Source organism: Xanthomonas sp. NCPPB 2866 (assembly GCF_041475745.2).
Taxonomy (GTDB): Bacteria; Pseudomonadota; Gammaproteobacteria; order Xanthomonadales; family Xanthomonadaceae; genus Xanthomonas; species Xanthomonas arboricola.
Map to the genome: position 1 here is coordinate 1309866 of NZ_CM192975.1, position 230686 is coordinate 1540551.

Here is a 230686-nt window from a genome sequence, read left to right on the forward strand (position 1 = left end):
ATGCAACTGCGCGCAAAGGACGGCAATACGCGTGCGATCGGTGTGGAGCTGGCGCCCGGCAGCCTGCTGGCGATGAGCCATGCCTCGCAACTGAGCCACGAGCACGGCATCGCCAAGACCGCACGTGCGGTGGGCGAGCGCATCAGCGTGGTGTTTCGCGTGCGCCCGGCTGAGCGCATGGCCGCCGGGCAGCACGGGCCGCACTGGGAGCCGGTACAAGCGTAGCGTGGCTGACAAGGCGTGGTGTGGCTTCGTCGGTACGGTGCGGAGCAAGCCGGAGTCTCCCGGGCAACAGGAGCGACGGGATCACACGAGTGCCGCGTACCAACTGCGGGCCCAGTGCCGTGTTCGCTTGGCCGCCAGCGCAGCAGCTACGTCGGCAACCTTCTGCGCGTACGGTTGCGGTTGATTGTGCCGATCACCGCTGGTGAGCGTGCGGTACCGCTGGCAGCCGCGTGAGGTGTTTTGCCTGCGCAAACGCCGCACTGGTGCGCGCGCCGGTGCTGCTCGTGCATGCGCTCTGTCGCGCACTGCATGGCCCTTTCGGGTGATTGCCATCACCCTCACGGCTGGCCATGCTTGCATGTACTCCCCCCTCAGCGTCGCCACTCCATGTCCCTGGCCGATACCCGCCACCATCAGATGTTTCCCGAGCTGGACTCGGGCCAATTGGCGATCACGCGGCGGTTTGCCAGCGGGCCGGCGCAGCGTTTCGATGCGGGCGAGCTCGTCTTCGACGTGGGCGATGCGCACGCGCCGGTGTGGGTGGTGCTGGAAGGCGCCATCGAAGTGGTGCGGCGCGACGGGCTGGGCAATGAAAAGCCCATCACCTTGCAGACGCCCGGCCAGTTCACCGGCGAGGTCAGTCAGCTGGCCGGGCGCGCGTCACTCGCCGGTGGGCGTGCCGGGCCGCAGGGCTGCCTGGCGCTGCCGTTCGACACCGCGCATCTGCGCGCGCTGATGATCAGCTCGGCCGAAGTGGGCGAGGTGGTGATGCGTGCGTTGATCCTGCGCCGCGTCGGCCTGATCGAAGGCGATGCCTCCGGCTCGGTGTTGATCGGTGAGCCGGACGATCCGCATCTGACCCGTTTGCAGGGCTTTCTGACCCGCAACGGTTACCCGAACACGGTGATCGATGCCTCCGACGAGGAAGGCCGCGCGTTGGTGCAGCGCTTCGGCATCCAGGAGCAGGAACTGCCGGTGATGGTATGCCCGAGCGGGCGGGTGCTGCGCCAGCCCAGCGATGCCGAAGCGGCGCACTGCCTGGGCATGACGCCGGACATCGACCCGGACAAGCGCTACGACGTGGCCATCGTCGGCGCCGGCCCGGCCGGTCTGGCGACGGCGGTGTATGCGGCCTCCGAAGGCCTGTCGGTGCTGGTGCTGGACCAGCGCGCCATCGGCGGCCAGGCCGGCGCCTCGGCACGCATCGAAAACTATCTGGGCTTTCCGACCGGCATTTCCGGCCAGGCGCTGGCCGGGCGCGCCTATAACCAGGCGCTGAAATTCGGCGCCGAGCTGGCGATTCCGATCGAGGCCGGCACGCTGGAATGCGGGCGCGACGACGGTGCGCTGAAGCTGGATCTGGCCGACGGCAAGCAGCTGCTGGCCAGCACCGTGGTGGTTGCCTCCGGGGCGCGTTACCGGCGCCCGGAGATCGACGGGCTGGAGCGTTTCGAAGGCCATGGCGTGTCGTACTGGGCCTCGCCGGTGGAAGCGCGGCTGTGCGAGGGCGGCGTGGTGGCGCTGGTGGGCGGCGGCAATTCCGCCGGTCAGGCCGTGGCGTTTCTGGCACCGCGGGTGAAGGAACTGCACCTGATCATTCGCGGCGAAGGGCTGGAATCGTCGATGTCGCAATATCTGATCGACCGCATCGCCGTGCTGCCGAACGTGCAGCTGCATACCGGCACCGAAGTGTCAGCGCTGGAAGGCGACCCGGAGCGCGGCCTGCAGGCGGCGGTATTGCGCACGCGCGCCGATGGCCAGACCACGCGGGTGGAATTGCGGCACCTGTTCCTGTTCGTCGGCGCCGACCCCAACACCGGCTGGCTGCAGCAGTGCGTGGAGACCGATGCGCGTGGCTTCGTCGTCACCGGCAACGCACGCGGCGATGGCGTGCCGGCCTGTCTGCCGCTGGAAACCAACCGCCCCGGCGTGTTCGCCATCGGCGATGTGCGGGCCGGCTCGGTCAAGCGCGTGGCCGCGGCGGTGGGCGAGGGCGCGGCGGTCGTCGCGCAGATCCATCAATACCTGGCACACCAGGCCAACCCGGTGCCGGCATCCGAACTTGTCAGTGCCTCACAGGAGTCCACCACCTCATGAGCGACCAGTGCACACATACCGCGCAGATCAGCGAGGTCACGCCCAGCGCACGTGGCTGCGAAGACTGTCTGGCTATCGACAGCACCTGGGTGCATCTGCGCCTGTGCCGCAGCTGCGGCCATGTGGGGTGCTGCGATGATTCGCCGCATAAGCACGCCACGGCGCACTATCACGCCACAAGCCATCCCATCATCGAAGGCTACGACCCGCCCGAAGGCTGGGGATGGTGCTATGTGGACGAGGTGGAAGTGGAGTTGCCGGACCAGACGCCGCAGCTGGGGCCGATACCGCGGTATGTGTGAGGCGGCGCGGTGGTTTGGCGGGGTGTGGATGGGGGTGCTGGGCGCCGCTGGGAATCGGGATTGGGGAATCGGGAATCGTAAAAGCGGCTTGCGTGCTGTTTGATTTGGTCGGGCAGGGATTCTGTGTGGGGCGATGGCAAGTCTGCTGAGGGAGGCGGTTCGCTTGTTTCGTGGCGCCCACTTACTCCGGCCAGTGCACCTGCGGTAGCTCGCCGATTGTTGGGCGGGCGAACAGATAGCCTTGCTGCAGGTGGATGCCCATGTCGCGCAGGGTGCGGTATTCGTCCGGGTGTTCGATGCCTTCGGCAATGACGGCGATGCCGAGTTCTTCGCACATGCGGGTGGTGTGGCGGACGATGGCCTGGCGGCTGCGGTCGGCGTCGATGCCGCGCACCAGGGCGATATCCAGCTTGAGCAGGTCCGGCTGGAAGTCGGCCAGCAGGCCAAGGCCGGAATAGCCGGCGCCGAAGTCGTCGATGGCGGTCTTCAGGCCGCGCGCCTGGTAGGTGCGCATGATGTCGAGCAGATGCGCCGGCTCGGCCAGGTGTTCCTGTTCGCTGACCTCGAAGATGATGGCGTCCAGCGGCCAGCCGTACTGCGCGGTGGCCGAGAGCGTGGCGCGCAGGCAGTGTTCGGGGTTGTAGACCGCGTTGGGCATGAAGTTGATCGACAACAGGGCCGGCAGCGCGATCTGCGCGGCGCATTCGATCGCCTTGATGCGGCAGGCCTGGTCGAAGGCGTAGCGGTTGCGCTCATCCACGGCGGCCAGGATGCTGCCGGCCGATTCGCCGTTGACGCCGCGCACCAGCGCCTCGCCGGCATAGATGCTGCGGGTGGACACGTCCACGATCGGCTGGAACGCCATGGTGATGGCGGTGGGAAAGTCCTGGCCGTCGCGGCAGGCGTTGCAAACGGGGAGCGTGGGCATGGCTGAGCAATCGTGCGGCGTGGAGGTAGCCTAGCGGTATCGGCCGCAACAGCGCGTCATTGAGTCTGCACACGCATCCTCGCGCCATCCTCACCTGGGGCGTCGCCGGGCTCGGCGATAATGCGCCATTCCCCGCATCGGACGCCCCATGACCGCTCTCACCGAACGTTACGCCCTGGCCGTGGATTACGCGCGCATTGCCCATGCCGGGCAGGTGCGCAAGGGCACGCAGATTCCGTATCTGAGCCATTTGCTGGGCGTGTCCACGCTGGTGCTGGAATGCGGCGGCGACGAAGAGCAGGCCATCGCCGGGCTGCTGCACGATGTGGTGGAAGACTGCGGCGGCGGTCATGAGGCCTCGATCCGCGCGCAGTTCGGCGATGCGGTGGCCGACATCGTGATGGCGTGCACCGATGCCACCGCCGAAGACAAGGCCGAGGTGGACAACACCGCCAGCGCGCGCAAACGCGACTGGCGCGAGCGCAAGCTGGCCTACCTGGAGCACCTGCGCAACACGCCCGAGCGCGCCTTGCTGGTGTCCGGCTGCGACAAGCTCTATAACGCGCGCACCATCGTGCAGGACCTGGAAAACCCGGACGTGGGCCAGGACATCTTCAACGTATTCACCGCAGGGCGCGCCGGCACGTTGTGGTACTACGGCGAGCTTGAGGAGATCTTCCGCACGCGTGGCGCGGCGACTGCACGGCTGTTCAGTGGTGTGGTGGCGCGCATGCAGGCGCTGGCGGAGACCGGCGAGCAGCCGGTGCCGGCGCACGCGCTGGGGTGATTGCGTTGTAGAGCGGCTGGTTTGTGAATTGGCTGCGGGGCCCTTGCCCGCCCACCGTCGCGGTACACGCCGCAAGTACGTCCCTGTAGGCTCTTACGCGGCATCCATGCCGCGTAAGGTCCCGCGACGGTGGGCGGACAAGGACCAGTTGAGTTGGCCGGCGCGCATGGTTTTCAACAAAGCAGCCGGCAACTGTCTGGTGCGGTGTCCTCGCCGATTGCGGGACCGTGTGGTGGCATGGATGCCGCCATCTAGCCCCCACGAACGGGTTTACGGCATAGCCAGCGAGCGGTGAGGGCACCGCGCCTTCGACCGATGCATTCCAGGGCGATCAGCGAGTTGCTTGATTGAAGCGCCGCAGGACTCGCCGTCAACACTGACACCGGCTGTATGCGGCACGCGGTAGGCTGGTGCATTGTCGAATGTCGGTGTGTCACTCATGTCCAGCGCAGCATCGTCTTCCTCCGGCCTGGTGCGCGTGCGCGGTGCGCGCGAGCACAACCTCAAGAACGTGGACGTGGACATCCCGCGCGATGCGCTGGTGGTGTTCACCGGGGTGTCCGGCTCGGGCAAGTCGTCGCTGGCGTTCGGTACCGTGTTTGCCGAAGCGCAGCGGCGTTACCTGGATTCGATCTCGCCGTATGCGCGGCGCCTGATCGACCAGGTCGGCGTGCCGGAAGTGGATTCCATCGAAGGCCTGCCGCCGGCGGTGGCCTTGCAGCAGGCGCGCGGCGCGCCGAGTGCGCGCTCGTCGGTGGGCAGCGTCACCACCATCTCCAACTCCCTGCGCATGCTGTATTCGCGTGCGGGCAGCTACCCGCCGGGGCAGGACATCATCTACGCCGACGGCTTTTCGCCCAATACCCCGGCCGGGGCCTGCCCCACCTGCCATGGCCTGGGGCGGATCTACGATGCGACCGAGGCGACCATGGTGCTGGATCCCACGCTGAGCATCCGCGATCGCGCGGTTGCCGCCTGGCCCGGTGCCTGGCATGGCCAGAACCAGCGCGACATCCTCACCACGCTGGGCCACGACGTCGACCTGCCGTGGCACAAGCTGCCGAAGAAAACCCGCGACTGGATCCTCTACACCGACGAGCAACCGGTGGTGCCGGTGTACGCCGGCTACAGCCTGGACGAGGCCCGGCGCGCGCTGCGCCGCAAGGAGGAGCCCAGCTACATGGGCACCTTCACCAGCGCGCGGCGCTATGTGCTGCACACCTTTGCCACCACGCAGAGCGCGCAGATGAAAAAGCGCGTGGCGCAGTACCTGATCAGCACGCAGTGCCCGCAGTGCGACGGCAAACGGCTTCGGCGCGAGGCGCTGTCGGTGACCTTCGCCGGCCTGGATGTCGGCGAGCTGTCGCGGCGGCCGCTGGACGAGGTGGCCGACCTGCTGCGCCCGGCTGCGGAAGGTGCCGGTGGCAAGCGCAACGACAGGCGCAAGCAGGCCGACACGCATCCCGAGCAGGCGATCGCCGCGCAACGCATCGCCGCCGACCTGCGCGCGCGGATCGAGGTGGTGCAGGCGCTGGGCCTGGGCTATCTCAGCCTGGAGCGCAGCACGCCGACGCTGTCGCCGGGCGAGCTGCAACGGCTGCGGCTGGCCACGCAGATCCGCTCGCAGTTGTTCGGCGTGGTGTATGTGATGGACGAGCCATCGGCGGGCCTGCATCCGGCCGATGCGCAGGCCTTGCTGGGCGCGCTGGATCAGCTCAAGGCCGCCGGCAATTCGGTATTCGTGGTCGAACACGAGGTGGATGTGATCCGCCACGCCGACTGGATCGTCGACGTCGGCCCGGCTGCCGGCGTGCACGGCGGGCAGGTGCTGTACAGCGGCTCGCCCGCGGGACTGGAGCAGGTGGAGGCCTCGTCCACGCGGCGTTACCTGTTCGGCACTCCGCCGCAGGTGCACAGTCATGCGCGTGCGGCCACCGGCTGGCTGCAGCTGCGCGGCATCACCCGCAACAATGTGCGCGAGCTGGATGTGGACCTGCCGCTGGGGGTATTCACCACCGTGACCGGTGTGTCCGGCTCGGGCAAGTCGTCGCTGGTGAGCCAGGCATTGGTGGAACTGCTGGCCGCCCATCTTGGACAAACCCAGGCAGAGGAAGACGAAGCGCTGGACCCGCTGGAGCGCGGCACGCAGGTGCCGCTGGGTGGTGCGATCGTCGGCGGGCTCGACCAGGTGCGCCGCCTGGTGCGGGTGGACCAGAAACCGATCGGCCGCACGCCACGTTCGAACTTGGCCACCTACACCGGCCTGTTCGATCCGGTGCGCAAGTTGTTCGCCGCCACACCAGCCGCGCGCCGCCGCCGTTACGACCCGGGGCAGTTTTCGTTCAACGTCGCCAAGGGCCGCTGCGCCACCTGCGAGGGCGAGGGCTCGGTGCATGTGGAATTGCTGTTCATGCCCAGCGTGTACGCGCCATGCCCCAGCTGCCACGGCGCGCGCTACAACGCCAAGACCCTGGAGATCGCGCTGCGGGGTCACAACATCGCGCAGGTGCTGGCGCTAACCGTGGACCAGGCCGCCAGCTTCTTTGCCGACGACCCCAGCGTGCTGCGCCCGTTGCAGGTATTGCGCGAAGTGGGGCTGGGCTATCTGCGGCTCGGCCAGCCGGCCACCGAGCTGTCCGGCGGCGAGGCGCAGCGCATCAAGCTGGCCACCGAGCTGCAACGCGCGCAGCGGCGCGACACCGTGTACGTGCTGGACGAGCCGACCACCGGCCTGCATCCGGCCGACGTGGATACCTTGATGCGTCAGCTGCAAGGCCTGGTGGAGGCGGGCAATACGGTGATCGTGGTCGAACACGACATGCGCGTGGCTGCCAGTAGCGACTGGGTGCTGGACATGGGCCCGGGCGCGGGCGGCGCGGGTGGTGCTGTCGTGGCGGCGGGTGCGCCGGAGGCGGTTGCGCGGCAGCGTGGCAGCCGCACTGCGCCGTTCCTTGCAGAGGTGTTGCGTGGAAATACGATCGGCTGACAAATCTTTCGAAGGTTGTAGCGATTGCGTCAACGTGTTGCCCAGACGCGCCTTCGATGACGCGTGAATCGATGTCGGCATGGCAGCGAGTTGCTCGCGTCGAAGAACGCTAATCAGACCGCACTGCGTCTCCATCGCATCGCATTGCAGGGCACGGCACGGCATCACTGCTCCTAACCACGCACACCGACCAACCCGACGGGTTCTTGCCCGCCTGCCGTCGCGGGACCTTACGCGGCATGGATGCCGCGTAAGCGCCTACAAGGACGTACTTGCGGCGTGTCCCGCGAGGGTAGGCGGGCAAGGACCCCACAGCAAACCCGCAGATCGTCCGCTGTAAACCGGGGCAGACGCACCGTCCAATCCCCCTCAAGACCCAATCCCCTCTCAAGGCGACCGAGAGCGTGAGCGTCAGCGCAATGGTGATGTGTTCCCGAGCCAACCTGGGCGCGATGCCCTCTGTGTGAGCGAGACACGCCCCATATCCATCCCCTGAGCTGAGCCATTCCGATTGCGACTGGCGCTCAGCCCATCAATTCAAAACTTGCAGACACGCCCTCGGCCTCTGCAGAGGGCGCTACCCAGAGATCGAATACGCCAGGCTCTACCGTCGGCTTCAATGCCTGGCCGATAAACAGCAGGTCCTCACGGCGCAGCACGAACTCCACCACCGCGCTGCCGCCCGCCGGCACCGCCAGCTTGCGGAAGTCCTTCAGCTCGCGCACCGGGCGGGTGATGCTGGCGCTGCGGTCGCGGATGTAGAGCTGCGCCACTTCCTCGGCATCGCGCGTGCCGCGGTTGTGGATGCGCGCGCTGATGCGCAGGCTGCCGGTCGCCGCCATGCGTGCATCGCTCAAGCGCAGCTCGCCGTATTCGATGCGGCCATAGGTCAGGCCGTGCCCGAACGGAAACAACGCGGCATTGGGCGCGGTGCGGTAGCGGGTCTTGAACGGTTGCAAGGCATCCGGGCGCGGGTCGGCACGGCCGCTGGGCTTGTGCGCATAGCTATAGGGCACCTGCCCGGCGGTGTGCGGAAAACTCACCGGCAGGCGCCCGGACGGACCGTGCGCGCCAAACAGGATGTCCGCCAGCGCGGCGCCCGATGCCGAGCCCAGGAACCAGCCGACCAGGATCGCCGGCGCCTTGAGCGCCGGGCCATCGATCACCAGCGCACGGCCGTTGCTGAGCACCACCACCACCGGCGTGCCGGTGGCTGCCACCGCAGCCAGCAGCGCTTGCTGCACGGCGGGAATGACGATCTCGCTGCGCGACTGCGCTTCGCCGGAGTAGCGCATCGGCTCGCCGATCGCCAGCACTGCCACATCCGCGGACGCCGCTGCGGTGACGGCCGCCTGCACGCCGCCGGGCAGGCCATGTTCGAAGTCGCAGCCTTCCACCACCTGCAGGCCGTCCGGGTTGCCCAGCCGTGCGCGCACTGCGGTGGCCAGGTCGTTGCCGCTGTCGTCGCCGCCGAACAGCGTCCACGGGCCGGCGCTGTCGGTCCAGTTGCGTGCCATCGGCCCGATCAGCGCGATGCGTTGCCCCTGCGTCTTGAGCGGCAGCAGCTCGCCATCGTTCTTGAGCAGCACGATGGATTTGCGCGCCGCCTCGCGCGCCAGTGCCAGGCTGTCCGGGCGCCGCTGCCGCGCCTGCGCGCGTGCCGGCACGATGCGCAGGAACGGATTGTCGAACAATCCAAGCTCGGCCTTGAACTGCAGCACGCGCCGCACCGAGGCATCCAGCTGCGCCATCGTCACGTCGCCGGCGGCCACCAGCGCCGGCAGATGCTGCAGGTACAGCCCGCTCTGCATGCTGATGTCCACACCGGCCAGGAACGCCAGCCTGGTCGCCTCGCGCGCATCGCTGGCAAACCCGTGCCCGATCAATTCCAGATCGCCGGTGTAGTCGGACACCACCAGGCCGCGGTAGTCCCACTCGCCGCGCAATACCTCGCCCAGCAACCAGCGATTGGCGGTGGCAGGGATGCCGGCGATCTCGTTGAAGGCCACCATCGTGGTCACTGCGCCGGCATCGAAGGCAGCCTGGAACGGTGGGAAATAGACCTCGCGCAGGCTGCGCTCGGAGATGTCGACGGTGTTGTAGTCCAGCCCCGCCTCGGCGGCCCCATAGGCCGCGAAATGCTTGGGGCAGGCCGCGAGTGCGTCGGCATGATCCAGGCCCTCGCCCTGGAAGCCGCGCACGCGGGCCTGCGCAAAACGCCGGCCGAGCAGCACGTCTTCGCCGCTGCCTTCCACGCCGCGCCCCCAGCGCGCATCGCGCGCGATATCCACCATCGGCGCGAAGGTCCAGTCGATGCCGACCGCACTGGCCTCCAGTGCGGCCGCCCGCGCGGTGCGTTGCGCCAGCGCCGGCTCGAAGCTGGCGGCCTCGGCCAGCGGCACCGGAAACACCGTGGTGAACCCGTGGATCACATCGGCGGCAAACAGCAGCGGAATCTGCAGGCGGCTCTGCAGCGCGGCCTGCTGCAGTTGCTGATGCCACAGCACATTGGAGCCATTGAAGATGCCGCCCACCCGCCCGGCACGCGCGGCGGCAAGCTGGCCCTCGGCCGTGGGCACGGTATTGATTGGATTGGCCGCCGCGGCCGCATCGGTCTGCTGCGCCGAACCGGACAGCGTCAGCTGGCCGGCTTTTTCTTCCACGCTCATGCGTGCGATCAAGGCATCGATAAAGGCCGGCGCCGCGGCCGCACGACGCGGCAGCGCAACTCCCACCGGTACCTGTGCCAACACCGCTGCCGAAGCGGTGCCCAGCAGCAACCCGCGACGCGTGATCCCTTTCCGCATGCCCGCCATCCCCGTCTGTCCAGGCCAGACGCTAACGGATCGCCAGCGAAAAGCCGTGATGCGCTGCACGATGGGTGCCGGGCGGGCGGTCTCGGCAACGATGGCGACAGCACGGCGCCTTCACCGTTTCCGCACTAGCGTGCGCCATCGATCAACGGCGGTCAGGACACACGATGCTGGACGTGGAAACACGCGTGCGCTTTTACGAAATGATGCACCTGGACATGCCGTGGTGGGAGTTCGTGCTGCGTGCGGTAGCGGTCTATACCGTGGTCCTGCTGCTGACGCGCCTGACCGGCAAGCGCGCGCTTGGCCAATCCACGCCGTTCGACGTGCTGCTCATCGTGCTGCTGGGAACCGCGGTGCAGAACTCGTTGATCGGCAAGGACGTCTCGCTGCTGGGCGGCATGATCCTGGCGGCCACCTTGCTGGTGTTGAACTGGCTGGTGGGCATGGCCACCGCGCGCAGCCGGCGGATCGATACCTGGGTACAGGGCACCCCGGCGCTGCTGGCGCGTGGCGGTGAGATTTACTGGAAGGAACTGGTCCGCCACAACGTCAGCTACGCCGATTTCGAAGTGGCAAAACGCAAGGCCGATTGCCGCGACGATGCCGATATCGACATGGCGATCCTGGAGACCTCCGGGGAGATCAGCATCCTGAAAAAGCGCTAGCGCGCCGGCAGGCCGGCGTGCATGCCGGCGGTGCCGCCGCACCAGCGTGGCAGCCAGCCTGGCGCATGCGCTTCACTGCGTGGCGACCCGCGGATTAGCGGGCCTTGCAGAACAACGACAGGTCCACCGACTCGGCCATGCGCTGGTAACCGGCATCGTTGGGATGCAGGAAGTCGCGGGTCAGCGCGGCGGGTAGCCACTCCGGCCTGGCCGGGTCGCGCAGCGCGGCGTCGAAGTCGATCACCGCATCGAATGCCTGCCCGTCGCGGATGAAGCCGTTGAGCGTCTGGCGCGTGGCCGCCGCCACCGGTTCGTAGCGGTCGGAGTTGCCGAACGGGGTCAGCGTGGCGCCGATCACGGCGATGCCGTGTTGCTGCAGCCGGGTCACGATCTGGCGATATCCCAGCACCATGTCGGCGGCATTGCGGCCGGCAATCGCATCCGGCGGACCGCTGTGGCGGATGTCGTTGATGCCTTCGAACAGGATCACCTGGTCCACGCCGGGCAGTGCCAGCACGTCGCGATCCAGCCGCGCCAGCGCGCTGGGGCTGCGGCCGTCGTCGAGCAGCTTGTTGCCGCTGATGCCGGCGTTGAGCACCACCACGCTGCCGGGGCAACGCTGCTCCAGCCGCCTGGCCAGCAGGGCCGGCCAATCGCCATTGGCGCCGCGTGTGGCGGTGGCGCCTTCGGTGATCGAATCGCCCAGCGCCACCACCACCGTCTGGCGTGGGTGCGGCGCTTGCACGTAAAGGGCGGAGATGACGTTCTGGCGATACGCCAACGCCTTGCTGTCCGGCACCTCGGCCTGGCCCTTGACTACCCGCACGGCCGTGCGGCGTACCGCCGGGCGCGCCGGCGTGGGGAAATACAGGCTGACCGCCACCTCGCCCAATGCCGGTGCACGCAGCGGCACCGGGTCGCTGAGCAGCACGCCACCGGGCGGCACCGTCACGCTGGCGCGCCCGTCGAAGCGCAGCGGTTGCGCGTCCCCGCCGCCGCCGAGCAGGCGCGCGGTGCCCGCAGCGATGGTCAGCGGTGCGGTGCCCAGCTCGTTGCTGATGCGCACGCGCAGGGCCACTGCCGCACTGCCCAGGCGCATGTCCTGGCGCACCGTTTCATCGGCAAATTGCAGCGGCGTGTCGGTACCGCCGTCGAGCCGGTCCGGCGTTGCGGAAGCGATCCAGGCCGGCACCCAGCGTGGCGCGGGGTGCGCCGTGGCCGGGCCTGCCAGCACCACACTCAGTGTCGCAGTCATCATCCATCGCCAGCGCATGCGCAGGACTCCTTTGTCGGTCAGGAAAAGAACACGCCGCCGTTGACGTCCAGGTTGGCGCCATTGATGAAGCTGGCCGCATCCGAGGCCAGGTACAACGCCGCATCGGCGGCTTCCTCCGGGCGGCCTTCGCGCCGCAGCGGGGTGGCATTGGCGACGAAGGCACGCACTTCCGGCTTGGTGAAGTCGTCATGGAAGCGGGTGGAGATCATGCCGCAGCACAATGCGTTGACGCGGATGCCGCGCGGGCCCAGTTCCTTGGCCATCGCACGCGAGAAGGTCATCACCGCCGCCTTGGCGGTGGCATAGATGGCCGCGCCCGGCCCGCCGCCATCGCGCCCGGCAAGCGAGGCGAAATTGACGATCGCGCCGCCTTCGCGCATATGCGGCGCCACCGCCTGGGTGGTCAGGTAGACCGATTTGAGGTTGAGGTCCATCACCTGATGGAAGAAGGCCTCGTCGATGTCGGCCAGCGGCTTGCGCGCCAGCATGCCGCCGGCCACGTTGATCAGCACGTCGATGTGCTGGCCGAAGGCGGTGCGCGTGGCGGTCAGCAGGCCGGCCACGGCGGTGGCATCGGTGACGTCGGCGCGGTGCAGGATGCCCTGGCCGCCGGCGGCCTGCAGCTGTGCCAGGGTGTCGCGCGCGCTGGCGTCATCGTTGGCGTAGTTGATGCAGACCTTGGCGCCGGCCGCGGCCAGCTTGAGCGAGATGGCGCGGCCGATATCGCGGCCACCGCCGGTGACGATGGCGACCTTGTCGTGGAAGTGCATGCGGGTGTGTCCTGTTGGTGTGGGGAAAGCGGGGTAGGCAGCGGGCACGCTCAGGTGCCCGCTGCGTCGAGTCGGTGGATGCGGCCGGTGACCAGCCACAGCGCGGCCAGCGAGGCCGGCACCAGCGCGGCGACCAGAATGAACATCGGTGCGTACGAGGTTGCGGTCATCACCGGGACCAGCCAGGTGGTGATCAAGGTGCCGGCCACCGCGGCCATGCCGCCGATGCCGGCCAGCGAGCCGACCGATTTGCCGGCGAACAGATCGCCGGGCAGGGTCTGGATATTGCCGATGGCGATCTGGAAGCCGAACAGCACGGCGGCAATCGTCAGCACCGCCATGCGCGGGTCGGCGGCCTGCACGGCGCCCAGCAGCGCCGGCACCATGATGGCCCCGCCCAGGGTGATGGTCCATTTGCGCGCGCGGTCCACGCTCCAGCCGGCCGCGATCAGGCGCCCGGACAGCCAGCCGCCGCACAGGCTGCCCAGCATCGCACCGACGAACGGCACCCAGGCGAATGCGCCGATCTGCTTGATGTCGAAGTGGAAGGTCTCGGCCAGGTAGATCGGCAGCCACGACACGAACAGCCACCAGATCGGGTCCAGGAAGAACCGCGCCAGCACGATCCCCCAGCTTTGCCGGTGCGACATCAGCTGGCGCAGCGTGGGCAGGTAGGCCGGCGGCGGCGCGCTGCCGGCGTCGGGCGCATCCAGGATCAACGCACGTTCGGCCGCGTCGACCCAGGGATGCCGGTCCGGTCCGGCGCGGTAGATCACCAGCCACGGCAGCAACCACAGCATGCCGAGCACGCCGATCAGCACGAACGTGCCCTTCCAGCCGAACGACAGGAACAGCAGCGCGATCAGCGGTGCCGAGACGATCGCGCCGATGGAGGCGCCGGCATTGAAGATGCCCTGCGCCAACGCACGCTCGCGCGCGGGAAACCATTCCGCATTGGCCTTGACCGCGCCCGGCCAGGCGCCGGCTTCGCTGATGCCCAGCAGCGCGCGCACCACCGAGAACGCCATGATGGAGTGGGTGACCGCATGCAGCGCGATGGAGATCGACCACACCGCGATGGACAGGGCAAAGCCGAGCCGGGTGCCGATGATGTCGAACAGCCGCCCGAACACGAACTGCCCGGCGGCATAGAACAGCATGAAGATGGTGACCAGCAGCGCGTAGTCTTCCTTGGTGGCGCCGATGTCGCGCGAGATCGCCGGCCACATCACCGCCAGCGCGTTGCGGTCGATGTAGTTGATCACCGTGGCCACGGCGATCAGCGCCACGATCAGCCAGCGCACCGCCGAGCGCTTGCCCGCGGGGCGCGTGCGGGCGGTGCTCATTGCGCACCTGCAGTGCGATCGAAGCGCGCGTAGCCGCCGCGCCAGCTGTAGCGCTGACCGGCAGCCTGTACCTGGTGGCTGCGTTGTGCATCGGCGTCGTCGGCCACCGCCAGCGCGATACGCTGGCCGCCGACCAGGGTGAGCACGATCACCTCGGCATCGTCGCCGCGCACGCGCTCGATGGCGCGGATGCGGCTATTGGCGCCGTGCACGTATTCGGCGGTGCCGTTGTATTCGCCATGCGGTTCCAGCACGCCGAAGAAGCTGACATTGGCCTGCCCATCGACGCGCTGGATCAGCGCCGGTTCGCGGCGCAGGTTGAAGTTCGGGTCGTTGGCTCCGCTCTCCACCAGCAGGGCACGCGCCGGCGCGCTGCTGCCGAAGCGGTAGCTGTAGAAGCGGCCGGCGAGCAGCCAGCTCAGGCTGCGCGTGTCGGTGCTCGCATCGCTGGAGGCGTCCACCCACAGGTGCTGATAGCCGTTGGCCTTGCCCAGCACCGGGCGTTGCGTCAGTGCGCGCTCTGCGGTGAAGCCGACCTGCATGATCTGCCCGTTGAAGTGCAGCGGCAGGTCGTAACGTGCCGGAGCGCTGGCGTTGACGCGCAGCAGGTCGACCACCACCGGCAGGGACAGCTGCGGGTGCGACAGCAGCGCCTGGGTGCGGGTGAAGCTGACCCCGTCGTAGGCCTGCTGCATGCGCGCCGACACGATCTGGGTGTCGGCAGTGCTGGCGAACAGCAGCTGCGTCGGCGCGTGTTGCTCGCCTACCTTCCAGTCGCCGTTGAAGTGGCTGGTCTCGTTCACCACCAGCGTGTTGTGCGCAACGGTCTGCTTGGCCCAGCTGATGTTTTCCGGCAGATAGATGCCGCCGGCCTTGGCTTCCACATTCAGGAAACGCGCCGCGCCGTAGTCGGTGACAACGCGCTGGCCGTTGTCGTAGAACAGCCAGTTCAGCTTGTCGAAGTGGCCGTGGCCCATGCCTTGCGAGGTGTTCTTCATCACCAGCGTCTGGCCGTCTTCGCCGCCGCTGCGCAGGATCGCCAGCGCGCCCTGGTCGCCCTGTGCGCCATCGCGCAGCAACACGCTGCCGAAGGCGAACGGTTGGGCGCGGCCTTGCGCGAGCGCGGTGGCCACGGCCAGGCCTTCGGGGGTGAGCAGCACGCGGCGCTGGCGTTGCGCGATGGACAGCAGCTGCGCGTCGTGGGTCTGCGCGTAGGCGATGCCGATGCCGGCCACCAGTTCTTCGGTGTCCAGGCCCTTGTCGAGGATGGCATCGTTGATCGGGAAGAAATAACCGCCGTAGCTGCTCTGCACCAGGCTGTTTACGGCCTTGAGTAGCACGCCGTCGCGGCGCTGGAAGATGTGCTGCTGCGGCTGGTTGCGCTCGATCGCATTGGCGAACAGCACGAACGGCGCCAGGGCATAGCGTTGGTAGTACGGGCCTTCGGCGTAGTAGCCGTCCGGCGAGAACAGCTGGTCCACCTGCGCCAGGAAGCCTGCCTTGCCATCGCGCTTGCTGCCGCGCAGTGCCTTGTCCACCAGCGCCTGGTCGCGCAGCACATAACCGGTCATGCCGACCGCGGCCACCGCCCAGGTGGCGTGGTTGTGGATCTTGTCGAAGTTGTCGGCGCTTTCGTCGCACAGGAAGTGCGCCATGCGCGCGAACACGTCGCGGTCGATGGTGGCGCGGTCCTGCGCGCTGAGCGTGTCGCGGATGGCGTCGTAGCCCTGGCTTGCGTAGACCAGCCACACCGAGTCGTTCAAGGACTGCCAGAACAGCCGCCCCGGCACCTGGCCGCGCCCGGCCGGGTGTGCGCCCAGCGTGGGATACAGGCGTGCGTAGGCCAGCAGCACGTCGCGCGCATAGTCGGCATAGGCGCGATCGCCGGTGAGCCGGTACAGCGCACCGGCGGCCTGGATGGCCTGGTAGTTGCGTTTGTGCTGCTCGTGGCTGGCGCCGCCGCCGGGATCGCTGGGCACCGGCACCTCCACCCCGGCGCGCATCGCCGCGCGCACGCTGGCTTCTGCGCGTGCCTGTTCGCGGGCGAACACCGGCAGCCTGGCGCCGGCGCTGGCCATCTCGCGCCATTGCTGGGCGGTGACCAGCACCGGCGCGGCGTCGGTGGCGCGCGGTTGCGGCTGCGCTGCTTGTTCGGCCGCGGCTGACGGGGCGGCGCTGCAGGGCAGGGCACTGCCGGCGCCAACCAGGACCAGCAGCAACAGGCGGGTGGAACGGGTCATAGCAGGGGCTCCGCTGCGTCGGCGTGCAAGGCCGGGGTGCCGACGAACTGATTGCCGCTGGCGATGAGGTGAGGTGTGCCGGTGGTGTGCTGCGCCAGGATCGCGGCGCTGTCGGCGAAGCGGTTATTGCGCAGCGCAATGCGCTGCACGCCATGCAGGCGCAGCGACGCACCTGTGTTGCGGCCGACCTGCGTGAAGTGCGAGTCGCTCACCTGCAGCACCGGGCCGAAGGTGCTTTCATCGCGGCCGCCGCGATACAGGTCCAGCACCGGCCCGGCGACACGGTGGAACTGCGACTGCCGCACCGTCACCTGTTCGACGTTGTAGGTGCCGCGGTCGTCGGTCTCGGCGTGCGCGGACAGCACGCTGCCGGAGACGTCCTCGACCAGCAGCCGGTCCAGCAGGATGTTGTCGGCCAGGCTGCCCTTGCCGAGTGCGATCACATCGAAGCCGGGTTGCGCGTCCAGATGATGCAGGTGCGTGTCGCGCAAGGTGAGCTGGTACTGCGCCACCGCTGTGCCGGGTGCGGTGCGGATCACCGCATTGCCCGGCTGCGCGGGTGCGGCGCGGCCATCGATCTCGAGCCGGGCCAGGCTGAGCGAGCCGCCGGGCGCGATCTGGAACAGCGCCGGCTGCGAAAAGCGGATGCGCGCGCGGCCGCGTTGCGGGCCTTCCAGCGTCAGCGGCCGGTCCACGTCGAGGATGTCATCGACCTGGTAGCGGCCTGCGTCAAGTTGCAGGCGGTCGCCGGGGCCGGCCTGCGCTACGGCGTCGGTCAGGCTGGACTGCCCCGGCCGCACGCGGGTGCGGCGGCCGCTGTCGGTGACTGCCTGCGCTGCCTGCTTGGGGTACCAGCTCACGCCCACCTGCGCGCGCGCGATGTAGCTCAGCGCCGGGTCGGCGCCGACGCCAGTGGCGTTGTCGGCGACCAGCAAGCCGGTGCTGGCGCGGGTCATCGTCACCTGGCGGCTGTTGACGCCGCCGGGCAGGCGGGTGGAGGCCAGCGGGCTTTGCAGGTTGCTGGTGAAGGCAATGCCGGACAGATCGCCCAGCACGCGCACCGGGTCGCTGGCGGCCACGATCAGGTTGCCGGCAAAGCGGCTGTTGATCGGCGCGGCGGTGCGCTCGGCATCCATGCCGGCACCGAAGTACAACTGGTTGACGGTCACGAAGGTGTTGCGCTCGATGCGCGCCTGGTCCACCTGCACGTAGCGGTTGGCAGGCGAGTTGGGCACCCCGTACATGATGCTCAGCGCCGACGAATAGCCATCGCCGGCCAGGTTTTCCAGGTAGTTGTGGCGCACGGTCTGCTTGCGGTTGATCACGCGGATGCCGCCGGTGTTGGCCTTGCCGTCGCCGAAGAACACGTTGCGCTCGACCAGGTTGCCATCGCCATGCCGCAGCACCAGCGCGCCGCGCGATTGCTTGAACACATTGCCACGGTAGGTGTTGCCGCCGGACTTGTTGGAGACCACCTCCACCTCGCCGTCGCAGCCTTCGAACCAGTTGTTGTCCACCACCGAGTTGGAGGCGCTGTCGGCATCGCTGCTGGTGCCGATGCGTAGCGTCTCGCCGCCATTGGCGCCCAGGTTGGGGCGTGGCCCGAACCAGTTGTGGTCGATGCGATGGCGATTGTCCAGGCCCTGGGTGGCGTCGCGCACCACCACCAGGGTGGGGCCGGCATTGGTCTTGCCGACCAGATGGTTGTGGTCGAAGCGGTTGTCGCTGTCGTACAGCGCCACCCAGTTGTCCGAGTCGCTGCGGGTGGGCTTGCTGAAGCCATCCACCACCACCCCGGTGATGCGGCTGTTGCGCGCGCGTTCCTTGCTGGAGATGCGGTACGACAGCACCGCATCGCCGGGGCTATGGCCGTCGCGGAACACCAGGTCCGACACCACCAGGTAGGTGCCGGCCATGTGCAGGTCGGAGGTGCCGCTGATGATCACCTTGCCCGGCGTTTGCGCGGTGAGGGTGATCGGCTGCTCGGCAGTGCCTTGCCCGCGCAGCACGATGGCGAAATCCCGCCACTGCCCATCGGCCAGCACGATGCGATCGCCGGCACGCAGCGCGGCCGCCGCCACGGCGTACTCGCTCTGGTCGTGCACCAGGTACGAGGTGGCCTGGGCCGAGCGGACCCAGGCGGGCGCACACAGCAGCAACAGGCAGGCAAGGGAGACGGGGGATCGCATCGGGATGCTCCTGGACGCTGGCGCGTCGGTGATGGCCGAGGGTAACAGTGCAAACTGGTTCGTCAACCAAAACGATAGTCCAGTTGGTCTGTATTGAAGCCTGTGATTACCTCGATGTCATGCTGCACATGCACAAAAAAAATCCGCGAAACTGGCCTAGTTAGGTGGCTCGCTGGATAAATCTAAGAAATGATTGACTTGGTGTTGATCCGCGTGGAGTCTCCACTTCGCTCGGTCTCGAGCGTCCTTTGGGAGGAGGAATTGTGCGGTATCTGAAACTAGTCCAATCGCGTAGACCAATTATTCGAAATACCCTGGCCCAGGCGCTGCTGACTGCGGTTGCACTGACTAGCGCGCAGGCAGCCCTGGCCCAGCAAAGCGATGCCGCCCAGCAGGCACCGGAGCAAGCGCCCACCACGCTGGACCAGGTCAAGGTCATCGGCATCCGCAGCTCGATCCAGTCGTCCATCGACAGCAAGCGCGAGCAGACGGTGGTGGCCGACGTGCTGTCGGCCGAGGACATCGGCGACCTGCCGGCGCTGTCGATCGGCGAGGCGATCGAGACCATCACTGGTGCGGCCACGCACCGCGAGAAGGGCGGCGCGTCGGAGATCTCCATCCGTGGCCTGGGGCCGTTCCTGGGCTCGGCCACCTTCAATGGGCGCGAGGCCAGCAACGGCAGCGGCGACCGCTCGGTGAACTTCAACCAGTTCCCCTCCGAACTCATCAACACCGTGGCGATCTACAAGACCCAGCGCGCCGACTTCGTCGAAGGTGGCATCGCCGGCACGGTCAACATGCAGACCGTGCGGCCGCTGGAATTCGGCAAGCGCCGCGTGCAACTGGACGGGCGGGCGACCTATGCCGATGGCGACAGCAAGTTGCGCGATGCCGATGGCGTGGGCTGGCGCGGCACCGTCAGCTACCTGGACCAGTTCGATCTGCGCGGGGCCGGCAAGCTGGGGGTCTCGCTCGGCCTGCAGCGGCTGGAAGGCACCAACCCGGAAGAGGTGATGAGCAGCAGCTCCACCTGGACGGCCTGCAACGCCAACGAGGTGGTGGGTGCCACCCGCAACTGCACCGCCGTGACCCCGGCGCAGGTGCAGGCGGGGACGCCGTATTACCTGGCGCCCGGCAGCCGCGTGTACCGCCAGATCAGCGAGCACGATCAACGCGACGCGGCCTTCGCCGCGCTGCAATGGCGGCCCTTCGACGGCCTGGAGGTGGCCCTGGATTACCAGGATTCGCAGCGCACCGTGACCGAAGACCGCGCCGAGCTGAACTTCTCCGAGACCCTGCGCAACCTCAACAACCGCCAGGTGGGCGACAACGGCGCCTTGCTCGGCCATACCGGCAGCAGCACGGTGGAATCCTCCACCGACTACAAGGTGCGCGACGAGCAGTACCGCGGTGGCGGGCTACGCGTGGAATGGCGACCGAACGCGGCCTGGATGCTGTCCACCGACCTGTCGTATTCGCGCACCGAGCGCAGCGAGATCGACCGCCTGATGCGGCTGCGCTCCAATGCCACCGACATCAACGGCAACCGCGTGCCCGGGATCAACGGGCAACGCGTGGACTACACCTACACCTATGCCGGCGATGTGCCGGGGATCGTGGTCGATCCCGCGTTCGACCTGAACAACCCGGACAATTTCAGTGCCGCTGCGCGCGCGCGGCGCGATGAGTTGCGCCGCGAGCACACCATCCGGGCCTGGCGCTTCGATGGCGCCTTCACCCCGGAGAGCGGGCTGCTCACCTCCATCAAGGGCGGCGTGCGCCTGTCCGAGGCGACCTACCGCGACCTGGACGACCGCGTCGAACGCAACGTCACCGATCCGGCCACGATCCGCGCCGCCAACCTGGCCTGCCGGCAACCGTTCCCGCAGGAGGATTTCCTCTCCAGCGCCAGCGGCAACACCATCCAGCAGTGGGCCACCTTCGACAGCCGCTGCTTGTTCAGCGCCATCACCGGCGTGGACGACACCGGCCGCAATGCCGACCCGCGCGGCACCGCCGACTCCGACGTAAAAGAAAAGACCCGCGCGCTGTATGTGATGGGCGAATTCGCCAGCACGTTGTTCGGGCTGCCGCTGGACGGCAACCTGGGCGTGCGCTGGGTGCGCACCGACGTCAGCTCGGTGGGGTTGCGCGGCGAGCTGGACGTGGTCGACAACCCCGACGGCACCATCCAGCTGGTGGAAACCGGGCGCTTCGCCGCGCAGACGGTGCGCGCGTCAAACCGCGTGTTCCTGCCCAGCTTCAACGCCAACATCGGCCTTACCGAGCAGACCCAGCTGCGCTTCGGGCTGTACCGGGCCATGGCGCGCCCGGATCTGGTCGCACTGTCTGCCGGGCGCACCTTCATCCTGGAACCGGGGACCGAATTCGCTACCGTCGGCGAGGCGATCGGCAGCATCACCGCCACCGGCAACCCGCGCACGCAGCCGCTGCTGTCGTCCAATGCGGACGTGTCGCTGGAGTGGTATCCCAATGCCGACTCCCTGCTCAGCGCCGCGGTGTACTACAAGCAGTTCACCGGTGGCGCGGTGCCCACGGTGGTGGATGAGCGCTTCGTCATCGACGGCACCGCGGTGGTGGTGCCGGTGGTGCAGGACGTCACCACCCGGCAAAAGAGCGATCTCACCGGGCTGGAGCTGACCGGCACCCACCGCTTCTCCTACCTGCCGGCGCCGTTCGACGGCCTGGGCGTCAAGCTGAGCTACAACTACGCCGATTCCAACTACAAGACCCAGGATCTGCGCCTGGGCGACCAGGTCGACCCGGCAACCGGCCTGGTGAGCAGCGGCATCGTCGCGCCTGCCAATATCTTCGGCCTGTCGCGGCACGTGTTCTCCGGCCAGCTGTATTACGCCATCGGCGCGGTCGACCTGCAGGCCATCTACAAGTACCGCTCCGAGTATTTCCAGAAGTTCGTCGGCGCCCCGGCGCAGAACCGCTACGTACGCGACAGCGGCACCCTGGACCTGCGTGCCAGCTACCGCGTCAATGCGCAGCTGTCGGTGTCGCTGGAGGCTTCCAACCTGACCAACGAGCCGCGGATCTCCGACATGCCGGTGCCCGGCAGCTTCCGTGAGTACAACACTTACGGGCGACGTTATTATTTGGGGGTGCGCTACCGGTTCTAGCGTCGCCCACCTGTCCGGCACCCGTGTGCCGGGCCGATCACCCTGAGGGTTTGAGTCGCCGATGTCCGAAAACCGCCTGTACCACTCCGTTGCCGCCAAGATCCGCGCGCTGATCGACACGGGCGAATTCCCGGTCGGCTCGCGCCTGCCGGGCGAGCGCGAGTTGGCCGAGCGCTTCGGCGTCAGTCGCGTCACCGTGCGCGAGGCCGAGATCGCGCTGGAAGCGCAGGGCCGCATCGTGATCAAGATCGGCTCGGGCGTGTACGTCAAGCCACGCCTGGCCTCGGACGAGGGCGCATTGCCGGATGTCAGCGCGTTCGAGCTGACTGCCGCGCGCGCGGTGATCGAGGCGGAGGCGGCCGCATTGGCCGCCAGCCACATCACCGATGCGGAGCTGGATGAATTGAACGGTATGATCCAGGCGCTGTCCGCACCGGGGCTCAGCGATGCGGCCGCTGCCGACTACGACCGCGCCTTCCACCTGGCGATCGCGCGGATTAGCGGCAACCCGGTGGTAGCGCACTGCGTGCAGCTGATCTGGCGCATGCGCAACGAATTGCCGCGCGTGCGCGAGGTGTATGCGCGGGTCTGCCACGACGACGGCGCCACCCGCGTGGACGAACACACCGCCATCCTGCAGGCCCTGCAGCAACGCGACCCGGTCGCGGCACGCACGGCCATGCGCAACCACTTCCAGCGTCTGTTCGAATCCATGCTGGAAGCGACCGAGAACGATGCACTGGCAGAGATCCGCCGCCGCACCCAGCAGGACCGCGCGCATTTTCTGGCGGCCACGCGCACCTGAGTGCATGGGGTGGATTGTTGGACGCGCTGCGTCCACTGCCGGCGGCACTTTCGTGCCGCTGACGCTGGATCCTCCGAAAGACACATCCACTAATCAGCTGGACGCACCGTCTGCGCCGGTTCGGCACCACCGACACGCGGCTGATCTGAGTGTCGCGCCTGCGGTCGCCGCGGACGCTGCAGCGAAACACGCTGCAGGCGCGTCCGCCCTCAGGCAGATCGCTCTACCTGATAGGGCGTAGGCACCTGCAAGTGCAGGCCTCAGTCCGCCATCACCTTGTCCGGCGTCATCGGGGTGCTGCGGATGCGCTTGCCGGTGGCATGGAAGATCGCATTGCAGATCGCTGCCGAAACACCGACCAGGCCGATTTCGCCCACGCCTTTCGCACCCAGGCTGCTGACGATGCGGTCGTCCTCGTCGGCGAAGATCACATCGATGTCGTGGATGTCGGCATTGGCCGAGACGTGATACATCGCAAAATCGTGATTCATGAAACGGCCGAAGCGGTGATCGGACTGGGTGTGTTCGTGCAGCGCCTGGCCGATGCCCCAGACCACGCCGCCAACGATCTGGCTGCGCGCGGTGATCGGGTTGAGAATGCGCCCGGCTGCAACCGCGCTGACCACGCGGGTGACGCGGACCGTGCCCAGCTCTTCATCCACCCGCACTTCCACGAACACTGCGCCGTGGGTGGCACGGGTGTACTTGCGTTGCTTGAGCACATTGGGCAGCAGCAGGAACTTGTCTTCGATCTGTTCCAGTTCTGCTGCACGCAACAATTCGGTCAAGGCAATGGTGGTGCCGGCATCGGCGCGCAATGCCAGCGTGCCATCGGCAAACACCACCTCGTCCAGCTTGGCCTTGCCAAAGCGCGAGTTCGGCAACGCCTGTGCCAGGCGCAGCAACCGCGCGCGCAGCTTCGCGCACACGCCATCCACCGCCGAGCCCACCGTGGTCACATGCGACGAGCCGCCTTCGATCGGTGCGACCGGCAGAGTCGAATCGCCGAGTTGGAAGGTGACCTGTTCCAGCGGCAGGCCCAGTGCTTCGGCCGCGATCATCGCCATCACCGTATAGGTGCCGGTGCCGATATCGCTGGCTGCGCTGCTCACCACCAGCCGGCCATCGGCGTGCAGCACCGCATGCGCGCGCGCAAACATCTGCATCGCATCCCATTGCCCGGTGGCCATGCCCCAGCCAACCCACTCGTTGCCTTCCTTGCGCGCGCGCGGCTGCAGCGGACGCTGCGCCCAGCCGAAGCGTTCGGCACCTTGCTGGTAGCACGCGCGCAGCGCCTTGGTGGAGTAGGGCTTGTCGTCGGCCGGGTTGACCTCGGCATAGTTCTTCAGGCGCAGCGCCAGCGGATCCATGCCCAGCTCATAGGACAGCTCGTCCATCGCCACTTCCAGCGCATGCACGCCGTGTGCGGCGCCGGGTGCGCGCATGTCCATCGGGCTGAACTGGTCCAGGCTCACCAGGTTGTAGCCCAGATGCACGTTGTCGCAGGCATACAGCTGCCCACTCCAGTTGACCACCACCTCGACGTAATCCTCGATGCGCGATGTCTCGGCAATGGCCTCGTGCCAGATCGCACGCAAGCTGCCGTCGCGGTCGGCGCCGAGCTTGAGCCGCTGCAATGTCTCCGGGCGATGGCCGAAGGTGAACATCTGTTGCCGCGTCAGCACCACGCGCACCGAGCGGTCCAGCAGGATCGACGCCATCACCGCCAGCGGCAACTGATACTGCGGGCGCAGCCCGGAGCCGAAGGCGCCGCCCACGTACGGATTGCGCACGGTGACCTTGCGCTTGCTCAGGCCGAATACATGCGAGACGTACCAACGGCTGTTCTGCGAGCCCTGGGTCTTGTCGTAGATGGTGAAGTGGCCATCGGCATCGCGGATCACCGTGGAGGCAAACAGCTCCATCGGATTGTGGTGCTCCACGCCGCTGTAGTAGTCGGCCTGCACCTGGACAGCGGCATTGGCAAAGGCGGTGTCCGGCTCGCCCTTGTCCTTGGGCGGCGGCGAGAAACCGGCCTTCATGGCCTTGGGCTTGTGCGCGCGGTCCAGGTTGGTCATCAGGTTGGTATCGTGCGGATCCTGCAGCAGTTCCACCTCCACCAGGTGGGCCGCGTGGCGCGCCGCTTCAAAAGTGTCGGCCACCACCAGGGCGATCGGCTGGCCGCTGTACAGGATCTTGTTGTCGTAAAGAGGCCGGAACGGCGAACCGGCCGGTGCGGTCATGTCCTTGTAGAACACATCCATGCCGCGCATATGCGGGCGGTTCTCATGGGTGACGATCTCCAGCACGCCCGGCACCGCACGCGCGGCATCAAGATGGAAGGCGACGATCTCGCCCTTGGCGATGCTGCTGTTGACCACCACACCATAGGCCAGATCCGCCACCGGCCATTCGGCGGCATAACGTGCCTGGCCGGTGACCTTGGCACGCCCGTCGATGCGGGTGACGCCGGTGCCGGTGGGGCGATAGCCGGTGCCGCTGTCGGCAACCGGTGGGCTCAGGTCGTTGTCGGGTAGATCGGTGCTGCGTGCGTTCATGGCGCTTCCTCCAGCGCGCTGGTTCGCCCGCGGTTGTCGATGGTGCCCTCGCGGGCGACGTCCAGGGCACGCACGATCGCGCGGCGTGCCAGCGGCAGCTTGAAGGCGTTGTTGCCTTGCGGTTGCGCACCCTGCAGCAAGGCATCGGCCAGGCTGCCGAAGCTCTCGGCCGTGGCCGGTTTGCCCACCAGCTGCGCTTCGGCGTCGGGGTTGCGCCAGGGCTTGTGCGCCACGCCGCCCAGGGCCACGCGCACCTCGCGGATGCTGCCGTCCTCGGCCAGGTCCAGCGCCGCCGCCACCGACACCAGCGCGAATGCATACGACAGGCGCTCGCGGATCTTCAGGTAGGCGCTGTGCGCGACGAAGCGCTGTGCATCGGGCAGGTCGATATGCACGATCAACTCGTCCGGGGCCAGGGTGCTGTCGAGCTCCGGGTGCTCGCCGGGCAGGCGGTGGAACTGTGCGAACGGGATGTCGCGCTCGCCGTTGGGGCCTTGCACATGCACCACCGCATCCAGCGCAGCCAGCGCGACGCACATGTCCGACGGGTGCGTGGCAATGCACTGCGCGCTGGCGCCGAGGATGGCGTTATAGGTGGTGAGCCCGCCGATCGCCGAGCAGCCGGTGCCGGGCGCGCGCTTGTTGCACGGGGTGGCGTGGTCGTAGAAATACAGGCAACGCGTGCGCTGCAGCAGGTTGCCGCCGTTGCTGGCCATATTGCGGATCTGTGGCGAGGCGCCGGCCAGGATCGCCGCGCTCAGCAAGGGATACCGCGTTTCCACGTCCGGGTGATAGGCGGTGTCGGCATTGCGTGCGAGTGCGCCCAGGCGCAGGCCGCCTTCGGGGAGCGCACTGATGCTGTCCAGCGGCAGGCGATTGATATCGACCAGGCTGCCCGGCCGCATCAATTGCAGCTTCATCAGGTCGGTGAGATTGGTGCCGCCGGCGATCAGGCGCACCGGGGCTTCGGCGGGCACCGGGTGCGGGTCGCTGCCGCGCACCGACAGGGCAGTCAGCGCCGCATCGACGCTGTCCGCGCGCGTATAGGTAAGCGGAATCATGCCGGCACCGTCCCTGGCGTCCACGGCGTGGCGGCGCTCTCGCTGCTGTCGCTGGGCTTGCCCATGACCTGCATCACCGCATCGGTGATCTGCGGGTAGGCACCGCAGCGGCACAGATTGCCGCTCATCAACTCGCGCACCTGGTCGCGGTCGTGCGCCTTGCCTTCATTGATCAGGCCCACTGCCGAGCACAACTGCCCGGGCGTGCAGTAGCCGCACTGGAAGGCATCGTTCTCGATGAAGGCACGCTGCAGCGGATGCAGCTGTTCGCCCTCGGCCAGGCCTTCGACGGTGGTGATCTCGGCGCCGTCCTGCATGACCGCAAGCGTCAGGCAGCTGTTGATGCGGCGCCCATCGACCAGCACCGTGCAGGCGCCGCATTGGCCGTGGTCGCAGCCTTTCTTGGTGCCGGTGAGGTCGAGCCGGTCGCGCAATAGATCGAGCAGGCTGACCCAGGCTTCGAGCTGCAAGTGGTAAGGCTGACCATTGATGCGCAGGTTGACCGGGTAGGTGGGCGCAGCAGTGGCGGTGGCCGGCGCCAGATGCGTGGCAGTGGCGGGTGTGGCATTCATGCGAACCCCGTGGCGATGGCTGAGAGGAGGACCCTCACCTTGATGCCTGCGTGGTCAAGGTGTGGTGTAGGAGAGTGAGGTCTCTTTCACGCGTGCGTGAACCCTGAGCGTGGTCATGCGCGGAACATGGCGGCGTTGCTGCGCATGACATCGCTTGATCGCAGGCCGCTGCCATCGTCGGTGCGTCATCGTGGTGTCACCTGCAGTGGCCAGGCTAGCCGGCCCAGCGCACAGGGGAACGCGCCCGCATGAAAGCCAACGCCACCCGCGCCTGGACGCAGGTATTCACCCAGCACGGGTCGGTGCTGCGCGGCTTTTTCGTGCGTCGCGGCGCCAACGAGGATGCCGAAGACCTGGTGCAGGAAACCTATCTGCGGCTATTGCGTGCGCATCAGGATCAGGGCGAGGCGATCGCCAATCCCGAGGCGTATCTGTACACGGTGGCGCTGAACCTGGCGCGCGAGCAGGCCGCGCGACGCAAGCAGGCGCCACTGCGCATCGACGAGATGGAACAGTTTTCGCAGCTGCTGGCCGCAGGCGACGACGTGGAAGACGCCGCGCACCGGCAGCAGCGCCAGCAACGCCTGCAGGCCCTGCTGGCCACGTTGCCGGAGCGCACCTGCGCGGTATTGGTGATGCAGTACCGCGACGGGCTCAGCTACAAGCAGATCGCCGAGCGTATGGGGGTGTCTGCGCATATGGTCAAGAAGCATGTGGTGCGTGGCTTGTCGGCCTGCAGACGGGCGGTCGCCGACAGCGGGGACAGCTGGTGAGCAAGCCGGTGTTACCGAGCCGCAGCGTTGTCGGTGAAGCCGCGCACTGGCATGCGCTGCAACGCATGCAGGCGCTGGATGCGACGCAACAGGCCGGCTTTCTGCAATGGCTGACCGCATCGCCGTTGCATGTACGCGAATACATGGCGGTGCTGCGTGTGGTCGGCGATCTGGGCGATGCCATGCGCGGCATGGATCTGGACGTGGATGCCCTGCTTGCTGCCGACCGGCGCAAGAGTGGCGATGCCACGCCGCCCAACGTGATCGCGCTGCCGCTGCGGTCACAAGTTCAGCCAGCACTGCAACCCGCTGCCCGGCCGCGCCGCAGCGAAGGCCAACCCAGGGCACGCATGCGCAGCTGGCGCATGGGCCTGGCCGCGGCGCTGTGCGGCGTGGCGATCCTGACCGGCTGGGCCTGGCCACGCACGCAGACCTACGCCACCGCGCACGGCGAGCAGCGCAGCGTGCAGTTGGCCGACCGCAGCGTGGTGCATTTGAATGGGCAAAGCAGCCTGCGTGCCACCATGACGCCGTGGAGCCGCCACCTGCAGCTGCTGCGTGGCCAGGCCAGCTTCGTGGTCGCGCCGGATCGGCGCCCGTTGCAGGTGCATGCAGGCCATCTACGTGTCGAGGATATCGGCACCACCTTCGATATCGCCCTGTATCAACACCAGGCACGCATCGAGGTCGCCGAGGGCCGTGTCCATGTCTGGCGCGACGCGCGCGATGGACAGCCGATGCTCGCCAACCTGGGGGCAGGGCAGAGCGCACGGATCGATGCGGCTACCGGCAAGATCGAACTGGCCAGCGAAGAGGTGGCCGCCATGCATGCCTGGCGGCAGCGGCGCATCGTGTTCCGCGACGCGCCGCTGGCCACGGTGGCCGAAGACTTCAATCGTCTCAACCGCACGCGTTTGTCGATCGACGATGCTGCCGCCGGTGCGCTGCGGCTCACCGGTAATCTGCGCGGTGACGATCTCGCCGCGCTGCGTGCCTTCCTGGATGGCCAGCCGAACCTGCGCGTGGTCAGCGCGCCGGGGATGCTGCGCGTGAGCAGCCGGCCTGCGCAGGGAACGGCGACGCGATAGCCACGGCGCTGCACGACGCCGTGATGCGTGCAGCGCGTGCGCATGTCGGATAGCGCGCGTATCGCATCTGCATTGGTCCTGCGCGCAGTGGATGAGGTTGCCGATGCCATGGCGCCGCGTGCGTACCGATGGCCGTCTGCGGCTGCGTCCGCGCACATGCAAGACCTCACGTCCTCGTGCACGCAAGGCGCACCGCGATGCAGATGCCGTGCGTCGTGCCCGCACCGTTCGGTGCCTGCGCAGATGTCACAGAAAATTCATCAAAAAACGGTGCCCGATCGTCGCTGTCGATGCTCGTAGTCCAGGTACAACGCAGCATTCCCGCGTGGCGGGTGGTGTTGCGCATTGCTTCCTCCCCTACTGGATTTCACGATGCGCCGTACGTTGTTTCTTTCGATCGCTCTTGCCCTGCACGCCGGCACCGCTGGCGCCCAGACGGCTGCTGCCACCGTCGCGGTCGAGGCGATTCCGGCCCAGCCACTGGCGCGCGCGCTCAATGCGCTGTCGCGCCAGACTGGGCTGCAGTTTGTCTATGCCGCCGGCGTGGCCGGCAACCCGCAGACCCGCGCCACCGCGGCCGGCGTCGCACCCGAGCAGGCCCTGCAGCAATTGCTCGACGGTACCGGCCTGCGCTACCGCTATCTCGATGCGACCACGGTGACGATCGAAACCGCCGAGCCGGCGCCCGGCCTGCCGCCAGCGGCTCCGGCAACGGCCGCAGTCGCCACGGCACCGGTGCCGCGTGCAGACGCGCCGGTGCAGGAACTGGACAGCATCCAGGTGCTCGGCAGTTACGCCGGCAGCCTCAGCGCCGCGTTGCGCCAGAAACGCTATGCCGACAGCGTGGTGGATGTGATCGCCGCCGAAGACATCGGCAAGCTGCCGGCGCAGAACGTGGCCGAGGCGCTACAGCGCGTGCCGGGCGTGTCGATCGTGCGCGACCGCGGCGAAGGCGTGTACGTGCGCGTGCGCGGCCTGGGCCCGAATTTCCAGGTCACCACGCTCAACGGCCAGACCATGGCGGTCAATGAGAACGTGCGCACCTCCGGCCAGACCGGGCGGCAGTTCCGCTACGACACGCTGCCGGCCGAACTGGTCTCCGGGCTGGACGTGATCAAGAGCCCCACCGCCGACCTGGACGAAGGCGCCATCGGCGGCATCGTCAACGTGCGCACGTTCCGCCCGCTGGAGCTGGGCAAGACGCTGACCAACGTATCGCTGGAATCCAGCCAGGCCCAGCGCACCCAGGCCAACGATCCGCGCGTCTCCGGGCTGTTCAACTGGGTCAATGCCGAGGGTACCTTCGGCATGCTGATCTCCGGTGCATATGCGCAACGCACCTTGCGCCAGGACCGCGTCAACGAGGTGAGCTGGGACTATTACCGCAACGGCGTGCCGGGCGTGCCCGGTGCCAATTACGTTCCCACCGGCCTGCGCCCGACACTGGAGCTGGAGGAGCGCGAGCGCACCGGCGTGGCGGCCTCGCTGCAATGGAAGCCCAGCGCGGCGTGGGAGACCAATCTGGATCTGCTCTACGCCAGGCAAACCGTGCATTACGACGAATACAGCATGGGCGTGGGCTTCGACAGCCTGGCCAAGCTGAGCAATCTGCGGGTGCAAAACGGCGGTATCACCGGCTTCGATTATCGCAACGGCCAGGTGCAGATCTCGCGCGAGACCTCCGGCATCACCGACGACAATCGCAGTGCACGCCTGTCCAGCACCTGGAGCGGCGACCAGTGGACACTGGGCGCAGTGGCGTTCCACTCGCAGGCGCACAGCTACGACTCCGATCCGATCCGGCGCACCCGTCTGCGCAGCGGCACCAACCTGGCGATGCGCGTGGACATGCCGCAAGCCGACGGCGACAACGTACCGGACTGGAGCTTCACCAACGGCTTCGATCCGACCAACCCGGCCACCGTGGCAGGACGCCGGCTGGAATGGCGCGAGATCGATGCGCGCGACAAGGAAGACGCGCTGCAGTTCGATGCCAGGCGCACACTCGACGGCAGCTTCTTTCGCGACTTCAAGGTGGGCGCCAAGTACCGCCAGCGCTCGCGCACCTACGATCGCGCCGACCTGCTGCTCAACAGCATTGCCGGGGTACGTTTCCCGGGCAGCTATTTCACCGCGTTGCCGGTGGGCGACATGCTGTCGGACGCCAACGGCAACCTGCCGCGGCAATGGCTGGCGCCGATCGAATCCGCGTTCTGGGGCAATTGGCCGACCAGCGCCGATCTGAGCAACACGCACAACAGCGCCGACCTGCAGAATTCCTACGAGGTGCAGGAAAAGATCGCCTCGGCGTACGCGATGAGCAACTTCGCCACCCAGCTGGCGGGCCGCGAACTGCGCGGTAATGTCGGCGCGCGCGTGGTGCGCACCGAGCAGGCCACCGATGGCCATGCCGATGTCAACGGCAGCGCACAGCCGGTGCATTTCGAGCGCAGCTATACCAATGTGCTGCCTTCGTTCAACGCGGCCTGGGATGTGCGCGAGGACATGGTGCTGCGGACTTCCGCGGCCAAGGTGATCACGCGCCCGGACCTTACCGATCTGTCGTCCAAGCTGACCTTCAATTCCAGTGGCGAACGCCTCACCGCCAGCGGCGGCAACCCAGCGCTGCAGCCCTTCGAAGCGTGGCAGTACGACCTGACTTTCGAGTGGTACATCGACGGCACCTCGGCACTGACCGGCGGTCTGTTCTACAAGGACATCTCCAGCTTCATCCAGACCCAGATGTCCAACCTGGTCTACCAAGGCCAGACCTATCTGCTGTCGTCCAAGACCAACGGCAGCAAGGCGATGGTGCAAGGCGCGGAAGTGGCGTATCAGCAGGTCTTCAGCGGCCTGCCGTCGCCGCTGGACGGCCTGGGCATGCAGCTCAACTACACCTGGACCGACAGCAAGGCGACCTATCACGACGGCACCGGCAGCTTCACCGACAGCCTGGAAGGCGTGGCCAGGAACACCTACAACGCCGTGCTGTTTTACGAGAAGGGGCCGTTGATGGCGCGCGTCAGCTACAGCTGGAGCGACGACATCCTCAACGCGGTGGGTACCGCCAATGTGGCCACGCTCAACAGCGACCGGTTCGGCAGCCTGGATGCCAATGTCGCCTACAAGGTCAACGACACGCTCTCGGTGTTCGTCAACGCGATCAATCTCACCGGCGAAGTGCAGCGCCAGTTCGTTGGCGATCACTTGTTCGGCGGCTATACCGACTACGGCCGCACCTGGTCGCTGGGGTTGCGCGCGCGCTTTTGACAAGGGCTGGAGACCTGACGGGCAGTTGCCAGCGACGTGCGGTGTGCATCGGGGGCGCTGCGCTTGCGGGTGACATGCCGCCACGGAGGCCTTGCGACGAGCGCAGCCGTCGTGATCGCCGATCCAGTTTGTTGGCGGCAGCCAATGCCGCCACCGGGCGCCTTGCTGCAAGGCGCCATCTGCAAGGGCCATGGCTTCGGCTATGGCGCTGTTGCCAGCCGCACATCGCCTCGTATCGCGGTGTGCAACAGCTGCATCACGTGTTGAGACCACTCATGTCATTACTGCTTCGTAGCTGTATCGGTTTTTTTGTCTTGATCGTGGCCGGCCTGGCTACGCCGGTAGCGCCTGCCGCCACCACGTCGGAGACGCTTGAAAAAGTCGTCATCCTCAAGCGCCACGGCGTGCGTGCGGCGATGTCCAGCCCGGAACAACTGGGTCGCTATTCCGTGCGTCCCTGGCCCCGCTTCGATGTGCCGGCCGGCCACCTGACCGCAAACGGTGCGCGTCTGGAGGCATTATTCGGTGCCTACTACCGCGCCCGTTACATGCCGTTGGGTCTGTTCGATGACGATGGCTGCGCCAACGTCTACTACTGGGCCAATCTCACCCAGCGCACCATCGCCTCGGCGCGTGCGTTGGCAAGCACGCTCACCCCGGGGTGTACGAACACGGTGCACCACGTGGCCGATGACGCGTCCGATCCACTGTTCGACGGCGCGCCGGCATTGCGACAACCCGCTGCGGCGGCATTGATGCGCGCGGCCATTGCCGGCCGCGTCGGCGGCGATGTGGTCGCCTGGAATGCGGCGCAACGCGATGCTATCGACAGCTTGCAGCAACTGTTGCTGCAATGCGCGCAGCGGCCGTGCCCGGCGCAGGCCGGTGCCGGCAAGCAACGTCTGGATGCGGTGCCCGCAGGCATGGGCGCCGCCCACGACGGAATCGCCGGTGTCGAAGGCCCGGCACCGGCAGCTTCCGGCATCAGCGAAAGCCTGTTGATGGGCTGGGCCGACGGACAGGACTTTGCCGCGTTGGGATGGCAAGGCGTGGACGAGGCCAGTCTGCTGCGCGCGTTTGCCCCGCATCAGGCCGAGTTTGCGCTGCGCCTGCGTGCGCCGACGGTGGCGCGCATGGCCAGTACGCCGCTGGCGGCGCGGCTGCTGGCGACACTGCAGCAAGGCAGTGTCGCCAGTGGCAATCGCCATCCACCGCAGGCCACGCCGATCGGTGGCGATGCACGGCTGGTGGTGCTGTCCGGTCACGACGGCACGCTGACCTTGCTGGCCGGCATGTTCGATCTGCATTGGCAATTGCCTGGTTACCAACCCGACCAGACCGTGCCTGGCGGCGCCTTGGTCTTCGAGCGCTGGCGGCGTGCCGATGGGCAGCGGGTGATCCGCCTGCGCTACACCGCGCAGACACTGGCGCAACTGCGCGAACGCCGCGCACTGACACCGCAGGCGCCGCCGCCGTCATCGCCGGTGTTCATTCCCGGCTGCAGCAGCGCCACCCCGGAGTACGACTGCCCGCTGCCAACCTTGGCGACATTGATCGACGCCGCGATCGACCCGCATTACCTGAGCGAATGACGCCGCGCGCGCCGGCCGCGACCGGCGCGTGTGGTTGCATCGGCGCATCGGCGCCGTTTCCCTGGCCACCGTGCCAGCCGCTGTTTCTCACCACTGCAAGAGGCGATTTATGCTCCACCAGCGACGTACTCTCGTCAGTCTCGCAATCACTCTCGGTCTTGCCTGCGCAGGCATCGCCCAGGCGCAAACGGACGTCGGCGTACTCGACGTGTTGACCTACAACGTCGCCGGCCTGCCCGAAGGCCTGTCCAGCGGAACGCCGGCCACCAACACCGCACTGCTCGCACCGAAACTGGCGCCTTACGGGCTGGTCAACGTGCAGGAAGACTTCAACTACCACGCCACGCTGTACGCCGGCGACGCGCATCCCTACCGTACTGCCACCAGCGGCGGTGCCGCGTTCGGCGACGGGCTCAACACGCTCAGCAACTATCCCTTCAACGACTTCACCCGGGTCAAGTGGAACCAGTGCAACGGCACCGACTGCCTGACCCCGAAGGGTTTCAGTTACATGCGCGTGCGCCTGGCCGACGGCGTGTTGCTGGACGTCTACAATGCGCATCCCAATGCCGGGGTCGAAGCGGGCGACCTGTCCGCACGTCGCGTCAATATCGGCCAACTCTCGCAGTTCATCCAGACCTGGTCGGCCGGCAATGCGGTGCTGGTGATGATGGATTCCAATACGCGCTACACCCGCAGCGACGACAACATCCGCGAGTTGATCGCCTCCAACGGTTTGACCGATCCGTGGGTGGAGCTGATCAAGGGCGCAGCACCGGCGGCCGGCGCCGCACCGCTGTTGTGCGGCACGCCGCCCACCAATAGCTGCGAAGTGGTCGACAAGATCCTGTACCGCGATGCGCCGCAATTGACCTTGGTGGCCAACCGTTACCAGCTCGATGGCGGCGGCTTCTATGACAGCGCCGGCAAGCCGCTGTCCGACCACTACCCGCTGCATGCGCAATTCGGATGGGCCGTGGGCGACCGATTGCGCACCAGCGACCAGTTCGGTGGTCCGCATGGCGTTCCGTTCAACGATCTGGCCGGCAACCCTGGCGTGCGTCCGCTCAGTGGCGTGACCCTGCGCGGCGGTGCGCGCCTGGATGGCGTCGGCGTGATCCTGGACAGCGGCAAGCTGCTCGCGCATGGCGGCAGCGGTGGGCAGGCGACCACACTGTCGCTGGGTGCCAACGAAACGCTGTCCTCGGCCACCTTCACCGTGGGCAAGTACAACAACCGCACCCGCCTGTTCTCGCTGAGCCTGCGCACCAACAAAGGCCGCAGCGTGCAGGTAGGCAGCCCGACCAGCGAGAGCTACACGCTGAGCGCTCCCAGCGGCTGGCATATCGCCGGTTTCACCGGTCGCGCGGGTGAGGAGATCGACAAGCTGGGGGTGGTGTATGCGAAGGACTGAGGGCATTGCGGACTAGCAGCCACTCAGACCCCTCGCAGTCTGCGGCGTGAGCTGTAAAGCAGCGACGCACGCCATGGATGGCCTCTCTGTTAAAGCGGCAATCCACGCAGCATTGAATCTGGCGGTGCGTTGAAACATCCGTGCAGCCGCAACGTTGTGCGGATCAGAACGTAGGTCTCCTGCGCAATTGCTGATGCTCCACGATAATTCGTCGGCGGGGCGACGCAATGCATCAACCGTAATGCCCGCGGGGTTCGTGCACATGCGTATCGGCACGCAAACGCACCCGTGGACGCAACCATTGGGCAAACTCCGCTTCGCCCCATGCGCCATCGGCCAATCCCATCATGGCGACATACTTCTCTTCCTGCGAGGCGATGAGCTCGGCACCATTGAGCACGAGAAAAACGCGGTAGCAGACATGGGCGGTACGCTTGTTGCCATCCACAAACGGGTGATTGCGCGCCAGCCCGTAGGCCAGGCTGGCGGTCAACTGCACCAGATCGGGCGGAGGATCGCCATAAGAAAAAAGCTGCTGTGGACGGGCCAGGGCCGAGTCCAGCAAGGCCTCATCGCGGATGCCAGCAGCGCCACCGTGTTCGCTCAATTGACGTTCGTGGATGGCCAGGGCAAGCGCGCGCGTGATCCATACGACCATGCGCGTGTTCATTTGGCCAGCTTGTTCAGCACCTGACGGTCCTCGCGCATCACCTGCTCGGCCACATCCATCTGCGCGGCCAGGGTCGGGTCGAACGCGGTCAGCTTGATGCCGTCGGGCGTTTCCAGTGCATAGAGTTCGTCGCCCTTACCCAGGCGCAGGCGGGCGAGCAGTTCCTTGGGCAGGATGACGCCAGCGGAATTGCCGATGGAGGTGATCTTGAGCTTCATGGTCGACGCCCTCGTTAGTACGTAAGTTATAACTCCGTTTCCAGCCGATCACAAGCCCGTCCTGGCTGAAGCGGCTCAGCAACCTGCATGGGCCGATCTCGCCTGCTGCGACCGACAGGTGTACAAATGTACACCTTGTCCCGTCCGGCCGTTGCACTCCCATGGAATCTCTCTCCCCCAAGCGTCAGGCGGTGCTGGCTTTCCTGCAGGAACAGGCCCGTGCAGGGGTATCCCCCAGCCTGGCCGAGATTGCGCAGGCGTTCGGGTTCGCCTCGCGCAATGCCGCGCAAAAGCACGTGCAGGCGCTGGCCGAGGCCGGGTTGATCGAGCTGCTGCCCAATCAGAAACGTGGCATCCGCATGCCGGGCGGGGCCGCGCGCGATGCCTTGCTGGCCTTGCCGGTGCTGGGCCGGGTGGCGGCCGGTGTGCCGATCGGGGCGGATATCGGCCTGGACCGGCAGTTGTGGCTGGACCGCACGCTGTTCTCCTTGCGTCCGGACTATCTGCTGCAGGTGCAGGGCGATTCGATGATCGACGACGGCATCCTGGACGGTGATCTGGTCGGCGTGCATCGCAGCAGCGAGGCGCGCGATGGGCAGATCGTGGTGGCGCGGGTGGATGGCGAAATCACCATCAAGCGGCTGGAGCGCGGTGCCGAACGCATCCGCCTGTTGCCGCGCAACCGCGCGCATGCGCCGATCGTGGTGGCGGCCGATGCCGACTTCGCGATCGAAGGACTGTACTGCGGTCTGATCCGGCAGGGTTGAGATGAGCCAGGAGCCCGCGCGCATCAGGCAGGACGGCAACGCGGCAGTGGCGCTGCCGCTGGACGCCCTACTGGCCGCACGCACGGTGTGGCGCGCGGGTCGTGGCACCGCCATCGCCCATGGCGGCGAATCCACCGGGCATGCGGCACTGGATGCGCTGCTGCCCGATGGCGGCTGGCCGCGGCGGGCACTGACCGAGTTGCTGCTGCCCGCGCACGGCGTGGGCGAGATCGCCTTGTTGTTGCCCACGCTGGCGCGCATGACTGGCGCCAGCAGCCGGGTGGTGCTGGTGGCGCCGCCGTTCATTCCCTACGCGCCGGCCTGGCAGGCGGGCGGGGTAGTGCTGGAACATCTGGAAGTGGTGCAGGCCGAGCCGCGCGACGCCTTGTGGGCGTTCGAGCAATGCCTGCGCAGTGGCGCATGCGCGGCGGTGCTGGGCTGGCCGCAGACCGGCGATGCACGCGCATTGCGGCGGCTGCAGGTCGCCGCCGACAGCGGCAACTGCTGCGCGTTCGCGTTGCGCGATCGCAAGCATGCGGTCAACGCATCGCCGGCGGCGTTACGGCTGGAATTCCTGCCCGAGCGCGATGCCTGGCAGGTACGCAAGTGCCGCGGCGGGCAGGTCCCGTCGCAGCCGTTGCGGCTGGCGCATTGAGGCGCGCGCATGTTGTGGGCCTGCATCTTGCTGCCGCAGCTGGCGCTGGACGCCGTCCTCCGGCGTCTGGAAGAGCCGGACGCACCGCTGGCGTTGGTGGAAGGGCCGGCGCAGTTGCGCAGCCTGCACTCGGTCAATGCAGCGGCGTCCGCCGCCGGCCTGAAAGCCGGCATGCGGCTGTCGGCGGCGCATGCGCTGATGTCCCATGTACGCACCATCGATTACGAGGCCCAGGCTGAAGCGCGTACGCAGCGGTTTCTTGCGGCGTGGGCGTACCGGCACAGTTCGTTGGTGAGCCAGCAATGGTCGCGTGCCATCGTGCTGGAGGCCGGTGCCAGTTTTCGGTTGTTCGGTCCATGGCCGCGTTTCGAGCGCCGCCTGCGCGATGAACTGCAGGCCTTGGGCTTCCGGCACCGGCTTGCACTGGCACCTACGCCGCGCGCCGCGCGCGTGCTGGCCGGTCTGCGCGATGGCATGGTGGTGACGCAGTTGCCGGCCTTGCACGCCACGCTGGACAAGGTACCGGTACGCCGCGCCGCGTTGCCGGGCGATGCCGGCGAGCGCCTGCAACACATGGGCGTGCGCACGCTGGCGGCGGTGCGTGCGTTGCCGCGCGATGGGCTGCGCCGGCGGTTCGGTGCGGGCCTGCTCGAGCATCTGGACCGCCTCTACGGCCAGGTCGACGACCCCCTGGAGTGCTACGCGCCACCGGACCACTTCGACCAGCGTGTGGAGCTCGGCTACGAGGTGGAAATGCATCCGGCGCTGCTGTTCCCGCTGCGCCGCCTGATCGGCGACCTGTGCACCTACCTGTCCATCCGCGACGGCGGCGTGCAACGGTTCCTGCTGCGGCTGGAACACGAAGAAGGTGCCACCGATGTCGAGATCGGCTTGCTGACCCCGGAGCGCGCGCCGACGCTGTTGTTCGAGCTTGCGCGTAACCGGCTGGAGCGGGTGGAGATTCCACGCCCGGTAGTGGCGATGCGCCTGCTGGCGCGGCAGCTGCCACCGTTCGTGCCGGCCATGCGCGATCTGTTCGATCAACGTGCGCAGCAATCGGTGGAGTGGCCGCAGCTGCGCGAGCGCCTGCGCGCGCGGCTGGGCGATGAGGCGGTGTATCGCGTGCTGCCGGCCGACGACCCGCGCCCGGAACGTGCCTGGCGGCGCGCCATTGGCGATGCAGTGCGCGAAGCCCATGCACCGCCGCGTCCGCCGCGCCCGACCTGGCTGTTGCCGCAGCCAGTGCCCCTGCACGAAACGCAGCTGCGCATCATCTCCGGCCCGGAGCGGCTGGAAAGCGGCTGGTGGGACGACGACGAGGCGCGCCGCGATTACTACGTGGTGGAAACCGCGCGCGGCCGGCGTGGCTGGGCGTTCGCCGCTCCTGGCCGTGTCGATGGCTGGATGCTGCACGGGTGGTTCGCATGATCGGTTGCGTGCCCTTGCAGCATCAGAGCGTTGCCTGCGGGGCTGGTCATCGCAGCGGTGCCGCACGCGTCCGATGCACGGGACCGAAGAGGCAAACGCAGAGCGTCGATCTGCAGCGCATGTGTGGCGGCAGCGCGATGTCGAAGAGGTGCGCGCATGAGCTGGGATGACGCCGTCGACGGCGTGGACCGCGATACGCCCGGTGGGCGCATGCCGCGCGCCTGGACGGTCGCCGCGCGGTTGCGCGCGGCAAACGACGACATCGCCCATGCCATGGTCGCCGATGGGCTGCCTGCCTATGCCGAGCTGCACTGCCTGTCGGATTTTTCGTTCCTGCGCGGTGCCTCCAGCGCCGAACAATTGTTCATGCGCGCGCACCACTGCGGCTACAGCGCCCTGGCGATCACCGACGAGTGCTCGCTGGCCGGCATCGTGCGCGGCCTGGAAGCCTCGCGCGCCACCGGCGTGCGCCTGATCGTCGGCAGCGAATTCACCCTGGTCGATGGCACCCGCTTCGTGCTGCTGGTGGAAAACGCGCATGGCTATCCGCAGTTGTGCGCGCTGATCACCACCGCGCGGCGTGCGGCGGGCAAGGGTGCGTACCGGCTCGGGCGTGCCGAGGTGGAGGCGCAGTTTCGCGCGGTGGAACCGGGCGTGTTCGCGCTGTGGTTACCCGGGGCGCAGCCGCAGGCCGAGCAGGGCGCCTGGCTGCAGCAGGTGTTCGGCGAGCGTGCATTCCTGGCGGTGGAACTGCACCGCGAACAGGACGATGCGGCGCGGTTGCTCGCCCTGCAGCTGCTGGCGCAGCAACTGGGCATGACCGCTCTGGCCAGCGGCGATGTGCATATGGCGCAGCGGCGCGAGCGCATCGTGCAGGACACCCTGACCGCCATCCGCCACGGCTTGCCGTTGGCCGAGTGCGGCGCGCACCTGTTCCGCAACGGCGAGCGCCATCTGCGCACGCGGCGTGCCTTGGGCAACATCTATCCGGATGCGCTGTTGCAGGCCGCGGTGGACCTGGCGCAGCGCTGCAGCTTCGATATCTCCAGGCTTGAATACACCTATCCGCGCGAACTGGTGCCGCAAGGGCATACGCCGGCGAGTTATCTGCGACAGCTCACCGAAGAGGGGATGCGTGAGCGGTGGCCGAATGGTGTGCCGGAAAAGATACGCGATGACATCGAAAAAGAATTGGAGCTGATCGCATACAAAAAGTATGAGGCTTTCTTTCTTACTGTGCAGGACGTGGTGCGGTTCGCGCGTTCCAAGCAAATTTTGTGTCAGGGGCGCGGTTCTTCAGCCAATTCGGCAGTGTGCTACGCGCTGAGCATCACCTCCGTGGACCCACTCAAGACGCGCTTGCTGATCTCGCGCTTCTTATCCAAGGCGCGCAACGAGCCACCTGACATCGACGTCGATTTCGAACACGAACGGCGCGAAGAAGTGCTGCAATATGTCTACAACAAGTACGGCCGCGAACGCGCGGCATTGGCGGCGACGGTGATCTGCTATCGCGGCAAGAGCGCCGTGCGCGATGTGGCCAAGGCGTTCGGCCTGCCGCCGGACCAGATCGCGTTGCTGGCCAATTGCTATGGCTGGGGCAATGGCGAAACGCCGATGGAACAGCGCATCGAAGAGGCCGGGTTCGATCTGGCCAATCCACTGATCAACAAGATTCTTGCGGTGACCGAGCAACTGCGCGATCACCCACGCCATCTGTCGCAGCATGTCGGCGGATTCGTCATCTCCGACCAACCCCTGTCGCTGCTGGTGCCGGTGGAAAACGCCGCGATGGCCGACCGCACCATCATCCAGTGGGACAAGGACGATCTGGAAACCATGAAGCTGCTCAAGGTCGATTGCCTGGCGCTGGGCATGCTGACCTGCATCCGCAAGACGCTGGACCTAGTGCGTGGCCATCGGGGTCGCAAGTACGAGTTGGCGACGTTGCCGGATGAGGATGCGGCTACCTACAAGATGATCCAGCGCGCCGATACGGTTGGCGTGTTCCAGATCGAGTCGCGTGCGCAGATGGCGATGCTGCCGAGGCTCAAACCGGCAGAGTTCTACGACCTGGTGATCGAAGTGGCGATCGTGCGACCTGGCCCGATCCAGGGCGACATGGTGCATCCGTACCTGCAACGCCGCAAAGACAAGAGCCTGATCAGCTATCCCTCCGAAGGCGTGGAGAAGATTCTCGGGCCGACGCTGGGGATTCCGCTGTTCCAGGAGCAGGTCATGGAGTTGGTGATACACGCCGGCTACGACCCTGACGAGGCCGACAAGCTACGCCGTTCGATGGCGGCCTGGCGCCGCGGTGGTGATATGGAATCGCATCGGATCCGGATTCGCGCGCTGATGGAAGGCAAAGGCTACGCCTCCACCTTCATCGACCAGATCTTCGAGCAGATCAAGGGCTTCGGTTCCTACGGTTTCCCGCAAAGCCACGCCGCCTCGTTCGCCAAGCTTGTCTACGCCAGCTGCTGGCTCAAGCGCCACGAGCCGGCGGCCTTCGCCTGCGGGCTGCTCAACGCGCAGCCGATGGGCTTCTATTCGGCCAGCCAGATCGTGCAAGACGCGCGCCGCGGCAGTCCCGAGCGTGCGCGCGTGGAGGTGTTGCCGGTGGATGTGCTGCACAGCGTCTGGGACAACACGCTGGTCGGTGGCCGGCCCTGGCGCAGCGACCAAGACCCCGGCGAACAACCGGCGATCCGTCTGGGCATGCGCCAGATCGCCGGGTTATCGGAAGTGGTGGCCAACCGCATTGTCGCCGCACGCGCGCAGCGGGCCTTCGCCGATATCGGCGATCTATGCCTGCGCGCCGCACTCGACGAAAAGGCGCGCCTGGCATTGGCCGAAGCCGGCGCCTTGCAGGGCATGGTGGGCAACCGCAACGCCGCGCGCTGGGCGATGGCCGGCGTGGAAGCGCGTCGGCCGCTGCTGCCGGGCAGCCCGCAGGAACGCCCGGTGGAGTTTGCGGCACCGCGCGCAGGCGAGGAGATCCTGGCCGACTATCGCTCGGTCGGCCTGAGTCTGCGCCAGCATCCGATGGCGCTGCTGCGACCGCAGATGCGGCAGCGGCGCATCCTCGGCCTGCGCGACCTGCAGGGCCGCCGTCATGGCAGCGGCGTGCATGTCGCCGGCCTGGTCACCCAGCGCCAGCGCCCGGCCACCGCCAAGGGCACCATCTTCGTCACCCTGGAAGACGAGCACGGCATGATCAACGTCATCGTCTGGTCGCACCTGGCGCTGCGCCGCCGCCGCGCACTGCTGGAATCGCGCCTGCTGGCCGTCCGCGGCCGCTGGGAGCGCGTGGACGGCGTGGAGCATCTCATCGCCGGCGATCTGCACGACCTCAGCGACCTGCTCGGCGAAATGCAGCTGCCCTCGCGCGATTTTCATTGAAACTTTGTCTGGTCTGCGATTGCTGGTAAATTTCGCGCTCAGTTTGCACACGATATGGAGCAGTACGTGCGGAAAAGGATTTTCATTGCGGCCTTGGGGTTGCTGATGGCTGCCGGCAATGCCGCAGCGCAGGTGGATGTTGGCGCCTATATCAAAAAAGACAAGTTTGCCGATATCAAGCTATCGCCCAGCGGCGCGTTTTTCGCCGCTACCGTGCCGATGGAAGACAAGACCGCCCTGGCGATCGTGCGGCGTTCGGACAACAGCATGGGCGCGACTTTTGTGCTGGAGAAGAACACGTATGTGAGCGACTTTGCCTGGGTCAGCGAGACGCGTGTGTTGATCTCCATCGCACAGAAATACGGTCTGCTCGACAAGCCGTTGCCGACCGGCGAGCTGTATGCCATCAATGCCGATGGCACTGGTGTCGAGTTGCTGGTGGGCTATCGTGCTCGAGGCACCGGGCTTGGCACCAACATCAAGGTCAAGAAAACCGAAGCAGTTGCCGCATTCCTCACCGATACCTTGCCCGACGACGATCGCAACGTGGTCGTCGGCATCTGGCCGTTGTCAGGGCAGGACCCGTACACGCGCGCAGAAAAGCTCGACGTCAACACAGGTCGGCGTCTTCCGCTGGCGCGTGCCCCGATTCAGCGCGCCAGCTTCACCACCGACCACCATGGCGAGGTGCGTTTTGCGCAGGGCGCAGGATCGGACAATGTCAGCAAGCTGTATTACCGCGTTGGCGGTGGAACCGAGTGGACGCTGCTCAACGACGAACAGGCCAGCGGCCGCATCGAAACCCCACTGGGCTTTTCGCAGGACGAGCGCATTGCCTACCTGCGCGTGCAGGCTGCCGATGGCCCCGATGCGATCGTGGCTTGGGACATCCAGGCCAATCGCCGTGAACAGTTGCTGCGTGACGCAGTGGCCGATCCACTGGACGTCATCTATCGCAACGGCACCACGATCCCGGTGGGTGCCATTTTCATGGCTGACCGTCCGCGCAGCCGCTTTTTCGACGAGCAGGGCCCCGAGGCGCGGATGTATCACAGCCTGGAGGCCGCCTTCGCCGGTAATGCTGTGCGTATCACCTCCAGTACCAGCGATGGCCGCTACGTCATGTTGCAGGTCGATTCGGGCAGCAACCCTGGCGATTTCTATGTGTTCGATACGCGGGAGAAAAAAGCCCAGCACGTGATCAGCCGACGCGACTGGTTCGATCCCGAGCGCACCGCGACCGTGCAGCCCATCGCGCTGCAGGCACGCGATGGCGTGCCGTTGCATGGCTACCTCACGCTGCCGCGCACCGGCACGGCGAACAACCTGCCGATGGTGGTGATGCCGCATGGCGGCCCGTTCGAGATCTTCGACAGCTGGCAGTTCGACGACGACGCGCAGTTGCTGGCGCAGGCCGGCTATGCGGTGCTGCAGATCAATTTCCGTGGTTCCGGCAATTACGGTCGCGCTTTCCAGCATGCCGGCGCGCGCCAGTGGGGCGGCACCATGCAGGATGACGTCACCGACGCCACGCGCTGGGCGGTGACGCAGGGCTATGCAGATGCGCGCAGGATCTGCATCTTTGGTGCAAGTTATGGTGCGTATGCAGCCCTGATGGGGGCAGCCAAGGAACCGGGGTTGTATGCCTGCGCGGCCGGCTATGTCGGCGTCTACGACCTGCCGATGATGTTCACCAGCGGCGACATCCAGAAGCGCGGCTCAGGCGAAAACTATCTGAAGCAATGGCTGGGCGATCCGGCAACCCTGGCCGCACGCTCGCCGGTCCATCTGGCCAAGCAGATCAAGGTTCCGGTGTTCCTGGCGGCCGGTGGTGAGGACGAGCGCGCGCCGATCCAGCACAGCAAGCGCATGGAGGCGGCATTGCGCCAGGCCGGAGCGCCGGTGGAAACCTTGTACTACGACACCGAAGGCCACGGGTTCTATACCGAGCCGCATCGGCGTGCGTTCTATACGCAGTTGCTGGCGTTTCTGGCCAAGTCCCTGGATGGTGCCAAGGCCAAGTAGTGGTGTCGACGCACGCATATCGGGATCTTGTCGACCACGCTGTCCATGATGGCCGTCGCTACGCGACCGGCGGGGCAGCCCGCCGCAAGGCGATGACGCAAAAGCGCGGGTGAATAGCCGCCGTGGCGGGGCATCGTCATCCAACCGGTCTGTGCTACACCATGCAGGCCGGCGCGGCCGCGCTGGCTTACCTTTCATCCACGAGGCGATCATGAAGTTGGAGGCGTTGTTCGACCAGTTGCACACCTTGCCCACCGTGCCCGAGGTGGCGCAGGACCTGATTGCCCGGTTCGACGATCCGGCAACCAGCATCGATGTGCTGGCGCACACCATCGAGCGCGATCCGGTGATCGCCGCCAAGGTGCTGCGGCTTGCCAATTCGGCGCGCTTCCACGGCCTGCGCGACTCCACCAGCGTGGAAGACGCGGCCATGCGGCTGGGCTTCAACACGCTGCGCACCCTGGTGCTGGCCTCGGCGATGACCGGCGCGTTCCGCGCCGGGCCGGGCTTCGATCTGAAGGCGTTCTGGCGGCACAGTTTCGAGGTGGCCGGCATCTGCCGCCTGCTGGCGCGCCAGCACGGCGTGGATCCGGAAACCGCCTTTACCTGCGGCATGATGCACAACATCGGCGAGCTGCTGATCCAGTCCGGCGCGCCGGATTACGCCAGCCGCATCAATCACGACAGCTCATCGGCCGGCCATGCCGCCGAAGAAACCCTGCAGCTGGGCTTCGGCTACCCGGAAGTCGGCGCCGAGCTGGTACGTCGCTGGCAGCTGCCTGTCGTCATCCAGGAAGCGATCGCCTATCAGGTCCGCCCGGCCGCTGCCCCGGAAGGTGCGCGGATGCCGCTGCTGGTCGCCCAGGCGGTGCAGGTGTCCGACGCGCTGCGTGCACATGGTGGCGCCACGCCGGCGGCGTTGGACGCGGTGCGCGGTCCGTTGATGGACACCGTGGATCTGGATGCCTTGTTCGCCGCATTGCCGGACGTGATCGAGGCCGACCGCGCGTTTGCCGAACTGCTGCATTGATCGGACAGCCGCGCCGACGCCGCCAGCGTCGGCGCAGCCGCTGACGCTGACGCACCATCGCCGGCAGCAGATCCCTGACATGCAGGAAAAACGGCAGCGTCCAGTGCTCACGGCGATAGCGATGTAACGGCAACGCGTGCCCGCCGCTGCAGCAGCAGACCAGTCGGCCCTTACGGGCGCGCGGCCTCATCCGTGCCCCTCACCAGCGCACTGTCCCGCCAGCACGGGCGGCAGGCGACCGCCGGTACGAGCGATGGGCGTGATGACGAGTCCATCGCTCGTTGTCACCTATCGGCCATGGCGCGCGTCGCTCATGGCGCCTCCGTCGGTCGACGAGCCGGAAGACCGCATCGCCGCACCCTGACGCCGTATGCCGCTGGTCTGCATGCCATGCAGCAGTGTCCGCCACCTCCACACCGTGCGACCTCATACGCTTGCGATCCGCATGCGCGATGCAGTCGCCGACACACGCTGGTACACGCCTGTTGTCCCCGTCGCTACATCCCCGGGCATTCCAGCCGCCACAGCAGGCACAGTGTCACGCCGCGGCGCAGCTGGACGGAACCCCGTGTAGGCGCTAGCGTGGTCCGGATTTTTTGCCACAGGGGAACTGCCCATGAGCCATGACGCGCAGCCGCGCCAGCTCACCTTCCGCGCCGTCGTGCTGGCCATCGTGCTGGCGGTGGTGCTTTCGGCCGCCAACGCCTATCTCGGCCTGTTTGCTGGCCTGACCATCGCCACCGCCATTCCGGCTGCGGTCGTCTCGATGGGCGTGCTGCGCCTGCTCGGCGGTGGCACCATTCTGGAAAACAACATCGTCCAGACCGGTGCCTCGGCCGGTTCGTCGATCGCCGCCGGGGTGATCTTCACCATCCCTGCGTTGGTGATCATGGGCTATTGGCCTGACTTCAAATACTGGTGGGTGCTCGGCATCGCCGGCATGGGTGGCTTGCTCGGGGTGCTGTTCTCGGTGCCGTTGCGGCGTTCGATGATCGTCGAAGACCCGCTGCCGTTCCCCGAAGGCAAGGCGGCGGCCGAGGTGCTCAAGGCCGGTGAAAACCCCGGCCCGGGCCTGAAGATCCTGGCGATGTCCGGTGCGATCGGCGCGCTGGTCAAGCTGGGTGCGGCCAGCGGCCTGCGGGTGATCCCGGATACCTGGGCGCAGGCCACCTATCTGGGCAGCAGCCGGCTGGTCGGCTATCTGGGCACCAACCTGTCGCCGGCGCTGCTGGGGGTGGGCTACATCGTCGGCCTGAATGTCGGCATCGTGGTGCTGTCCGGGTCGATCCTGTCCTGGCATATCGCCATTCCGCTGTATCAGCAGTTCTTCATGGGCAGCGACCCGGCCCTGGCGCAGAGCCTGGTCGGTGCGCCGGCGGCCGATGCGGCATTCGGCATCTGGGGCGCGAAGATCCGTTACCTGGGTGTCGGCGCGATGCTGATCGGCGGCGTATGGACGCTGTTCTCGCTGCGCAAGTCGCTGTTGTCCGGCGTCAAGAGCGGCTTTGCCGCCGCGCGCAAGAGCGGTGGCGGTGTGGTCGCCGAGACCGAGCGCGACCTGCCGATGAAGTGGATGCTGGCGGCACTGGTGCTGTGCACCTTGCCGTTGCTGGGCCTGTACCAGGCGATCGTGCAGCAGTGGCACGTGTCGATCCCTATGACCATCATCATGATCGTGGCCGGCTTTCTGTTCGTGTCGGTGTCCGGCTATCTGGCCGGCTTGATCGGCTCGTCCAACAACCCGGTCTCGGGCATCACCATTTCCACCATCCTGTTCGCCTCGGCGGTGCTGGTGCTGTTGCTCGGCAAGGATGGTCTGGTGCCGGTCGGCATCGGCGCGGCGCCGTTGGGTGCGGTGGCGGCGATCATGATCGGCGCGGTGGTGTGCTGCGCGGCAGCGGTGGGCGGCGACAACCTGCAGGATCTCAAGACCGGTTATCTGGTTGGGGCGACACCTTGGAAGCAGCAATTGATGCTGGCTATTGGCGCATTCTCGTGCGCGCTGATCATGGCGCCCGTGCTCAATTTACTTGCTGAGGCTTACGGTATTGGCTCCAAGACACTGCCGGCACCGCAGGCGATGTTGATGGCATCGGTGGCAAAAGGGTTGTTCGGGGGGCAATTGCCATGGGCCATCATCGCTATCGGTGCAGGTGTGGGAGCGGTGATCATCGCTGTGGATGAGTGGTTGAAGAAAACCGGCAAGCGCTTCCGCGTGCCGGTGCTGGCGGCGGCGATCGGTATCTATCTGCCGTTGGAGCTGATGGTGCCGATCTTCCTCGGCGGCCTGATCGCGCATCTGGTGGAGCGCTTCCACAAGATCCGCGCCGACGACGAAGATGGCCGCGACCGCGTGCATCGCCCGGGCGTGCTGTTCGCCGCCGGCCTGATCACCGGCGAGGCGTTGATGGGTATCGGCATTGCGCTGCCGATCGTAATCACGAATAACAAGGATGTATTGGCATTGCCTGGAGGTTTTCAGCTCAACCAATGGTTCGGCCTGGCGATCCTCGCCCTGGTCGGCTGGCTGCTGTACCGCGTCGGCAAGCGCGGCGAACAGACCGCCTGAGGGTGACGCTTCACCAAGGCATGCGCCTGCGCGCTGCCTCTGAACGGACACGCATCGCTGGATGCGTGTCCGTTTTTCGTTATGGCATTGAAACCGGATTGCCGCTGTTCTGATTGCATCGCAGCAGGCGCGGTTCGAATGCGGCCCTGCTGCCGAACGCGCGAGTGCAGCAGCATGCCGGTAAGACACGGGGCACCAAATCGTCGCTGCGACCGCATAGCGTCATATCCAGTTCGAACATCCCTGCAAGCTCGTGCATTGCCACCGTGAGCGGACCTGCCTTGCCGGTGCAGGGCAACGTCATTGGCGCATCTGGCCAATCGGCTGACACGACGAGAGCAGCTGCACCGCGCCAACGCATCAAGCGTTTGCCGATCGCGCAATGCACGCACAAGGCTCAGGCCATCGCGTCTGCACCATCGCAGCGCCTTTGCGCCGGCTTTACGCCCCACCCAGGCCTCGTGCATAGCGACTTTATGCGGCTGCTCCGTATCGTGCCGTCTCCCGCACCGATGGGTGCACCACGGCGACCGCATGCCTCGATCGATCCCGGTGACGCGCCACGGCGCAGGTCATCGCACCGCCTGACCCCCATAAATGATGGGTGTGGAAAAGCGACTCGCATCACGCTGTGCGACATCCGCACACTGTTGAGGCCGCTTTTGTCACCGACGGCGTTTTCGGACCTGCCGACGCCTATAAGATCGATTGGCAACACGCCGCCCTCCAGCGGCCATGCAGTCGTTCGACATCCACGCGCATTCCCCCTCCCACTGCTGGCCGTTCACGCGATCTGGCCAGCGTCTTGCCATGGAAACCACTGCAATGCTGACTGCTGCTAACTCCCATCGTTCCACCCGCGCACGCCGTGCCCCCTTGTTGAGCATCGCTTTGGCCGGTGTGCTGTGCAGCCTTGCGCTGCAGGCACAGGCACAGGAGGCCACCGACGCGGCGCTGTGTACCGATCGCCCGACCAAGGCCAATTCCACCTGCACCGTGCCAACCGGCGCCTGGCAGCTGGAAACCGACATCGGCAGCTACACCCGCGACAGCCAGCCCGGCACCCGGGTCGAAACGGCGTATTTCACCAACCCCACGCTCAAATACGGCGTCAGCGACCGCATCGATCTGCAACTCAACTGGGCCCCGCAGCTGCAGGTCAAGACCACCGACCGTGCCACCGGTGCGCGCAGCAGCCTGAGCGGTGGCGGCGATATCTTTCTGCGCATGAAGGCGCGTTTCTACGAAAGCGACACCGCCAGCGTGGCGTTGCTGCCGTTCGTCAAGGCACCGACCGCGCGCACCGGCCTGGGCAACGACGAGTGGGAAGGCGGCGTCGCATTGCCGATCAATTTCGCGCTGCCCAACAGCTTCTCGCTGACCTTCGGGCCCGAGGTGGATTGGTTGGCCGACAGCGATGGCAGCGGCAAGCATGTTGCGCTGATCAATGCGATCAACCTGGCGCATCCGCTCACCTCGAAGTTGTCGATGGCGGTGGAAGTGTGGTCCTCGATCAACCGCGATCCGGCGCAGACCATCGAGCAGTATTCGGCCGACATCGCCGCTGCGTATCTGCTCAATCCGCTGCTGCAGCTGGATGTGGGCGCCAACTTCGGCCTCAACGACCGCACCCCGGACGCGCAGGTGTATGTGGGCATGTCGCACCGCTTCTGACATGCGCAGCGCGTGCTGCGCATACAAAACGCCGCTGCGGTCCGCGCCTGTGCGGACTGCAGTGTTCCGCAGGCAACCGCTTCAGATATGTAATAACTGCCCGGTGCGGTGCGACACTATGTCGTCAGTCTGCCGGGCATGCCGGTGCCGGTCTCGCCAGAGGTACGCGGGCCGGGGAGGGGAGTGACAGAAAGTGGGCAGTGATGCTGCCTCTACTGGCCGTCGTGCGGGCACCTTGCAGCATCCAGATCGGAATGCCGGGCGCAGTGCAGGGCGGAATCTCCTGATCGAGGTGTTGCAACGTGGAAACGAAATCGAAGTTGCCGGTCCCGGGCCGGGCATTGCTGCTGGTGCTGGGCATGCTGATCGCGCTGGTGGGGATGATCTTTCTGCTGGGTGGCGCGAGGTTGGCCAGCCTGGGCGGCAGCTGGTACTTCCTGCTGATGGGCCTGGCGACCGTCGTGGCCGGTGTGCTGATCGTGCTGCGTCGGCCGGCCGGTGCGCTGGTGTACGGCGTCGCCTTTGCGCTGACGCTGGTGTGGGCGCTGTGGGATGCGGGGCTGGAGTTCTGGCCGCTGGTCTCGCGGCTGATCCTGCCTGCGGCGTTCGCCGTGCTGGTGGCACTGGCCTGGCCAGCGCTGCGGCGCAGCCGGGCGTTGCCGACCGGGCGCACGGCCTATGGCGTGGCGACGGTGCTGGCGCTGGCGGTAGTGGCCGGGATCGGCGGCATGTTCGTGCCGCATCCGCCGGTCGCAGGTAACACGGGGCCGGGCATGACGGCGGTGCCGCCTGGAAGCGTGCAACAAGACTGGTCGGCCTACGGCAATACCGATGGCGGCAGCCGCTTCGCTGCGCTGGACCAGATCAATCGCAGCAACGTCGACCGGCTGCAGGTCGCCTGGACCTACCACACCGGCGAGATCGCCAACAGCGACGGCAACGGTGCCGAAGACCAGCTGACCCCGCTGCAGGTGGGCGAGAAGGTGTTCCTGTGCACGCCGCACAACAATCTGATTGCGCTCGACGCCAGCACCGGCAAGCAGCTGTGGCGGCGCGAGATCAATGCGACCTCGTCGGTCTGGCAGCGCTGCCGTGGCCTGGGCTACTTCGACGCCGACGCTGCGTTGCCGACGCCGAGCGTGGCCAACCCCTCGCCGATCGCCGCAGTGACGGTGGCGCAGGACGCCAACTGCCGTCGCCGCCTGTTCACCAACACCATCGATGGTCGCCTGATCGCGGTGGATGCGGACACCGGCGCGTTCTGCCAGGGCTTCGGCAGCAACGGTCAGGTCGATCTCAAGGCCGGCCTGGGCGCTGCGCCGGATCCGTTCTACCAGCTGACCTCGCCGCCACTGGTGGCCGGCACCACCGTGGTGGTGGGCGGACGCGTGGCCGACAACGTGCAGACCGACATGCCTGGTGGCGTGGTGCGCGGCTTCGATGTGGTCACCGGCGCGCAGCGCTGGGCCTTCGACCCGGGCAATCCGCACGACCGCCAGGCGCCGGCCGCCGGCAGCAGCTATGTGCGCAGCACGCCGAACGTATGGGCACCGATGTCCTACGACGCGGCGATGAACACCGTGTTCCTGCCGCTGGGCGGGCCGTCGACCGATCTGTACGGCGCCGAGCGCACCGCGCTCGATCACCGGTACGGCGCCTCGGTGCTGGCGCTGGATGCCACCACCGGTGCGGAGAAATGGGTTTACCAGACCGTGCACAACGATCTGTGGGACTTCGACCTGCCGATGCAGCCCAGCCTGATCGACTTCCCCAACCCGGACGGCAGCCACACCCCGGCGGTGGTCATCGGCACCAAGGCCGGGCAGATCTACGTGCTCGACCGCGCCACCGGCAAACCGCTGACCGAGGTCAGGGAAGTACCGGTGAAAGGCTCGGATATTGCGCACGAGCAGTACGCGCCGACCCAGCCGCTGTCGGTCGGCATGCCGCAGATCGGCACCAAGCACCTGACCGAATCGGACATGTGGGGTGCCACTGCGATCGACCAGATGCTGTGCCGCATCGCGTTCAAGCAGATGCGTTATGAAGGCCTGTACACCGCGCCGGGCACCGATGTCTCGCTGAGTTTCCCCGGCTCGCTGGGCGGCATGAACTGGGGAGGCCTGTCGACCGACCCGGTGCATGACGTCATCTTCGCCAACGATATGCGCCTGGGCTTGTGGGTGCAGATGATTCCTGCCGACACCCGCAAGGCCGAGGCGGCCGGTGGTGGCGAGGCCGTCAATACCGGCATGGGCGCCGTGCCGCTGAAGGGCACGCCGTATGCGGTCAACAAGAACCGCTTCCTGTCGGCGCTGGGCATTCCGTGCCAGGCGCCGCCGTACGGCACGCTCAGCGCGATCGACCTCAAGACGCGCAGCATCGCCTGGCAGGTGCCGGTGGGGACGGTGCAGGACACCGGCCCATTCGGCGTCAAGATGCATCTGCCGATCCCGATCGGCATGCCCACGCTGGGCGGCACGCTGTCCACCCAGGGCGGGCTCGTGTTCATCGCCGGTACCCAGGACTACTACCTGCGCGCGTTCGACAGTGCCACCGGCAAGGAACTCTGGAAGGGCCGCTTGCCGGTCGGCAGTCAGGGCGGGCCGATGACCTACGTCTCGCACAAGACCGGCAAGCAGTACGTGGTGATCAGTGCCGGTGGTGCGCGGCAGTCGCCCGATCGGGGCGATGGCGTGATCGCCTACAGCTTGCCTGACGCGCACTGACACCGCCCCCACCCCCGTGACCACGTCGCCAGCTGCGTCGGCGTGGTCACGGAGCGGCCGAGAAACCTCGCGCGTGCCCGGCTGACCGCTGCGCACTCACGTCAGCCGCTGTTGGCTGCAACCCGACGGCCGGGTGTCTCGCACATCCCGGCCAACGCTCCCGTTACCGCAGCGGCGCTTTGGCACACCGCCATGCATCTCCACCGATGGCCGTGCACGCTGCCCCGATCAGAGAACCACGATGCATCGTCTGTCTTTCCTCCCGCGCCGCAGTGCGCTGGGCTACGCCTTGTTGCTGGCACTGCCGGCCACCGCAGTCGCCGCGGGCGATACCACGCTGACCGGCGACTGGGGTGGGCGCCGGTCCGCCTGGGCCGAGCAAGGCGTGAGCGTCCGCGGCGACTACGTGTCCGAGACGTTTGGCGTGGTGGACGGCGGCTACGAAAACACCAGCGCGCGCTATGCGCAGCAATTGCGGGTGGGCGTGGATCTGGACATGGCCAAGCTCGCCGGCTGGGGCGGTGGCAGCCTGCACGTCACCATCAACGACCGCCGCGGCCGCAGTACCTCCGCCGACCTGGTCGGCAATCGCTTCCCCATCCAGGAAGTGTACGGAGGCCAGTACACCCGCCTGAGCGAGTTCAGCTACGACCGCAGCTTCAACCAGGGCAGGACGTATCTGAAACTGGGCTTCTATGCGATGGGCAACCAGTTCGCCTCGCATACGTTGCTGGTGAACTTCGTCAATGCCGCGTTCTGCGCGCATCCGCTGGCGTTTTCGGCCAATAGCGGCTGGTACAACTATCCGGCCGCGCGCTGGGGCATCGAAGGCGCGCAGCAGCTGACCCCGCAGCTCAACCTGCATGCCGGCTGGTTTCAGGTCAACCCGAATCTGGGCTTCGGTGCCCGCGACACCTACGCGTTCGAGCCGTTCGCCAGCGGCACCACCGGCGCGATCTTCCCGCTCGAATTTACCTGGAAGCCGGCCGCCGCGCGCTACCCGGGCGTGTACAAGTTCGGCGGCTATTACGACTCCTCGTCGGTACCCAGGCGTGGGCTGGATACCAGCCGCAGCACCGGCCGCGACGGCGCCTATCTGCTGGTCGAACAGAAACTGTTCACCCCGGGAGCGGACCCCAGCATTGGCCTGACCGGATTCGCCCAGTACATGGCCAGCGACCACGACAGTGCGCTGATGACACGGTGGTATTCGGTTGGCGGGGTGTACCAGGGCATCGGCACACGCACGCAGGACCGCATCGCACTCGGCTATGTGGCCGGCAGGATCAATCATCGGCTGCTCGATGCACGCCGCGCAGAACTGATCGATGCCGGCGTGGCGGCCGATTCGCCACTGGCCGGGCTGAGCGCTGCCGAAGAGCTCTACGAGCTCGCCTACAGCGCGCAGATCACGCCGTGGCTGATGTTGCGCCCGGACCTGCAATACATCGTCAACCCCGGGACCTACGCCTATACCCACACGCGCAACGCAGTGGTGGTCGGGCTGCAGGCCAAACTCACGTTCTGAGTGCGTGCCCACAGCGTGGCGCGCCGTTGCCGCACGGCGCACTGCGCGCTGCGCGCATTCGGCGCCTTGCAGGGCAGCCACGTGCGGCGCCTGCGGGTGCATGACCTTGTGCCTTTGCGCGTGCGGCGCAGCAACGCCTACCATCGACGTTTTGCCGTTGCAGGAACTCTCGATGAAGCTTCGTTACGCCGTGCTGCCCCTGTGTCTGTTGACCGCCTTGCCAAGTCTTGCCGCTGCGCGCGGATTCGATGTGCGCGACATGGTCGCGCTGGACCGGGTGTCTTCGCCCACGCTCAGCCCCGACGGCAGCGTGCTGGTGTTCGCCAAGCGGCAGGCCAAGAGCAGCAACGGCAAGCCGGCCACCGGCCTGTGGACGCGCAATCTGCGTACTCGCGATGCCGCGCCGCCCAGGCGGCTCACTCCCGACGGCTGGAACGTCAACAGCCCGGCGCTGTCGCCGGACGGCAAGACGGTGTACTTCCTCAGCAGTAAGTCCGGTACACAGCAGCTGTACGCGCAGCCGCTGGCCGGCGGCGCGCCGCAGCAGTTGACCGCCTTTGCGGTGGATGTGGACAGCTACAAGCTCTCGCCCGACGGCAAGCGCATCGCCTTCAGTGCCGGCGTGTTACAGGACTGCGGCTCGGACCTGGGTTGCACCAAGAGCAAGCTCGCCAACCTCAAGAGCGCCAAGGCCAGCGGCGTGGTCTATGACCAGTTGTTCGTGCGGCATTGGGATACCTGGAACGATGGCCGCCGCAACACCTTGTTCGTCGCCGACCTGCCGGCTGCCGGCGGCAAGGCCGTGGCCGGTGCCTCGGCGATCAGCGCCACGCTGGCCGGCGATGCGCCCTCCAAGCCGTTCGGCGGCAACGAAGATTACGCCTGGTCGCCCGACGGCGGCAGTGTGGTGGCCAGCGTGCGCGTGCCGCAGCCGCATGGGCCGGAAACCGGCAAGAAGGCAACCGCCGGCGTCAAGCCCACCGGCAACGACGAGCCGTGGCAGACCAACTTCGACCTGTACCGCCTGGATGCGGCCGGCAAGGCCGCGCCGGTCAATCTGACCGCGTCCAACCCGGCCTGGGATGCCGGCCCGGTGTTCAGCAGCGACGGCAAGACGCTGTACTACCGCGCGATGAAGCGCCCCGGTTTCGAAGCCGACCGCTTCGGCCTGATGGCGATGGACGTGGCCACCGGCAAGAGCCGCGAGATCGCCCCCAAGTGGGACCGCTCGGCCGGCGAGATCGTCTTGAGCGCCGATGGCGCCAGCCTCTACACCAGCGCCGACGACCTCGGCGAGCATCCGTTGTTCAAGATCGACATCGCCAGCGGCCAGGCGACCAAGCTGGTGGGCGAGGGCAGCGTGCATGCGCCAACCCTGGCCGGCAACACGCTGGCGTTCACCCGCAACTCGCTCAAGAGCGGCGACCAGGTCTTTGTGAGCGACGTGCAGGGTCAGGGTCTGCGTGCGATCACCCAGAGCGCCGGCGAGTTGCTGCCGGAGGTGCAGTTCGGCGATTACGAGCAGTTCCAGTTCAAGGGCTGGAACAACGACACCGTGCACGGCTATGTGGTCAAGCCGTACAACTACCAGGAAGGCAAGACCTACCCGGTGGCATTCCTGATCCACGGCGGGCCGCAGGGCAGCTTCGGCAACGGCTGGAGCAACCGCTGGAATCCGCAGACCTACGCCGGCCAGGGCTATGCGGTGGTGATGATCGACTTCCACGGCTCCACCGGCTACGGCCAGGAATTCACCGATGCGATCAGCCAGCATTGGGGCGACCGCCCGCTGGAAGACCTGCAGAAGGGCTGGACCGCCGCGCAGAAGCAGTATGGCTTCCTCAATGGCGACAAGGCCTGCGCGCTAGGTGCCAGCTATGGCGGCTACATGGTCTATTGGATGGCCGGCAACTGGAATCAGCCATGGAAGTGCCTGGTCGACCACGACGGCGTGTTCGACAACCGCACCATGGGCTACGCCACCGAGGAACTGTGGTTCAGCGAATGGGAAAACGGCGGCACGCCGTGGCAGAACCCGGCCGGCTACGAGAAGTTCAACCCGGTGCTGCACGTGGACAAGTGGAAGGTGCCGATGCTGGTCATCCACGGCCAGCAGGATTTCCGCATCCCGGTCGAGCAGGGTCTGGCCGCGTTCACCGCGCTGCAGCGCAAGGGTATCGATTCCAAGTTCCTGTACTTCCCGGACGAGAATCACTGGGTACTCAAGCCGGACAACAGCGTGCTGTGGCACGACACCGTCAACAGCTGGCTGAAGCAGCATATCGGCCAATGAGGTCGCGACCGGCACGCCGCCTGGAGCGGCGTGCCGGTTGGTGCGGCGATGACGCGTGAGACCTCGGCCTTTGATGCGGGTCGCAGGGTTGTTCGGTTTGCTCAGTTCGGCAGCTGATCGCGTTTGGCCAACTGGCCTTCGACGATCTGCAGGATCTCCGCCACTGCGATGCCGAACGAGCCGGCATTGCCGGCATCGAAGGCGGCCTTCCATTCTGCGTAACCCGGCAGGTAATCCTGATTGGGCGCGGCAGTGCCGACGTGTTCGGCAGCGCTGCGCTCCAGGGTCTGCGCGATCACCGGGATGTGCGGCAGCGCGTCCAGGATCCCATCGGGCAATCCTGCGTGACGTACCTGGATGTCGCTGATGCTCACGTGCAGGATCTGGCCGCCGTGGGGATGCATATCGATCTGGTTGATCAGCAGCAGCGGGGTCTCGGTTGCGGTGCGCCCGCGGCAGCGCCAGAGCTGGCCGACCGCATAGGCGGGGGAGGTGGTGTCGGGCATCGGGTACTCCACGATCAAACCGCAATGATGCAACGCGCTTGCGGAGATGGCGACTCTGCCGGCATGCCGGGGTTGGTCGGGCGTTCGACCCGAGGTCTGCGCAATCGCGCTTCGCCCGTCAGACGATGTTCGCAGGTACGGTGTTGCGTGCTGGCAGCGTCCACGCCTGGATGAGTCCGCTTGCGGCGCGCGGAGAGGGCCTGGATCGCCGCATCTGGCTGAATGCCAGCATGAGCCAGCAGTGCCGCAGTGCACGCAAGCCATGTCAAAATAGCGATTCTTTAACTTCCTCAGCTCCCTGCCAGGATCGCAAGGACCGTTTGCATGCGCACCTTGTTCCGCCCCTCATTATGGGCGCTCGCCCTCGTCTGTAGTCCTGCCCTGAATGCCGCATCGCGGCCCGCCGCCGTGCCTGCGCGCGCGCCCGTGTCTGCGACTGCCGCAGTTGGCACCGATGCGGTGGCCAGCGATCCGGCCGTGCCACTGCCGGCCACGCTGAAGTCCGGCATGGGCTACCGCGCGTTTGCGCAGGCGGTGATGGAGCAGGGCTGGCAGCTGGTGGATCCGCTCGCCGCTGACAGCTGCATGGCCGCCGGCGATTGCGCCGTCGAGTTCATCGCACCCGGCGGCAGTGCCCGCCTGCAGGTGCAGGTCGGCTCGCAGTCCGGCGCGGCGGTGGTCAGTGGCTGGCGCGCGCAGCAGGTTCCGCTGGATCGCATCGGCAACCCCACCGCTGCGGCGGTGGACAGCAAGGCTGCGCCGGCCGCGTCCAAGGTGGCCGACAACCCGCGCTGAGCCAGTGCGCCGGCGTCTGGGGCGCGCGGCGTATCATGGCGCTGCATGCGCTGCGGCCTGCATCGGTGGCGCGTCAGCGCCAGCTGCGTCTTTCCTGATCCCGAGTCCAGTCCCGCATGACCTCCATGAAGAGCATCGATCCTGCCGATCTGGAAGCGTTGTTCGATGCGGTGCCGGACGTGCTGTTCTTCGTCAAGGATCGCGAGGGCCGCTATACCCACGTCAACCAGACCATGCTGCGGCGCCTGGGCCTGAAATCGCGCAAGGAATTGATCGGCAAGCGCGTTGCCGAGGTCTATCCCAGCGGGCTGGGTGCAAACTACGCCAATCAGGACGAGCAGGTGCTGGCCGGGGAAGTGATCGACAACCTGCTGGAACTGCATCTGTTCGCCAACCGCGAACCGGGCTGGTGCCTGACCTGCAAACGTCCGCTGCTGGTCGACGGCAAGGTGCAGGGCATCATCGGCATCTCGCGCGATCTGGGGCCGCAGGACGGGCACGAATCGCAGTACGAAAAACTGCGGCTCGCGCTGGCGTACCTCAACGCCAACTACGCGCAGAACGTGCGCATGCAGGCGCTGGTGGAGATCACCGGGTTTTCGATGTCCAAGCTGCAACGCTCGTTCCGCAAGGTGTTTCAACTCACCCCGCAACAGGTGCTGGCCAAGCTACGCCTGCAGATGGCGATGCATCTGCTGCACGGAAACAAGAGCCTCACCGAAATCGGGCATGCCTGCGGTTTCAGCGATCAGAGCGCCTTCGCACGGCAGTTCAAGCTGGCGGTCGGCATGACGCCACGCGAGTACCGCGCGCTGGCGAACGCGGCGCAGTTTCCTGCCGAACCGGCTTAGCGCGCCTGAGCAAGACGACTGCTCAGTAGCTGAGTTAGCTGAGCACGTGGCTCCCTTGCTGCTTGCCGAGCACTGCGTGAATCCAGCGGGATTCCGGGTTGCATCCTCGTTTGGTAGATGCAGTCAAAAGCCTGGTGAGTCGAGTGCGCGGTGCCCTCACCGCTTGCGGGACACGCCGTGAATCCGTCCGTGGAGGCTCGGTGGCGGCATCCATGCCGCCACACGGTCCCGCAAGCGGCGAGGGCACCGCACCAGACAGTTGGTCGGCTGTTTTCCTGAAAGCTTGTTGCTCAGCCTGGGCGGAAGAGAAGTTGGTAGGTCACGTGTTGAAAGCCTGTCGGCTACTCCGCTTGCAACGGAGATTCTTCAATAGGTGGTCGGACCCAGAGCAATCCGCCCAGCGCACTTCATGCTCTTGCTTGCGACCGTGCACACCGACCCTCTCGACGGTCCTTGCCCGCTCACCGTCGCGGGACCTTACGCGGCATGGATGCCGCGTAAGAGCCTACACGGACGTACTTGCGGCGTGTCCTGCGACGGTGGGCGGGCAAGGGCCTCGCAGCCAAACCGCAGCCCGCCGCCCTACTGCCGACCTGGCCGCGCGCGCCCACACCCCAAAGACACAACCGCGCAACGACATAAAGACAGCCAGGATTCCAAGTCGCAGCATTGTTTAGTAGACGCGGCCAAAAGAATGGCTTAAGGCCGGCCGTTGCACAGGACGCGTTGATCTACTGCTTAAGATGAGTTGCTACCCGCATAAACGACTTGGGCGCAAACGACGTAGAAGTCGTTCGCGCCCAAGCCTGTGCAGCCCATGCGGATGCGGTTACGCCAGCATGCGCACCTTCGGTTCGCGTGCCCACTGGCGGGTCTTGGCGGCAGTGATGAATGCCTTGGTATCTGCCGCCGCGATCACACCCGCGTCCTTACCGACATTGCCGGCCTTCAGCAGCAGCTGCGCGCCATCGTCGAAGGCGATTGCCTTCAGATGCGCCCACGCATTGCTGACAAAATCCAGCGCCGCCGATTCGCGTGTCAGCGCCTTGGCAGCTTCCGACGACAACACCACTGCCACTGCATCGAATACCACCGAGGGTGTGCCGGCCAATTGACCATCGGCAGCCAGTTGCTTGCCGTCGCTGAGCTTGGCGCCGCCCAGTTTCGGCGCAACGATCTTGACCGTGGCACCGGCGGCTTCGGCGGCCTTGCGCACCGCCTTGATCGTCGCTGCATCGGAGCCGTCGTGAATCAGGATGCCGACCGTGCGGCCCTGCAAGGTGTCCTTCATCTTGCCGATCAGCTGCAAGGCAGGCGACAGCGGCATGTCGGTCGGTGCGACCGCAGCCGGCGGTGCCGGCGGCAACGTGGTCATGCCCATGCCATCGGCCACACGCTGTGCCAGCGTCGGGTCGATGTGACGCAGGTGACCGACGATGGCTTCGCGCACGTGCGCGGTCTCCACCTTGGACAACTCGAACACCAGCGCCGATGCCATATGCGCCTGTTCCGGTGCGGTCTGGCTGCGGAAGAACATGCGTGCCTGGCTGTAGTGATCGGCAAAACTTGCTGCGCGTACGCGGCCCTTGGCGCCGTCTTCGGCCGGTGTCGCATGGCTGGGGAATCCACGCAGCGCCTCACGCGGTGCATCGGCCTGCAATGAGCTGGGTTCGTAGGCGACACGGCCCTTGGGGACGCCCATCTGCATATGGCCGTCGCGCTGGTTGTTGGCGAACGGGCACTTGGGCGCATTGACCGGGATCTGGTGGAAGTTCGGCCCACCCAGGCGGCTCAGTTGCGTATCCAGATACGAGAACAGGCGGCCCTGCAGCAGCGGATCGTTGCTGAAGTCGATGCCGGGCACGATGTTGGCCGGGCAGTACGCGACCTGCTCGGTCTCTGCAAAGAAGTTGTCCGGCCAGCGGTCCAGCACCATGCGGCCGACGATCTGCAGCGGCACCAGTTCTTCCGGAATGACCTTGGTCGAATCCAGGTGATCGAACGGGAATGCATCGGCTTCCGCCTCGGTGAACAGCTGCACCCCCAGCTCCCACTCGGGGAAGTCGCCGCTCTGGATCGATTCGAACAGATCGCGACGATGGAAGTCCTGGTCGGCGCCCGCAATCTTCACCGCCTCGTCCCAGATCGTGGACTGCAGGCCGAGCTTGGGGCGCCAATGGAACTTGACGAAGGTGCTGTCGCCCTTTTCATTGAGGAAACGGAAGCTGTGGATGCCGAAGCCTTCGATCATGCGCAGCGAGCGCGGAATGGTGCGGTCGCTCATCGCCCACATGATCATGTGCATCGATTCGGGGCTCAGCGAGATGAAGTCCCAGAAGGTGTCGTGCGCACTGGCAGCCTGCGGGAAACCGCGGTCCGGCTCCATCTTCACCGCGTGGATCAGGTCCGGGAACTTCATCGAATCCTGGATGAAGAACACCGGGATGTTGTTACCCACCAGATCCCAGTTGCCTTCCTTGGTGTAGAACTTCACCGCAAACCCGCGCACGTCGCGCGGCGTGTCCACCGAGCCGGCACCACCGGCGACGGTGGAAAAACGCGTGAACAACGGCGTCTTTTCGCCGACTTCCGTGAAGATCTTGGCAGTGGTGTACTGGCTCAACGACTTGGTCAGCTCGAAATAGCCATGCGCCGCGCTACCGCGTGCGTGCACGATGCGCTCGGGAATGCGCTCGTGATCGAAGTGGGTGATCTTCTCGCGCAGGATGAAGTCTTCCAGCAACGTCGGCCCGCGCGGCGTTGCGCGCAGCGAGTTCTGGTTGTCGCCAACCGGAATGCCCTGGTTGGTGGTCAGCTGCGGATGGGTGCCGCCGGCCTTCTGATGCAATTCATCGCCCGTGCCGCGCAACGTTTCGGGAGTTGCGCTGACAGCAGCGGTGGACGGAAGTTGCGCGGACTTGCTGGGGGACTTGGGCATGGGACTCCACTCTGGCGGGCTTGAGATGCGGGCTGATCCACTGAGCCTGGGAGGGGCGCTGTTAAGTGCACGTGTCTGCATGCGAACGAATACTCACATGCAGCCGAAAGCTTGCGCTGGATCGCAGCTGCCTGATGCGTCTGTCACGCAATACACCGATGCACGGTCTGCAAGCGCATGCAGCGAACGCGACCGTTACATGCCGACTACAGCAGATCCAGCGGCTGCTTGCGCGTCGGTGGCGGGAACGCACGGTCCAGTTCGGCAAGGTCCTGCGCGTCCAGGTGCAGCGTGCACGCCGCTGCATTCGCGCGCACATGCGCGGGCGTTCCCGATTCGGGAATGGCAATGACCTGGCCGCTGCGGATCGCCCATGCCAGCGCTACCGCAGTTGCGGCCACGCCGCGTCGCTCGCCGATCGCGTGCAGTACCGGGTTATCCAGCAATGCGCGGCTGCCAAGCGGCGAATACGCCATCACCGTCACCTCGTGCTGTGCGCACCACGGCAGCAGATCGAACTCGATGCCGCGGCTACCGGCGTGATACAGCACCTGATTGACCAGGCAATGCTGCCCGCCCTCGATCTCCCACAGCTCCTGCATGTCCTCCACATCGAAATTCGATACGCCCCAGTCGCGGATCTTGCCGGCATCGCGCAAGGCCTCGAAGGCATCGACCACTTCGCGCAGCTCGCTGCCACCGCGCCAGTGCAGCAGATACAGATCCAGCGTGCGCACGCCAAGCCGCTGCAGGCTGGCCTCGCAGGCACGCGCGATGCCGCGCGCGCTGGCATTGCTCGGCAGCACCTTCGACACCAGATAAGGCCGCTGCGCGCTGTCCATGGCCTGGCCGATCAATTGCTCCGACCGTCCATTGCCATACATCTCGGCGGTGTCGATCAGGCGCATGCCCAATTGCTGGCCTGTCTGCAGCGCATCGATCTCCTGCTGCGGCGGGTGTCGTCCCTGGCCCAGATTCCACGAGCCGAGCCCGAGTGCCGGCACGCTGCGTCCGTTGCGCAGGCGCACCGTGGGGCAGGGGGATGAGGTGGAAACGGACATGGGTGGCTCCTGATGATGCGATCAATGCGAGGGTGACTGTGCCGGCGTTGTGGTCGCGTGTGGTGGCGTCAGCGTTGCCTGTGCATCCCAGAACGTGCAGCGATGCCGTTGCGCGAAGTCGGGCGTTGCGCCGATCCTGCCGGGCGACAGCGTCAACGGAGCGTCGCCATCGAAGCGCGGCCACTGCGGACGGCCAGCCCCGTTCGGATCGCCGGTGCGCGCAAACGCGCCCCAGTAATCCTGCAGCGTATTGGCGAAGGCCTGCTGCGCCGGCGTGAACGCCGGCTCGCCACTGAGTACCCACGGACGCTGCAACAGGTACACCAGTTCGGACGCGTGATACGCGCCCAGCGGATGCGAGAACGGCAGGCGCAACAGGCCGTAAGGCGCCTGCGGGTCGTCGAATTCGTACGCATACACCGGCGCGCGGGTGTGCAAGGCCTGGCCCAGCCTACGTGTCGGGCAGGCGAATCCGCCATCGGTGACGATGTCGGCAAATGCATCCCAGCGCGATTGCGCGGCAACGTCCGCGTAGCGCGCCATGATCGCGCTAGGGTCGGCATGCATGCGCTTGAGGCGTGCCTCATAACCGCTGCGCAGGTTGAGCTTGCCGATGTAGGACAGCAACTGCGCAAACAGCCGCCCTTCGTTGCGGTTGGTGCCGATCAGCACCGGCACCTGCGCATGTTGCAGGTTGGCGATCGCCTTGGCGGGCGGCAACGGCAACACCTCGCCGCCGGACATCGGCGCCCAGGCATCGCTGCCGGTCAGGCCACGTCGCTGCGGTTTTGCGTCGGCCACGCTGTCGGCAGGCAATGCGCGCAGGCACGCGGCAACATCGCCTGAGCGCTCGCAGCCAAGCGTCTGCGCCATACGCACACCGCCGCGCTCGGCTTCGGCACGCGGCAGGCTGGAATCGCTGGCCAGGCAACTGCCGCTCTGCAGGATTGCGCGTTGGAACAGACCGGCCGCGCCCGGTGCGGCCAGTTGATAGCAGATGCTCCAGGCACCGGCCGATTCACCGAACACGGTGACGTTGTGCGCATCGCCGCCGAAGGCGGCGATGTTGCGCCTGACCCAACGCAACGCAGCCTGTTGATCGAGCAATGCATATGCGCCTTCGCCCTCGCCACGCAGCGCCGGATGCGCGAAGAAACCGAACACCCCCAACCGGTAATTGGGCGCCACCACGATGACGTTCTGCCGCGCGGCCAATGCACTCAGGTCGTAGTCGACATTGCTGCCCAGCTCCAGCGCGCCACCGTAGATCCACACCATCACTGCGCGCGGATGCGCCGGCGCAGGGCCGGGTGGCGCATAGACGTTGAGGGTGAGGCAATCCTCGGACACCTGCTTCTGCCCGAAGCGATAACGCGGCAGGCACGCCGGGCCGGCCTGGGTGGCATCGCGGACCCCCTTCCAGGCTGGCGCCGCCTGCGGCGCGCGAAAGCGCAATGCGCCCACCGGCGGCGCGGCGAACGGCACGCCCAAGAACACCCGCCCCTGCGCGCCGGCAACACCGCGGACTGCGCCGGCATCGGTCTGCACCACCTCGGCCTGCGCATCGGCAGCGTGCACCAGCGCCGGCACCTCGCCAGGGCGGCGTGGCGCGCACGCGGCCAGCGTGCAGGCCGCCAGCAGGAGGATGCCGAAGTGTTTCAGCTGAAGCATGCGCAGGTCTGCCGTGTGCGTGAGGACGTCCGCCATCATCTCCACCGCACGTGTAGGGCAGGCAAACGTGTGGTTGGTAGGACACCGGCACGAGATGGCCGGGTACACGTGTTGCTGGGGAGTGAGCGGGTATCGCTGCCTGCGGCGCATGTGTACCTACTGGCGCAGTCGTCCTGCATGAAGTGTTGATGCATCCGCCTGCGACGGGCAGATGGCGTCGCTGGCGCCCGGTCGAGTGCGGTGCGATGAGCGCAGCACGCGCCGGAGGTCAATCTTTCATCGCTGCCCATGAAGAGCTGGCTATCGCCCTGGCTGTGACAAACGCAAAACCTGTGGTGGCGGCAGCGCCTGCCTGTCCCGGCACGGCAACAAAAAACCCAGCCGTGTGACCGGCTGGGTTTCGCATTTTTACCTGGTGGTGGCGCTTACGCCTCCACGTCGTCCTTGTACGCATCCACCGGGATGCAGGCACACATCACGTTCTTGTCGCCGTAGACGTTGTCCACGCGCGCCACCGGCGGCCAGTACTTCTGCTGCTTGAGGCTGGGCAGCGGGAAGGCGGCCAGTTCGCGCGGGTAGGCGTGGGTCCACTCGCTGGCCGACACCTGGGTGGCGGTGTGCGGGGCGTGCTTGAGCGGGTTGTCGTCGCGGTCCAGGCGGCCGTCTTCGATGGCGCGGATCTCTTCGCGGATCTGGATCATCGCGTCGATGAAGCGGTCCAGTTCGTGCTGCGATTCGCTTTCGGTCGGCTCCACCATCAAGGTGCCGGCGACCGGGAAGCTCAGCGTCGGCGCGTGGAAGCCGAAGTCGATCAGGCGCTTGGCGATGTCTTCGGCACCGATACCGCTGGTCTTTTCCAGCGGGCGGATGTCGAGGATGCACTCGTGCGCCACCAGGCCGTTGCGGCCGGTGTACAGCGTCTTGTAGTGCGGCGCCAAGCGCTTGGCGATGTAGTTGGCATTGAGCAGGGCCACCTGGGTCGCCTTGCGCAGGCCGCCGCTGCCCATCATGGTCACGTACATCCAGCTGATCGGCAGGATCGAGGCCGAGCCGTAGGCCGCCGCGCTGACCATGCCGCCGATGCGCGAGGAGTGTCCACTCCCGCTTTCGGAGTTGAGTCCGCCGCCATGGATGGCGGCAGTTTGACCTTCGCCGGCATGGATGCCGGCACGAGGCAGGTATGGCGCCAGATGCGACTTCACCGCGCACGGGCCCACACCCGGGCCGCCGCCGCCATGCGGAATGCAGAAGGTCTTGTGCAGGTTCAGGTGCGACACGTCCGAGCCCCACTTGCCGGGCTTGGCCACGCCGACCAGGGCATTCATGTTGGCGCCGTCGGTGTAGACCTGGCCGCCATGCGCATGCACCGCTTCGCAGATCGCCACCACATCCTCTTCGAACACGCCGTGCGTGGACGGGTAGGTGATCATCAACGCGGCCAGGCGCTCGGAGTACTTTTCCGCCTTGGCGCGGATGTCGTCGACATCGACATTGCCGTTGGCATCGCACTTGGTCACGACCACGGTCATGCCGCACATCTGCGCCGAGGCCGGGTTGGTGCCGTGGGCGGATTCGGGAATCAGGCAGATGTCGCGATGCGCTTCACCGCGCGCGCGGTGATAGGCACGGATCGCCAGCAGGCCGGCGTACTCGCCCTGCGCGCCGGAGTTGGGCTGCAGGCTGACCGCGTCGTAGCCGGTGCATTCGACCAGCATCGCTTCCAGCTCCTCGATCAGCTGCGCGTAGCCGGCCGACTGCTCGGCCGGGGCCAGCGGATGGATCGCGCCGAACTCGGGCCAGGTCACCGGGATCATTTCGGCAGTGGCGTTGAGCTTCATCGTGCAGCTGCCCAGCGGGATCATGGTGCGATCCATCGCCAGGTCCTTGTCGGCCAGCGAGCGCATGTAGCGCAGCAGTTCGTGCTCGCTGTGGTGGGTATTGAATACCGGGTGTGTCAGGAACGCGCTGCTGCGCAGCAGGCCCTGCGGCAATGCGTCGGCAGTGGCGGCATCGAGCGCGTCCACATCCGCCTGCGCGCCGAACAACGCGGCCAGTGCAACCACATCGGCGCGCGTGCTGGTTTCATCCAGGCTGATGCCGACCGCTTCGCTGTCGATCGCGCGCAGGTTGATGCCGGCGGCGCGGGCCTTGGCGTGGATGGCGTCGGCATCGATCGCCTTGACGTGCAGGGTGTCGAAGAACTGCTCGCCCACGGTGACACCGGCACTGCGCAGGGCGGCGGCCAGGATCGCGGCAAGGCGATGCGTGCGCCGCGCGATGCGGGTCAGGCCCTCGGGGCCGTGGTAGACCGCGTACATCGAGGCCATTACGGCCAGCAGCACCTGCGCGGTGCAGATGTTGGAGGTGGCCTTCTCGCGGCGGATATGTTGCTCGCGCGTCTGCAGGGTGAGGCGATAGGCCGGGTTGCCGGCGGCATCGATCGACACGCCGATCAAGCGGCCCGGCATCGAGCGCTTGTAGGCATCGCGGCAGGCCATGAATGCCGCATGCGGGCCGCCGAAGCCGAACGGCACGCCGAAGCGCTGCGAATTGCCGACCACGATGTCCGCGCCCCATTCGCCGGGCGCGGCGATCAGGGTCAGCGCCAGCAGGTCGGTGGCCACCGCGACCAGGCTGCCTTGTGCGTGCACCGCATCGGCCAGCGCGGCGTGATCGCCGATATGCCCGAAGCTGTCCGGGTACTGCAGCAGCACGCCGAAGCATTCGGCCTGCAAGGCTTCTTCCGGCGTGCCGACGCGCAGCACGATGCCCAGCGGCTCGGCGCGGGTGCGCAGCAGTTCCAGCGTCTGCGGGTGCACCGCGTCGTGCACGAAGAAGGTGTCCGACTTCGACTTGGCCGAACGCTTGGCCAGCGTCATCGCTTCGGCCGCGGCAGTGGCTTCGTCCAGCAGCGAGGCGTTGGCGATCTGCATGCCGGTGAGGTCGGCGCACAGGGTCTGGAAGTTGATCAGCGCTTCCATCCGGCCCTGCGAAATCTCGGCCTGGTAGGGCGTGTAGGCGGTGTACCAGGCCGGGTTTTCCAGGATGTTGCGCAGGATCACCTTGGGCGTATGGGTGCCGTAATAGCCCTGGCCGATGAAGCTGCGCTGCACCTGGTTCTTGCTGGCGATGGCGCGGATCTTGGCCAGCGCCTCTTCTTCGGTGATCGCCTCGGGCAGCGCCAGCGCCGCTGGCGACTTGATGTTGCCGGGCACGATCGCATCGGTCATCGCATCCAGCGAGGCGTGGCCGACCACCTCCAGCATCTGTGCGATTTCTGCGTCGTTGGGGCCGATATGGCGTTCGACGAACGCACTGTGGTGTTCGAGGTCGCGCAAGGAAGACGTGGTCTGGGACATGGCGGGCATCCGGGGCAGGGGGCAGACGAATGGTCGACGGCCACCGGACCGGCGTGACGCGCGCAGCGCATCACCTCCTGTCGCAGCGACAGTCTTCCTCGCGCCCCTCTGTCCTTTTGCCTGAGAGTTTAAGAACGCGGCATGGCGCTGGGCCTGCCTGCGTTCCGTGCCCCTTCGGCGCCGGCATCGGCCGGTCTCTCCAGAGTTGTACTGCGGATGGTATCGGGCCTGAGCGATTACGGGCTGTTGCGCCTTCGGCAGCGGCAGTGCCGCTTCTCCCACCGTGTTGCCGACCGATTATAGCCTGCGTGCGCACGCGCCGGAGCGCACGCGGCAGGCCATGCGCTCGGGTTTGCTTAACCTTGCAACGGCGAGCGCCTATCATCGACGCCCTTGTGCTCATCCCGACGCCGTCCCCAGGGCGGCGCCGGCGTGCGTCCCCCCGATGCACCACGTTTCGGATCCCTGCATGACCCCCACCACGCCTTCCACCCGTCGCATGGCGCTGCTGCTCGCCGGGTTGGCGATGTTCGGCCCGTTTTCCATCGACACCATCTTCCCGGCGTTCTCGCGGCTCAGCCGCAGCCTGGCGGTGGACGAGGTGGCGATCCAGCAGACCATCAGCGTCTATCTGCTCGCCTACGGGCTGATGAGCATCGCGCACGGCCCGCTGTCCGATGCCTGGGGCCGCAAGCGGGTGATCCTGGGCGGGCTGGTGCTGTTCATCGCCGGCTCGGTGGGCTGCGCGCTGTCGCAGGACCTGCCCACCCTGCTGGCGTTCCGCGCACTGCAGGGGCTGTCGGCCGGGGTGGGCATGATCGTCGGGCGGGCGGTGATCCGCGACCTGTTCCAGGGGGCGGACGCGCAACGGCTGATGAGCCAGGTGTCGATGATCTTCGGCATCGCCCCGGCGATCGCGCCGATCATCGGCGGCTGGATCCTGCTCAGCGGTGCCGGCTGGCCGCTGATCTTCTGGTTCCTGGTGGCGTTCGGGCTGGTGCTGCTGGTGGCCACGCTGACCTGGCTGCCGGAGACCCACCCGCCGGAGGCGCGCACGCCGCTGCAGCTGCGCCGCCTGATGCACGACTACGTGCGGATCGGCTTCAACCCGCGTTTTCAGCGGCTGGCGGCGGCCGGTGCGTTCAACTTCGCCGGCATCTTTTTGTACATCGCCTCGGCGCCGGTGCTGATCATGCGCCACCTGCACCTGGGCGAGGGCGACTTCGCCTGGCTGTTCATTCCCACCATCGGCGGCATGACCCTGGGCTCGTTCCTGTCCGGGCGCATGGCCGGCAGCATGGACCCGGTGCGGCAGATCCGCATCGGCTTCATCTGCTGCGGCGTGGCGGCGCTGGCGAACCTGGGCTACACCATGACGGCGGCGCAGATCGCGCTGCCCTGGGCGGTGCTGCCGATCTTCCTGGCCGGCGTGGGCATGGCGCTGATCTTCCCGATCCTGGCGCTGGCGGTGCTGGACATGTACCCGCACCAGCGCGGCCTGGCCTCCTCACTGCAGGCCTTCACCCAGCTGATGACCAATACGCTGGTGGCCGGGGTGCTGTCGCCGCTGCTGAGTGAACACCCGCGCCATCTGGCGATCGGCATGACCGGTTTTTTCCTGCTGGGCTGGCTATTCTGGCGCTGGGAACGCCGCAGCGGCCGCCGTCTGCGCCGCCGCCAGGCCGAGGAGGCTGTGCCTCTGGAGCCGGCCGACCATCTCTGACCTCACAGGAGCCTGCATGTCCACCGATTCCAAGCTGCGCCGCGACGCCCGCAAGCGCGCCGCCGAGCGCCAGCGCAACCAGGCCGCCGCCAATCCCGCGCCGGTTTCGCCGATCGAGCCGCATGCCGAACTGCGCGACCAGCAACGCACGCTACTGGCCGGCATCGTCCGCCGCGACGGCGAATGGGTGCTGGGCATGGACGGCCGCATTGCCGGCGAAAGCACCAGCGCCGCCCAGGTGCTAGCCCTGATCATGCGCGCGGCCGAGCTGCACGAGCGGCAGGGCACGCCGGTGCGGCTGACCTATTCGGACGCGCTCAAGGACGCGGCGTATGCCGAGGCGGCCGCCGACGGCAGGGATTTCGAGGCGTTCCGGATCGAGTTCGCGCAGAAGCTGGTGCCCGCGCGCACCAACTGAGGTCATAACGCAGCGGTGTCGGCGAGACCGGCTCCGGACACGGCCCATTCCGCGTCAGCGGGCCGTGTTCGGTGCTGACCTCCGCCAGGGCTTGGCTGCGGATCAGCCGGCGCGCTGGATCAGCGCGCCGGAGCCTGTCGCTGGACGTCCTGTTGCTGCGCCTGTTCCTGCGCGGCGGCGTTGCGATCCTGCTCGGCGCCCACGGCCTGCGCACGCTGCAGGCTGTGGTCCACCGGCGTCTGCTGCGCGGCCTGGGCATCGAAGGGTCCGCGCAGGTGCGCCGGCGAATCCAGCGCTCCCTGGACCACGAAGCCCTGTGCCGGGTCGCGGCCGAGCACCACGTGGTCGACGCGCTGCAGCCCGTGCTCGCGTGCGGCCACCAGCGCGCCGGCTGCCAGGCGCTCACTGTCCGCATCGGGTACGCGGCCGCGCGCGGCTTCCAGCTGCTCCACCGCTGCGGTGCATTGGGTCAGCAGCGCATGGTCCGGACTGGCCGGATTGCGCGGATCCGCCGCCGCGGTTTCCGCAGCAGCCTGGCGCGGAAGCGCCTCGGCATCGATGCGCTGCAACCGGCCGTCGTATGCCCCATCGGCGCCGTCGGCGATGCGCTGCAGCCGCTCGACGAACGGATACGGCTCGCCGCCCACATTGCGCGCCATCGCGATCGCGAAGCGTTCGGGTGACTGCGCTGCGGCGTTGCGGTCGCCGACCAGCGCCGTCAGCGAGCTGCCGCCGATCCTGCCGGCTTCGACGCTGGCCTGGGTCTGCTGCATCAGCGCCTGCATCTGCGCCTCGCTGAAGGCCAGCGTGGTCTTCTGCCCTGGCGCAATCGCACCGGTGCCCGCCATGTCGCCGCTCAGCGCGCTGTTGAGATTCTGTGCAATCGCCTTTTCCTCGCTGGCCTCGTTGCGCCCGCCCAGGCGTTGCAGCAGCCCCGGCGCGGCGACATCGCCATCGATCTCGAAGCGGTAGCTGCGTTCCTGCACGCGTTCGGTGTCGTTGCCGTCGTACTGGCGCACGATCGTCAGCGGCACGTTGCCGCCGTATTGCAGCTGCTGTACCACGGTGTAGCCGTCCTGGCCCGGTGTGCTGATGCGCACCTGGCTGCCCTGATTCCGGTTGCCGGCCACATCGGCACTGAGCGGGCCCAATTCCAGCTGCAGACGCTGCTGCGAGCTGAAACTGATCCGCTCCACCGTCTGTAGCTCATCGACGCCGGGCACGCCCGGTGCCATCTTGCCCTCGCGTATGAACGCGCCCATGGCTGCGCGCGCACGCGGATCGGCCAGGTCGAATTGCGCGCTCTCCACACGCGACTGGCCCAGGGCGTCGGCGCGCCCGAGCAGGGCCTGCGCCGGTCCCACCTTCAGGCCAACGGCGTTGACTGCCTCGATGGCTGCGTTGGGTCCGGTCACCACACGCACGTGGCGCTCGTCCACGCGCTCGATCAGGTAGCTGCGGCCGCTGGCTTCGGTGATCTCGCTTTGCATGGTGAGGTGTTGCAGGCTCGCCGAGGCATCGCGCTGGGTGTAGGTCTGCGCGTCCATCACCGCGCGCGCGCCGATCGGCAGGCTCTCCGGCTGCAGCGGATTGACGCGGGTGGCCGCCTCTGCAGGCTGGTCGGCACCGGGCAGCGTCAGTGCGTAACGCATGCGCTGCCCGGCACTGGTGCTGGTCTCGATGCTCAGCTTGCTGTCGCCGAGCTTGGTCTGCAGGCGTTGCTGCTGGCCGGTGTTGGCATCGGCCTCGAGGTTGAAGGTGGTGGTCTTCGCTTCGGCGTCGCTGAGCTTGCCCAGGCCGAGCGAGCGGCTGCTGCGCAGGCTGTTCTCGCCCAGCGGCTGCGTCGGACGGCCGCTGCTCTGCTCGCTGGTATGGGAATACTTGACCGTCTGATCTTCTGGGCTGAGCTCGATGTTGCTGCCGCCCACTTCCAGCGCGTAGTCGCTGCTCTTGCTGCTGTAGATCGGGTCGAATGCGCGGTCGTTTGCGTCGTCGATGAACTGCTTGTTGCGGTCCGCGTCGCGCGGGTCCGGGCCGGTGGAGGTGTTGTTCACTGGATGCATCCTGCATGCTGCGCCGGTGCAGCGGGCGCGCAGTATATCGCCGGCGTTTTGTGCGTTTATCAAATCAACGTTATGCGGCGGCCAGGGTGAGGGCCGCCGCATGCCGCAGGGAGCGCGTGCGTCAGTGCGTTACGGCAGGCACAGGCGTAGTGCTGGCGGCCGCGGGTGCGTTCGCCTGCCAGCCGCACAATTTTCCCTGGTTCTGCTGCTTCAGCCACTCGTTCATCGGCGCGAAATATTCCAGCATCGGGCCGGCATCCAGGCGGTCGTTGCCGGTAAGTTCCTTCAGCGTGGTCTGCCAGGGTTGGCTGGAACCCCGTTGCAGCATCGACCAGAACTTCTGCCCGGCGTCCTTGTTGCCGTAGAAACTGCACTCGTACAACGGGCCTTGATGGCCGGCGGCTTCGCACAGGCCCTTGTAGAACTGGAACTGCAGGATGTGCGCAAGAAAATACCGGGTGTACGGCGTGTTGCCGGGCACATGGTACTTGGCGCCGGCGTCGAAGAACTCTTCGCCGCGTGGGCTCGCCGGTGCAACGCCCTGATACCTGGCTTTCAGTTCCCACCAGGCCTGGTTGTAACGCTCGGGGGGGATCGAGCCGTCGAACACGCCCCAGCGCCAGCGGTCGATCATCAGCCCGAACGGCAGGAAGGCAACCTTGCTCAGCGCCATGCGCATCTGCGAATTGAGCAGCGCCTCGCGGCTGGTTTGCTGTTCGCCGACCATGCCGATCGACTGCAGATACCTGGGCGTCATGGCCAGCACGATGGTGTCGCCGATCGCTTCGTGGAAGCCGTCGTTGGCGCCGTTCTGGAACAGTGGCGGCAGCGGGTTGTAGGCCAGGTCGTAATAAATGTGCCCAAGCTCGTGATAGATGGTGGTGAAATCTTCTTCGGTCGGCTTGATGCACATCTTGGTGCGCACGTCCGCACCGATGTTCTGGGTCGCTTCGCCGCCCATGTTCATGTCCCATGCGCTGGCATGGCAGACCACGTCGCGGTCCAGCGGTTTGATGAACTGCGAACGCTGCCAATAGGTGTCGGGAAGCTTGGGCATGCCGAGCGAGGTGTAGAAATCCTGCGCACGTTCGGTCATCTGTTTTGCAGTGCGCAGCTGCGCTTCGCGCTCGGCCTGGAAGCGTGCGCCACTGCCGCCTTCGGTGCCGGTGGTGCGTGCCAGCACCGCACTCAGGTTGCCCTGGTACTGTTTTTCCAGCGCAGCGGTGATGTCCAGGTCGCCGGCACCCGGGTACGGCTGCAGCAGGTCCCACAGATTGCTCCAGTCCTGCTGCCACATATTGCCCATCAGATGCGCCGGCAACATGCCGCCGGCGAGCTCGCCCTTGTCCTTGCCGTACTGCGTATCGAGCTTGCCGCGCGCATAGCACTGCAGTTGTGCGTATAGCGGCTTGACCTGGTCCCAGAGACGGTCGGTCTCGCTGGCCAGTTGCGCTGGCGGCATGTCGTAACCGCTGCGCCACAGCACGCCGACATCGGCAAAGCCCAGCCCGCGCGCGCCCTCGTTGGCGAGCTCGACAAAGCGCTGGTAGTCCTTGCGCATCGGGACTGCAGTGCCATGCCAGCCCTGCCAGGCATCCAGCTGTTCGGCGTAATCACGGCTGCTGGCCAGCACCTGTTCCAGCTCGCCAAGCTGGCGGCAGCGGCGTTGTTCGCCATCGCCCACGCAATAACTGGCCGCACCATAATCGCCTTCCATCTTGGCGGCGATCCGGGTGAGCTCTGCCAGCTTGGCCGGGTCGCGTGGGGCGGGCAGGGCGCTCATCAATTTCAGCAGTTGCAATGCACGCGCGCTGTCGGCCGACATCGGGGTGCCTGCATACTGCTTGGATTGTTCGATCCAGCGGTCCAGTTGCGCCAGCGAGCGTTCGTTGGCCTTGGCGGCCAGCAGTTGCGAGTCACCGTTGATGTAGGTCGAAGACAACCACTGCGCGGCGGTGAGTTCCGGGTAAGCGGCCTTGTACTCGGCGCCGATACGCGCGACGAACTGGTCGGCGCTTTCCTCCGGCGCGGCTTTGGCGGCAGCGGGCTTGGCGGGTGCCGCCGCGTCCTGACGGCAGGCCGACAACGACAGGGTGCCGGCGGCCACGGCCAGTGCCAGCCACAACAAACGAGGATTCACGGGTGGTCCTTGCGGTGAAGTCCGACGCAGGCTAGAGCGCGTCGGGGTTCACCGCAAGCGCTGTCACGGTGTACGCGACTTGGGTGGGCTGCAAATCCATCTGTGCTCGTCAGAGCAAGTGCCACATTGGCGTGCTCATCGCAGGCGGGCACGGCCGTTACCTGTTTGCCCGCCATGTACTGCCAGCTGCTTCAAGACTGGGGGACCGGTGGCATTGGGTTGATGGAGCGGTGCAGGCGGATCAGTTGCAGAGCGGATGATCTGCCGCTTGGCTGCAAGGCCCTCGCCCGCCCACCATCGCGGGACACGCCGCAAGTACGTCCGTGTAGGCGCTTACGCGGCATCCATGCCGCGTAAGGTCCCGCGACGGTGGGCGGGCAAGGGCCCGTCGAGATAGTCGGTGTGCACGGTAAGAGCAGTGCCTGATGCGCGTTGTTCGGAGTGTCGTGCGTCCGAAAATCTTTCCATCGCAAGTTGCGCAGCAAGTCTTCAAAAAAGAAGCCGACCAACTTACTGGCGCGGTGTCCTTGCCGGCATGGATGCCGCCAAGGAACCTCCACGGGAGGATTCACGGCGTGTCGCGCGAGCGGCTAGGGCACCGTGCCTTCGATAAGCCATGCTTGAAGAAATCCAGCTGCATTTATCCCGTGCATTGCGCGAACAGATCGCGCTCGCGCGCATAGGCGCTGGTCTTGACCTGCATCAGACCGAGCACCGACGGAAACAGCGCGTCCTGATCGGTGTACTGGCCGGCACGGTGGCGCAGGCAGGTTTCGTCCAGGCCGCGGTCACGTGCGAACTCCGGCGAGAACCACATCACCATCGGCACGTGGGTCTGTTCCTTGGGCGCGATCGCGTATGGCACGCCATGCAGGTAGAGGCCTTTTTCACCCAGCGATTCGCCGTGATCGGAGAGGTAGATCATCGCGGTGTCGTAGTCCTGCAGCCCGCGCAGCGTGTGGATGGCCTGGTTGAGGAAGTGATCGGTATAGGTGATGGAATTGTCGTAGGCGTTGACGATGTTCTGGCGGCTGCAACTGCCCAGGTCGGCGGTCTTGCACACCGGCTTGAAGCGCTCGAACTGTGCCGGGTAGCGCTCGAAGTAACTCGGCCCGTGGCTGCCGAGTTGATGTAGCACCACCACGCGGTCGCCGGGCTTTGCGCGGACTTGCGCAGCCAGGTCGCTCAGCAGGATCTCGTCCATGCAACGGCCATCGGCGCACAGCCCTGGCGTGGTGGCATCGTCCAGCTTCTGGATGTCCAGGCCATCGCAGACGCCCTTGCAGCCGGACTGGTTGTCGCGCCACAGCGTGGAAATGCCGGCGTGTTCGAGCACATGCAGCAGCGACTGGTGGCCGCGGATCGTGTCCTCGTTGTAATCGCGGCGGCCGAACGGCGAGAACATGCATGGCACCGAGACCTCGGTGCTGGTGCCGCAGGAATGCATGTCAGGGAAATTGATCACTCCGGCCTGCGCCAGCTCGGGCGTGGTCTGGCGCGCATAGCCGTTGAGGCCCCAGTTCTGCGCACGTGCGGTTTCGCCCAGCACCACCAGCAGCAGGCGCGGACGGCTTCCGGGTGCACGTGGTGTGGCCATGGCGTCGTGTTCGACCGGTTGCTTGGGCGCATGCTTGATCGGCGAATCGGATTTGAGGTTCTGCCGCAGTGCCACGATGTAGTTGATCGGCGTGGCCAGGTAACGTACCTCGCGGTGATTGCGCATCAACGCCGAGACGTCCTGCGACGACAGCATCGCGCCGGCCGCGCCGACCACTGCCACCACCAGCAAGAAGCCGGCGCGGATTGCCAGTGATCTGCCGATGCTGCGTGCTTGCAGGCGCGTGCGCCACAACAGCGTGGCCGGAATCAGGAAGTAGCACAGCAGCGGCAGGATCAAGCCGGGCGTGAGCAGTTCGCGCGATTCCTTGTGGTCGGTATGCAGCACATTGCGCAGCATGTCCGCATCCAGGTAGACGTTGTAGCTGTCCATGTAGTGCGCAGCCAGCGCGGTGGTGAACAGCAGCAGCGTCAACAGCGGCTTGGCGTTCCAGCGCCACACCAGCAGGCCCAGCAATAACGCATGCACGGCCACCAGCAAGGCCATCAACGAGATGGCAAACCCGAGACTGCCCGGATGCGTGGCCATGGCCGTGTGCCAGAACAGCTGGTTGCACACCAGTGCGAAGAACAGACTCGACAACAACACCAAGGTTTCGGTCGAGACCGTCGGTCGCGTCGTCCAGCTCAGTGCGCGCAGGCGCTTGAGCCCAGGCGATTGCGGTAGATAGGTACTCATGCTGCATCCCCCGATTGCAACACCACATCATTGGCGCGATGCGGTCGAGCCAGCATCACGCAGTACAGTGCAAGTGCAGTTCCCCAACACACCGCCAGCGACCACAGGTCGTGCGACAGAAAATGCGCGCCGCGTAATTGCTGCGCAATCCCGAATAACAAGCCTGCCGCGATGCCCAGCCACAATGCAGGAACACGCCACGCAGGACGCAGTGCTAGCGCACAGAAATACAAAGCCACCCACGCATAACCGGCACTGGCGTGGCCTGCAGGGAAACAACCGGACGCAGCAATGCCGTTGCGCGATTCGAATAGCCCGATCATTGGATGGGTGCCGCCATAACGGCTTAAATCCCATGGGCAATCCATCGCCGTCCACGACTTGAGCAAGGAAACAAGCGACGTCGACAAGGCGATTGAGGTCGCGAGATATGTCAATGGCCAGCGCATTGCGCGCAGACGTTGGTTGCACCAAGCAAGCACAGCCAGCACCAATACACCGATGGCTGTAGCCGTGCTCAACCACTTTCCAATGCGATGGACGAGGTCGCTGGTAAACCAGTGGTCTTTCAGTAGCCAGTGTCCGCCTTCCAGTCGATACAGCGCATCGGCAATCCATTGGTCACCGCCGAGGTTCATCAATAGCGCACTGAGCAGTGCCACGCATGCCAGCGGAAGCCACAGGTGCAGAGCAAGAAATCGCGTCTGCAGCAATGCGAAAGAGCGCGCTGATCTCGGCGCGTAAATGGGAAGCGTGGTCATCGAAGAATCGGGCTGGTCGTCATTACCCTGCATCTTCGAAAGCGGCATGTCGGAAAGTGGTCGGACCCGAGTTGCGCGAACGTTAACGTTTATCGGGTATATCAATCCGCGTCGGAATCCGCACTTATCTCCTTTTCATCGGATATTCGTGAGATGCAGTCGACATGCCATGCCGTGCCGTGTATTAACTGCCATTGATTGCGGTTGGACTCGCCAATATCGATCCGTTGCGCCGGATCGATGCACGCCGGTACCGCCTGCTTGAGGACGAACAGCCAACGACGCTCAGGTGCGTGTGCAAGCCATGGACCGGCCTTGGCCCACTGCTGCTGCCAACTCGCCTTGAAGCCGAAGTCGGTGACCGGTCGATCCGCCTGCAGCATGTTCTGCTCGCGCCAGGCCAGCATGCCGAGCTCGGCCTCCGGGCCGATGCGCTGTCCCACGCGCTGCATCAAGCGGGCGGCAGAACTGTAAGGGTCCAGTGCCGGCATCAAGCCCAGGCCGTACACGCTCCATAGTGCGGCGGTCACCACCACCACCGCGGTGCCGGTGCGCTTGCCACGCGACCATGCAATTGTCGCCAGGCCGACCACGCCCAGCCCGATCAACCAGAGACCCACCGATCGCAGCGAGGCCAACTCCATCCCGCGCTGCAGGGCGGTGTTTTCCGCCCAGTGCAGATGCAGTGCGATACCGCTGCCCAATGCAAGAGCGGCCAGCGCGAGCAGCAGCAAGTAGCCGGTCAGCAACACGCGGACGCCACGTTTGCGCAGCAGCCCGGCCAGAAGCGGTGCGGCGGCGATGCACAGGGCCGGCAGCATCGGAAAGATGTAGACCTCGCGCTTGCCCGGGCTGGCGCTGAAAAACACCAGCACCAACACGCTCCAGGCAAGCAGCAACAGATAGCGCGGGTCGCCGCGTCGCAGCCGTCGCCACCAGGCCGGCAGCAACCAGGGCAGCACCAGGCAGCCGGGCAACCACAGCGTGGCGATCACCTGCAGGTAGTACCAGGCCGGCTTGACATGATGCCAGGCGTGCGCATAACGGGTACCGGTCTGCTTGAACAACAACTCGTGCGCGTAGGCATGCAGCGCCGGGTCGTTGCTTTGCCACAACGCGATGCCCAGCGGACCAAGCCACACCGCGGTCCCCGCCAGGAACGCAGGCAGCACCAGCAACCAGCTGCGCCCGGCCTGTGCGCGTGCCGGCAGCACGCGCCAGTGCCTGCGCGGCAGCGCCATCCACGGCAGCAACAGCAGCAAGGGCAGAAAGCCCACACCCTTGGTCACCGTGCCCACGCCGGCGGCGAACAGTCCCAGCGTCCATGCGCGCCAGTCCGGCCCACGCAGCAGATGCCGCAGCATCCCCCACAACGACAGCGTGGTCAGCGCCACCAGCACCATGTCGATCTGCGCACGCTTGGCCATCAGGCCGAACTGCAGCACCGCAAACAACCCCAGCACCGCATGCCGCGCCACGCGTCGGTTCCACAACCGCCGCGCGATGTCCCAGGTCAGCCACAACGTGGCGAGCGCAGCCAGCAGCGGCGGCAGCAGGAACGCGACCGGCCAGTGCGGCACCAGCTCGTAGCTGGCTGCCTGCAACCACATGAAGACCGGTGGCTTTTCGGCGTACAGCTCGCTGCCCCGGTGCGGCAATAGCCACTGACCGGTCGCGACCATGCTGCGTGCGGCCAGCACAAAGCGCGGCTCGTCCGGCGGGTTGGGCTGGCGCAGGCCCAGCCCGGCCAGCAGGCTGACGACGATCAGCAACACGGCGACAAGCAGTGCACGCTGGCGGGAAGTGGCGGCGGAGATGGCAGGCGACACGCGCACGCCCCGATCGGTAGGGCGCCACACTATCCGGCAAGCAGGTCGGAATTTTGTCGGAGCCATCCAGAGCGGCTGTGTTCGGCCAGGCTCGGTTAGGATGCGCACATCGTCCCTGCCGGGCCGCCCTGGAAACGCGCTCATGCGGCTGCTGGTCATCGAAGACAACCGCAACATGGTTGCCAACCTGTTCGACTATTTCGAAGCGCGCGGGCACACCCTGGACGCGGCGCCCGACGGCATCACCGGCCTGCATCTGGCCACCACCCAGCAGTACGACGTGCTGGTGCTGGACTGGATGATGCCGCGCATGGACGGCCCGGAAGTGCTGCGCCGCCTGCGCGAGCAGCACCAGTCCGAGCTGCCGGTGATCATGCTCACCGCCCGCGACGAGCTGCCCGACAAGATCGCCGGTTTCCGTGCCGGTGCCGACGACTATCTGACCAAGCCGTTCGCGCTGCCGGAACTGGAGGTCCGCATCGAAGCCCTGCTTGCGCGTGCGCATGGGCGCCGACGCGGCAAGTTGCTGCAGGTGGCCGATCTGCGTCTGGACCTGTCCACGCTGGAAGCCACCCGCGCCGGCCAGGTGCTGCACCTGTATCCGGCCTGCCGCAAGCTGCTGGAAGTGCTGATGCAGGCCAGCCCCGCCGCGGTCACCCGCCAGCGGCTGGAGCAATCGCTATGGGGCGACGATCCGCCCGATGGCGACATGCTGCGCTCGCATATCTACGAGTTGCGCCGCAGCGTGGACGGCCCGTTCGCGCAGAAACTGATCCACACCCTGCCGCGGCTGGGCTATCGCCTGGCGCCGCTGGAAGGTGCCGGCGATCCGGCTGCGGGCGAGTGCAGCGATGCTTAGGCAGCGCCCGTTGGGCCGCCGCGTGCTGGTGTGGTTGTTCGGCTACACGTTGTTGATGGTGCTGGCGGTGTTCGGCACCGCGCAGTATCTGCACGAGCGCGCAGAACACGGCGTGTGGCGCTCGTTGCTGAATTCGGAGCTGGACAGCATCCTGGATCGCAGTGCGCAGAATCCGGATTACCGCTGGCAGGACTCGGACACCCTGCGGCTGTATCGCGTCGACGGCAGCGCGGCAGTGCCGCCGGTGTTGCGCACGCTGCATCCCGGCCTGCACGACGAGCTGGAAATCGCCGGCCGCCAGAGCGCGGTGATGGTGCGCGACACGCCGCATGCCGGGCGCCTGGCGCTGGTGCTGGATATCACCGACTTCGAGGCGCTGGAGCAGTTCATCACCCGCTGGATGCTGGCGGCAGGCGTCGCGCTGATCGGCATCACCTTGCTGATGGGGACTTATGCGATGGCGCGGCTGGTGCGCCCGCTGGTGGAGCTGGCGCGCGACATCGGCGCGCTGCGTCCGGAGCGGCGTGCGCAACGCATTGCTGTTGGCCCGCAGGGCAGCGCCGAGCTGTACGTGATTGCCGATGCGCTCAACGACTATCTCGATCGCAACGGCCAGTTCGTCGAACGCGAACGCGCCTTCATCGACAGTGCCAGCCACGAGTTGCGCACCCCGCTGGCGGTGATCGGCAACGCCGCCGAACTGGCGCTGGAGCAAGCCGGCACACCACCGGCGGTGCGCCACCAGCTGGAGCGCATCGCCCAGACCAGCGCCGCGGTGGAGCAGTTGATCACCTTGTTGCTGGTGCTGGCCAAGGACCCCGGCCGGCTGACGCGCAGCAGCGATACGCTGCGTCTGGACCAGTTGCTGCCGGAGATCGTCGCCGACCACGCGCATCTGCTCGCCGACAAGGACCTGCAGGTACTCACCGACCCGCTTCCGCCATGCAGCCTCACCGCACCGGTGGCGATCGTGCAGACCGCCATCGGCAATCTGTTGCGCAACGCGATCGAGAACAGCGACCGCGGCATCATCCGCGTCTCGCTATCGGCACCAGGTGTGGTGCGCATTGCCGACCCGGGCCACGGCATGACGCCGGAGGAGATCAGCGCGATCTACGCGCGCCTGGCGCGCGGCAACGCACGCCAGGGCAACGGCATCGGGCTGGAATTGATCGGGCGGCTCTGCGAGCATCTGGGCTGGCATCTGAACCTGGATTCCAATGCCGGGCAGGGCACGGTGGCGACGCTGGACCTGTCCGGGGCATTGGCCGCGACAGCGAAGGGCTGATGGGGCAGTCACGCAGGCGGTGACATCGCACGTGGTCGCGCACACGCCGCGTGTGCGGCATCTGCCAGCGCCCGACGGCCGTTTACTACGGCGTGGCAGCCACTGCGTTGAGTGGACGCATCGACTGATCTCGAGAGCCGCATCCAGCGCAACGCCCCTCGACCACGGCGCGGGCACTCAGGCCGGCAGCAAACCGCGCGCGCTCAACCAGCTGCGCGCATTTTCTGCGTCCTGCTCGAACCAGGCGCGCGTGGATCCCAGCCGGTAGGTGTAGCCCCAGGTGTCCATGTCGGTCATCAGGCGCGCGCTGCCCACGCCCGGCAATTGCTCGGCCAGCAGGATCTGCAGATAACAGGTGGCGTCTTCCTCATCCACCGAATCGGTGGCGTCGGTATGCACAGCCGCGCGTTTGTCGGCCGGCAGGACGATCAGGTGCCCGGCCTCGTGCAACAGCGAATGCACCGGCGTGTCATCACGCACATAGACATCGCAGCCGATGATGCCGGCTTCCGGTTCGCCCCAGAAACTGCCGGGGATCGGCGCGCCGGCTTCCACGCGATGCAGGCGCAGGCCATAGCGGGCGAGCAGCGCGGCCGGCGCGTCCAGGCCGATATCGCCCACGCACAACACGCTGGCTGGCTCGGCGCTGGAGGAAGAGTCGATGGTCACACGCAAGGGCTCGCGGTCGGTTCGGGCCGTCAAGGCGGCACCGTGCAAACACGGTGCCGCAGGGGACGCTTACTTGTCGCCGTCTTCGGGCAAGGCAACCGAAATATCGAGCACGTCATGCTCGCCATCCTTGACCAGATCAACCCGCACCGCATCGGCGTCGATGTTGACGTACTTCTTGATCACTTCCAGCAATTCGCGCTGCAGCAGCGGCAGGTAATCCGGCCCGCCGCGGTGGTTGCGCTCTTGCGCAATGATGATCTGCAGGCGGTTCTTGGCCGTCTCGGCGGTGTTCTTCTTGCTCTTGAGAAAATCGAGCAGGCCCATGCTTACCCTCCGAACAGCTTGCTGAAGAAGCCTTTCTTCTCCACGGATATGAATCGCATCGGGCGCTCTTCGCCCATGATGCGGGCGACCGCGTCGTCGTAGGCCTGGCCGGCCGGGGACTCGGCATCCAGGATCACCGGCTCGCCCTTGTTGGAGGCGTTGAGCACATCGCCGGATTCGGGAATCACGCCGATGGCCTTCAGCCCCAGCACTTCCTCCACGTCGGTGATGCTGAGCATCTCGCCGCCTTCCACGCGGCCCGGGCTGTAGCGGGTCAGCAGCAGGAAGGCCGGCACGGTCTGGCCTTGCTCGGCCTTGCGGGTCTTGGAATCGAGCAGGCCGATGATGCGGTCCGAGTCGCGGACCGAGGAAACTTCCGGATTGACCACCACCACCGCACGGTCGGCGAAATACATCGCCAGGAACGCGCCTTTCTCGATGCCGGCCGGCGAATCGCAGACGATGTAGTCGAAGCCGTCGGCGGCCAGGTCCTTGAGCACCTTCTCCACGCCTTCCTGGGTCAGCGCGTCCTTGTCGCGGGTCTGCGAGGCAGCCAGCACGTACAGGTTGTCGAAGCGCTTGTCCTTGATCAGCGACTGCTTGAGCGTGGCTTCGCCATGCACGACGTTGACGAAGTCGTACACCACGCGCCGCTCGCAGCCCATGATCAGGTCCAGGTTGCGCAGACCGACGTCGAAGTCGATGACGGCGACCTTCTTGCCGCGCCGTGCCAGCCCGCAGGCCAGGCTCGCGCTGGTGGTGGTCTTGCCAACGCCGCCCTTGCCGGAGGTGACTACGATGATTTCAGCCAAAGGATTTCTCCGAATATTTCTGTGGTTGGGCTGCGTCAGTCCAGCGCAGCGATCTTGATCTGATCCTGCTCCAGCCAGACCTGGACGGCCTTGCCACGCAGGTCCATGGGAACATCGTCCAGCACCTTGTAGTGGCCAGCGATGGCAACCAGTTCGGCGTGGAAGTCGCGGCAGAAGATGCGCGCGTCAGGGTTGCCCTGGGCGCCGGCCAACGCGCGGCCACGCAGGGTACCGTAGATATGGATGCTGCCGTCGGCGATGACCTCCGCCCCGGCACCGACCGTACTGAGCACAGTCAGGTCGCAGTTCTCCGCATACAGCTGCTGGCCCGAGCGCACCGCGTTGCGTTGCATGCGCCCAGGCGCCGGCCGCGCGGCGGGCGCTGCGGGTTCGGCACGCGCCGGTGGTGGCGGGGGCGGCGGCGGGCTCACCGCGGTCGGCTCGTATTGCGCACGGAACTTGGCCAGCAGCGGTACGCCGAGCTGCTGCGAGAGCAGGTCGATCTCGCTGGTGCCGTAGGCCAGTGCCACCGGCAACACGCCGGCATCGCGCAGTCCGTCCAGCAGCGCCTTGGCCGTGGCCAGGTCCGGTACCTGCGACAAGCCGCCGAAATCCAGGATCACCGCCGCGCGTCCGAACAACTTCGGCGCGCGGGTCACGCGCTCGCGCATCTCGCGCACCAGGCGCGGCACGTCCAGCGTGCGCACGCGCAGGTTGGCAATGCCCACCTGGCCGATCTTCAGTTCGCCGGCCTGTTCAAAATCCACATTCACGCTCGCCACGCCTCAGCTCCCCATCGACGGGTTGTCGGTGGCGGCGGCATGACGCGGCCGGCCGACCCACGGCAGGTGGTCGGGCAACTTGCCGGCATAGGTCTCCTTGACCCACGGATAGCTGCACATGTCTTTCATCAGCATGCTGGCGCGCACCTCGACATCGGCCATGGTGTTCTGGCCGACCTCGCGGAAGCCGAAGCTGCCATGGAACAGCAGCGCCGCATCGGCGCCATGGTCCAGGAACACCTCGCAGGCCAGTTGCGGGTAGCGCAACTCGGTGTAGCTCTGCACATCGGCGTAGAACGCACGCCCGACGCCACCGCCGCGACGGCGGCTGGCGACCACGATGCGGTCGATATAGAAGAATTCCGGGTAACGGTCCCGGAACCAGGCGAAATTGCTGCTGTCATGCGCACTGCCGCTACCGAACCCGACCAGGAACCCGGCCAGGTTGCCGTCGCGCTCGGCGACGCGGAAATATTCGGCCTGCTCGTAGAAACGTTGCAGCTTGGTTGAATCCAGCGGCAGGATTGCCAGTCCGGCATTGTTGTTCAGGGCCAGGACGGAATCGAGCTCGTGCTCGCGCACGTCGCGGATAACGATCGACATTGGGACTCCGTGGGGTAACGCTCTCGACCCGAAATCGGATCTGCGTCGGATTATTGCATGCGTGGCCTGAAGCGGCGACCCGCCGTATGCTGCCAGCCAGGCATGAGAACCGACTGCAGCATGCCGATGCCGGCAGCTCCTGCTGCCAGGGCCGGCGTGCCGTGCCACACGCATGCATGACTTCCGGCAAGAGGGCAGCCGCCCGGCGAGCGCCTAAGATGCCTGCATGTTGGGATACCTCAGTCATACGCGCGTCCTGCGCTTCGCCGGCCTGTTCACCTGGGCGATGATCGCCATGCCCTTGGTGTACACCTACTGGCCGGCGGCCGAAGAGGGCGACCACCGCAGCGTGGCCGAAGGCCTGCTGATGTCGGCGTTCTTCGTCGGCTTCGGCGCCAGCTACTTCTGGCTGACCCGCGGCCTGAGCAGCGGCGGCCATGCGCATTGGTACGACCGGCTGATCCTGCTGCTGCTGACCATCTTCGCGCTGGCGGTCAGCTATCTGAGCGGGACCGGGCTGGGCAGCATCCTGATGATGGTGGCGGCCGGGGTGATCCCCTGGCTGCTGCCGCTGCGCATCGGCGTGGCCTGGCTGGTGCTCAGCCAGCTGGCGGTGCTGCCAGTGTTCTATTACCTGCGCCCGGACTTCACCCTGTTCGCCGCGCTGATGCAGTCGCTGCTGTACGGCGGCTTTTCGATGTTCATCTTCGTGACCAGCCTGGTCGCGCGCCAGCAGACCGATGCCCGCGAAGAACAGCGCCGGCTCAATGCCGAGCTGCGCGCCACCCGCGCGCTGCTGGCCGAAAGCGCCCGCGTCAACGAGCGCACCCGCATCTCGCGCGAGCTGCACGACCTGCTCGGCCACCACCTCACCGCGCTGAGCCTGAACCTGGAAGTGGCCGGCCACATCACCGACGGCCAGGCCCAGGAGCACGTGCGCCAGGCGCATACGCTGGCCAAGCTGCTGCTCACCGACGTGCGCGAAGCGGTCAGCCACCTGCGCGACAGCGGCGCGATCGACCTGGAAGCGGCCCTGCGCCCGCTGGTGACCCAGGTGCCGTCGCTGGACATCCACCTGGACATCGCCCAGCCGCTGACCCTGGACGACCCCGAGCGCGCCCACGTGCTGCTGCGCTGTACCCAGGAAATCATCACCAATGCAGTGCGCCATGCCGGTGCGCGCAACCTGTGGATCCAGGTGCGGCGCGATGCCGACACCGTGTTGATCGACGCGCGCGACGATGGCCACGGCGCCGACACGGTGGCGCCCGGCAACGGGCTGCGCGGCATGCGCGAGCGGCTGAACCAGTATGGTGGGCAGCTCGAGATTCAAACCCGGCGGGGTGACGGCTTCGGCCTGCGCATCTCCGTCCCAGGCGCGCCGGCACTGATGCCTGCGGCCGTGACTCAAGGAGTGTTCTGATGATCCGTGTGTGCCTGGTCGACGACCAAACCCTGGTACGCCAGGGCATCCGCTCGCTGCTGGCGCTGGATAACGGCATCGAGGTGGTGGCCGAGGCCTCGGACGGCAAGCAGGCGGTTGAGCAGATCCCGCAGGTCCAGCCCGATGTGGTGCTGATGGACATGCGCATGCCGGTGATGTCCGGCCTGGAGGCGCTGCAGATGCTCTCGCGCAACGGCACGCTGCCGCCGACCATCATCCTGACCACCTTCGACGACGACCAGCTGGTGCTGGCCGGGTTGAAGGCCGGCGCCAAGGGCTACCTGCTCAAGGACGTCTCGCTGGAACAACTGGTCGGCGCGATCCGCACCGTGGCCGACGGCGGCTCGCTGGTGCAGCCGGCGGTGACCCAGCGCCTGCTGTCGGGCCTGGAGCACATGCGCAACGAGTTCGTCAGCCTGGACCGGCCCGATCCGCTGACCGACCGCGAGACCGAGATCCTGCGGCTGATGGCCAGCGGCTTCTCCAACAAGGAGATCGCCAATTCGCTGGGCGTGGCCGAGGGCACCATCAAGAATCACGTCTCCAACATCCTGTCCAAGCTCGGCGTGCGCGACCGCACCCGCGCGGTGCTGAAGGCCTTCGAGCTGCAATTGGTCTGATCGGCAGCGCAGGCGGCGCGGCGTGCGGCATGGCGGCCACGCGTGCGCGACGCTGCGCGTACGCCAGGGCACCCGGCGGGGTGGTCTGGTCGTTTCCGACCTGATCACGCACGCGGCCGGGAGGCAGAACGTGGCGCCGGCGGCAATCGCATCACACACAGGCATCGCGCGATGTGCATGATAGCTGCGCGCAATCTGACCAAACCCTTGTGCAGGTTGGGGTTGCGCACTCATGGGCTGCGCGGTTGCGTGGTGGATGACACCGCAAGACCGCGCTACCCGTCGCACAACTGAACATCTTTCTCGAAGCCTGCTAGGATGGCGGCTTCGCTTCACTCAACCCGGCCGTGGGATCGGCCCCGGAGACCTCCTGAATGACCCGTATTATCGAGTTCCTGATCGCCTTGGGGATCGTGGCTGGCTTGTTTGTCGTGGTGGGCTTGGTGTTGCCCTCGGAGCGGCAGATGTCCGAGAGTGTTGAGACCAACCGCAGGATGACGATTGTTTACGACACCGTGAACAGCTTCCGTCGTTTCAAGGATTGGAACCCGCTTGTGCTGCGTGACCCGAAGATCCAGCTGAAGCTGGTAGGCCCGAACGAGGGCAAGGGTGCACGCGTCGAATACAGCTCCACCGAAGGCTATATCGGCGACGGCAGCTGGGAGATCACCAACAGCGTCAAGAACGAGCGTGTTGAGATTTCGATCGACGATCCCACCAAGGGCTACGACAAAGTCACCAACTTCACCCTTGCGCCAACCGGCAAGAACAACAAGAACGTCAAGATCACCCAGGACTACAGCGTCAAGTACGGCTGGAACCTGTTCGGTCGTTATGCCGGCCTGTATGTCAGCCGCCACGTGGGCGATGACCTGAAGCTGGGTCTGTCGCGTCTGGCGACCGCGCTGGCGACCGTGCCGAATTTCGACTACCGCGCCCAGCTCGACGGCAAGCCGGTGTTGAGCGATCTCAAGCTCGTCGATGTGCCGGCCGAGGACCTGCTGGTCGTCAACGCGGGCAACATCGATCGTGACAACGAGACGATCAAGAAGTCGATCAAGGACAACCAGGAGTGGATCAAGCGCGTGATGGACGCCAACGGCCTCGAGGCTGCTGGTCCGGTCCGCATCGTGACCACCGACTTCGCTAGCGACAAGTACGCGTTCGACGTCGTGCAGCCGGTCCGCAAGCGTGCCGGTGGCGCGCCGAAGACCGATGCCAAGGCCGACACCGCCAAGGCCGATGCCAAGAAGGATGACGCCGCGGCTGCCGCACCTGTGGATGCAACCCCGGTTGCTGCAGCGGGCGAGGAGTTGAAGGTCAACATCCCGTCGGAAGCACCGGTCAAGTACGAGCGCACCAAGGCACACCGTTCCGCGTTTGCGACCTACGCAGGCCACATGGCCGGCCTGGACGCAGTGCGTAGCTCCCTGCGTGCCTGGGCTGCCACCAACGGCAACGACGTGACCGAGCGTCCGTACGAGTCGTGGAAGGGCGGCGTGGACAAGTCGTTTACGCAGGACGGTACCTACGACGTCTACTGGGCCATCAAGTAATCGTCTCACCACGATGATCTGATCCAGACGAAAACGCGCCGCAGTCCTGCGGCGCGTTTTTTTTTGCGCCACGGCGCTGCAATGGAATCGCCTTTATGTCACTGCTCGAACGTCGCAAGAAACATCCGTCGCTGCTGGCGTTTTGCGGCGCCTTGCTGGCCGCCAGCGCGGTGGGCCTGTCGGCCTATGCCTCGCACGGGGTAGCCGATGCGCTGGTGCAATCGCGGCTGCAACTGGCAGCGCTGTATGCGTTTGGCCACGGTGCCGTGCTGACGGTACTCGGCGCCACCGAAACGCGCGCGCTTGGCCGGCTCGGCCTGTATCTGCTGTTGCTCGGCACGCTGCTGTTTGCCGGCAGCCTGGTCGGCGGCGCGCTGCTGCACTGGCCCACCAGCCTTGCACCGGTGGGCGGCGTCAGCCTGATGCTGGGCTGGGCGATGCTGGCGATCGGCGCGTTGAGGCGCTGAGCATGCCGCGCCATGCCCGCGGATTCGATGTGGAGGCCGCCTTCGCGCACCTGACCCGGCGCGATCGCGCGCTGGGCGCGTGGATGAAGCGCATCGGCCCGATCGCCGCGCAGCCGGGTTGGCGCAAGCCGTTCGATCCGGTGGACGCGTTGGCGCGCGCGATCCTGTTCCAGCAACTCAGCGGCAAGGCCGCATCGACGATCGTGGCGCGGGTGGAGGCGGCCATCGGTGCGCCGCGCCTGCATGCAGACACGCTCGGTCGCATCGACGACGCGGCACTGCGCGCGTGTGGCGTGTCCGGCAACAAGTCGCTGGCGCTGCGCGATCTGGCGCGCCGCGAGCGCGACGGCGAGATTCCCTCCCTGCGCAGGCTCGCCTTCATGGACGAGGAAGCGATTGTGCAGGCGCTGATCCCGGTGCGCGGCATCGGCCGCTGGACGGTGGAGATGATGCTGATGTTCCGCCTGGGGCGCCCGGATCTGCTGCCCGTCGATGACCTGGGCGTGCGCAAGGGCGCCCAGCGCGTGGACAGGCAGGAACAGATGCCCACGCCGAAGGAACTGGCCATCCGCGGCGAACGCTGGGCCCCGTACCGCAGCTACGCCGCGTTTTATCTATGGAAGATCGCCGACTTCAGCGTGGCAGCCAAAGTGCCGACGCCGCGCTCGCAGGAGTAGGGCGTTGCAGTGCGGTGCGTGCGGCTTGCCGCGCGCATTACGCCGCCGACCAACGCCAATGCCAGGGCTCGTAGATGATGCCGTAGGGATTGTCGCGCGGATAACTCAGCCGGTAGCCAAAGCGATCCGCGTTGTCGCGCAGCCACGCGAAGGCCGGCGTGGTCTCGAAGGATTCTTCCACCGGCGGCTCGCCGGGCGTGCCGATATCCAGTGCATCGCCGCTGTGGTGTTCGCTGAAGCCGGGCGCGGTGTTGACCTCCAGGATCTGCGGCACCGTCAGGCCGCGCGCCAGCTTGCGTTCGAAGATCGCCAGTTGGTAATCGTGGCTGCGATACCCGGACAACGCATCCAGCAGCACGCCAGCGCGTGCAGCGTCGGCCTGCATCTGCCGCCATGCACGGCTTGCGCCGGCGCTGAGCCACAACGGCCGTGCAAAACGATCGCGTCCGGCAAAGTGCAGGGCAGCAGGTTCGGCCACCAGGCTCAGCCCGGTCTGCCGTGGATACGCCTCCACGTCGATTTCCAGTTGCGCCAGCCGCTGCTGCACGCCGCTGACCGGCAACAGCGTGTTCGTACGGTCCGATGCACGCCCGCCTGGCAGTTCCAGCAGCGCCAGTGCCTCGTCCAGCCCCGGCTCGTACGCCAGTCGCGGGATCAACGGCATCACGCCCTGCGGCAGATGCGCGGCCAGGTAGCGTCCGTCGCGCTTGCGCCGCAGCAGCCAGTCGGCCTGCGCCAGCACGCGTGCATCCGCATTGCCGCGCGCACGCAGCAGGTCTGCCGGCCACAGTTCGATGTCGGAGGTGTTGAACAGAAAGCGTGGGGAGTTGCGCATCGCCGCAGCTTAGCGGGTGCCACGTGAGGGCTGCCAGTCCGGAGCGGCGCGAATGCTGGCGTGCGCCGATAGAGATGCTCCGTTGAGCAGCGGCGGGGCGGATGCATGCGAGCGGAAGCTGATCCGTTCTGACGATCACTCACGTCTGTGCTTGTTCTCAACCGGGCTTACTTTCAAGCATCGGCGTCCTTGTCGCCCTGCGGCTTCGGCAGGCGCCCGGCCTTGCGTAGCGCATCGCGCAGCACGTATTCGATCTGCGCGTTGAGGCTGCGCAGTTCGTCGTCGGCCCAGCGCTGCGCGGCGGCCAGCACGTCGGCGTTGATGCGCAGCGGGTAGGCCTTCTTCTCGCTCACTCGCGCTCCTGGCGGCCGCTGTGGCGGCGCAGGTGCATCACCATCGACACGATCAACACATTCACACCGACGAGCATGCCGATCACCACCGCATAGATGCCGGCGCGGTTGTCGCCGGCCCAGTACAGGCAGGCAGCACCGATCAGGATGACCAGGCTGATCAGGGCCCAGCGCAGCCCCAGGCCGCGCGCGCGGTCGTCGTCGTCCGCACCGATGGAGGCGGCGATTGCCAATGCAGGCAAGCCGGAAAGCGCGACGACCAACGGCACCATGACATTCATTGCATCACCTCAATACAGCGAGCCGGCGTTGACCACCGGTTGGGTGCCACGATCAGAACACAACACGGTGAGCAGGTTGCTGACCATGTGCGCCTTGCGCTCTTCGTCCAGCTGCACCACGCCATTTTTCTGCAGCTCGGCCAGCGCCATTTCGACCATGCCCACCGCACCGGCGACGATGCGCGTGCGTGCGGCGATCACCGCATTGGCCTGCTGGCGTTGCAGCATGGCCTGGGCGATTTCCGGCGCGTAGGCCAGGTGGCTGATGCGCGCTTCGATCACGTCCACGCCGGCCTGGGTCAGGCGCTCGTCCAGATGGCGCTTGAGCTGTTCGCTGATTTCGGCCGGATGGCTGCGCAGCGAGATCTGATCGTCTTCGTGCTGGTCGTACGGGTAGCTGGTGGCCATCGCGCGCAGCGCCGCTTCGGACTGGATATGCACGAAGCTTTCGTAATCGTCGACGTTGTAGACCGCCTCGGAAGCGTCCAGCACCTGCCACACGATGACCGCGGCGATCTCGATCGGGCTGCCGTCCAGTTCGTTGACCTTGAGCCGGCCGCTCTCGAAGTTGCGCACGCGCTGGCTGACCCGGCGCTTGGCATAAAAGGGGCTGTTCCAGCGCAGGCCCGGGTCCTTGACCGTGCCGACGTACTTGCCGAACAGGCTCAGCACCGCCGCCTGGTTCGGCTCCAGCGTGTACAGGCCGGCCAGCATGAAGATGCCCGCCGCCACCACCAGCAGCGCAATCAGCAGCCCGCCTGGAGTCGGGCTGCCGGCCGCCAGGGTCGTGAGAATGAACCAGGCGGCGCCCGCGAACGCGGCGCCAGCGGCGAGGATGACCGGGATGCCCGGCAGTGAGCTGATCGGCTTCTCTTTCATGAGGTGGGTGTCCTTGGGGAGTTCAAAAAAGATATCAAAGTGATATCAGTCGCTGCAAGTCGTGCGGTCGGCGGCTATGGTGACGGCCCGTTAGAATGGCGGCCCCCTCCCGATCTGGACTGCGCTCATGACTACTCTCGGCACGCCGTTGTCGCCTTCCGCCACCCGCGTGTTGTTGCTGGGCTCGGGCGAGCTGGGCAAGGAAGTGGCGATCGAATTGCAGCGCTTCGGGGTGGAAGTGATCGCCGCCGATCGCTATGCCAACGCGCCGGCGATGCAGGTCGCGCACCGTTCGCACGTGCTGGACATGCTCGATCCCCAGGCGCTGCGCGCGCTGATCGCCCGGGAGCAGCCGCATCTGATCGTGCCGGAGATCGAGGCGATCCATACCGAAACGCTGCTCGCGCTGGAGCGCGAGCAGGGCCAGCGGGTCATCCCGACCGCGCGCGCCGCACGCCTGACCATGGACCGCGAGGGCATCCGTCGCCTGGCTGCCGAAACGCTGGGCCTGCCGACCTCGCCGTATCGCTTCGTCGACACGGCTGCCGAGTATCGCGAGGCGATCGCCGCGGTGGGCCTGCCGTGCGTGGTCAAGCCGGTGATGTCGTCCTCGGGCAAGGGCCAGAGCACCCTGCGTAGCGAGGCGGACATCGAGGCGGCCTGGGACTACGCGCAGACCGGCGGACGTGCCGGTGCCGGCCGCTGCATCGTCGAGGGCTTCATCGACTTCGATTACGAGATCACCTTGCTGACCGTGCGGCATGCCGGCGGTACCTCGTTCTGCGACCCGATCGGGCATTGGCAGAAGGACGGCGACTACCGCGAGAGCTGGCAGCCGCAGCCGATGTCAGCGGCCGCCTTGCAGCGCTCGCAGCAGATCGCGCAGGCCATCACCGACGACCTGGGTGGTCTGGGCCTGTTCGGCGTGGAATTGTTCGTCAAGGGCGACGAGGTGTGGTTCAGCGAGGTCTCGCCACGCCCGCACGACACCGGCCTGGTCACGCTGGTCTCGCAGGAGCTGAGCGAATTCGCCCTGCACGCGCGCGCGATTCTCGGCCTGCCGGTCGGTGCGGAAAACGGCGGCGTGATCCGTCAGAGCGGCTCCTCGGCCTCGTGCGCGCTGCTGGCGCACGGTCACGGCGTGCCGGTCTTCGACAATGTCGCGCAGGCCTTGCGCGACCCGGACACCGCGCTGCGCCTGTTCGGCAAGCCGCGCGTGGACGGTCACCGCCGCGTCGGCGTCACGCTGGCGCGTGCCGACAGCATCGACGCCGCGCGCGCGAAGGCGCGGGTAGCCGCAGAGGCAGTGCAGATCCAGCTGGACTGAGCGCTGCGCGGGTCATGGCGCGGTTGCGGCAACCAGCCGCAATCGCGCCACGACACAAGCAACCACCCGACGCGTCAAATCCTCAATCCCGAATCACCGTTGCCGAATCACTGCGCCCCAGCCACATCCACCCAAACCGCATGATGATCGCTGCCATCGGCGATCGCCGCTTCCGGCGTGGCGCTGGCGGGCCAGAAGATGCCGCTGCCGACCAGGGTGAACTGGCGCGAAGGCAGCACGTAGTCCAGCCGCATCGTGCCCGCCTGCGGCCCGAAGTCGCCGGTGACCTGGTGCGGGTCGCCCGCATGGGCAATGCCTTGCGCGGCGTATGCGGCGGTTTTTTCCGGGCCGCCTGCACTGTGCGGCGTGGGGTACTGCAGCACCCGCGGGTGCGTGATCAAGGCGCGGATCGCATCGTGCCGGCCGGCGCCGTCGACCGGGTCGTTATTGAGGTCGCCGAGAATGACGAAGCGCGCATCGGCGGGCAGCCCGCCGCAGCGGCCCTGGTCGTCGCACAGCCAGCTGGCGTCCTTGGGATTGTCCAGATACTCGCGCCACAGCCGCAGCTCGTCGTGGTTGCGGGCGACGTTACGCTTCTCGGCGCCATCGAACACCGGCGGGGTGGGGTGCGAGACCAGCGCGTGCACCACACCGAGCGGCGTGCGCACCGGCACGTCCCAATGCGATTTGGACGACAGCCGCAGTTGCGCCCAGATCGCGTCGCGATAGAACGCTTGTTTGCTGGACGGGTCGGTCGGGCGCAGCGCACCCGGCAGCGCGCTCCATTTCAGCAACTGGAAACTGCGCACCGCCTGCGTGTCGATCGGGTAGCGCGACAGCACCAGCATGCCGTACTGGCCGGGATGCAATCCGTAACCCCAGGCATCGTTGCCGCGGGTGCGGCCATCGCCACCGACGCTGCCGTTGTTGTCCAGATCCAGGCCGCTCGGCACGCCGGTATTGACCGGGGCCAGGTAGCGATACGGGTAGCGCAACGCTGCGCCGCCGCCCGGCTGGGCGACCTGCAGATAGCGCTGCTGAAACAGATCGGCGGCGCGGTGCTCGGGGTCGAAGTCGAACTCGTTGAGCAGCACCAGATCCGGACGCACCCGCTGCAGCACCGCGGCGATCTTGCGCGCATGCGCGCTGTCGCCCTGCAGTTCGCGCACCAGGCCGCCGGCCTGATCCGAATACAGCGAGGTGTTGTAGGTCGCGATGCGCAGCTGGGCCGGCGCGGAGGCGGCAGTTGCCTTGGCGCTTGTCTCCGGAGAGGTCGCCTGATGGGCGCAGGCGGCGCAGAGCGCGGTCAGCGCAAGCAGTAAGAGAGGTCTGATCATCGCGATATTCTCGCATGTGCAAGACGACAGCCCGATGTCGTCCCGGCGGGGTTCACCCTTCCGGTGCAGCGGCAGGAAGCCCGCGCCATTGGCGGCCGTCGTAGGCCTCCAGCGCGCTGAAGCGGCGCTTGTAGTTCATCTTGGCATGGCCGTCGATCCAATAGCCCAGATACACATGCGCGCGGCGCTCGCGTTGCGCCCACTGGATCTGCTGCAGGATCGCAAAGGTGCCCAGGCTGCGCGCAGTGGCATCCGGTGCGTAAAACGTATAGACCGCCGACAACGCATGCTCGGTGACATCGGTGACCGCAACGGCGAGCAGCCGCCCAGGCGCATGCGCCACCGCCGGTTCGCGGATTTCCAGGAAGCGTCCATGCGACCAGCCGCCGATCAGGAACTGGTCGAATTCGGTGGCGCCATGCTCGTCCATGCCGCCGCCGGGATGGCGGTGCTTGAGGTACTGCCGGTACAACGCGAGTTGTTCGTCGGTGCGCTCGGCAGCAACCACGCGCACCACCAGGTCCTGGTTGCGCGCCAGGCAGCGGCGCTGGCTGCGATCGGGCCGGAACGCATCCACCGCGATGCGCACCGGCACGCAGGCGCGGCAACGTTCGCAATGCGGCCGGTAGACCAGATCACCGGAGCGACGGAATCCCCATGCCAAGGCCTGCGGATAGATCGCACCCAGACGCGGGTCGTGTGGATCCAGCACCAGGTCGCGCGCACGGCGCTCGGACCAGTAGCCACAGGCATGCTCGCCGGTCTGGAACAGGCGCAGGTCGTCATGGGTGTCGGCGTGGATGGCCATGGCGTCAGGATAGCGCCTGCGCGTCGCAACGGCGGCGACTGTCCGCCGGATGAATACGCCCGGTTGCCGCGTCAACGCGCACGCCGATGGCTCGTTGATGTGGGTGTTGGTGGCAGCGCACGGTGGATCCGGATGCGCCACCCACGCGATGCGGCCCATGCAGGTGCCGCGTGTGGTTCCCACATTCCAGGAGTTTCTCATGACGTCTCGCAAACCGTTTTTCGCACTGGCCGTGCTGGCTGCCCTGTCCACCGGCGCGGTGTTCGCCGCTCCGCCCGCAGCCGGCGATGCGCCGCGTCCTGCCAAACTCGACAAGAACGGCGATGGCGTGATCGATCGCAGCGAAGCCGCCGCCGACCCCAGGCTGGCCGCACAGTTCGACACGCTGGACACCAACAAGGACGGCAAGCTGTCGCGCGACGAGCGCCCGCATCATCGCGGCCCGGGGCGCGGTGGACGCGGCGAATGGCTGAGCAAGCTCGACACCAACAAGGACGGCCGCATCAGCCGCGAAGAAGCCAAGGTCGACCCCAAGTTCGCCGGGCGCTTCGATGAGATGGACATCAACAAGGACGGCTTTGTCGATCGCGCCGACCGTGAGCTGCGCATGCAGCAGCATCGCGATGCGTGGTTTGCCAAGGCCGATACCGACAAGGACGGCAAGCTGAGCAAGGCCGAGTTCGATGCCGCATCCAAGCAGCGTGGCGAGCATGGCCGCTGGGGTCAGGGCGAGCATGGCGATCACGGCAAGCGTCCGATGCCGGCCAAGCCTGCCGCGGGCAACTGAGTTCATCCAGTCGCTTACCCGGTCGCAGTGCTGCGACCGGGGCAGCACTGACGTCACACGCAGCATGTAAACCGCAACACGCAACAAGGCGCCGATCGACCAACGGCCTCCCGCGCAAGCAGGAGGCCGTTTTTGTTGACTGGAGTGGCCGCACTTGCCGCATGCGGCGATGGCGCCACGCCGGGATCAGAGCATCCCCAGCTTCATGTAGTGCCGCACGATGGGCAGCATGACCGCCGCCGTGCTCAGCAGCATCGCGGCCGGGCTGAACATGCAGCGATACAGCAGCGGTGCCCGCGTGGTGCCGCGCCGTTGCGCATCGCGTTCCAGCATCGGGCGCATGACGCGTGGCAGCACCCGGATGGATTGGTAGTTGAGCACCGCCATGCCTGCGCCCAGCAACAGCAGCGACGTCCATGCGCCGGCATCCAGGCGTTTGAGCAGCAGCGTGCTGCCCACCACCAGCACCGACGTCAGCGTGGTAATGTGCAGGAAACGACGAATCGCCGCTGCTTCGGCGGCGGTCTGCGCAAAGCGCAGCAGATACCAGCACGACCAGTACGTGCCGACGCCGGCAACCAGCACGGCGCCGGCGGCGAACAGCGACGGCAGGCCGAGCCAGAGGCTTAGCGCACCGGCGGCGCTACCCCCGCCCAGGGCCGAGCCGGTCAGCCCGCTCACGCCTAATTTGCCCGCGCCCCCCATGCCGGTCAGCACGATGGCCGCGCTCGCCGTCCCCGGCGCGGCAAGCAGGGTTGCCGAGGTCACCGCGGTGGCAAAGGCCACGCTGGGCGCGCTGGCACGGGCGAACTCGCCGAACCGGCGCAGCAGCTCGCCGCGCACGCTGGCACGTGCCCGCGACAGGCGCTTGCGCACGGCCGCATCGCTCAGGCCGAGCAGCGAGGCAACCTGCCGCGAACTCTGGCCTTCGCGATAAAACAGCAGCAGCGTCTCGCGGCTTTCTTCGGGCAATGCAGAAATGATGTCGAGCGCGGCGATCTCTTCTTCCACCTGCAGCAACTGGTCGGCGGGCGAGGGGGCCGGGTCGGCGGCCATCGCGATCGCCAGGTCCGCCGCTTCGCCGCTGAGCGCGCGATGCCGGTTGGCGCGCAGCCAGTCGCGCGCCAGGTTGCGGGTGATCTGCCGCAGCCACGGCAGGAAGCTGGCCGGCTGATGCAATTGCGCCAGCCGCTGCCAGGCGCGCAGGAAGGCCTCCTGGGCGATGTCTTCGCTGGCGGCGATATCGCGGGTGATCGCCAGTGCGATGGCGGTCACCGTGTTCTGGCAGGCGCGCACGATGCGGCCGTAGGCCTGCTGGCAGCCGGCGGCGGCGACCGGCAATTCGCGTTGCAACATCAGGTCCAGCGTGTCGGTGTGCATCGGCGCAATCCATGTCCTGGTCCCAGCATGACGCAGGCGAGCAGCGGATGTGACCGAGGTGATGGCGGTGGCGCCTGGCGCAGCGCCGGGTGACTGCGCTCAGCGCGCCGGCTGGATCCGTACACGCACTTCGTCGTCCTCTGCGGCGGGCGGTGCGGTGGTGGCGGGCGCTGGCTGCGCGGCCGGCGGTGCCACTGGCCTGGCCGCATCCGGGGCATTGCGATGGCGCAGCACCACGAACATGGCGACCGCGCCGATCACCAGCAGCAGCACCAGCCGGATGCGCCAGGCCCAGCTGCGCGCATTGGTGCTCGAGCCGTTTTCGCCGTCGCGGAAGGTGTACTCCACATTCGGCAGGTCGCGGCGGGTGGTGTCGAGCAGGCGTGCGTCGCGCAGCAGATCGCGGGCGCGCGGCTGGTCGTCGGCGTGCACGATCCACACCGTGGGGTAGGCCTGGGCGTTGCCCTGTTCGAGATAGCTGAACTGGCCGCTGCGCTTGCTCTCGTAGGAGCGGCCGTTGCTCATGCGCACGTCGATACCGGCGTTGCGCAGGAGATCGGCCACGCCTTCGGCGGTTTCGATACGTTGACTGCTGAAGATCTTGCGCATGCTTAAGGGGTGCCAGCAATTGCCGAGCAGGGCGCGCTGCGAATGCGCTTGCTCAAGCTGAAAGAAAGGAGCGGCAAGGACGTCGATCCAGGCCGGAAGGTGCAGGCGGCCATCAGCATGCCTGCGCGCGACGAACGCGGTGCAGCGATCAACATGGCGAGTCGTTTGCCGGCACCGCGATCGCGCTGCCGTCGGGCACCACCCGGATCAGGCCTTCCTGGGTGGTGCTGGCGACCAGTACGCCATCGCGGGTGAAGAACTGCCCGCGCGCCAGGCCGCGCGAGCCCTGTGCGGTGGGGCTGTCGAGCGAATACAGCAGCCAGTCGTCGGTGCGGAACGGGCGGTGGAACCACAGCGCGTGATCGAGCGAGGCCATCTGCACGTTCGGCGTGTAGTAGCTGATGCCATGCGGAAAGGTGGAGGTGCCCAGCAGCTGAAAATCCGAGGCATAGGCCAGCAAGGCCTGGTGCAGGCCGACGTCGTCGCCGACCGGGTCGCTCAGGCGCAGCCACATCTGCTGGAAGGGCGGGCGCTTGGGCGGCTTGAGTTCGTCGCGCGGAAACACATGGCGAAACTCGAACGGGCCGCCACGCGACAGCCAGCGCTGCACCTTGGCAGGCAGTTTCTCCAGCACCTCCGCTGCCAGCGGCGGGGTGGGTTCGATGTCTTCGGGCGGCGGCACCACCGGCATCGCGGACTGGTGTTCGGCGCCGTCTTCGCGCTGCTGGAACGAGGCCGCGCAGAAGAAGATCACCTTGCCATGCTGGATCGCGGTGACCCGGCGCACCGAAAAACTGCCGCCATCGCGGGTGCGGTCGACGTCGTAGACGATCGGGTGGTCGATATTGCCGGCGCGCAGGAAATAGGCATGCAGGGAGTGCGCCTGGCGGCCGTTGTCCACGGTGGCCTGCGCGGCGGCCAACGCCTGGCCCAGCACCTGTCCGCCGAACACGTACTTGGTGCCGATGTCGCGGCTTTGGCCGCGGAACAGGTTGTCTTCCAGGCGCTCCAGCGACAGCAGGCTGATCAGTTCGGAGACGACGGGTTCGGCAGTGGCGGACAAGGGGCTGGCCTGGGCGTGCGACGGACCGCGATTATAGCGGGCCGCCCCCTGCGCGCCGTGCGGGAGCGCCTTCAGGCCTTCTGCAGCCGCGCCACCAGGCCGTGCAGGGCGGCCTGCGCATCCGGCGCGTACCAGCCGTCGATGAAGCGCTCCAGCTGGATCAGCTCCGGCGCCAGTGCCGCGCGCAGATCGGCGCGCGCAATCGCGCGCGTGGTCAGCATCGGCTGGCGCGGCAGCTGCTGCAGGTCCTGCAGCCAGGCTACCGCGCGGGCGGTGACCAATTCGCCATCGACCAGTTCGTCGACCAGGCCGATCGTGACCGCCTGCTCGGCCGGCAGCAGCTGCCCGGAGATCAGCAGGCGCTCGGCGCGGTGCGCGCCGACCACGCGGCGCAGCAGGCGCTGGATGCCTTCCGGCGCAGCCAGGCCTACCTGCACCTCGTTCAAGCCGATCGCATATGGTTTGGCGGTATCGGCGCTGCGTGCCATCACCCGGTAGTCGCAGCACAGCGCCAGCACGCAGCCGCCGGCCGGCGCATGCCCGCCGATGGCCGCGACCACCGGCACGCGGCTGTTGGCCAGCGCCTGCGCGGCCTCGAAGAAGGCCGTCCAGCTGGCCAGCAATGCGGCGCGGTCGGTGCCATGCGCCAGCAGGTGCGGCACGTCCATGCCACCGGAAAAGATCCGCTCGCTGCCCGACAGCACGATGCCGTCGGTCTCCTCGCCGGCCTGCTGCACCGCAACGCTCAGGGCCTGGCACAGCGCGCTGTCCAGTGCATTGACCGGCGGGCGCGCCAGACGGATTTCGCGAAGACGGCCATGGTCTAAGATCTGGATGCTCATTCGGGGCTCCTGGAGGTTGGGTCATGATAGACGGCAGTCGAAGCAGGCAGCGCATGTACGCACGCGTGCTCGGTGCTTGGGTGATGCTGGCAAGTGCAGGCGCTGGCGCGCAGTGCCTGCCCGAGTTCAAGGGCGGCTGGATCCGCATTCCGCCACCCGGTGGCATGGGCATGGCAGCGGGCTTCGGGCAGTTCCACAATGGCTGTGCGCAGCCGTCGAAGGTCACCGCGGCCAAGAGCAGTGCGTTTGCCGATGTGTCCATCCACGAGACCACGCAAACCAACGGTGTCAGCCGCATGCGCGCGGTGCCGGAGCTGGCATTGCCGGCCGGTAAGTCGGTGCCGCTTGCACCGGGCGGCCTGCATCTGATGCTGATGGAAGCGCGTGCGCCGCTGCAGGAAGGCGCGCAGGTGCCGGTGACCTTTACCTTGCAGGATGGCCGCGAGGTCAAGACCACGCTGCAGGCGCGCAAGCGCGCGCCGGGTTCGTAAACGCGCGCAGTGTGCGGCTGAGCGGAGTCTGGGTCCTGCAGTGTTTGCCGAGCCCACTGCGCGATGTTGCCGATCAAACGCGATGCGTGGTGGCGAGCAGGCTGCCACTTCACGGTGTCGGTCTCGATCGCGCGGCCTGTCGGTGGTATCGCGCAGCGGCATGACAGGAGCGCTGCAAACAACAACGGCGGCTCCCGGAAGAGCCGCCGTCGTCTTATGGCGCTGGAGAGCCAACGCGCAACTGGCAAATCTCAGCTGCTGGCGGCGCGTACCGCGTCCGGCAGCGATGCGCTCTTGCCGGTCTGCGTATCGATCCACACCACCACCACGTTGCCATCGGAATACAGCACGCCCTCGTCCTTCTGGTCGAGGATGCGGTGGCCGATGGTGATGCTGCTGCTGCCCAGGCGCTCGACGAACAGTTCCACCAGGATGTCGTTCGGCCATATCAGCGGGCGCTTGTAGTTGACGTTGGTGGCCGCGACCACCGGCGCGATGCGGTCGGTCATCGCCACGCCTTCAACGCCCAGCATCCAGCGCACGCGCGCTTCCTCCAGGTACGAAATGTACTTGGCGTTGTTGACATGGCCCATGCTGTCCATGTCGCGCCAGCGCACGCTGATCGGGATGCGTGCCAACACCTTGTGCTCTTCGCTCATCAGCTTGCCTTCTTCTTTGCGGTTTTCTTGGTGGCGGACTTGGCGACTTTCGCCACCTTCTCCGGTTTGATCTTGCGTGGCGGGCGCGCATCGGGCTTGTTGGCCATGGCCGCCGGCCGGGTCTCGCGCGCCTTCACCGACGGCAGCATCTTGGCCAGGAACTGCCCGGTGTAGGACGCCTTGTGCGCAGCCACATCTTCCGGCGTTCCGGAGACCAGGATGCTGCCGCCGCGATGGCCGCCTTCCGGGCCCAGATCCACGATCCAGTCGGCGGTCTTGATCACGTCCAGATTGTGTTCGATCACCACCACCGTGTTGCCCTCGTCGCGCAGCTTGTGCAGCACGCCGAGCAGCGCTTCGATGTCATGGAAGTGCAGGCCGGTGGTCGGCTCGTCGAGGATGTACAGGGTGCGTCCGGTATCGCGGCGCGACAGCTCCTTGGACAACTTGACGCGCTGCGCCTCGCCGCCGGACAGCGTGGTCGCGCTCTGGCCCAGCTTGATGTAACTCAGGCCCACATCCACCAGCGTTTCCAGCTTGCGTGCGATCGACGGCACCGGCTCGAACAGCCGCAGCGCGTCCTCGACGGTCATCTGCAGCACGTCGCTGATGTTGAAGCCCTTGTAGCGGATCTCCAGCGTCTCGCGGTTGTAGCGCTTGCCGTGGCAGACATCGCAGGGCACGTAGACGTCGGGCAGGAAGTGCATCTCCACCTTGATCAGGCCATCGCCCTGGCAGGCCTCGCAGCGGCCGCCGCGCACGTTGAAGCTGAAACGGCCCGGCGAATAGCCGCGCGCACGCGCTTCCGGCACCTGCGCGAACAACTCGCGCAACGGCGTGAACATGCCGGTATAGGTGGCTGGATTGGAACGCGGCGTGCGCCCGATCGGCGACTGGTCGATATCCACGACCTTATCGAACAGATCCAGATTCTCCACCTCGCGATGCGCGGCCACCGGATGCGAGGCGCCGTTGATCTCGTTGGCCGCCAGCGAGAACAAGGTGTCGTTGATCAGCGTGGACTTGCCCGAGCCGGACACGCCGGTGATGCAGGTCAACAGGCCGGCCGGAATATCCAGGTCGACATTCTTCAGGTTGTTGCCGGTCGCCCCGCGCAGATGCAGCATCATCTTCGGGTTGGGCTTGTGGCGCTGCTTGGGAATCTCGATGCGGCGCTTGCCCGACAGGTACTGGCCGGTCAGCGAGCCGGGCGCATCCAGGATGTCCTGCAGCGTGCCCTGCGCGCAGATTTCGCCACCGTGCACGCCGGCGCCGGGGCCGATGTCCAGCACGTAATCGGCCAGGCGGATCGCGTCTTCGTCATGCTCGACGACGATCACGGTATTGCCCAGATCGCGCAGCCGCGTCAGCGTGCCCAGCAGGCGTTCGTTGTCGCGCTGATGCAGGCCGATCGACGGCTCGTCCAGCACATACATCACCCCGACCAGGCCGGCGCCGATCTGGCTGGCCAGCCGGATGCGCTGCGCCTCGCCACCGGACAAGGTATCGGCCTTGCGTTCCAGGGTCAGGTAATCCAGGCCCACATCGACCAGGAAGCCCAGCCGCTCGCCGATCTCCTTGACGATCTTGCTGGCGATCTCGCCACGCCAACCCGGCAGCGACAAGCCGCGGAAAAAGCTCAGTGCCTCGTTGACCGGCAGCACCACCAGCTCGGGCAGCGGGCGGTCGGCGACGAACACGTTGCGCGCGGCACGGTTCAGGCGCGTGCCGTTGCAGGCCGGGCAGGGCTGCTGGCTGACGTACTTGGTCAGCTCTTCGCGCACGGCCGGCGATTCGGTTTCGCGGTAGCGGCGTTCCAGGTTCGGCAGGATGCCCTCGAAGCGGTGCTTGCGCGTGGTGCGCCCGCCCGCATCGGTGAAGTAGGTGAAACTGATCACCTCATCGCCGCTGCCGAACAGCACCGCCTGGCGCACCTTGGCTGGCAGCGTGTTCCACACCGCGTCCACGTCGAACTTGTAGTGCTTGGCCAGCGAGGCGATCAGCTGGAAATAATAGGCATTGCGCCGATCCCAGCCGCGCACCGCGCCGGCCGACAGCGACAGCTCCGGATGCACCACGACGCGATCCGGGTCGAAGAACTCGGCCACGCCCAGGCCATCGCAGCTCGGGCAGGCGCCCACCGGTGCGTTGAACGAAAACAGCCGCGGTTCCAGCTCCGGCAGCGAGTAATCGCAGACCGGGCAGCTGTACTTGGACGAGAACAGGTGCGGCGCCGCGGCCGGGTCGTCCAGCGACTGCACCGCGACCATGCCTTCGCCGAGCTTGAGCGCAGTCTCGAAACTTTCCGCCAGCCGTTGCTTGATGTCTTCGCGCGGACGGAAGCGGTCGATCACCGCCTCAATGGTGTGCTTCTGGCGCAGCGCCAGCGGCGGCACCGCGTCGATCTCGTATAGCTCGCCATCCACGCGCACGCGCACAAAGCCCTGCGCGCGCAGCTGCTCGAACACCTGCGCATGCTCGCCCTTGCGCTCGCGGATCACCGGCGCCAGCAGCATGTAACGCTGCTCCTGGTCCTGCGTGAGCATGTGGTCGACCATCTGGCTGACGGTCTGCGCCTCTAGCGGGAAGCCGTGGTCCGGGCAGCGCGGCTGACCGACGCGCGCGTACAGCAGGCGCAGGTAATCGTAGATCTCGGTGATCGTGCCGACCGTGGAACGCGGGTTGTGCGAGGTCGACTTCTGTTCGATCGAAATCGCCGGGGACAGGCCTTCGATGTGGTCCAGGTCCGGCTTTTCCATCACGCTGAGGAACTGGCGCGCATACGCCGACAGCGACTCGACGTAGCGGCGCTGGCCTTCTGCATAGATGGTGTCGAACGCCAACGACGACTTGCCCGAGCCGGACAGGCCGGTGATCACGATCAGTTTGTCGCGAGGCAGGTCGAGGTCGATGTTCTTGAGGTTGTGCGTCCGCGCGCCGCGGATGCGGATGAAATCCATCGCCATGGGGGATCCGATGTCGGGCCGGCGAACCGGCAGTGGTGCGAGCGTGCTCAGCAGGAATGAGTGGCAGTCGATCAGCCTACCCGCCGACCTAGGTGAGGGCAATTGCCCCAAATGCCAGTCTGACCGGGCGCCTGTGGCGGCCGGATGATGCGTTGCACGGGTGGATCGGGCGGGGCCATGGCCGGCTGGCCGGCAGGTTGACCCCAAACCCCGCCAGCCCGTACAATCCCGCTCCTGTCTGCCCTAGGGCACGTCAGTGCGACCATAATAACTACAGAGGAAAACCTGGTCATGTACGCAGTTCTGGTAACCGGCGGTAAGCAATACCGCGTCGCGCAGGGTGAAACGCTCCGCGTGGAAAAGCTCGATGTCGAAGCTGGCAACGAGATCAAGTTCGACACCGTCCTGATGCTGGGCGATAGCGATGGCATCAAGCTGGGCGATGCGCTGAAGGGCGCCTCGGTCACCGCCAAGGTCGTGGCCCATGGCCGCGCCGACAAGGTGCGCATCATCAAGTTCCGTCGCCGCAAGCACCACATGAAGCGTCAGGGACACCGTCAGCACTACACCGAAATCGAGATCACCGGCATCGCCGGTGGCGATAAGAAGTAAGGAGAACCAGTCATGGCACACAAAAAAGGCGTAGGTTCCTCGCGCAACGGTCGCGATTCCAACCCGAAGTACCTGGGTGTGAAGATCTTCGGTGGCCAGGCCATCGATGCCGGCAACATCATCGTGCGTCAGCGTGGCACCCAGTTCCATCCGGGCGCCGGCGTCGGCCTCGGCCGTGACCACACCCTGTTCGCGCTGGTCGACGGCAAGGTGGAGTTTTCCACCAAGGGCCCGAAGAAGCGTCGCACCGTCAGCGTGGTTGCCGAGGCGTAATCGCCCGCTCCATGCAGGCCAGTCCGTCAGGCATCGCTGCCTGGCGGACGAGACGGAAAGCCCCGCTTTTGCGGGGTTTTTCGTTTGACGGCCGGGAGTGGGGATTCGGGATTGGGGATTCGCAACGGCGGATTTCGAGAGTTCCGATACCGCTGCTTCCTGCTGCTTCCGCGGCCGCCTTGCGGCGTCCTGCGGTGGTGTTACCAATCCCAAATTACGAATCCCAAATCTCATGAAGTTAGTCGACGAAGCAGAAATCCTGGTCAGTGCCGGCAATGGCGGCAATGGCTGTGTCGGCTTTCGCCGCGAGAAGTTCATCCCGCTTGGTGGGCCCGATGGCGGCGACGGCGGTAACGGCGGCAGCGTGTGGATCGTGGCCGACGAGAACGTCAATACGCTGGTCGACTTCCGGCATGAGCGCACCTTCAAGGCGCAGCGCGGCGAAAACGGCATGGGCCGCCAGGCCTACGGCAAGGGCGGCGAAGACCGCATCATCGTGGTGCCGGTCGGCACCGTGGTGATGAACGTGCAGACCGACGAAGTCATCGGCGACCTGACCCAGCATGGCGATCGCCTGCTGGTGGCCAAGGGCGGCAAGGGCGGCCTGGGCAACATGCATTTCAAGAGCTCGGTCAATCGCGCGCCGCGCCAGTCCACCACCGGTGAAGAGGGCGAGGAGCGGTTGCTCAAGCTGGAGCTGAAGCTGCTGGCCGACGTCGGCTTGCTGGGCTTTCCCAATGCGGGCAAGAGCACCCTGATCCGCGCGGTGTCCTCGGCAACCCCGAAGGTGGCCGATTACCCGTTCACCACCCTGTACCCGAATCTGGGCGTGGTCAGTGTCGAGGCATACCGCAGCTTCGTCATCGCCGACGTGCCGGGCCTGATCGAGGGCGCGGCCGACGGTGCCGGGCTGGGCACGCAGTTCCTGCGCCATCTGCAGCGCACCCGTCTGCTGCTGCATCTGGTGGACATTTCGCCGATGGATGGTGGGGTGGAGGCGTCGCCGGTGGATCAGGTGCGCACCATCGAACGCGAGCTGGAGCGCCATGATCCGGAGTTGCTGAAGAAGCCGCGCTGGCTGGTGCTCAACAAGGCCGACCTGATGTTCGAGGACGAGGCCCGCGCTGCGGCCGAGACGATCGTGGCCGAACTCGGCTGGGCCGCGCCGTGGTATCTGGTCTCGGCGCTGGGCCGCGATGGCACCTTCCCGATCATGAAGGACATCATGGCGTTCTTCGACCGTCAGCGCGAGGACGAGCTCGAGGCACGCAATGCCGGCTGAGCGCATGCGCAGGCACACAAAAAACCCGGCCAAGGCCGGGTTTTTCTATGCCACCGCAAGCCAGGCCTGCGGTGATGCCAGCACGGCTCGCTTACGCGGCCTTGATGGCCTTGATGCGAGCGGTCAGGCGGCTCTTGTGACGCGCAGCCTTGTTCTTGTGAATCAGGCCACGGGCGCTGAAACGGTCGAGGATGGGCTGGGCAACGGCGAAAGCAGCTTCGGCGCCTGCAGCATCGTTGGCGTCAAGGGCCTTGATCACCTTCTTGACGGCGGTGCGCAGCATCGAACGCTGGCCCGTGTTGCGCTCATTGCGCACGACGGTCTGCTTGGCGCGCTTCTTGGCGGACTTGATATTGGCCACGGTGGTGGGTTCCTGAAAAATCGGTGTAGTGGAAAAAGCAAGCGGGAAAGTATGATGGGCTTAGTTATGTACGTCAAGTCAGTTGTCAAGAGGGATGCAGCGTGAGCAAGCCCGGCATGTTAAGAGGCCTGCTCTCATTCAGCAGTATGACCATGGTGTCGCGGGTGTTGGGCCTGATCCGCGACCAGGCGATCTCCACCACCTTCGGCGCCAATGCGGTCACCGACGCGTTCTGGGTGGCGTTCCGAATCCCCAATTTCCTGCGTCGGCTATTCGCCGAGGGCTCGTTCGCCACCGCCTTCGTGCCGGTGTTCACCGAGGTCAAGGAGACCCGCCCGCATACCGACCTGCGCGAGCTGATGTCGCGGGTGTCCGGCACGCTCGGCGGCATGTTGCTGCTGATCACCGCGCTGGGGCTGATCTTCACCCCGCAGCTGGCGTCGGTGTTTTCCGATGGCGCGTCCACCGATCCGGATAAATACGGCCTGCTGGTCGATTTGTTGCGGCTGACGTTTCCGTTTCTGTTGTTCGTCTCGTTGACCGCGCTGGCGGGCGGGGCGCTCAACAGCTTCCAGCGGTTTGCGATTCCGGCACTGACGCCGGTGATCCTCAACCTGTGCATGATCGCCGGCGCGCTGTGGCTGGCGCCGCGGCTGGACGTGCCGATCCTGGCGCTGGGCTGGGCGGTGCTGGTGGCCGGGGCGCTGCAGTTGCTGTTTCAGCTGCCGGCCCTGAAGGGCATCGATCTGCTGACGCTGCCGCGCTGGGGCTGGACGCACCCGGATGTGCGCAAGGTGCTGACCCTGATGATTCCGACCCTGTTCGGTTCGTCGATCGCGCAGATCAACCTGATGCTGGACACGGTGATCGCCGCGCGGCTGGCCGACGGCTCGCAGTCGTGGCTGTCGCTGGCCGACCGGTTTCTGGAACTGCCGCTGGGCGTGTTCGGGGTGGCGCTGGGCACGGTCATCCTGCCGGCGCTGGCGCGCCATCACGTCAAGACCGACCGCAGCGCGTTCTCCGGCGCGCTGGACTGGGGGTTCCGCACCACGCTGCTGATCGCGATGCCGGCGATGCTCGGCCTGCTGCTGCTGGCCGAGCCGCTGGTGGCGACCTTGTTCCAGTACCGCCAGTTCACCGCCTTCGATACGCGCATGACCGCGATGTCGGTCTACGGCCTGAGCTTCGGCCTGCCGGCGTACGCCATGCTCAAGGTGTTGTTGCCGGCCTTCTACGCCCGTCAGGACACCCGCACTCCGGTGCGTGCCGGTGTGGCGGCGTTGATCGCCAACATGGTGTTCAACTTCGCGTTGCTGGCGGTGGTCTACCAGATCATGGTGCCGCCCGAGCTCAAGGCGCAGGGCGTGATGCAGGCGCTGGGCAAGCAGCCGGGCCTGCATCTGGCGCTGGGCATCGCCAGCGCACTGTCCAGTTATCTCAACCTGGGTTTGCTGTGGTACTGGCTGGGCAAGTCCGGCGTGTACCAGCGCCGGCCGGGTTGGGCTGGCTATGCGCTGCGCCTGCTGCTGGCATGCGCGGCGATGGTGGCGGTGCTGTTGGGCCTGCTGTGGTGGCTGCCATCGTTCACCGTGATGGACAAGTGGGATCGCATCGGCTGGCTGGTGGTGCTGGTCGGCAGCGGTGGGGCGACCTACCTGGTGGCGCAAGTGGCGCTGGGATTGCGGCCGCGGCATCTGCGCGAGGGCTAGTCGTCCGCCGAGCTGGCCGAGTGGGTGCAGAGCCAGCCGTCATGCACGGTGGGCGGGGCCAATCCCGGGCCGGGAAGGCGCGCAATCGTCTGCCCGCTTCCGGGACGCGGCAGCACAGGCCCGCCCGGGGCCGCGCCCATGCGGATTGACAGGCACGGCTATACTTGCGGGTTATGCATCAACGAGGGTCGGCCGGCAGGCCGGCATCTGTTTGGATCGAGGAATGAGCAGGCTGTTTAGAGACGTCGAGGGCGGGACGCTGTTCCCGCACGGAAGCGTGGTCTGCATCGGCGCCTTCGATGGCCTGCACCTGGGGCATCGGGCATTGGTGCAGCACGCAGTCGCGCGCGCGCGCGCGCTGGGGGGGCCGGCGGTGGCGGTGAGCTTCGAGCCGCTGCCGCGCGAGTTTTTCGCCCCGGCCGCGCCGCCGCCGCGGCTGACCCTGGCCCGCGCCAAGATCGAAGGGCTGCACGGCTTCGGTGCCGACAGCGTGGGCATGATCCGTTTCGACGGTCGCCTGTCGGCGATGAGTGCCGAAGACTTCGTGCGCCTGGCCCTGGTCGGCCGGCTGTGCGCCAAAGAGGTCTGGATCGGCCCGGAGTTCCGTTTCGGCCATCGGCGTGGCGGCGATATCGGCCTGCTGCGCTCGCTTGGTGCGCACTACGGCTTTGCAGCGGGCGAAATCGCGCCGGTGCACCTGCACGGCGAGCGCATCTCGGCCACGCGCATCCGAGAGCTGCTGGGCGCGGGCGAGTTCGCGCACGCCGGGCAATTGCTTGGCCGTCCGTATGCCATCGGCGGGCGGGTGGTGCGCGGCAAGCAGCTCGGCCGCACCCTCGGCTATCCCACCGCCAATCTGCGTTTCCCGCGCACGCCGGCGCTGTCGGGCATTTATGCGACCTGGGTGCATGGCGTAGCCGAGCGGCCGTGGCCGTCGGTCTCGAGCTTTGGCACGCGCCCGACCGTGGCCGGCGTGGAGCCGCTGCTGGAAGCGCATCTGTTCGATTTCCAGGGCGATCTGTATGGCCGGCATATCGAGGTCGAATTCGTCGCCAAGCTGCGCGACGAAGAGAAGTTCGACGGCCTGGACGCGCTGACGGTGCAGATGCATCGAGATGCCGAGCAGGCGCGTGCGGTGTTGGACAGGCACGCAGTTTCTGCAACACATGCGAGTTCCTCGCAACAGCCCGCCTATGATGCGAGTCCCTCGCAAGAGCCCGCACATCCATGTGCGGACTTATTAAAAATCCAGCGCAACGGTAGAGACCTGTGACCCAAGACTACAAAGCCACTCTCCATCTGCCCGCGACGGAATTCCCGATGCGTGGCGACCTGCCCAAGCGCGAGCCGGCGATGCTGGACCGCTGGGAGCGCGAGGGGCTGTACGCGCAACTACGCGCCAATGCGGCAGGGCGCCCGCTGTTCGTGCTGCACGACGGCCCGCCGTATGCCAATGGCCAGATCCATCTGGGCCATGCGGTCAACAAGATCCTCAAGGACATCATCGTCAAGTCGAAGTATCTGGCTGGCTTCGATGCGCCCTACATCCCGGGCTGGGATTGCCACGGCCTGCCGATCGAGATCGCGATCGAGAAAAAGTACGGCAAGGTCGGCGTCAAGCTCGACGCCGCCGAGTTCCGCCAGAAGTGCCGCGAGTACGCCACCGAGCAGATCGATCTGCAGCGCCGCGATTTCAAGCGCCTGGGCGTGATCGGCGATTGGGACAACCCGTACAAGACGCTGGATTTCCGCTTCGAAGCCAACGAGATCCGCGCGCTGGCCAAGGTGGTCGACAACGGCCATCTGACCCGTGGCGTGAAGCCGGTGCACTGGTGCTTCGACTGCGGCTCGGCGCTGGCCGAGGCCGAGATCGAATACGCCGACAAGGTGTCGCCGACGGTGGACATCGCCTATCCGGCGCGCGACCCGGCGGCTGTCGCTGCCGCGTTCGGCGCCAGCCTGCCGGCGGGCGTGGGCGTGGCGGTGCCGATCTGGACCACCACGCCGTGGACACTGCCGGCGTCGCTGGCGGTGAGCCTGGGCGCGGAACTGGACTACGTGCTGGTCGAAGGCCCGGCCGATCGCGGCCAGCCGCGCTGGTTAGTGGTGGCCGAGGCCCTAGCCGGCAAGGCGCTGTCGCGCTATGGCGTGGACACGGTGGTGGTGCACGGCCATGCCAAGGGCGCGGCGCTGGAGCAGATGCTGCTGAACCACCCGTTCTATGCCGAGCGCGAGATTCCGCTGCTGCTGGGCGACCACGTGTCGGCCGAGGACGGTACCGGCGCGGTGCATACCGCACCGGGCCATGGCCAGGAGGACTACCAGGTCTCCAAGCAGTACGGCCTGCTCGAGCGTTACGGCGCTGCGCAGATCAACCCGGTGGACGGGCGCGGCGTGTACCTGCCGTCGACGCCGCCGCTGGGCGACACCGTGCTGGCCGGGCTGCACATCTGGAAGGCCAACGACATCATCATCGAGGGGCTGCGCGATACCGGCGTGTTGCTGGCGGCCAGCAAGATGGAGCACAGCTATCCGCATTGCTGGCGGCACAAGACGCCGATCGCGTTCCGTGCCACGCCGCAGTGGTTCATCTCGATGGAGCAGGCCAACCTGCGCGCCGATGCGCTCAAGGCCATCGACAACGTGCACTGGTATCCGTCCTGGGGCCAGGCGCGAATCGCCGGCATGGTCGACGGTCGTCCGGACTGGACCATCTCGCGCCAGCGCACCTGGGGCGTGCCGATCGCCTTGTTCGTGCATCGCGAAACCGGCGAGCCGCATCCGCGCAGCACCGAGTTGCTGCGCCAGGTCGCCGACCGGGTGGAACTGGGCGGCGTGGACGTGTGGTACACGCTGGATGCGGCCGAACTGCTGGGCGACGAGGCGGCCGATTACGACAAGATCACCGACATCCTGGATGTGTGGTTCGACTCCGGCGTGACCCACGAGGCGGTGCTGGTGGACCGCGGCCTGCCCAAGCCGGCCGACCTGTACCTGGAAGGCTCCGACCAGCACCGTGGCTGGTTCCAGTCCTCGCTGCTGACCGGCGTGGCAATGGACAAGGCGGCGCCGTACAAGCAGTGCCTGACCCACGGCTTCACCGTGGACGAGCACGGCCGCAAGATGTCCAAGTCCCTGGGCAACGGCATCGAGCCGCAGGACATCATGAAGACCCTGGGCGCGGACATCCTGCGCCTGTGGATCGCCTCGGCCGATTACAGCAACGAGATGTCGCTGTCGCAGGAGATCCTCAAGCGCAACGCCGATGCGTATCGCCGCCTGCGCAATACCGCGCGCTTTTTGCTCGGCAACCTGCACGGCTTCGATCCGCTGCAGCACCTGGTGGCGCTGGACGACATGGTGCTGCTGGACCGCTGGATCGTGCACCGCGCGCACGAATTGCAGGAAAAGATCGTTGCCGCGTATGCGCGCTACGACTTTGCCGAAATCGTGCAGGCGCTGCTGAATTTCTGCAGCGTCGACCTGGGCTCGCTGTATCTGGACGTGACCAAGGACCGCCTGTACACGATGGCCGAGGATGCACGCGGCCGCCGCTCGGCGCAGAGCGCGATGTATCACGTGGCCGAGGCGTTCGTGCGCTGGATCGCGCCGGTGCTGAGCTTCACTGCCGAGGAACTGTGGGGCTACCTGCCGGGCAAGCGGGTCGACAACGTGTTGTTCGCCACCTGGTACGACGGCCTGGCGCCGTTGCCGGCCGATGCCGCGCTGAGCAGTGCCGATGTCGACAGGCTGCTGGCCTTGCGCGAGCAGGTGGCCAAGGTGCTGGAGCCGATGCGTGCCAACGGGGCGATCGGCGCGGCGCTGGAAGCGGAGATCACCGTGGCCGCCGATGCGCAGACCGCCGCGCGCTGGCAGCCGCTGGCCGACGAGCTGCGCTTCCTGTTCATCAGTGGCGATGTGACCGTGACCGCGGCCAGCACCGACGACATCTTCGTCAGCGCGCAGCCGACCAGCAAGGCCAAGTGCGTGCGTTGCTGGCACCACCAGGCCAGCGTGGGCAGCGATCCGCGTCACCCGGAACTGTGCAGCCGCTGCGTCAGCAATATCGAAGGCCCCGGCGAGCAACGCCGCTGGTTCTGACGGGGGTGCGTGAAGGCGCGTGGCGGGCAGGTCCTGCCATGCGTTATCGAGACCCCGTACGGGCTGGCGTGCGCCTCTGTCGCGGCATCATGGGCAGGCGCTGGTGCCGGATGACGAGTGCCCCGGCGCTGCATGCATGCCCTTGCTGAAGCGTGGCGCATGCGGCACGGCGGGGCAGGGTAGCCGGCTCCGGTGCCCATGCCATCCTTGCCTGCCTGTCATCCAGCTTTCGTCAGCTTCATCTGCCACCGCCGTCACCTATCGCCATCCAGGCATCTTCTCCGGCGTCGGAGAAGTCACCACCAACTGCGACCTTCCGACATGAGTCAACGCCCCAAACCCTCCGCCCTGATCTGGCTGCTGCTGTCGGCACTCGTGGTCGGGCTGGACCAGTGGAGCAAGGCCTGGGTGCTGTCCAGCCTGCCCGAATACACCCCGGTGCCGGTGATCGACGGCTTCTGGAACTGGTACCGCACCTACAATACCGGCGCGGCCTTCAGCTTCCTGAGCGATGCCGGCGGCTGGCAGCTGTGGTTCTTCACCGCGTTGGCGGTGGGCATCAGCGGCCTGCTGGCGTTCTGGCTGTCGCGCACCGCGCGTGGGCAGTGGCGCAGCGCGCTGCCGTATGCGCTGGTGATCGGCGGGGCGATCGGCAACGTGATCGACCGCCTGATGCACGGCCACGTGGTCGATTTCATCCAGTGGTACATCGGCACCCATACCTGGCCGGCGTTCAACATCGCCGACTCGGCAATCGTGGGCGGCGCCATCGGGATTGCGGTATTCGGTCTGTTCGACACGGCCGGCAAGCAGAAGTCGGAAATCGGGAATCGACGCTGAAGTCGCGGCGCACCGGCGCCGCCCGGTCCCATCCTCCAGTCCCCATTCCCGTAGAATGCCTGCCATGGACGTCCTGCTCGCCAATCCCCGTGGTTTCTGTGCCGGCGTCGACCGTGCGATCGAGATCGTCAAGCGTGCGATCGAAACGCTGGGCGCGCCGATCTATGTGCGCCATGAAGTGGTACACAACCGTTTCGTGGTCGACGACCTCAAACAGCGCGGCGCGGTCTTCGTCGAGGAACTGGACGAGGTGCCCGACAACGCCACGGTGATCTTCAGCGCACACGGCGTCTCGCAGGCGGTGCGTCAGGAGGCCGAGCGCCGCGGGCTCAAGGTGTTCGACGCGACCTGCCCGCTGGTGACCAAGGTGCATTTCGAGGTGGCGCGGCATTGCCGGGCCGGCCGCGACGTGGTGCTGATCGGCCACGCCGGGCATCCGGAAGTGGAAGGCACGATGGGGCAGTGGAGCCGCGAGCGTGGCCCGGGCACGATCTATCTGGTCGAGGACATCGAGCAGGTTGCCACGTTGCAGATCCGCCAGCCGGAGAACCTTGCCTACACCACCCAGACCACGCTATCGGTGGACGACACCATGGGCATCATCGAGGCCCTGCGTGCGCGCTTCCCGGCGATGCAGGGGCCGCGCCACGACGACATCTGCTACGCCACCCAGAACCGCCAGGACGCGGTACGCGATCTTGCGCGCCAGTGCGATCTGGTGCTGGTGGTCGGTTCGCCCAACAGCTCCAATTCCAATCGACTCAGCGAGCTGGCCCGGCGCGACGGGGTGGAGTCCTACCTGATCGACAACGCCGGCGAGATCGACCCGGCCTGGATCGTCGGCAAGCAGCACATCGGCCTGACCGCTGGCGCCTCCGCGCCGCAGGTGCTGGTCGATGGTGTGCTGGCGCGGTTGCGCGAGCTGGGCGCCGAGGGTGTGTCCGAACTGGAAGGCGAGCCGGAATCGATGGTGTTCGCGCTGCCCAAGGAACTGCGGTTGCGTCTGGTCAGCTGACGCCGGGCACGCAGGACTGGCTGAGCCGGCGTCGACTGCCTGCAGCAAGTTGGTGTGCCTCACCGCTGCAGGTGGCCATACCGGCCAGCCACAGCCCGCGTCCGGCGCCGGACATGCCGTCCTCCGCCTGGTGGCGATTGACCCGGCACCGGCTCCGCTCCTACAATTCACGGCTCGCCGGAATAGCTCAGTTGGTAGAGCGGCGCATTCGTAATGCGTAGGTCGTAGGTTCGATTCCTATTTCCGGCACCATCGCTTCAGCACTGGGTCGACCATGGGTCGGCCCAGTTGCGTTTTGGGCCGATCACGCACATCCCGGCGCTGCGCCGCCATATACGCCGCACATCACGCAGGCCGCAATCGATGGCCGCAACCGCATCTTGGCCGCCCTGCGCAGCGCTGCGACAACATGTCGCACAGTTTTGCGCGCATTAATTGCGGCAGATCATTGCCGATGGGTTTCGTGCAGGTGCAGCAAAGTCTAAAATCAGGGAGCTAACTCGTGTCTTCGGTCTGCGTGGCTGCCTTCTCCCGGGAAGCGCGCCGTCAGGACGAGTCCACATGGATACGACGAACGAGGCTGGCGTTCCTTCGCACTTGGATCGACCGATGATTCCGTTGAAACATCTCGGGCGTGTACTTCGTCCAGGCCTGATGCTGCCGTTCCTGCTGTTGGCAGGCTGCAACTCGGCCATTCTCAATCCGAAAGGCCAGATCGGCCACGACGAGAAGCAGCTGCTGATCACCTCGGTCGTGCTGATGCTGATCGTGGTCATCCCGGTGATCGTGATGACGATTGCGTTCGCGTGGAAATACCGCGCGTCCAACACGAAGGCGCGCTACGAGCCGGACTGGTCGCACTCCACCGCCATCGAAGTGGTGGTGTGGTCGATTCCGTGCGTGATCATCCTGGTGCTGGCGGTGCTGACCTGGCGCTCCTCGCATGCGCTGGACCCGTACCGTCCGCTGGATTCGGACGTCAAGCCGATCACCATCGAAGCGGTGTCGCTGGACTGGAAGTGGATGTTCATCTACCCGGACCAGAACATCGCCACGGTCAACGAGATCGCGTTCCCGGTGCATACGCCGCTGAACTTCAAGATCACCTCCGATACGGTGATGAACTCGTTCTTCATCCCGCACCTGGGCACGATGATCTACGCGATGGCCGGCATGGAAACCAAGCTGCACCTGGTGGCCAACGAGCCGGGCGAATACTTCGGCCTGTCGACCAACTACAGCGGTCACGGCTTCTCGAAGATGAGCTTCAAGGCGCATGCGGTCGATCAGGCCGGCTTCGATGCGTGGGTGGCCAAGGTCAAGGCATCGCCGACCGCGTTGAACGCCGCCGAGTACCAGGTGCTGGCCGCCAATCGCAACGACAAGGAACAGTATCCGGTCACCTACTACTCGTCGGTGCAGGACGGCATGTTCCGCTCGCTCGTCGACAAATACATGAATGGTCCGGGCCATAACAAAGGCCATGGCGACCATCAGGCAGCGGCTGCAGAGCCGGTTGCCATGTGCACTTCTGGAGACAAGTGATGCTAGGCAAACTTACGATCGAGGCGGTTCCGTACCACGAGCCGATCATCATGGTCGCACTCGGTGGTGCCGGCCTGCTCGGCCTGCTCATCGCGGGCGCCATCACCAAGTACAAGCTGTGGGGCTACCTGTGGAAGGAGTGGTTCACCTCGGTGGATCACAAGCGCATCGGTGTGATGTACATCATCGTGGCGCTGGTCATGTTGCTGCGCGGCTTCGCCGATGCGGCGATGATGCGCACCCAGCAGGCGCTGGCGGGTAACGGCGGCGAAGGTGTGCTGCCGCCGCATCACTACGACCAGATCTTCACCGCGCACGGCGTGATCATGATCTTCTTCATGGCCATGCCGTTCATGACCGGCCTGTTGAACCTGATCGTGCCGCTGCAGATCGGCGCACGCGACGTGGCGTTCCCGTTCCTGAACTCGCTGAGCTTCTGGCTGTTCGTGGCCGGTGCGGCGCTGATCAACATCTCGCTGGGTGTCGGCGAATTCGCGCAGACCGGCTGGCTGGCCTACCCGCCGTTGTCGGGGCTGGAATACAGTCCGGGCGTAGGTGTCGACTACTACATCTGGGCGTTGCAGGTCTCAGGCCTGGGCACCTTGCTGACCGGCATCAACTTCTTCGTGACGATCATGCGGATGCGCGCACCGGGCATGACCCTGATGCGCATGCCGATCTTCACCTGGACCGCGCTGATCACCAACATCCTGATCATCGCCGCATTCCCGATCCTGACCGTGGCGCTGGCGCTGCTGGGTGCCGACCGTTACCTGGGCACGCACTTCTTCACCAACGACGGTGGCGGCAACGCCATGATGTACGTCAACCTGATCTGGATCTGGGGTCACCCGGAAGTCTATATCCTGATCCTGCCGGCGTTCGGCATCTTCTCCGAGCTGATCGCGACCTACAGCCGCAAGCGCCTGTTCGGCTACACCTCGATGGTCTACGCCACCTCGTGCATCGGCGTGCTGTCGTTCGTGGTGTGGTTGCACCACTTCTTCACCATGGGTTCGGGTGCCAACGTCAATGCCTTCTTCGGCATCACGACGATGATCATCTCGATCCCGACCGGCGTGAAGATCTTCAACTGGCTGTTCACCATGTTCCGCGGTCGTGTGCACATGACCTCGCCGGTGCTGTGGACGATCGGCTTCATCATCACCTTCACCATCGGCGGCATGACCGGCGTGATGCTGGCGATTCCGGCCGTGGACTTCGTGCTGCACAACAGCCTGTTCCTGATCGCGCACTTCCATAACGTGATCATCGGCGGCGTGGTGTTCGGCTACCTGGCCGGCCTGACCTACTGGTTTCCGAAGGCGTTCGGCTTCAAGCTCAACGAGAAGATCGGCAAGGCCTCGTTCTGGTGCTGGATCATCGGCTTCTTCGTGGCCTTCATGCCGCTGTACGTGCTCGGCTTCATGGGCATGACCCGTCGCATGAACACCTACAACCACCCCGAGTGGGCGCCGTGGCTGTACGTCGCTGCGGCCGGTGCTGCGATCATCGGCCTGGGTATCTTCCTGAACCTGGTGCAGATCGGTTACAGCGTGTGGAAGCGCAAGGAGCACATGGACTACACGGGCGATCCGTGGGATGGCCGTACGCTGGAGTGGGCCACCTCCTCGCCGCCGCCGTTCTACAACTTCGCCGTGCTGCCGCACATCGACGACCGCGATCAGTTCTGGGCCGACAAGCAGAACGGCAAGGGCTGGGTGCGTCCGTCCAAGTACGAGGCGATCCACATGCCGCGCAACACCGGGGCAGGCGTGTATATCGGTGCCTTCAGCGTGCTGATGGGCTTCGGTCTGATCTGGCACATCTGGTGGCTGGCCATCATCGGCCTGGTCGGCATGATCGGCAGCTTCATTGCGCGCACCTTCGATGACGACATCGATTACTGGGTGCCGGCCGACGAAGTGGAGCGCATCGAAAACGCGCGCTTTGCCCTGCTCGAACAGCAACATGCGGCGCAGGCCGCGAAGGTGGTATGACCATGTCTTCCTCGACCACGCTTGACCACGCCGCCCACGCGGGCGGCCACGACGACCACGAACATCACGACGCCGGTGGCAACACCGTCTTCGGGTTCTGGGTCTACCTGATGAGCGACTGCCTGCTGTTCGCCGGCCTGTTCGCCACCTATGCGGTGCTCTCGGGCGCCACGGTGGATGGACCGACCGCCAAGGAGCTGTTCGACCTGAAGTTCGTGCTGGTGGAAACCTTCCTGCTGTTGTTCAGCAGCCTGAGCTTCGGCGTTGCGATGATCTCCGCGCACAAGCGCAGCATGACCGGGCTGTACGCCTGGCTGGGCGTCACCGCACTGCTGGGTATCGGCTTCCTGTGCATGGAAGTGTGGGAGTTCAACCACCTGATCCATGAAGGGGCGGGTCCGGGGCGCAGCGCGTTCCTGTCGGCCTTCTTCACCCTGGTGGGCACGCACGGCCTGCACGTGGCCTCCGGTCTGTTGTGGATGGCAGTGCTGGTGATCCAGATCTCCAAGAACGGCCTGACCCCGCGCAACAGCACGCGTCTGGCCTGCCTGAGCCTGTTCTGGCATTTCCTGGACATCATCTGGATCGGTGTGTTCACCGTCGTCTACCTGCTGGGAGCGCTGTAATGGCCAATCACCACGCGCATGAAACCGCTGCCGACGCACATGCCGGCGGCCTGAAGTCCTACCTGATCGGCTTTGTGATGGCCGTGATCCTCACCGTCATCCCGTTTGCGATGGTGATGAGCGGGGCGTTCTCCAAGGGCGTCACCGTCATCGTGATCTCGCTGATGGCGGCGGTGCAGATGCTGGTGCACATGGTGTACTTCCTGCACATGGATCGCTCGCCCGAGCAGCGCTCCAACGTGCAGGTGGGCCTGTTCTCGCTGCTGATCATCGGCATCGTGATCGTCGGCTCGCTGTGGGTGCTGCACAACATGAACGTCAACATGATGCATTGAGACGGCGCTGTGCCGGATTACGGCACGCCGGATCCAAGCATGCTGGACAAAAAGCCGCCGGGTCACCGGCGGCTTTTTTGTGTGTGAATCGCTGCGCAGCATGACCTATGGCATACGGGGAAGCGCGGGCAGGCGCTTAGCATCGTGGGCTTGCCTGTTCCAGGTCCCTGCGGAGTTGCGATGAAGATCCCCACCTTGTTGTCCGTGTCGTTGCTGGCGGCACTGTCGTTGCCTGCGGCCGCACAAACTGCCGCGCCGCAGGACGTGCCGTTCGACGGCACCTTGAAGATCGACGTCGATGCCACCGATCTGGCCCATCGCATCTTCAAGGTCAAAACCAGCATGCCGGCCCGGCCGGGCCCGATGACGCTGCTGTATCCGCAGTGGATTCCCGGCAATCACTCGCCGACCGGGCCGATCGACAAGCTCGCCGGTCTGGTGATCAAGGTCGATGGCAAGGTGGTGCCGTGGAAGCGCGACCAGTTCGATGTGTACGCCTTCACCGTAGACGTGCCGCAGGGCGCCAGCGAGCTGGTGGCCGAGTTCAAGTTCCTCTCGCCGCAGGCCCCCAACCAGGGCCGGGTGATGATGACTCCGGAGATGCTCAACCTGCAGTGGAACACCACGGCGCTGTATCCGGCCGGCGTCTTCGCACGCAACATCAAGGCCCAGGCCAGCGTCACATTGCCAGCCGGCTGGAGCTATGCCACGGCGCTGGAGACCGACCGCCGGGTTGGCGACACGGTGACCTTCAAGCCGATCGACTTCGACGATCTGGTCGACTCGCCGATGTTCGCCGGCAAGTACTACAAGCGCGTGGAGCTGAGCGGCGGCAAGCAGCCGGTCTACCTCAACGTGTTCGCCGACGAAGCCAAGTCGCTGGAGGCCAAGCCCGAGCAGATCAAGGCGCATGCGTCGCTGGTGCAGCAGATGGACAAGCTCTACGGCGCGCGGCATTTCGACCACTACGAATTCCTGCTGGCGCTGACCAAGAAGTTGGGCGGCATCGGCCTGGAGCATCATCGCTCCAGCGAAAACAGCGGCGTGCCGACCTACTTCACCGAGTGGGACAAGAGCTGGACCGGCCGCGACCTGCTCGCGCACGAGTTCAACCATTCCTGGAACGGCAAGTACCGCCGTGGCGCCGACCTGGCCACGCCCAACTTCAACGTGCCGATGGGCGACAGCCTGCTGTGGCTGTACGAAGGCCAGACCCAGTTCTGGGGCGAAGTGATGGCAGCGCGTTCGGGCCTGTGGACGCAGGATCAGGCGCGCGAGATGCTGGCCGGCGTGGCGGCGAACTACGAGCGCGGTCGCCCCGGCATGGCCTGGCGCACCGTGCAGGACACCACCAACGACCCGACCATGTCGATGCGCCGGCCCAAGGCCTACCGTAGCTATCAGATGGCCGAAGACTATTACTCCGGCGGCCAGATGATGTGGCTGGAAGTGGACAGCAAGCTGCGCGCGCTGACCAACAACAAGCGTTCCATCGACGATTTCGGCAAGGCCTTCTTCGGCATGAAGAACGGCGACTGGGACGTCAACCCGTACACCTTCGACGACATCGTCGCCACGCTCAATGGCATCGCCGCCTACGACTGGGCGAGCCTGTTGCGCAGCCGCATGGACGGGCATGGCTCCTTGAACGGCGGTATCGAAGCCAACGGCTGGAAGCTGGTCTATAACGAGGAGCCGAACCTGGCCACCAAGGCCGACGAGAGCGACGACAAGGACGCCAGCCTGACCTATTCGCTTGGCGTGTCCCTGAAGGCCTCAGGCGATATCGGCGATGTGCTGTGGGACGGCCCGGCCTTCAATGCCGGCCTGATCGCCGGCAACACCATCGTGGCGGTCAACGGCCGCGCCTTCAGCAGTGAGGTGATCAAGGACGCGATCAAGGCGGCCAAGGGCACCACCGCGCCGATCGAACTGCTGGTCAAGCGCCTGGACCGCTACGACACCGTGCGCATCGATTACCACGGCGGCCTGCTGTATCCGCATCTGGAACGCATCCCCGGCAAGCCGGATCGCCTGAGCGAGTTGTACAAGCCGCGCTGAGTGGCAGCCGCCCGCTCGCAGCCGTTGAAGCGGGCAATGGCAAGACCTGGAGCTGCATGACCGGCTGCGATCGATCATGCGGCTCCAGACGCTGGTTCTGGTCGGTATCGATGCCGACCGACCAGAAGACAGCGCGCCAGCCAAACGCTCGGCGCCATCGATGTCCGAGTGAAAACGCAGCAGCAGGAATGCGCGGTTGCATCCATTCCAGCGCCGCCGCAGCCTGGCCGATTCCCGATTCCCGATTCCCGATTCCCGAATCCCGAATCCCGAATCCCGAATCCCGAGCCAGCGTCGCGCATCCTGAGACCGACGCCGACTATCCTGTCGCTCCAGAAGCGATTGGTTAACTGACGATGGCGAAGGCGAAAACGGCCTATGTCTGCGGCGAGTGCGGCGCCGAATACAACAAGTGGCAGGGGCAATGCACCGAGTGCGGGGTGTGGAACACGCTCAGCGAGATCGTGCTCGAAAGCGCCACGCCCGGCGGCAAGGCCTCGCCTGCGGCATCGCGGCGTAGCGGCTGGGCCGGCAAGGCCGAGGCGCCCAAGATCACCGCGCTCAAGGACGTGCAGCAGTCCGAGCAGGCGCGCGTGTCCACCGGCATTGGCGAGTTCGATCGGGTGCTGGGCGGCGGCCTGGTCGAAGGCGCGGTGGTGCTGATCGGTGGCGACCCCGGCATCGGCAAGTCGACGCTGTTGCTGCAGGCGCTAGCGAGCATGGCCAGCACGCTGCCGGTGCTGTACGTCACCGGCGAGGAATCGCTGGCACAGGTGGCCGGGCGCGCGGTGCGGCTGGATCTGCCGTTGGAGGGCCTGAACGCGCTGGCCGAAACCGGCATCGAAAACATCCTGCAGCATGCCAGCGTGGCGCGGCCGAAGCTGATCGTGGCCGACTCGGTACAGACGCTGTGGACCGAATCGCTGACCGCAGCGCCGGGCTCGGTCAGCCAGGTACGCGAGAGTGCGGCGCGGCTGGTGCGTTATGCCAAGGAGACCGGCACCGCGGTGTTTCTGGTCGGCCATGTGACCAAGGAAGGCGGCATCGCCGGCCCGCGCGTGCTCGAGCATATGGTCGATGCGGTGCTGTACTTCGAAGGCGAGAGCGGGAGCCGGTTCCGGCTGTTGCGCGCGTTCAAGAACCGCTTCGGTGCGGTCAACGAGCTGGGCGTGTTCGCGATGGGCGAGAAGGGCCTCAAGGAGGTCTCCAACCCGTCGGCGATCTTCCTGTCCGGTGGCAGCACCCAGCAACCGGGCAGCTGCGTGATGGTTACCCGCGAAGGCACCCGGCCGCTGATGGTGGAGGTGCAGGCGCTGGTGGACGCCTCGCCGCTGTCCAATCCGCGGCGCGTGGCAGTGGGTCTGGAGCAGAACCGGCTGGCGATGCTGCTGGCGGTGCTGCACCGCCATGGCGGCATCGTGGTGGGCGACCAGGACGTGTTCGTCAATGTGGTCGGCGGCATCCGTGTGCAGGAAACCGCTGCCGATCTGCCGGTGCTGCTGGCAGTGCTGTCCTCGCTGCGTGACCGGCCGCTGTCCGAGAAGACCATCGCCTTTGGCGAGGTGGGGCTGTCCGGCGAGATCCGGCCGGTGCCCAACGGCGAGGACCGTCTGAAAGAGGCCGCCACCCACGGCTTCAAGCGCGCGATCGTGCCCAAGGCCAACGCGCCCAAGACCACCAGCATCAAGGGCATGGAGATCGTCGCGGTGGAGCGGCTGAGCCAGGCGCTGGAAGCGGCCGCCGAGTGATACCGGTGCGGTAGGGGGAGCGACTGTCTTAGGGGCGTCGCTCTGCACGCGATGAGCTGACCCCGCACCCCGTGCAGTGGGCGACATTGCCGCCTGCGCCATGCCGGAATGACATCAATGAAGTTTCGGGCTGGCCGCCCCCAGCTCAGGTGACCGTCCGTCGGCCAGCAGGTCGCGATCCGCCATTCGTCGATAAGAAAACGTTTTCAGCGCAGAGCGGCTATGGCAACATGCGCGGCCCGTTGCACTGTGCACCGGATCACGGACAGCGCTCACTGCGCGTTATCAGGAGAAAACACGATGGAATGGATGTTGTTGCCACTCAAGCGCTACGCCGACTTCAATGGCCGCTCGCGCCGCAAGGAATATTGGATGTTCATGCTGCTGCAGGCGATCGTCCTGCTGGTGTTGGGCGGCCTGTTCGGCATCGCGGCTGCACTGACGGGCGGCGAGAACGGTCCTGGTGCACTGGCGTGGCTGGTCGCTGCCGTCATGGGGATCGTGGTGCTGGCATTGATTGTGCCGAGCATTGCAGTGACCGTGCGTCGCTTGCACGACCAGGGCAAGTCGGGCTGGTTCTATCTGATCAGCCTGGTGCCTTATGTGGGCGGCTTCATCGTGCTGGTCTTCATGTGCCTGGAAGGCACGCCCGGCCCGAACGAGTACGGCGAGAATCCCAAGCAGTAACCAGGTGCAAGGCCTGATCGAACAATGGCGCGGAGACTTCTCCGCGCCATTGTCGTTTCTGGAGATGTACGGTTGGCGCAGGCTGACCAACAACACGCGTGCGTTTGAGTGCCGGATTCGGCTCGATTGATGCGTTCTTCAACTGCCGGCAAAAACTTGGACGTCCTGCCAGGGTGTAGGAAGCAGTCGACCGGCAATGCGCCAAGCTCTATTTGTATATTCAATACATTATTGAACTATTAACTGGGTGCGTTTCCACTCAACATGGAGCCGGCGAACAAGCTCTGCCAGTTAATGCCTGACCAGATCAACGCATGGCAACGGCCGATTCACTGCCATGCAGGCGCCGGTAGCAGATAGCAAGCGCAAGTCGCCGCGCTTCGCTCTTGCAGGGCCGCAACGGTCAACAAGCCGCAGCATGATGGCCGGTGCTGGGGCTGACGACCTTGCCGGGCGTCGGTGCGTCCTTGTCCTGCAGGGCAAGTTCCAGCTTGTACCCATGCGAATACACGGTTCTGATGCGCACCACGCCGCTGTGATTGCACAGCTGCAGCTTCTTGCGCAGCTTGTAGATGTGTTGCTCCATCGTGCGGTCGGTGAACTCGGTGTGGCTACCCCACACCGCCTTGGCCAACTGGCAGCGGCGGAAACACACGCCGGGGCTGGAAAACAGCAGCCAAGCGATCGAGAACTCGCGTGCGGTCAACACGATCGGCTTGCCGTGCAGGTATACGGTATTTTCGTCGCGGATCAGCTGGTAGGGGCCCACACTCAGCTGTTGGCTCTCGGGGCACGCCTCGGCCACCGGCGACAGCGCCAATGCTGCGCGCACATGCAGCTCGTGGGAATTGAAGGGAAGGGCGAGTACATCGTGTGCGCCAGCGCGGTACCAGGACAGGATGTCGTGGGCACAGTCGAAACGCCCCAGCACGATCAGCGGCGTGGGATGGCCGCTGTGGCAGCGTTGCCAGGCCAGCAATGAGCTGTCGTCCGACGCGACGCAGGTCGCATCGAAGATCAACAGCTCGCAAGGGGAATGCCGCAGCGAGCGCAGAAGTTCGAGTTCATCGGAAAACACCGCAAAACTCGGGGCCAGCGGTGCGAGGCTCGCGTTGACCTGCGATGCCAGACGCGCGTCCTGCGTCAACAGGAAAGCCGATCCGTGCTTGCCGGGAAGGTTGCCGTGCATCAGCCGGCCTTCCCATGTCTGCACACGTACCAGGCGTACGTCGGATGCCTGTTGCGGACAGCAGGCGCCAATACAAAACCCACATGTAGAGATAAGTGCATCGCCATCGCCTTTGGCTGCCGGAGGATCCGACCTAGGGTCGGACGAATGGTATGTACCATTGCCGAGGCAGAAAGTTTCACTGCTGCGTACTTTTCTTCGGCTTTGGGTAGGCCGGCTTTAACGTACGCTCATCTAGGCGTAAAGCAGCTCTTACATCCAGGGCATGCGTCGTCAGTAACTAACAAAATTCCGACATTGCGCAACGCGCAGTCGGTCGACGCGGCGAGACAACGGGCGCGGTCGCGGAGTCCATTCCATTGCGCGTCCAGGTCTATACCACGGTATTGCGATTTGCATGTGCTTGCAGCGCACATGGAATATCTGAGCGATCCGCCGATGCAGCACAACGGCGCGGCCATCGTTTGACGCGCATCTTTCATTTACTGAAGTACCGCGCATGCGGCCATTGCAACGTCATGCCGGGACATCAGTGAAGCCGACGCAAGGCATGGGATTTGGTTGGCCCTGCCAATCTTCTCCGGCTGTCGTCCTGTCTTCAATACGGTTTCGCATGGCGTGCAATGTCCTATGCACGACAGCGCCGGCGGTATGCAAAAAGTGCCCTTTATCTGCATGCCGCATAACTGGGTTGGCAGGAGACAGAGTGAGGTTTTTTGATTTTCTTAGTGCCTTGGAGTGAGAAATTCCATTGGATCCGCTGCATACAATCGGTTGCGCCAGCCAGACCGGCGCATTGTTGTTTTTGCTCATCCCCCTATGAGAGAGCCCGGCATGATCCTTTCAACCTACTTCGCGGCGATCTCTGCGTTGTCGTACGCAGACCGTCTTCCTACCTATACAAGCAGGATGCTGGTTGGTGCCTGGCCGCAAGGTCTGCAACATCTTCAACAACGCCGTGACGGCCAGGCCGCCGCGGATGGCGCCGACGACGAAGTCGGCCTGCTCGGCGCCAGCGGCGATGCCTTGTTGATCCTCGAATACCAGGAGGAGGCCGAAGATGCCTACCGCCACGCCTTGAAGGCGATGCGCGGGCACCAGCGCCAACTGCGGTTGCTGTCCTGCCGCAATACCGCCTGGTTGATGCTGAGCCAGCGCCGCCTGAGCGCTGCACTGAACTGCTTTGCGCAGCTGGCGATGGACCGCGAGACACCGGCCTGCCTGTGTGGTGAGAGTCTGCTGGGCAAGGCGCTGACCCACTTCCATCTGGGCCAGAGCACGCTGGCGCTGCAGACCCTTGAGCGTGCCAACGACGTGCTGGCGGACCTGGACGGCGGTGCAACCGAGTGGCTGCGCATCGCCACTGCGCTGCGCCTGGACATGATTGCGCAGTTGCGCATCCGGCGCGCCGACCGGATGAGCGACCACGTGTTCTGGCAGGCCACGCTGCGCCAGGAGGATGCGGCGCACGCGTTCGAGCCCAACGAGCTGCGCGCCTGCATCGCCGACCTGGCCGAGAGCATGCCGGTGCTCGCACAGCGCATGCGCCACGTGCGCAATCTGCTGCGCATCGCCGGTGGCGACACCTTCGGTTTCGATGCGCAGATCGATGCGCTGCCGGCCGCCGCCACCGGTTGCCCGCCCTGCGCCCGGCAGGATGCGCAGGTGGAGCTGGCGCTTGCCGCATTGGCTGTGGGGCGCGCCGATCTGGCAGAGCGTGCCCTGGCCGGTGCCGGCCGGCACCACGCGCCACGCTGGAATCTGGAGTTCGAGTATTGCCAGGCCAAGATCAGCCAGGCGCTGGGCAAGACCGAGCAGGCACTGCTGCTGTACAACCGCTATGCGCTGGGAGCGGTGCAGTGCCTGCGCAGCGAGGTGCAGGCGCCGCGGCTGCTGGAAAGCGGCACGCCGGCGCATGTCAGCGACGACATCTCCGCGCGGCTGCCGGCCAAGTACCGGCGCGCCTACGCCTACATGATCACCAATGCGCACCGCTCGGATCTGTCGATCAACGAGGTGGCCGCGCAGATCGGCGTCACCGGGCGCGCCTTGCAGCAGGCCTTCAAGTCCGCTACCGGGCTGTCGCCGACCCAGGTGTTGCGTCGTTACCGGATGCAGAGCATTCGCGACGAACTGCTGGCCGAAGGCGGCTGCGGCAGCGTGCTGCAGGCGGCGAGCCGCTGGGGCGTGGGCAGCCGCTCGGCGCTGGCCAAGGGCTATCGCCAGCACTTCAATGAGGCGCCGATGGAAACCCTGCAGCGCTAGGTCGTTGCGCGCCACGGCCGGGCGTCGATGCAGGCCGTGGCGTGTCGTTTCCGAAGCGCATGCTGCAGTGGCGACCGAACGGCCGGCCAGCCATTGGAAGCCGTGAGAGTGCGGCGCACGTGCGTACGGCGTGGCTTGCGGCTATCCTGTTCGGCTCGCACTGCCACCCAGGAAGGCGCGTCCGAGGATGGGCGTGGCCGCCAAGGAAACGACGAACGATCATGCAAGATCACACCTCCGAGGCGACGGACGCCTCCCAGATCCGCCGTGCAGGCGTCGATCTCAACGGACTGATGTCCGTCCTCAGCAAGCATCTGTATTCCACGCCGGTGGTCGCGCTGCGCGAGCTGGTGCAGAACGCGCACGACTCGATCCTGCGTCGCCGGCTGGAACAACCCGACTGGCAAGGCGAATCGCGCATCGAAGTGCATGCCGACGCTGCCCAGGGCATCGTGCGCATCATCGATACCGGCGCCGGGCTGACCCAGCAGGAGATCCACGATTACCTGGCCACGGTCGGCGTGGGGTATACGCGTGGCCTGCGTCAGGGCGGGCATGAGGACAGCGGCCTGATCGGCATGTTCGGGCTGGGCTTTCTGTCGGCCTTCGTGCTGGCGCGCCGCGTCACCGTGCGCACCACCTCCTACCAGAGCCCGACGCTGGGGCATTGCTATATCTCCAGCAATGCCGAGCAATACACGGTGAGCCCGATCCCGGCGCGTGCGCAGGTCGGGACGGAAGTGGTGCTGGAACTGCACCAGGACTATCTGTCGTTGGCCCAGGAAGCACGGCTGCGCGAGATCCTGTCGCGCTATTGCGCGCTGCTGCGCGAGCCGATCTGGATCGGCTCCGATACCCAGGCGATCAACCCCGAGCCGCCGCCGTGGCGCATGCACGATGCGGTGCCGTTGCATCCGGTGCAGGCCTGGCGGCGCCAACGCGAGTTTGCTGCACGTTTCGAGCGCAACTTCGAACCCTTGTGCTGCATGCCGGTGCGCGCGGAGGAGGGCAGCGATGCGGTCGGCCTGCTGTGGGTGCAGGACGGAGCCACCTACGGCACCAGCGACAACCGCAATCTGTCGGTGTTCCTGCGCGGCATGCTGCTGGACGACAACGCGCGCGAACTGCTGCCGCCGTGGGCGGGCTTTATCGGGGGCGTGATCGAATCCAACCGCTTGACGCCCACCGCCAGCCGCGAAGACCTGCAGCGCGATGCCACCTACGCGGCCGTGCAGCATGCCCTGTCCGAGGCGCTGGTGCAGGGCCTGGCCGATGTGGCGCGTCAGCAGCCGGAGGCCTGGCGGCGCATCCTGCTGCGGCACAACGAGGCATTGCTGGGCGCGGCGCTGTGCGACGAGCGTCTGTTCGAGTTGCTGATGGAACACGTGCGGGTGCCGACCTCGCAGGGCGACCTGCCGGCGCAGCAATTGCCGGCGCGTGGTGCGGTGCACGTGATCCTGGACAGCGACAGCGGTTTCGAAGAAATGCTGTTCCGCGCGATGGGCGTGCCGGTAGCCTACGGAAATCGCTATGCGGTGGTGCCGTTCCTGCGCCGCTGGACGCAGGCCAAGGGCGTGCGCCTGGTCGAGCTGGGCACCGAGCAGGGCAACCGGCAGTTGTTCCAGCTGGACACGCTGCCGGCCGACGAACTGGCCTGGCTGGAACAGCATCTGGGCGATGGCGAAGCGCTGGTGCCGGCGCGTTTCAGCCCCGAGGCATTGCCGTTGGTGGTGGTGCCCGACCGCGAGGCCGAACTGAAACGCCGCCTGGAGCAGGACGAGAACGACAAGCGCGTGTCCACCGCTGCGCTGCGGCTGGCCCGGCAGTTCACTGCGGGGATCGAAGCACGGCAGACCCAGCGGCTCTACCTGAATCTCGACAACCCGGCGTTGCAGGCGCTGCTGGCGGCGCAGCGTGCCGGCAATCCGCAGGCGGCGGTGGCGGCACGGCTGCTGCGCTCACTGAAGGTGATCGTGTCGGCGCAGGGGCGCACCCAGCCGCAGCCCGGTGCCAACGCATCGGGCGGATCGGATCTGAATCGGGCCTTCGGCGATCTTGCCGAGGCCGTGACCCAATTGCTGGCACGCTGAGCGCCGCATCGAAGGAGCAACACGATGGAAATCTGGAACTGGGTGGAGAAGCTGCAGGACGATCTGGGCGAAGCCGGGCAGCCGCAGAATGCGCAACTGCTGACGCGCCTGACCGACCATATCTGCGACCTGCAGATCGAACGTGCCGAAGCGCTGTTGCCCGAGGCGCGTGCGCTGGGCAAGACGCTGGCCAATCCGTGGCTGGAGGTGTTCGTCGGGCATTGGGAAATGCGCAACCGGGTCGGCAACCTGTGCGAGGGCGAGCGTGCGCTGAGCGATGCGGTGACGCTGTTCGAACGCGCGCACCGCCCTGATGCAGTTGAGTGCCCGCAGTCGGTGTGCGTGACCCAGGATCTGGCCGCGTGCTACGCCAATATCGACGGTCCGGGCTGGGTGGAAGAGCGCATCGAGGTGTGCGAGGAAACGCTGGGCCGCATCGATCCGAGCTGGTCGTGCTACCAGTGCCTGAGCTGCGAAAAAGCCGATGCCTTGCTCGACGACGGACGCGGCGAGGCGGCGCTGAGTTATCTGGAGCAGCAGTCGCAGACCATTGTTGCGCATGGCGGGCAGATCTACGACGGCGTGCCGGACATGCGCATTTCGATCCTGCTCTCGCTGGGCCGCGCGGAAGACGCGCTGGCACTGATCGAGCAGCGCGAACGCGAGGCTGCGCGCGAGGGGGCGGAGTGGGCTAACTGCAGTCAGCCGCGGCGTTTGCAGAAAGCCCGCGCCTTGGCAATGTTGAATCGCGACGACGAAGCGCTGGAAGCGTTTCTGCCGTGGCGCGAGGTCGCGCCGCGCTATCGCCTGCACTGGTTGCGTGCGGTGGTGGTGCTGGTATCGCGCCAACCCGAGCGCAATACCTGGGATCTGGGCAGCCGCCTGCAGGTGATGCTCGATCATTACGCGCAGGTCGGTGCGCATCGCATCCTGATCGAGGCGGCCGAGATGGCGATCGGGCTGGCCTTGCAGCGTGGCGCGGTGTGGACTGCGCGCCGCCATCTGGCGCTTGCGCGTGCGCACGTGCCCAAGTTGCGCCAGGACCGTGGCGCCACGCAACTGCTGGACGGGCTGGCCGTGCGCATCGAAACCGCACCGGCGGGCGAGCCGGCGCCGGTCCCCGCCGAGCAGTTGCTGGCATGGCTGGATGCGCAGGGCGAAGACGTGGCGCGTAACCCCGAGCGCGAAGCGCAGTGGTTGCTGCAGGCAGTGGCCGAGCGACCCGACGATGCCGAGTTGGTGGACACCACGGCGTCGGCATTGAGCGCGTGTGCGGCCGACGACGAGGCGATCGCGCTGCTGTGGGCCTTCGTGCAGCGGCATGCCGATCGCGAAACCAGCCCGACCTTCCGGCTGATGAATCTGCTGCTGGGCCGTGGCGACGAGGCCGGCCTGCGCCGGCTGGCGCAGCTGTATCGCCCGCTGGTGCCGGTGGCGGCGCTGTGGTGCGAGGCGCAGCTGGCCCAGCGGCTGGCCGATTGGCCGGCACTGGAGCAGGCCTGCACCGCGTTGCTGGAACTGTCGCCCGGCTCGCACGGTGCGCGCGGCTTGCTGGGGCGCATGTATCTCAATACCGGCCGCTTCGCCGATGCCACCGAGGTGTATCGACAGCTGACCGAGTTGATGGAAGAACCACGCTCCGCGCATTGGGATCACATGACCGCGGCCAGCGCGGCGCAGCAGTGGGACGCAGTGCGCGCCTCGGCGCTGGCGCTCGGCATGGAGTTGAGCAGCACCAGTGGCGTGGTCGAAGAAACCTGGGGTTGGGTGATCGTGCGCTGCGTGGATGACGGCGAGGCAGCCGAGTACTACGCGCGGCGCACCGGCCCGGTCACCGCGCGTATCGTCGAAAATGCACCGGCGCACCGGCGCCAGCATGTCGGCGACTGGGTGGTGTTCGATGCCGAACTGCTGTATCCGCCGCCGGAGGACGAGGCCGAGCGCGAGCGTTTCGTGCCGACCTATGCGCAGGTGCATGTGCTGGAGGCGGGCGGTTACGGCAGCAGCTGGCTGGTGGATGGCGTGCATCCCGGCGAGCAGGCGATCGAGGCCTTGCGCGAGGACATCGAAGCGCGTGGCTGGAAACTGTGGCTGCATAGCCGCGACGACTATCGCGTGGTCGATCCGGAACACGCGGAGGCGTTCGACCCGGAAGATGCGAGCACGGGTCTGCCGGGCGTGCTGTTCACCGTGGCGCTGCCGGAAGCGGCGGCACCGCTGGAACTGCATCGCGTCCTGCTGGCCACGACCGCGCAGTGGGCGCACCCGATGTGCTGGCTGCGCCTGGCCGAGGCCTGCGACCAGGACCCGCGCCCGCATCTGGACGCAGTGGAGCGTTACGGGCTGTAGGGCGGCGATCAAGCTCGTCGCGCATTAGCTGCTGACGCGGCCGCCGCCGGGATTGGGGATTGGGGATTGGGCATTCGGGATTGGCATGCGTGGTTGCGTGCCAACTGCTGGCCTGTCGTCAGGAATGGTGATGCTCGGAAGAACGTGCAGCCCATCTGGCTGTTCGCATTTCTTTCCGCAACCGATAGCAATCGGTGGTGCTTGCGCGGTTGCCGGCGTGGGACCTTGCGCGGCATGGATCTCGCGCCAGAGCCTACACGGACGTACTTGCGGCGTGTCCTACGCTGGTACGCGTGCAAGCTCCCTCGGCAGACCGAGGCATTCGCGAAGAACCGGTGGATGTCGTGCGCAAGATTGATCGGTGTGCGGAGTCGGTCGGCGGCGCGGCGCCGCATCCAGTGTCGGGACACGCCGTGAATCCGTCCCTGGAGGCTCGGTGGCGACATCCATGTCGCCACACGGTCCCGCCCCCGGACGCGACACCGCGCTCCCAACATTGCCACCGCTGATCGGCAAGCAATGCTTTCAAAGCACGTGCGGCTGCCTATGCAGTCTGTGGCCAATGCAAATCGGCAAGCCATCTATCCGCTGCCACATCGTCAGCGATGGCGACACGCCGAAGCACCTACGGCCCAACAGGCCCTCCGCATTTCTTTCAGCAACCGACAACAACCGGTGTTGCTTGCGCGCGTACCGGCGTGGGACCTTGAGCGGCATGGATGCCGCGCCAGAGCCTACAAGGACGTACTTGCGGCGTGTCCCACGCCGGTACGCGTGCAAGCGCCCTCGGCAGACCGCAGCATTCGCATGGAACCGGCAGAGGTCTTGCACAAGATTGCCAGGTCTGCGGAGCTGGTCGGCGGCGCGGCGCCGCATGCAGTGTCGGGACACGCCGGGAATCCATCCCTGGAAACCCGGTGTAAGCGCCCGCAGCAGACCTGAGCATTCGCCTGTACGGCTATCTCGCAGTGCATCGCAGCTGTCCGATCAGCTGCGCTTGCCGTAGCGCTCCAGCCAGTGCGCGTACGAGGGCGGCAGTACCCAGGACGGGCGTTCTTCGCCCAGGGCCAGTGCGGCGTGATACGGCCAGTGCGGGTTGGCCAGGTGCGCGCGGCCGACCATCACCAGCTCCATCTGTCCGGCGGCGACGACGCGGTCGGCTTCCAGCGGATCGTCGATGTTCCAGGACGAGGCAACCGGCAGCTGCGCCTCGCGGCTGACGCGTTCGGCGTAAGGCGCCAGCAAGGCCGGTCCCCACGGAATCTGCGCAGTCGGGGTGCTGAAGCCGATGCTGACGTTGAGCAGATCCAGGCCGCCTTGCCTGAAGTTGCGCGTCAGTGCGATGGCTTCCTGCAGGGTCTCTTCGTCGCGGCCATCGAATTCGATCACGCCAAAGCGCGCGGTGAGCGGCAGCTGTTCCGGCCAGACCGCACGCACGGCCTGCAGCGTTTCCAGCAGGAAGCGCGCGCGGTTGTCGGCCGTGCCGCCGTAGTGATCCTGGCGTTGATTGGCGTGTACCGAGAAGAAGCTCTGCGCCAGATAGCCGTGGGCGAAATGCAGCTCCAGCCACTGGAAGCCGGCATCGCGCGCGCGCTGTGCGGCAGCGACAAAATCGCCGCGCACGCGGGCGATGTCGTCCAGCGTCATCTCACGCGGCACTTTGGGCAGGCCGCCGCCGAAGGCGATGGCCGAGGGCGAGATGGTGTCCCAGCCGCGCGGGTCGCCGTCGGGGATGTGGTCGTCGCCTTCCCACGGCAGGTTGGCACTGGCCTTGCGGCCGGCGTGGCCGATCTGGATGCCCGGCACCGCGCCGGCAGCGCTGATCGATGCCGCGATGCGCGCCAGTCCCTCGGCCTGGGCGTCGTTCCACAGGCCCAGGCACCCGGGGGTGATGCGTCCTTCCGGCGACACGCCGGTGGCCTCGACGATGACCAGGCCCGCACCGCCGCGCGCCATGCTGGCGTAGTGCACCTGATGCCACGTGTTGCTGAGGCCGTCGACGGCGGTGTACTGGCACATGGGCGGCACCGCGATGCGGTTGCGCAGGGTGACGTCCTTGAGTTGATAGGGAGAGAACAGCGATGACATGGAGAGCGACCACCTGAGAAAAGCAGGCTGCGATCAGAACACGCCCGGCCGCCGCGCAGACACTCTGCCGGTGGCACAGCGCGTTGCATGCGGTGCCGGTTGTGGACAAGCGGGCCAGCCGGCGCAGCGGGCGCGTCCGCTGGCATGGGATGCGCGCTTCCGACAGGTATGGGGCGGCGTCAGACGCGCTCCGCCCGCAAAACCATGACCACCGTTGCGTAGCGGTCGGCGGCTGCACGCACGGCCGAGCCGGCGGTGGACGCCAACCGGCGGCCGTCGCGCCTGCAATCGTCGCGCCTATGGCAAGGGAACGGGACGGCAGTTATCGCATCTTTCCAGGCGTGGTCGCGCTCACGTTCACCGCGTGCGCCGCAATGTCAAACTCTGTCTGGACCTTCCTCTGACCGCTACAGGTTCGTTGCTGGTTGCCGAAACTGAATTGCTTTATTCTGCTGCGCTTCGGCGTGGGGGCGCCGCGCCAGTCAGGGGGCGCCATCGTCCCGCATGCCCAGCCTTCTCTCTTCTACTCTCGGCGGGTGATCTCATGGTGGCATTGCAGCAGCGCTCGATCGATGCGATTCGGGGCCAGGAAACGGCGTTGTTGGCTGCATGGCTGAGCTCCAGCCTGGGCAGCGATGGACGTATTTCCCGGCAGGACGTCGAAACCCAGAGCGCGGACTTTTTGCATCTGCTGGTCGCTTCCCTGAAGGACGGCGGCAGCAGCCTGGATAGCGCCGACTGGAGCGAGGTGCGTCGTTTCCTGGAAAACCTGTCGCGCGACCGCGCCACCCGTGGCTTCGATTCGCAAGAAACCGCCAACTTCATCTTCTCGCTCAAGCGGGTACTGTTTGCGCTGATGCAGCGCGAGTATGCCGATGCGCCGGAGGATCTGGGCCAGCAGCTGTGGGCGCTGTCCGAGCTGCTGGACCGTCTGGGCCTATACACCGTCAAGGCGTTCCAGAAGACCCGCGAAGACATCATCGTGCGCCAGCAGGAAGAAATGCTGGAGCTGTCCACCCCGGTGGTCAAGCTGTGGGAGGGCGTGCTGGCACTGCCGATGATCGGCACGCTGGATTCGCAGCGCACCCAGGTGGTGATGGAGTCGCTGCTGCAGCGCATCGTCGATACCGGCTCGGAAATCGCCATCATCGACATCACCGGCGTGCCCACCGTGGACACGCTGGTCGCGCAGCACCTGCTCAAGACCGTCACTGCGATCCGCCTGATGGGCGCCGACGCCATCATCAGCGGGGTGCGCCCGCAGATCGCTCAGACGATCGTGCACCTGGGCCTGGACCTGCAGGGCATCGTCACCAAGGCCAACCTGTCCGACGCGCTGGCGCTGGCGCTCAAGCGCATCGGCGTGACCGTGGGCAAGGCGGGCTGACATGGAGCGCATCCCGATCCTGCGGATGGGCGACCTGCTGCTGGTCACCATCCAGGTGGACATGCACGACCAACTGGCGATGACGCTGCAGGAAGACCTGTCGGAAAAGATCAGCGCCACCTCCGCGCGCGGCGTGCTGATCGACATTTCCGCACTGGACATCGTCGACTCCTTCATCGGCCGCATGATCAGCACCATCTCCGGCTTGGCGGCGATCATGGATGCCAGGACCGTGGTGGTGGGCATGCAGCCGGCCGTGGCGATCACGCTGGTCGAGCTGGGCCTGACCCTGCCGTCGGTGCGCACCGCGCTCAATGTCGAACGCGGCATGCGCCTGTTGCAGCAACCCGATCACGCTTCATGACCACCGGTTCGCAACCGGTGCGCACCGAACAGGATGTGGTGCTGGCCCGGCAGACGGTACGCAAGCTGGTGGTGCAGTGCGGCCTGCGTCTGGTCGACCAGACCAAGCTGGTCACCGCAGCCAGCGAGCTGGCCCGCAACACCGTGATCTACGGCGGCGGCGGCGACATGGATTGGGCCCTGGTGGAAAGCGGCATCCGCAAGGGCGTGCAGCTGACCTTCCGCGACGAGGGCCCCGGCATTCCCGACCTGGATCTGGCGCTCACCGATGGCTGGACCTCCGGCAGCGGGCTGGGGCTGGGCCTGTCCGGCAGCCGTCGGCTGGTGGATGATTTCGTGCTGGACACCGCAGCCGGCAAGGGCACGCGGATCACCATCACCAAATGGAAGTGATGCTCGCCGGCGAGGTTACGCGCGCGTTTCGCGTCGACGAAACCAGCCAGGTCGGGCAGGCGCGCCGCGAGACGGCGGTGCTGGCTCAGGCGCTGGGTTTCGATGAGGCCGCCTGCGGGCGCGTGGCGCTGGTGGCCACCGAGCTTGCCACCAATATGGTCAAGCATGGACGTGGCGGCGTGCTGCAGTTGTCCACGGTCGCCACTGCCCAGGGCATGGGCGTGGAGATCTGCGCCATCGACGGCGGCCCCGGGTTCGCACTCGTGGACGGCCTGCGCGATGGCTATTCCACGGCCGGGACGCCGGGCACCGGGCTGGGTGCGATCCAGCGCCAGGCGCAGGTGCTGGATGCGTATTCCGATGCCAAGGGTGCGGTGGTGATGGCACGGTTGTTTGCGCAGCAACGCGCCGAGCTGGACCTGCCGTACGGCGCCATCCGCCTGCCGCTGCACAACGAAACGGTGTGCGGCGATGCCTGGCATCTGGCGATCGGCGAGCAGCGGGCGACTGTCACCGTGATCGATGGCCTGGGCCACGGTCCGGGCGCCGCCGAAGCCGCCGACGCCGGCGCGCGCGCTGCAGCCACGGCCCGCGGCGAACCCGGCGAGCGCATCGCGCAGCTGCATGCCGGTATGTCGGCTACCCGCGGCGGCGCGGCCGCGGTGATGCAGTTCGACAGCAGCACCGGCCGGGTGCGCTTTGCCGGGGTGGGCAATATCGTCGCCTCGCTGTGCGATGGCGACGGCGTGCGTGGCATGCCGTCGCATCCGGGCATCGTCGGGGTGCAGTTCCGCAAGGCGCAGCCGTTCGATTTCCCGGACGCCGCCGGCAAGCTGCTGGTCATGCACAGCGATGGCCTGCAATCGCGCTGGAACCTGCGCGATCACCCGGGCCTGCTGTCGCGCCATCCGCGCCTGATTGCGGCGGTGCTGTTGCGCGATTACACGCGTGGCCGCGACGATTGCGGCGTATTTGTCATGCGGCTGGGAGGCCTGCAATGAATGCTTCCGGTGAGACACCGGCGCTCGATCCGCTGGCCGAACTGGATGCGCTGCGGCGGCAGAACCAGGCCCTGCGCGAAGAGCTGGAAGAGACCAACCAGGGCGTGCTGGCGCTGTATGCCGAGCTGGATCAGCAGGCCGAACAGCTGCGCGATGTGTCCGAGCTCAAGAGCCGCTTCCTGTCGTACATGAGCCATGAGTTCCGCACCCCGCTCAGCTCGATCCTGAGCATCACGCGGCTGCTGGAAGACGGCATGGACGGGCCGCTGACTGCCGAGCAGTCCAAGCAGGTGCGCTTTGTCAGCGCCTCGGCGCGCGAGCTCACCGAGATGGTCGACGACCTGCTGGATCTGGCCAAGATCGAGGCCGGGCGCATCACCATCTCGCCGGGCTGGTTCGACCTGATGGACCTGTTTGCGGCCTTGCGCGGCATGTTCCGCCCGCTCACCGATGCCGGCAGCACCACCTTGATTTTCGAAGACCCGCCGGTGCTGCCGATGCTCTATACCGACGACAAGAAACTGGCGCAGATCCTGCGCAACTTCATTTCCAACGCACTCAAGTTCACCCCGCAAGGCCATGTGCGCGTATTCGCGCAGCTGGAAGGCGAGACCCATGTGCGCTTCGGCGTGCAGGACACCGGCATCGGCATTCCGGCCGAGCTTCACGACGCCTTGTTCGAGGATTTTGTACAGGTGGATTCGCCGTTGCAGAAACGCCTCACCGGCACCGGTCTGGGGCTGTCGATCTGCAAGCGGTTTGCCGAGTTGCTGGGCGGCACGGTGGGGATCAACAGCGTGGTCGGGCAGGGCTCGGAATTTTTCGTGGTGCTGCCGGTCACGCTGGCAGCGGAGGATGCACTTGGGCAGTAAGCCACACATTCTGGTCGTCGACGATAACGCGGTGACGCGTTATTCGGTGCGCCGCGTGCTCGAACACCATCAGTTCGTGGTCGAAGAAGCCGGCACCGGCACCGACGGCCTGGCCAAACTGGCCGAGCAGGCATTCTCTGCGGTGGTGCTGGACGTCAATCTGCCGGACATGAGCGGCTTTGACATCGTGCGCACGCTGCGCGCCGAGCCGCGCACCGCGTTGCTGCCGGTGGTGCACGTGTCGGCCGCGTCGATCGCCACCGGCGACATGATCACCGGCCTGGAGGCCGGTGCCGACGCCTACCTGATTCACCCGGTCGACCCCAGCGTGCTGGTCGCCACGCTGCGCACCCTGCTGCGCGCGCGCCAGGCCGAAGACGCCTTGCGCATCAGCGAGGCACGCTTCCGCGAGATCTTCGAGCACATCAGTGCACCGATTGCGGTGGTCGATGCGAGCTTGCACACGCATGAGGCCAACGCGGCGTTCCAGCGCCTGATCGGTACCGTCACGCCCGGCGAGGCGCTTGCCGTACCCGGCGTGGACCAGGCCGCCACCGTGCAGGCGCTGACCAACGCACTGGCGCAACGCGAGCGCTGGAGCGGTGCCTTGTCGATCCTGCGCGAGGGCAAGGTGCGCGAAACCGAGTGGCGCGTGTCGCCGTATCGCGAACCGGATCTGGGTCTGCTGCTGGTCGAGGACGTCACCGAACAGCGCCTGCGCGAGCGTGAGCAGCGCCAGGAGCTGGATACCGCCACCACCGAGCTGGCCCACCAGATCGCCGAGCGCCAGCGCACCGAAATCCAGTTGCTGCAGGCGCAGAAGATGGAGGCGCTGGGCAAGCTCACCGGCGGTATCGCGCACGACTTCAACAATCTGCTGACCAGCATCATTTCCGGCCTGGACATGATCCAGCTGGCGGTCGAGTCCAACCGCATCGAGCGGGTGCCGCGGCTGGCCGAGATCGCCACCGGCTCGGCGCATCGCGCCGCCGCACTGACCCAGCGCATGCTCGCCTTCGCGCGCAAGCAATCGCTGGATGCGCAGGCCTTCGACATCAACACACGCGTGCGTTCGCTGGAAGACATGCTGCACCGCTCGATCGGCGAGAACATCGTGCTGGAGCTGGAGTTGGCCGACACGCCACTGGTGGCGGTGGCCGATGCCAACCAGCTCGAAAACGTGGTGCTCAACCTGGTGATCAACGCACGTGATGCCTTGAAGGGCCGGGGCACCATCCGCATCCAGAGCGCGGCCTACACCGCGCAAGGCGATCCGGAACTGGACGATGGCGATTACGTGGTGCTGAACGTAATCGACAACGGCAGCGGCATCGAGCCGGCCATCCTCAATCAGGTCTTCGAGCCGTTCTTCACCACCAAGCCGATCGGCGAGGGCACCGGCCTGGGCTTGTCGATGACCTATGGCTTTGCGCGCCAGTCCGGCGGCACCGCACGCATCACCAGCACCGTGGGCCGCGGAACCACGGTGGCCTTGCTGCTGCCGCGCGGGCTTACTGCCAGCGCAGTGCCGCCGGCACCGGCACCGAGTTCGCCCCGTACACGCAGCGAGCGTATCTTGCTGGTGGACGACACCGATGTGGTGCGCATGATGGTCAGCGAGGTGCTCAGCGATGCCGGCTACCACGTGGTGGAAGCCGATGATGCCAACGGCGCGCTGGATCAGTTGCGTGCCGGGGTGGAGATCGATCTGGTGGTGTCCGACGTCGGCCTGCCCGGCATGAACGGGCGCGACATGGCCGACGTGGCGCGCGCGCTGCGGCCGGGCCTGCCGATCCTGTTCATCACCGGCTACGCCGAAAACGCCGCCACCCGCCAGGAGTTCCTGGCCGACGGCATGGCGCTGCTGCCCAAGCCTTTCAGCCTCAACGATCTGCTCAACATGGTCGGGCAGATGCTCGATAGCAGCGTGATCGCCGCTCGCGCCTGATGCGGTTTACACGCGTAGGCGCCGCCTGTCGGTGCCTGCCTGCCGCGCAACGATACCGATAGCGATGTGCCGCGACGCCTCAGGCGTTGAGCGCGTCCAAACCAGCGTCCAGCTGCGTGTGTTTCAGGTGTGCGCCGCCTGTGCCTGACACGCCGTGTTGCACGCGCCTGGCTGCAGTGGATGCCTGTGCAGTGCGCCGGCAGCACCGGCGTGTCGTTGGCGTGCGTGCGCTCACTGCGCGTACGCGTACGGGCCGAACGTGGCACCCAGGAAACCGCCGGCGCTGTCGGTGCTGAGCATGCGGGCATCGCCCTGTTCCAGCAGCGTCTGCCACTGGCCGCTGCCGACTGCGTAATCCACATGCACGCGTGCGCCATCCAGGGCGAAGCGCAGCGTGACCGGTTGGGTTGCATCGGCCAGCGGCGCGCGCGCCAGCACGGTGCCACTGCCTGGCTCCTGCGTCCCGGCGCGGCGCGACAGCACCACCGACATGCCGGCATCCTCGCGCACCAGCAGTAAGGCCAGGTAATGCGTTTCCCTGGCGACGATCGCCAGCCCCGCCTGTTCGCCCGCTACCAGCGTGCTGCCATCGACGGTCGCCGCCAGCGTGGCGTGGTGATGCTGCAGACGGTGGCCCAGATACGCCGGCTGCCCGCGGCCGATATCGCCCAGCGCCACGCTCGAGGGCGTGATGCGCAGACCCTGCGGGCCGGTGACATACCACGGCGTCGTTGGCGGATGGATGGTCATCCATTGCATCGGCACGCGTGCGTCCTGGAAATGCTCGCTCCACTGCATCGGCCCGCTGGTGGGTGCGTCCTGCGTGCCTGCCGGTAGCGGCGGGCGCGTGGCGACCGCAGGCACTGCCGTGCCGTGCGGCAGTATCACCGGCCAGCCGTCGCGCCATTGCACCGGCAGCAGGAAGGTTTCGCGACCCAGGGTGTAGTGGTTGCCTTGATACGGGCGGGTGGCCAGGAATACCGCCCACCAGGAGCCGTCCTGCAATTCGACCAATTGCGCGTGGCCTGCGGAGGTGATCGGCGCGCTGCGGCTGGGGTCCAGATCGCGCTGGGTCAGCACCGGATTGCCGCTCCAGGGCTGGTAGGGCCCGGCGATCTGGCGGCTGCGGTAGATCATCTGTGCATGCTGCTCGCCGGTGCCGCCCTCGGCTGCGGTCAGGTAGTAATAGCCATCGCGACGGAACAGGTGCGGGCCTTCGATATGCTCGGGGTTGCTGGCCGGCTGGAAGCCCGCATCCACCAGTACCTGGCGCGTGCCGACCAGTTTCATGCTGGCCAGATCCAGCCGCTGCAGCCAGATCGCGCGGTGCCCGTCGTAACGCAGCTTGCCGGCCGGCACATCGTTGTTGACCAGCCAGGCGCTGCCGTCGTCGTCGAAGAACAGCGATGGGTCGATGCCCTTGGCATCCAGCCAGATCGGGTCCGACCAGGGCCCGGCCGGGTCCTTGGCGGTGATCAGGAAATTGCCGCCATCGCAGTAGAAACAGGTGTTTGCGATGTAGAAGGTGCCGTCGTGGTGGCTGATGCTGGCGGCGAACAGGCCGCGGGTGAGTTCGTCGTTGCCGTATTTGATCTGATCGGGGCGATCGATCGCGTTGCCGATCTGCGTCCAGTGCACCAGATCGCGGCTCTTGAACACCGGCAGGCCGGGGAAATAGCCGAAGCTGGAGTTGACCAGATAGAAGTCGTCGCCGACGCGGACCGCCGACGGGTCAGGATGGAAACCGGCCACGACGGGGTTGCGGTACTGTGCCGCGGTCGGTATCGGGCCGCCGTCATCGCCCTGGTAGTCGATCCGGCTGATCACCGCGCTGCCGGCCTGCGCCAGCTGACAACTCACTGCGGCCAGTACGCCCGCCATCCATCCAAGTCGTTTCAAGCTCTGTTCCTCTCCGCTGAGCGCGTTCGCATGGCGCCAGCATGACAGCACGCGGCCAGCGCAGGCATGCCGTTTCGAAATGCCTGGCGCGCGCCGCGGCATGGCTCTGCAACGGCGGCCATGTGCGCAACGCCACGCTTGCCATAGAGCTGCAACATTGCTGACATATCGTGCGCGCGGCGCCACCTTGCGTCGTCGGCCAGCATTCCTGGTGCCGACGGACGCTGGAGTGGCCAACAACACGTGGCGAGCAGGGGTCAGGTGGGTGCGGACGGTGGGGGAGGAACCGGCGTGTACGAGTGCGACGTGCCGATTCCAAGTACCGGCCGTGCCCGCCTGATCGCCGCGCAGTCATGTTGATCGCCACGTTTGCCTCCGTGTCACCCCTCGCGTCACCTACCCAAGGATCATCTCGCATGTCGTTGTACTCGTCTGTCTCCGCGTCCCTGACGTCCGCCACCACGCACGCACCCGCACGCCGTCGCGCCGCCTTGCAGCGCACGCCGCTGGCGCGTGCCTGCGCCGGCCTGCTGCTTGCCTCGCTGGCCGCCGCTGCCTCTGCGCAGCAGGCGCCGACGCGTGAGGGTGAGGGCAGCCCGACCGCGCTGGATACGGTCACCGTCACTGCCGAACACCGCGAGCAGAACCTGCAGGAAGTGCCGGTGTCGGTGGGCGTGGTGCAGGGCGCGGCGATGCGCGAGTTCACCGCCGGTGGCGACGACACGCTGCTGGCGCTGTCCGGCCGCGTGCCGGGCTTCTATGCCGAAACCACCACCGGGCGCATCTTCCCGCGCTTCTATATCCGTGGCCTGGGCAATATCGATTTCTACCTCGGCGCTTCGCAGCCGGTGTCCATCATCCAGGACGACGTGGTGCTGGAACACGTGGTGCTCAAGTCCAACCCGGTCTACGACGTGGACCAGGTCGAAGTGCTGCGCGGCCCGCAGGGCACCTTGTTCGGCCGCAACACCACCGCCGGCATCGTCAAGTTCGACACCATCAAACCCGGCGATACCTACACCGGCCGCGTCGATGCCAGCTACGGCAGCTACAACACCGTGTCGCTGGATGGCGGCTTCGGTGGGCCGATCAACGACGTGCTGTCGTTCCGCGTGTCGGCCCTGTACCAGCACCGCGACGACTGGGTGGACAATACCTTTGCCGGCAGTAGCGCCGATGGCACGCGTACCCCGCGCAAGGATGCAATGGGCGGCTACAACGACCGCAATGCGCGCCTGCAGTTGCTGCTCAAGCCCAACGACGCGTTCTCGCTGCTGGGCTCGGTGCATACCCGCGACTACGACGGCACCTCCACGTTGTTCCTGCGCAATGCGGTCACGCGCGGCAGCGACAAGGTCGACGTGCCGCGCGATCGCGTGGCCTACGACGAGGCGCACGACAACCCGCAGGCGTATCAGACCGACGGCGGCTCGATCAAGGCGATCTACGATTTCGGCGGCGTGTCGCTGACCTCCATCACCGCCTACGAAACCACCTCCGGCTATAGCCGTGGCGACACCGATGGCGGCGCAGCTGCCAACTACCCGGTCAACGGCGTGCCGAACGGCTTCGGCCAGTCGATGGGGCAGATCCGCGACCTGGACCAGTACACCCAGGAACTGCGTCTGGCCAGCGAAGGCGACGACGCTCTGCAATGGCAGGTGGGCGCGTTCTACTTCGACGGGCGCGATACCACCGATTTCTATCAGCGGGCGTATTTCCTGCAGACCGCCGCGCGCAACCCCAACAACTGGGTGCGCCTGCGCAACACCAATACCTCCTGGGCCGGGTTCGGGCAGCTCAGCTACAAGGCCACCGACGCGCTCACCCTGACTGCCGGTCTGCGCCAGACCAAGGACAGCAAGGAAACCCGCCTGCTCAAGACCGCCGATACCGCCGCCGGTGCGGTGACCTATCGCGGCCGTCGCGACGTGCGCATGTCCGATACCCAGCCCAGCTGGGATCTCAGCGCGATGTATGAAATCAATCCCGAGCTGAGCGTCTATGCGCGCGTGGCACGCGGTTTCCGCGGCCCGACCATCCAGGGCCGCAGCGCGGTGTTCAATTCGGATTTCACCACCGCCGATTCGGAAACCATCCTGTCGTGGGAAGCCGGCATCAAGAGCAGCCTGTTCGACAACCGCCTGCGTCTGAACGTCAGCGGCTTCACCTATACGGTGGACGACATCCAGCTCAACGGCAACGACTCGGACGGCAACGGCGTGCTGTTCAATGCCGACAAGGCCAAGGCCTACGGCCTGGAGGCGGATCTGGACTGGCGCCCGATCTCCAACCTGTCGCTGACCGCCGGCCTGAGCCTGTTGCATAGCGAAATCCACGACGATCGCGTCTACGCGCAGGCCTGTGCGCTCAACGGCGTGGTGGTGTGCACGGTCAACGACCCGACCATCCGCGTCGGTGCCAACACCTTTGCGCAGATCGACGGCAACCCGCTGCCCAACGCGCCCAAGTACAACCTCAACCTGGCCGCGCGCTACGACATTCCGGTGGGCAACGATGGCGCCTTCTTCGTCTCCACCGACTGGAACAAGCAGGGCGAAACCAGCTTCGTGCTGTACGACTCCACCGAGTTCCGCGCCAACGGCAATTTCGAAGGCGGCCTCAAGCTCGGTTACACCGGCGGCTATGGCGCGTGGGAGGTGGCGGCGTTTGCGCGCAACATCACCAACGAGAAGAACGTCAAGGGCGTGATCGAGAACTACATGGCGGCGGTGTACAACGAGCCGCGCGTGGTGGGTGTGTCGGTCAACGTCAACTGGCAGTAAGAGCGACTGAAAAGTCGCCAGCGGCTGCACAGTGCTCTGGTCAGCCGCTCCCGGTGCTTGATCGATCGACTGCATCACTGCGCGTGTGCCGCAGTGATGCCGATCGTAGAACGTAGAACAGACCCGCTGCGTGCATCATGCAGCGGGTTTTTTTGTGTCAACGGCTGCGCAACACCGACTGCACCCAGCTGACGATCTGCGCGCTGCTCACCGCGCCGGAGTGACGGCCCAGCTCACTGCCGCCGCGGATGACCAGCAAGGTCGGGATGCTGCGGATGCCGAAGCGCGTGCCCAGCGCCGGATGCAGATCGGTATCGACCTTCGCCAGCCGGACCTGCGGTTCGAGCAGTGCCGCGGCTGCGGCAAACTGCGGCGCCATGCTCAGGCACGGCCCGCACCACGGCGCCCAGAAATCCACTACCAACGGCAGCGCGCTACGCACCGCATGCTTATCGAAATCGGCCTCCGACAGCGCCACCGGCGTGCCCAGGAACAAAGGCTTGTGGCAACTGCCGCAGTTGGGTGCATCGCGCAGACGCGCAGCTGCAACACGGTTCATCGCAGCGCAGCTCGGGCAGGCGATTAAAAGCGGTGCGTCGGTCATGCGGTGGTCTCCGGTGGCAGGCAATACAGTCGCTGCGCCCGCGCATCGTGGGCGGCGAGCGCGGCTGCATGCGACCAGTGTAACGGCCAACGCCGAAGACCCGGTGCCGTCGGCCACTGCCGCAACACCGGGTGTGCGGCGCTCATGCCACAAGCTGGCGCACGCGTGCTGCAGTGCTCAGCCCGATTGCCCCAGGCTCAGGATCGGAACGAAGCCGCCGTAGATCAGTCGCTTGCCATCGAACGGCATCGGGTTGACCGACGGGTCCATGCGCGGGTCGTCCATCATCTTGCGCATGCCCGCATCGCGGGTCGCCTTGTCCGGCCATTCGATCCACGAAAACACCACGGTTTCGTCCTCGCCGGCAGCGACCGCGCGGTGGAAGTCGGTCAGTTGTCCATGCTGGACGTCATCGCCCCAGCACTCCACCACGCGCAGCGCGCCGTATTCGATGATGATGGCATCGCCCATGCGGGCATGTTCCAGAAACGCGGCCTTGTTGGCCGTGGGTACCGCGAGTGCAAATCCATCCACATACGACATGACCACCTCCTCGGACATGGCGCACGGCGTGCGCCGGATGATGACGACAGATGCTGGTGCGATCGAAACAGGCTGGAACGCTGCGCCGGGACGGGGCGTGGAGTACGAGCATACGGCGCATCCGTCATGCGGGCACTGGTCGCGCCCGCATGACGATGCAAACCGTCTTCGTGCCGGCTTCCGTTGTCGGACCGCATGCGCCGCGCGCTGCGTGAGGCGTGCTGGATGAGTTAGTCAGAGGGATTATGTTGTCACGATGGGCTGGGGTTGCGACAGGCCGCCAGCATCGGGATTGCATGGGTTTCGATCACCCCTTACGCCTTGCCGGGTGCGCTGTGGCGGCAGCCCGGCGTGCTGCCCGGCCGCCGCATGGCCGCGACTACGCGGCCAGGTTGTGTCGCCGCAGCACGGCTTCAAACACCACGTCGCCGTCTTCGTTGCGCGCCTGCAGCGTGCCGCCGTGCGCCTTGACGAACTGGTCTGCGATGAACAGGCCCAGCCCCAGGCCCTGGCTGGCATGGAAGCTGGCCTTGAACGGCTCGAACAGGCGCGGCATCAGGCTGTCCGGGATGCGCCCGACATTGCGCACCGACAGCCGCAGCGTGTCGCGTTCGCGTCCGTCCAGATGCACCCGCACCGGCTGGCTGCCGCCATGCAGCACCGCATTGCCGACCAGGTTGGACACGACCTGGGCCAGGCGATCGCCGTCGCCATCGCCGTCCAGATCGCCTTCGGTACGCAGGTCGATCGGCGTGTGCGGGTTGGCCTGCGCCACTTCGCCCACCACGCTATGGGTGACTTCGCCCAGATTGCAGGGGCCGAACTGCATCGACAGCCCGTCGCTGCGCAGGCGCGAGAAATCCAGCAGCTGCTCGACCATCCGCGCCATCCGCCGCGCGCTGTTTTCCAGGTGATCGAGCGTGCGTGCGGCCGATCCATCGGCCTCCACGTCCAGGCTGAGCTTGTCGGCGCACAGCAAGATCACCGACAGCGGCGTACGCAGGTCGTGGGTGAGCACGGCCATCATGGTTTCGTTGAGCGTAAGCGCGCGTTCCAGCGAGGCGTTGCGTGCCTTGAGCAGGCGCCGCTGCTGGTACAACTCGATGAACACATTGACCTTGCTCAGGATCACGTGCGGCTCGATCGGCTTGTGCAGGAAATCCACCGCGCCGGTTTCGTAGCCCTGGAAGGCGCGCATCGGATCGTTCGGCGATGCGGTCAGGAAAATGATCGGCACATGCCGGCTGCGCTGCGAGCCGCGCATCAGTTCGGCCAGCGAAAAACCGTCCATTTCCGGCATGTGCACATCCAGCAGCGCCAGCGCCACATCGTGTTCGAGCAGCAGCTCCAGCGCCTGCGCGCCGGACGCGGCACACAGCACCTGGAGGCCGTCGCGCTGCAGCAGCGCTTCCATCGCCACCAGGTTCTGCGGCACGTCGTCGACGATCAGCAGCTTGGCGGGCTCGTCGCCATTGCTGTGCGCAGCCAAGCCGGTCGCGGTGAGATTCATGGGTGAAAGTCTTCCAGTCGGCTGCAGATCGCCTGCAGGGTGAGCACCGCATCGGCGCCAGCATAGGCGAGAGCGGAGGCGGGCATCAGCGGTGAGGCGGCATCGTCGGGGCGCTGGATCCAGGCGGTGCCACCGACTGCGCGCACCGCCGCCACGCCGGCGCTGCCGTCGCTGCTGGCGCCGGTGAGCAGGATCGCCAGCAGGCGCTGCCCGAAGACGTCGGCCGCCGATTCGAACAGCGGGTCGATCGCCGGGCGCGAGAACAGCACCGGTGCATCCATCGACAACGCCAGGCTGTCGCGCGTTTCCACCAGCAGATGGTAGTCGGGTGGGGCGATGGTCACGCTGCCGGCAAGCAGCGGCTGCTTGTCTTCGGCCTCGCGCACCGGCAAGGCGCAGCGTGCATCCATCAGCTCGGCAAGGTGGCTGGTGCGGTCGCGTGGCAGGTGCAATACCACCAGCACCGGCATCGGCAGGTCCGCGGGCAGGCTGGACAACAGCGCCTGCAGGGCCATGACGCCGCCGGCCGAGGCACCGATCACCATCGCGTCGAACTGCGCCGCCGCGTGCATTGCGTTCATGCAGCCGCCTTGCGGAACAGGCGCTGCTCGCGCGCCACGGTTTCGAACGCCTGCGCATGCGCACCGAACTGCAGCGACTCCTTGCTGCCCAGGCCCAGGAACCCACGGTGCACCAATGCATCGTGGAACAGGCCCACGGCACGGTCCTGCAGGCTGCGGTTGAAATAGATCAGCACGTTGCGGCACGACACCAGGTGTACTTCGGAGAACACCGTATCGGTGGCCAGGCTGTGGTCGGCGAAGACGATATTGCGCTTCAACCGGCGGTCGAACACCGCGCCATCGTAGGCGGTGGTGTAGTAGTCCGAGAGCGAGCCGCGGCCGCCGGCGTCCAGGTAATTGCGGCTGAACTGCGCGATGCGGTCGATGCCGAAGGCGCCGGCCTCGGCCATGCCCAGTGCTTCGGGATTGATGTCGGTGGCGTAGATCACCGCCTTTTCCAGCAGGCCTTCTTCGTGCAACAGGATCGCCAGCGACCAGACTTCCTCGCCGGTGCTGCAGCCGGCCACCCACAGCTTGATCGATGGATAGGTGCGCAAGACCGGCACCGCATGCTCGCGCAGTACGCGGAAGTAGGCCGGGTCGCGGAACATCTCCGACACCTGCACGGTGAAGAACTGCATCGCCTGCGCAAAGGTGTCCGGTTCGTGCAGCAGGCGGTGCTGCAGATCGGCCACGCGGGCGCACTCCAGGCGTGCCATTGCGTGGCGCATGCGCCGGCGCAGCGACGACACCGCGTAATCACGGAAGTCGTAGTGGTAGCGCTGGTAGACCGCTTCCAGCAGCACCCGCAGCTCCAGGTCGAACAGCTCCACCGCGTTCATTGCCGCGAGCACCACACCCGGCACAGCGACACCAGCTTGTCCACGTCGATGGGCTTGGCGATGTAGTCGTTGGCACCGGCCTCCAGACAGCGTTCGCGATCGTCGGCCATGGCCTTGGCGGTCAGCGCGATGATCGGCAGATCCTGCCACTGGCGATTGGCGCGGATCTGGCGCATCGCGGTCAGGCCGTCCATCTCCGGCATCATGATGTCCATCAGCACCAGGTCCACCTCGTGCTTGGCCAGATGTTCCAGCGCCTCGCGGCCGTTGCGGGCGATCTGCAGCGTCACGCCGAGCGGCTCGAGCACGCTGGAGAGCGCAAAGATGTTGCGCACGTCGTCCTCGGCCAGCAGCACGGTGGCGCCGTCCAGCACCGCGTCGCGGCGGCGCGCTTCGCGCAGCAGGCGTTGCTGGTCGCTGGGCAGCGAGGCTTCCACGCTGTGCAGGAACAACGTCACCTCATCGAGCAGGCGTTCGGGCGAGCGCACGCCCTTGATGATGATGCTCTTGGAATAGCGGCGCAGGCGTTGTTCCTCGTCGCGGGTGAGCGCGCGCCCGGTGTAGACGATGACCGGCGGAAACGCGACTGCGTCGTTGCCGGCCATGCGCTCGAGCAGGTCGTAGCCGCTGCCGTCGGGTAGCGCCAGATCGGTGACCATGCAATCGAAGGTTGAGCCGGCCAGCTGCTGCATCGCTTCGGCGATGCTGCCCACTGCGATGATCTCCAGCTGATCGCGCGCCAGCAGCAATTGCAGATTCGCACGCAGCGCGCTGTCGTCTTCGACGATCAGCAGGCGGCGCACCGCGCGTGCATTGGTGTCTTCCAGTTGACGGATCGCGCCCGCCAGCAGCTCGCGCGTGGCCGGCTTGATCAGATAGCCCACCGCGCCCAGTTCCAGCGCAATCTGGCTGCGCTCCAGCGCGGACACCACATGCACCGGAATATGGCGCGTGGCCGGATCGCGCTTGAGGCGTTCGAGCACGCTCAGGCCGGACGCATCCGGCAGGCCGATGTCGAGCAGGATGCCGCTGGGGCGCAGTTCGGCGGCCAGGCGCAGCGCTTCTTCGGCGCTGGGCGCCACCACGCAATCGAAGTCCAGCTCGTGTGCCAGGTCGACCAGCGCCTGTGCAAAGCGTGCTTCGTCCTCCACCGCCAGGATCAGTCGGCCGGGGCGGGTACGTTGGTCGCGATCATCGTCGGCGCGCTGCAGCGGCGGGGCGGCGGCTGCCGGAATCGGCAGCGGCATCCCCGTGGACGCACCCGTTGCACGCCCATCGAGGCGCGAGGCCATGGCCATGCCGCTGGCGGATTGCAACGATGGCGCGGCGCCGATCGCCATCGTGCCCGCGTTGGCCTGCGCTGCGGTGACCGGCTCGGCTGGCGCGCCGTCGATCGGCAATTCCAGCGTGAAACAGCTGCCGCGTCCGGGCTGGCTGTCCACGCGGATGCTGCCGCCCATGCGCTGGGCCAAGTCGCGCGAGATTGACAGGCCCAAGCCGGTGCCGCCGTAGCGACGGCGCGTGCTGCCATCGGCCTGACGGAACGCTTCGAAGATGATCTCGGTCTGTTCGTGCGCGATGCCGATGCCGGTGTCGTTGACCTTGAACAGCACCCGGCCCGGCGTGTGCGCCTGGATCGACAGGCTGACGCTGCCGTGCTCGGTGAACTTGATCGCGTTGGCCAGCAGGTTCTTGAGGATCTGCTGCAGGCGCTGGCTGTCGACGACCAGTTGCGTCGGTGCATCGGATTCGGCAGCCAGCTGCAACGCCAGGCCTTTCTGGCGCGCCAGCGGCTCGAAGGTTTCGCGCAGGCGCTGCAGCACCGAACTGGTGGCGACGGTTTCGTCGGCCAGTTCCACATGCCCGGCCTCGATCTTGGACAGGTCGAGAATGTCGTTGATCAACGCCAGCAGATCGTTGTTGGACGACAGGATCGCCTGCGCGTATTTCACCTGCTCGGGGCTGAGTGTGCCGTCCTTGTTGTCCGACAGCAGCTTGGCCAGGATCAATGCGCTGTTGAGCGGCGTGCGCAGCTCGTGCGACATGTTGGCCAGGAACTCGGATTTGTAGCGCGAGGCGGTAGAAAGTTCGTTGCTGTTGCGCACCAGCTGGTTCTGCGCGATCAGCAAGGCCTGCTTCTGCGCTTCCAGCGCCTGGGTGCGCTCTTCCAGCTGCACGTTGGTCTGTTCCAGCTCGGCCTGCTGCAGTTCCAGGTCGCTCTGCGATTGCTGCAGGCTGCGGCTTTGTTCCTCCAGCTCCTCGTTGGCCACGCGCAGCTCTTCCTGCTGGGTCTGCAGTTCCTCGCTTTGGCGCTGGGTTTCTTCCAGCAGGGCCACCAGCTGCGCGCGCAGCAATGCCGTGCGCAAGGCCAGGCCGATGTTCTCGCCGCAGCGCGTGAGGAGTTCTTCCTCGCGCGTGCGGGCAGTGCCCGGCGCAGCGGCGCGGCCCAGCTCGAGGATGCCGATCACCCGCCCATCGGCGATGACCGGTGCCAGCAGCAGTTCCTGGCAGGCGCTGCGGCCCAGGCCCGAGGCGATCTGCAGATGTCCGGCTTCCACGCCGCGCACCCGGCGCACCGTGCCGCTACGCAAGGCCTCGCCGAGCTGGCCGGCATCGGTCGGCAATGTCCTGGACACATCGGCCGGCAGCGCGGCGCCGCCGGTCAGACGCAGGCGCTCGCCCTCGATGCGATACAGCGCGCCGACCTGCGCATCCAGCGTGTCGCACAGCGCGCGCACGGCGGCATTGGCCAGATCGTCCGGGCTGTGATCGCCGCGCAAACTGGCTTCGACGGTGTTTTCGGCCTGCTGCAGCCACAGCGCCAGTTCGGCCTGGCGGCGCGCGCGGATCGCCTGCATCACCACCAGCGCCATCGCCAGGAACGACACCCCGCCGATGCTGCGGTTGATCGAGGAAAAACTCGAACTGGTACTGGATGGCGCCAGCTGAAAACCGACGGCCAGCAGCACGCACGAGAGCGCGGCGACCACCAGGGGCACCTGCACGCGATTCTGGAAGACCGTCACGCCTACCGCGACGAAATAGGTCAGCCACACCGCATAGCCGAGCGGCGTGACCAATTCCACGCCGAGCGTTCCGGCCATCAGGGCCCCCGCGATCACCCACACCCAGCGGTCGCGTGTGGTCGAGATGTTCTGCATAAAGGCGCGGACCGGACGGGGAGGGCGGTCATGGTAGCCGATAACTTTCACGCGCAAATCGCCGGGATTTTGACGCTCTGCAGCCGGGTCGGCTTGCACGCAGCCTTCACGCACTCGTCACTATGGTCGCGCGCTTTTCCGGGGGAAAGTTGCGTGATGGATGCGGAAACGGCCGTCGACAGTGCGGGGCCGCTTTCTCACGACAGCCGGCAGTGCCAGCTGTTGGTGCAGAGCGTGTCCGATTACGCGATCTACATGCTCGATACGGGCGGCCACGTGTGCAGCTGGAATCCCGGCGGCGAGCGCATCAAGGGTTACACCACCGCCGAGATCATTGGCTCGCATTTTTCGCGCTTCTATCTGCCGGAGGATGCGCAGGGCGGCGAACCTGCCCGCAATCTGGACACCGCCAGACGCGAGGGGCGTTTTGCCACCGAAGGCTGGCGGGTGCGCAAGGACGGCAGCCGCTTCTGGGCAAGCGTGGCGATCGAGCCGGTGCTGGAATTCGGTGTGCTGGTGGGGTTTGCCAAGGTCACCTGCGACATCGACCAGCGGCACCAGGCGCAGCAGCTGTTGCAGCATGCGCAGCATGCCCTGCTGCAGTCGCAGAAGGTGGACGCGCTGGGTCGCCTGACGCTCGGCATGGCGCACGATTTCAATAACCTGCTGACCGTGATGGTAACCAGCCTGGACCTGATCGCGCTGCGTGCCGGCGACGACGCGCGTACGCGCATGCTGGTGGACGCGGCGCAGACGGCAGTCGATCGGGGCACCTTGCTGACGCGCCAGTTGCTCGCCTTTGCGCGCGGGCAGCGCCTGATTCCCGAACGCCACGGCGCCAACGCGGTGGTGACGCGCTCGCTGGAGCTGCTGCGGCGTGCCTGTCCGGCCGGGATCGTGCTGTCGCTGGCGTTCGCCGAACAGTTGCCCGATATCCGCGTGGACCCTGGCCAACTTGAGGCGGCCTTGCTCAATCTGGTGTTCAACAGCTGCGATGCCATGCCGGGCGGCGGCACCATCGTGCTGGAAACGGCGCTGCAGCAGCGTGCTGCGCCATCCGATCCGCATGGCCGGCCGCGCGCTTACGTCAGCATTGCCGTACGCGATGATGGCCCCGGCATGTCGGCACACGTGGCGCAATGCGCCAGTGAGCCGTTTTTCACCACCAAGGACGTGGGCAAGGGTTCGGGCCTGGGATTGAGCCAGGTATACGGCTTTGCGTCCCAATCCGGTGGCTTTGTCGAGCTGGACACTGCGCCTGGCCGCGGCACCACCGTTACCCTGTTTCTCCCGGCCATCGAGGAGGCTGAGCATGACTGAATCCCTGCGTCTGTTGATGGTGGAAGATCAGCAGGAATTGCGCGAACTGATCGGCGAGGCGCTGCGCGACGCAGGCATCACCGTCGAAACCGCCGACGACGGCCACAGCGCCTTGCGCATGCTGCGCGAGAACGGCCCCTACGATGTGGTCTTCAGCGACATCCGCATGCCCAACGGCATGTCGGGCATCGAACTGAGCGAACACGTGGCGCAGCTGCTGCCGCAGGCGCGGGTGATCCTGGCCTCGGGGTTTGCAAAGGCGCAATTGCCGCCGCTGCCGGCGCAGGTGGATTTCCTGCCCAAACCGTATCGCCTGCGTCAACTGATCGATGTGTTGAAAGGCGTGGCAACCAACGCCTGAGCGTTGGCTGCGGGTGTCCTGCGCTGCAGGGGCCGTGACCGAGCGTCCTGCGCCTGCGCTGCTCAACGGCTCTGGTAATACACCTTGTCGATGGCGATCTCCACTGGCGCAGCCGGCGGATCGGCCACCAGCATGAACATCTGTTTGACCGCCTGCAGATCCAGGTCGTAGAACGCACTGAAGGGAATGCTCACCTCGTGCCAGGCGCCATCGCGCACCAGGCCGTACTGATTGCCGCCCGCGACAAAATCCACCCAGCTGTCGCCAAAGCTGGTGTTGATGCCGATCTTGAAGGTCGATGGCGTGGTGGTTTTCAGGTGCAGCTTCAGCGCGCCGCCGGCATAGGCGGCCATGTTGCGATAGTCGGTCTGGATGCCCAGGCCATACCAGGCACCGGCGTTGGCGCGGTAGGCCATCACGTTACTGCCTTCGAACGGCGCCTGCGCAATCGGGGTGAGGTTGTTCCACAGATACAGTTCGGCATCCTGGCCGAAGTTGAGTCGCCCGCTGGTATCGGCCTGTTCGGTGAACACGCCGAAGCGTCCGGCAGGCGCCGCGTGTTGCGCACCCACATACAGTTGCGAACAGGGGTTTTGATACAGGCGGATGTAATCGATCTCCATCCTGCCCGGCAACGGCGCGGTCACCGCCGCAGGCGAGGTGATGCCGGTATAGGTGCCGCCCACGGCGAGATTGAGCAGCAGATACTGCTGCTGATGGAATTCGTGCAGCGAGGCGCCTTCGATATTGGAGATCGCAAACTCGAAGTACTGCTGGCCGTCGATCGACACGCGGATGAACTGCGGGTCCCAGGTCATGCGGTACACATGGAAGTCGGCATGCAGATCCACCGGGCTGGTGTAGCTGGTGTCGTAGTCGGCCTGCTGGCCGTTGTAGTCCCAGTGCACCGCGGCACCGATACGGCGATTGGCGGTGCCATTGGCGATCGCCGCAACCATGCCGGCTTCCATCAGGTCGATCTCGCCGCGACCTGGCCACACGCCGATGGTGCCCAGCATCCAGTACGCCGGCCATAGCCCGTTGCCCACCACCGGCGTCTTGATGCGCGCCTCCAGCGTGCCGTATTTGAAGTGCATGCGGCCTTCGGTCTTGAGACGCGCCGAGGTAAACGGCATGCCCTGGAACGCTTCGCGCCGTGCTTCGATCACCAGCCGGCCGTTATCGATGCGCGCGTTTTCGGCGCGGCTGGTGTAGTACTGCATCTCGCCATTGCCCCAGCCGCACAGGCCGATCTGGCAGCCGTTGCCGACGTCATAGGTCCACTTGTTGCCATCGATGCCGGGGCCATTGAAGTTGTCTTCCCAGACCAGGGTTTGCGCGTGCGCGCCTGGTGTCATCGCCACTGCGCACAGCAGGGCGAACTGCACAGCGACACTGCGTAGCGTGTTCATTGCGTGCGTCTCCAAAAAGTGGACCGACGTCCATGGAGAAGTGACGCTGCGCAGCGGCTACTTCAGTGTCAAAGCAATTGTGCAGCGCGTTTCAGTTCCGTGGTGTTCATTCCGGAATAATCCATCATTGGCATGACGGTGGTCGCAGACTACATGCGCCGGATGCTGCGTGGCAGCAGCTGGCTGCGGATGTTTCGTTGCGGGCGCGACCGCATCTGCGGCGTCCAGCTCAATGCGTTCAAGCCGACAGATGCTTCGAGCGCCAACGCATGCACGCGTTGGCAGGCGCTGGAGCGGCTACGGCGCAGGGGATGCCAACGTGGCAGGCAAGCCGCGTGCTGCGGCACATCGATGGCCTTGCGGATGCATCAGCATGATTGCCCGCGGCAGCATTTCGCGCATGCCGCATACGCCTGACTCAATGCCCGGCGTGCACCGTCCAGGCCACCAGCCGTATCACCAGCGGTCGCACCACCAGCACGCAGCAGAACGCGGTGGGCATCGCAATGCGGTAAGCGTCCAGCACGCGCCACAGGTAGCCGGGGGCAAGGCCGGTATTGGCGCCGGTGATCACCAGGCACATCAGCAAGGCCATGATCGCGGCCATATAGAACGCGAACACGAACGGGGTGGTGCGCACGCCGAGTTTCCAGCGCGGGCGCAGCAATGGGGAGGAGGGGGGAGATGACGACATGCAGTGGCCTCGGTTGCCGCGGATCGGCGTGATGGGCAGCACTGTAGAGACGCCACCGCGGGCGGGGTAGATCGCGTAGCCTTGCGGCTTACGTAAGAAAAACTTACGAATCGTTTGGTAATACTCGCCTGACCAATGAACATTCTTCAGTCCATCCGTAGCTTTGTCAGTACTGTCGATGCCGGCAGCATTGCCGGAGGCGCCAAGTTGCTGGGGATCAGCGCGGCTGCGGTCAGCCAGAACATCGCGCGGCTGGAGCAGCACCTGGGCGTGCGTCTGCTGCACCGGACCACGCGCAGCCTGGCGCTGACCGAGCGCGGCACGCTGTACTTCGAGCAGGTGCGGCAGCTGGAGCGCGACCTGGAGCGCGCGCGCCAGTCGGTGGCCGGGCCGCAGCAGGCGCCGGCGGGGCGCTTGCGGGTGGCCAGCACCGCGGCCTTCGCGCGGCACGTGCTCGCCCCTATGCTGCCGGCCCTGCGTCAGCAGTACCCGCAGCTGGAGATCGAGCTGCTGTGCACCGACCGGGCGGTGCAGCACGCGCAGGAAAGCGTGGATGTCAGCCTGCGCATCGAAGCGCAGCTGGAAGACGGCCTGGTCGCACGCTGCATCGCCCAGGTGCCGCTGGTGGTGTGCGCAGCGCCTGAGTATCTGGCGCGCTGCGGGACGCCGCAGGGTGCGGACGACTTGAAGTATCACAATTGCCTGCTGCTGCGTTACCCGGTCGACGGGCGCTGCCTGCCGTGGAATTTCGTGCGCAATGGCGTGCGCTTCCAGCCGGAACTGGGCAAGGCAATGGTCAGCGACGATATCGATGCGCTCGCCACCATGGCCGCGGCCGGCGGCGGTATCGCGCGGCTGGCCGCCTATGTCGTGCAACCTTACCTGCAGCGCGGCGAGCTGCAGCCGCTGTTTGTCTCCGATCTCGGCAGCACCGCCCAGGCATTACCGGAGCCGCTGCGGATCTACCTCTGCGTCGCCGACCGCCGCGACTTCACCCCGAAGGTGCGCGCCTTCATGGAGCACGTGCTCGAACGCCTGCCGGTGCAATGGCGTACTGCCGAGCCCGCGCCGGCGCCGGCCCATGCAGCGACCGGGGTGTAGCCAGCATCTGACATCTGGAGAGCGCCTGGTCCGTGCGCTGTTCGACAGGGCGCACGCGGGCGTGACGTGCTGATGCCTGATGCATGCCGGGTTGCTTGAGAGCGAACGACGCTGAAGACGCAGTTTGCGCAGTCGTCGTTCTCGACCAACGACTAAGGCGTCAGTTGATGCTGCCGCCGCCATCGCTCACTCCAGCTTGAGCATCACAACCGAGCGCGCCGGCAGCGCGATAGTCACTGCGTTGCCTTGCATGCGTGCCCCCTTGAACGCCTTGGGTTCCACCGCATGTGGCTGGGCGAAAGTGTTGTGCGCAGTGATCGCCGGCCCGGTCAGAATCTGTCCGGTCACCCCGCGCGACGTCAGGCCATCCACCTGCACACTGACGCTCGCGGCCGACGTCGCATCCAGATTGGTCAGGGCGATATAGACGTGTCCATCCCTGGCCTTGACCGCCGAGCCGTGCACTGCGGGTACGTGGACATCGCCATGGCGATACTCGGGTGTACTTAGTTGCAACGGCAGCTGGGTGGCGTCCTGGTAGGGCTTGTACAGCGCGAACACGTGGTAGGTAGGTGTCAGCACCATCTTGTCGCCGTCGGTGAGGATCATCGCCTGCAGCACATTGACCATCTGCGCGATATTGGCCATGCGCACGCGTTCGGCATGTGCGCTGAAGATGTCGATGTTCAACGACGCCGCCAGTGCATCGCGCAGCGTGTTCTGTTGATGCAGGAAGCCCGGGTTCGCATCCGGCAGCCCGGCGTACCAGGTGCCCCATTCGTCCACCACCAGCGCGACCTTTTTGCCCGGGTCGTAGCGGTCCATGATCGCGCTGTGTTTGCGGATCAGCTCGTCCATCACCAGCGTGCGCGACAGGGTGTCGATCCAGGCGGCTTCGTCGAAGTCGGTGGAGGAGGCGCGCGGTGGCCAGCCACCTGGCACGGTGTAGTAATGCAGGCTCAGGCCGTCCATCAGCGTGCCGGCCTCGCGCATCATCACCTCGGTCCAGTGGTAATCGTCGTTGTTGGGGCCGGGCGCGATCTTGAGGATCTTCTGATTGGCCGGCGCCTTGACGAAGGTCTGGTAGCGCCGATAGACGTCGGCCGCGTATTCCACGCGCATGTTGCCGCCGCAGCCCCACAGCTCGTTGCCCACGCCGAAGTAGGGCACCTGCCACGGTGCATCGCGGCCATTGGCGCGGCGTTCGTTGGCCAGGCTCGAGCGGGTCGGCGCCGTCATGTATTCGGCCCACTGCGCGATCTCGTCCGGCGCCGCATTGCCCACATTGCCGGCGATATAGGCCTGGGTGCCGAGCAGCTCGGTGAAGTCCATGAACTCGTGCGTGCCGAAGCGGTTGGACTCTTCCACGCCGCCCCAGTGCGTGTTGACACTGACCGGGCGCTTGGCCGGCGCACCGACGCCATCGCGCCAGTGGTATTCGTCGGCAAAACAGCCGCCGGGCCAGCGGATGTTGGGCACTGCAATCGCCTTCAACGCTGCCAGCACATCGTTGCGATAGCCGCGCGTATTGGCAATCGCCGAGTCCTCGCCGACCCACACCCCGCCGTAGATGCCGGTGCCCAGATGCTCGGCGAACTGGCCGAACAGCTGCCGCGACACCTGCGCACCGGGCTGGTCCACGCGCAGCGTGCCGGTCACCTTGACCTCGGCCGCAGGGGCGGCGAGCGCGCTGGCGAGCAAGGCCGCGCCAACGACAGCCTGCAACAGCCGTCCCGGTGAGATTCGCAAAGCGAGGGAAATCCACTGCATCGGCTTGGCGCTCCTGTGCTGATCGATCGAGGTGGTCACACGCCGCTGCGAGGCGGGCGCTTCGCTAGCCTAGTGCCTGCGATGTCTGCTTGTCGCTGCATCACGATCAATCAGCCAGGGCTGGCGCAGGTCTCGCCGACATCGCCACCGCATCGCACGCCAGGATGTGCGCCGGGGCATGGTCGGCGACCGCGCTCCCCCGCTATGCTCGCCAGCTTCCAGTATCGGCAGGACGATCCATGCAGCGAGTGTTCGGGCAGTTGCCAGACGGTGTCGAAGTCCACGCGCTCACGCTGCGCAGCACTGCCGGGCTGGAGGCGGAGGTACTCACCTACGGCGGCATCCTGCATGCGCTGCGGCTGACCACCGAGCATGGGGTGGTGCCGCTGCTGCTGGCATTGCCGGATCTGCCGGCCTACGCCGCCGATGGCGACAGCCTCAATATCCTGGTCGGCCGCTTCGGCAACCGCATCGCCGGCGCGCGCTACACGCTGGATGGGGTCACCCACACGCTGGCGGCCAACGAAGGGCGCAACCAGTTGCACGGCGGCCTGCGCGGCTTCGGTCGGCGCGTGTGGAGCGTGCTGGAGCAGGCACCGGATCAGGTACTGCTCGGTTACGACTCGCCCGATGGCGAAGAAGGCTATCCCGGCAATCTGCAGGTGCGGGCGCGGCTGCAATTGCGCGGACGCAGCCTGCAGCTGGACTTCGAGGCGCAATGCGATGCCGCCACCGCGTTGAACCTCACCCATCACCCGTACTTCAACCTATCCGGCGACCCGCATCGGCGCGCCGCGCTGCAGGTGCTGCGGGTGCCGGCCGATCGCTATCTGCCGGTGGATGCCGAATCGATTCCGACCGGCGAAATCGCCTCGGTCGCCGGCACGCCGTTCGATTTCCGCCATGCTGCGGCGTTGGCCGACAAAAGCGATCCGTCGCACCCGCAGGTGGTGCTCGGCAAGGGCTACGACCAATGCCTGGTGCTGGCCGCCGGGGCCGATTGCGTTGCCGAGTTGTACTCGCCGCACAGTGGCGTGGCGCTGCGCATCAGCAGCGACGCACCGGCGGTGCAACTCTACGAAGGCCAGCATCTGGACGACCACCATCCCGGACTCGGCCGCGGCGTCTGCCTGGAGCCGCAGGACTACCCGGACGCGCCCAACCACCCCAATTTCCCGTCGACGATCCTGCGGCCCGGGCAGGTCTACCGCCGCCGCATCGCCTATCACTTTGCCAGCCCGGGGCCGGATCAGCCGTGGGCGGCGGTGAGCGCTGCGCTGGACGCCTGAGCGCGGGTGGCGTGGCGACGGCGGGGCCAGGACGGGCCTGGAGCCAACGCGATCAGCGCGGCCCCAGCACCAGTTCGATCACGAACTTGCTGCCGAAGAACGACAACACCAGCAGCGCCATCGCGGTCAGCGTCCAGTGCACCGCCTTGGTGCCGCGCCAGCCATTGCGCCAGCGCCCGATCAGCAGCGCACCGAACACGATCCACGACAGGATGCTGAGTACGGTCTTGTGCAGCAGCCGCTGCGCCAGGAAGTCCTGCACGAACAGCAGGCCGGTCAGCAGGGTCAGGCTCAACAGCACGAAGCCGACGGTGATCGTGCGGAACAGCAGCGTCTCCAGCTCGGTCAACGGCGGCAGCGCGCGCAGCCAGGTGTGGAAGTCGCGCCGGCGCAGGGCGCGCTCCTGCAGCCACAGCATGATCGCCAGCAACGCGGCGATGCCCAACGTGGCGTAGGCCAGCAGCGCCATCCACGCGTGCAGTTCCAGCCGCCAGCCCAGATCCGAGCTCGGTTCGTGGCCGTAAGCGTGATAGCAGGCCAGCAGGATTGCCGACAGCGGGAACACCACCACGCCCACCGCCGCCATGCGCCCGCGCGCGCCGAACACCGCCGTCAGCGCGGCCATGCCCAGGCCGCACAGCGATAGCGCCGCGAAGAAATGCATGTCCGGCCCGCCGGCTGTGCGCAGTGCTACCAGCACGTGGTACCCGGCGTGCAGCGCCACGGCCGCCAGTGCCGGGATCAGCCAGCGGGCAGGCGCCTGGTTGCCATCGCGCAGCACCGAGCGGGTGAGCAGTGCCGTGGCCAGCAGATACAAGGCGAACGCGATGAGAACGATTGTCATCGTGGAAGTTTCGCATATTGGGGGGGCTGGGATTCGGGATTCGGGAATCGGGAATCGGGAATCGGGAATCGGGAATCGGGAATCGGGGAAAGCAGTTGCGAGCTGCGGGGCTGGAGGTGGGCTGGCGTGCTGGGGGCGGAGCGCGAGCGGGCAGGGGCTACCTGCTGGCACCGCAGTTGCCGTTCCTGTCCTGGCGCTGCTGCGCTGGTTGGCCGTGCGCGTTGGTGAGGCTGCTCGCTGATCTGGCTTTGCCGGTCGGGCGCTGGCGGCCGCCGGGGCGGCCGGGGCGGCCGGCTGGCCGGTGCCGCTATAATCGACGCCCGTTTCCCCTCACGCGGTCCCTTGCGCATGTTCGAGTCCCTTACCCAACGTCTCTCCGGCACCATGGAGCGCCTGCGCGGCCGCGGCCGCCTGACCGAGGAGAACATCCGCGAAGCCACCCGTGAAGTGCGCATCGCGTTGCTCGAAGCCGACGTGGCGCTGCCGGTGGTGCAGGCGCTGATCGAGCGCATCAAGGTGCGCGCGGTCGGTCAGGAGGTGCTCAAGTCGCTGACCCCTGGCCAGGCGCTGATCAAGATCGTTCGCGACGAGTTGACCGCCGTGATGGGCGCGGCCGCCACCGATCTCAACCTCAACGTGCCGGCGCCGGCGATCATCCTGATGGCCGGCCTGCAGGGCGCGGGCAAGACCACCACGGTCGGCAAGCTCGCCAAGCACCTGAAGGAAAAGCGCAAGAAGAAGGTCATGGTGGTCTCGGCCGACGTCTACCGTCCGGCCGCGATCGAGCAGCTCAAGACCCTGGCCGAGCAGGTCGGCGTGTTGTTCTTCCCGTCCGACGCCTCGCAGAAGCCGGTCGACATCGTGCGCGCCGCCATCAGCGATGCGCGCAAGTCGTTCGCCGACGTGCTGCTGGTCGATACCGCCGGCCGCCTGGCCATCGATGCGGCGATGATGGAGGAGATCAAGGCGCTGCACGCCGCGGTCAACCCGACCGAAACCCTGTTCGTGGTCGATGCGATGACCGGCCAGGACGCGGCCAACACCGCCAAGGCCTTCGGTGAGGCGCTGCCGCTGACCGGCGTGGTGCTGACCAAGACCGACGGCGACGCCCGTGGCGGCGCCGCGCTGAGCGTGCGCTACATTACCGGCAAGCCGATCAAGTTCGTCGGTACCGGCGAAAAGACCGACGGCCTGGACGTGTTCCATCCCGACCGCGTCGCCAGCCGCATCCTGGACATGGGCGACGTGCTGTCGCTGGTGGAACAGGTCGAGCACAGCGTCGACCAGGAAAAGGCCGCCAAGCTCGCCGCCAAGGTCGCCAAGGGCAAGAAGTTCGACCTCAACGACATGAAGGAACAGCTCGAGCAGATGCAGAACATGGGCGGCATCCATGGGCTGATGGACAAGCTGCCGGGCATGGGCCAGATCCCGGACAACGTCAAGCAGCAGGTCACCGGCAAGGAAGTGCCGCGCATGATCGCGATCATCAACTCGATGACCAAGAAGGAGCGCCGCAACCCGGCCCTGCTCAACGGCTCGCGCCGCGCCCGCATTGCCCGCGGCTCCGGCATGCAGCCGGCCGACGTCAACAAGCTGATGAAGCAGTACCAGCAGATGGAAAAGATGATGGGCAAGCTGGCCGGCGGCGGCATGAAGGGCCTGATGCGCAACATGAAAGGCATGATGGGCGCCATGGGCGGCCGCGGCGGCATGCCGTTCCGTTGAGTTTCAATCGGCGACGCGCGCGGTAAGTCCTTCGACAGGCACGCGTGGCGTTGAACTCGCGCACAACGCGTCATCACTTCAGGCCGCGCACGATGGGTTCGTTTTCGCAGATCGACGCCTTCCAGCAGCGTTTTGGTTTAGGCCTTCCCATCCTGCTCAGCCCCATGGCCGGTGCCTGCCCGGTGCCGTTGTCGGCGGCGGTTGCCGAGGCCGGCGGCATGGGCGCGATGGGTGCGGTGTTGTCGCAACCGCAAGACATCGTGGCGTGGATGGCGGCGTTTCGCGGCGCGAGCGCCGGGCCCGCCCAGGTCAATCTGTGGATTCCCGATCCGGCCCCTGTGCGCGACGCCGCGGCAGAGGCGCGCGTGCGTGCGTTTGTGTCGCAGTGGGGGCCGCCGGTTCCCGAGGATGCGGGCGACGCAACACCGGCCGACTTCGATGCCCAGTTCGACGCCTTGCTCGCCGCACGGCCCGCCGTCGCCTCATCGATCATGGGCGTGTTTCGGCCCGATCAGGTTGCGCGGCTGAAAAGCGCCGGCATCGCCTGGTTCGCCTGCGCCACCACGCTGGACGAAGCGCGTGCGGCCCAGGCGGCCGGTGCCGATGCGGTGGTTGCGCAGGGCGCCGAGGCCGGTGGGCATCGTGGTGCATTCGATGCCGGTCGCGCCGAGCGGCAGATGACCGGGTTGTTCGCCTTGTTGCCACGATTGGTCGATCACCTGGATCTTCCGGTGATCGCCGCAGGCGGCATCGCCGATGCGCGCGGCATTGCCGCGGCGCTGACGCTGGGTGCGAGCGCCGTGCAGATCGGTACCGGCCTGCTGCGCACGCCCGAGGCGGCGCTGCCCAGTGCCTGGGCGGACGCGCTGGCCCAGGCCGAGCCGGAACAGACCCAGCCGACCCGTGCATTTTCCGGCCGGCTGGGGCGTGCGCTCGCCACGCACTATGTGCGTGCTGCCATTGCGGCCGAGGCGCCGGTGCCGGCGCCGTATCCGGTGCAGCGCGCGCTGACCGCACCGATGCGTCAGGCCGCCGCGCGCGACAACCGTCTGGACGCCATGCAGGCCTGGGCCGGGCAATCGGCCTGGATGGCACCTGCCCAGCCTGCCGCGCAATTGCTAACCCAGTGGTGGGCTGAAGCACAGGCGCTGTTGTGCCGCTGATCTTCTGCAACGGCGCAGTGGCGACAGCGCAGCAGTTGGGCGCGGCCGCATTGGTCAATTACGGCCACTTCACCACGCTGCAGGTGCGCGGCGGAGCGGTACGCGGGTTGGACCTGCATCTGCAGCGGCTGCAATACGACGGCGCTGCCCTGTTCGGTGCATCGATCGATGAGGCATCCCTGCGCGCCCAGTTGCGCGCTGCGTTGTCGGCTGCGAACTGCGAGGACGCCAGCGTGCGCATCACCGTGTTTGCGCAGGATTTCGACCTGCGCGATCCATCGCGTCAGCTTGCACTCGATGTGCTGATCTCCATCGCGCCCGCAGCCTGGATGCCAACCACCGCGCTGCGCGTGCAGCCGGTCCGTCATGTGCGCGAGCAGGCCCAGCACAAACATGTCGGCACCTTCGCGCTGCTGCACCTGCGTCGCCAGGCCATGGCGGCCGGCTACGACGATGCATTGCTGGTCGACGCGCAGGAGCATCTGCTGGAAGGCGCCTTCTGGAATCTGGGCGTGTGGCAGCAGGGCAGGGTGGTGTGGCCGCAAGGGCCGGCGCTGCCCGGCACCCAGCAGCGTCTGCTGCAGGCCGGCTTGCAGACGCTCGGTATCCAGCAGGAGTTTCGCCCGGTCGTGCTGAGCGAGCTGGGCAGCTTCGATGGCGCCTTCAGCTGCAACGCGCGCGGCCAGCAGGCGATCGTGCAAGCCGGCGCGGCGTCGTGGCCGGCGCAGGCCGCGCAGCTGCCATTGCTGGAACAGGCCCTGCAGACCCAGCCCTGGCAGGGGATCTGGGCGATTCCGGGGTGACTTGGCTTCGCTGCCGGAGCCCGCTATAATCGTCGGCTTACCGCGCCACTCTGGCGACTGGGCAACTCAGGAAAACGACACCATGGTCAAGATTCGACTGACCCGCGGCGGCGCCAAGAAGCGTCCGTTCTACCACATCATCGTGACCGACGTGCGCAGCGCGCGCGACGGCCGCAACATCGAGCGTCTGGGTTACTACAACCCGGTTGCGCAGGGCGCAGAACCGCGCGTCGTGCTGGACGTTGCTCGCGTCGACCATTGGGTCGGCCAGGGCGCTCAGCTGACCGACAAGGTGCGCAACCTGTATCGCGAAGCATCCAAGTCCCAGGCCGCTGCGGCCTGATCCTGGAGGGCCGGGCGCCAGCGCCTGGCCCAGAGTCGACGCAGATGAAGCCGACCGAGCGCCGCATCCTGTTAGGCAGGATTGTCGGCGCTTTTGGTGTCAAGGGCGAGCTCAAGCTCGAATCCTGGACCGAGCCGCGCAGTGCGATCTTCCGGTATCAGCCGTGGATCGTGCGGACGCCCTCGGGGCAGGAATCAGTCGTGAGCGGCGTACGTGGGCGCGATCAGGGCAAGAATCTGATTGCGGTGTTCCCCGACGTCACCGACCGCGACACCGTCGAGGCCATGCACGGAACCGAGATTTACGTCGCGCGCAGCGTGCTGCCGCCACCCAAGCCCGATGAATATTACTGGGTGGATCTGGAAGAGCTGCAGGTGGAAACCGTCGAAGGCGTCAAGCTCGGCACGGTGTCGCACCTGTTTTCCACCGGCTCCAACGACGTGATGGTGGTGCGCGGCGATCGCGAGCGGCTGGTGCCGTTCGTGCTGCCGGATTTCGTCAAGTCGGTCGACTTCGAAGCCAACCTGATCGTGGTGGACTGGGATCCGGATTTCTGACCGGAATGGCGCATCGCGCCGCTCCGCTATTGCTTTCCCCATTCCCACTTCCGATTCCCCAGTGCGCATCGACGTCATCAGCCTGTTCCCCGAGTTCATCGCGCAATGCGCGGCGTTCGGTGTGGTCGGGCGGGCGCAGGAGCGTGGCTTGCTGGAATTGCAGGGCTGGAATCCACGCGAGCATGCGCAGGGCAATTACCGCCGGGTGGACGATCGTCCGTTCGGCGGCGGGCCCGGCATGGTGATGTTGATCGAGCCGTTGCGGGCCTGTCTGGACGCGGTGCAAGCGGCAGACGCGCGTCCGGCGCCGGTGATCTATCTCAGCCCGCAGGGGCGGCCTCTCACCCAGCCGCTCGCTCGCGAGCTGGCGCAGTTGCCACGCATGGTGTTGCTGTGCGGGCGCTACGAAGGCGTGGACGAGCGCTTTCTGGCGCAGGCGGTGGATATGGAAATCTCCATCGGCGACTACGTGTTGTCCGGTGGCGAGCTTGGCGCGGCGGTGCTGGTGGATGTGGTGACGCGGTTGCAGGAGGGTGTGTTGAACGACGCCGAATCCGCAGCCCAGGACAGTTTCGAAGGCCCGCAAGGCCTGCTCGACTGCCCGCACTACAGCCATCCATCGACCCATGACTGGGGCGATGTGCCGGAGGTATTGCGCTCGGGCAATCACGCTGCAATTGCGCGCTGGCGTCGGCAGCAGTCGCTGGGCCGGACCTGGTTGCGTCGCCCGGACTTGCTCGATGAAGCCGGGTTGGACAAGAACGATCGCCGTCTGCTGGACGAGTTTCGCCGCGAACTCGCCCCGGGCGACGAGAAATAAGGGCTCCACCCCTAGCTCTTGCATTATCGATTGGGGTACAATATGCGGCTTGCTGGCCAGCCTTGCGTCTGGCCCTCCTACGAACCTCGAGCAATCGCCGTGCGGCGACTGCCGGTCCAATATCACCAGACACGCGGTGCCCATCATGAGCAAACTCAACAAGACCATCCTGGCTGACTTCGAAGCCGCCCAGATTCAGCGCAAGCTTCCCGAGTTCAACCAGGGCGACACCGTCGTGGTGAACGTCAAGGTGAAGGAAGGCAACCGCGAGCGCGTGCAGGCCTATGAGGGCGTCGTGATCGGTACCAAGAACGCCGGCCTGAACTCCGCGTTCACCGTGCGCAAGATCTCGCACGGCTTCGGCGTCGAGCGCGTGTTCCAGACCCACAGCGCCATCATCGACTCGGTCGAAGTGAAGCGTCGCGGTAAGGTGCGCGCCGGCAAGCTGTACTACCTGCGTGGTCTGGAAGGCAAGGCTGCCCGCATCAAGGAAGATCTGGCCGCCGCTGCACAGGCCAAGGCCGCTCGCCAGGCTGCTGCCAAGGCTGAGTAAGTCACTGGCAGGCTGGTCCTGCTGTTGCCAGACGGCCGCCTTCGGGCGGCCGTTTGCGTTGTGGGGATTGGGGAATCGGGATTGGGGATTCGCCGGTTGTGCGTACGCGATGCTCATCGGTTTACACATGAGCGCGGCTGCTGCGCAGTGGGGCGGAATGTCTTTCGTCGCCACTCGGCGAGCGGTGGCGTCGGTCGGCTGGGCCGATCACTCAAGAAATCCCTGCGCGCTGTCTTGATCATTTCAATACAGCGTCTGGCTCCTGCTTTCGCGTGATGTCGGCCGGTGTGGCAGCGTGCCGCCTGGTGCCAGCCGATGTCAGTGCCGGCGGGGCTGTGGCGCGCCTGCGATCGGCGCGGTATCGGCGACCGGCGAGGCCGGATGTGCCGGCACTTCTGCGGCGGCGGCCAGTTCGGCAGGATCTGCCGGCGTGGTCAGCATGCGTGCCTTGCGCCAGCCGCCCCAGCGGTAATACGCCAGCGACAGCAGCATCGAACACAGCGAACTGATCGGAAGACTCCACCAGATGCCATCGGCTCCCAGATGCGGAATCAAGGCGTTTGCCAGCGGCACGCGCACGCCCCACAGACCGAATGCCAGGATCAGCAGCGGCGGGATCACCGCACCGGTGGCCCGCACCACGCCGGAAACCACAAAGCTCACGCCGAACAGCAGGAACGACCAGATTCCGATGTGGTTGAGATGCCGCGCGACCTCCAGTGTCGGGCTGTCGGTCGGCAGGAACAGCGCCAGCGTCCAGCGATCGAACACGATCAGCAGCCCGATCAGCACGCCGGTCATCAGGAAGTTGGCCGCGATGCCGGTGCGTGCGGTCGCATCCACGCGCGTCCACAATCCCGCGCCCACGTTCTGCGCGGCCATCGTCGAACATGCCGCGCCCAGCGCCATCGCCGGCATCTGCACATAGGTCCACAGCTGCAACGCGGCGCCGTAGGCGGCTGCGGTGTCGGTGCCGAAGCCGTTCACCAGCGTCATCATCGCGATCATGGCCAGCGAAATCAGCACCATCTGCAGGCCCATCGGCACGCCTTTGACGATGAGCGCGCGCAGGATCGTCGGCGCGATGCGGAACAGGTGCAGATCGGCGCGGCCCAGCCACAGCACATGGCGTTTGCTGCGCAGATACAGCAGCAAACCGCCCAGTGCCACCGCCTGCGCCAGCAAGGTGGCCCAGGCCGCGCCGGCGATGCCCAGCGCCGGGAACGGGCCCAGGCCGAAGATCAGCAGCGGGTTGAACACGATGTCCAGCACCACCGACACCAGCAAGAAGCGGAACGGCGTGCGGGCATCGCCGGTACCGCGCAGTGCCGCCGACAGGAACGCAAACACATAGATCAGCGGCATCGCCAGGAAGATCACCCGCAGGTACTCCTCGGCCAGTGTCTGAGACGCCGGTGGCGTGCCCATGGCGGTCAACAGATGCGGGGCCAGAAACCAGCCCAGCACCGCGATCAGCGCCGACAGCCCGCCGAAGAAACTGGCACTGGTGCCCATGACCTTGCGCGCCTGCGCGATGTCGCGCGCACCCATCGCCTGGCCGATCAGGATGGTCGAGGCCATGCCGATGCCGAACACCGAGCCGATCAGGAAGAACATGATGCTGTTGGCATTGGCCGCCGCAGTCAGTGCTGCCTCGCCGAGGTAGCGGCCCACCCAGATCGCATTGATCGAGCCATTGAGCGATTGCGCGATGTTCCCGGCAAGGATCGGCATCGCAAACAGCAGCAGATTCTTGCCGATCGGGCCTTCGGTCAGGACAGCGGATTTGGGCATCGCAGGCGCGCCGTGGTGCATAAGCTGCGAACACTAGCATTGGCAGGTGTGAGGCGTGCTGTCGCCAGGCCGATGACACGACGCACGCTGTGCGGATCAGTCTGTATGAGTCAGCCAGCGTGTGGAAGGAAGGCTGTACTTGGACGGCAGCCACGCTTGAGTTACAGCGGGCTCGCCCAGATATTTCCCGCTCAACGCAGCCCGTTGCGCCGCGCCGATACAGTGGCGATCACGGCAGCGGCCCGCAGCCCATTGGATCCGACGGCAAGCACAACGCGATGACTCAACTGGTGGAACAAGCGACGACGGTCAGGCTGGATGTCTGGCTGTGGGCGGCGCGCTTCTTCAAGACGCGCAGCCTGGCCAAGACGGCGGTGGACAACGGCAAGGTGGACGTCGCCGGCCAGCGGCCCAAGCCCTCGCGCACGCTGCGCAGCGGCGAACAGTTGCGCATCGACCGTGGCGGCGAAATCTTCGAAGTCACCGTTGCCGCGCTGAGCGATGTGCGCGGCCCCGCTCCGGTCGCACAGACGCTGTACGTGGAAAGCGATGCCTCACGTGAGGCGCGGGCGCAATGGCGGCTGCAGCGCGCCGCCGAACGTACCGGCTATCGCGCACCCGAGGGCAAGCCGGACAAGCGCGCACGCCGGCTGATCAACGCGCTGGGCGATATCGACGCGTTGTAGCACTGCGCGGGCTATTCGCTGCGAATCGACTGACGGAAACAAGAAACGCCTTGGCATCCGTCATGTTGTTCAATCAATAAAAACGGCGCTTCTCCATCGCGGGGGAAGCGCCGTTCGTGATGCTCTGCTCTCAACCATGCACACCGACCATCTCGACGGGTCCTTGCCCGCTCACCGTCGCGGGACCTTACGCGGCATGGATGCCGCGTAAGAGCCTACAAGGACGTACTTGCGGCGTGTCCCGCGATGGTGGGCGGGCAAGGGCCTTGCAGCCAAACCGCAGACCCGCCGCTCCACCGACGTCTTCCGTGCCGAGTCGATCTCTTGCGTGTATTTCAATACCGCTGCAGGCGCACGCACGAGGGCGTGCGCCTTGCAACTCACGCCAGATCGAAACGATCCAGCTGCATCACCTTGGTCCAGGCGGCGACGAAGTCCTGGACGAACTTCTCCTGTGCGTCGGCACTGGCATAGACCTCGGCCACCGCACGCAGGATCGAGTTGGAGCCGAACACCAGATCCACGCGCGTGCCGGTCCACTTGGCTTCACCGGTGCTGCGGTCGCGGCCTTCGTAGACCTCCTTCGATTCGGAGGTGGCTTTCCACTCGGTGCGCATGTCGAGCAGGTTGGCGAAGAAGTCGTTGCTCAGCACGCCGGGGCGGGTGGTGAACACGCCGTGGCTGGAGTCGCCGACATTGGCGCCGAGCACGCGCAGGCCACCGACCAGCACGGTCAACTCGGGCGCGGTCAGCGTCAGCAGCTGTGCCTTGTCGATCAGCAATGCCTCCGCAGGCACTGCGTAGCGTTGCTTGGCGTAGTTGCGGAAGCCATCGGCCACCGGTTCCAGCACCGCGAACGATTCGACATCGGTCTGCTCCTGCGAGGCATCGGTGCGGCCGGGTGCGAACGGCACGGTGACGCTGTGACCAGCGGCCTGTGCGGCACGTTCGACCGCGGCATTACCGGCCAGCACGATCAGGTCGGCCAGCGAGATCTGCTTGCCGCCCGCCTGCGCACCGTTGAAGTCGGCCCGGATGCGCTCCAGCGTGCCCAGCACCTGTGCAAGCTGTTCGGGCTGGTTGGCCTGCCAATCCTTCTGCGGTGCCAGACGGATGCGTGCGCCGTTGGCGCCGCCACGCTTGTCCGAGCCGCGGAACGTCGATGCCGACGCCCACGCGGTGGACACCAGCTGCGCCACGCTCAGGCCCGAGTCGAGGATGGTCTGCTTGAGGGCGGCGGCGTCCTGCGCATCGACCAGCGGGTGGTCGACGGCCGGCACCGGGTCCTGCCACAGCAGTTCTTCGCTCGGCACCTCGGTCCCCAGGTAACGCGAGCGCGGGCCCATGTCGCGATGGGTGAGCTTGAACCAGGCGCGGGCGAAGGCGTCAGCGAACTGGTCGGGGTGTTCGTGGAAGCGACGCGAGATGGCCTCATAGGCCGGGTCGAAACGCAGCGCCAGATCGGTGGTCAGCATGGTCGGCCGATGCTTCTTCGCTGCATCGTGCGCGTCGGGAATGATGGCGTCGGCATTCTTGGCCACCCACTGGTGCGCGCCGGCCGGGCTCTTGCTCAGTTCCCACTCGAACTTGAACAGATGGTCGAAGAAGTCGTTGCTCCACTGCGCCGGGGTGGTGGTCCAGGTGACTTCGAGGCCGCTGGTGATGGTGTCGGCACCCTTGCCGCTGCCGTAGCGGTTGTGCCAGCCCAGGCCCTGGCTCTCCAGCTCGCCGGCTTCCGGCTCGGCACCAACGTTGTCGGCCGGGCCGGCGCCGTGGGTCTTGCCGAAGGTGTGGCCGCCGGCGATCAGCGCCACGGTCTCTTCGTCGTTCATCGCCATGCGTGCGAAGGTGTCGCGGATGTCGCGCGCGGCGGCGACCGGGTCGGGCTTGCCGTCCGGGCCTTCCGGATTGACGTAGATCAGGCCCATCTGCACGGCGGCCAGCGGGTTCTCCAGATCGCGAGTGTGCGGCACTTCGCTGTCGTCGTCCTTCACCAGCACGCCGTGCGCTTCGTCCACGCCGGGCGAACCACGCGAATAGCGCTCGTCGCCACCCAGCCACTTGGTTTCGCGGCCCCAGTACAGGTCCTGATCCGGTTCCCAGGTATCTTCGCGGCCACCGGCAAAGCCGAAGGTCTTGAAGCCCATGCTTTCCAGCGCGACGTTGCCGGTGAGGATCATTAGGTCGGCCCAGGAGATCGCCTGGCCGTACTTCTGCTTGATCGGCCACAGCAGGCGGCGCGCCTTGTCCAGGCTGACATTGTCCGGCCAGCTATTGAGCGGTGCGAAGCGCTGCTGGCCGCGACCGCCGCCGCCACGTCCGTCGCCGATGCGGTAGGTGCCGGCGCTATGCCAGGCCATGCGAACGAACAGCGGCCCGTAATGGCCGAAGTCGGCCGGCCACCAGTCCTGCGAGTCGGTCATCAGCGCACGCAGTTCCTGCTTGAGCGCGGCCAGATCGATGCGCTTGAACGCCTCGGCATAGTTGAAGGTCTGGCCCAGCGGGTTGGACTTGCTCGAATGCTGGCTGAGCAGGTCCACGCGCAACTGCTTGGGCCACCAATCGCGGTTGGTGGTTCCGGTACCGACGACGGCGTGGTTGAAAGGGCACTTTGCTTCGGTTGTCATGGCAATACCTGTGTGCGTGAGCACTTGGGGAGCTGTGTGCCGAAACTGCGGACACGTGCTGGTGGAATCAAAACGGTGGGCAATGCGTCAGCGGTGGTCATCGATCGAAGGCGCAGATGCGGCCGTGGGGTTATCGAGAATGGTCGCCGGGTGTGCCGATGCTAGCGCCTGCCTGCAGGCGCCGGTATAGGTCGATATGCAGACTGTGACTGGCAGACAGACGCATCAGGCGGACTCATCGTGGTGGCGTGCGCACACGATAAGCAGCATCGATCGGTTGGGGAATTCGAATTATTCAACCATATCGATAGCGAGACGCTATGGATGGCACGCCGGTGCAGAACCGACCTGTTGCTGCGATCTCAGCGCTTGCCGAACAGGCTGCCGCCGAGCTTCATGACATCGCCCAGTCCAAGCTTCCCGTCGCCGTCCTGATCCAGCACGCTGCCCAGCAAGCCGTTGATCCCGGTGTCGCTGCTGGCGCGCTGCTGTTCCTGCGCCAGGGCCGGGCCGAGCTGGCTGCTGGCAGCGGCATTGCCGCCGAGGAAGCGCTTGGCCAGATACGCCATCACGATGGGTGCCAGCAACTGCAGCAGTTGATTGGCCTTGCCGGTTTCCAGGCCGGTGGCCTGGCCCAGACCGGCGGCAGCCTGCGGCGCCCTGTCGCCGAACAGATGCCCCACGATGCCGGCGCCATTGCCTTGCGCACCGCTGGCCGAGCCGCCCAGCAACGTACCGAGCAGGCTGCCGATGTCCGGGCTGCCGGCATGATCGCGCTGCAAGGCACCCAGCAACGCATCGGTGCCGCCGGCCTGCTGGCTGTTACGGCCCAGGGCGCCCATCAACAGCGGCAGCGCGGTCTGCACCGCCGATTGCGCCTGCTCGGGCGCAATGCCGAGCCGGCTGGCGAGCTGCTGCAACTGCGGGCCTTGCAACTGCGCGGCGAGTTGATCGGTCAACGAGGCGGACGTGGTCATGGGTGTCTCCAATTGGACAAAACATTGCCGCAGCGTGCGCCCGTCGCGGCAGCAGAGCAACACGGCACGCGTCGCACTGCAGGGCGAGGGCAGCGATGCCGCACAGTGGCAGTCAAGCCACTTCATCCGACAACAACACGGCAACGTGTTGACCAACCCCGCAAAGCATTAGAGCCAGGCAACTACGCTCTTACGATTCCCGATTCCCGAATCCCCGCACTCAAAGCAACGCCTTCAACCGATACAAGGCTTCCAGCGCCTGCTTGGGCGTGAGTTCGTCCGGGTCCAGCGCCTGCAGCGCTTCCTGCGCAGCGGACGAGGGCGCGGTGAACAGGCCGAACTGTTGCGGGGCGTCCAATGCGGCCGGCGCCATCTGTGCGACATGGCTTTCGCCGCCGCGTTGTTCCAGTTCGGCCAGGCGATGACGCGCCTGGGTCACGGCGGCCTTGGGCAAGCCGGCGAGCGCGGCCACCTGCAGGCCGAAGCTGCGATTGGCCGGGCCGTCCTTGACCGCATGCATGAACACCAGGCGCTCGCCGTGTTCGACCGCGTCCAGATGCACGTTGGCGATGCCGCTGGCACCGCCGGCATGCGACTCGTCGGCCAGCGCGGTGAGCTCGAAGTAATGCGTGGCAAACAGCGTGTAACAGCGGTTGGTATGCGCCAGATGGCGTGCGACGGCATCGGCCAGCGCCAGGCCATCGTAGGTGGAGGTGCCGCGGCCGATCTCGTCCATCAGCACCAGCGATTGCGGCGTGGCGTGATGCAGGATGTAGCTGGTTTCGGCCATTTCCACCATGAAGGTGGACTGCCCGCGCGCCAGATCGTCGCCCGCGCCGATGCGGGTGAGGATGCGGTCGATGGGCCCGATCACCGCGCGGCTGGCCGGCACATAGCTGCCGATGTGCGCCAGCAGCACGATCAGGGCGTTCTGGCGCATGTAGGTCGATTTACCGCCCATGTTCGGGCCGGTGATGACCAGCATGCGGCGGTCGGCATGCAGCTCCAGATCGTTGGGTTCGAACGGCTGGTCGCGCACCGCTTCCACCACCGGGTGGCGGCCGCGTTCGATACGCAGGCAGGGGGCACTGTCCAGTTCCGGCTGCGCCCAGTCCAGCGCCTGCGCGCGCTCGGCGAAGGCGGCCAGCACATCCAGTTCGCTCAATGCACTCGCGCAACGCTTGAGACCTTCCAGCTCGCTGCCGAGTGCATCGAGCAGGCCTTCATACAGCAGTTTTTCGCGCGACAACGAGCGCTCGCGCGCCGACAGCACCTTGTCCTCGAAGCTCTTGAGTTCTTCGGTGATGTAGCGCTCGGCGTTGGTCAGCGTCTGCCGGCGGCTGTAGTGCAGCGGGGCCTTCTCGGCCTGGCCCTTGCTGATCTCGATGTAATAGCCATGCACGCGGTTGTAGCCGACCTTGAGCGTGGCGATGCCGCTGCTGGCGCGTTCGCGCTGTTCCAGGTCGATCAGGAATTGATCGGCATTGGTGGACAGGCGGCGCAACTCATCCAGATCGGCGTCGTAGCCGGTGGCGATCACGCCACCGTCGCTGAGCTTGAGCGGCGGTTGTTCCGCCACCGCGCTGATCAACAGGTGCGCGGTGGCATCGTGCTCGCCGAGTTCGGCATGCAGCGTCTGCAGGCGCGGCGAATCCAGTGGTGCGAGGATCGTACGCACCTTCGGCAACAGCGCCAGGCCATCGCGCAAGGTGGAAAAATCGCGCGGGCGCGCCGAGCGCAGCGCCACGCGGGTGAGGATGCGTTCCAGATCGCCCAGCGCGCGGAAGGCCTCGCGCACGTCGGCATCGGCGCCGCTGTCGATCAGCGTGCCGACCGCGTGGTGGCGCTGCACCAGCACCTCGCGCAGGCGCAGCGGGCGGTGCAGCCAACGTCGCAGCAGGCGCCCGCCCATCGGCGTGACCGTGCTGTCCAGCACCCCGAGCAAGGTGTTGCGGGTGTCGCCATCGACGCGCGTGTCCAGCTCCAGATGCCGGCGCGTGGCCGCGTTCATCGAGATCGCTTCGCTGGCTACTTCCATTGCGATGGAGGTCAGATGCGGCAGCCGCTGTTTCTGGGTTTCCTCGACATAGCCCAGCAGCGCGCCAGCGGCGGCCGTAGCGCAGGGCTTGTCGTCGATGCCGAAGCCGGACAGGTCGTGCAACTTGAAGAACGCCAGCAACTGGCGCCGGCCGCTGTCGGCGTCGAACAACCACGGTGGCCGCCGCCGCACGCCGACGCGGCCGCGCAGGAACTCCGGCCAGTTGTCTTCGTCGGGCACCAGCAGCTCGGCCGGTTCCAGGCGTGCAATTTCCGCTTCCAGCGCGTCCACGCTGTCCACTTCGTTGACCAGAAAACGCCCGCCGGCCAGATCGGCCCAGGCCAGGCCGTAGCCTTGCTTGCTGCGCGAGATCGCCATCAGCAAGGTGTCGCGGCGCTCGTCCAGCAGCGCCTCGTCGGTGACCGTGCCGGGGGTGACGATGCGCACCACCTTGCGCTCGACCAGGCCCTTGGCCAGCGCCGGGTCGCCGATCTGCTCGCAGATCGCCACCGACTCGCCCAACGCCACCAGCCGCGCCAGATAGCCCTCGTAGGCATGCACGGGCACGCCCGCCATCGGGATCGGCGCACCGCCGGAGCTGCCGCGCTGGGTCAGGGTGATGTCGAGCAGCCGCGCAGCCTTGCGCGCATCGTCGTAGAACAGCTCGTAGAAATCGCCCATGCGGAAGAACAGCAGCAGGTCGGGGTAGTCCGACTTGGCGGCGAAGAATTGCTTCATCAGCGGGGTGTGCTCTACAGCCCCGTTGGTGTTCTTGGTTTTTTCTTTTGTATCAGTGCTTTGCAAGAAATGTTCTTCCGGGATGTGGCGGTCAATCAGGGTCGCCAGCGGCGAGTAACGGTGATTTGTTGCGAGGCTGTTGCGACGACCCTCCAAACGAGATCAATCGATGTTGCGACGAAACGGACAAAGCGTTGGAAGGGCACAGGATGTTGCGACGGAACCAGGAGCCGTCTCACGTCGGCGCGGATGCAAGTTTAAGCCCACCCACCGACAAATCCTTGCGCTGGCGGTCGAGAGGGTGCCGGCCCTGGGTCCCGGTGGGCGATTGGCCATCGGGCCGGCGCCTTCAGACTTCCATTGCCGGATCGCTCAACGCATACCGGCGCTGTCGCGGATGAATCTGCGACAGCGTCGCTAGTGCGCACGGCTGCCGGCTGGGCGGCCTGATCCCTGAGCGTGTGGCTCGGTCAGCTCGGGCACGTGCCGCTACATCATGACCTGTGGACTTGCCGCAAGTCAGTACCAGCCAAGATGAGACCTCGACGGTCAATGTTGATGACAAAACTTGGCAGGTGTTGGTGCGCCGACGCTGTCGCGCAGTCCTTGCTGGTTGTCGTCGGCCAGCCATTGTGCGTTCTGTTCGCGGAACGCGCTTCGCGTACGCAAGATGCAGCCATGCGAGCCCCAACAACGCAGCGTGCGGCGCGGCCATCAGCCGTCAAACGACGCATGCCCGGCTTTGCTTGGCACGCTGTTCGGCGCTCGCCGCGCAAAGGCCGCGTGTGCGCGGTGCATTGCACGAACCGCCTGTTGTTTTGGGACTCTTTCGCCTTGGGAAAAGCTAAGATCGAAACTTGTGCAAAGTCGGAGGCGCTAATGATCGATCGTCGTACCTTTCTTGCCACGGGTGTGGTGGCCGCCGCCAGCTTCAGTGCCTCGGCAGCCCGCATCGCGCAAACATCACGCGCCAGCAGCCCCGCGCCGTGGGGTGCGGTGCCCAGCGCGCGACAGCTGCGCTGGCATCGGTGGGAGCAATACGCTTTCGTGCATTTTGCGATGAACACCTTCACCGACAAGGAATGGGGCTACGGCGACGAGGATCCGCGCAAATTCGATCCCAGCGATTTTTCAGCCGATCAAATTGTTGCTGCTGCCAAGGCCGGCAATCTGAAAGGGCTCATTTTCACGGCCAAGCATCACGATGGGTTTTGTCTTTGGCCGACGCGCCTGACCGAGCATTGCATCCGGAACTCGCCCTACAAGAACGGCAAGGGTGACATCGTCGGCGAGATGGCGGCGGCGTGCCGTCGCGCTGGCCTGGCGTTCGGCATCTATCTCTCTCCCTGGGATCGCAATCATGCCGAGTATGGGCGTCCCGGCTATCTCGACTATTTCCGCAAGCAGATCGTCGAACTCTGCACAGGCTATGGCGACCTGTTCGAGTTCTGGTTCGACGGCGCCAATGGCGGCGACGGCTACTACGGTGGAGCGCGCGAATCGCGCAAGATCGATGCGCCCGCTTACTACAACTGGCCACGGATGATCGAGCTGGTGCATCGGCACCAGCCGATGGCCTGCACCTTCGACCCGCTCGGCGCCGATATCCGCTGGGGCGGCAACGAGGACGGTATCGCTGGTGATCCGAGCTGGCCAACCATGCCCAATGCCCCGTATACCCAGGAAAACGGCAATTCCGGCGTGCGCGGCGGGGCGCTGTGGTGGCCGGCCGAAACCAACACCTCGATCCGCCCTGGCTGGTTCTACCATGCCGATGAAGACGGCAAGGTACGCAGCCCGGAGAATCTGGTGCGCTATTTCGACACCTCGGTCGCGCGCGGCACCAACATGAATCTCAATCTTCCGCCCGACCGACGCGGCCGCATCCCCGACCACGATGTGGCGGTGCTGCAGAGTTTCGGCGACGCGATCCGCGCCAGCTTCGCCATTGATCTGACCAAGGGTGCCAAGGCCAGTGCCAGCGCATCGCGTGGCCCCGGGTTCGAGCCGGCGCGCGTCCTCGACCGCCAGCCGGACAGCTACTGGTCCACGCCGAACGAGGTCACCACGCCGACGCTGACGCTGGAGTTGTCGGCGGTGCACAGCTTCGACCTGATCCGGCTGCGCGAGTATCTGCCGCTGGGCGTGCGCGTCACCCGCTTCGCGATCGAAGCCGAGGTCGATGGGCAGTGGCGGCGGCTGGCCGAAGCGCAGTGCATCGGTGCACAGCGCATCGTGCGGCTTGACCGCCCGGTCGCCGCACGCCGGGTGCGCCTGGTCGTGCTGGAGGCGCCGGTGTGCCCGGCGATCAGCGAATTCGCGCTGTTCCGCGCCGTTGCGCCCGTGCCGGTCGCGCGGCCGACCGCGAACGCGCCAGACGTGCTGTCCACCGCCGGCTGGCGAATCGTCGAGGCCAGCGCGCCAGGGGCGGACACGTTGCTCGACGACGATGCCAGCACGATCTGGATCACGCCCGCTCCCACGCCGGGCCATCCCGTACAAGCGACCATCGACCTTGGTGCGCTGCGTCAGGTTGCCGGCTTCAGCCTCACGCCTTCGCGCACGGTGATGAACGGTGCGGCGCCGCCTAGGGGCTATCGCGCTGAAACCAGCGAAGATGGGCAGCACTGGCAGCCGGCTGGCGCCGGCGAGCTGTCCAATATCGCTTATGCGCTCTCGACCCAGCGCCTGAATTTCCCCGAGGTCCGCCAGATCCGCTACCTGCGGCTGTCGTTCGCGGAGACGGCGGTGCCCGCCGACCGGTTGGCGATCGCGGGTATCGGTGCGTTCTCGCGCTTGCGATGAGGCTTGTGCTCCCGCGCCGCCTGCGCTGCGCGGGAGCACATCGTTGCGGTGATGCAGTGTCGCGGGCATGAGATGGCTCAGGCGAAGCGATGCAGAGAGCAATCATGTGTTCGCATCACGTGGTGACCTGAATCTCGAACCGGGCTTGCACACCGCCGTTCCGGATGGCGCGCTATGGTGCGCGGCGCATGGGACAAGCGATCGGTTGGGTATGGAACAGAAACAGCAAGAGTGGATGCAGGCCGTGACCGAGGCGCTCAGCGACCTGCTGGCCGCACGCGTGGCGCAGGCCACGCTGCTGGAAGCGATGATGGTCTCGCATCCCGATCCGGTGATGCTGCGCAAGGCGTGGGACGAGCTGTCGTCCCAGCGCATCGCGTATGTGGCGCAGAAAAAGGCGGTCGCCGCCGATCCACGGCCGATGGATGCCTACACGCTTGAGCAGTTCCAGGCGTGGGAAGAAAAGCTCAGCCGCTACTTTCCGCGTGCGCCGGATGCAGGGAGCACGGATGCCTGAACCCGCCCGCCAGCGGTCCAGTCGCGCGACCTAGCGGCGGTGGGCCGGGCGGGTGTCGCCACTGCCTGTCGCCTGCGCACGCGGGCGCAGGCGACTGACTGTGCCGGGAGCCGGTCATGGCTCCCAGTCCTGCGGTGGGTTGGTGCTGACATGGTTCCTGATAATCACTGTAGCCGCTGCTACGGCCTGCGTCAGGCCACCGATGCGCGCAGTTTGGCCTTGTCGGCATCCAGGCGCAGGGTGGCAGCGGCAAGGCCGGGTGCGGTGGCCTGCAAGACGATGCTGCCGGCGCTGCGCGTGCTCTGCAGCAGGGCCGCACACAGTCCATTGAAGGCCTTGCGTTGCGGCGCCTTGTCGTCCTCATGGCTGGCGGGGTCGCCGTTGCCTACGCCGATCAACCGCGCAGGGCCGCGCAGCGCGAACTGCACCAGGTTGTCGGCGGTCGGCACCAGGTGGCCCTGCGCATCGACGATCTCCACCTTGACCACCGCCACGTCTTCGGCATCGGCGCGCACTGCATTGCGGTCGCAGCTCAGGCGGATCGCTACCGGCTTGCCGGCCGTCTCGCGGCGTTCGCTGAGCACCAGGTTGCCGCCGCGATAGCCGCGTGCCTCGATCATGCCCGGTGCGTAGGCCACGCGCCATTCGACATGGCCGTAGGCCGGCACCTGCTGCAGGCCCTGGCTGACGCCGTTGACCAGCAGTTCCACCGCTTCGAGATTGCTGTGGCACCAGACCTGGACGCGGCCCTTGTCATCGGGCTGCAGCAGGCCGTCCCAGTTCCAGTGCGGGAACAGATGCAGCACCGGTTCGCTGGTCCATTGCGCGCGGTAGTACCAGTAGTTGTCCTTGGGAAACCCGCAGCTGTCGAGCACGCCGAACTGCGAGGCGACATTCGGCCAGCGGTTGTAGGGCGTGGGTTCGCCGCGGTAATCGAAGCCGGTCCAGATGAAGCCGCCAGCGATATACGGGCGCTGCGCGACATAGCTCCACCAGGCTTCGGCGGTGCTGGCCCACCATGGGTGGTCGGTGTCGTAGGCGCGGGTGTAGCCGCGCGCATCGTCGCGCCGGTAGTTGCCACGCACCGACACCGTGCTGCCGGTTTCGCTGCCGTAGATCGGAATGTGCGGATATTGCGCGTGGAAGCCATCCATCTGGCTGGTGCGGTAGTTGAAGCCGACCACATCCACGACCTGGCCGACGCCATCGCCAAAGCCCTTGTCCATGGCGAAGGTGGTGGGGCGGGTGGGATCGAGCTGGCGCACGCGTTGCTGCATGCGGCTGACGATGCGCGCGCCGCGCTCGGTGACCTGCTGCGGCTCTTCGTTGCCGAGCGACCACAGGATCACGCTGGGATGATTGCGCCCGCGCCGCACCATCGTCTCCAGCTCGCCCATGGCTTCGGGGTCGGTGGACATGCGGCGGGTTTCCTCGATCACGAACATGCCGAGCCGGTCGCACAGCGCGAGCAGTTCGGGCGTGGCCGGATTGTGCGAGCTGCGGTACGCGTTGCAGCCCATCGACTTGAGCTGGCGCAGGCGCCATTCGTGCAGGCTGTCGGGGATGGCGGTGCCGACGCCGGCGTGGTCCTGGTGATTGTTGGTGCCGTGCAGCTTGAGCGGCGTGCCGTTCAACAGGAAGCCGCGTTGTGCATCGAAGACGGCCGTGCGCACGCCGAACGGGGTGACCAGCGCATCCACCGCCTTGCCATCGCTGTGCACGCTGGTGGTCAGGCGGTAGAGCTGCGGGGTGTCGATCGACCATAGCGCCGCTTCGCCGAGTGGCAGGGTCTGTTCGACGAGGTGCACCTGGCCGGGTGCAACAGTGACCGCGGCGCTGGCTGCCTGTGCGACGACGCGTCCATCCGGCGCGGTCACGCGCGCCTGCACCGTGCACTGGCGCGGGGTGCTGCCGTCGTTGCGCACCTCGGTGGAGAGCTGCGCGGTGGCGGTGGCGCCTTGCAGCGTGCTGCGCACGAACACGCCGTCCTGCGGCAGATGCAGCGGGTCGGTCTTGTGCAGCCACAGATGGCGATAGATGCCGGCGCCTTCGTAGAACCAGCCTTCGCCCAGCGTGGCATCCACACGCACCGCAATCAGGTTGGGCTTGCCGTAGTCGAGCACCTCGCTGAGGTCGACCTCGAAGCCGCAATAGCCGCTTGCGTTGCGCCCGACGATGTGGCCATTGCAGAACACGATGCAGTCGCGGAACACGCCGTCGAACACCAGGCTGATGCGCTTGCCCAGATCGTCTGCGGGAATCTGCAGCACGCGGCGATACCAGCCCACGCTGGTTTCCGGAAAGCTCGTGCCCAGCGGTTTGTAGCCGTGCGCGGCGGCCGGATCTTCCTCGGTGATGGTGGCCGAGATCGGTTCCTGCCGGAAGGGCAGGGTGACGGCCCAGTCGTGCGGCAGATCCAGCAGTTCCCAGCCACTGTCGTCGAAGGCGAGTTGCGCGGCGGTGGCGGTGTCCTTGCCGGCCTTGGCGAAGCTGCGCTGGAAGGTACCGAACTCGAAGTCGCGCGCTGGGTCGCTGGCATGGCCCAGATGGAAGCGCCAGCCGAAGTCGAACAGCAGCCGTTCGCGCGGTGCCAGGGCTGCATCGCCGAACGCGGCAAGCGGCGTGGCGGTGTTACCTGCAGCTGGTGCTGCAGCGGCAATGCTGGGCAGCAACGCACCGGCCGTACCGACCGGGAGTGCGGCGCTTACGCCACTGGCGAGCATGCCGCGCAGCAGCTCGCGGCGATTGATGCCGGTCATGGCTGGGTCCTCTTGTCGGTATCCGCAGCGTTGCCTGACGTGCCCGCAGCAGGCTTGCTTGTCGTTGCAGGTACGCCGGTATACGGGTGGCGCATGAAGTCGATCGCCGGCAGCACTTCATTGGCGTGCTTGAAGTCGAAGAAGCTGGCGTTTTCCCACGACGAGCCGGTGCCCCAGCGTGTCTTGCAGCTGCTGCTGGTCCATGCCGGCTCCCAGTACACGACGCCGGCGCCGCCGGTGTCGATCACCACCTGGGTGAGATCGACCATGTAGCGGAGCTGGCCCTGCGGCGTGGCCGGGTAGCCGGGAATCAGCGAGTCTTGGCCGAGCAGATTGTGCGAGGTGTCGCCGGAGTCCAGCGTCCACGGATAGGCAGTTTCCACCACCACCACGTCGGCATCAAAACGGCCGCGCAGGCGCTTGATGGTCTTGCCCAGCTCGGCCATCGACTGGGTCGACCACTTGCGGTAGTAGCTGATGCCGATCAGATCGTAGTCGGTGACGCCGGCCTTGGTCGCGGCGGCAAACCACGGTTCCACATTCTCCGGCTGGGCGATATGCAGCATCACCCGCGGCTTGATCGCCGAGCGTGCGCCGATATCGCGTACCGCCTTGATGCCGGCGTTGAACAGCTTGGCGTTGCGCTGCCAGTCGATGGGGCGCTTTTTGTCCCACGGCTTGCTGTCCATCAGATCGGAATTGCTTTCGTTGCCCACCTGCACCAGCTCCGGCATCAGGCCGGCACGGTCGAGCGCGCTGAGCGTGTCATAGGTGAAGCCGTACAGCGTGCGTGCCAGTTCATCGGTATCGGTGATGCTGGCCCAGGCCTTGGGAATCAGCTGTTTTTCGCCGTCGGCCCAGTCGTCGGAATAGTGCAGGTCCAGCAGCACCTGCATGCCTTGCGCGCGTGCGCGTGCGATGGTCTTCTTGACGTCGGACAGGTCGCTGTAGCGGGTCCAGCGGGCATCGTTCCACAACCGCACGCGCACCAGATTGGCGCCGTGCGCATGGAACAGTTCGAACGGGTCCTTGACCACGCCGTTCTCGCGGTATTGCACACCGCATTCCTCCATCTCGTTGACGTAGGACAGGTCCGCGCCCAGATACAGCGTGGCGGGGGCCGGGGCGGCGTGTGCGAAGGTGGAGATGGCCAGCGCGAGCAGCGCGGGCGTCCAGAGGCGGCGTGTGGAGCGCATGCAATTCCTCGACAGATGAAACGCGGAGCGGGTGACCTGCCGCATGCGGCGGTGCCGTCGTGCGGGCGGTGCGCGCAATCACAACGTCAGTGACGCAGGCGATTGCGCACACCGCGCGCAGTGGTGGAGCAGGCGTGCAACAGCGGTGTCAGCGGTGCTTTAGAACTTGTAGGTCGCTTCCAGCGCGTAGCGACGGCCGAACACCTGATAGCCGCCGTCGTCCTGGTTGGCCAGACGGTTGGGCTTGTTGTCGGTGTAGGCGCGCAGCGGTTCGTTGGTGAGGTTGCCGGCCTGGAAGCGGAAACCGAGCTGCTTGCTGTACTGCCAGTTCAGGCTCAGATCCACCGTGCCTTCGCTCTGCAGCCGTGCCAGCCGCGCCGCATTCCAGCCGTACACCACGGTGTAGGGGCTGTGGTACTTGTAACCCACGCGCGCTTCGAAGCTGCCGTTGCTGTACCACAGGTCGAAGGTGCCGGTCTTGCGTGCCAGCCCGCTCAGCGGCAGCGGGTTGTCTTCCGGCGAGAATTCCTTGAGGTTGGAATCGACCAGCGAGAAGTTGGAATAGACGCCGAAGTTTTCCATGTGCGGGATGAAGTAGAACGGCGTCTGGAAGGTGAGTTCCACACCGTTGATATGCCCGCCGCCGCCATTGAACGGCGCACTGACCAGGTAATCCAGGCCGTTGATCACTTCGCGGTCGGTGCGGTAGCCGATGCTGGAATCCACTTCCTTGCGATACACCGCAATCGCCGCCAGCGCTTCCTTGTGGAAGTACCACTCGTAGGACAGGTCGACCTGGGTGGCCTTGAATGGATCCAGCTGCGGGTTGCCGCCGCTGCCGGTGAGCTGGCCGACGGTGACGTTGGGGTCGTCCAGGCGCCGGCCGGTGCGCAACTCGTCCAGCGGCGGACGTGCGATGACCTTGGCCACCGCAAAGCGCAGGATGCGTTGATCGTCGATCAGGAAGTTGACGGTGGCGCTGGGCAACACGTCGGTATATTCCTTGCTGTCGCTGCTGGCCTGCACGGTGGTGCCGACCGAATCGAAGCCGTCGCTGGTGGTCTTGGTGTTGACCAGGCGCACGCCGATGTTGCCGGTGACATCGGTGCCGAACAGCTGCGAGCTGAACACCGCCTTGGCGAAGGCTTCGCGCACGTCTTCCTTGACGTTCCAGTGGTCGAGCAACTGCTCGTCGAGCGTAGCCGGGTCGAAACCGCCGAAGCCGATCTGGGCGATGGCATCCATGTTGCCGCCGGTCAGCGTGGGCACGTTCAAGTCCGGCATGGTGACCGGATAGATCAGGCCCTGGTACGCCGAGATCGGCTGGTCGTAACCGGACTGGTTGCTGATGAAGCGGCGGTTCTGCTTCTCGCGGCGCGCGGCGCGTGCGCCGAATTCCAGTGAGGTGAACGCCGCGGCATCGACCGGGCGGCTGGCGTTGAGCGCCAGCGCGGCGATCTTGTCGCGCAGCCCCTGCGGCTCGGTCTGGCCGGCAATGCCCCACTCGGGCGTGTCCGAGCTGGTGCTGATGGTGGGGGTGACGCTGCGGCGGAAATCGAACGAGACAGTGTCCGGGTTGCTGCCGAAGCGCACCGCCTGCCAGGTGTTGTCGCGCTTGGCCTGCGAGAACGACAGGTCGCTGCCCAGCGTCCACACATCGCCGCTCCACTTGGCGTTGAGGCCGCCGGCAGTGAGCGTCTTGACCTCGTTGTAGTGACTGACCACATGGTCGACCTGCAGGTTCGAGTTGGCCAGCGTGCCGGCCACCACGTCGCCATCGACGATGGTGTAGGACGAGCCTGGCGTGGTGTACGGATTGGCGCCGGTCGAGAAGGTGCTGTAGGCCAGACCGTTGAACCAGTTCTGCAACTGGTCCTCGTCGATCTCGATACGCGAATACAGGCCGTCGAACTTCAACTCGAAGTTGCCCGAGCGCCATTGCACCGTGCCCATCGCACCGGTGCGGGTCTGCTCGGTGAGCTTGAGCTGGTCGGCCGCACCCCACGGGGTCGGGTCCACGCGGCCGTCGCCGTCCACATCACGCGAGGTGATGGCATCGGTATAGCCCCAGCTGCCGATCGAGGAGTTGGAGTTCTTCTGTTTCTGGTAGGTGGCACCCAGCGCAACCGCGAGGTTGTCGTTGATCTGGTGCACCCAGCTGGCACCGAAGCGGCTGCCCCAGGGGGAGTAGCCGTCCACGTCCTTGGCGTGGTCGTAGAACACCGGGCCGGCGGTGCCGACAAAGCCCGGGCCGGTGTAGTCCAGCGGGCTGATGGTGGAGATGTCCACCGTCGCGGCAAGGCCGCCGGCGACCAGGTCCGCCGACTGGGTCTTGTAGACCTTGACGGTGGAGACGATCTCGGTGGGAAACACTTCCCAGCGTACGGCGCGATTGGGTTCGGAGGAGGCGATTTCGCGCCCGTTGACGGTGCCCATGGTCATGCGCGGGCCAAGGCCACGCACGGTCGCCAGGCTCTCGTTGCCGCGGTCGCGGGTACCGTTGACGCCGGGCAGGCGCACCAGCGCTTCGGCGACGGTGACATTGGGCATCTGGCCCATGTTGTCGGCGGAGATCACTTCCATGACGTGATCGGACATCTGCTTGGCCTGCACCGCCTGATTCAGGCTGGCGCGCTGGCCGATCACGGTGATGTTGTCGAGCGTGACCGGCGGCGCAGCCGTGGTGGTGGCATCAGTGGCCGGCGGCGCGGCAGGCGCGCTGTCCTGTGCGTGCGCACTGAACGCGGTGGCCAGCACGCAGGCGATGGTGGTGCAGAGAACGTCGCGCACGGGGGTGCGGCGCAGGCGCATGCGCCGGCTGGCCGGGTGGCCGGTGTGGTGAACGGGCATCGTTTGATCCCTCCCAGGACAAAGTTACCGAATGAAATAGTGGCCGCTGGTGCGGCGCTGTGGCGCGGCTGCGCGTTGGCGTGTCCAACGCGGGCATGGCGGTTGCTGCGGTGTGGAGCTGATTGATCGTTTGCGTGACGCTGCGACGATGGTCGATCGCCTTGACGTCCCCCTGTCCTGCATGTGTCCGCTTCAGGGTAGAAGCGCAAGTCATTCCATTCCAATGAAGCATTTTGCGGGAGCTATCTCGCGTTGGAATGCTGCAGTGCAGCGGTAGCGTCTGCCCGGTCACAGTTGCGGTGTGCGTGGCCTGTACCGCGGACCAAGGTTGCCTGGTAGGCGCGACGGACCAGGGTTCTGCACTAGCGCGGGTGGGCAGATAACCTGGGCAATGCCGGAAAGGCGCGCTGCATGCAGTCGTTGCGTTCGCAGGTCAGGCAGCCGGGGCCGATCGGCACCGCATCGTCCACCGCGTCCAGATCCCAGCCGCGCGCATACACCAGTTGATCGGCATGGCGCAGGTCGCAGCCCATCGCCAACGCGAAAGTCTTGCGCGGGCGGCCGTAGCCGGGCGCGCCGCTGCTGACCTGGCGCGCCAGCCAGAAGTAGCGCCGGCCATCGGGCATGCGTGCGATCTGGGTCAGGATGCGGTCGGGCTGGTTGAAGGCCTCATAGACGATCCACAGCGGGCAGGCGCCGCCGACATGCGAGAAGTGGAAGTCGGTGGCCGAGTGCCGCTTGGACACGTTGCCGGCACGATCGACCCGCATGAAGAAGATCGGCAGCCCGGCCGCACCGCGCCGCTGCAAGGTGCTGAGCCGGTGGCAGACCGCCTCGAAGCCGACGCCGAAGCGATCGGCCAGCCATTCGATGTCGTAGCGCGAGCGCTGGGCGCTGCGCAGGAATTGGCCATACGGCATCACCAGCGCGCCGGCGAAATAGTTCGACAGCCCGATCCGCGACAACGCGATACGCTCGGCATCTTCGAAGCCGGCATCGGCGATGCGTGCGTCGAGCAAGGGCGCGCATTCCAGCAAGGCCAGTTGCGCGGCCATCTGGAAGGCCTGCTGGCCAGGGCGCAGATGCGCGGGCAGCCACAGCACGCGCGCCTGCGTATCCACACTGCGCTTGTCGCTGTGCAGATCGGGCGCGTCCTGCACCAGCAGGCCGTGGCGATCGGCCAGGCGTTGGCGCAGCCGCAGCGGCAGGTTGTCCGAGGTCAGGCCGAGTTCGGCATACAGCGCCTCGGCGCGCTCATCCAGTTCCGGCAGATAGTTGTGCGCGCGGTTGAAGTAATCGCGCACCTGCTCGCCCGGCGACAGCGAGGGCAGTGCGGCGTGGTCGGCGCCGATCTGTATTTCCAGTGCGGCGGTGCGCTCGAGCAGGTGCTGGTGGGCGCGGTGCAGGTCCAGCAGGGCCTGGGCCACCTGCGGCAGGTTGCCGGTGAGCACGCGCAGTTCGGCGGCCGAGAGGCTGTGGCCCAGGCTGCGCAGCGATTCGTCCAGCGGCTCGACCAGCGCGGCGGGGTCGTCCAGGTCGAGCAGGCCGTCCAGATCGCCCAGGGTGGCCTTGAGCCGCTGCTGGATTGCCAGGGTCAGGGGGCGCTGGTTGCGCTCGATCTGGTTGAGGTAGCTCGGCGACAGCCCGAGCCGGCGTGCCAGCTCCGCCTGGGTCAGGCCGTGGCGCTGGCGCAGCCGCTGCAGGCGCAGGCCGAGCTGGTGGCGGAGCGGGAGGGACGACTGCGGCATTCGCAAGATTCGCAAAATAGTGGCGGCAGCTTAGCGCGATTAAGCAGTCTCGGGCTGGGAATGCCAGGTCCCGGTGCGAACAATGCGAAGCATCCGTAGCGACCTTCTGCGAGCGACCCTGCAATGAGTGATTCCGTCCCGCGCGTTTCCCTGTTGATCGACGGCCAGTTCGTCACCTCCGCCAGCACCCACTGGCAGGACGTGGTCAACCCGGCCGATCAGTCGGTGCTGGCACAGGTGCCGTTCGCCACCACCGGCGAAGTGGCCGCGGCGGTGGCGGCGGCCAGCCAGGCCTTCGTGAGCTGGCGCAAGACCCCGATCGGCACGCGTGCGCGCATCTTCCTCAAATACCAGCAGCTGATCCGCGAGCACATGCCCGAGCTGGCCGCGCTGCTCAGCGCCGAGCAGGGCAAGACCCTGGCCGATGCCGAAGGCGATGTGTTCCGCGGGCTGGAAGTGGTGGAACACGCCGCGGCGATCGGCAACCTGCAGTTGGGCGAGTTGGCCAACAACGTTGCCAACGGCGTGGACACCTATAGCCTGCTGCAGCCGCTGGGCGTGTGCGCGGGCATCACCCCGTTCAACTTCCCGGCAATGATTCCGTTGTGGATGTTTCCGATGGCCATCGCCACCGGCAACACCTTCGTGCTCAAGCCATCCGAGCAGGACCCGATGGTGACCATGCGGCTGGTGGAATTGGCGCTGGAGGCGGGCATTCCCAAGGGCGTGCTCAATGTCGTGCACGGCGGCGAAGACGTGGTCAACGCGTTGTGCGACCACCCGGATATCAAGGCGCTGTCGTTTGTCGGGTCGACCAGGGTCGGCACGCACGTCTATCGGCGCGCCTCGCTGGCAGGCAAGCGCGTGCAATGCATGATGGGTGCGAAAAATCATGCCGTGGTGCTGCCGGACGCCAATCAGGAGCAGACGCTCAATGCGATGGTCGGCGCCGCCTTCGGTGCGGCCGGCCAGCGCTGCATGGCGGCGTCCACGCTGGTGCTGGTGGGCGAGGCGCGGCAATGGATTCCGGCGCTGGTGGCCAAGGCCAGGGGCCTGACCCTGGGCGCAGGCAATGCGCCGGGCACCGAGGTCGGGCCGCTGATCTCCTGCGCGGCGCGCGAGCGTGTGGAAGGCTTGATCGCCTCCGGCGTCGAGCAGGGCGCCACACTGGAACTGGATGGGCGCGCGCCCAGCGTGCCGGGCTTCGAGCAGGGCAACTTCGTCGGCCCGACGATCTTCTCCGGCGTGCGGCCGGGCATGCGCATCTACGACGAGGAAATCTTCGGCCCGGTGCTGGTGATCCTGGAGGCGGCCACGCTGGACGAGGCCATCGCCCTGGTCAATGCCAACCCCAATGGCAATGGCACCGCCTTGTTCACCCAGTCCGGCGCGGCGGCGCGGCGTTTCCAGGAAGACATCGACGTGGGCCAGGTCGGCATCAACGTGCCGATCCCGGTGCCGGTGCCGCTGTTCTCGTTCACCGGGTCGCGTGCCTCAAAGCTCGGCGACCTGGGCCCGTACGGCAAGCAGGTGGTGATGTTCTACACCCAGACCAAGACCGTGACCGCGCGCTGGTTCGACGACGAAACGCTGGGCCACGGCGTCAACACCACCATCTCCCTCAAGTGACACGATCGCCATGAATGCAGCCATCCAGCTATACGCCAATACAGCCGATTTGAATGACGAGCAGGAAGCCTTCCGCGCTGCCGCGCGCGACTTTGCCGACAAGGAACTCGCACCGCACGCCGCGCACTGGGATGCGGAAAGCCACTTCCCGCGCGAGGCGATCGCCAAGGCGGCCGAGCTGGGGTTCTGCGGGCTGTACACCGATGAGGGCGTGGGCGGCCTGGGCATGCGCCGGCTGGATGCCGCGGTGGTGTTCGAGGAACTGGCCACGGTCGATCCATCCACCTCGGCGTTCATCAGCATCCACAACATGGCCACCTGGTTGATCGCCAGCTACGGCAACGACGCGGTGCGCGCGCAGTGGGGCGAGGCGATGACCAGCGGCGCCAAGCTGGGTTCGTACTGCCTCACCGAGCCGGGTGCCGGCTCGGACGCGGCCTCGCTCAAGACGCGTGCACAGCGCGACGGCGACAGCTACGTGCTCAACGGCAGCAAGGCCTTCATTTCCGGCGCGGGCGCCACCGATGTGCTGGTGGTGATGGCGCGCACCGGCGACGACGGCGCGCGCGGCATCAGCGCCTTCGTGGTGCCCGCCGATGCGCCCGGCATCAGCTACGGCCGCAAGGAAGAGAAGATGGGCTGGAACAGCCAGCCCACCCGCGGGGTGAGCTTCGAGAACGTGCGCATTCCGGCCGGCAATCTGTTGGGCAAGGAAGGCGAGGGCTTCAAGATGGCGATGAAGGCACTGGATGGCGGCCGCATCAATATCGCCGCCTGTTCGTTGGGAGCGGCGCAAGGCGCGCTGGACGCCGCCCGCCGCTACATGGGCGAGCGCCGGCAGTTCGGCAAGAAGCTGGCCGATTTCCAGGCACTGCAGTTCAAACTGGCCGACATGGCCACGCAACTGGTGGCCGCGCGGCAGATGGTGCACACCGCTGCGCGCAAGCTCGATGCCGGCAGCCACGATGCCACCGTGTGGTGCGCGATGGCCAAGCGCTTCGCCACCGACGCCGGCTTTGCGATCTGCGACGATGCCTTGCAGATCCACGGCGGCTACGGCTATATCCGCGAATATCCGATCGAGCGCCTGCTGCGCGACAGCCGCGTGCACCGCATCCTGGAAGGCACCAACGAGGTGATGCGCATGATCATTGCGCGCCACCTGCTCAACGGCGAGGAGGAACTGCGATGAGCGATTGGGTAACACGCACGCATACCGGTTTACATGTCGAACGCGACGGCCATGTTGCCATCGTCACCTTGTGCAATCCGCCGGCCAACACCTGGACCGTGCACAGCCTTGCAGCCTTGCGCGATCTGGTCCGCGCGCTGGATGCGGACCGCAGCATCTACGCGCTGGTGATCACTGGCGACGGCGAGAAGTTCTTCAGTGCCGGCGCCGATCTCAAGCAGTTTGCCGATGGCGACAAGGCTGCTGCACGGGAGGCCGCGCGTCGCTTCGGCGAAGCCTTCGAGGCCTTGAGCGCGTTTCGCGGCGTGTCGATCGCCGCCATCAACGGCTATGCGATGGGCGGTGGCCTGGAGTGCGCGCTGGCCTGCGACCTGCGCATTGCCGAGCAGCACGCGCAGCTGGCCTTGCCGGAAGCCAGCGTCGGCTTGTTGCCGTGCGCCGGCGGCACCCAGAACCTGCCGCGCCTGGTCGGCGAGGGCTGGGCCAAGCGCATGATCCTGCTCGGCGAGCGTCTGGATGCCGCCACCGCGCACCGTATCGGCCTGGTGGAAGAGGTGGTGGGCACGGGCGAGTCGCGCGCCCTGGCCATCGCCTGGGCACAGCGCGCCGGCAAGCAGAGTCCGGTCAGCGTTGCAGCGTGCAAGCGCCTGGTGCAGTCCACCCGCCACGGCACGCATGCCGCCGCGCTGGTGGCAGAGCGCGAAGCCTTCGTCGACCTGTTCGAGCAGGCGGATCAGGCCGAGGGAGTGGCGGCCTTTCTCGAGAAGCGCGCGCCGCAGTGGAGCAATGGCTGATGCTGGATGTGAGCCTCCCCGAAGAAGCCCCGGTGTTGTTCGAACAACGCGATTGCGCCGACGGGCATCGCATCGGTATCGCCACCTTGAATGCGCCCAGGACGCTCAACGGCCTGTCCCTGCAGATGACGCGCCTGCTGGATGCACAGTTGCGCATCTGGGCCGACGATACCCAGATTGCCTGCGTGGTGCTGCGTGGCGCAGGCGAGAAGGCGTTGTGCGCGGGTGGCGATCTGCATGGTCTGTACCAGAGCATGCGCGCGCATCGCGAGGCGGTGCCGGATGCGCAGCAACGTCGCGCGCAACCGCAGGGCAATGCGCACGCCGCTGCGTTCTTCGAAGAGGAATATCGGCTCGATCATCGCATCCACACCTACCCGAAGCCGCTGCTGTGCTGGGGCCACGGCATCGTCATGGGCGGCGGTATCGGCCTGATGTCCGGCGCCAGCCATCGCGTGGTCACCGAGCGCTCGCGGCTGGCGATGCCGGAGATCAGTGTCGGCCTGTTTCCCGACGTGGGTGGCAGCTGGTTGTTGCGCCGCGTGCCGCACGGCGCCGGATTGTTCCTGGCACTGACCGGCGCGCCGCTGGACGCCAGCGATGCCATTTATGCCGGGCTTGCGGATGTGCGCCTGGAGCATGCGCAATACGCGGCAGTGCTGGACGCCCTGGACGCGCATGCCTGGACAGGCGATGCCAGCGAGGATCGCGCCCAGCTCGGCGCATTCCTGCACGGGATTGCGCAACCGCTGGAGCCGGGCCCGTTGCAGGTGCATGCGGCGCTGATCGCGCAATTGGTGGCAGGCCAGACGCTGCAGGAGGTGGTCGCCGCAATCCTGGCACTGCAAAGCGAAGATGCCTGGCTGCAGGCCGCGCGTGCAACGCTGGCAGCCGGCGCCCCCGGCTCGGCCCGCCTGGCCTGGGAGCTGCAACGTCACCCGGGCACCGGCACGCTGGCCGACACCTTTCGCACCGAGTACGTGGTGGCGCTGCATGCCGCCGCGCATGGCGACTTCGCCGAAGGCATTCGCGCGCTGTTGATCGACAAGGACCGCACGCCGCGGTGGCAGCCTGCCGCGCTCGAACAGGCCGACGCGCAATGGGCGGCGGCATTCCTGCAATCACCCTGGCAGCCTGCACGGCATCCGCTTGCCGATCTTGGTGCAGGTTGAGTCGCTGACACGCCGCTGCGAACGGTCTTGGCGGATGCGGACAATGAGCCGCATCCGCAGTGCAGGGCCGAGGAACGCCACTGCGCCCGTTTGCCGCACTGCGCTGCGGCCGGGCACACCATTCAACGGCCGCGCCAATCGGTGATGGCCGCCCAACCCTGGAAAACCACACCATGAGCAAGATCGCCTTTATCGGCCTGGGCAATATGGGCGGGCCGATGGTCGCCAACCTGAGCAAGGCCGGGCACCAGCTGCGGGTGTTCGATCTGGTGCCCGCTGCGCTGGACGCGGCAGTCGCTGCCGGCGCGCATGCCGCCAGCTCCGCACACGACACCCTGGCCGACGCCGAGATCGTGATCTCGATGCTGCCGGCCAGCCGCCATGTCGAAGCGCTGTACCTGGGCGAGGCCGGGATTCTGGCGCAGATTCCCGAAGGTACCCTGGTGATCGACTGCAGCACCATCGCACCCGCCAGCGCACGCAAGCTCGCCGCCGAGGCGCAGGCGCGTGGCCTGGCGGTGCTGGATGCGCCGGTCTCCGGCGGGACGGCGGGTGCGGCGGCAGGCAGCCTGACGTTTATCGTCGGCGGCGCCGCGCAGGTATTGGAGCGCGCGCGGCCGGTGTTGCAGGCAATGGGCAAGAACATCTTCCACGTCGGCGACAACGGCGCCGGCCAGGTCGCCAAACTGTGCAACAACATGGCGCTGGGCGTGATCATGGCCGCCACCGGCGAGGCGCTGGCGCTCGGCGTTGCGCAGGGGCTGGACCCGGCGGTGCTGTCGCAGATGATGGCGGTCAGCACCGGGCGCAGCTGGGCCACCGAAGTGTGCAATCCGTGGCCGGGCGTGTTGCCCAGCGCGCCGGCATCGCGCGGTTACAGCGGCGGCTTCGGCAACGATCTGATGCTCAAGGACCTGGGGCTGGTCGCCGAATCCGCAGTGCAGGCGGGCGTGTCGATTCCGCTCGGCGAGCTGGCACGCAATTTGTACGCGATGAACAGCCAGGCCGGCAACGGTGCGCTGGATTTTTCCAGCGTGATCAAGCTGGTGGCCAAGGTTTGAAGCTGCGAGCAAAAGTGTCTACGCCGACCGTCAAGTAGGTGCGGCTGGAGTGGTGATTCGTCTCTGTCTGGAGAGTTGATCGAACTGGGGCATCGGCGGTAGAGCGAATGATCTGCGGCTTGGCTGCAGGGCCCTTGCCCGCCCACCATCGCGGGACACGCCGCAAGTACGTCCATGTAGGCTCTTACGCGGCATCCTTGCCGCGTAAGGTCCCGCGACGGTGGGCGGGCAAGGACCAGTCGAGTTGATCGGTGTGCATGCTTTTTTTTCAATAACACAGCCAGCAAACTGTCTGACGCGGTGAGGGCACCGCGCACTCGACGCTGTGGTTTTGCTGCAGGGCCCTTGCCCGCCCGCCATCGCGGGACACGCCGCAAGTACGTCCCTGTAGGCTCTTACGCGGCATCCTTGCCGCGTAAGGTCCCGCGACGGTGGGCGGGCAAGGGCCAGTCAAGTTGATCGGTGTGCATGGTTTTTTCAATAACACAGCCAGCAAACTGTCTGATGCGGTGAGGCCACCGCGCACTCGACGCTGTGGTTTTGCTGCAGGCCCTTGCCCGCCCACCGTCGCGGGACACGCCGCAAGTACGTCCGTGTAGGCGCTTACGCGGCATCCATGCCGCGTAAGGTCCCGCGACGGTGGGCGGGCAAGGACCAGTCACGATGGTCGGTACGCACGGTTGCAAGCAGGGGCAGGCGGTGCATGCAGCGCAGCCGTCCGACGAGGTGCGGTCTGATCGGCTTCTTTCTATCGAGCAACGTCACTGCCAATACGACATCACTCCACCCGCTAACGAAAGCGGGGGTTGCCGACACGTTGCCGCCATCGCTGCGGCGTTCGAGAGGTTCTGTTGGCCGCCCCAAGTCGCTATCCGGCCTGGGCAACAAGGTGCGGCGCCGCGCTCGCGTGATGTGATGTCATCACGCCCGGGTGTAATAGTCTCCGCCATCGCGTGCGCCTAAGGTGCGCGCATTGCACGAGGCCACCGCATCCATGGGACACGACCACAACCACGCACCCAGCGACATCCGCCACGAGACACCGCTGTGGTGGGCGCTAGGACTGACCGCCACGTTCCTGCTGGCGGAAGTCATCGGTGCGTTCATCACCAACAGCCTGGCGCTGCTGTCCGACGCCGCACATATGGCCACCGACACCGTCGGCCTGATGATCGCCCTGCTTGCCGTGCGCCTGAGCCGTCGTCCTGCCGATGCGCGCCGCACCTATGGCTATGTGCGGCTGGAAGCGCTCGGCGCGCTGGCAAACGGCGCGCTGTTGTTCGCAGTCGGCGCCTACATTCTGTGGGAGGCCGCGCAGCGCTTCCGCGCACCGCAGGATATTTCCTCCAGCGGCATGCTGCTGATCGCCGGCTTCGGCCTGGTGATCAATCTGATCGCCATGAAGCTGCTGCACGCCGGCAGCGGCGAGAGCCTCAACGTCAAGGGGGCCTACCTGGAAGTCTGGAGCGACATGCTTGGCTCGGTGGCGGTGATCATCGGCGCGTTGCTGATCCGCTGGACCGGCTGGCAATGGATCGACCCGGTGCTGGCCGTGCTGATCGGCTTGTGGGTGCTGCCGCGCACCTGGGTGCTGCTGCGCGAGGCGATCAACGTGCTGCTGGAAGGCGTGCCCAAAGGCATCGATCTGCCGCAGGTGCAGCAGGCGCTGAGCAGCTACCCCGGCGTCGAAGACGTGCACGACCTGCATGTCTGGGCACTGGCCTCCAGCACGCCCGCACTCACCGCACACGTGGTGGTCAGCGAAACCACCGACCGCGACCGCCTGCGCGACGCCCTCGCCGAGCTGCTGTACGCGCGTTTCGAGATCACCCACGTCACCCTGCAGGTGGAGAGTGGCGACTGCGGCACCGAGCCGTGTGGCGCGGCGCCGGTCGGGCAAGGCTCCGCGCATGACGATCACCGTGGTCACGCGCATTCGCATGGCGGCCACGCGCACTGACGCGGACCACGCCGCCAGTGGGCTTGTTGTCTGATCGGCGGTGGCATGGCGTTGCCTGGAGCAGCGCCCAGCCAGGTCATCGGGTCCGATCCAGGGGAGAACCGTCCTGCTTCCTGGCTGCCGCCCAGGCCGTATGATCGAGCCGGGGAAGACTGCGAGGCCGGCGGCGCGATGGCGGTACAGATCGAACAACGCAACGAACGCATCGCCGCGCTGATCGCCGAGGCGGGCGCGGCAGCATCGGCGGGGCAATGGCAACAGGCCGAGCAATTGTGGACACAGGTGCGCCAGTTGGCGCCGACGCACCCGCAGGCCTTGTACAGCCTGGGCGTGCACGCCTACCAGCGCGGCGATGCAACGGCGGCGCTGGAATACCTGGCAGGCGCACGCGCAAGCAGCCCGGGCGATCCGATGATCGTGCTGACCATTGCGGTGGTGAAGCAGGCGCAAGGCGATGTGGATGGCGAATGGCAGGCCATCAGCGCGGCGCTGGCGCTGGATGCGTACTTCCTGCCCGGGCTGCTGGCAAAGGCCGCATTCCTGCAGGCACGCGGCCGTCCGCGCGCCGCCGCTAGTGTCTATCGCGATGCGCTGAAGGTCGCGCCGCCAGAGCCGCAATGGCCGGCGGTATTGCGTCGCAAGCTGGCCCTGGCCACGCAGGCAGTGGAGCAGGACACGCTTGAGTTGGAGGCGCAATTGCGCGCCGTCCTGGACGCTCCTGGCATCGCTTTGGACGCCGCACTCGCAGGACGCTGGGCGGAAGCGGCCGCGATCGCATGCGGGCGCAGTCGCCCGTTCCATTCCCAATCCAACCGCTTGTACATCCCGCGACTGCCAGCCCTGCCGTTTCACCCGCCGGACGCGTTTCCCTGGATCGCTGCAGTACAGCGTCAGACCGAAGCGATCGCGCAGGAACTGCGCGCCGTCATGCACGAGGACAAGGGCGGCTTTGCGCCCTACATCGCCTACGCGCCGGACCAGCCGGTCAACCAGTGGAAGGACCTCAACCATTCGCCGGCATGGAGTTCCTATCCGTTGTGGGCACATGGACAGCCGGTGGATGAACATCTGCGGCAGTGCCCGACAACCGCCGCCGCGTTGGCATTGGTCGATGCGGCGCAGATCGACGGCGTGTGCCCCAACGCGATGTTTTCGGTGCTTGCGCCGCAGACGGTCATTCCGCCGCACCATGGTGAGACCAACGCACGTCTGGTGGCGCATCTTCCGTTGATCGTGCCCGAGGGCTGCAGCTTCCGGGTCGGTTACGACTGGCGGCAGTGGGAGGTCGGCAAGGTGCTGGTGTTTGACGACTCGATCGAACATGAGGCGCGCAACGCGAGCGCGCAGCTGCGTGCGGTGCTGATCTTCGATGTCTGGAACCCGCTGCTGAGCCAGGAGGAGCGGCAGATGGTCAATGCCATGGAGACGGCGATCGCGCGCCACCGTGCGGGATGAGGTGGTGCCGGTAGTCGGCCGGTTCAGTCCGCAGGCGTGATGCCGAACCGGGCAAGCGTGGCGCGCAACGGAGCGAGCTGGGTCGCGTAGGGCTTCCAGCGTCCGGACGCATCGCCATGCAGGGGCTGGCGCACCTGCCAGTAGCTGGCTGTCCTGACGGCTCCAGGCGCCTTGTGGAAATCCAGGCAATCCGGTTCCCAGGGCAACTGCAAAAAGTCCAGCAGTGCACGCAGGCTGCGTTCCGGCGCGGCGACGAACGCGTCATAGTCGAACGTGTGGATGCTGTCCGGATACAGCGACAGCCAATGCGCCATCAGTCGCTGGTAGGCGGCATAGAAATGCCCGATGTCCTCCAGCCGGCCCGCATAGTCAAAGCGTTGTGGATTGAGCTGCTGCATGAAGATCGACAGCCCGTTGTCCAGCGGGTGACGACGTGTGTGCACGATCCTGGCCGCCGGAAACAGCTGCTTGATCAGCCCGATCAGCAGAAAGTTGTCGGGGCGCTTGTCGGTGATGTAACGCAGTTGCGCATGCCGGGGAATGGCCGCAGCCACGCGTTGACGATAGGCCGCGGCCAGCTGCGCCAGCGTGTGCGAGGACAGATGCTGCGCGGCTTGCGGGAATGGCGACAGCGACTGTGCAACCAGTCGCGGCAGCGCATCCAGTTCGCCCCCGGCGGCAATGCACGAGTGGCGCGACAAGGCCTGTTCGATCAAGGTGGAGCCGGAGCGGAACATGCCGCAGATAAACAGTGCCGGCACCGCGTCGCCGACAGCATCCATGGGCGGTGGCTGGGGCGCGTCGCTTGCATCGGCAAATACCGCAGCGATGCTGTCGAACTGCTGCTGTGTGCGGATCGGGTCGTAGCGCCGCGCATGTGCATGACCATGCCGGTTGGCGGCACTGGCCGCAGCGAATGCCTGGTTGTGCAGGCTGAGGCGGTCGTAGGCATGGGCCACTGCATGCAGCAGCGTGGCCGTCAACGCAGGATCCTGCCCCGCGACCGAGCCTGCTTGCGCAAGTGCGAGCAGGCGTGTGTCCTGCGCATGCGTGGGAGGATCCAGGTGCAGCAGGCGTGCGGTGGCTTGCAGCTGCAGCGCCCGTGTCTGGGCATCGACAGGAGGATTGGCGAGCAGCCGGCGATAGGCGGCGACCGCCTGGTCGCGTGCGCCCAGCTCTTCCTGCAGGTTGCCCAGATTGAGCAAGGCCGGGGCGTAGTCCGGCCGGCACTGCAGTGCCAGATCGAGTTCCTTCAGCGCTGCGGCCTCCTGATGAAGATGGTCACTCAGCAACGCGGCGCGATTGAGGTGGATCTGTTCCGGCAGTGCGGCACCGCATTGCAATGCCTGCGCATAAGCGTCCAGTGCGGCGGATGCCTCGCCGGTCTGGCGCAGCAGATATCCCAGGTTGTACCAGGCATCGGCGCAGCGGGGCTGCGCTTGCAGGATGCGGCGATAAGCGGCGATCGCCTGCGCCAGATGGCCTTGTTGCAGTAAGCGTGCGGCGTGCTGCAAGGACGGGTCCAAGGCGTTTTCCAGGCATTCTTGCAGCGGGTGGGAGAACTGCAGCTTAGGCGGCGCCAGCGGTGCGTTCAATCGTCCCGCGGCCGGACGGTGATGAGCGGTCTTTCCTGCACTCGCCGCTTGCCTTGTATGCTCTGCTGCAATCGACGAGTGAAGATGCGCGCATGCACAAGCGAGTGGTGTTGGGGCTGACGGTGTTGAGCTGCGCCTGGGCGGCATCGGCGCAGGACGTGCCGACGCATCGCTGCGCCGCAGTACTCGATCCCTTGCCGCGGCTGGCCTGCTATGACGCCAGCTTCCCGCCAACGCAGGCGGTGCGGGCGGCGGAGGCGGACAGGGCAGTCAGGGCATTCGGCCGCAGCAGCCAACAGGCCTCGGCAGCGACAGGCGCGCAGCAGTCAGCGCCTGCGCAACTCACCGCGAAGGTGCTTGCAGTGGCGTATCAGCCAGACGGTACGCGCATCGTGTCGCTGGACAGTCGCCAGCGTTGGGCGCTGACGGAAGCGACCAGTCGCGGACCGCTGGCCGAGGGCGAGATCGTGGTGATCCGCAAGGCCGCAATGGGAAGCTACATGCTGGTCACCGCTGCCGGTGTGGCACTACGTGCCCGCCGCATCGACTAGCCAGGCCGCCGACGGCATCGCAACAAACAGAAGGAAACGAATGACTGAGAGACAGCTGCGCGCACTGTTGCACAACGGGTATCAACTGCTGCGTCAGGGACGTTATGCCGAGGCAGCCGTGTTCGCCGACCGCGCCTGCGCAGAGCAGCCAGGCAATGCGCATCTGCTGGAGCTTGCCAGCGAAGCCCGGTTGGCCAACGGCGATCCGCAGGCCGCAGCCGACCGCATTGCACAGGCTGCGGCGGTTGCAACGTCACCGCTCCCGCTATTGATCAAACACGCCAGTTTGCTGCTGCAGCTGCGTCGCCGCCGCGAGGCCCGGATTGTCGCCGGCCAGGCACAGGCGCTGGCCGCCGCCGACGGCGCTGCATGGTGGCGGATCGGCGCGCTGTACAGCGGCTGCCACGAGGTGGCGGCCGCCCGTGATGCGTACCGGCATGCGATGACATTGCTGGGAGAACAGCCCGGCTTGCTGTACGACCTCGCCACCATGCAGTTCTTTGGTGGCGAATTCGATGCGGCTGAGCGCACCCTGGAGCGGCTATTGCAGCTGGCGCCCGGCACGGGCGATGCCTTGTACCTGCGCGCCACGCTCCGGCGTCAGACCGGGCAGCACAACCATCTGGACGATCTGCGTCACCGCTTGACCACGCTATCGGAACCATCCGCTAGAGCGGCCGGCCTGTACGCCCTGAGCAAGGAGCTGGAGGACCTGGGCCAGCATGCGGAGTCGTTCGAGACATTGACCGCCGCAGCGGCCTGCAAACGCAAGACTTTGCAATACGACGTTGCTGCCGAGTGTGCGCATATCGCCCAGGTGCGCGAGGCGTACGACCCGGCTGCCTTGCGCGCACTGCAGCCCGGTCATGCGGGCGAGGGGGCGATCTTCATCGTCGGTTTGCCACGCTCCGGCACCACTTTGCTGGAGCGCCTGCTGATCCAGCGCGGCGGTGCACGCTCGGCCGGAGAGCTGATGGATTTCGGAGCGTTGCTCGGCAGTGCGACCTCCGGCGTACTGTCGACCAATCCCGAACTGACCGCCGCCCAGGCATCGCTGCAGATCGATTTCGCGGCGCTTGGGCAGGAGTATCTGCGCGGCGCCCGTGAGCTGGTGCACGACCATCCGGTGTTCATCGACAAGCTGCCGGTCAATTACCTGTATTGCGGCATGATTGCCGCCGCGCTGCCACGCGCACGCATCATCCATCTGGTGCGCGATCCGCTGGACACCTGTTATGCGATGTACAAGACGTTGTTCTACAACGCCTATCCGTTCTCGTATGCGCTCGATGAGCTCGCGGATTACTACCTGGCCTACCAGCAGACCATGCGGCACTGGCATGCGGTGCTGCCCGGTAGCATTCTCGACGTGCACTACGAAGAGTTGGTGCGCGACACCGACCAACAGATCACGCGGGTGCTGAGCTGGTGCGGGCTGGCGCGCAGTGACACCATCGCCGAACTGGAGCATGTGCCGTTCGTGACTGCGAGCGCGGCGCAGGTGCGTGGCGATGTCCATCAACGCTCGGTGCATAGCTCTCGGCGGCATCTGGACGGACTGCTGCCAGTGTTGACGCGACTTCAGGCAGCTGGCGTGATCGTGCCCGGCGTCGAAGTGGTGTAGCGATTGGCGCTGGCCGATCCACCGGTCCAGTCCTCCGAGTGAGCGCGCCGCCGGCTTGCGAGCGACGAGCAACACACGTGGCGGCATCGAGCCCTACATCAGACACCGGCGGCAAAGGGCCACTTTTCCCTGACTTCCGCACTGTTTTGGGGATTCGTCGCACCGATTCGGAGCGTTTCTGAATGGCGCTTTAATTCTCCTCAACGTGGTCTTAACATCGGGTTGGCAACGTTTTTCGGGCGCTCTTTCGTCCGGCCGTTCGCCAGTGTGGAAGCGCAGTTTGATGCGCTTGCCAACAACGTCGCAGCACGTGCCGGCATTGCCTCAGATGCCGATGCAGTGCGTCGCGCTCACCCGTTCGAACTTCTCGGAGAGAGAGATGAGATTGAAGACCACCAAGCTGCGCGACGCCATCCGGGTATCGCTCACGGTTGGCGCTGCCGCATTTGCCCTGTCGGGAACCGTGATGGCGCAGGAGCAGCCCTCGACGGAACTCAAGAGCCTGGACGCGATCAGTGTCACCGGTACGCGCATCAAGAGCCAGACGATGACTGCCTCCAGTCCGGTGGCAGAGATCAACAAGGAAGAATTCCAGTACACCGGCTCGACCAAGGTCGAAGATCTGATCAACCAGTACCCGCAGCTCTCGGCGAGCTTCGACAACTTCGCCAACAATGGCTCGCAGGGGTATGCGACCGTCGATCTGCGTGGATTGGGCGCGCAGCGCACCTTGACCCTGGTCAACGGCAGGCGCATTCCCAAAGGCATCGGCGAGAGTCCGGACATCAGCATCATTCCGGCAGCGCTGGTGCGCCGCGTGGACATCCTGACCGGCGGCGCCTCGGCGGTGTACGGCTCCGATGCCGTCGCCGGCGTGGTCAATTTCGTGCTCGACGACGAGTTCGAAGGTGTCAGTGTCGACATGGGCTACAACGCCTACCAGCACGACAACGGCAACACCTTGATGCGCGGTCTGATGGACGACGCCGGTTACGATTATCCGACTGGAAACTCCGGTTTCGACGGCATCTCCCGCAATGTGGATTTGGCCATCGGCGGCAGCTTCGGCGAGGCGGGGCATGCCACCGCATGGGCCACCTGGCGCGAAAACGATCCACTGCTGCAGGGCCAGCGCGATTACTCCGCATGCGCATTGAGCAACCGCGGCACCGCCTGCGGCGGCTCTGCCACCGCAGATCCGGCCAACTTCTATGTCGTCGCTCCGTCGGCTGGCGCGTTCTACGTGCAGCCTTCAGCCGGCGGCACCTGGTCGCAGGTCGCATCCCCGAACCTCTACAACTTCGCGCCGTTGAATTACTACCAGCGTCCGGACACGCGCTACACGGCCGGCACCAACATCAAGTACGAGGTCAACGAGCACTTCAAGCCCTATCTCGAAACCTTGTTCGTCAACCGCAAGAGTTCGACCCAGATCGCGCCGTCGGGTGCGTTTTTCACCGACCTCAACGTCAACTGCGCCACCTCGGTGATCGGCAGCCTGTGCAACGATGTGGGCATTACCGACGACGAGTTCACCGTCTACGTGGCCAAGCGCAACGTCGAAGGCGGCCCGCGCATCACCGACTCGGATACCAACAGTTTCAGCATCACCACCGGCGCCCAGGGCGACATCAACGACAACTGGTCGTACGACGCCTCGTTCACCTACAACCGCAGCACCACCAAGTCGGAAAACAGGAACGACTTCGTGACCACGCGCGTCCGCGATGCACTGCTAGGCTGCCAGCCTGGTTCGTTCGATGGTTGCGTGCCCTACAGCGTGTGGACCGACAGTGTCACCGCAGCAGAGGCAGAGGCATTGCAGGGCGTGGGTATCGTCAACTACGAAACCTCGATGCGCGTGTTCAACGCCTATGTGACCGGCAATTTCGGCTACAGCCTGCCGTGGGCCGGCGATAATCCGATCAGTCTGGTCGGTGGTGTCGAGACCCGCAACGAGACCTTCAAGCGGGTGGCCGACAGCAACATGCAGACCGGCAACTTCACCGGCCTGGGTGGCCCGACCTCCAATGTGTCCGGCGACATCGGCGTCAAGGAACTGTTCCTCGAAGGCGCGGTGCCGCTGGTGGCGCAGGCCGGTAGCCTGGATCACCTCGACATGCAGCTTGGCTATCGCTACTCGGACTACGACACCTCCGGTGGCGTGAGTACCTACAAGGCCGGTCTGGGTGCAACATTCGTCGATGGCAAGTACCACCTGCGCGCCGGCTGGAACCGTGCGATCCGCGCTCCGAACGTGACCGAGCTGTATAACGAAAATACGATCGCGCTATGGAGCGGTAGCGACCCGTGCGCCGGTGCCAATCCGGTCTTCACCCAGGCCCAGTGCGCCAACACCGGTGTGACTGCGGCGCAATACGGCCGCGTTGCAGCCAACCCGGCCGGCCAGTACAACGAAATCGGCGGCGGCAATACGACATTGCAGCCGGAAACGGCCAACACCTGGACCGTCGGTTTTGCCGCCAGCCCGATCAAGGGGCTCGATCTGAGCGTGGATTACTACGACATCAAGATCGACGACGCGATCCGCAGCATCGGCTCGTCCAACATCCTCACCGCATGCGGCGTGACCGGTAATGCGGATATCTGCAGCCGCGTGCGCCGCAATGCCACAACGGGCGATCTGTTCCGCGGTAGCGACCCGGACGTGTCCGGTCTGATCCTCAATTCCCAGGATAATTTTGGTTCGCTGCATTTCCAGGGCGTGGATCTGACCGCATCGTATGCCTGGAGCGTTGGCCCCGGGCGCCTGACCGCCTCGATGATGGGCAGCTACGCCATCAAGCAGGAGTACGAGCCGGTTCCGGGGGTGCAGGAAGTGACCTACGACTGCGCGGGCGTGGTCAACGTGGCCTGCAACAGTGCCGAATGGCGGCATGTGCTGAGCACGCGCTACAGCTTCGATCGCTACACCGTCGGGTTGCGCTGGCGTTATATCGGTGAGCTGGATTACCAGAACACCGACGGCACCCGTGGCACAACCGACGTACGCCTGGTGAACCAGGACAACAAGGTGTCGGCGTACAACTACTTCGACCTGTCCGGTTCGATGCAGTTGGGCGATTACGTCACCTGGACCTTGGGCATCAACAACATCGCCGACAAGGAGCCGCCGCTGGTGGGCGGCAGCCTGACCTTCAACGGCAACTCGCTCGCCGGTTACGACCAGGCGGGCCGTTACTTCTTCACCAGTGTGGGTCTGCGTTTCTGAGTGACTTTGCAAGCTGGTAAAAACAACGGCGAGCCTTGGCTCGCCGTTGTTGTTTGTTGCCTGCGACAGCGTGTGTCGATGGCTCGCCGCGCTGCAACCTGCGGATCACCCCAGTCGCCGATCGCCCCCCGCTTGCGTGGCTGATCGACGTCGAGGACAGCGTCGACGGCTCACTCCACCGGTTCACGCAGCAACGGCGACTGCCAGCCCGGGCGCGGCGCGAAACGCTCGCCATAGCGCGCCTGCAGTGCTTGCAGACGTGCCAGCAAGGCGTCGGCGCCGACACTGCGGATGTGCTGGATCGGGCCACCGCGGAACGGGGCAAAGCCGGTGCCGAAGATCACGCCGGCGTCGAGCAGATCCGCGTCGGCCACCACGCCGTCGTGCAGGCAGGCGACCGCTTCGTTGAGCAGCGGCAGGATCAGGCGATCTTCCAGGTCTGCCGGCGCCTCGTAGCCGCTGGCGACCTCGGGCTTGACCGCGCGCCCGTTCTCCCACTTGTACAGGCCCTGGCCGTCCTTCTTGCCGCGCTTGCCCGGCTCTACAGTGGCCAGCGCCGCCGGAATCGGCAGGTGCAGGAACGGTGCGAGCTCTGCGCCCACGCCGGCGGCAACGTCCAGCCCCACCGTGTCGATCAGTTCGATCGGCCCCATCGGCATGCCGAACTTCACCGCGGTCTTGTCTAGCACCGGGCCCGGTACGCCTTCGGCATAGGCGGTGGCCGCTTCGAGCAGGTACGGGAACAGCACGCGATTGACCAGGAAGCCCGGCGTGCCGGCCACCGGTACCGGGAACTTGTCCAGCGCCTTGCAGAATGCCGCCAGGCGCGCGACGTTGGCCGGATCCAGCCCGTCGTGCTGCACAATTTCCACCAGCGGCATCATCGATACCGGATTGAAGTAGTGCAGGCCGGCAAACTGCGCCGGGCGCTGGATATGCCCGCGGAGCTCGGTCAACGGAATCGACGAGGTGTTGGTGGTCAGCAAGGCATCGGGCTTGAGCTGCGGCTCGATGGACTGATACAGCTCGCGCTTGGCCTGCGGGTTCTCGATGATCGCTTCGATCACCAGGTCCGCCTGCGCCACGCCCGCGCCGGCCAGGTCGCCACGCAGGCGCGCCGCCACCGCCGGCCGCTTGGCCTCGTCCTTGACGCGCTTGGCGAACAACTCGCCGCCGCGGCCCAGCGCCGTATCGATGAAGCGCTGCTCGCGATCCTGCAGCGTTACCTCGAAGCCCTTGTACGCCGCCCAGGCCGCGATATCGCCGCCCATCACGCCGGCGCCGACCACATGCACATGGCGGATCGGAGCCAGCGCCGCAGCGCCGGCATCCTTGCCGCCCAGCGCCTTCAGGCGCTCGGTGAGAAAGAAGATGCGGATCAGGTTGCGCGCGGTCGGCGTGCTGGCGAGCTTGATCACCGCCTTGCGCTCGGCCGCCAGGCGCGCCTGGATGCCGCTGCCGCCGGCGCGTTCCCACACGTTGATCAAGGCGTAGGGCGCCGGGTAATGCTCCTTGCGCGCCTTGCGTGCGACCTGCTTGCGCATCTGTGGCGCCAGCAGCTTGCGCGCGAGCAAGGTGTTGGTGGCCCACGCGGTGGCGCGCTGCTTGAACGGGCGTTTGCTGCCGGTGAGCGCCAGTGCGGCGGCGACATCGACCAGCACCGCGGGCGCGGCGACCTTGTCGACCAGGCCCATCGCGCGGGCGGCCTTGGCCGCGACGGTGCGACCGGTCAGCATCAGGTCCATCGCCGCCGGCGCACCGATCAGGCGCGGCAAGCGGGCGCTGCCGCCCCAGCCGGGGAAGATGCCGAGCTTGGTTTCCGGCAGGCCGATGCGCGTGCCGGCATCGTCGGAGGCCACGCGATACCGGCAGGCCAGCGCAATCTCGGTGCCGCCGCCCATGCAGAAGCCATGGATCGCCGCCACCGTGGGGCAGGGCAGTTCGGCCAGCTTCTGGAAGACGCTCTGGCCGCGATGGATCGCATCGTTGACGGTGCCCTTGCGGTCGAATTCCTGGAATTCCTTCAGGTCGGCGCCGGCGATGAAGCCATTGGGCTTGCCCGAGCGCAGCACCACGCCCTTGGGCGGGTCCAGCGCCAGACGTTCGACCAGCGCGCCCAGTTCGAGCAGCACCTCCTGCGAAAACGCGTTGACCGGTGCGCCCTGACGATCAAGGCTGAGCACCACCACGCCGTCCTCGCGCAGGTCGGCCTGCCAATGGCTGAATCGGAGCCCGTCGAAACCTGGAAGCATGCGTCTGGCCGTCCGGAGATATAAGGAAAGGTCGTTATCATCCAGAGGTTGTTTCCTTCACGTCAAATACCCATACCTGTCGGCAGGGCGGCGCGCGCCTCGTGCGAGGCGTCGCCAGTGGCGCATCGGTGCAGCTAGTCTGATGCGTGACGATCGTCCGGATCGGTATGAACTTTTCTTTTCAATGGTTGTCTCATTGCCCGACTTCGGTGGGCTGACAGGAGTGCGGCCCGACATGGCCGAAGTCGATACACCTCAGGAGCTGGACCTGGAACTGGTCCGGCGTGTGCAGCGCGGCGAGAGCGCAGCGTTCGATGTGCTGGTGCGCAAATACCAGCACCGCATCGTTGCGTTGATCGGGCGCTACATCGCCGACTGGAGCGAGTGCCAGGACGTGGCCCAGGATACGTTTGTGCGCGCCTACCGCGCGATCAACAGTTTCCGCGGCGACTCGCAGTTCTATACCTGGTTGCACCGCATTGCCGTCAACACTGCCAAGAACCATCTGGTTGCGCACAACCGCCGTCCGCCCACCGACGATATCGAGATCAGCGATGCCGAACAGTTCGATGGTGCCACCCGCCTGCGCGATACCGACACTCCGGAGCGCGAATTGATGCGACAGGAGCTGGAACAAACGGTGATGCGTGCGGTCCAAGCCCTACCGGAAGAACTTCGGTCGGCCATCACCCTGCGCGAGGTGGAGGGGCTGAGCTACGACGAAATCGCGCGAAAGATGGATTGCCCGATCGGAACGGTGCGCTCGCGGATCTTCCGGGCGCGCGAGGCCATCGACATCGAGCTGCGGCCTCTGTTGGAGACCGAAAGCGCCACCCGTGAGCGACACCGTGTATGAGCCATAACCCTGCCATGTCCACCACCGACAAGTTCGAGCGTCACTACCGCCAGCAGCTGTCTGCGCTGGTGGATGGCGAATTGAGCGCCGACGAGTCGCGCTTCCTGCTGCGCCGCCTAGCCCACGACGAGGAACTGGCCGGCTGCCACGAGCGTTGGCAGCTGTGCGGTGATGTGCTGCGCGGCGCGGCCAGCGCGCCGGCACCGCTGGATTTTGCCGCGCGCGTGCGCAGCGCCATTGCCGACGAGCCCGTGCCGCAGGCGCAGCCATCCACGCGTCCGGCCACGCGCTGGCGCTGGGGTGGTGGCGCAGCGATCGCGGCATCAGTCGCTGCAATCGCCCTGTTCATGGCGCGCGAGCGCCTGCCCGAGACCGTGCCGCCGGCCGAGCAGGTCCCGGTGTTCGCCACGACGGCGCAGCTGCCGGCGGCCACGCCGGCCCCCGCCACGCCCGCAGCACCGAAGGCTCCGGCCCAGCCCGGCCCGGCCGCTCCCGATGAGGTGGCCGCGCTGGCCGCAGCGGTGCCGGCCGCCGCGCTGGCATCCACGCGCCGTGGCGCGGCCACACGCAACCAGCAGGTCGCCCGCAGCGTCGCTTCGCGTCAGCAGCAGGCGCCAACCCGCATGCTGGCGTCCGCTGCTCCCGCGTCGACGACGGCCACGGCCACGGCCAGTGCTGCAGCGCCATCGAATCCGTTCACGCATCCGGATACCACCTTGCAGGCACGCCCATGGCCGCGCGCGGCGCTGTCCGGTGCCGGTGAAAGTCCGCTCAATGCCAGCTTCCGCCAAGGCGGACAGGGCACCGCGTTCTATCCGTTCGAGCCTGCGCCGCAGGGTGTTGCCAGCCCCGCGCCCAACCGGCCGCTGCCGGTGCAGCCGCCGCAGGATTGATGTCGCCGCCGATCTTCATCCGTTCGGCGCCCTCCCTCCCGTTATCGTGCCGGACCCCTGCAGTGGCAGGGGCTTTGGCCCCTGTCGCCCTGCCATCGGAGGCAACCTGATGAACCATCGCATTCGCACCCAGATGTTCGGCCTGATCGCCATGACCCTGCCGCTGGCCGCCTGCGCGCAGCAGTCCGCGCCCACGGCCAAGGATGTTGTTCCGATTGCCGCCAACCGCAGCGCCACCCCGGCTCCGCAGCTGGTGGCCGGCTTGCCGGACTTCACCAATCTGGTCGAGCAGGTCGGCCCGGGTGTGGTCAATATCGAAACCACCATCACCCGCAAGGACGCCATGGCGCGCCAGCGGCGCGGTGGGCAGGACGGCGGCGCGATGCCCGGCGACGAGCAGATGCCGGAATTCTTCCGCCGCTTCTTCGGGCCGGATTTCCAGATGCCGGGCGGGCCGCGGCAGGGGCCGGGCCAGGGCGGCGATGACGATGGCGGCATCGCCGGCAAGTCGATGGGCTCGGGCTTCATCATTTCCGCCGACGGCTATGTGCTGACCAATCACCATGTGGTCGATGGCGCCAGCGAGGTCACCGTCAAGCTGACCGACCGCCGCGAGTTCAAGGCCAAGGTGGTCGGCAGCGACGAGCAGTTCGACGTGGCGCTGCTCAAGATCGAGGCCAAGGGCCTGCCGACGGTACGCCTGGGCGATTCCAACACGCTCAAGCCGGGCCAGTGGGTGGTGGCGATCGGCTCGCCGTTCGGTCTGGATCACTCGGTCACCGCCGGCATCGTCAGTGCCACCGGGCGCAGCAATCCGTATGCGGACCAGCGCTACGTGCCCTTTATCCAGACCGACGTGGCAATCAACCAGGGCAACTCCGGCGGCCCCTTGCTCAACACGCGCGGCGAGGTGGTCGGCATCAATTCGCAGATCTTCTCCGCGTCGGGCGGCTACATGGGCATCAGTTTTGCGATCCCGATCGACCTGGCCTTCAGCGCTGCCGAGCAGATCAAGGCCACCGGCCATGTAAGCCGCGGCATGCTGGGCGTGGCGGTTGGCCCGATCGACTCGCTCAAGGCGCAGGGCCTGGGCCTGCCGGATACGCGCGGCGCGCTGGTCAACGACATTCCGCCCGGCAGCCCCGCCGCCAAGGCCGGAATCGAGGTGGGCGATGTGATCCGCGCCGTCAACGGCAAGCCGATCGATGTCGCCAGCGATCTGCCGCCGATGATCGGCCTGATGGCGCCGGGCACCAAGGTCAACCTGGACGTGTTGCGTGATGGCAAGCCGCGCAAGGTGGCCGTCACCCTGACGACGCTGGACAACCCCGCCGGCAACGCCGCCCCGCGTACCGCGGCCGAAGACGCCAAGCCCAGCGCCCCGGCCAGCGTGGAACTGCTCGGCCTGCAGGTCGCCGATCTCACCGCTGCCGAGCGCAGCCGCCTGGGCCTGGAGGCCGGCGAGGGAGTGCGCATCGCCTCGGTGACCGGCGCGGCAGCACGCAGCACCCAACCGCCGCTGTCGCCGGGCCTGGTCATCGCCCGCGTCGGCCGCACCAAGGTCGGCAGCGTCGCCGACCTCAACCGCGCCCTGTCCAGCTACAAGAAGGGCGACGTGGTCATGCTGCTGGTCACCGACGGCAAGGCGACCAGCTATGTGGCCTTGAAGGCCGGCGGCTGAGGGAAGCCGGGATTCGTCATTGGTGATTCGGGATTGGCAAAAGCAGGCTCCTGTTCGCGGGTGCCTGCTCTTGTTCTGCCTTTTCGAATCCCCAATCCCGACTCCCAAATCCCGGCTCCAAAGCGTGCGATAATGCTGCGTTACCCTGACGACGGCACCGCCGGCGCCCACCTCAATGTCCTCTGATTCAATGCGGAATATCCGCAACTTCTCCATCATCGCCCACGTCGACCACGGTAAATCCACCCTGGCCGACCGGATCATCCAGCTGTGCGGCGGCCTGCAGGCGCGCGAGATGGAGGCCCAGGTCCTGGACTCCAACCCGATCGAGCGCGAACGCGGCATCACCATCAAGGCGCAGTCGGTGTCCTTGCCGTATACGGCCAAGGACGGGCAGGTCTACCACCTGAACTTCATCGACACCCCCGGGCATGTGGACTTCTCCTACGAGGTCAGCCGCTCGCTGGCCGCCTGCGAAGGCGCGCTGCTGGTGGTGGATGCGGCCCAGGGCGTGGAAGCGCAGTCGGTCGCCAACTGCTACACCGCGGTGGAGCAGGGCCTGGAAGTGGTGCCGGTGCTCAACAAGATCGACCTGCCGACCGCCGACATCGAGCGGGCCAAGGCCGAGATCGAAGCGGTGATCGGCATCGACGCCGAAGACGCGGTGGCGGTCAGCGCCAAGACCGGTCTGAACATCGATCTGGTGCTGGAAGCGATCGTGCAGCGGATTCCGCCGCCCAAGCCCCGCGACACCGACAAGCTGCAGGCGCTGATCATCGACTCCTGGTTCGACAACTACCTGGGCGTGGTGTCGCTGGTGCGCGTGATGCAGGGCGAGATCAAGCCGGGCAGCAAGATCCTGGTGATGTCCACCGGCCGCACCCATCTGGTCGACAAGGTCGGCGTGTTCACGCCCAAGCGCAAGGAGCTCGCCGCGCTGGGTGCCGGCGAAGTGGGCTGGATCAACGCCTCGATCAAGGACGTGCACGGCGCACCGGTCGGCGACACGCTGACCCTGGCGGCCGACCCGGCGCCGCATGCGCTGCCCGGTTTCCAGGAAATGCAGCCGCGCGTGTTCGCCGGCCTGTTTCCGGTCGATGCGGAGGATTACCCGGATCTGCGCGAGGCGCTGGACAAGCTGCGCCTGAACGATGCGGCGCTGCGCTTCGAGCCGGAAAGCTCCGAAGCGATGGGCTTTGGCTTCCGCTGCGGCTTCCTGGGCATGCTGCACATGGAGATCGTGCAGGAGCGGCTGGAGCGCGAGTACAACCTCAACCTGATCTCGACCGCGCCGACCGTGGTCTACGAGGTGCTCAAGACCGACGGCAGCATCATCCCGATGGACAATCCATCCAAGCTGCCGCCGCTCAATAACGTGGAAGAGATCCGCGAGCCGATCATCCGCGCCAACATCCTCACCCCGCCCGATTACGTCGGCAACATCATCACCTTGTGCGAGGAAAAGCGCGGCACCCAGATCGGCATCAACTACCTGGGCAGCCAGGTGCAGATCAGCTACGAGTTGCCGATGGCCGAAGTGGTGCTGGATTTCTTCGACAAGCTCAAGTCGGTCTCGCGCGGTTACGCCTCGCTGGATTACCACTTCCTGCGTTTCGATGCCGGCCCGTTCGTGCGCGTGGATACGCTGATCAATGGCGACAAGGTCGATGCGCTGTCGATCATCGTGCACCGCAGCTACGCCGACCGACGCGGCCGCGAACTGTGCGAAAAGATGAAGGATCTGATCCCGCGGCAGATGTTCGACGTGGCGATCCAGGCCGCCGTGGGCTCGCAAATCATCTCGCGCTCCACGGTCAAGGCGATGCGCAAGAACGTGTTGGCCAAGTGCTATGGTGGCGACGTTTCGCGCAAGAAGAAGCTGCTCGAAAAGCAGAAGGAAGGCAAGAAGCGCATGAAGCAGGTCGGCCGCGTGGAGATTCCGCAGGAAGCCTTCCTGGCTGTCTTGCAGATGGATAAGTAGCAGGGATTCGGGAGTCGTGATTGGGGATTGGCAGCGACTTGCCAGCCCGTCATCTTTGCGAATCCCCAATCTCCAATCCCAAATCCCGTTCCGAAGGAACATCAATGAAATGGTTTGAAATCGCCCTGGTTGTGTTGACGCTGGGCACCGGCTTCATCTGGCTGCTGGACAAGCTGTTCCTGGCCAAGCGCCGCGCGGCACGCGCCGGTCTGCTGGACAGCGAGCCGGCGATCATCGACTACTCGCGCGCCTTCTTTCCGGTGCTGGCGGTGGTGTTGATCCTGCGCAGCTTCGTGGCCGAGCCGTACAAGATTCCGTCCAGTTCGATGATGCCCAATCTGCTGATCGGCGATTTCATCCTGGTCAACAAGTTCGCTTACGGTTTCCGTCTGCCGATCACCAATACCAAATTCATCCCGACCGGCGAGCCCAAGCGCGGCGACGTGGTCGTGTTCAAGCCGCCGCATGCGCCGGACCAGAACTGGATCAAGCGCGTGGTGGGTCTGCCGGGCGACAAGATCGGCTTCCACGGCGATACGCTGTACATCAACGACAAGCCGATGCGCTACACGGTCAAGGGCGAATACATCGGCAAGGGCAAGGGCGCCGAGATGACCGGCACCACCTTGCTGGTCGAGGATTTGCCGGGCCGCACCCACACGGTGCTGGAGTGGGTCGATCGCAACATGCCGGCCGGGCAGGGTGACTGGACCGTGCCGGCGGACAGCTATTTCGTGATGGGGGATAATCGCGACAACAGTGAAGACAGCCGGTTCTGGACCCAGACGCACTTCCTGCCGGAAGCCAACTTGCGCGGCAAGGCGTTCCTGATCTGGCTCAATTGCGAAGGGTGGTTCTGCAAGGGGAGTTTCGATCCGTCGCGGATCGGGACCGGAATCCAGTAATGCACGCACGGCGTGCCGGGGGAAGCACAATGAAGCGCAAGCAGAGCGGTATGACGTTGACGTCGTTCGTGGTGGTGCTGGCGGTGGTGGGGTTCGCGCTGTACATCGGAATGAAACTGTTTCCGATGTACCAGGAATACTATTCGGTGCGCACGGCCATGAAAGGCCTGGCCAAGGAACCCGACAGCGCCAACATGGATCCGTCCAAGTTGCAGGATCTGTTCTTTCGTCGGCTGTACATCAACTACTCGGAAAACGTCAAGAAAGAGGATGTCAAGTTCGAGCGCGTCGATGGTGGCTGGCGCATGAAGGTCAATTACGAAGTTCGCCGCGAATTGATCGGCAATCTGGATGTCGTCGGTAAATTCGAGACGTCCCAGGACATGACGGGACGTGGTGGCGAATAGGACTTTCCAGCGCGGCGATCCGATCGGACATGCGTTTGCCGATCCGGGATTGCTCGCCCAGGCGCTGCGACACCGCAGCGCCGGGACACCGCATAACGAACGACTGGAATTTCTCGGCGACGGCATCGTCAACCTGCTGGTCGCCGAAGCGCTCTACCAGCGCTGGCCCAAGGCCGACGAAGGTGCATTGACCCGCGCGCGTGCCGAACTCGTACGCGAAGGGGCGCTGGCGGTGATCGGCCGCACCCTCAATCTGGGCGAGCGGCTGACGCTGGGGCCGGGCGAGCTGAAATCCGGCGGTCATCGACGCGATTCGATCCTGGCCGACGCGGTCGAGGCGATCGTCGCGGCGATCTATCTGGACTGCGGCTTCGAACGCTGCCGCGCGGTGGTGCTGCCGTGGTTCGAGCCCTCGCTGGCGGCGCTGCCGGTGGGCAAGGCCGAGAAAGACCCCAAGACCCGGCTGCAGGAATGGCTGCAGGCGCGGCAGCTGCCGTTGCCCACCTACGCGCTGATCAGCGAAAGCGGCGACGAACATGCCAAGCAGTTCCACGTCGCCTGCATCCTGGAACAGCCCGTCGCCCGCGCCGAAGGCCAGGGCAGCTCGCGTCGCCTCGCCGAGCAACAGGCGGCCACCCTTGTCATCGCACAGCTGGATTCCAACACGTGAGCGAAACCTCTTCCCCCCACCGTAGCGGCAGCGTTGCGGTGATCGGCCGGCCCAATGTCGGCAAGTCCACCCTGACCAACGCCCTGGTTGGCGCCAAGGTCAGCATCGTGTCCAACCGGCCGCAGACCACGCGCCATCGGTTGCTGGGCATTGCCACCTTTCCCGAAGGGCAGCTGGTGCTGGTCGACACGCCCGGACTGCATCGCGAGCAGAAGCGCGCCATGAACCGGGTGATGAACCGCGCCGCGCGCGGCTCGCTGGAAGGCGTGGACGCGGCAGTGCTGGTGATCGAAGCCGGCCGCTGGGACGACGAAGACACCCTGGCCTTCAAGGTCCTGAGCGACGCCGGAGTGCCGGTGGTGCTGGTGGTCAACAAGGTCGACCGGCTCAAGGACAAGACCGCGCTGTTCCCGTTCCTGGCCCAGGTCAGCGAAGGCCGCACCTTCGCTGCGGTGCATCCGGTGTCCGCGCTCAAGCGCAAGGGCCTAGAGGCGCTGGTCGGCGACCTGCTCAAGCTGGTGCCGGAGGCCGAAGCGATGTTCGGCGAGGACGAGATCACCGACCGCAGCCAGCGTTTTCTGGCCGGGGAACTGGTGCGTGAGCAGTTGATGCGTCAGCTCGGCGAAGAACTGCCGTATGCCACCACGGTGGAGATCGAACGCTTTGCCGAAGATGGCGCGCTGCTGCGCATCGGCGCGGTGATCTGGGTCGAGCGCGAAGGCCAGAAGGCGATCGTGATCGGCAAGGGCGGTACCCGCCTGAAGGACATCGGCGGCAAGGCGCGCCTGCAGATGGAGCGACTGTTCGGGGCCAAGGTATTCCTGGAGACCTGGGTGCGCGTGCGCGAAGGCTGGTCGGACGACGAAGCGGCATTGAAGGCGTTCGGATACGAGTGAGGCCCTGGCTGGCGCCAGTGCCAGTGCAGTGCTGATAACGTGCTGACAGCCTGTCGATGCGGTCGCCGGCACCGGCACGGACATGGGGCTGCAATGCAAGCGATGTCCCGATGCACCGGATGGCGCCTGGCCATTGCGGCGGCTGCCGTCGACGGTTGCGACCAACTGCGCTGCCGGCAGCGGCTCACGGCGGACATCGCTGCTGGCCGCTCTTGTGTCCTGCAATCGCGCTCCTTGCCGCATAACAGACCATGCTGATCGAACACGAACGCGGTTTCATCCTGCATGTGCGGGCCTGGCGCGAGACCAGCCTGCTGGTGGAAGTGCTGACCGAGCAGCATGGCCGGGTCGGGCTATTGGCGCGTGGGGTGCACGGACCTCGCAAGCAGGCCTTGCGGGCCGCGCTGCAGCCACTGCAGTTGATCCAATTCACTGCGGTGCAACGCGGCGAACTGGCCCAGCTGCGTCAGGCCGAGGCGCTGGACACCGCCCCCCGCCTGGCGGGCGAATCCATGCTGGCCGGCTTCTACATCAGTGAACTGCTGCTGCGCCTGGCGCCGCGCAACGACCCGGTGCCAGAGTTGTTCGATTGCTATGCGCAGGCGCGTGCGCATCTGGCATCCGGCCTGCCGCTGGCCTGGGGGCTGCGCCAGTTCGAGCGCGATGTGCTCGATGGCCTGGGCTTTGCGTTCGATCTGCAGCACGACCGCGACGGTCAGCCGATCGACCCGGCGGCGCGTTACCGGCTCGATCCGCAGGAGGGCGCGCTGCGCGTACTGAGCGAGGCGATGGCGCAGGACCGGCGCGACACCGTCACCGGTGCGGCGCTGCTGGCGCTGGGCCAGGACGTCATGCCGGCGGTCGACGACATGCCGGGCCTGCGTCGCAGCATGCGGGGCGTGCTGCTGCATCACCTGAGTGGACGCGGGCTCAAATCCTGGGAGATGCTCGAGGATCTGGCGCGGCGGCGTTGAGGCGCGCAAAGCGGGTAACCAATCTGGCGAGTGGTGGTCGACTACGCGTTGGGGTCCAGGCGAACTCGCTGCGCACGCGGGGTGCCCGATGTCACCTGTCCATCGCTAACGCTGCGCCGGGCCCAGGGACACCGCTGCAGTCCTCCTTCAGTGCAGCAGTGCAGCCACCGCCGCATGGAACTGGGTCTGCGCCGTGCTGGAATGCGGGTCGCCGCGCAGCAGGCGCACTGCGCCGGCAAGCCGTGCCGCGCCGACAAAACCGCAGCTGGCCTGCAGCCGATGCAGATGGCTGCGCAGTGCCTGATCGTCGCTGACCTGCAAGGCCGAATCCACCGCGTCGCGGGTGCCCGGCAACTCGGCCAAGAACAATTCGCGCAGCGCGTTGAGATGGTGTTGCTGGCCGTTGAGCGCGCTGAGCGCGGCCGCTTCGTCCCAATCGCTGGCGGCAATGTCGACCACGCCCACCGGCGCCACGCTGTAGCGGCCGCGCGCCAGTCCGCGACGCACCGCCTGCAGCAGCCGCTCGGAGGTCAGTGGCTTCACCAGTAGTTCCAGAAAGCCATCGGACTGCAGGCTGCGTTGCATGACCATGCTGGTGTCCGCGGTATGGGCCAGTGCAGGCACGTCCGGGTGCAGCAGGCGCAGTGCGCGCAGCAGGCCGCTGCCGGTGCCATCGGGAAGATTGACGTCGATCAGCCACAGGTCGTGGCGACGCTCGCGCGCACGGTCCAGTGCCGACGACAGCGAGTCTGCACAATCCACATGGGCGGGAAGACCTTCCAGCACCGCCTGCAGAAAGCCACGGCTGATCGGGTCGTCCTCTACCAGCAAGAGGCGTGGTTGGGGTTCCTGGCGTGTCGCCATGTTCATGCTGCCTCCTTGTCAGCGATGCCGCGTCCTAGCAGCCGCGTGCAGCGGAAGTGTGCCTGTGTTTGCGGGGCGCGACAATTGTTCCACCGCGCGAAGCGGCCGGGATCGGTCGCATCTGCGACAATACGCACCCTTTTTGCCCGCAGCTCGTCGCCACGTGGCCAGAACCCGAAACCGCTTCGACCGTACTCCGTTCCAGACCGCGATCACCGACCTCAGCCACGACGGACGCGGCGTGGCCCGCCGCGACGGCGAGGGCGGCAAGGTCACCTTCATCAGTGGCGCCTTGCCCGGTGAGCTGGTGCGGGCCGAACCCACCGCGCGCAGCCGGCATTTCGACGAGGCCAGGACGGTGGAGGTGCTGGAGGCATCGCCGCAGCGGGTGACCCCGCGCTGCCCGCATTTCGGCGTCTGCGCCGGCTGCGTGCTGCAGCATCTGGACGAGTCGCAGCAGATCGTGGCCAAGCAGCGCGTGCTGATGGACAACCTGGAGCGCATCGGCCACGTCACCCCACAGGCGATCCTGCCGGCACTGGTCGGCGATAACTGGGGCTATCGGCGCAAGGGACGCTTTTCGGTCCGTCGCGTTGAAAAGAAGGACAAGACCCTGGTCGGCTTTCGTGAGCTGGATCCGCGCTTCGTGGCCGATCTGTCGGTCTGCTACACGGTGATCCCGCAGATCGGCGAGAAGATTCCGCAGCTGGCGGCGCTGGTCGAAGGCCTGGATGGCAAGCGCGACATCCCGCAGATCGAATTCATTGCCGGCGACGAGGCGGTGGTGTTGACCATCCGCCATCTGCAGCCGCTCAGCGAGCGCGACCTGCAGGCGCTGACCGCGTTCGCCCAGGCGCACGGCTTTGCGATCTTCCTGCAGCCCGGTGGCGTGGAGAGCGTGCATCCGCTATGGCCGCAGGAGGTGCCGCTGTCGTTCCGCCTGCCGCAGTGGGATGTGGAGCTGGCGTTCCGGCCGCTGGATTTCATCCAGGTCAACGCCTCGCTCAACCAGAAGATGATCGCGCATGCGCTGGCGCTGCTCGACGCCGGGCCGGACGACCGCGTGCTGGACCTGTTCTGCGGGCTGGGCAATTTCACCCTGCCGCTGGCGCGCGGTGTGCGCGAAGTGGTCGGCGTGGAGGGCGATGCCGGGCTGGTGGCACGCGCCCGGGACAACGCGCAGCGCAACGGTCTGACCAATGCGCAGTTCCATGCGGCCGACCTGACCCAGGACCAGCGCAACGCGGCGTGGATGCGGCAGGGCTTCGACAAGCTGCTGCTGGACCCGCCGCGCTCGGGTGCGCTGGAAGTGTTGCAGCAGCTGCCGCTGAAAAAATTCGAGCGCATCGTCTATGTGAGCTGCCACCCCGGCTCGCTGGCGCGCGACGCCGGTTACCTGGTCAACGAGCAGGGCTTCACGCTCAAGGCCGCTGGCGCGATGGACATGTTTCCGCATACCGCGCATGTGGAGAGCATCGCGGTGTTCGAGAGGCGGTGATTGGGGATTGGGCATTGGGGATTCGCAGGAGCGCATTTCCTAAGCCCGCCAGTTAGCCGCTGTGACCAATCCCCAATCCCGAATCTCTAATCCCCAAAATCCCATGCCCATCGAAATCGAACGCAAATTCCTGGTCACCGGCGAGGGCTGGCGCAGTGCCGCGCATGCGGTGATCCCGATGGCGCAGGGCTATATCAACGACCAGGCGGCGATGCGCAGCGGTGCGCAGAACGCGTCGGTACGGGTGCGCATCCAGGGCGAGGGCGCGTTTCTCAATCTGAAATCGCGTGAGGTGGGGCATACCCGGCAGGAGTTCGAATATCCGATTCCGGTGGTCGAGGCGCGTGCGCTGCTGGCGCTGTGTGTCGGCGGTCTGATCGACAAGCGCCGGCACCTGGTCCAGTACCAGGGGCATGTGTGGGAAGTGGACGAATTCCTCGGCGACAACGCCGGGCTGGTGGTGGCCGAAATCGAACTCGGCGATGCCGAGGAGGCCTTCGCCAAACCCGAGTGGATCGGCGCCGAAGTCACCGACGATGTGCGCTATTACAACCTGGCCCTGGCCTCGCACCCGTTCAAGCACTGGAGCGGGGATTTGTAGGTCGGGATTCGGGATTGGGCATTCGGGATTCGTAAAAGCTAACGCGATGCATTGGACTTGGGCTGATTGCGGCGCGACACCCCCAATCTCTTCCTTGGTATTGGGTTTATGCTTTGCGAATCCCGATGACGAATCTCCAATCCCCGCCCATGCGCATCGATATCTGGTCTGACGTAGTCTGCCCCTGGTGCTGGATCGGCAAGCGCCGTTTCGAGCAGGCGGTGGCCGCACTCGGTGCGCAGGCACCGGCGCTGGACATCCATTACCACGCCTTCCAGCTGGACCCAGATGCTGGCCTGGAGCCGACCCCGCTGCGTGATGCGCTGGCGCAAAAGTTCGGCGGTGCTGCGCGCGTGGAGCAGATGCTGGCGCAGACCCAGGCCACTGCGCGCGCCGAAGGCCTGCCGTTCGATTTCGGGCGTGGGCAGGTGCAGGTCAGCACGTTGCGCGCGCATCGGCTGATCTGGCTGGCCAGCCGCGAGGGCGATGTCCAGGCTGTGATCGAAGCCTTGTTCCATGCGCATTTTGCCGAAGGCCAAGACGTCGGCGCGACCGCAACGCTGGTGACTGCCGGGGCCGCTGGCGGTCTGGACGAGGCCCGCGTGCGCGCGCTGCTGGACTCCGACGAAGGCGTCGTTGCCGTCGAGGCGCAACTGGCGCAGGCCGCTGCGCTGGGAATCCGTGCGGTGCCCAGTTTCGTCATCGATGGACGCAGCCTGATCCAGGGTGCGCAGCCGCCGGAGAGCTTTGCGCAGGCACTGTTGCAGCTGGCCGCCGAATCGGCGCCAATCGGTGGTCCCGATGCCTGCGGGCCGGACGGCTGCGCGGTGTGAACGGCCGGCGGCGTGTGGCAACGGCCTGCCGCTGACGAGATGACGCGGCCCACTCCATCGAGGACGGTTGCGGTGATCGGCGCCGGGCTGGCAGGGCTTGCCTGCGCGCAACGGCTGCAGGCTTCGGGGTTGGCTGTGACGTTGTTCGAGCAGGGCGACCTGCCCGGCGGACGCATGCGCAGCTGTGGCGGCGCTGGCTGGCAGTGCGATCATGGCGCGCAGTATTTCACCGCCCGCGACCCGGCGTTTGCCGCGGTGGTGGAGGCATGGATCGCGCGCGGCGTTGCGGCGGTCTGGCCTGCGCGCGTCGCCAGTTGGGATGGCACCCACCTGCGTGCGTCGCAGGGCGGGTTGACGCGCTTTGTCGGCGTGCCGGACATGGGCGCACCGGCGCGTGCGCTGGCGGCGTCCCTGAATGTTCGGTTGGGCGCCTCTGTGCGATCGCTGCAGCGCAGTGGCGACACCTGGCAACTGGAGGTGACAGAAGACCGAACGACACGCAACTGCCGCTTCGACACCGTATTGCTGGCGGTACCGGCACCGCTTGCAGCTGCATTGCTGGCGGACAGCGCGCCCACGCTGGCGACGACGGCCGCCAACGCACGGATGCAGCCGGCCTGGGCGGTGGTGCTGCGTTTCGATATGCCGGTCGACCCCGGGTACGACGCATTGTTCGTCAACGCCGGTCCGTTGCGCTGGGTGGCACGCAACGCCAGCAAGCCGGGCAGGGATGGCATGGAAACCTGGCTGCTGCATGCCACTGCCGACTGGAGTCGGGCGCATCTGGGCGCAACGCCTGAAACGGTGACTGCCAGCGTGTTGCCCGCGTTGGCCGCGCTCGGCCTGCCCCTGCCGCAGTCCTGCGATGCGTATCGCTGGACGGTGGCCAGCACTGAGCCTGCCTTGCAGATCGGCTGTGCCTGGGATGCGCCGTTGAGCATCGGCATCTGCGGCGACTGGTTGGCCGGTGGCAAGGTCGAAGGGGCCTGGCAGAGCGGTGTGGCCTTGGCTGCGCGTGTGTGTGCCGGCGATGCCGCCTGCAGTGGGCAGGAGTGATGCGGTGGCATGCGCGGCGGGAGATATGCGCTGGCGTGTCGATGCAGAGCGCGTCTGCACGCCAGGCCGTTCGCCAACGCAAACGGGCCGCGCAGGCATGACAGACCACGTGCCGCTATGCAGTGCGCGCGCGCGTGCGACCTCGATCGTTGCGACGCTTTGTGCGCGTGCACGCGTCCGGCATAGATGAGCAATCCTGAGGCGACCGCAGCCGAGCGTCACCCGCAGCCAGCCGCACACACGCTGCGCCTGGTCCTGGGCGATCAGCTCAACCCGCAACACAGCTGGTTCGATGCCACCGATGCGGGCGTGGTCTACGTGCTGATGGAAGTGCGCGAGGAAACCGACTACGTGCTGCACCACGCGCAGAAGATCCTGGCGATCTTCGCGGCGATGCGTGCGTTTGCCGCGCGTCTGCGGCAGGCCGGTCATCGGGTGCGTTACGTGGCCATCGACAATCCCAGTAATCGGCAATCGATTCCCGCCAATCTGGACGCGTTGATGGCGCATTACCGCGCCAGCCAGCTGGAGTATCAGGCGCCGGACGAATGGCGGCTGGACGAAGCATTGCAGCACTGGTGCGCGCGGCAGCCGTTCGCCACGCGCATGGTCGACAGCGAACATTTCCTGACCGAGCGCGATGAGGTGGCCGGGTGTTTTCGCGCTGGCGGCCAATGGCGCATGGAAGTGTTCTATCGAAAGATGCGCCGCCGGCACCGGATCCTGCTCGATGCCGCAGGCGAGCCGGAAGGCGGACGCTGGAATTTCGATCACGACAACCGTGCGCCATGGCCAGGCGATCCGCCCGCACCGCAGGAGTGGCGCGCCGCGCACGATCACCGCGCGCTGTGGAGCGTCATCGAGGCGGCCGGGGTCCGTAGCTTCGGCGCGCCGAATGCCGATGCGCTGCCGTGGCCGCTGGACCGCGACGAAGCCTTGCAGCACCTGGATGCCTTCATGACGCATGCGTTGCCGCACTTCGGTCGCTACGAAGATGCGATGAGCACGCGCAGCCCGCGGCTGTTCCATTCGCTGCTGTCGTTCGCGCTCAACGTCAAGCTGCTGCATCCGCGCGAGGTGATCGCGCGCGCGGAGGCGGCCGTGCATGACGGGCATGCGCCGCTGGCATCGGTGGAAGGCTTCATCCGCCAGATCCTGGGCTGGCGCGAGTACGTGCGCGGCGTGTATTGGTCGCAGATGCCCGGTTACGCGCTGTCCAATCGGCTCGACCAGCATGCGCCGCTGCCGCACTGGTTCTGGGATGGGCAGATCGGCATGCGCTGCCTGGCCGATGCGATCGGCAATTCGCTGACCAACGCGCATGCGCACCACATCCAGCGGCTGATGGTGATCGGCAATTTCGCGCTGCTGGCAGGGCTGGACCCGCAGGCCCTGCATCGCTGGTACCTGGGCATCTACATCGATGCATTCGAGTGGGTGGAGCTGCCCAATACGGTCGGCATGAGCCAGTTCGCCGACGGCGGCCTGCTCGGCAGCAAGCCGTACATCAGCGGCGCGGCCTACATCGACCGCATGAGCGATTACTGCGGTGGCTGCCGCTATCAGCGCAAGGTGCGGGTGGGCCCGCAGGCCTGTCCGTACAACGCGCTGTACTGGGATTTCCTGGCGCGGCAGCGCACGCTGCTGGGCGCCAACGAGCGCCTGGCGCTGCCCTACCGGCAGCTCGACGCCATGGCACCGGAGGTACTGGAGCAGGTGCAGGCGCAGGCCGCGCACTGGCGGGCGAATCTGGAGGTGCTCTGAGCTGCAATCGAAGGGCAGCGGCAGGGCCGAGACGGCCGGAAGCACGGGCCTGCCTGAATGCGCGATCTGACGCTGCAACGCGCATCTGCGACAATGCCGCGCTGCGCCAACGTGGCGCCTGGCCCGGGAGTCCCCCAACATGCTTCTGATCGGCGTTGCCGGTACCGAACTCAGCGCGCAGGAACGCGACTGGCTGCAGCACGACGCGGTCGCCGGTGTGGTGCTGTTCAAGCGCAACTTCGCCTCGCGCACGCAGGTGGCCGAGCTGTCCGCGTCCATCCGCGCGGCCGCACCGCGCCCGGTGCTGATCTGCGTGGACCAGGAAGGCGGGCGCGTACAGCGCTTTCGCGACGGCTACAGCGCCCTGGCGCCGCTGCAGAGCTTCGGCGCGCAGTATGCGCAGGACCCCGAGGCCGCGCTCGCCGCGGCGCGCGCGCATGCGCAGCTGATGGCCAGCGAAGTGCGTGCCAGCGGCGTGGACCTGAGCTTCGCGCCGGTGGTGGATCTGGGCCGTGGCAACCGGGCCATCGGCGATCGTGCCTTCAGCGATGATCCGCAGATCGTGGCCAGCTTCACCCGCGCCTATGTGCAGGCGCTGCACGGTGCCGGCATGGCCGCCACGCTCAAGCATTTCCCCGGCCACGGCACCGTGCTGGAAGACACCCACGTCGACCATGCCAGCGACCCGCGTCCGCTGGAGGTCCTGTTGGCCGAAGATCTGCTGCCGTTTATGGCCGGCATCGAGGCCGGTGCCGACGCGGTGATGATGGCGCACGTGGTCTACCCGCAGGTCGCCCCGGAACCGGCCGGCTATTCGCCGCGCTGGATCGAGCAGATCCTGCGCGGGCAACTGGGCTTTCGCGGCGTGGTGTTCTCCGACGACATCGGCATGGCTGCCTCGTTCAGCGCCGGCGGCGTGGCCGGCCGGGTGCATGCGCATCTGGATGCCGGTTGCGACGTGGTGCTGGTCTGCCACCCGGAACTGGTCGACGAATCGCTGCAGGCCGTGCAGGGCCGCAGCCTCAACACCGCAGCATTGATCGGCCTGATCGGCCGCGGCGCGCTGGGCTGGGATGGCCTGCTCGCCGGCTCCGACGCCTCATTCACCACTCCCCTTTCCGCCTCTTTCGGAACAACTGCCTGATGTCCACGCTCACCATTTCCCAGGCCCTGGCCCAAGCCGATCTGCTGGTCGACCGCCCTGCCATCGATGCGGCTGTCGCCAGCATTGCCGACGCGATCGCGCGCGACTATGCCGGCGAAGTGCCGGTATATCTCACCATCATGCACGGCGCGTTGCCGTTCTCCGGGCAGCTGGCGCTGGAGCTGGGCGCACGCGGCCAGGACCTGCAGTTCGATTACCTGCATGCCACCCGTTACCGCGGCGAAACCACCGGCGGCGAGCTGGTGTGGAAGCACCGTCCGGCCACTGCGCTGTTCGGTCGCCGGGTGATCCTGGTCGACGACATCCTCGACGAGGGCTACACGCTGCAGGGCGTGCGCCAGTGGTGCCTGGAGCAGGGCGCCACCGACGTGCGCGTGGCGGTGTTGACCGTCAAGCGTCACGACCGTTGCGTGCCTGGTGTGGCCGCCGACTACGTCGGCGTGGAAGTGGCAGACCGTTACGTGTTCGGCTTCGGCATGGACGTCAACGAGCAGCTGCGCGGCATTCCCGCCATCTACGCGATGAAGCAGTAACTGCCCCAGTTTGCCCGCGTCGCTGCGGGCAGCCCGGCGCGCAGGGCTGCGCGTCACCATTCTGTCCTTCGTTGCAGAGGTTGCTTGTGTCCTCCACTTCCATCGCATTGGCCGTCATCGGCGGCACCGGCGTCTACAAGCTCGCACAGCTGGATCAGGTGCAGACGCACGACATCGAAACACCGTATGGCGCGCCCTCCGGCCCGATCCGCGTGGGCATGTTGCTGGGCCACCGCGTGGCATTCCTGGCGCGTCATGGCGAAGGCCATTCGCTGCCGCCGCACAAGGTGAATTACCGCGCAAACATCGCTGCGCTGCAGCAAATCGGTGCTGCGCGGGTGCTGGCGCTCAATACCGTCGGCGGCATCACCGAGCAGTTCGGCCCACGCGTGCTGGCGTGCCCGGATCAGCTGATCGATTACACCTGGGGCCGCGTGTCCACCTTCTGCGAGGAGCCGGGCAGCGAGGTGCAGCACGTGGATTTCGGCCATCCGTATTCGCCGATGTTCCGCAGCAAGGTCATCGCCGCCGCCAAGGTGACCGGCGTCACGATGGTCGCCGGCGGATGTTACGGCGCAACCCAGGGACCGCGACTGGAAACGATTGCAGAGATCGCCCGCATGCGTCGCGACGGCTGCGATCTGGTCGGCATGACCGGCATGCCCGAAGCGGCTCTGGCACGCGAAAAAGGCCTGGAATATGCATGTTTGGCGATCGTGGCCAACTGGGCGGCCGGCTGTGGCGACGCGCAGGAAATCACCATGGCGGAGGTGTTGGCCAACGTCGATGCCGCCTCGTCCGGATTGCCGGAGCTGATCGGCGAACTTGCACGCGGGTGATTGTCATCGGGGCATAAGCTTTGCATACTCGGCGCGTACGCATCGCCGTACACCACCCATTAATTATTGCAAAGGTCTCGCATCACCATGCCGAACGGTACCGTCAAGTGGTTCAACGACGCCAAGGGATTTGGCTTCATCTCACCGGAGGACGGCAGCGCCGATGTCTTCGCGCACTTCTCCGCGATCAACTCCAAGGGCTTCCGCAGCCTGCAGGAAGGCCAGCGCGTCAGTTATGACGTGACCCAGGGCCCCAAGGGTGCCCAGGCTTCGAACATCACGCCGGTCGAGTGATGTGACTCGATTGTGCGGTTGAAGAACCCCGCCACGGCGGGGTTTTTTTTGCATCGGCCCATGCGGGGTCGGTGCCGTCCAGGGAGCAAAGGACATGCAGCGAGCATTGCGCATTGCGGTAGTGGGTTATGGAACGGCGGGGCAGGCACTGGCGGTGCTGCTGGGCGCCGACGGCCACCGGCTGGACGTGTTCGAACGTGCCGCCACGCCAGGGCCGGTGGGAGCGGGCTTCCTGCTGCAGCCCAGCGGGTTGCAGGTGCTGTGGAAGATGGGCCTGCTGCCACAGGCGCTCGCGCATGGCGCACCGGTGCGCCGGCTGTATGGCGAAACGCCGTGCGGACGCGCGGTGATGGACATGCAGTACCGCGATCTGGATGCGCGGCTGATGGGCCTGGGGATGCAGCGCGGCGCCTTGTTTACGCTGTTGCGCGAGGCCTGGCCGGAGCACGCGCAGCTGCATGTGGATACCCGGATCACCGCGATCGATCACGACGGCGCGCGCGTGCAGGACCAGCGCGGGCACTGGCATGGCCCCTACGATCTGATCATCGCCGCCGATGGTTCTGCGTCGAGCTTGCGCGCGCAGGCGCAGGGCACGCGGCTGGATCGGGTGTATCCGTGGGGTGCGTTGTGGTGCTTGCTGCCACGCGAGGACTGGCCGTTCGTCGATGAGTTGCGCCAGCGCTATGTCGGCGCGCGCAAGATGATCGGCCTGCTGCCGGTGGGCACGCGCCCGGGCGACGCCACCCCGCGGCTGAGTTTTTTCTGGAGCCTGCCGTGCAGCGATTTTGCCGCGTGGGAACAGCGCGGCATTGCCGCATGGCGGCAGGAGATTGCGCAGATGTGGCCGGATGCATATGCGCGTCTGGAAACCGTGCAAGTGCATGGCGCATTGGCGCGTGCGAGTTATCGCGATGCGGTGGTCACGCGCTGGCATCGCGGCCGCTTCGTGCTGGCCGGCGATGCCGCGCATGCGATGAGTCCGCAGCTGGGGCAGGGCGTCAACATGGCGCTGCTGGATGCGTTGGCGCTGCGCGATGCCTTGCGGGTCGGCGCCGATCTGGATGCGGCCTTGCAGCATTATCAGCGCGAGCGCCAGGCGCATGTGGCGATCTATCACCGCTGGAGCCGTTGGCTGACACCGTTGTTCCAGTCCGAACGCGATCTCTGGGCGCACGGGCGCGATCTGCTGCTGCGCCCGATGGGACGCGTGCCCGGCGGACGCGGGCATATGCTGCGGGTGCTCAGCGGCACCCAGCACGGCTGGTTCGGCAAGCTGGCACTGGCGCCGGACTTTGTGGACGCGTTGGCGCAACCGGTGCCGCGTGTTGCCGTCGACAAGGCCGAAGCGGCCGCATAGAAGAAGCGGCGGCCTACGCAGTGCCGCGCCCGCTAACGCACCGGCAATGCCAGCGCATCGTCTTCCACGCAGGCGACCAGGCGCTCGCCTTCGACCAGCGTTGGCACGATGCCCGCGGTGAAATGCGAGAACGCCGGCAGGATGGTGACGCGCTCGCGCAACCAGAACGCCGGCCAGCGACGCGACATGCCGGGCAGCGCAGCCAGCGGATGCAGGTGCCCGCACAGCACATGCCCGGTCGGATGCGGCAGCGGATCGTGGCGCAGCACGAAGGGGCCATCTTCTACCTGTTCGCCGGCCGCTTCGATATGCAGGTCGGCGCCCGCCAATGCGCGGTCGTGATTGCCGCGGATGGCGATCACGCGCAACGCGCAATGGCGCTCGCGCCATGCGCTCCAGCGGCGATGCCAGGCCGCGCGCGGTACGGGGCCGTGCAGCAGGTCGCCGAGGATCCATAATGCGTCCACCGTGCGCTGTTGCAGCAGCGCATCCAGCCGCTCCAGATCGTGCGCGGTGCCGCCGGCCGGCATTCCGATGCCGGCGCGACGGAACACATCGGCCTTGCCCAGATGCAGGTCGGCGATCAGCAAGGCGCGTTGCGCCGGTCGATACAGCGCGCGTTCGCCCAGCAGTTCCACTGTTTCGCCGGCCAGCTGCAGTTGCACGCTATCGCCCATGTTTACGCTCCAGTTGTTCGGCAGCGCGCAACACGCGGGCCTTCCAGTCTTCGGTACTCAGTTGGCCGCGCACGCGTTCGGCCCATAACGGAAACGACAGTGGGGTGAGGCTGCGCGGTTTGCACAGGCGCAGTTCGCGCCGCGCGCAATCTTCCAGTGCATGCGCAAGCCGCGCCAGTTCGAGCTGACCTTCGAACACTTCGCGCTCGGCCTGGGCAAGCAGCAGGTGATCGGGGTCGAAACGTTGCAACACGTCGTACAGCAATCCGCTGGAGGCCTGCAGCTGCCGCAGGCTGCGTGGTGCACGGCCAGGCAGCGATGGCGACAGCAAGCCGGCCACGCGCGCGATCTCGCGGAACTGGCGGCGTGCCAGTTCGCCTAGGTTGAGGCTGTCGCGCAGATCGGCAAACAAACCCTCCGGCGACAGCAGCGCCTGCAGGACGCCCGCATCGAGTTCCACATCCTGCGCCGGCGACAGCACGAATCCGTAATCGTTGGCAGCAAAGCTGAAGGTATTGCGCTGACGCCTGCCCCAGCGCGCTGCCAGCAACGCGGCCAGCCCTTCGTTGACCTGGCGGCCAGCGAACGGATACACGAACACGTGCCGGCCATCGCGCGCCTTGATGCTTTCCACCACCAAATGGTCCGGGCCGGGCAGCGAGGACAGCGAGGCCTGCAGGCGCAGCAACGGCGCCAGCGCCTGCATTTCCGGCGCGTCGCTGGGATCGGCAAACACCGCTTCGACCTCGCGCCCCAGGGCCGAGGACAACGGCATGCGCCCGCCCATCCATTTGGGCACCACGCCGCTGCCACCCTTGGCCACGCGCACGTAGGCGGTCATGTCTTCCAGCCGCACCAGCTCCAGCAAACGGCCGGCAAACTGAAACCGATCGCCACGGCGCAGGCGGCCGACGAACTGCTCTTCCACCGCGCCCAGGCGGCCGCCGCGCAGGAACTGCACGCGCACGCTGCCGTCGCTGGTGATCGTGCCGATGGACAGGCGGTGCCGCAGCGCGACGCGCCGGTCGATGACCCGGTACACGCCTTCTTCGTCGCGCACGACCTTGTGGAAATCGGGGTAATGCGCCAGCGCACTGCCGCCCTGCACGATGAAGTCCAGTACCGCCTGCCAGGTGGCGTGATCCAGTGCCGCAAACGCATCGGTGCCGCGCACCTGCTCGAACAAGGCATCGGCCTGAAAACCGCCGCCCAATGCCAGGGTCACGCAGTGCTGCGCCAACACGTCCAGCGACAGGCGCGGCGGCGGCCGTGCCTCGATCTGGCCATGCACGATGGCGCGCCGCGCGGCGGCGTATTCCACCAGTTCCAGCGCATGCGAGGGCACGCACACCACATGCCCGGATTCGCCCGGACGGTGGCGCGCGCGGCCGGCACGTTGCAGCAGGCGCGCAATGCCCTTGGGGCTGCCGACCTGCAGCACCTGATCGACAGCCGGGAAATCCACGCCCAGGTCCAGGCTGGAGGTGGCGACCACGCAACGCAGGCTGCCGTCGCGCAGGCCTTGCTCGGCCGCCGCGCGCAAGGACGGGTCCAGCGAGCCGTGATGCAACGCGAGCGTGGCCAGATCGTCCGGCCACACCGCACTCAAGGCCTGATGCCACAACTCGGCCTGGGCGCGCGTATTGGTGAACACCAGGCTGGTGCGCTGCTGCATGATCTTCTGCAGCACGCGCGCCAGCTGCGCCAGGCCCAGATGCCCGGCCCACGGAAAGCGCTCGCCGCTGTCGGGCAGCAGCGTCTCCAGGGTCATCGCGCGGGGTTTGACGCCCGACACCAGCGCGGCATCGGGGCGATGCGGCAACAGCACGTCGCGTGCCTGCGCCAGGTTGCCCAGCGTTGCCGACAGGCCCCAGATGCGCAGCTGCGGCGCCCAGCCGCGCAGCCGCGCCAGGCACAGTTGCAGCAGCACGCCACGCTTGTTGCCGAGCAGCTCATGCCATTCGTCGACGATCACGCAGCGCAGCGCCGACAGCTGCGGCGCGGTGTCGGGATACGACAACAGCAAGGCCAGCGATTCGGGCGTGGTGACCAGCACATCGAGCTTGCCGCTGCGCGCCAGCCGCTTGTCGCGCGCGCTGGCATCGCCGGTACGCAGGCCCACCTGCCAATCCACTCCCAGGGCCTCCACCGGCTCGCGCAGCGCGCGTGCGGTATCGGCGGCGAGTGCGCGCAGGGGCGTGATCCACAGCACCTGCAGCGTGCGTTGCTGTTGGCGTCGCGCGGCCGTGGCGGGCTTGCTCGCCGGCTTGCGTCCACGCGTGGACAAGGCCTCCAGCAGCGGCCCACCGAAGGCTGCCAGCGTCTTGCCGCTGCCGGTGGGGGTATGCAGCAAGCCGGACTCGCCCGCGAGATAGCGCTTCCACACATCGCGTTGAAACGGCAACGGCGCCCAACCGCGCTGCGCGAACCAGGCACGCCATTGCTGCAAGGGCGTGCCGCGCGTCTGCGCCGCAACACTCACCGTGCCAGCGCCTGCAGGCTGCTCAGGTGATCTGCCTCGCGCATCGGCTTGTCCTGTCGCCAGCGCAGGATGCGCGGGAAACGCACCGCAATGCCGGACTTGTGCCGCGCGCTGCGGTTGACCGCTTCGAACCCCAGTTCGAAGACATGATGCGCGGTGACCGCACGCACCGGGCCGAAGCGTTCGGTGGTGTTTGCGCGGATCCAGCGATCCAGTTGCAGGATCTCCTTGTCGTCCAGCCCCGAGTAGGCCTTGGCGATCGGCACCAGCTGGCCCTCGTGCCACAGCCCGAAGGTGTAGTCGGTATACAGCGTGCTGCGGCGGCCATGTCCGGCCTGCGCGTACAGCAGCACCGCATCGATGGTGAGCGGGTCGATCTTCCATTTCCACCAGTCGCCGCGGCGGCGGCCGGACTGGTAGCTGGAGCTGGCGCGCTTGAGCATCAGCCCTTCCACGCCGCGCTCGCGCGCATCCAGGCGCAGCTGCGCGGCCGCCTGCCAGTCGCCGGCCTGCACCAGCGGCGAGGCGACGATGCGCGGGTCGGCGAGCGTGCTCAGCACGCCTTCCAGCAATGCGCGACGCTCCTGCAAGGGGCGCTCGCGCAAATCCTCGCCATCGAGTTCGAGCAAGTCGTAAGCGACCACGCGCGCCGGCGCCGCCGCCAATGTCTTCGGCCCGGGCTTGAGCCGCTGGATGCGCGTCTGCAAAGCGGTGAACGGCATCGGCAAGGGCTGCTCCGGTTGCCAGGCCAGCAATTCGCCATCGATGACCGTGCCGTCGGGCAACTGCAGCGCGGCCTGTTCGATCTCCGGGAAACGGCCATCCAGGCGTTCCTCGCCACGCGACCACAACGCCGCTTCGCCAGCGCGCCGGATCAGCTGCAGGCGAATGCCGTCCCATTTCCATTCCAGCAACCAGTCATCGAGCGCGCCCAGCGTCTCGACCTCGGCTTCGAGTGGCGAGGCGAGAAAGAACGGGTAGGGCTGCTGCCGATCGCCGGGCAGTTCCTCGGCGGTCAGCAGGGTGGCCAGATAGCCCGGATGCGGCCGCCAGCTGCCGAGCATGCGCTGTGCAATGCGCGCGATCTCTATCCCGGACATCTCCGCCAGCGCCTGCTGCACCAGTCGCTGCGACACCCCCACGCGCAGGGCGCCGGTGAGCAGTTTGTTGAACACCAGGCGCTCGTCGAAGGCCAGGCTGCGCCACGCCTGCACGATGCAGGCCTTGCGCACTTCCACGTCCTGGTTGGCTATCGGCAGCAACCGCTGTTCGATCCACTCGGCCAGCGGCAGATCGGCCGCCTCGGTGATCGGGTCGTCCAGCAACAAGGCCAGGGTCTCGGCCAGATCGCCGACATGGTCGTAGCTGTCGGCCACCAGCCAGTCGGCGATGCCGGCGGTGTCGGTGATCCATTCGCGCAGTTCGCCGCTGCTGGCGATGCGCATGCGCGTGCTGGCCACCTTGCCACCGGCCAGCAGGTACAGCGCCCACGCCGCATCGAACGGTGGCGCACTGCGGAAATACGCGACCAAGGCTGCACGCTTGTCGAGCGTGCCGGTGCTGCGATCCAGGGTGCGGTACAACGCGGCAAATCGCTTCACGCCGGGCCCTGCAGCTTGGTGCGGTTGTCGGCAGCACGCAGTTCCAGCGCGCGCCGCGTAAATGCGCCCAGACAGCGCGGGCGCCGGTAAGGCCGTGGCGGCCCGATCACCGCCGCCGGCAATGCGCGGTGCACGCGAAACGCCAGTGCGTGGCGACGGAACGCGAGTGCGCCGGTCAAACGGATCCGTGGGCGCGCGCGCGCATAACGACGTGCAGGCAAGGGGTTCATTCCTCGGCTCCGAAATCGGTACGGAAGGCTTCAGCAGCGACGCCGCGTTCCAGCAGGTGCTGGATCAAGGCATCGGTGTTGCCGTGGGTGGCGATCACCCGCCGTGCGCCGGTGTCTTCGATGGTGCGCAGCAGGTCCGGCCAGTCGGCATGATCGGACACCACAAAACCGCGGTCGTAATTGCGCCGACGGCGATTGCCGCGAATGCGCATCCAGCCAGATGCGAAACCCTGTTGCGCATGCCGGAAGCGACGGATCCAGGCGCTGCCGGCCGCCGATGGCGGCGCCAGAACCAGTTGCCCGGCGTAGTCGGCGCCACGCGCATGTTCGCTGACCGGTTGGGTATCCAGCATCGGGATGCCGGCCTGGCGATACACCTCCACGCCCACCGCGATCGCGCCATGCAGCAAGGCCGGTTGCGTATCCCAGGCGCGCAATTCGGCCAGCACGCGTTGCGCCTTGCCCAAGGCATAGCAATACAGAATGGCGGCCTCGCCGCGCTCGGCGCATTCGTGGCGCCAGGCGACGATGTCGGCCGCGACATCGGCGGTATCCGGCCAGCGATACACCGGCAGCCCGAAGGTCGCCTCGGTGATGAAGGTGTCGCAGGGCACCACTTCGAACGGTTTGCAGGTGGGATCGTGCTGGCGCTTGTAGTCGCCCGATGCAACCCAGACTTCGCCATCCACCTCGATGCGCACCTGCGCCGAGCCGAGCACATGCCCGGCCGGATGCAGCGACACCCGCGCGCGTCCCAGCTCGAAGGCTTCGCCGTCGGCATGCGTGTGATAGACCTGCTCGCCCAGGCGCCACTGCAGGATCGGCAAGCTTTCGTGCGTGCAGTGGTATTCGCCCATGCCGCTGCGTGCGTGGTCGCCATGCCCATGCGTGATCACCGCACGTGGCACCGGCCGCCAGGGATCGATATGGAAGTCGCCCTGCGGGCAATACAGGCCTTCGGGGCCAAGCACCACCAGATCGCCAAGTTGTCCGTTGCCGTTGCGCATGCGGCAACTCTGGCCAAGCCGGTGTGCAGATCCTGAGAATGGGAATGGCACGCATCGACGCACCACTGCGGCAAGGCCTGCAGATCGCAATCGCTAGTCGAGCCAGTGCGCGATCAAGGCAAGGCCATCGACTCGAGCAAGCGCCTGGCGTGGCGTGAGCTGGCCGTCAATGCAGCATGCCCGCCGCCAGCTCGCACCATTGCGTATCGAATAATCAGTCAGCACTCGAAAATCGAACACCCACGTAGGCGCTGGCCCGCATCATCCGCCCCGACTCCCGACTCCCGACTCCCCGCCCCAACCGCTAATGCCGCGACCGCCGCCCAGGCGAACGCACCGCAGTCGCCTCCACCGCCAGCGTAAAGCCGCGCTCCTCGCCGCCCTGCATTGCGCCGACATCCACGACCTGGCGCCGAATCTCCTCGCCCTTGCCGTTACGCACCACCACCACCACGGTGTATTCCCATGGATCGCCATCGGCGGGATGGCGAATGGTGCCGTCGACCTTGAGCGGCACGATCGGTGCCGGCTG

The 230686-nt window shown here is 66.4% G+C and carries 178 protein-coding genes, 1 tRNA gene, 1 other RNA gene, 1 pseudogene and 1 riboswitch (2 of these 182 only partly in view); of the genes and pseudogenes, 107 read left to right on the forward strand and 74 right to left on the reverse strand.

The window, feature by feature from the left end; translation table 11 throughout:
* From ACCQ04_RS05705 to ACCQ04_RS05715, 3 genes are all read left to right on the forward strand, one after another.
* Positions 1–225, forward strand: the end of a protein-coding gene (locus ACCQ04_RS05705) for an alpha-ketoglutarate-dependent dioxygenase AlkB family protein (protein WP_065031929.1). 405 nt of this gene lie to the left of the window's left edge; 225 of the gene's 630 nt are visible here — the last part of the coding sequence; the start codon falls outside the window, past its left edge; the stop codon is at positions 223–225.
* Positions 226–612: 387 nt separating this feature from the next.
* Positions 613–2322, forward strand: coding sequence for an FAD-dependent oxidoreductase (locus ACCQ04_RS05710; RefSeq protein ID WP_039815453.1), 1710 nt, complete (start codon positions 613–615; stop codon positions 2320–2322).
* Positions 2319–2624 (forward strand): UBP-type zinc finger domain-containing protein, encoded by a 306-nt coding sequence (locus ACCQ04_RS05715; protein WP_016904212.1) that lies wholly within the window; start codon positions 2319–2321, stop codon positions 2622–2624. Before ACCQ04_RS05710 ends, ACCQ04_RS05715 begins: the two co-directional genes overlap by 4 nt.
* Before the next feature lie 181 nt (positions 2625–2805).
* Here ACCQ04_RS05715 and ACCQ04_RS05720 read toward each other — a convergent pair whose 3' ends face one another.
* Positions 2806–3552: an EAL domain-containing protein gene (locus ACCQ04_RS05720; RefSeq protein ID WP_024938629.1), complete on the reverse strand. Its 747-nt coding sequence runs from the start codon at positions 3550–3552 to the stop codon at positions 2806–2808.
* A gap of 148 nt (positions 3553–3700) precedes the next feature.
* Between ACCQ04_RS05720 and ACCQ04_RS05725 the strand changes: the two genes are divergently transcribed.
* On the forward strand, positions 3701–4339 hold the full coding sequence (locus ACCQ04_RS05725) for an HD domain-containing protein (protein WP_016904210.1): 639 nt from the start codon (positions 3701–3703) through the stop codon (positions 4337–4339).
* A gap of 439 nt (positions 4340–4778) precedes the next feature.
* Positions 4779–7325, forward strand: coding sequence for an excinuclease ABC subunit UvrA (locus ACCQ04_RS05730; protein WP_372358704.1), 2547 nt, complete (start codon positions 4779–4781; stop codon positions 7323–7325).
* 524 nt (positions 7326–7849) lie between these two features.
* On the opposite strand, the gene ACCQ04_RS05735 is transcribed toward ACCQ04_RS05730, so the two are convergent.
* A complete protein-coding gene (locus ACCQ04_RS05735) occupies positions 7850–10132 on the reverse strand; it encodes a glycoside hydrolase family 3 N-terminal domain-containing protein (RefSeq protein WP_226426701.1) in 2283 nt (760 codons plus the stop codon).
* Between the two features lie 173 nt (positions 10133–10305).
* Between ACCQ04_RS05735 and ACCQ04_RS05740 the strand changes: the two genes are divergently transcribed.
* On the forward strand, positions 10306–10806 hold the full coding sequence (locus ACCQ04_RS05740) for a DUF421 domain-containing protein (protein ID WP_053051582.1): 501 nt from the start codon (positions 10306–10308) through the stop codon (positions 10804–10806).
* A gap of 94 nt (positions 10807–10900) precedes the next feature.
* Here ACCQ04_RS05740 and ACCQ04_RS05745 read toward each other — a convergent pair whose 3' ends face one another.
* From ACCQ04_RS05745 to ACCQ04_RS05765, 5 genes are read right to left on the reverse strand one after another with little or no spacing between them, the layout of a single operon-like run.
* Positions 10901–12064, reverse strand: coding sequence for an SGNH/GDSL hydrolase family protein (locus tag ACCQ04_RS05745; protein WP_226427130.1), 1164 nt, complete (start codon positions 12062–12064; stop codon positions 10901–10903).
* A gap of 35 nt (positions 12065–12099) precedes the next feature.
* The gene (locus tag ACCQ04_RS05750) at positions 12100–12852 is read right to left on the reverse strand and encodes an SDR family NAD(P)-dependent oxidoreductase (RefSeq protein ID WP_024938633.1); all 753 of its coding nucleotides are present in this window, start codon (positions 12850–12852) and stop codon (positions 12100–12102) included.
* A gap of 50 nt (positions 12853–12902) precedes the next feature.
* On the reverse strand, positions 12903–14198 hold the full coding sequence (locus tag ACCQ04_RS05755) for an MFS transporter (protein WP_226426700.1): 1296 nt from the start codon (positions 14196–14198) through the stop codon (positions 12903–12905).
* The gene (locus tag ACCQ04_RS05760) at positions 14195–16438 is read right to left on the reverse strand and encodes an oligoalginate lyase (protein WP_372358705.1); all 2244 of its coding nucleotides are present in this window, start codon (positions 16436–16438) and stop codon (positions 14195–14197) included. The genes ACCQ04_RS05755 and ACCQ04_RS05760 overlap by 4 nt, the downstream gene beginning before the upstream one ends.
* Positions 16435–18627, reverse strand: coding sequence for a polysaccharide lyase 6 family protein (locus tag ACCQ04_RS05765; protein WP_226426698.1), 2193 nt, complete (start codon positions 18625–18627; stop codon positions 16435–16437). Before ACCQ04_RS05765 ends, ACCQ04_RS05760 begins: the two co-directional genes overlap by 4 nt.
* Before the next feature lie 272 nt (positions 18628–18899).
* On the opposite strand from ACCQ04_RS05765, the gene ACCQ04_RS05770 reads away from it, so the two are divergent.
* Both ACCQ04_RS05770 and ACCQ04_RS05775 read left to right on the forward strand, forming a co-directional pair.
* Positions 18900–21776: a TonB-dependent receptor gene (locus ACCQ04_RS05770; RefSeq protein ID WP_372358774.1), complete on the forward strand. Its 2877-nt coding sequence runs from the start codon at positions 18900–18902 to the stop codon at positions 21774–21776.
* Between the two features lie 61 nt (positions 21777–21837).
* Positions 21838–22581 carry a FadR/GntR family transcriptional regulator gene (locus tag ACCQ04_RS05775; RefSeq protein ID WP_024938638.1) on the forward strand — a complete coding sequence of 248 codons (744 nt, stop codon included), beginning with the start codon at positions 21838–21840 and terminating at the stop codon, positions 22579–22581.
* Positions 22582–22841: 260 nt separating this feature from the next.
* Here the strand turns inward: ACCQ04_RS05775 and ACCQ04_RS05780 are convergent, their stop codons facing one another.
* The 3 genes from ACCQ04_RS05780 to ACCQ04_RS05790 are packed head-to-tail and all read right to left on the reverse strand — an operon-like array spanning position 22842 to position 26772.
* Positions 22842–25139 carry a xanthine dehydrogenase family protein molybdopterin-binding subunit gene (locus ACCQ04_RS05780; protein ID WP_047125804.1) on the reverse strand — a complete coding sequence of 766 codons (2298 nt, stop codon included), beginning with the start codon at positions 25137–25139 and terminating at the stop codon, positions 22842–22844.
* Complete coding sequence (locus tag ACCQ04_RS05785) at positions 25136–26224, reverse strand: FAD binding domain-containing protein (protein ID WP_164739533.1); 1089 nt, start codon at positions 26222–26224, stop codon at positions 25136–25138. The genes ACCQ04_RS05780 and ACCQ04_RS05785 overlap by 4 nt, the downstream gene beginning before the upstream one ends.
* Positions 26197–26772, reverse strand: a complete 576-nt coding sequence (locus ACCQ04_RS05790; RefSeq protein ID WP_226426696.1) for a (2Fe-2S)-binding protein — start codon at positions 26770–26772, stop codon at positions 26197–26199. Before ACCQ04_RS05790 ends, ACCQ04_RS05785 begins: the two co-directional genes overlap by 28 nt.
* Positions 26773–27020: 248 nt before the next feature.
* On the opposite strand from ACCQ04_RS05790, the gene ACCQ04_RS05795 reads away from it, so the two are divergent.
* Both ACCQ04_RS05795 and ACCQ04_RS05800 read left to right on the forward strand, forming a co-directional pair.
* Positions 27021–27545 (forward strand): RNA polymerase sigma factor, encoded by a 525-nt coding sequence (locus tag ACCQ04_RS05795; protein WP_024938642.1) that lies wholly within the window; start codon positions 27021–27023, stop codon positions 27543–27545.
* Between the two features lie 65 nt (positions 27546–27610).
* Entirely contained in the window at positions 27611–28633 is a 1023-nt protein-coding gene (locus ACCQ04_RS05800; protein WP_226427129.1) for a FecR family protein, read from the forward strand.
* A gap of 166 nt (positions 28634–28799) precedes the next feature.
* Here ACCQ04_RS05800 and ACCQ04_RS05805 read toward each other — a convergent pair whose 3' ends face one another.
* Positions 28800–28979, reverse strand: coding sequence for a hypothetical protein (locus tag ACCQ04_RS05805; protein WP_226426695.1), 180 nt, complete (start codon positions 28977–28979; stop codon positions 28800–28802).
* Between the two features lie 26 nt (positions 28980–29005).
* On the opposite strand from ACCQ04_RS05805, the gene ACCQ04_RS05810 reads away from it, so the two are divergent.
* The 3 genes from ACCQ04_RS05810 (at position 29006) to ACCQ04_RS05820 (ending at position 34909) form a co-directional block, all read left to right on the forward strand.
* Positions 29006–31903 (forward strand): TonB-dependent receptor, encoded by a 2898-nt coding sequence (locus ACCQ04_RS05810; protein WP_184431855.1) that lies wholly within the window; start codon positions 29006–29008, stop codon positions 31901–31903.
* Between the two features lie 275 nt (positions 31904–32178).
* Positions 32179–33495 carry a histidine-type phosphatase gene (locus ACCQ04_RS05815; protein WP_226426694.1) on the forward strand — a complete coding sequence of 439 codons (1317 nt, stop codon included), beginning with the start codon at positions 32179–32181 and terminating at the stop codon, positions 33493–33495.
* A gap of 109 nt (positions 33496–33604) precedes the next feature.
* Positions 33605–34909, forward strand: a complete 1305-nt coding sequence (locus tag ACCQ04_RS05820; protein WP_226426693.1) for a jacalin-like lectin — start codon at positions 33605–33607, stop codon at positions 34907–34909.
* A gap of 232 nt (positions 34910–35141) precedes the next feature.
* Here the strand turns inward: ACCQ04_RS05820 and ACCQ04_RS05825 are convergent, their stop codons facing one another.
* Together ACCQ04_RS05825 and ACCQ04_RS05830 are read right to left on the reverse strand one after the other, a co-directional pair.
* Entirely contained in the window at positions 35142–35567 is a 426-nt protein-coding gene (locus ACCQ04_RS05825) for a type II toxin-antitoxin system death-on-curing family toxin (protein WP_046345857.1), read from the reverse strand.
* Between the two features lie 8 nt (positions 35568–35575).
* Positions 35576–35797, reverse strand: a complete 222-nt coding sequence (locus tag ACCQ04_RS05830) for an AbrB/MazE/SpoVT family DNA-binding domain-containing protein (protein ID WP_016849390.1) — start codon at positions 35795–35797, stop codon at positions 35576–35578.
* 161 nt (positions 35798–35958) lie between these two features.
* Between ACCQ04_RS05830 and lexA the strand changes: the two genes are divergently transcribed.
* The 4 genes from lexA to ACCQ04_RS05850 all read left to right on the forward strand — a co-directional run bounded on the left by lexA (position 35959) and on the right by ACCQ04_RS05850 (position 42052).
* Complete coding sequence (gene lexA, locus ACCQ04_RS05835) at positions 35959–36564, forward strand: transcriptional repressor LexA (RefSeq protein WP_046341994.1); 606 nt, start codon at positions 35959–35961, stop codon at positions 36562–36564.
* 1 nt (position 36565) lies between these two features.
* Positions 36566–37219 carry a translesion DNA synthesis-associated protein ImuA gene (imuA, locus tag ACCQ04_RS05840; protein WP_024938648.1) on the forward strand — a complete coding sequence of 218 codons (654 nt, stop codon included), beginning with the start codon at positions 36566–36568 and terminating at the stop codon, positions 37217–37219.
* 9 nt (positions 37220–37228) lie between these two features.
* Positions 37229–38647 (forward strand): Y-family DNA polymerase, encoded by a 1419-nt coding sequence (locus tag ACCQ04_RS05845; RefSeq protein ID WP_154831617.1) that lies wholly within the window; start codon positions 37229–37231, stop codon positions 38645–38647.
* A gap of 156 nt (positions 38648–38803) precedes the next feature.
* Entirely contained in the window at positions 38804–42052 is a 3249-nt protein-coding gene (locus tag ACCQ04_RS05850; protein WP_226426692.1) for an error-prone DNA polymerase, read from the forward strand.
* Between the two features lie 146 nt (positions 42053–42198).
* Here the strand turns inward: ACCQ04_RS05850 and ACCQ04_RS05855 are convergent, their stop codons facing one another.
* Positions 42199–42402 (reverse strand): hypothetical protein, encoded by a 204-nt coding sequence (locus ACCQ04_RS05855; RefSeq protein ID WP_080715734.1) that lies wholly within the window; start codon positions 42400–42402, stop codon positions 42199–42201.
* Positions 42403–42484: 82 nt separating this feature from the next.
* Here ACCQ04_RS05855 and ACCQ04_RS05860 point away from each other — a divergent pair, with 82 nt between their 5' ends.
* From ACCQ04_RS05860 to ACCQ04_RS05890, 7 genes are all read left to right on the forward strand, one after another.
* Positions 42485–44077, forward strand: coding sequence for an alpha/beta hydrolase family protein (locus ACCQ04_RS05860; protein ID WP_226427128.1), 1593 nt, complete (start codon positions 42485–42487; stop codon positions 44075–44077).
* Positions 44078–44288: 211 nt separating this feature from the next.
* Entirely contained in the window at positions 44289–45107 is an 819-nt protein-coding gene (locus ACCQ04_RS05865; protein ID WP_226426691.1) for an HDOD domain-containing protein, read from the forward strand.
* Between the two features lie 616 nt (positions 45108–45723).
* On the forward strand, positions 45724–47676 hold the full coding sequence (locus ACCQ04_RS05870) for an OPT family oligopeptide transporter (RefSeq protein ID WP_184615384.1): 1953 nt from the start codon (positions 45724–45726) through the stop codon (positions 47674–47676).
* Between the two features lie 825 nt (positions 47677–48501).
* Positions 48502–49350 (forward strand): transporter, encoded by an 849-nt coding sequence (locus tag ACCQ04_RS05875; protein ID WP_226426690.1) that lies wholly within the window; start codon positions 48502–48504, stop codon positions 49348–49350.
* A gap of 302 nt (positions 49351–49652) precedes the next feature.
* Positions 49653–52079, forward strand: a complete 2427-nt coding sequence (locus ACCQ04_RS05880) for a glucose/quinate/shikimate family membrane-bound PQQ-dependent dehydrogenase (RefSeq protein WP_226426689.1) — start codon at positions 49653–49655, stop codon at positions 52077–52079.
* Between the two features lie 241 nt (positions 52080–52320).
* Positions 52321–53607 (forward strand): carbohydrate porin, encoded by a 1287-nt coding sequence (locus tag ACCQ04_RS05885; protein ID WP_226426688.1) that lies wholly within the window; start codon positions 52321–52323, stop codon positions 53605–53607.
* A 172-nt stretch (positions 53608–53779) separates the two neighbouring features.
* On the forward strand, positions 53780–55900 hold the full coding sequence (locus ACCQ04_RS05890) for a prolyl oligopeptidase family serine peptidase (protein ID WP_372358706.1): 2121 nt from the start codon (positions 53780–53782) through the stop codon (positions 55898–55900).
* 101 nt (positions 55901–56001) lie between these two features.
* Here the strand turns inward: ACCQ04_RS05890 and ACCQ04_RS05895 are convergent, their stop codons facing one another.
* Positions 56002–56406, reverse strand: a complete 405-nt coding sequence (locus ACCQ04_RS05895; protein WP_221190804.1) for a hypothetical protein — start codon at positions 56404–56406, stop codon at positions 56002–56004.
* A 324-nt stretch (positions 56407–56730) separates the two neighbouring features.
* Between ACCQ04_RS05895 and ACCQ04_RS05900 the strand changes: the two genes are divergently transcribed.
* Together ACCQ04_RS05900 and ACCQ04_RS05905 are read left to right on the forward strand one after the other, a co-directional pair.
* Positions 56731–57201, forward strand: a complete 471-nt coding sequence (locus ACCQ04_RS05900; protein ID WP_102581812.1) for a hypothetical protein — start codon at positions 56731–56733, stop codon at positions 57199–57201.
* A gap of 125 nt (positions 57202–57326) precedes the next feature.
* Entirely contained in the window at positions 57327–58052 is a 726-nt protein-coding gene (locus ACCQ04_RS05905) for an AraC family transcriptional regulator (protein ID WP_024939479.1), read from the forward strand.
* A gap of 829 nt (positions 58053–58881) precedes the next feature.
* Here the strand turns inward: ACCQ04_RS05905 and ACCQ04_RS05910 are convergent.
* The 4 genes from ACCQ04_RS05910 to gcvP form a co-directional block, all read right to left on the reverse strand.
* On the reverse strand, positions 58882–60990 hold the full coding sequence (locus tag ACCQ04_RS05910) for a catalase (RefSeq protein WP_039528594.1): 2109 nt from the start codon (positions 60988–60990) through the stop codon (positions 58882–58884).
* A gap of 206 nt (positions 60991–61196) precedes the next feature.
* The gene (locus ACCQ04_RS05915; RefSeq protein WP_226426686.1) at positions 61197–62051 is read right to left on the reverse strand and encodes an aldo/keto reductase; all 855 of its coding nucleotides are present in this window, start codon (positions 62049–62051) and stop codon (positions 61197–61199) included.
* Between the two features lie 21 nt (positions 62052–62072).
* A complete protein-coding gene (locus ACCQ04_RS05920) occupies positions 62073–63722 on the reverse strand; it encodes a carboxylesterase/lipase family protein (RefSeq protein ID WP_226426685.1) in 1650 nt (549 codons plus the stop codon).
* 425 nt (positions 63723–64147) lie between these two features.
* On the reverse strand, positions 64148–67081 hold the full coding sequence (gene gcvP / locus ACCQ04_RS05925; RefSeq protein WP_226426684.1) for an aminomethyl-transferring glycine dehydrogenase: 2934 nt from the start codon (positions 67079–67081) through the stop codon (positions 64148–64150).
* Between the two features lie 98 nt (positions 67082–67179).
* Positions 67180–67294, reverse strand: a riboswitch (glycine riboswitch).
* Between the two features lie 256 nt (positions 67295–67550).
* Here gcvP and ACCQ04_RS05930 point away from each other — a divergent pair.
* Both ACCQ04_RS05930 and ACCQ04_RS05935 read left to right on the forward strand, forming a co-directional pair.
* On the forward strand, positions 67551–68804 hold the full coding sequence (locus ACCQ04_RS05930; RefSeq protein ID WP_024939474.1) for a multidrug effflux MFS transporter: 1254 nt from the start codon (positions 67551–67553) through the stop codon (positions 68802–68804).
* Positions 68805–68820: 16 nt separating this feature from the next.
* A complete protein-coding gene (locus ACCQ04_RS05935; protein ID WP_226426683.1) occupies positions 68821–69222 on the forward strand; it encodes a hypothetical protein in 402 nt (133 codons plus the stop codon).
* 119 nt (positions 69223–69341) lie between these two features.
* Here the strand turns inward: ACCQ04_RS05935 and ACCQ04_RS05940 are convergent, their stop codons facing one another.
* From ACCQ04_RS05940 to ACCQ04_RS05960, 5 genes are all read right to left on the reverse strand, one after another.
* Entirely contained in the window at positions 69342–71276 is a 1935-nt protein-coding gene (locus tag ACCQ04_RS05940; protein ID WP_345778017.1) for an XVIPCD domain-containing protein, read from the reverse strand.
* Positions 71277–71406: 130 nt separating this feature from the next.
* A complete protein-coding gene (locus ACCQ04_RS05945; RefSeq protein WP_226426681.1) occupies positions 71407–73425 on the reverse strand; it encodes a M2 family metallopeptidase in 2019 nt (672 codons plus the stop codon).
* A 640-nt stretch (positions 73426–74065) separates the two neighbouring features.
* The gene (locus ACCQ04_RS05950; RefSeq protein ID WP_226426680.1) at positions 74066–75721 is read right to left on the reverse strand and encodes a phosphoethanolamine transferase; all 1656 of its coding nucleotides are present in this window, start codon (positions 75719–75721) and stop codon (positions 74066–74068) included.
* Positions 75718–76482, reverse strand: a complete 765-nt coding sequence (locus tag ACCQ04_RS05955; RefSeq protein ID WP_184516510.1) for a phosphatase PAP2 family protein — start codon at positions 76480–76482, stop codon at positions 75718–75720. The genes ACCQ04_RS05950 and ACCQ04_RS05955 overlap by 4 nt, the downstream gene beginning before the upstream one ends.
* Positions 76483–76583: 101 nt before the next feature.
* Entirely contained in the window at positions 76584–78317 is a 1734-nt protein-coding gene (locus ACCQ04_RS05960) for an ArnT family glycosyltransferase (protein ID WP_372358707.1), read from the reverse strand.
* Between the two features lie 136 nt (positions 78318–78453).
* Between ACCQ04_RS05960 and ACCQ04_RS05965 the strand changes: the two genes are divergently transcribed.
* Complete coding sequence (locus tag ACCQ04_RS05965; RefSeq protein WP_016901685.1) at positions 78454–79170, forward strand: response regulator transcription factor; 717 nt, start codon at positions 78454–78456, stop codon at positions 79168–79170.
* A complete protein-coding gene (locus tag ACCQ04_RS05970; RefSeq protein ID WP_046342007.1) occupies positions 79163–80458 on the forward strand; it encodes a sensor histidine kinase in 1296 nt (431 codons plus the stop codon). Before ACCQ04_RS05965 ends, ACCQ04_RS05970 begins: the two co-directional genes overlap by 8 nt.
* Positions 80459–80635: 177 nt before the next feature.
* Here the strand turns inward: ACCQ04_RS05970 and ACCQ04_RS05975 are convergent, their stop codons facing one another.
* The 5 genes from ACCQ04_RS05975 to ACCQ04_RS05995 all read right to left on the reverse strand — a co-directional run bounded on the left by ACCQ04_RS05975 (position 80636) and on the right by ACCQ04_RS05995 (position 83651).
* The gene (locus ACCQ04_RS05975; RefSeq protein WP_104553306.1) at positions 80636–81127 is read right to left on the reverse strand and encodes a hypothetical protein; all 492 of its coding nucleotides are present in this window, start codon (positions 81125–81127) and stop codon (positions 80636–80638) included.
* A gap of 69 nt (positions 81128–81196) precedes the next feature.
* A complete protein-coding gene (gene minE / locus ACCQ04_RS05980; RefSeq protein WP_005994583.1) occupies positions 81197–81454 on the reverse strand; it encodes a cell division topological specificity factor MinE in 258 nt (85 codons plus the stop codon).
* Positions 81455–81456: 2 nt separating this feature from the next.
* Positions 81457–82266, reverse strand: a complete 810-nt coding sequence (gene minD, locus ACCQ04_RS05985; protein ID WP_016901689.1) for a septum site-determining protein MinD — start codon at positions 82264–82266, stop codon at positions 81457–81459.
* A gap of 35 nt (positions 82267–82301) precedes the next feature.
* Positions 82302–83048 carry a septum site-determining protein MinC gene (minC, locus tag ACCQ04_RS05990; protein ID WP_016901690.1) on the reverse strand — a complete coding sequence of 249 codons (747 nt, stop codon included), beginning with the start codon at positions 83046–83048 and terminating at the stop codon, positions 82302–82304.
* Positions 83049–83051: 3 nt separating this feature from the next.
* Positions 83052–83651 (reverse strand): GNAT family N-acetyltransferase, encoded by a 600-nt coding sequence (locus ACCQ04_RS05995; RefSeq protein ID WP_054590901.1) that lies wholly within the window; start codon positions 83649–83651, stop codon positions 83052–83054.
* A 226-nt stretch (positions 83652–83877) separates the two neighbouring features.
* Between ACCQ04_RS05995 and ACCQ04_RS06000 the strand changes: the two genes are divergently transcribed.
* From ACCQ04_RS06000 to ACCQ04_RS06020, 5 genes are all read left to right on the forward strand, one after another.
* Positions 83878–85074, forward strand: coding sequence for a sensor histidine kinase (locus ACCQ04_RS06000; RefSeq protein WP_016901692.1), 1197 nt, complete (start codon positions 83878–83880; stop codon positions 85072–85074).
* Positions 85074–85715 (forward strand): response regulator, encoded by a 642-nt coding sequence (locus ACCQ04_RS06005; protein ID WP_016901693.1) that lies wholly within the window; start codon positions 85074–85076, stop codon positions 85713–85715. Before ACCQ04_RS06000 ends, ACCQ04_RS06005 begins: the two co-directional genes overlap by 1 nt.
* A 374-nt stretch (positions 85716–86089) precedes the next feature.
* Positions 86090–87271 (forward strand): polyketide cyclase, encoded by a 1182-nt coding sequence (locus ACCQ04_RS06010; protein ID WP_024939464.1) that lies wholly within the window; start codon positions 86090–86092, stop codon positions 87269–87271.
* Positions 87272–87366: 95 nt separating this feature from the next.
* On the forward strand, positions 87367–87738 hold the full coding sequence (locus tag ACCQ04_RS06015) for a DUF423 domain-containing protein (RefSeq protein ID WP_154831632.1): 372 nt from the start codon (positions 87367–87369) through the stop codon (positions 87736–87738).
* A 2-nt stretch (positions 87739–87740) separates the two neighbouring features.
* On the forward strand, positions 87741–88415 hold the full coding sequence (locus ACCQ04_RS06020; RefSeq protein ID WP_154831633.1) for a DNA-3-methyladenine glycosylase family protein: 675 nt from the start codon (positions 87741–87743) through the stop codon (positions 88413–88415).
* Between the two features lie 37 nt (positions 88416–88452).
* Here the strand turns inward: ACCQ04_RS06020 and ACCQ04_RS06025 are convergent, their stop codons facing one another.
* The 4 genes from ACCQ04_RS06025 to ACCQ04_RS06040 form a co-directional block, all read right to left on the reverse strand.
* Positions 88453–89250: a M15 family metallopeptidase gene (locus tag ACCQ04_RS06025; protein ID WP_226426678.1), complete on the reverse strand. Its 798-nt coding sequence runs from the start codon at positions 89248–89250 to the stop codon at positions 88453–88455.
* Between the two features lie 173 nt (positions 89251–89423).
* Positions 89424–89603 (reverse strand): type II toxin-antitoxin system antitoxin, encoded by a 180-nt coding sequence (locus tag ACCQ04_RS06030; RefSeq protein ID WP_024939461.1) that lies wholly within the window; start codon positions 89601–89603, stop codon positions 89424–89426.
* Positions 89600–89884, reverse strand: coding sequence for a hypothetical protein (locus ACCQ04_RS06035; protein WP_016901699.1), 285 nt, complete (start codon positions 89882–89884; stop codon positions 89600–89602). The genes ACCQ04_RS06030 and ACCQ04_RS06035 overlap by 4 nt, the downstream gene beginning before the upstream one ends.
* Positions 89885–89893: 9 nt before the next feature.
* Complete coding sequence (locus ACCQ04_RS06040; protein WP_046342015.1) at positions 89894–90763, reverse strand: SPFH domain-containing protein; 870 nt, start codon at positions 90761–90763, stop codon at positions 89894–89896.
* 127 nt (positions 90764–90890) lie between these two features.
* On the opposite strand from ACCQ04_RS06040, the gene purT reads away from it, so the two are divergent.
* Positions 90891–92090, forward strand: a complete 1200-nt coding sequence (purT, locus tag ACCQ04_RS06045) for a formate-dependent phosphoribosylglycinamide formyltransferase (protein WP_226426677.1) — start codon at positions 90891–90893, stop codon at positions 92088–92090.
* 107 nt (positions 92091–92197) lie between these two features.
* Here the strand turns inward: purT and ACCQ04_RS06050 are convergent, their stop codons facing one another.
* Both ACCQ04_RS06050 and ACCQ04_RS06055 read right to left on the reverse strand, forming a co-directional pair.
* Positions 92198–93427, reverse strand: coding sequence for an endonuclease/exonuclease/phosphatase family protein (locus ACCQ04_RS06050; protein WP_226426676.1), 1230 nt, complete (start codon positions 93425–93427; stop codon positions 92198–92200).
* Between the two features lie 52 nt (positions 93428–93479).
* Positions 93480–94394: an arginyltransferase gene (locus ACCQ04_RS06055; RefSeq protein WP_046342018.1), complete on the reverse strand. Its 915-nt coding sequence runs from the start codon at positions 94392–94394 to the stop codon at positions 93480–93482.
* Here ACCQ04_RS06055 and ACCQ04_RS06060 point away from each other — a divergent pair.
* Positions 94285–95022 carry an EF-hand domain-containing protein gene (locus ACCQ04_RS06060; protein ID WP_372358708.1) on the forward strand — a complete coding sequence of 246 codons (738 nt, stop codon included), beginning with the start codon at positions 94285–94287 and terminating at the stop codon, positions 95020–95022. The two genes, ACCQ04_RS06055 and ACCQ04_RS06060, sit on opposite strands and share 110 nt — an antisense overlap.
* 186 nt (positions 95023–95208) lie before the next feature.
* Here the strand turns inward: ACCQ04_RS06060 and ACCQ04_RS06065 are convergent, their stop codons facing one another.
* The 4 genes from ACCQ04_RS06065 to ACCQ04_RS06080 form a co-directional block, all read right to left on the reverse strand.
* The gene (locus ACCQ04_RS06065; RefSeq protein ID WP_226426674.1) at positions 95209–96402 is read right to left on the reverse strand and encodes an RNA polymerase sigma factor; all 1194 of its coding nucleotides are present in this window, start codon (positions 96400–96402) and stop codon (positions 95209–95211) included.
* Between the two features lie 99 nt (positions 96403–96501).
* Complete coding sequence (locus tag ACCQ04_RS06070; protein ID WP_016901706.1) at positions 96502–97011, reverse strand: putative signal transducing protein; 510 nt, start codon at positions 97009–97011, stop codon at positions 96502–96504.
* Positions 97012–97159: 148 nt separating this feature from the next.
* Positions 97160–98074 carry an acyl-CoA thioesterase II gene (tesB, locus tag ACCQ04_RS06075; protein WP_016901707.1) on the reverse strand — a complete coding sequence of 305 codons (915 nt, stop codon included), beginning with the start codon at positions 98072–98074 and terminating at the stop codon, positions 97160–97162.
* Between the two features lie 71 nt (positions 98075–98145).
* Positions 98146–98916, reverse strand: a complete 771-nt coding sequence (locus tag ACCQ04_RS06080; RefSeq protein WP_104561675.1) for an enoyl-CoA hydratase/isomerase family protein — start codon at positions 98914–98916, stop codon at positions 98146–98148.
* 53 nt (positions 98917–98969) lie between these two features.
* On the opposite strand from ACCQ04_RS06080, the gene ACCQ04_RS06085 reads away from it, so the two are divergent.
* Positions 98970–99407: a copper chaperone PCu(A)C gene (locus ACCQ04_RS06085; RefSeq protein WP_046342023.1), complete on the forward strand. Its 438-nt coding sequence runs from the start codon at positions 98970–98972 to the stop codon at positions 99405–99407.
* Positions 99408–99658: 251 nt separating this feature from the next.
* On the opposite strand, the gene ACCQ04_RS06090 is transcribed toward ACCQ04_RS06085, so the two are convergent.
* Positions 99659–100066, reverse strand: a complete 408-nt coding sequence (locus ACCQ04_RS06090) for an acyl-CoA thioesterase (protein WP_024940078.1) — start codon at positions 100064–100066, stop codon at positions 99659–99661.
* A complete protein-coding gene (gene uvrA / locus ACCQ04_RS06095) occupies positions 100066–103032 on the reverse strand; it encodes an excinuclease ABC subunit UvrA (RefSeq protein WP_046342024.1) in 2967 nt (988 codons plus the stop codon). Before uvrA ends, ACCQ04_RS06090 begins: the two co-directional genes overlap by 1 nt.
* Positions 103033–103323: 291 nt before the next feature.
* Between uvrA and rplU the strand changes: the two genes are divergently transcribed.
* The 3 genes from rplU to obgE all read left to right on the forward strand — a co-directional run bounded on the left by rplU (position 103324) and on the right by obgE (position 105199).
* Complete coding sequence (gene rplU / locus ACCQ04_RS06100) at positions 103324–103644, forward strand: 50S ribosomal protein L21 (RefSeq protein WP_046342025.1); 321 nt, start codon at positions 103324–103326, stop codon at positions 103642–103644.
* Between the two features lie 12 nt (positions 103645–103656).
* On the forward strand, positions 103657–103917 hold the full coding sequence (gene rpmA / locus ACCQ04_RS06105; RefSeq protein ID WP_003484326.1) for a 50S ribosomal protein L27: 261 nt from the start codon (positions 103657–103659) through the stop codon (positions 103915–103917).
* A 232-nt stretch (positions 103918–104149) separates the two neighbouring features.
* A complete protein-coding gene (gene obgE, locus ACCQ04_RS06110) occupies positions 104150–105199 on the forward strand; it encodes a GTPase ObgE (RefSeq protein ID WP_104624164.1) in 1050 nt (349 codons plus the stop codon).
* A gap of 91 nt (positions 105200–105290) precedes the next feature.
* Here obgE and rpsT read toward each other — a convergent pair whose 3' ends face one another.
* Entirely contained in the window at positions 105291–105560 is a 270-nt protein-coding gene (gene rpsT / locus ACCQ04_RS06115) for a 30S ribosomal protein S20 (RefSeq protein ID WP_002807888.1), read from the reverse strand.
* Between the two features lie 116 nt (positions 105561–105676).
* On the opposite strand from rpsT, the gene murJ reads away from it, so the two are divergent.
* From murJ to ACCQ04_RS06180, 13 genes are all read left to right on the forward strand, one after another.
* Positions 105677–107269 (forward strand): murein biosynthesis integral membrane protein MurJ, encoded by a 1593-nt coding sequence (gene murJ / locus ACCQ04_RS06120; RefSeq protein ID WP_226426673.1) that lies wholly within the window; start codon positions 105677–105679, stop codon positions 107267–107269.
* 223 nt (positions 107270–107492) lie between these two features.
* Entirely contained in the window at positions 107493–108542 is a 1050-nt protein-coding gene (locus ACCQ04_RS06125) for a bifunctional riboflavin kinase/FAD synthetase (protein WP_226426672.1), read from the forward strand.
* Complete coding sequence (ileS, locus tag ACCQ04_RS06130; RefSeq protein ID WP_226426671.1) at positions 108539–111370, forward strand: isoleucine--tRNA ligase; 2832 nt, start codon at positions 108539–108541, stop codon at positions 111368–111370. Before ACCQ04_RS06125 ends, ileS begins: the two co-directional genes overlap by 4 nt.
* Before the next feature lie 321 nt (positions 111371–111691).
* A complete protein-coding gene (gene lspA, locus ACCQ04_RS06135; RefSeq protein WP_046342029.1) occupies positions 111692–112210 on the forward strand; it encodes a signal peptidase II in 519 nt (172 codons plus the stop codon).
* A gap of 64 nt (positions 112211–112274) precedes the next feature.
* Positions 112275–113225 carry a 4-hydroxy-3-methylbut-2-enyl diphosphate reductase gene (ispH, locus tag ACCQ04_RS06140; protein WP_016901719.1) on the forward strand — a complete coding sequence of 317 codons (951 nt, stop codon included), beginning with the start codon at positions 112275–112277 and terminating at the stop codon, positions 113223–113225.
* A gap of 176 nt (positions 113226–113401) precedes the next feature.
* A tRNA-Thr gene (locus ACCQ04_RS06145) sits at positions 113402–113477 on the forward strand.
* 357 nt (positions 113478–113834) lie between these two features.
* Positions 113835–114770 (forward strand): ubiquinol oxidase subunit II, encoded by a 936-nt coding sequence (gene cyoA, locus ACCQ04_RS06150; protein WP_024940071.1) that lies wholly within the window; start codon positions 113835–113837, stop codon positions 114768–114770.
* The gene (gene cyoB, locus ACCQ04_RS06155) at positions 114770–116770 is read left to right on the forward strand and encodes a cytochrome o ubiquinol oxidase subunit I (RefSeq protein WP_039511404.1); all 2001 of its coding nucleotides are present in this window, start codon (positions 114770–114772) and stop codon (positions 116768–116770) included. The genes cyoA and cyoB overlap by 1 nt, the downstream gene beginning before the upstream one ends.
* Positions 116767–117396 (forward strand): cytochrome o ubiquinol oxidase subunit III, encoded by a 630-nt coding sequence (cyoC, locus tag ACCQ04_RS06160; RefSeq protein ID WP_006450194.1) that lies wholly within the window; start codon positions 116767–116769, stop codon positions 117394–117396. The genes cyoB and cyoC overlap by 4 nt, the downstream gene beginning before the upstream one ends.
* Entirely contained in the window at positions 117396–117731 is a 336-nt protein-coding gene (gene cyoD / locus ACCQ04_RS06165) for a cytochrome o ubiquinol oxidase subunit IV (RefSeq protein ID WP_006450195.1), read from the forward strand. Before cyoC ends, cyoD begins: the two co-directional genes overlap by 1 nt.
* Before the next feature lie 180 nt (positions 117732–117911).
* Positions 117912–119792, forward strand: a complete 1881-nt coding sequence (locus tag ACCQ04_RS06170) for a M61 family metallopeptidase (RefSeq protein ID WP_167762907.1) — start codon at positions 117912–117914, stop codon at positions 119790–119792.
* A 356-nt stretch (positions 119793–120148) separates the two neighbouring features.
* Positions 120149–121540 (forward strand): DNA repair protein RadA, encoded by a 1392-nt coding sequence (gene radA, locus ACCQ04_RS06175; RefSeq protein ID WP_016901522.1) that lies wholly within the window; start codon positions 120149–120151, stop codon positions 121538–121540.
* A 300-nt stretch (positions 121541–121840) separates the two neighbouring features.
* Positions 121841–122227 carry a DUF805 domain-containing protein gene (locus ACCQ04_RS06180; protein ID WP_226426670.1) on the forward strand — a complete coding sequence of 129 codons (387 nt, stop codon included), beginning with the start codon at positions 121841–121843 and terminating at the stop codon, positions 122225–122227.
* 403 nt (positions 122228–122630) lie between these two features.
* Here ACCQ04_RS06180 and ACCQ04_RS06185 read toward each other — a convergent pair whose 3' ends face one another.
* Positions 122631–123416 (reverse strand): winged helix-turn-helix domain-containing protein, encoded by a 786-nt coding sequence (locus ACCQ04_RS06185; protein ID WP_226426669.1) that lies wholly within the window; start codon positions 123414–123416, stop codon positions 122631–122633.
* A 909-nt stretch (positions 123417–124325) separates the two neighbouring features.
* Here ACCQ04_RS06185 and ACCQ04_RS06190 point away from each other — a divergent pair.
* From ACCQ04_RS06190 to ACCQ04_RS06200, 3 genes are all read left to right on the forward strand, one after another.
* A complete protein-coding gene (locus ACCQ04_RS06190) occupies positions 124326–125681 on the forward strand; it encodes a helix-turn-helix transcriptional regulator (protein WP_226427127.1) in 1356 nt (451 codons plus the stop codon).
* A gap of 221 nt (positions 125682–125902) precedes the next feature.
* On the forward strand, positions 125903–127771 hold the full coding sequence (locus tag ACCQ04_RS06195; RefSeq protein ID WP_024940066.1) for an ATP-binding protein: 1869 nt from the start codon (positions 125903–125905) through the stop codon (positions 127769–127771).
* A gap of 24 nt (positions 127772–127795) precedes the next feature.
* The gene (locus tag ACCQ04_RS06200) at positions 127796–130120 is read left to right on the forward strand and encodes a tetratricopeptide repeat protein (RefSeq protein WP_226426667.1); all 2325 of its coding nucleotides are present in this window, start codon (positions 127796–127798) and stop codon (positions 130118–130120) included.
* 987 nt (positions 130121–131107) lie between these two features.
* Here the strand turns inward: ACCQ04_RS06200 and ACCQ04_RS06205 are convergent.
* A complete protein-coding gene (locus ACCQ04_RS06205) occupies positions 131108–132208 on the reverse strand; it encodes an NADH:flavin oxidoreductase/NADH oxidase (protein ID WP_226426666.1) in 1101 nt (366 codons plus the stop codon).
* 544 nt (positions 132209–132752) lie between these two features.
* Between ACCQ04_RS06205 and ACCQ04_RS06210 the strand changes: the two genes are divergently transcribed.
* The 6 genes from ACCQ04_RS06210 to ACCQ04_RS06235 are packed head-to-tail and all read left to right on the forward strand — an operon-like array spanning position 132753 to position 138172.
* Positions 132753–133595: an STAS domain-containing protein gene (locus tag ACCQ04_RS06210; protein ID WP_046342035.1), complete on the forward strand. Its 843-nt coding sequence runs from the start codon at positions 132753–132755 to the stop codon at positions 133593–133595.
* Between the two features lies 1 nt (position 133596).
* The gene (locus ACCQ04_RS06215) at positions 133597–133959 is read left to right on the forward strand and encodes an STAS domain-containing protein (RefSeq protein ID WP_104552896.1); all 363 of its coding nucleotides are present in this window, start codon (positions 133597–133599) and stop codon (positions 133957–133959) included.
* Positions 133956–134351 carry an ATP-binding protein gene (locus tag ACCQ04_RS06220; RefSeq protein WP_016901512.1) on the forward strand — a complete coding sequence of 132 codons (396 nt, stop codon included), beginning with the start codon at positions 133956–133958 and terminating at the stop codon, positions 134349–134351. The genes ACCQ04_RS06215 and ACCQ04_RS06220 overlap by 4 nt, the downstream gene beginning before the upstream one ends.
* On the forward strand, positions 134342–135352 hold the full coding sequence (locus ACCQ04_RS06225; protein WP_226426665.1) for an ATP-binding protein: 1011 nt from the start codon (positions 134342–134344) through the stop codon (positions 135350–135352). The genes ACCQ04_RS06220 and ACCQ04_RS06225 overlap by 10 nt, the downstream gene beginning before the upstream one ends.
* On the forward strand, positions 135349–136224 hold the full coding sequence (locus ACCQ04_RS06230; RefSeq protein WP_226426664.1) for a sensor histidine kinase: 876 nt from the start codon (positions 135349–135351) through the stop codon (positions 136222–136224). The genes ACCQ04_RS06225 and ACCQ04_RS06230 overlap by 4 nt, the downstream gene beginning before the upstream one ends.
* A complete protein-coding gene (locus ACCQ04_RS06235) occupies positions 136214–138172 on the forward strand; it encodes a response regulator (RefSeq protein WP_104568783.1) in 1959 nt (652 codons plus the stop codon). Before ACCQ04_RS06230 ends, ACCQ04_RS06235 begins: the two co-directional genes overlap by 11 nt.
* A 231-nt stretch (positions 138173–138403) precedes the next feature.
* On the opposite strand, the gene ACCQ04_RS06240 is transcribed toward ACCQ04_RS06235, so the two are convergent.
* On the reverse strand, positions 138404–140053 hold the full coding sequence (locus ACCQ04_RS06240; RefSeq protein ID WP_226427126.1) for a glycoside hydrolase family 43 protein: 1650 nt from the start codon (positions 140051–140053) through the stop codon (positions 138404–138406).
* 249 nt (positions 140054–140302) lie between these two features.
* Positions 140303–140379: non-coding RNA, sX9 sRNA (locus ACCQ04_RS06245), on the reverse strand.
* 108 nt (positions 140380–140487) lie between these two features.
* On the opposite strand from ACCQ04_RS06245, the gene ACCQ04_RS06250 reads away from it, so the two are divergent.
* Entirely contained in the window at positions 140488–142857 is a 2370-nt protein-coding gene (locus ACCQ04_RS06250) for a TonB-dependent receptor (RefSeq protein ID WP_102252543.1), read from the forward strand.
* Between the two features lie 157 nt (positions 142858–143014).
* Here the strand turns inward: ACCQ04_RS06250 and trxC are convergent, their stop codons facing one another.
* From trxC to ACCQ04_RS06280, 6 genes are all read right to left on the reverse strand, one after another.
* Positions 143015–143461, reverse strand: coding sequence for a thioredoxin TrxC (gene trxC / locus ACCQ04_RS06255; protein ID WP_104576313.1), 447 nt, complete (start codon positions 143459–143461; stop codon positions 143015–143017).
* A 177-nt stretch (positions 143462–143638) separates the two neighbouring features.
* Positions 143639–144004, reverse strand: a complete 366-nt coding sequence (locus ACCQ04_RS06260; protein WP_046345870.1) for a DUF1428 domain-containing protein — start codon at positions 144002–144004, stop codon at positions 143639–143641.
* A 379-nt stretch (positions 144005–144383) separates the two neighbouring features.
* A complete protein-coding gene (locus ACCQ04_RS06265; RefSeq protein WP_046342042.1) occupies positions 144384–145514 on the reverse strand; it encodes a hybrid sensor histidine kinase/response regulator in 1131 nt (376 codons plus the stop codon).
* Complete coding sequence (locus tag ACCQ04_RS06270) at positions 145511–146095, reverse strand: chemotaxis protein CheB (protein ID WP_102252540.1); 585 nt, start codon at positions 146093–146095, stop codon at positions 145511–145513. Before ACCQ04_RS06270 ends, ACCQ04_RS06265 begins: the two co-directional genes overlap by 4 nt.
* A complete protein-coding gene (locus ACCQ04_RS06275; RefSeq protein WP_180970621.1) occupies positions 146092–146943 on the reverse strand; it encodes a CheR family methyltransferase in 852 nt (283 codons plus the stop codon). The genes ACCQ04_RS06270 and ACCQ04_RS06275 overlap by 4 nt, the downstream gene beginning before the upstream one ends.
* Positions 146916–150080, reverse strand: a complete 3165-nt coding sequence (locus ACCQ04_RS06280) for a response regulator (RefSeq protein ID WP_226426662.1) — start codon at positions 150078–150080, stop codon at positions 146916–146918. The genes ACCQ04_RS06275 and ACCQ04_RS06280 overlap by 28 nt, the downstream gene beginning before the upstream one ends.
* Positions 150081–150236: 156 nt before the next feature.
* Here ACCQ04_RS06280 and ACCQ04_RS06285 point away from each other — a divergent pair, with 156 nt between their 5' ends.
* Both ACCQ04_RS06285 and ACCQ04_RS06290 read left to right on the forward strand, forming a co-directional pair.
* Positions 150237–151400 (forward strand): PAS domain-containing hybrid sensor histidine kinase/response regulator family protein, encoded by a 1164-nt coding sequence (locus ACCQ04_RS06285; protein ID WP_226426661.1) that lies wholly within the window; start codon positions 150237–150239, stop codon positions 151398–151400.
* Positions 151393–151761 (forward strand): response regulator, encoded by a 369-nt coding sequence (locus ACCQ04_RS06290; RefSeq protein WP_024938072.1) that lies wholly within the window; start codon positions 151393–151395, stop codon positions 151759–151761. Before ACCQ04_RS06285 ends, ACCQ04_RS06290 begins: the two co-directional genes overlap by 8 nt.
* Positions 151762–151823: 62 nt before the next feature.
* Here ACCQ04_RS06290 and ACCQ04_RS06295 read toward each other — a convergent pair whose 3' ends face one another.
* Together ACCQ04_RS06295 and ACCQ04_RS06300 are read right to left on the reverse strand one after the other, a co-directional pair.
* Positions 151824–153173, reverse strand: coding sequence for a glycoside hydrolase family 16 protein (locus ACCQ04_RS06295; protein WP_226426660.1), 1350 nt, complete (start codon positions 153171–153173; stop codon positions 151824–151826).
* 418 nt (positions 153174–153591) lie between these two features.
* Positions 153592–153867 (reverse strand): DUF2798 domain-containing protein, encoded by a 276-nt coding sequence (locus ACCQ04_RS06300; RefSeq protein WP_039511453.1) that lies wholly within the window; start codon positions 153865–153867, stop codon positions 153592–153594.
* 135 nt (positions 153868–154002) lie between these two features.
* Between ACCQ04_RS06300 and ACCQ04_RS06305 the strand changes: the two genes are divergently transcribed.
* The gene (locus ACCQ04_RS06305; protein WP_226426659.1) at positions 154003–154968 is read left to right on the forward strand and encodes a LysR family transcriptional regulator; all 966 of its coding nucleotides are present in this window, start codon (positions 154003–154005) and stop codon (positions 154966–154968) included.
* A 186-nt stretch (positions 154969–155154) separates the two neighbouring features.
* Here the strand turns inward: ACCQ04_RS06305 and ACCQ04_RS06310 are convergent, their stop codons facing one another.
* On the reverse strand, positions 155155–156738 hold the full coding sequence (locus ACCQ04_RS06310) for an alpha-N-arabinofuranosidase (RefSeq protein WP_226426658.1): 1584 nt from the start codon (positions 156736–156738) through the stop codon (positions 155155–155157).
* Between the two features lie 239 nt (positions 156739–156977).
* Between ACCQ04_RS06310 and ACCQ04_RS06315 the strand changes: the two genes are divergently transcribed.
* A complete protein-coding gene (locus ACCQ04_RS06315; RefSeq protein WP_104608697.1) occupies positions 156978–158027 on the forward strand; it encodes an aldose epimerase family protein in 1050 nt (349 codons plus the stop codon).
* Between the two features lie 52 nt (positions 158028–158079).
* Here the strand turns inward: ACCQ04_RS06315 and ACCQ04_RS06320 are convergent, their stop codons facing one another.
* Complete coding sequence (locus ACCQ04_RS06320) at positions 158080–158871, reverse strand: cytochrome C assembly family protein (protein WP_016901491.1); 792 nt, start codon at positions 158869–158871, stop codon at positions 158080–158082.
* Between the two features lie 348 nt (positions 158872–159219).
* On the opposite strand from ACCQ04_RS06320, the gene ffh reads away from it, so the two are divergent.
* The 7 genes from ffh to rplS all read left to right on the forward strand — a co-directional run bounded on the left by ffh (position 159220) and on the right by rplS (position 164835).
* Complete coding sequence (ffh, locus tag ACCQ04_RS06325) at positions 159220–160596, forward strand: signal recognition particle protein (protein WP_016901489.1); 1377 nt, start codon at positions 159220–159222, stop codon at positions 160594–160596.
* A 92-nt stretch (positions 160597–160688) separates the two neighbouring features.
* Positions 160689–161759, forward strand: a complete 1071-nt coding sequence (locus ACCQ04_RS06330) for an NAD(P)H-dependent flavin oxidoreductase (protein ID WP_126965696.1) — start codon at positions 160689–160691, stop codon at positions 161757–161759.
* On the forward strand, positions 161750–162562 hold the full coding sequence (locus tag ACCQ04_RS06335; protein ID WP_226426657.1) for an aminotransferase class IV family protein: 813 nt from the start codon (positions 161750–161752) through the stop codon (positions 162560–162562). The genes ACCQ04_RS06330 and ACCQ04_RS06335 overlap by 10 nt, the downstream gene beginning before the upstream one ends.
* Before the next feature lie 82 nt (positions 162563–162644).
* On the forward strand, positions 162645–162905 hold the full coding sequence (gene rpsP / locus ACCQ04_RS06340) for a 30S ribosomal protein S16 (protein ID WP_011036396.1): 261 nt from the start codon (positions 162645–162647) through the stop codon (positions 162903–162905).
* A gap of 44 nt (positions 162906–162949) precedes the next feature.
* The gene (gene rimM, locus ACCQ04_RS06345; protein ID WP_016901486.1) at positions 162950–163462 is read left to right on the forward strand and encodes a ribosome maturation factor RimM; all 513 of its coding nucleotides are present in this window, start codon (positions 162950–162952) and stop codon (positions 163460–163462) included.
* 61 nt (positions 163463–163523) lie between these two features.
* Positions 163524–164282, forward strand: coding sequence for a tRNA (guanosine(37)-N1)-methyltransferase TrmD (trmD, locus tag ACCQ04_RS06350; RefSeq protein WP_039520068.1), 759 nt, complete (start codon positions 163524–163526; stop codon positions 164280–164282).
* Positions 164283–164427: 145 nt separating this feature from the next.
* Positions 164428–164835: a 50S ribosomal protein L19 gene (gene rplS, locus ACCQ04_RS06355; protein ID WP_005989873.1), complete on the forward strand. Its 408-nt coding sequence runs from the start codon at positions 164428–164430 to the stop codon at positions 164833–164835.
* Positions 164836–165153: 318 nt separating this feature from the next.
* Here the strand turns inward: rplS and ACCQ04_RS06360 are convergent, their stop codons facing one another.
* Entirely contained in the window at positions 165154–166629 is a 1476-nt protein-coding gene (locus ACCQ04_RS06360; RefSeq protein ID WP_039810029.1) for an MATE family efflux transporter, read from the reverse strand.
* Positions 166630–166907: 278 nt separating this feature from the next.
* On the opposite strand from ACCQ04_RS06360, the gene ACCQ04_RS06365 reads away from it, so the two are divergent.
* Positions 166908–167315 carry an RNA-binding S4 domain-containing protein gene (locus tag ACCQ04_RS06365; protein WP_039528472.1) on the forward strand — a complete coding sequence of 136 codons (408 nt, stop codon included), beginning with the start codon at positions 166908–166910 and terminating at the stop codon, positions 167313–167315.
* 380 nt (positions 167316–167695) lie between these two features.
* On the opposite strand, the gene katG is transcribed toward ACCQ04_RS06365, so the two are convergent.
* The 4 genes and pseudogenes from katG to ACCQ04_RS06385 form a co-directional block, all read right to left on the reverse strand.
* Complete coding sequence (gene katG / locus ACCQ04_RS06370) at positions 167696–169942, reverse strand: catalase/peroxidase HPI (RefSeq protein WP_226426656.1); 2247 nt, start codon at positions 169940–169942, stop codon at positions 167696–167698.
* A 362-nt stretch (positions 169943–170304) separates the two neighbouring features.
* Entirely contained in the window at positions 170305–170919 is a 615-nt protein-coding gene (locus ACCQ04_RS06375; RefSeq protein WP_184379816.1) for a DUF937 domain-containing protein, read from the reverse strand.
* Positions 170920–171139: 220 nt separating this feature from the next.
* On the reverse strand, positions 171140–173695 hold the full coding sequence (gene mutS / locus ACCQ04_RS06380) for a DNA mismatch repair protein MutS (protein ID WP_221202333.1): 2556 nt from the start codon (positions 173693–173695) through the stop codon (positions 171140–171142).
* 355 nt (positions 173696–174050) lie between these two features.
* Positions 174051–174169: pseudogene (locus ACCQ04_RS06385) on the reverse strand (IS5/IS1182 family transposase); the annotation flags it as partial.
* 405 nt (positions 174170–174574) lie between these two features.
* Here ACCQ04_RS06385 and ACCQ04_RS06390 point away from each other — a divergent pair.
* A complete protein-coding gene (locus ACCQ04_RS06390; RefSeq protein WP_226427125.1) occupies positions 174575–176500 on the forward strand; it encodes an alpha-L-fucosidase in 1926 nt (641 codons plus the stop codon).
* Between the two features lie 211 nt (positions 176501–176711).
* On the forward strand, positions 176712–177017 hold the full coding sequence (locus ACCQ04_RS06395) for a hypothetical protein (protein ID WP_016903192.1): 306 nt from the start codon (positions 176712–176714) through the stop codon (positions 177015–177017).
* A 191-nt stretch (positions 177018–177208) separates the two neighbouring features.
* Here the strand turns inward: ACCQ04_RS06395 and galA are convergent, their stop codons facing one another.
* The 4 genes from galA to ACCQ04_RS06415 all read right to left on the reverse strand — a co-directional run bounded on the left by galA (position 177209) and on the right by ACCQ04_RS06415 (position 185570).
* On the reverse strand, positions 177209–179776 hold the full coding sequence (gene galA, locus ACCQ04_RS06400; protein ID WP_226426655.1) for a beta-galactosidase GalA: 2568 nt from the start codon (positions 179774–179776) through the stop codon (positions 177209–177211).
* Positions 179773–180972: a glycoside hydrolase family 53 protein gene (locus tag ACCQ04_RS06405; RefSeq protein WP_226426654.1), complete on the reverse strand. Its 1200-nt coding sequence runs from the start codon at positions 180970–180972 to the stop codon at positions 179773–179775. Before ACCQ04_RS06405 ends, galA begins: the two co-directional genes overlap by 4 nt.
* Positions 180973–181131: 159 nt before the next feature.
* On the reverse strand, positions 181132–183822 hold the full coding sequence (locus ACCQ04_RS06410; RefSeq protein ID WP_226426653.1) for a TonB-dependent receptor: 2691 nt from the start codon (positions 183820–183822) through the stop codon (positions 181132–181134).
* A gap of 362 nt (positions 183823–184184) precedes the next feature.
* On the reverse strand, positions 184185–185570 hold the full coding sequence (locus ACCQ04_RS06415; RefSeq protein ID WP_046342092.1) for a short-chain fatty acyl-CoA regulator family protein: 1386 nt from the start codon (positions 185568–185570) through the stop codon (positions 184185–184187).
* Between the two features lie 123 nt (positions 185571–185693).
* On the opposite strand from ACCQ04_RS06415, the gene ACCQ04_RS06420 reads away from it, so the two are divergent.
* From ACCQ04_RS06420 to ACCQ04_RS06450, 7 genes are all read left to right on the forward strand, one after another.
* On the forward strand, positions 185694–187199 hold the full coding sequence (locus ACCQ04_RS06420; protein WP_065031849.1) for a CoA-acylating methylmalonate-semialdehyde dehydrogenase: 1506 nt from the start codon (positions 185694–185696) through the stop codon (positions 187197–187199).
* A gap of 10 nt (positions 187200–187209) precedes the next feature.
* Entirely contained in the window at positions 187210–188391 is a 1182-nt protein-coding gene (locus ACCQ04_RS06425; protein ID WP_184551569.1) for an acyl-CoA dehydrogenase family protein, read from the forward strand.
* Positions 188388–189185 carry an enoyl-CoA hydratase gene (locus ACCQ04_RS06430; protein WP_226426652.1) on the forward strand — a complete coding sequence of 266 codons (798 nt, stop codon included), beginning with the start codon at positions 188388–188390 and terminating at the stop codon, positions 189183–189185. Before ACCQ04_RS06425 ends, ACCQ04_RS06430 begins: the two co-directional genes overlap by 4 nt.
* Positions 189170–190357 carry an enoyl-CoA hydratase/isomerase family protein gene (locus ACCQ04_RS06435; protein ID WP_226426651.1) on the forward strand — a complete coding sequence of 396 codons (1188 nt, stop codon included), beginning with the start codon at positions 189170–189172 and terminating at the stop codon, positions 190355–190357. Before ACCQ04_RS06430 ends, ACCQ04_RS06435 begins: the two co-directional genes overlap by 16 nt.
* A 158-nt stretch (positions 190358–190515) precedes the next feature.
* Positions 190516–191418: a 3-hydroxyisobutyrate dehydrogenase gene (gene mmsB, locus ACCQ04_RS06440; protein ID WP_226427124.1), complete on the forward strand. Its 903-nt coding sequence runs from the start codon at positions 190516–190518 to the stop codon at positions 191416–191418.
* Between the two features lie 994 nt (positions 191419–192412).
* On the forward strand, positions 192413–193378 hold the full coding sequence (locus tag ACCQ04_RS06445; RefSeq protein WP_372358709.1) for a cation diffusion facilitator family transporter: 966 nt from the start codon (positions 192413–192415) through the stop codon (positions 193376–193378).
* Positions 193379–193549: 171 nt separating this feature from the next.
* On the forward strand, positions 193550–194833 hold the full coding sequence (locus tag ACCQ04_RS06450; protein WP_372358710.1) for an aspartyl/asparaginyl beta-hydroxylase domain-containing protein: 1284 nt from the start codon (positions 193550–193552) through the stop codon (positions 194831–194833).
* Between the two features lie 23 nt (positions 194834–194856).
* Here ACCQ04_RS06450 and ACCQ04_RS06455 read toward each other — a convergent pair whose 3' ends face one another.
* Positions 194857–196359: a tetratricopeptide repeat-containing sulfotransferase family protein gene (locus ACCQ04_RS06455; RefSeq protein ID WP_372358711.1), complete on the reverse strand. Its 1503-nt coding sequence runs from the start codon at positions 196357–196359 to the stop codon at positions 194857–194859.
* A 161-nt stretch (positions 196360–196520) separates the two neighbouring features.
* Here ACCQ04_RS06455 and ACCQ04_RS06460 point away from each other — a divergent pair, with 161 nt between their 5' ends.
* From ACCQ04_RS06460 to ACCQ04_RS06470, 3 genes are all read left to right on the forward strand, one after another.
* Positions 196521–196979: a hypothetical protein gene (locus ACCQ04_RS06460; protein ID WP_372358775.1), complete on the forward strand. Its 459-nt coding sequence runs from the start codon at positions 196521–196523 to the stop codon at positions 196977–196979.
* Positions 196980–197019: 40 nt separating this feature from the next.
* Complete coding sequence (locus tag ACCQ04_RS06465) at positions 197020–198603, forward strand: tetratricopeptide repeat-containing sulfotransferase family protein (RefSeq protein ID WP_372358712.1); 1584 nt, start codon at positions 197020–197022, stop codon at positions 198601–198603.
* 379 nt (positions 198604–198982) lie between these two features.
* A complete protein-coding gene (locus tag ACCQ04_RS06470) occupies positions 198983–201835 on the forward strand; it encodes a TonB-dependent receptor (protein WP_226426647.1) in 2853 nt (950 codons plus the stop codon).
* Positions 201836–202005: 170 nt separating this feature from the next.
* Here ACCQ04_RS06470 and ACCQ04_RS06475 read toward each other — a convergent pair whose 3' ends face one another.
* The gene (locus ACCQ04_RS06475) at positions 202006–204087 is read right to left on the reverse strand and encodes a 3-hydroxyacyl-CoA dehydrogenase NAD-binding domain-containing protein (RefSeq protein WP_226426646.1); all 2082 of its coding nucleotides are present in this window, start codon (positions 204085–204087) and stop codon (positions 202006–202008) included.
* 235 nt (positions 204088–204322) lie between these two features.
* On the opposite strand from ACCQ04_RS06475, the gene rpoE reads away from it, so the two are divergent.
* The 9 genes from rpoE (at position 204323) to recO (ending at position 213350) form a co-directional block, all read left to right on the forward strand.
* Complete coding sequence (rpoE, locus tag ACCQ04_RS06480; protein WP_016903799.1) at positions 204323–204943, forward strand: RNA polymerase sigma factor RpoE; 621 nt, start codon at positions 204323–204325, stop codon at positions 204941–204943.
* On the forward strand, positions 204940–205836 hold the full coding sequence (locus ACCQ04_RS06485) for a sigma-E factor negative regulatory protein (RefSeq protein ID WP_226426645.1): 897 nt from the start codon (positions 204940–204942) through the stop codon (positions 205834–205836). Before rpoE ends, ACCQ04_RS06485 begins: the two co-directional genes overlap by 4 nt.
* 109 nt (positions 205837–205945) lie before the next feature.
* Entirely contained in the window at positions 205946–207517 is a 1572-nt protein-coding gene (locus tag ACCQ04_RS06490; protein ID WP_184431776.1) for a DegQ family serine endoprotease, read from the forward strand.
* 190 nt (positions 207518–207707) lie between these two features.
* On the forward strand, positions 207708–209498 hold the full coding sequence (gene lepA / locus ACCQ04_RS06495; protein WP_024938035.1) for a translation elongation factor 4: 1791 nt from the start codon (positions 207708–207710) through the stop codon (positions 209496–209498).
* A 104-nt stretch (positions 209499–209602) separates the two neighbouring features.
* Complete coding sequence (gene lepB, locus ACCQ04_RS06500) at positions 209603–210403, forward strand: signal peptidase I (RefSeq protein WP_011036465.1); 801 nt, start codon at positions 209603–209605, stop codon at positions 210401–210403.
* Positions 210403–210810: a DUF4845 domain-containing protein gene (locus tag ACCQ04_RS06505; RefSeq protein WP_024938034.1), complete on the forward strand. Its 408-nt coding sequence runs from the start codon at positions 210403–210405 to the stop codon at positions 210808–210810. Before lepB ends, ACCQ04_RS06505 begins: the two co-directional genes overlap by 1 nt.
* Positions 210800–211480 (forward strand): ribonuclease III, encoded by a 681-nt coding sequence (gene rnc, locus ACCQ04_RS06510; protein WP_039511552.1) that lies wholly within the window; start codon positions 210800–210802, stop codon positions 211478–211480. Before ACCQ04_RS06505 ends, rnc begins: the two co-directional genes overlap by 11 nt.
* Positions 211477–212376 (forward strand): GTPase Era, encoded by a 900-nt coding sequence (gene era, locus ACCQ04_RS06515; RefSeq protein WP_024938032.1) that lies wholly within the window; start codon positions 211477–211479, stop codon positions 212374–212376. Before rnc ends, era begins: the two co-directional genes overlap by 4 nt.
* A gap of 251 nt (positions 212377–212627) precedes the next feature.
* Positions 212628–213350 carry a DNA repair protein RecO gene (gene recO, locus ACCQ04_RS06520; protein ID WP_046342104.1) on the forward strand — a complete coding sequence of 241 codons (723 nt, stop codon included), beginning with the start codon at positions 212628–212630 and terminating at the stop codon, positions 213348–213350.
* 147 nt (positions 213351–213497) lie between these two features.
* Here recO and ACCQ04_RS06525 read toward each other — a convergent pair whose 3' ends face one another.
* Positions 213498–214220 carry a response regulator gene (locus ACCQ04_RS06525; protein ID WP_024938030.1) on the reverse strand — a complete coding sequence of 241 codons (723 nt, stop codon included), beginning with the start codon at positions 214218–214220 and terminating at the stop codon, positions 213498–213500.
* 157 nt (positions 214221–214377) lie between these two features.
* On the opposite strand from ACCQ04_RS06525, the gene rlmD reads away from it, so the two are divergent.
* The 10 genes from rlmD (at position 214378) to ACCQ04_RS06575 (ending at position 224157) form a co-directional block, all read left to right on the forward strand.
* Positions 214378–215712, forward strand: a complete 1335-nt coding sequence (rlmD, locus tag ACCQ04_RS06530; RefSeq protein ID WP_372358713.1) for a 23S rRNA (uracil(1939)-C(5))-methyltransferase RlmD — start codon at positions 214378–214380, stop codon at positions 215710–215712.
* 103 nt (positions 215713–215815) lie between these two features.
* Positions 215816–216313 carry a CYTH domain-containing protein gene (locus ACCQ04_RS06535; RefSeq protein ID WP_226426643.1) on the forward strand — a complete coding sequence of 166 codons (498 nt, stop codon included), beginning with the start codon at positions 215816–215818 and terminating at the stop codon, positions 216311–216313.
* Positions 216314–216462: 149 nt separating this feature from the next.
* Complete coding sequence (locus ACCQ04_RS06540) at positions 216463–217146, forward strand: DsbA family oxidoreductase (protein ID WP_046342108.1); 684 nt, start codon at positions 216463–216465, stop codon at positions 217144–217146.
* A gap of 39 nt (positions 217147–217185) precedes the next feature.
* A complete protein-coding gene (locus tag ACCQ04_RS06545; protein WP_226426642.1) occupies positions 217186–218202 on the forward strand; it encodes an NAD(P)/FAD-dependent oxidoreductase in 1017 nt (338 codons plus the stop codon).
* Positions 218203–218388: 186 nt separating this feature from the next.
* Positions 218389–219966 carry a cryptochrome/photolyase family protein gene (locus ACCQ04_RS06550; protein ID WP_054591660.1) on the forward strand — a complete coding sequence of 526 codons (1578 nt, stop codon included), beginning with the start codon at positions 218389–218391 and terminating at the stop codon, positions 219964–219966.
* Between the two features lie 139 nt (positions 219967–220105).
* On the forward strand, positions 220106–221110 hold the full coding sequence (gene nagZ, locus ACCQ04_RS06555; RefSeq protein ID WP_024938024.1) for a beta-N-acetylhexosaminidase: 1005 nt from the start codon (positions 220106–220108) through the stop codon (positions 221108–221110).
* The gene (locus tag ACCQ04_RS06560; protein ID WP_016903731.1) at positions 221110–221664 is read left to right on the forward strand and encodes a hypoxanthine-guanine phosphoribosyltransferase; all 555 of its coding nucleotides are present in this window, start codon (positions 221110–221112) and stop codon (positions 221662–221664) included. The genes nagZ and ACCQ04_RS06560 overlap by 1 nt, the downstream gene beginning before the upstream one ends.
* A gap of 86 nt (positions 221665–221750) precedes the next feature.
* A complete protein-coding gene (locus ACCQ04_RS06565; RefSeq protein ID WP_039809937.1) occupies positions 221751–222503 on the forward strand; it encodes an S-methyl-5'-thioinosine phosphorylase in 753 nt (250 codons plus the stop codon).
* An 87-nt stretch (positions 222504–222590) separates the two neighbouring features.
* Positions 222591–222797 (forward strand): transcription antiterminator/RNA stability regulator CspE, encoded by a 207-nt coding sequence (cspE, locus tag ACCQ04_RS06570; protein WP_003488188.1) that lies wholly within the window; start codon positions 222591–222593, stop codon positions 222795–222797.
* 94 nt (positions 222798–222891) lie between these two features.
* Complete coding sequence (locus ACCQ04_RS06575; protein WP_167708644.1) at positions 222892–224157, forward strand: FAD-dependent oxidoreductase; 1266 nt, start codon at positions 222892–222894, stop codon at positions 224155–224157.
* Between the two features lie 32 nt (positions 224158–224189).
* Here the strand turns inward: ACCQ04_RS06575 and pdeM are convergent, their stop codons facing one another.
* The 6 genes from pdeM to ACCQ04_RS06605 all read right to left on the reverse strand — a co-directional run.
* Complete coding sequence (pdeM, locus tag ACCQ04_RS06580) at positions 224190–224834, reverse strand: ligase-associated DNA damage response endonuclease PdeM (protein ID WP_039528406.1); 645 nt, start codon at positions 224832–224834, stop codon at positions 224190–224192.
* On the reverse strand, positions 224824–227316 hold the full coding sequence (locus ACCQ04_RS06585; RefSeq protein WP_226426640.1) for a ligase-associated DNA damage response DEXH box helicase: 2493 nt from the start codon (positions 227314–227316) through the stop codon (positions 224824–224826). The genes pdeM and ACCQ04_RS06585 overlap by 11 nt, the downstream gene beginning before the upstream one ends.
* Positions 227313–228917, reverse strand: a complete 1605-nt coding sequence (locus ACCQ04_RS06590) for an ATP-dependent DNA ligase (protein ID WP_226426639.1) — start codon at positions 228915–228917, stop codon at positions 227313–227315. Before ACCQ04_RS06590 ends, ACCQ04_RS06585 begins: the two co-directional genes overlap by 4 nt.
* Positions 228914–229147 carry a hypothetical protein gene (locus ACCQ04_RS06595; protein WP_039528398.1) on the reverse strand — a complete coding sequence of 78 codons (234 nt, stop codon included), beginning with the start codon at positions 229145–229147 and terminating at the stop codon, positions 228914–228916. Before ACCQ04_RS06595 ends, ACCQ04_RS06590 begins: the two co-directional genes overlap by 4 nt.
* Positions 229144–230154, reverse strand: coding sequence for a ligase-associated DNA damage response exonuclease (locus ACCQ04_RS06600; protein WP_065031828.1), 1011 nt, complete (start codon positions 230152–230154; stop codon positions 229144–229146). Before ACCQ04_RS06600 ends, ACCQ04_RS06595 begins: the two co-directional genes overlap by 4 nt.
* Before the next feature lie 304 nt (positions 230155–230458).
* Positions 230459–230686, reverse strand: the 3' portion of a protein-coding gene (locus ACCQ04_RS06605; protein WP_024938016.1) for a hypothetical protein. The gene runs 138 nt beyond the window's last position; 228 of the gene's 366 nt are visible here — the last part of the coding sequence; its start codon lies beyond the right edge, outside the window; the stop codon is at positions 230459–230461.

Bases quoted from the DNA above. Each gene is read 5' to 3' on its own strand.
- ACCQ04_RS05710 (WP_039815453.1), top strand. From the start codon at position 613: ATGTCCCTGGCCGATACCCGCCACCATCAGATGTTTCCCGAGCTGGAC.
- ACCQ04_RS05715 (WP_016904212.1), top strand. From the start codon at position 2,319: ATGAGCGACCAGTGCACACATACCGCGCAGATCAGCGAGGTCACGCCC.
- ACCQ04_RS05720 (WP_024938629.1), bottom strand. From the start codon at position 3,552: ATGCCCACGCTCCCCGTTTGCAACGCCTGCCGCGACGGCCAGGACTTT.
- ACCQ04_RS05725 (WP_016904210.1), top strand. From the start codon at position 3,701: ATGACCGCTCTCACCGAACGTTACGCCCTGGCCGTGGATTACGCGCGC.
- ACCQ04_RS05730 (WP_372358704.1), top strand. From the start codon at position 4,779: ATGTCCAGCGCAGCATCGTCTTCCTCCGGCCTGGTGCGCGTGCGCGGT.
- ACCQ04_RS05735 (WP_226426701.1), bottom strand. From the start codon at position 10,132: ATGCGGAAAGGGATCACGCGTCGCGGGTTGCTGCTGGGCACCGCTTCG.
- ACCQ04_RS05740 (WP_053051582.1), top strand. From the start codon at position 10,306: ATGCTGGACGTGGAAACACGCGTGCGCTTTTACGAAATGATGCACCTG.
- ACCQ04_RS05745 (WP_226427130.1), bottom strand. From the start codon at position 12,064: ATGATGACTGCGACACTGAGTGTGGTGCTGGCAGGCCCGGCCACGGCG.
- ACCQ04_RS05750 (WP_024938633.1), bottom strand. From the start codon at position 12,852: ATGCACTTCCACGACAAGGTCGCCATCGTCACCGGCGGTGGCCGCGAT.
- ACCQ04_RS05755 (WP_226426700.1), bottom strand. From the start codon at position 14,198: ATGAGCACCGCCCGCACGCGCCCCGCGGGCAAGCGCTCGGCGGTGCGC.
- ACCQ04_RS05760 (WP_372358705.1), bottom strand. From the start codon at position 16,438: ATGACCCGTTCCACCCGCCTGTTGCTGCTGGTCCTGGTTGGCGCCGGC.
- ACCQ04_RS05765 (WP_226426698.1), bottom strand. From the start codon at position 18,627: ATGCGATCCCCCGTCTCCCTTGCCTGCCTGTTGCTGCTGTGTGCGCCC.
- ACCQ04_RS05775 (WP_024938638.1), top strand. From the start codon at position 21,838: ATGTCCGAAAACCGCCTGTACCACTCCGTTGCCGCCAAGATCCGCGCG.
- ACCQ04_RS05780 (WP_047125804.1), bottom strand. From the start codon at position 25,139: ATGAACGCACGCAGCACCGATCTACCCGACAACGACCTGAGCCCACCG.
- ACCQ04_RS05790 (WP_226426696.1), bottom strand. From the start codon at position 26,772: ATGAATGCCACACCCGCCACTGCCACGCATCTGGCGCCGGCCACCGCC.
- ACCQ04_RS05795 (WP_024938642.1), top strand. From the start codon at position 27,021: ATGAAAGCCAACGCCACCCGCGCCTGGACGCAGGTATTCACCCAGCAC.
- ACCQ04_RS05800 (WP_226427129.1), top strand. From the start codon at position 27,611: ATGCAGGCGCTGGATGCGACGCAACAGGCCGGCTTTCTGCAATGGCTG.
- ACCQ04_RS05805 (WP_226426695.1), bottom strand. From the start codon at position 28,979: ATGCGCAACACCACCCGCCACGCGGGAATGCTGCGTTGTACCTGGACT.
- ACCQ04_RS05810 (WP_184431855.1), top strand. From the start codon at position 29,006: ATGCGCCGTACGTTGTTTCTTTCGATCGCTCTTGCCCTGCACGCCGGC.
- ACCQ04_RS05815 (WP_226426694.1), top strand. From the start codon at position 32,179: ATGTCATTACTGCTTCGTAGCTGTATCGGTTTTTTTGTCTTGATCGTG.
- ACCQ04_RS05820 (WP_226426693.1), top strand. From the start codon at position 33,605: ATGCTCCACCAGCGACGTACTCTCGTCAGTCTCGCAATCACTCTCGGT.
- ACCQ04_RS05825 (WP_046345857.1), bottom strand. From the start codon at position 35,567: ATGGTCGTATGGATCACGCGCGCGCTTGCCCTGGCCATCCACGAACGT.
- ACCQ04_RS05830 (WP_016849390.1), bottom strand. From the start codon at position 35,797: ATGAAGCTCAAGATCACCTCCATCGGCAATTCCGCTGGCGTCATCCTG.
- lexA (WP_046341994.1), top strand. From the start codon at position 35,959: ATGGAATCTCTCTCCCCCAAGCGTCAGGCGGTGCTGGCTTTCCTGCAG.
- imuA (WP_024938648.1), top strand. From the start codon at position 36,566: ATGAGCCAGGAGCCCGCGCGCATCAGGCAGGACGGCAACGCGGCAGTG.
- ACCQ04_RS05845 (WP_154831617.1), top strand. From the start codon at position 37,229: ATGTTGTGGGCCTGCATCTTGCTGCCGCAGCTGGCGCTGGACGCCGTC.
- ACCQ04_RS05850 (WP_226426692.1), top strand. From the start codon at position 38,804: ATGAGCTGGGATGACGCCGTCGACGGCGTGGACCGCGATACGCCCGGT.
- ACCQ04_RS05855 (WP_080715734.1), bottom strand. From the start codon at position 42,402: ATGGAGATCAACACACGCGTCTCGCTGACCCAGGCAAAGTCGCTCACA.
- ACCQ04_RS05865 (WP_226426691.1), top strand. From the start codon at position 44,289: ATGAAGTTGGAGGCGTTGTTCGACCAGTTGCACACCTTGCCCACCGTG.
- ACCQ04_RS05870 (WP_184615384.1), top strand. From the start codon at position 45,724: ATGAGCCATGACGCGCAGCCGCGCCAGCTCACCTTCCGCGCCGTCGTG.
- ACCQ04_RS05875 (WP_226426690.1), top strand. From the start codon at position 48,502: ATGCTGACTGCTGCTAACTCCCATCGTTCCACCCGCGCACGCCGTGCC.
- ACCQ04_RS05885 (WP_226426688.1), top strand. From the start codon at position 52,321: ATGCATCGTCTGTCTTTCCTCCCGCGCCGCAGTGCGCTGGGCTACGCC.
- ACCQ04_RS05890 (WP_372358706.1), top strand. From the start codon at position 53,780: ATGAAGCTTCGTTACGCCGTGCTGCCCCTGTGTCTGTTGACCGCCTTG.
- ACCQ04_RS05895 (WP_221190804.1), bottom strand. From the start codon at position 56,406: ATGCCCGACACCACCTCCCCCGCCTATGCGGTCGGCCAGCTCTGGCGC.
- ACCQ04_RS05900 (WP_102581812.1), top strand. From the start codon at position 56,731: ATGCGCACCTTGTTCCGCCCCTCATTATGGGCGCTCGCCCTCGTCTGT.
- ACCQ04_RS05905 (WP_024939479.1), top strand. From the start codon at position 57,327: ATGAAGAGCATCGATCCTGCCGATCTGGAAGCGTTGTTCGATGCGGTG.
- ACCQ04_RS05910 (WP_039528594.1), bottom strand. From the start codon at position 60,990: ATGCCCAAGTCCCCCAGCAAGTCCGCGCAACTTCCGTCCACCGCTGCT.
- ACCQ04_RS05915 (WP_226426686.1), bottom strand. From the start codon at position 62,051: ATGTCCGTTTCCACCTCATCCCCCTGCCCCACGGTGCGCCTGCGCAAC.
- ACCQ04_RS05920 (WP_226426685.1), bottom strand. From the start codon at position 63,722: ATGCTTCAGCTGAAACACTTCGGCATCCTCCTGCTGGCGGCCTGCACG.
- gcvP (WP_226426684.1), bottom strand. From the start codon at position 67,081: ATGTCCCAGACCACGTCTTCCTTGCGCGACCTCGAACACCACAGTGCG.
- ACCQ04_RS05930 (WP_024939474.1), top strand. From the start codon at position 67,551: ATGACCCCCACCACGCCTTCCACCCGTCGCATGGCGCTGCTGCTCGCC.
- ACCQ04_RS05935 (WP_226426683.1), top strand. From the start codon at position 68,821: ATGTCCACCGATTCCAAGCTGCGCCGCGACGCCCGCAAGCGCGCCGCC.
- ACCQ04_RS05950 (WP_226426680.1), bottom strand. From the start codon at position 75,721: ATGAGTACCTATCTACCGCAATCGCCTGGGCTCAAGCGCCTGCGCGCA.
- ACCQ04_RS05955 (WP_184516510.1), bottom strand. From the start codon at position 76,482: ATGACCACGCTTCCCATTTACGCGCCGAGATCAGCGCGCTCTTTCGCA.
- ACCQ04_RS05965 (WP_016901685.1), top strand. From the start codon at position 78,454: ATGCGGCTGCTGGTCATCGAAGACAACCGCAACATGGTTGCCAACCTG.
- ACCQ04_RS05970 (WP_046342007.1), top strand. From the start codon at position 79,163: ATGCTTAGGCAGCGCCCGTTGGGCCGCCGCGTGCTGGTGTGGTTGTTC.
- minE (WP_005994583.1), bottom strand. From the start codon at position 81,454: ATGGGCCTGCTCGATTTTCTCAAGAGCAAGAAGAACACCGCCGAGACG.
- ACCQ04_RS05995 (WP_054590901.1), bottom strand. From the start codon at position 83,651: ATGTCGATCGTTATCCGCGACGTGCGCGAGCACGAGCTCGATTCCGTC.
- ACCQ04_RS06000 (WP_016901692.1), top strand. From the start codon at position 83,878: ATGTTGGGATACCTCAGTCATACGCGCGTCCTGCGCTTCGCCGGCCTG.
- ACCQ04_RS06005 (WP_016901693.1), top strand. From the start codon at position 85,074: ATGATCCGTGTGTGCCTGGTCGACGACCAAACCCTGGTACGCCAGGGC.
- ACCQ04_RS06010 (WP_024939464.1), top strand. From the start codon at position 86,090: ATGACCCGTATTATCGAGTTCCTGATCGCCTTGGGGATCGTGGCTGGC.
- ACCQ04_RS06015 (WP_154831632.1), top strand. From the start codon at position 87,367: ATGTCACTGCTCGAACGTCGCAAGAAACATCCGTCGCTGCTGGCGTTT.
- ACCQ04_RS06020 (WP_154831633.1), top strand. From the start codon at position 87,741: ATGCCGCGCCATGCCCGCGGATTCGATGTGGAGGCCGCCTTCGCGCAC.
- ACCQ04_RS06025 (WP_226426678.1), bottom strand. From the start codon at position 89,250: ATGCGCAACTCCCCACGCTTTCTGTTCAACACCTCCGACATCGAACTG.
- ACCQ04_RS06035 (WP_016901699.1), bottom strand. From the start codon at position 89,884: ATGAATGTCATGGTGCCGTTGGTCGTCGCGCTTTCCGGCTTGCCTGCA.
- ACCQ04_RS06040 (WP_046342015.1), bottom strand. From the start codon at position 90,763: ATGAAAGAGAAGCCGATCAGCTCACTGCCGGGCATCCCGGTCATCCTC.
- purT (WP_226426677.1), top strand. From the start codon at position 90,891: ATGACTACTCTCGGCACGCCGTTGTCGCCTTCCGCCACCCGCGTGTTG.
- ACCQ04_RS06050 (WP_226426676.1), bottom strand. From the start codon at position 93,427: ATGATCAGACCTCTCTTACTGCTTGCGCTGACCGCGCTCTGCGCCGCC.
- ACCQ04_RS06060 (WP_372358708.1), top strand. From the start codon at position 94,285: ATGAATACGCCCGGTTGCCGCGTCAACGCGCACGCCGATGGCTCGTTG.
- ACCQ04_RS06055 (WP_046342018.1), bottom strand. From the start codon at position 94,394: ATGGGCCGCATCGCGTGGGTGGCGCATCCGGATCCACCGTGCGCTGCC.
- ACCQ04_RS06065 (WP_226426674.1), bottom strand. From the start codon at position 96,402: ATGCACACCGACACGCTGGACCTGATGTTGCAACGCGAATTGCCGGTC.
- ACCQ04_RS06070 (WP_016901706.1), bottom strand. From the start codon at position 97,011: ATGCGCAAGATCTTCAGCAGTCAACGTATCGAAACCGCCGAAGGCGTG.
- ACCQ04_RS06080 (WP_104561675.1), bottom strand. From the start codon at position 98,916: ATGAGCATCCAGATCTTAGACCATGGCCGTCTTCGCGAAATCCGTCTG.
- ACCQ04_RS06085 (WP_046342023.1), top strand. From the start codon at position 98,970: ATGTACGCACGCGTGCTCGGTGCTTGGGTGATGCTGGCAAGTGCAGGC.
- ACCQ04_RS06090 (WP_024940078.1), bottom strand. From the start codon at position 100,066: ATGAGCGAAGAGCACAAGGTGTTGGCACGCATCCCGATCAGCGTGCGC.
- uvrA (WP_046342024.1), bottom strand. From the start codon at position 103,032: ATGGCGATGGATTTCATCCGCATCCGCGGCGCGCGGACGCACAACCTC.
- rplU (WP_046342025.1), top strand. From the start codon at position 103,324: ATGTACGCAGTTCTGGTAACCGGCGGTAAGCAATACCGCGTCGCGCAG.
- rpmA (WP_003484326.1), top strand. From the start codon at position 103,657: ATGGCACACAAAAAAGGCGTAGGTTCCTCGCGCAACGGTCGCGATTCC.
- obgE (WP_104624164.1), top strand. From the start codon at position 104,150: ATGAAGTTAGTCGACGAAGCAGAAATCCTGGTCAGTGCCGGCAATGGC.
- murJ (WP_226426673.1), top strand. From the start codon at position 105,677: ATGTTAAGAGGCCTGCTCTCATTCAGCAGTATGACCATGGTGTCGCGG.
- ACCQ04_RS06125 (WP_226426672.1), top strand. From the start codon at position 107,493: ATGAGCAGGCTGTTTAGAGACGTCGAGGGCGGGACGCTGTTCCCGCAC.
- lspA (WP_046342029.1), top strand. From the start codon at position 111,692: ATGAGTCAACGCCCCAAACCCTCCGCCCTGATCTGGCTGCTGCTGTCG.
- ispH (WP_016901719.1), top strand. From the start codon at position 112,275: ATGGACGTCCTGCTCGCCAATCCCCGTGGTTTCTGTGCCGGCGTCGAC.
- cyoA (WP_024940071.1), top strand. From the start codon at position 113,835: ATGATTCCGTTGAAACATCTCGGGCGTGTACTTCGTCCAGGCCTGATG.
- cyoB (WP_039511404.1), top strand. From the start codon at position 114,770: ATGCTAGGCAAACTTACGATCGAGGCGGTTCCGTACCACGAGCCGATC.
- cyoC (WP_006450194.1), top strand. From the start codon at position 116,767: ATGACCATGTCTTCCTCGACCACGCTTGACCACGCCGCCCACGCGGGC.
- cyoD (WP_006450195.1), top strand. From the start codon at position 117,396: ATGGCCAATCACCACGCGCATGAAACCGCTGCCGACGCACATGCCGGC.
- ACCQ04_RS06170 (WP_167762907.1), top strand. From the start codon at position 117,912: ATGAAGATCCCCACCTTGTTGTCCGTGTCGTTGCTGGCGGCACTGTCG.
- radA (WP_016901522.1), top strand. From the start codon at position 120,149: ATGGCGAAGGCGAAAACGGCCTATGTCTGCGGCGAGTGCGGCGCCGAA.
- ACCQ04_RS06180 (WP_226426670.1), top strand. From the start codon at position 121,841: ATGGAATGGATGTTGTTGCCACTCAAGCGCTACGCCGACTTCAATGGC.
- ACCQ04_RS06185 (WP_226426669.1), bottom strand. From the start codon at position 123,416: ATGCACGGCAACCTTCCCGGCAAGCACGGATCGGCTTTCCTGTTGACG.
- ACCQ04_RS06190 (WP_226427127.1), top strand. From the start codon at position 124,326: ATGCTGGTTGGTGCCTGGCCGCAAGGTCTGCAACATCTTCAACAACGC.
- ACCQ04_RS06195 (WP_024940066.1), top strand. From the start codon at position 125,903: ATGCAAGATCACACCTCCGAGGCGACGGACGCCTCCCAGATCCGCCGT.
- ACCQ04_RS06200 (WP_226426667.1), top strand. From the start codon at position 127,796: ATGGAAATCTGGAACTGGGTGGAGAAGCTGCAGGACGATCTGGGCGAA.
- ACCQ04_RS06205 (WP_226426666.1), bottom strand. From the start codon at position 132,208: ATGTCATCGCTGTTCTCTCCCTATCAACTCAAGGACGTCACCCTGCGC.
- ACCQ04_RS06210 (WP_046342035.1), top strand. From the start codon at position 132,753: ATGGTGGCATTGCAGCAGCGCTCGATCGATGCGATTCGGGGCCAGGAA.
- ACCQ04_RS06215 (WP_104552896.1), top strand. From the start codon at position 133,597: ATGGAGCGCATCCCGATCCTGCGGATGGGCGACCTGCTGCTGGTCACC.
- ACCQ04_RS06220 (WP_016901512.1), top strand. From the start codon at position 133,956: ATGACCACCGGTTCGCAACCGGTGCGCACCGAACAGGATGTGGTGCTG.
- ACCQ04_RS06225 (WP_226426665.1), top strand. From the start codon at position 134,342: ATGGAAGTGATGCTCGCCGGCGAGGTTACGCGCGCGTTTCGCGTCGAC.
- ACCQ04_RS06230 (WP_226426664.1), top strand. From the start codon at position 135,349: ATGAATGCTTCCGGTGAGACACCGGCGCTCGATCCGCTGGCCGAACTG.
- ACCQ04_RS06240 (WP_226427126.1), bottom strand. From the start codon at position 140,053: ATGGCGGGCGTACTGGCCGCAGTGAGTTGTCAGCTGGCGCAGGCCGGC.
- ACCQ04_RS06250 (WP_102252543.1), top strand. From the start codon at position 140,488: ATGTCGTTGTACTCGTCTGTCTCCGCGTCCCTGACGTCCGCCACCACG.
- trxC (WP_104576313.1), bottom strand. From the start codon at position 143,461: ATGACCGACGCACCGCTTTTAATCGCCTGCCCGAGCTGCGCTGCGATG.
- ACCQ04_RS06260 (WP_046345870.1), bottom strand. From the start codon at position 144,004: ATGTCGTATGTGGATGGATTTGCACTCGCGGTACCCACGGCCAACAAG.
- ACCQ04_RS06265 (WP_046342042.1), bottom strand. From the start codon at position 145,514: ATGAATCTCACCGCGACCGGCTTGGCTGCGCACAGCAATGGCGACGAG.
- ACCQ04_RS06270 (WP_102252540.1), bottom strand. From the start codon at position 146,095: ATGAACGCAATGCACGCGGCGGCGCAGTTCGACGCGATGGTGATCGGT.
- ACCQ04_RS06280 (WP_226426662.1), bottom strand. From the start codon at position 150,080: ATGCAGAACATCTCGACCACACGCGACCGCTGGGTGTGGGTGATCGCG.
- ACCQ04_RS06285 (WP_226426661.1), top strand. From the start codon at position 150,237: ATGGATGCGGAAACGGCCGTCGACAGTGCGGGGCCGCTTTCTCACGAC.
- ACCQ04_RS06290 (WP_024938072.1), top strand. From the start codon at position 151,393: ATGACTGAATCCCTGCGTCTGTTGATGGTGGAAGATCAGCAGGAATTG.
- ACCQ04_RS06295 (WP_226426660.1), bottom strand. From the start codon at position 153,173: ATGAACACGCTACGCAGTGTCGCTGTGCAGTTCGCCCTGCTGTGCGCA.
- ACCQ04_RS06300 (WP_039511453.1), bottom strand. From the start codon at position 153,867: ATGTCGTCATCTCCCCCCTCCTCCCCATTGCTGCGCCCGCGCTGGAAA.
- ACCQ04_RS06305 (WP_226426659.1), top strand. From the start codon at position 154,003: ATGAACATTCTTCAGTCCATCCGTAGCTTTGTCAGTACTGTCGATGCC.
- ACCQ04_RS06310 (WP_226426658.1), bottom strand. From the start codon at position 156,738: ATGCAGTGGATTTCCCTCGCTTTGCGAATCTCACCGGGACGGCTGTTG.
- ACCQ04_RS06315 (WP_104608697.1), top strand. From the start codon at position 156,978: ATGCAGCGAGTGTTCGGGCAGTTGCCAGACGGTGTCGAAGTCCACGCG.
- ACCQ04_RS06320 (WP_016901491.1), bottom strand. From the start codon at position 158,871: ATGACAATCGTTCTCATCGCGTTCGCCTTGTATCTGCTGGCCACGGCA.
- ffh (WP_016901489.1), top strand. From the start codon at position 159,220: ATGTTCGAGTCCCTTACCCAACGTCTCTCCGGCACCATGGAGCGCCTG.
- ACCQ04_RS06330 (WP_126965696.1), top strand. From the start codon at position 160,689: ATGGGTTCGTTTTCGCAGATCGACGCCTTCCAGCAGCGTTTTGGTTTA.
- rpsP (WP_011036396.1), top strand. From the start codon at position 162,645: ATGGTCAAGATTCGACTGACCCGCGGCGGCGCCAAGAAGCGTCCGTTC.
- rimM (WP_016901486.1), top strand. From the start codon at position 162,950: ATGAAGCCGACCGAGCGCCGCATCCTGTTAGGCAGGATTGTCGGCGCT.
- rplS (WP_005989873.1), top strand. From the start codon at position 164,428: ATGAGCAAACTCAACAAGACCATCCTGGCTGACTTCGAAGCCGCCCAG.
- ACCQ04_RS06360 (WP_039810029.1), bottom strand. From the start codon at position 166,629: ATGCCCAAATCCGCTGTCCTGACCGAAGGCCCGATCGGCAAGAATCTG.
- ACCQ04_RS06365 (WP_039528472.1), top strand. From the start codon at position 166,908: ATGACTCAACTGGTGGAACAAGCGACGACGGTCAGGCTGGATGTCTGG.
- katG (WP_226426656.1), bottom strand. From the start codon at position 169,942: ATGACAACCGAAGCAAAGTGCCCTTTCAACCACGCCGTCGTCGGTACC.
- ACCQ04_RS06375 (WP_184379816.1), bottom strand. From the start codon at position 170,919: ATGACCACGTCCGCCTCGTTGACCGATCAACTCGCCGCGCAGTTGCAA.
- mutS (WP_221202333.1), bottom strand. From the start codon at position 173,695: ATGAAGCAATTCTTCGCCGCCAAGTCGGACTACCCCGACCTGCTGCTG.
- ACCQ04_RS06390 (WP_226427125.1), top strand. From the start codon at position 174,575: ATGATCGATCGTCGTACCTTTCTTGCCACGGGTGTGGTGGCCGCCGCC.
- ACCQ04_RS06395 (WP_016903192.1), top strand. From the start codon at position 176,712: ATGGAACAGAAACAGCAAGAGTGGATGCAGGCCGTGACCGAGGCGCTC.
- galA (WP_226426655.1), bottom strand. From the start codon at position 179,776: ATGACCGGCATCAATCGCCGCGAGCTGCTGCGCGGCATGCTCGCCAGT.
- ACCQ04_RS06405 (WP_226426654.1), bottom strand. From the start codon at position 180,972: ATGCGCTCCACACGCCGCCTCTGGACGCCCGCGCTGCTCGCGCTGGCC.
- ACCQ04_RS06410 (WP_226426653.1), bottom strand. From the start codon at position 183,822: ATGCCCGTTCACCACACCGGCCACCCGGCCAGCCGGCGCATGCGCCTG.
- ACCQ04_RS06415 (WP_046342092.1), bottom strand. From the start codon at position 185,570: ATGCCGCAGTCGTCCCTCCCGCTCCGCCACCAGCTCGGCCTGCGCCTG.
- ACCQ04_RS06420 (WP_065031849.1), top strand. From the start codon at position 185,694: ATGAGTGATTCCGTCCCGCGCGTTTCCCTGTTGATCGACGGCCAGTTC.
- ACCQ04_RS06425 (WP_184551569.1), top strand. From the start codon at position 187,210: ATGAATGCAGCCATCCAGCTATACGCCAATACAGCCGATTTGAATGAC.
- ACCQ04_RS06430 (WP_226426652.1), top strand. From the start codon at position 188,388: ATGAGCGATTGGGTAACACGCACGCATACCGGTTTACATGTCGAACGC.
- ACCQ04_RS06445 (WP_372358709.1), top strand. From the start codon at position 192,413: ATGGGACACGACCACAACCACGCACCCAGCGACATCCGCCACGAGACA.
- ACCQ04_RS06450 (WP_372358710.1), top strand. From the start codon at position 193,550: ATGGCGGTACAGATCGAACAACGCAACGAACGCATCGCCGCGCTGATC.
- ACCQ04_RS06460 (WP_372358775.1), top strand. From the start codon at position 196,521: ATGCACAAGCGAGTGGTGTTGGGGCTGACGGTGTTGAGCTGCGCCTGG.
- ACCQ04_RS06465 (WP_372358712.1), top strand. From the start codon at position 197,020: ATGACTGAGAGACAGCTGCGCGCACTGTTGCACAACGGGTATCAACTG.
- ACCQ04_RS06470 (WP_226426647.1), top strand. From the start codon at position 198,983: ATGAGATTGAAGACCACCAAGCTGCGCGACGCCATCCGGGTATCGCTC.
- ACCQ04_RS06475 (WP_226426646.1), bottom strand. From the start codon at position 204,087: ATGCTTCCAGGTTTCGACGGGCTCCGATTCAGCCATTGGCAGGCCGAC.
- rpoE (WP_016903799.1), top strand. From the start codon at position 204,323: ATGGCCGAAGTCGATACACCTCAGGAGCTGGACCTGGAACTGGTCCGG.
- ACCQ04_RS06485 (WP_226426645.1), top strand. From the start codon at position 204,940: ATGAGCCATAACCCTGCCATGTCCACCACCGACAAGTTCGAGCGTCAC.
- ACCQ04_RS06490 (WP_184431776.1), top strand. From the start codon at position 205,946: ATGAACCATCGCATTCGCACCCAGATGTTCGGCCTGATCGCCATGACC.
- lepA (WP_024938035.1), top strand. From the start codon at position 207,708: ATGCGGAATATCCGCAACTTCTCCATCATCGCCCACGTCGACCACGGT.
- lepB (WP_011036465.1), top strand. From the start codon at position 209,603: ATGAAATGGTTTGAAATCGCCCTGGTTGTGTTGACGCTGGGCACCGGC.
- ACCQ04_RS06505 (WP_024938034.1), top strand. From the start codon at position 210,403: ATGCACGCACGGCGTGCCGGGGGAAGCACAATGAAGCGCAAGCAGAGC.
- recO (WP_046342104.1), top strand. From the start codon at position 212,628: ATGCTGATCGAACACGAACGCGGTTTCATCCTGCATGTGCGGGCCTGG.
- ACCQ04_RS06525 (WP_024938030.1), bottom strand. From the start codon at position 214,220: ATGAACATGGCGACACGCCAGGAACCCCAACCACGCCTCTTGCTGGTA.
- ACCQ04_RS06535 (WP_226426643.1), top strand. From the start codon at position 215,816: ATGCCCATCGAAATCGAACGCAAATTCCTGGTCACCGGCGAGGGCTGG.
- ACCQ04_RS06540 (WP_046342108.1), top strand. From the start codon at position 216,463: ATGCGCATCGATATCTGGTCTGACGTAGTCTGCCCCTGGTGCTGGATC.
- ACCQ04_RS06545 (WP_226426642.1), top strand. From the start codon at position 217,186: ATGACGCGGCCCACTCCATCGAGGACGGTTGCGGTGATCGGCGCCGGG.
- ACCQ04_RS06550 (WP_054591660.1), top strand. From the start codon at position 218,389: ATGAGCAATCCTGAGGCGACCGCAGCCGAGCGTCACCCGCAGCCAGCC.
- nagZ (WP_024938024.1), top strand. From the start codon at position 220,106: ATGCTTCTGATCGGCGTTGCCGGTACCGAACTCAGCGCGCAGGAACGC.
- ACCQ04_RS06560 (WP_016903731.1), top strand. From the start codon at position 221,110: ATGTCCACGCTCACCATTTCCCAGGCCCTGGCCCAAGCCGATCTGCTG.
- cspE (WP_003488188.1), top strand. From the start codon at position 222,591: ATGCCGAACGGTACCGTCAAGTGGTTCAACGACGCCAAGGGATTTGGC.
- ACCQ04_RS06575 (WP_167708644.1), top strand. From the start codon at position 222,892: ATGCAGCGAGCATTGCGCATTGCGGTAGTGGGTTATGGAACGGCGGGG.
- pdeM (WP_039528406.1), bottom strand. From the start codon at position 224,834: ATGGGCGATAGCGTGCAACTGCAGCTGGCCGGCGAAACAGTGGAACTG.
- ACCQ04_RS06595 (WP_039528398.1), bottom strand. From the start codon at position 229,147: ATGAACCCCTTGCCTGCACGTCGTTATGCGCGCGCGCGCCCACGGATC.
- ACCQ04_RS06600 (WP_065031828.1), bottom strand. From the start codon at position 230,154: ATGCGCAACGGCAACGGACAACTTGGCGATCTGGTGGTGCTTGGCCCC.